We start from the raw sequence: 170,274 nt of genomic DNA on the forward strand, positions 1-170,274 counted from the left end.
TCCCCGCGCCCCTGAAAAAGCAGGGGCTGCGCCCCGTGCTTTTTCAACGGCCCGCAGGGGCCGTTGCCTTCAGGGGCGCGGGGAACTGCGCGACCAGCCCCCACGCACCCGCACCCGACCACGCACCCTCCCTCACATCAACAGGTCGTCCACCTGGGCCTCGCCCTCCCGGTAGCGGCGGGCGATCTCGGCGCTGCAGTCGTCGGCGGTGCGCTGGAGGCGCTGGCGGCGGCTGGAGATCTGTTGTTCGTGGTGGACGAGACGGGCGAGGCCCGCGGTGAGTTCGTCGTCGGTGCGGGCCTGGAGGTCGGACAGCTCCACCTCGTCGAGCATCTCGGCGGCGAGCAGACGGAACTCCTCCCCGTACGGCGTGCCCACGGTGACATGGCGGGCCGAGGACCGGTGCCGGGCCGGGGCGTCCGTCAGGATCGCCGAGAGCCGGTCGACGAGCGCCGAGGGCTCTCCCGGGGCCCCGGGGTCCGCCGCACCGCCCCGGCGGGCCAGTTCGGCGCGCAGGATGTCGATACGGCCCTGGAGCAGCCGCCGCAGATAGCTGAGGTCGGCCTCGTCCCGCTGGGCGTCCCGGCGCAGTGCGCGCAGTTCGGGCAGCCGCAGCCGGGACAGATCGTGCTCGGCCTGGTCCGGCGGCGGCAGTGGTCCGCTGTCCGTGCGCTGGACCGGTGGCCGGCGGACGCCGGGGCCGGGCCCCGGGGTGGTACGGGTAAACGTCGCAGTCCCCGGGGGCTGCCCGGTACTCGATGTGCTCATGCGCCTCAACCGTCCCCTCGACCGGTGTGTGTGAGCATGGTGCCACTCCCGGTAGCCACTATGTGACCGAGTCCCCGCGATCCACCCCAGATGGGCGGTAATGGATCAATGAGAAAGACCGGGCAAAGCGCTCTTCAAACCCCCGTGATCACAAACCCCCCGTAAGAGGGACCCCCTCACGTACGACTGATGGACGTCGACGGCATGATGGTCGGCATGCGTGCGGTGGTGCAGAGGGTCGACGGCGCGAGCGTCGTCGTGGACGGTGAGACGGTCGGGGCGATCGAGGGCGAGGGGCTGTGCGTCCTGGTGGGGGTGACCCACGACGACACCAAGGAGAAGGCGGCACAGCTGGCCCGCAAGCTGTGGTCCGTACGGATGCTGCACGACGAACGGTCGTGCAGCGACGTCGACGCGCCCTTGCTGGTGATCAGCCAGTTCACCCTGTACGGGGACGCCCGCAAGGGACGCCGCCCCACCTGGAACGCCGCCGCCCCGGGCGACATCGCCGAACCCCTCGTCGACGAGGTCGTCGCACAGCTCCGGGCCCTGGGCGCCACGGTGGCGACGGGCCGCTTCGGCGCGTCCATGCGAGTGTCCCTGACGAACGACGGCCCGTTCACGGTTCTGCTGGAGATGTAGGGAGGCGTAGGCCCGAAGGGCCACGCCTCCAGGGGCGCGGGGAACTGCGTGAGAAGCCCCACCGGACCCGCACGGACACACCCACCCAGAGGGTCGAAGAGGCGCAGCCCCTGAAGGACTACGGCTCGACCACAACCTCCTGCGCCGCCGCCGTCGTATCGGCCATGAGCTTCGCGTCCACAGCCACATTCCGCTTGATCAGTGCCAGAGCGACCGGCCCCAACTCATGGTGACGGGCCGACGTCGTGATGAACCCGAGCTTGCGCCCCTCGGGCCCGTCCTCCGCGAGCCGGATCTCCGCACCCCGCGGCGGAAGATGGACCTCACTGCCGTCGAGGTGAAGGAACACGAGCCGACGCGGCGGCTTACCGAGGTTCTGCACGCGGGCAACGGTCTCCTGCCCCCGGTAGCACCCCTTCTGCAGATGCACCGCCGAACCGATCCACCCCAGCTCGTGCGGAATGGTGCGGTGATCGGTCTCGAAACCGAGCCGGGGACGGTGGTGCTCGACACGCAGCGCCTCGTACGCGAGAAGACCGGCGGCGGGGCCCGCCTTCGCGGCGTACGCCTCCAGATCCGCACGCGGCAGGAACAGATCACGGCCGTACGGCGTCTCGCGGACGACGACACCCTCCGGGACCTCGGCGATCGAACCGGCGGGCAGATGCACGACCGCGAACTCGGCCGTCCGGTCGGCCGCTTCCACCCGGTAGAAGAACTTCATCGACTCCAGGTAGGCGAGCAGCGCCTCCTGGGTGTCGGGCTCGACATGGGCCCAGACGGTCGTGCCGTCGTCGACCAGGTACAGCGCGTGCTCGATGTGGCCGTTGGCCGAGAGGATCAGCGCCTCGGTGGCCTCGCCGGTGGGGAGTTCGCTGACGTGCTGGGTGAGCAGCAGGTGCAGCCAGCTGAGCCGGTCCTCGCCGGATACGGCGATGACGCCCCGGTGGGAGAGGTCGACGAATCCCGTGCCGTCGGCGAGGGCGCGCTGTTCTCGGAACAGGTCGCCGTAGTGGGCGGCGACACCTTCGTCCACACCCTCGGCGGGGACGGCGCCGGACAGGGACAGCAGAGGACTCTTCATACGTATAAGCCTACGACTCGGTAGTTGAACTCTTGGCAGTCGGACTCTCGGCAATCGAACCCTTGGTGGCCGGACTCTTCGCAGCCGCGCTCTTGGCCCTGGTGGCCTTGCGGGAGCAGTCCTCGCAGCGGCCGAAGATCGCGAAGTGCTTCATGTCGGTGTCGAAGCCGAACGTCTCGCGCAGCTTGGCCGTGAAGTCCGCCGCCACCGACACATCCGCCTCGATCACGTTCGTGCAGTCCCGGCAGACGAGGTGGATGTGGTGGTGCCGGTCGGCCAGGTGGTACGTCGGCGCCCCGTGCCCCAGATGGGCATGGCTGACCAGCCCGAGCTCCTCCAGGAGCTCCAGGGTCCGGTAGACCGTGGAAATGTTGACCCCCGACGCCGTCTTCCTCACTTCCACGAGGATGTCGTCGGGGGTCGCGTGTTCGAGAGTGTCCACGGCTTCGAGCACGAGTTGCCGCTGCGGCGTCAGCCGGTAGCCGCGCTGCCTGAGGTCACTCTTCCAGTCGGTGCTCACCACACCACGAGTCTAGAACTACTTGAAGAACGCGATGCCGTCGTCCGGCATGTCGTCCGGGAGGGCCTTCGCCCAGCGCTCGACGTCCTCGGGGGTGACGACCTTCTTGAGGTGTGCGGACATGTAGGGGCGCAGCTCGACATCCGGCGTCGATTTCTCGCCGACCCACATCAGGTCGCTGTGCACATAGCCGTACAGCCGCTTGCCACCGCTGTAAGGACCGGAGGCCGCCGTACGGGCGACCGCGTCCGTGACCAGGTCGATCTGCGGCTTCTGCTTGGCCAGCTCGCCGTACCAGACCTCGACGACGCCGTCGTCCCGGGTCATGACGATCTCGACCTTGCGGTCGGCGTCGATACGCCAGAACCCGGACTCGGTCTCCAGCGGGCGGACCTTGTTGCCGTCCTTGTCCAGCACCCAGGTGTGGGAGTGGTACTCCAGGAAGTCCCGGCCGTCGTGGGAGAAGGTGACCTCCTGGCCGAAGTTGCATTTCTCGGAGCCGGGGAAGTCATGGACGCCCGCGCCCGCCCAGTCGCCGAGCAGGAAGGCGAGGGGGACGAGGTCCTTGTGCAGGTCGGACGGGATCTCGATCATGAGTGGCGGTTCCTGGATGTCCTCGACGTGGGTCAGCGCTGGCCCTGGTACAGCTTCTTCACGGTCAGCCCGGCGAAGGCGAGAACGCCGACGGCGACCAGGACCAGCAGGGTCTCGAAGAAGATGATCACGGGATGCTCCTCGGATGAGCGGAGGGTCGGTACTGCACAGGGCCGGGCCCCAGCTTACGCGGCTGCCGCCGGGGCTTCGCCGTGAGGTGGGGCCCCGGCCCGCCCGACCGGCATCAGCCCAGCAGCTGGCTCTGCAGCACCACGGTCTGCTGGAAGGGGACCGCCGGCGTCCCTGCCCCGCGCGACTGCAGGATCACCGCGTACACGTCCCCCGCCGAGAGGTAGGCCTGACGGACCTGCTCGGCGCCGAACGGCTTCGCCTCGGCGTAGGCGGTACGGGAGATCCCCGAGACGGCGGCCGCCTCCGGGAAGTCCTCGTCGTGGACGACCTCGCCCGCACCGCGTACCCGGTAGGTCGGGCTGACATGAGCCAGGGCGTGGCTCGCCAGCTCGGTCTCCACGATGTTCGCCGTGTTGAACCGGAGCAGATAGACCCGCGTCCGGGTGCCGTCCGGGGTGGTCCAGCCACGGGCCGCGATGTGCCGCAGGCCGGTGTCGACGAGCTTCTGCCCGAGCTCCTCGCGGTCCTCCGGCTCGAACTCCGCCAGATACCTCTTCACCGGCAGCCACCCGTCCGAGCCGCGCAGCGCCGCGTTCTCCTTCGCCCCCTCGGGCGCGGGCAGGAGGAGCGCGCGCAGATCGGCGTGGTGTGCCCCGGCCGGGTTGTCCTCGGCGAAGGGTGCCGGGCTTCCGGACGGGAGCGGGGGCCTGACGAGCCGGGGGAAGACCCAGCGCCCGTCCGACTCCGTGGCCAGACCGGGTACGTCCGTGCGCTCCGCCCCGGCGATCCCGTACGCCGTCGCCGTCCCCACCGAGGCGAAGACGGCCACGGCGGCGGTCCAGCGCAGGACGGCACGCAGGGCTCGACGGTCGCGGCGGGGCGGGACCGACGCCGGTGCCGGGGCCGGAGTCGGTGCCGGGGGCTCCGCCCGGTCCGACGCCGGAGCCGGGGCCGGAGTCGGGGTCTCGTACGTCTCCGGCATGACTTCCTCCGTGGTGCGTGCCTGCCGCTCGCTCATACGGCCACCCCCTGCTCGGCGACACGGTCGAGCTGGGTGCGCAGAAGCCCGGCCGCCGCCTGCTTGTCGAGGGGCTTCGCCCCGCTCGCGGTGAGGGTGACCAGGACGTCCCCCGCGTACGCGGAGCAGTACATCCGGTCCAGGTCCTCGTCGCCGCCCTTCGGTGTCAGGAAGCACTTCGCGTTGTCGTGGCCCTTGATCTTCGGACCCTCGCGGAAGAAGTCCAGTGAGGCGAGGAACTCGTTCTGGTACGTCGAACCGTCGCGAACGGCGCTCCTGTTCTCCATCCGGGAGAGCGTGATGCTCACCGAGGAGATGCCCTCGTCCCTCAAGTAGGCGTACGACTGCGCGCTGAAGTAGCTGCGCATCGCCATGCCCTTGATGCGCTGCCGGTCGATCTGCCTCTCCAGCCGCTTGCGCTGGGCCCGGGGCAGACCGCTCAGGGACTCCTTGCGCAGGGCGGTGGCCTGGGCGCCGCTGAACTCCGCGTCATGGCCGAACTCCGCGAGATCCGGCCCCTGGGCCCAGGTGTCGGTGCCGTACGGCACCAGCAGTCCCGCGAGTCCCGGCCGCGTCGTCGTCTTCGCCTCGGCCCTGTCCTCGGGGAACTTCCAGGTCGGAGCGCCCGCGTCGCGGTCCGCGCCCTTCACTGTCACGGCCGTGAACCCCACGCCCGCGATCAGGGCTCCGGCGAGCAGCACGGACCCGGCGGCGGCCACGACACGCCGGCGCCGTGCGGGCCCCGGCGCGGCCGCCACGACGACCGTCCCCTCCGGCGTCGCCTCCGCCCTGTCCTCCGCCCTCTCCTCCGCCCTGTCCTCCGGCGTCTCCTGGGGGGTCGTCTCGTCCGCGCTCACAACCGCTCCATCTGCCGCTCGGCCAGATCCATGATCGTCTTCTTGGGGATCGGCCTGTCGCCGTAGACCCAGATCTCCATCGCGACGTCCCCGCGCCAGGCGTGCGCCTCGGCGCCGTACAGCGGCTGGTATCCGGGCTCGGTGTCCGGCCGGGTGTGGACGTACGCCCTGCCCTCCCCCGTGCCGGGGATGCCCCAGCTGTCGGTGCCCGGCTTCTCCTCCGCCCAGCTCTGGTGGTTGTTGCTGGTGTCGACGGCGGCCATGCTGTTGTGCTGCCGGAACTGCACCAGGCGGATCTCCACGCTGTACGAGCTGCCGACCTTCCAGCCGACGACGGCGGCCCGGCGGAACTCGTCGTTGACGAGGGAGCCGAACTTGTCGTTCGGATCGGTGTAGCTGTCGGCGTACGTGTCGATGCCCAGCCAGCCGTCGGCGCCCTCCAGCCATTCGGCCTTCTCGGCGCCCGCCGGCTTCTTCAGCAGGAGCCTGCGCAGATCGCCGTCCGTCCTCACCTTGCGGTCCCGGGCGGCGGACAGCGGCTCGGGACCCTCGCCCTCGGCCTGGTCCAGCACCGGCTGGGAGAGCGGGGGCAGTTCGGTGGGCTCCCGGTCTGCCTGGATCAGATATCCGGCGCACGTTCCGGCGATCACCCCCAGCACCGCCGCCGCAGCGAAGAACAGGGTCCCGCGCCCCCGACGCGGCACGCGGGCCACGGGCTCCGCAGGCTCCCCTTCGGGTCTTTCCGGCACTTCCAAGGCACTCCCCCACAGAACACGACCGCAGAACACGCGGCGCGGACTCCTATCCGCGCACAGGAGACCCATGGGCCGCTGACGGGGTTGCGCCGAGGATGATCACGATTCGGACTAGCATGCGGCCATGGCGAAGAAGCTCGTGATCAAGGTGACGGCGGGGGCCGATGCCCCCGAACGCTGCTCCCAGGCCTTCACGGTGGCCGCCGTGGCCGTGGCCAGTGGGGTGGAGGTGTCGCTGTGGCTGACGGGTGAGTCGGCGTGGTTCGCGCTGCCGGGCCGGGCCGCCGAGTTCGAGCTGCCGCACGCGGCCCCGCTCCCCGACCTGATCGACTCGGTCCTCGCGGGCGGCCGGCTCACCCTGTGCACCCAGTGCGCGGCCCGCCGGGACATCACGGAGAAGGACGTCATCGAGGGCGTACGGATCGCGGGCGCACAGGTGTTCGTGCAGGAGGCGCTGGCGGACGACGCCCAGGCGCTCGTCTACTGACGGACCGGCGGGGACGGCCGGCGGCCGGCGGCCGGCGAGCTACTGACGACGCTTCCTGCCGTCCAGTTCGTCCCACCACTCGTCGGACTTCGGATCGCCCGAGGGGTCGTCCCACCAGCGGTCGTCGGGGCCGCGCCGGTTGGCGACGACGGCGGCGAGCGGCGGGATGACCATGGCGACCACGCACATGCCGACCGCGACCGGGACCGACCAGAGGCGTACGACGCCCCAGGCCAGGACGAAGAGTGCGAGGCACGTGCCCATCATGGCGAAGTAGGCGTGGCGCCGGCGGGCGTACATGTCTCCAGCGTAGGTCCGCCAGGCCCGCCCGCCCACGGCTGAGGGCCGCACTCCGGGTGGGAGTGCGGCCCTCGATGTTCGACGAGGTCGCCTCAGACGGCGATCGCGACCTCCGCCAGGCCGCCCTGCTCGGCGACGACGGTACGGTCGGCGGTGCCGCCGGGGACGAGCGCGCGGACGGTCCAGGTGCCCTCGGCCGCGTAGAAGCGGAACTGGCCCGTCGCGGAGGTCGGGACCTCCGCCGTGAACTCGCCGGTCGAGTCCAGCAGACGGACGTAGCCCGTCACCGGCTCGCCGTCGCGGGTCACCTGACCCTGGATGGTGGTCTCACCGGGCTTGATCGTCGAGGCGTCCGGGCCGCCGGCCTTCGCTCCACACATGTCTTTCTCCAGATACAGATAGGCGTCTGACCGGAAGGAAGGCCGGTCGGGTGAACGGGGTGTGCTTACTTGTTGGCGCCGAGCTCGATCGGGACGCCGACGAGGCTGCCGTACTCGGTCCAGGAGCCGTCGTAGTTCTTGACGTTCTCCACACCGAGCAGCTCGTGCAGGACGAACCAGGTCAGCGCGGAGCGCTCACCGATACGGCAGTAGGCGATGGTGTCCTTCGCCAGGTCGACCTGCTCCTCGGCGTAGAGCTCCTTGAGCTCGTCGTCCGACTTGAAGGTGCCGTCGTCGTTGGCGTTCTTCGACCACGGGATGTTGCGGGCGGACGGGACGTGGCCCGGACGCTGCGACTGCTCCTGCGGCAGGTGCGCGGGGGCGAGCAGCTTGCCGGAGAACTCGTCGGGCGACCGGACGTCGACCAGGTTCTGCGAACCGATGGCCGCCACGACGTCGTCACGGAAGGCACGGATCGCGGTGTTCTGCGGCTTGGCCTTGTACTCGGTCGCGGGGCGCACCGGCACCTCGTCGACCAGCTCGCGGGCGTCCAGCTCCCACTTCTTGCGGCCGCCGTCGAGAAGCTTGACGTTCTCGTGGCCGTACAGCTTGAAGTACCAGTACGCGTAGGACGCGAACCAGTTGTTGTTGCCGCCGTAGAGGATCACGAGGGTGTCGTTGCCGATGCCCTTCTCCGACAGGAGCTTCTCGAAGCCCTCCTGGTCGACGAAGTCACGGCGTACCGGGTCCTGGAGGTCCTTCGTCCAGTCGATCCGGATCGCGTTCTTGATGTGGTTCTTCTCGTACGCCGTCGTGTCCTCGTCGACCTCGACGATGGCGATGTTCGAGTCGTCGAGGTTGGCCTCGACCCAGTCGGCGTCTACCAGGACGTCGCTGCGGCTCATGCTCTTTCTCCTCCGGGGCAGTTGCGGCGGGGCGTGCGAGGCGCCTTCGGCCGTCGGGCCGGGCGCGCACAGGTGTGTCCCCTGGCTGGGCAGGGAGACGGGAACGCGGCGGTCGGGGCCGCCACTCAGAAAGTGCGACAGAGCATGGCGGCGACGCGGCACAGGTCTACTGCCCGCCGCTTCGTGAGGTCCGCCTGTCGCTTCATGGTTGTCGATCGTAGGGACGGACAGGCGGGCGTGTCACCGGCATGTCGTATTCTGAGACGCGATCGTCCGGAATATGGGATGGCGAGGCTCTCGGGGCTGTGGTGACCGGGGTTCCGGGCCCACGTAGCCGTCGTCACATCTACGGTACGGACGGCGCCGTCTCGCCTTTCGGACGCCGGTGCCCTCGCCCGCGCCGAGCGGCAGGGGGCGCGGGGGGGGCACGCCGTCCGTCGTCCTACCCGGCCAGCTTGACGTTCGAACCCCGCACGGTGATCTCCACGCCGTCCGATGCCGCCTCGACCTTGTCGAGCTCGATGCCGCCGGGGAGCTCGTCGATCTTCTGCTCGAAGTCGGTGATCGACCGGACCTGCCCCTCGGCGGCCTCGACGACCAGGTTCGGCAGGTTGTCGGCGTGCACCTTCACGGTGTCGCCGTCGACGGTGACCGTGCTGAGCACCGGGTACGTCGTCGACTTCGACTGCCCCAGGGCCTCGACCGTGACCTTGATGTCGACCTTGACCTTGCCCTTGCCGCCGTCGGAGAGGCCGACGACCTGGGCGGTCACGCCGGGCAGGATTCCCGTGGGTTCCGACTTGGCGGCCTTGAGGAGTTCGTCGTACGCGATGGTCGCGGTGCCGGTGGCGCTGGCGGCCGTGGCGGAGCTGAAGTCGCTGGAGAAGGCGACGCCGCGCATGCTCGCCTTCAGGTCGGCGATACGGATGCTCTCGTCGGACTTTCCGGTGCTCGCCTCGTAGTCCTGGATGCCGACCTCGACGTCGTCCAGTTCACCGCTCGCGACCTGGGTGAGGAACGGGAAGCCCTTGATGGACACGTCGGGGGTGCTCGCGAGGCCCTCGCTGGTCTTCAGCTGCTCGGCCGCCTCGTCCTCTGCGAAGCCGACGGCCACGCGGTCCGCGATCACGAACAGGCCGCCCAGGATCACGGCGACGATGACAAGTATTCGCAGTGCGCGCATGTCTCGTTGTTCCCCACGTAGTCCACTCGGCGGCGATCGGTTTCACCCTCAACGACCTGAGTGGCCGTTCTACGCGAGAGTAATCGGGCGGGGTTGCGAGCGGGGCGGGTCGGCCCCCCTTGTTGATCACCTGTGACAGGGCGGCCGGTGGGTTGTTGGGGGGGCGGGGGGGTGCCTTGGGTGGATGGTCGGGTGCGGGTGCGTGGGGGCTGGTCGCGCAGTTCCCCGCGCCCCTGAAAGAGCAGGGGCTGCGCCCCGTGCTTTTTCAACGGCCCGCAGGGGCCGTTGCCTTTGGGGGCGCGGGGAACTGCGCGACCAGCCCCCACCGGAGGCGCGCCTTGGGGGTCGAAGGGGCGCAGCCCCTGGGGATGGGACGGGTAGGGGCGGCGGGGGCGAGAAAAGGCCCTACGCGGCCGAAGGCACAGGCACGGCAAGCTGCTCGGCGACATACGCCGCGTACAACCCCGCCACATCCACCCCATGCGCCGCGGACGACTTGGCGAACTCCGGATTGGCGTTCACCTCAAGAACCAGCAACTCCCCGGCAACCCGGTCCTCGACCAGATCCACCCCGTAGAACCCGGGCCCCAGCACATCCACCACCTGCTGACACAGCTTGTCGATCTCCGCGGTCACCTCGACCCGCTCGACCCGCGCCCCCAGATGCGTGTTAGTCCGCCAGTCCGACGACACCCGCTGAATCGCCACCACAGGCGTCCGCCCCACCACCACGACCCGCAGATCGTGCCCCGGCTTGTCGACATACGCCTGCACGACGACGGGAAACAGCTTCCCGCCCGCGTCCGCGGACTCCCGTCCGCCGGCCCACGCCTCGACACACTCCGCGTTGGCCATCTTGGTGACCCCCCGCCCCCACGACCCGCTCACGGGCTTGACGACGGCCGGCATCCCCAACTCGCCCACGGCGGCGCGCACCTGGTCGTAGCTGAAGGCGTGCCGGGTGACCGGATGCGGAATGCCGTGCCGGGCGAAGAGCAGCGACTGCAGCCCCTTGTCGTTGCAGGCCTCGATGACGGAGGACCGGTTGAGGGTGGTCACCCCGGCGTACTCCAGCCGCCGGGAGACGCTGATGGCGTCCCGGTGGGAGAGGTTGCGGATCACAGCGAGAGCGGGCGGGCCGCCGGTACGGCCCGCCACGACCTCCGCCAGATCCTCCATCAGCAACGGCCGGGCGGTGAGCCCCTCGGCCCGCAGCGCCCCGAGGAGCAGCTTCTCCTCGGGCCGCAGCATCGTCACCGAGAGCAGGACCTGATCGGCGGTCGTCACTCGCCCCAGTCCTCTTCCACCTCGGGGGCGAGATCGAGACGCGCCCCGGCGGCGGACTTCTCGACCACCTCGTGCTCCTGGCCGCAGGCCGCGCACTCGGTGATCTCCCCCTTTTCCCAGTCCTCCTGGACCTCGAATTCGGTGTCGCACACCAAGCACTTCGGTGCGGCAATGGCGGTGGTCATTTCCTCGGTCTCCCTCGTTCGTTCAATGTGAAACGGCCCTGCCGGAACCTGGAACCGGCAGGCGGAATTCACCGGACATCGAATGGACTTCGCATGGATTCGGCACGGTCATCGACCCGGCCGGACGGGTCTTTGTCAACCGCTTTCTTTGCGAACCCACACACTCGACAACGCGCTCTGACGACTCATCGGCCACAGCCGTACGGGCGGGCGGCGGTACGAGCACTGCGTGAGCGTTGCCTCAGCACTGCGTGAGCACCACACCGCTCTACGCGCGTTTTGCGTGGGCTTTACCAGCCGCCTCGGCCGCCGCTCCGGCTCACGGCCAGCCGGGGTCACCCGGGGCGTTGGACGCCTGGGCGTGGGCGACCGCGGTGCGGTCGCCCGTCTCGACGGCGACGGAAAGGGTCAGTGCCGTGGCGGCGACAAAAGCGAGTGCCCCGGCCAGTCTGCGCATGTACTTCATTTCCCGTATCCCCCCTGAAGAATTCTCGGACTCGCGGCGCTCCGCCGCTGCCCACAGGAAGAGCATGCCGGGGGCCGCCGGTTGCCGGAAGTGATTGAAGGGGTCATGATCGTGCACTGCAGGAATCTGAAGGGGGCGGGCATGTGCGGAGAGTCGGACATACGCGGGGGCACCGAGACCCGGGAGGAGGTGTGCGGTGAAGGCATCGAGTTCTATCGCACCGCCCTGCTGGCGGGAAGGGCCCCGCGCGCGGAAGCGCCCGCGTGTCTGAGCGCGTTCGGGCTCGTGGTGCCGGCGGTGGACGACCCGGAGGCGCTGGTGCCGATCCCGCCCTCGCTGGCGGCCGCGGCGCTGACGCACCCCCTGGAGCGGCTGATCCTGGACCGGCAGCAGGCCCTGACCGCCGTACGGGCGTCGATGGCGCAGGCGGAGAGCGTCTACCGCACCGCCCGCCGCCAGGAGAGCGAGTCCTCGCAGCGCCTCACGCCCGCGCCGGCGATCACCGCCGCGCTGGACGAGGCGATCCGGGGCACGAGGAACGAACTGCTGACCGCGCACCCCGGCGGCCGGCGTCCCGAGGAGGTCCTGGTCAAGGCGCTGCCGCGCACCCTGGAGGCGCACCGCAAGGGTGTCAAGCAGCGCACGCTCTACCAGCACACCGTCCGCGCCCACGGCCCGACCCTCGACTACATCAAGCAGGTCACCGAGCTGGGCGTCGAAGTGCGTACGGTCGACGAGGTGTTCGACCGGATGATCATCTGCGACCGTGCCGTGGCCTTCATCCCGGACATGGGCAAAGACCACGGCACCCACGCGCTCAAGGTCACCGACCCCGGTGTGGTGCACTTCCTGGTCTCCGCCTTCGAGTACGCGTGGGAGCGGGCGAAGCCGGTCGTCTACGAGCACGACCAGCAACGCCCTCCGCTCCTCACCGACGAGACCCGGCTGCATGTGCTGCGCCTGATGGTCGACGGCTATACCGACGCCGCCATCGCCGGCCGGCTGGGGATCAGCGCCCGTACCGTCGCCAGCCATCTCAAGAAGGTCGGTGATCTGCTCGGCAGCAACAGCCGCGCCCAGCTCGCCTATCTCACCGCCAAGAGCGGCCTGCTGGAGGACGGGGAGGCGGCCGACTGCGACTGCGAGCGCGGTGCCTGACGGCCCGTCCGCCCACCGGCGTACGGGCGGGTTCAGGCCACCCGGACCCGCAGCGAGTAGAACCGCGTCGTCTGGACGGCGTTCTGGTTGTCGTCGCTGACCAGCAGCACCTTCAGCCGGCCCCGTCCCAGGCCGACCGCGTCCGCCCCGGTGACGGCCATCCCCTCGATGTTGTCGAGCAGCGGGTTCGGCTGGGGCTGCTTGGCGGTGGCGCCCAGGGAGGGGCAGTCCACGAGGTCGGCGAGGAGGGTCTTGCGGACCAGCCGTACGCCGTCGCCGTCCTGGCCGGTGAGGACGTCGACGCCGCTGGTGTCGGTCGCGCGGCGCGGGTCGGCGGCGTAGAGACGGACCGTGTTGCCGACCCCGGCGGTGAAGCCGCGCTCCAGCACGAGCAGCCGTCCGCCCGGGAGGCCCGCCACCTCGACGACGCCGAGGCCGGTGTCGGCGCGGTAGCCGTACTGCGCGGAGAGCCCGAAGTCCCGTCCGCCGCCGTGCCGTTGCCAGGTCTGGAAGCGGACGATTCCGGCCGTGTCACCGGAGAGGGAGCCCTCCATCGAGGCGAGCAGGGTGCGCCCGCCGGGCAGGAGCGTGAGCCCCTCGAAGGTCTGGTTGCCGGTGGCCCGCCCGGCCGGGGCGACCTTCAGCGCGCCGGGCACGGGAAGGCTGCCCAGGATCCGCCCCCGCCGGTCGTAGCGCCGTACGGTCGGCTCGGTCTCGGAGGTGATGAGCCGGGTGCCGTCGCGGTCGACGACCAGCGCCTCGGAGTCGAGCGCGGCGCCGGTCTCCGTGGCCAGCGGGAGGACGCCCTTCGGCCGGAGCGTGCGGCGGTCGAGGGTGAAGAGGGAGGACCGGTCGGAGACGGCGAGGAGTGAGCCGTCGTGGTCGACGGCGAGACCGGAGAAGTTCCCGACGAACGTGTTCTCGTACGTCGTCTTGTCGAGCGCGTCGGAGTAGCCCGTGATCGACACGGACGACGAACAGGCATGCTCCCGAGGCGAGTCGGCATGCACCGGCCCGGCGGCGGCGAGGATGGTCGTGGCCGCCGCCAGGCCGGCGGTGAGGCTGGCGAGAAGGGTTCTCAGAGACATGCCGTCACGGTAGGACGACACCGGTGATCCGGAGATGGCCCCATCGTGAACGTCCGGATGTCATCCGCCCCGAGAAGAGCAAGGGGCGCAGCCCCTGCTCTTCAGGGGCGCGGGGAACTGCGCGAGAACCCCCACGCACCCGCACCCGCCAACGCACCCGAACCCCCGAGCTACTGGGCGCCCCCGGCCTCAGGCACCGGCACAGTCGCCTCCTGCGGCCGCTCCGTGGGCACATACCGCTCCACACTCACGGTCGCCCCCGACGCCGTCGTCTTCGCGGGCACCAGATCCTTGTGGATCGCCTTGGAGACGGCCTGGATCGTGTTCACCCCGTACTGCATGTCCGGGTTGCCATGGGTCAGGACGGTGATCGTGTAGTCCCGTCCGCCACCCACGAACGTGCCGACGCTGTGCACCCGCCAGCCGTGCGTGGCACGGGACAGCCACCCGTTCTTGACGTGCACCTTCACGGTGGAGGGCGCCCCGGCCGGGGTGCCCCAGCGCTGCGAGGCGACGACCTTGTTCATGAGCTTGAGGGTGTACGCCCGCGCGTTGTCGCTCAGCACGGTGTTCTTCGCGGTGAGCAGCGCGAGCAGTCGCTGCTCGTCCCGGACGGTGATCTGGGTGAGACCCCAGTAGTTGTTCGCCCCGGGCTTGGTCTGCGTCATCTTGGCGGCCGTGAGGAACGCCTGGATCTTCTTCACGCCGAGCTGCTTCCACAGGGTGCTGGTGGAGGCGTTGTCCGACTTGGTGATCATGGCGGTGGCGAGCTTGGTCTCACGGTCGGTGAGGAACCGGTTCGTCTTCTTCGCGTCGAACAGCAGCGCGGCGAGCACCGTCACCTTCACGACGCTGGCCGAGTCGAACGCGGTGTCGCCGCGCAGCGTGCAGGTGGTGTTGGTCGCGCGGTCGTACACGCCGACCGCCACCGTCCCCTTCCGCTTCGACAGCGCCGCCGTGATGTCCTTCTTCAGCTTGTCGGCCAGCCCCGCCTGCTTCGACGTACAGCTGACGGCGGGCGCGGCGGCCGCGGCCGGCGCGAACGCCACCGCCGCCGACGTCATGAGCATCCCCGCCCCGATCCCCGCGGCAAGCACACGTGTCCGTCTGGACGTCCGTGACACCCGGGATACCCCCGATATCCGGTGAGTCATAAAAACGCTTCCCATCCCGTTGAGTGACTGGAACCCACCGCTGGCGGGTTCACCACAGTTGACTCGCAAGGGTGAACGATAGTTGTACACGCGTTCGTGGAAGGCGGGGATTGATCGCGACATCCCCGGGGGCAGGAACGTAGCCTCGACCCCCATGACCACCACCCTGCAGACGATCCACGACGTGCCCGTCCTGATGTGCGCCCCCGAGGGCGAGACGATCGCCCGCGAGAGCGACGCCCTGGATCTGATCGGCGACGCCGGGTACCAGGGCGCCGCATGGGTCGTCGTCCCCGTCGAACGCCTCGACGAGGGCTTCTTCCGGCTGAGCACCCGTCTCGCCGGCGACATCATCCAGAAGTTCGTCCAGTACCGCGTCGGCCTCGCCGTCGTCGGCGACATCTCCCGTCACACGGCGGCCAGTTCGTCGCTGCGCGACTTCGTCCGCGAATGCAACCGCAACCGCCAGACGTGGTTCCTGACCGATGTGGACGAGCTGCGGGAGCGGCTCAAGGACTGAGGCCTCACCCCGACCCGTGCGGCGACGCCTCGTGCGACCTGTCGAGTCCGCGGCGCGCGTGGACATCCGTGAGGGCGCGCTCCGTGAGGTCCGGGAGCCGTCCCGCGCGGGCGGGCAGATCCATGTGCCACAGATGGTCGCCGTGCGCGCCGGAATCGGCGGAGTAGCACTCGGCGCGGGCGGCGACCAGCGCGATCGCCGCCTCCCGGTCCCCGAGCCGCTCCGCCGCCTCGGCCCGCTCCCACCACGGCTCGGTCACGCCCGCACTCCGCCGTCACACCAGTTCGGGTTGCCGTGCCGCGTGCTGTTCCGACCGCCGCTCCGGCGTGGTCCGCGGTGCCCAGCGTCTGTCGAGCCGGGCGTAGCCGTAGATCACCGAGGCCATCATCAGCAGGAGAAGGGGGCCGTACACCCATGGGTGCCGGGCCATTTCCACCGGCAGATAGCGGTACGCCAGCAGGAGTGCGACGAATACCGTCGCGCCGTGGGCTACCAGCCGGATTCCCGGCATCTCCCAGCCGCGGTCGTGCGCACGCAGAGCCGTCTCGATCGTGAGCGTGAAGACGACCCCGGCGATGAGATCCACGCCGTAGTGGTAACCGAATCCCAGCGTCGCGGTGAGCGTGGCGATCAGCCAGAACGTGCCCGCGTAGCGCAGCGCGCGCGGGCCGCGGCGGGAATGGATGAATATCGCGGTGGCCCACGCCGTGTGCAGACTGGGCATGCAGTTGCGTGGGGTGATCTCGTCGTACGGCATGGGGTGCGGGGTACCGATCGGCGGTGGCGTGCCGGGCCACAGGTTGGCCAGGGCCCAGGGCTCGCCGCCGGTGCCGAAGGCCCCCGTGCCGTAGGCGAAGACCGGTCCGACCACCGGGAAGATCATGTAGATGCCCGGCCCGAGGAGGCCGATCATCAGGAAGGTGCGCACCAGGTGGTGGCGCGGGAAGCGGCGCTCGATCCCCACATGGCGCAGCTGGTAGAGCGCGACGGCGACCGCGGCGACCGCGAGTTGGACGTAGACCCAGTCGAGGAGGGTCGTGCCGACCGGGCCGGTGGCCCTGAGCATCCGGCCCACCACCCACGACGGGTTGCCCAGCGCGTGGTCGGCGGTCGCCAGGTACGGGTCGAGCACCGTCGGGCGGGTCTTGGAGGTGATCAGCAGCCAGGCGTCGCCGGTCTTGCGGCCGGCCACCAGCAGCAGTCCGAGCCCGACTCCCTTGAGCAGCAGCACCCGTTCGCGGCCGGTGCGGCGGGTGACGGCGACGACCGCGCAGCCCAGGATCACCCACAGCGCGCCGTTGCCGAACATCATCTCGGCGTCGAACGCCCACCGCACCAGGAAGAAGACGACGTCGATGCCGATCGCGACGCCGGCCGCGATGAACCGTTGCCGCCAGGTGAGCACCACCATCGTCAGCGCCAGGCTGGCGTACAGCAACGGCCCCGATCTGGGGGCGAATATCACCTCGCGCGCCTGGTTGGTGATCGGCCCCGGCAGCCCGTATCCCCGTGAGGCGATCTCCAGCGCGAGAACGAATCCGATGGCCGCGACGCTCATCGCGGCCCACAGAATCACCCTCGGCCGACGCCAGGCCGTGGACGCGTACGCGTTTCTTATTCGCGGGAGGGCCCGCGACACTATGGCTATCAATTACTCGGCCGATGTCTTGGTCGGTCGGCCAGGTCTCTTCTTGGTGGGCAGCATGGCTTTCCGGTGAGTCGTGCGGGCGGGCGGCTTTCGGGCTGTCGTGGTCGGGCGGGCGATGGCGGGTGGGGCACGTGCGGACGTGTGGCGGGCGGATGACGGGCGGGTGGACCGGACCGCAACGGACGCGATCGCTCTATTGAAGACGGTCGACCCCCCGTCGAGGTTGCTCGGAACCGGACAAGTCTGCACGGCGCAACACAGGCCCAGCACGCCCGAATCCCCACGTCAATGGGGGTATCCCCTTGAGTCGAGGCACAGGGAGGGGAGTTGGGGCGCGGGGGTTGCGCCATTCTCCATAACGTCACCAAATCGCCTTCCCTTCGTAACACATGGGCTGACCCGTCCATGCCAATCTCTCGGTTACCCACACAGTCAACCCGCGTAGACCGAGGCTCCCCGAAACAACTCCTCGCGCTGCGCGGCCCTCTGGGAAGGGACACCCCTCATGCCCGCTGCGCGGATACGCAGTTGGAAGTCGGTCGCGCTCGCGACGTCGGCCGTGCTCGTCGGTCTCGTCCTCCCGGCGGCCACCGCCACCCCGGCCTCGGCGACGACGACCGCCTACGACAGCACGTACTACAAGAACGCGATCGGCAAGACCGGTACGAGCCTCAAGTCCTCCCTGCACACAATCATCAGCCCCCAGACGAAGCTGTCGTACTCGGCTGTCTGGGAGGCCCTGAAGGTCACCGACCAGGACCCGAACAACAGCAACAACGTCAAGTTGCTGTACAGCGGCATCTCGCGCAGCAAGACCCTCAACGGCGGCAACTCCGGCAACTGGAACCGCGAGCACGTGTGGGCCCAGTCGCACGGCGACTTCGGCACCTCCGCCGGCCCCGGCACCGACCTGCACCACCTCCGCCCGGAGGACGTGACGGTCAACGCCATCCGCGGCAACCTGGACTTCGACAACGGCGGCAGCAGCTTCACCAACAGCGGCGGCAGCCTCTACGACTCGAACTCCTTCGAGCCCCGCGACGCGGTCAAGGGCGATGTGGCCCGCATGATCCTGTACATGGCCGTCCGTTACGAGGGCGACGACGGCTGGCCCAACCTGGAGCCCAACGACTCCGTCAACAACGGCGGCACCAGCTACCACGGCCGCCTCTCCGTACTGAAGGCATGGAACGACGAGGACCCGCCGGACTCCTTCGAGGAGCGCCGCAACCAGGTCATCTACGACACCTACCAGAAGAACCGCAACCCGTTCATCGACCACCCGGAGTGGGTCGAGGCGATCTGGTAGACGCCGGATCACCGACGAACGCACACGGCGAACTCCCGGTCCGGCGGCCGGGAGTTCGCCGTTTTCACAGGCCCTCCCTTTACTTCCCCCGGTGTGTATTCACAGGCTGCTGCCAGGCATGCCACAGTGCACGCTCATTCCGTCGCCGCACGGTGCGGTGGTGACATCTGCCACCGACCCACGCCCCCACGCCCCCGACAGTGCCGAGCCGACCCCCACCTCGCCGGGACCGGCCGCCGAGTCCCCGCCGCCCGCCGCCCCCGTACGGCCCCCGGAGAACGCACCTCGCTGGTCGCTCCCGGCACTGATCGGGATCATGATCCTGGCGGGGGTGCTGTACTCCTGGAACCTGTCCTCCTCCGGCCTGAACAGCTTCTACAGCGCGGCCGTGCTGAGCGGCACGGAGAGCTGGAAGGCGTGGTTCTTCGGCTCGCTGGACGCGGGCAACTTCCTCACCGTCGACAAGCCGCCGTTCGTCCTCATGGTGATGGGCCTGTCGTGCAGGGTCTTCGGCTTCGGCACCTGGCAGATGATGGCCCCGCTGATCGCCTCCGCGCTCGGCACCGTCTGGATCCTGCACTCCTCGGTGAAGCGGGTGTGGGGGCATGGGGCGGCGGCCGTCGCCGCGCTCGTGCTCGCCCTCACCCCCATCACGGTCGCCATCAACCGCGACAACAACCCCGACACGCTCCTCGTCTTCCTGATGGTCGCGGGCGCGGCCCTCGCACTGCGCGCCGTGCACAACGGCAGGCTGCTCCCGCTGCTCGGCTCGGCCGCCTTCTTCGGTCTCGCCTTCAACACCAAGATGCTCCAGGGCTACATCGCCCTGCCCGCCGTCTTCGCCGTCTACCTCTACGCGGCGAACACGGGCCTGGTGAAGCGGATCGTCAACCTGGCGCTCGCGGGGGTGGCGCTCGCCGTCTCCAGCTTCTGGTGGGCGGCGGCCGTCTCCCTCGTCCCCGCCGACGAGCGGCCGTACATCGGCGGCTCCACCGACGGCACCGCCTGGAACCTGATCATGGGCTACAACGGCCTGGGCCGGATCCTCGGCGGCGAGGGCAACGGCGGAGGGGGTGGCGGCGGCGGAGGCGGCTTCTCCGGCACCGCAGGGCTCGGCCGGATGTTCAACGACATCCTCGGCGGCCAGATCTCCTGGCTGCTCCCCTTCTCGGCCATCGCCCTGATCGGCGGGCTGGTGCTGTGCGGACGCGCCCCGCGTACGGACCTCACGCGCGCGGCGCTGGTGCTGTGGGGCGGCTGGACCGCCCTGCACTACCTCACCTTCAGCCTCGCCGAGGGGACGATGCACCCGTACTACACGACCGCGCTCGCCCCCGGTATCGCGGCCCTCTGCGGAGGCGGCGGCCTGATGCTGCTACGCGCCTTCCGCACGGACAGGCGGTGGCTGTGGGTGCTGCCGGCCGCGTTCGCGGTCACGGGCGTGTGGGCGGTCGTGCTGCTGCGCCGGGCAACGGACTGGAACGCCTGGCTGTGGCCGGCGATCGCGGTGGTCATGGTGGCCGGGGTGGCGGGGCTGCTCGCCTTCCGCTCCGGCGGCTCCGGCAAGCGCGTACGGCTCCTCGCCGCGTCCCTCGCCGCTGCGGTCCTCGCCTCGGTCGCGGGACCGGCCGCGTACGCCGCCACCGAACTCTCCGCCACGGGCGGCGGCATGGGCGGCACCAACCCGACCGCCGGGCCCACTACGGGCAGCGGCATGGGCGGCTTCGGCGGTGGCGGCGGCAACCGCGCGGGCGGCGGCGGTCCCGGTGGCGGCGGCTTCCCGGGCGGCGGCCAGAACGGTCAGGCCAATGGCCAGGCGAATGGCCAGCAGCAGGGCGGCCCGCAAGGCGACGGGCAGCAGCAGGGCGGCGGTCAGATGGGGACGCCTCCGAGCGGCGCGCCCAGCGGCGGCCCCGGCGGTGGCGCCATGGGCGGCGGCGGCATGGGCGGCGGCGGCATGGGCGGCGGTGCCGGCAGCGAGCTGATCTCGTACCTGAAGAAGAACCAGGACGGCGCCAAGTGGCTGCTCGCGGTGTCGAGTTCGCAGAGCGCGGCGCAGCTCATCCTCAGCAGCGGCGAGCCCGTCATCTCGATGTGGGGCTGGTCCGGCAGCGACCAGGCCATGACCCTCGCCAGGCTCAAGGAACTGGTCAAGGCCGGCGAACTGCACTACGTCCAGCTCGGCGGCGGCATGGGCGGAGGCATGGGCGGCCCCGGCGGCAACTCCTCCCTCAGCTCCGAGGTGACCGCCTGGGTGCAGAAGAACGGCACGGCGGTGAAGGCGAGCGAGTACGGCGGGAGCGACACGTCGTCGTCGGACGCTGACACCGGCCAGTCGGCGAGCGTGTACCGCCTGGACGCGTCGGACGTGAAGTAGCCACGGCAGCACCCCTCCCCCGAGAGCCCCTGGACGCACCCGCGCCCAGGGGCTGTCGGGCTCTCGGGCTCTCGGGCTCTCGGGCTCTCGGGCTCTCGGCAGTTACTCACCCATGACATTCGGACGTACAACCGATGAACCCCCGGTCGAGTCGGACTACATGGACGCGGCGCTTCCGCCACGCCGGACCCCACCGACCCGAAAGGCACGTGCATGTCACGAGCAGGAGCACGAGTACGAGCAGGAGCCCGCCGCGGCACCCGTACGGCACGCGTGAGCGCGCCGCTGGCAGCGGTGGTGCTGCTGGCCGGCGGCCTGACCGCCCTGTCACTCGGCCCGGCCGCGGCGGCCCCCGCGAAGGTCGGCGTGGCGGACGACTTCAACGGCGACGGGTACGCCGACCTGGTCGTCGGCGCCCCGAACGGCACGGTGTCCGGGAAGGCCAAGGCGGGCTATGTGGCCGTCCTGTACGGCTCGAAGAGCGGTGTCTCCCCTTCGACGTCCTCGAAGAGAAAGCTGATCAGCCGCTCGACCAGCGGCGTCCCCGGCTCCGCCACCGCGAACCAGCGCTTCGGCTCGACGTTCACCAAAGGCGACCTGGACCGGGACGGTTACGGCGACCTGGTGATCGCGGGCGGTACGGCGGGCTCGGTCATCGTCTGGGGATCGGCGTCCGGCCTGACCGGCGGTACGAGCATCGCCAAGTACGGGGCGGCCCCGCAGGCGGGCGACTTCGACGGCGACGGCAAGACCGACCTCGCGCTCTTCTCCACGCAGGACATCAGCGGCGACGACCCCGAGGGCGCCCCGGCGGCCCTGTGGAAGGGCCCGGTCTCCCGCGCGGGCAAGCCCGCCGCCGTGCTCAACCTCCTCGACAAGTCCCTGTGGTGGGGCTGGAACGAGGACGACGCCTCCTGCGCGACCGGCGGCGGCTGCGAGAACGGCCCGTCCTCCATCACCGGCCCGGTCGTCTCCGGCCAGGTCGGCGACGTCAACGGCGACGGCCGGGACGACCTCGTCCAGTGGCACTACACGGGCGACGGCACCTGGGGCAACCGCCTGCTCCTGGGCGGCGCTTCGGGCTTCACCCGCGGCTTCGTGCCCGGCGACGACACGAGCCGCGACCCGGCCGGCACGGGCATCGGCGACGTGAACGGCGACGGCTACGACGACGTGGTCGTGGGCGCGGAGGGCTGGTCCGACCAGGTCCGCGTGGCCTATGGCTCGCCCACCGGCACGTCCGAGGCGAACGTCCAGACCTTCGACCAGAACCTGCCCGGCTTCCCCGGCGCCCAGGAGGACGGCGACCTGGTCGGCTCGGCGGTCTCGGTCGCCGACGTCAACGGTGACGGTTACGCCGACATCGCCCTCGGCATCGCGTACGAGGACGTCGACGGCATCGTGAACACCGGCTCGGTCGCCCTCGTCCCCGGCACCGCCTCCGGTGTCACGGGCGCCGGCACCAAGGTCTTCCACCAGAACACCGCCGGGGTCCCCGGAGTCGCCGAGACGGACGACAAGTTCGGCGCCACCACGGCCCTGCTGGACCTCAACGGCAACGGCCACCCCGACCTCGCCGTCGGCGCCCCCACCGAGAACAGCGACAACGGGGCCGTCTGGGTCCTCCCCGGCACCACCACCGGCCTGACCACCACGTCGGCGCTGGCCTTCGGCCCGGGTGACGTGGCGGGCCCGGCCACGGACGCGAGGTTCGGAGCGGCACTGCGCTGAGACCGGTCGCGGCGTGCGTTCCCGGCGGTGCCGGGTAGGCACGCCGCGTCACGTCGGCGTTCGGCCCCGTCAGGCCGTATGCCGCAGGATCTCCTCGGCCAGACGGGCGTCGAGGGCCGTGGGCAGGGTGTGCCCCAGCCCCTCGATCATGACGAGCCGGGCCCCGGGGATCGCGGCGGCGGTGGCTTCCCCGTGCGCGGGCGGGAACATCGGGTCCTCGGTGCCGTGCACCACCAGCGTCGGCGCGGTGACGGAGGCCAGCGCCGCCGTGTCGTCCCCGCCGGCCGCGCCGGCGAGGGTATGGTTGAACCCGGCGGCGAGGTCGCGCGCCCGCTCGTACACCCGCCGCTCCATGGCCCGGTACTCGTCCTCCTCGAACGGCAACACCGAGCCGTGCAGTACGCGCCACAGCGGCAGCCGTAGGGCGAGGTGGCCCTCCAGACCTGCCCCCGGGTCGGGGAGGGTGGTGGCGAGCGTGGCCAGCAACTCGGCACTGGGCGGCGGCAGTTCACCGGGCGCCGGGGACTCCCCCGCCATCACCCGGGTCACCGCGGCCGCCGTGTCCGTACCCAGCGGCTGGGACGACAGACTCGTCAGGGTCAGCACGCGCTCCGGATCGGTGACGGCGATCCGCTGCGCGATGATCCCGCCTAGCGAGGCCCCCACGAGATGCGCCTTCTCCACGCCGAACGCGTCCAGCACGGCGAGCGCGTCCGAGGCCATGTCCGCGACGGTGTACGGCCGGACGGCGAAGTCGACGACGGAGGACCGCCCGGTGTCCCGGTGGTCGTACCGGATCACCCGACGCCCCCCATCCACCAGCCGCCGAACGATCCCGTCGTTCCACTGCACCCCCTGCGCCTGCGCGCCCATCACCAGCAGCACGACCGGATGCTCCGACCCGCCGAACTCCTCGGCCCACAGCTCGACGCCGTCCACGGAGACGATCCGCTCAAGGCCGACCAGGACGTCGTTCATCTCGCTGCGCATCTCTCTGTTCAGCTCTCGGTTCAGCTCTCGGTTCAGCTCTCTATTTTCCTGCATGGTCGTTCAAGATAATGACCGGGCGCGGATCCCGCACGGGTTTTTCGAAGTGGACGCCCGACCACCGCGCCCGGCACCCTGATCACATGGCCGGAGTCAAGGGACAGGTGCAGAAGCGGGGCGTGGAACGCCGCCGCGCGATGGTGGACGCGGCGATCACGCTCTTCTCCCAGCAGGGCGTACGAGGCACCGGCGTCGCCGCGATCGCCGAAAAGGCCGGTGTCACCCCCTCCGCCCTGATCCACCACTTCGGCAGCAAGGACGGCCTGGTCCAAGCGGTCCTGGAGGAGGCCGACCGCCGCGCCCTGGCCCGCCTGTCGGCCACCCCGACCTCGGAACCCACCCTCACCGAGGCCTTCGACTGGTTCGTACGGGACGCCGAGCACACGGCAGCCGCCGAACGCGAACTGACCGCCCTGCACACCACGTTGACGGCCGAGAACCTGACCCCCGGCACGGCCATGCACACGTACTTCCGCGACCGGGGCCGCGCCCTGCGCGCCCACCTGACGACCCTGTTCACCCGAGCGGCGGCGGACGGCTCGGCCCGCCCGGACGTGAACCCGACGACACTGGCCACAGAGGTGGCAGCCTTCCTGGAAGGAGCCCACCTTCTCTGGCTCCTGGACCCCGACGAGGTCGACCTCGCCGCCGTCCACCGCGGCTACTTCGAGGGCCTGACCGCCCGCCTGCGCCATCACTGAGCCCCCACGACGGCACAGGAAGCCCGCGACGAAATGGACCTGATCCACCTGTCCGACGGCGGCAGCGGCGTCCGGCTCAGCCCGCACGGCGTGCGTCACATATGCGTCGGCGCGAACATCCGCAGCACCGCCGGCAGCACCACCACCGAAGGACCGGGCGCGGCGAGGGACTTGGTCAGGTCGTCGGCGAGGGTCTCGGGGGTGGTGCGGGTGCCCGGGACGCCGAAGGACTCCGCCAGGGCCACGTAGTCCGGCCGGGACAGCTCCGTGCCGGTCGTCTCGCCGAACGCGTCCGTCATGTACTCGCGCAGGATCCCGTACCCGCCGTCGTCGACGATCAGCCAGGTGACGTTGAGGTCGTACTGCCGGGCCGTGGCCAGTTCGGCGATGGAGTACAGCGCGCCCCCGTCGCCCGACACGGCCAGCACCGGCTGGGTCGGGTCGGCCGCCGCCGCGCCGAGGGCGGCCGGGAAGGCGTAGCCGAGGCCGCCGGAGCCCTGGGCGGAGTGCATCGTGTTGGGGCCCTTGGCGTCGAAGGCCGACCAGGCCCAGTACGCCAGGATGGTCATGTCCCAGAAGGAGGGCGCCCGGGGCGGCAGGGCCCGTCGAATGGACGCCAACAGGTCCTGTTCCAGGGTGAGTTCCTGGGAGTCGATCCGCTCGCGGACCCGGTCGAGCACCTCGCGGACGCGTCCCGGCGCCGACTCGTCCTCCCGTGTCTCCTCGATCGTCTCCAGCAGCGCCTGCAGGGCCGGGCGGGCGTCCGCGTGGATGCCGAGCGCCGGGTGGTTGGCCTCCAGCTTCCCGAGGTCCGCCTCGATCTGGATCACCCGGCCCCGGGGCTTGAACGTGTGGTAGTTCGAGGAGAGTTCGCCGAGGCCGGAGCCGACGACCAGCAATACGTCCGCGTCCTCCAGGAAGTCCGTCGTGTGCCGGTCCTCCAGCCAGGACTGGAGGGACAGCGGGTGCGTCCACGGGAACGCGCCCTTCCCCCCGAACGTCGTCACGACCGGCGCCGACAGCCGCTCCGCCAGCTGCCGCAGCTTGCCGGACGCGTCCGCCCGTACGACTCCCCCGCCCGCGATGATCGCCGGGCGTGCCGCACGCGAGAGCAAGTCCGCCGCCACCGCCGTCAGTTCGGGGCGCGGAGGCAGCTCCTCGGGAAACGCGTCACCGCCCGTCACCACCGGGATCGGCGTCTCGGCCAGCAGGACGTCCTGCGGGATCTCCACCCACACCGGGCCGTGCGGGGCGGAGAGGGCCGACTTCCAGGCCGCCTCGATCGCGGACGGGATCTGGGACTGGGTGCGCACCGTGTGGACCGACTTCACCACACCCCTGAACGAGGCCGACTGGTCCGGGAGTTCATGGAGGTAGCCGTGACGGCCGCCGCCCAGGCCGGCGGTGGGAACCTGGCTGCTGATCGCCAGCACCGGCGCCGAGGCCGCCGCCGCCTCCTGCAGCGCGGCCAGCGACGTCAGCGCGCCCGGCCCCGTCGACAGCAGCAGCGGCGCCGCCTCACCCGTGATCCGGCCGTACGCGTCCGCCGCGAACCCGGCGTTGTTCTCCACCCGCAGGCCGATGTACCGCAGGTCGGAGCGGCGCAGCGCGTCGAACATGCCCAGCGCGTGCTGGCCGGGGAGCCCGAAGACCGTCGTCGCGCCGAGCCCGGCCAGTGTCTCCACGACCAGGTCTCCGCCGTTGCGGCCGGGGGGAGGGTTCAGCGCGGCCTCCGTCTGGGCGGCCGTCGGGCGCAGTACCAGGTCGTGGTCGTGGGTCACTTGCCCTCGTTCTCCCTACGGGTCTCGGCGATCTGGCGGGACATGATCGTGGTGAGTTCGTACGCCGTGTGCGACGCGGCCACCGCGGTGATCTCGGCGTGATCGTACGCGGGCGCCACCTCGACGACATCGGCGGAGACCAGGTGGCAGGAGGCCAGGCCCCGCAGGATCTCCAGCAGTTCGCGGGAGGTCATACCGCCGGCCTCCGGCGTCCCCGTGCCCGGCGCGTGGGCCGGGTCGAGGCAGTCGATGTCGATGGAGATGTAGAGGGGGCGGTCGCCGATGCGCTGGCGCAGCTGGTCGGCGATCTCGTCGACACCGCGCCGCATCACGTCCGCCGACGTGACGATCCCGAAGCCCATCTTCTCGTCGTCGGTGAGGTCCTGCTTGCCGTACAGCGGGCCGCGTGTGCCCACGTGGGAGAGGGCGGAGGTGTCCAGGATGCCTTCCTCCACGGCCCGCCTGAAAGGCGTCCCGTGCGTGTACTCGGCGCCGAAGTACGTGTCCCAGGTGTCGAGGTGGGCGTCGAAGTGCAGCAGGGCCACCGGGCCGTGCTTCTTGGCGACCGACCGCAGCAGCGGGAGCGCGATGGTGTGGTCGCCGCCGAGGGTCATCAGGCGGGCCCCGGTCCCGAGCAGCTCGTCCGCCGCCGCCTCGACCGTCTCCACCGCCTCGTTGATGTTGAACGGGTTGGCGGCGATGTCACCGGCGTCCGCGACCTGGGCGAGGGCGAAGGGGGAGGCGTCCTGGGCCGGGTTGTAGGGGCGCAGCAGCCGGGACGCCTCGCGTATCGCGTTGCCGCCGAAGCGGGCGCCCGGCCGGTACGAGACACCCGAGTCGAACGGCACACCCACGACCGCGACATCCGCGCGGCCCACCTCGTCGAGGCGCGGCAGCCGGGCGTAGGTCGCCGGACCGGCGTACCGCGGGATGCGGGAGGAGTCGACCGGGCCTCGGGGCGCGTCGACGGGGCCGCGGGGCGTCTCGTTGCTGCTCATGGGGACTGCCTACTTCCTGCATACGCTTCATCGCACATGCATCGATATGCACTGATATGTACTGCCGTAGGTGACTCTACTGGTGAGCCGGCGCCGGTTCGGACACGGGTTCGGGTGCCCGCCCGGCCAGCCGCTCCCGCCAGGCGGCGAGGACGGCCGCGTCGGTGGCCGGGGTGGCGAGGGAGACGATCAGATACGCGGCCAGCGAGGACAGCAGCCCGTAGTAGACGGGCTCGTTGGCGAGGATCCCGTGGGTCGCCATCAGGACGATCACCGCGACACCGCCGACCACGACGGAGGCGAGCGCGCCCTGCGCCGTGCCCCGCCGCCACAGCAGTCCGCCGAGGATGGGGACGAGGAGGCCGCCGACGAGGAGGTTGTACGCGACGGTCAGCGCCTCGACGACGTTGTTCAGCGCGATCGCCGTACAGATCACCGCGATGCCCATGACCAGGATGAAGACCCGGTTGCCCCGGACCTCGTCGTGGTCGTCGTCACCCGAGGAGCCGCCCGCGCCGACCGCTCCCCGCACCCGCGACCAGATGTCGTTGTTGGCCACGGTCGCGCAGGCGATGAGCGCGCCGGAGGACGTCGACATCACGGCGGCCAGGGCGGCGGCGAGCACCAACCCCCGTACGCCGATGGGGAGTTCCTCCTTCACGATGGTCGCGAAGGCGTCGTCGGCGCTCGCGAGGTCCGGGAAGAGGACCTTGCCCGCCGTACCGATGACGGCGCCGGCGAGGGCGTACGCCAGGCAGTAGGTGCCCGCGACCGTGCCGCCCCACTTGGCCGTGCGGTCGCTGCGGGCGGTGAACACGCGCTGCCAGATGTCCTGCCCGATGAGCATGCCGAACGTGTAGATCAGGACATAGGTGAAGATCGTCTCGCCGCCGATGCCCAGCGGATCGAAGTACGAGGTGGGAAGGGCGTCCCGCATCTCGCCGAAGCCGCCCGCCTTGACGACGGCGATCGGCAGGAGCAGAAGCAGCACGCCGATGGTCTTCACCACGAACTGGACCATGTCCGTCAGCGTGATGGACCACATGCCGCCGAGCGTCGAGTACGCGACGACGATCGAGCCGCCGAGGACGATGGCGAGCGTGCGGTTCATGTCGAACAGGACGTCGAAGATCGTGGCGTACGCGATGGTCGAGGTGACCGCGAGCATCAGGGTGTACGCCCACATGACGACGCCGGAGATGACGCCCGCCCGGCCGCCGTAGCGCAGGTCGAGCATCTCGGAGACGGTGTAGACCTTCAGACGGGCGATACGGGCCGAGAAGAAGACGGAGAGGGCGAGCAGACCCAGGCCGATGGTGAACACCATCCACGCGCCGGACAGCCCGTACTGGTACCCCAGCCCGACCCCGCCGATGGTCGAGGCGCCGCCGAGGACGATGGCCGCCATGGTGCCGGAGTACATCGTCGGGCCGAGGCGCCGCCCGGCGACCAGGAACTCGCTCTTCGACCTGGCGCGGCGCATGCCCCACCAGCCCATGGCCAGCATTCCGGCCAGATAGACGACGATGACGGTGTAGTCGACGGCCATATCGGTGGCCTCCTTCGCGCACACTCGGTGGCGGGTGATGGGCACCGACATTAGGTGGCCGGAAAGCGACTGCGAAGTGTACGTTTCATCCATTCGAGCCGTGCCGGATGGAAGGAACGCACACCATGCCGGACCCGGCCGCACCACCCGCCCCGGCGGTCCCTCCGACCCCGCCCGTGCCGCTCTCCGCGCTGCTGGCCCGTGAGGATCTGGGCCTGCGGCAGATCGCCGGGCCACGGGACGCGGGGACCGCGATCCACTGGGCGCACACCTCGGAGATGTCGGACCCGTATCCGTATCTGCTCGGCGGCGAACTGCTGCTGACGGCCGGCGTCCACATCCAGGAGGCGGCGGGGTCGGGCACCTACTTCGACGACTACGTCTCCCGTATCGTCGCGGCGGGCGGCGCGGCCCTCGGCTTCGGCGTCGCCCCCGTCCACGACAGCGTCCCCAGGGCCCTGGTCGCGTCCTGCGACGCCTACGACCTGCCCCTGATCGAGGTCCCGCCCAGGACCACCTTCTCGGGCGTGGCCCGCGCGGTCTGGCAGCTCATGGCCCGGGCCAGACACGCCGAACTCCGCCGCGTGACCGAGGCCCAACAGGGCCTGGCCGCGGCCGCCTCCCGCCCCGACCCGGTCCACGCGGTCCTCCGACAGCTGGCCCAACGCGTCTCCGGCCGAGCGGTCCTGTACGGCCCGGACGGAACGGAGCTGGCATCAGCGGGCCGAGGCCCGACACCAACCGCCCTGACCACCCTGACGACGGTGGTACGACCGACCCCCGCGCCGACCACCGCACCGAGCACCACTTCGCCCCCCGGCCGCCCCAAAAGGGGCGCGGGGAACTGCGCGACCAGCCCCAACGAACCCGCACCCGCCGACGCACCCCAACCCCCCACCCCCTCCCCGCGCACCTCCACCCCCACCTCCGCCACGGACACAGCCGACGGCACCCACCTCGCCGCCTACGCCCTCACCTCCGGAGGCCACGGCTTCACCCTCGGCATCGCCACCCCCCACCGAGCCCCCGGCGACCACACGATCACCTCCGTCGCCGCCGTCCTCCTCTCCCTCCTCACCGGCGAACAGCAGAGCGGCACGGGCGCGACCCGCACCTCGGCACTGGTACGGCTCCTGCTCGGCGCCGGGCCGCAGGAGGTGGCCCCCCTCCTGGGCGAGGGCACCCACTGGCACGTCGTCCACGCCCGGCCCTCCGAGGGCGGCCCCCGGCCGGAGGCCCTGGCCGCCGCCGCGCTCGGCGCCGCCCTGGGCTCCACCCTGGTCGACGCCCACGGCCAGATCGTCCGCGTCCTCGTCCCCGCCGGCCGCGAGGTCACCGAGCAGCCCGGCTGGGTGTGCGGGGTGAGCGCCCCCGCCGAGCCGCACGCGTGGCCGGCCGCCGACGTCCAGGCCGCCCGCGCGCTGGCCCGGGCCGGGGCGACCCGGACGGCGCTGGTCCGGCACGGGTCCCGCACGGCCCTCGCCGACCTGGTGCCGGCGGAGGACGCGACCGCCCACGCCCACACCCTGCTGGCCCCGCTCGCCGCCTCCCCCGCCCTCACCGACACCCTGCGCACCTGGCTCTCCCTGCACGGCAGTTGGGACCGTACGGCCGTCGCGCTGGCCGTTCACCGCAACACGGTCCGCCAACGCGTCGGCCGGTGCGCGGCGTTGCTCGGCCTGGACCTCGACGACCCGGACGTACGCATGGAGTTGTGGTTCGCGCTGCGGCAGGAGTGAACCGACCACCCGGTCCGGGGCCGCCGCCGGAGAGTGACGCAGGTCGCAGCGGGCGGTACGCCCGCGACTCCCGCAGTCGTCTGCCTCACAATGGACGCATGCCGATACCCGGGACCCCCAGCCGCGCCGAGCTCGTCGAACACCTTGTGAAGACGCGTATCGCGGGCGATGTCGCCACCCCGCGCGAGAACAACCTCTCCCACTACCGCGAACTGGCCAACGGCAACCGCCACTACTGGCTCGGCCTGGAGCTCGGGGACCGCTGGACCGACGAGCAGGACGTGCTGGCCGTGATGGCGGAGCGCGTCGGTGTGAACGACGACCCGGGGTACCGCTACGGCCAGGACACCATCGACCCGGACCTGACGGTCGACGCGCTGGAGCGCATGGCGGCCCGGCTGCGCAAGGCGGCCGACGGCGGGCAGCGCGTGCTGTTCGCCACCGGCCATCCCGGCGGTCTGCTCCAGGTGCACAACGAGACGGCCCGGGCGCTGCGCGCGGCCGGCTGCGAGATCGTCGTCATCCCGGACGGCCTGCAGACGGAGGAGGGGTACGTGATGCAGTTCGCGGACGTGGCCGTCCTCGAACACGGCGCCACGCTCTGGCACACCCACTCCCCCGAGCCGATGCGCGCGATCCTCCGGGGCCTGGAGGGCGCCGGCCGCCCGCTGCCCGACCTGGTCGTCGCCGACCACGGCTGGGCGGGCTGCGCGGGGCAGCTCGGCGTCGACTCCGTCGGCTACGCGGACTCCAACGACCCCGCCCTCTTCCTCGGCGAGTCCGAGGGCACCCTCCAGGCCGTGGTCCCGCTCGACGACCACGTCGTCAGCCCGCGCTACTACGACCCGATGTCGGCCTACCTGCTGGAGCAGGCGGGGCTCAGCGAGGCGTAGCCCCCGGCTCCCCCGGCTGTTCCCTCGGCCGTTCCCTCGGCACGCGGACGACACCCTCCTGGATCACGGAGATCGCGTGCCGCCCGTCCTGGGTGTAGATCCGGCCCTGCCCGAGGCCGCGGCCGGCCGACGCGGACGGCGACTCCTGGTCGTACAGGAGCCACTCGTCGGCGCGGAACGGCCGGTGGAACCACATGGCGTGGTCCAGCGAGGCCCCGACGACGTCCCCGACGGCCCAGCCGCCGCGCCCGTGCGCGAGCAGGATGGAGTCGAGGAGCGTCATGTCGGAGACATAGGTGGCGAGGACGACGTGCAGCAGCGGATCGTCGTCGAGCTTGCCGTTGGCGCGGAACCAGACCTGGGAGTGCGGTTCGCGGGGCTCGCCGTAGCGGCCGTACGGCGGGTCGTCGACGTACCGCAGATCGACGGCGGCCCGCGCTTCGAGCATCTTCTCGACGACGGCCGGGTCGAGCCCGTACGCCGGGAGCCGCTGCTCGGCGGTGGGCAGGGACTCCGGGTCGGGTGCGGCCGGCATCGGGGCCTGGTGGTCGAGGCCCTCCTCGTACCGCTGGAAGGACGCGGAGAGGGCGAAGATCGGCTGGCCGTGCTGGACGGCGACGACGCGGCGCGCGGTGAAGGAGCGGCCGTCGTTCATCCGCTCCACGGTGTACACGATGGGCGCGCCGGCGTCGCCGATGCGCAGGAAGTACGCGTGGAGGGAGTGCGGCAGCCGGTCGGCGGGGACGGTCCGCCCGGCGGCGACGAGCGCCTGGGCCGCGACCTGCCCGCCGAAGACCCGGGGGACGATGGCGGGCCGGGACTGGCCGCGGAAGATGTTCTCCTCGATCTGCTCCAGGTCGAGCAGATCGAGGAGGGACTGCAGTGGTACCTGACTCATGAAGTCAGTTGTACTGGACAGTAATTTCCGAAACCTTACGGGCCCGTGTCACAGCCCCATGTCCTTGGCGATGATCGACTTCATGATCTCGCTGGTGCCGCCGTAGATACGGTTGACGCGGTTGTCCGCGTACAGGCGGGCGATCGGGTACTCGTTCATGAAGCCGTAGCCGCCGTGCAGCTGGAGGCAGCGGTCGATGACGCGGTGGGCGACCTCGGTGCAGAACAGCTTGGCGCTGGCGGCCTCGGCGGGCGTCAGCTCACCGGCGTCGAGGGCCTCGGTCGCGCGGTCGGCGACGGCCTCGGCCGCGTCCACCTCGGCCTGGCAGGCGGCCAGCTCGAACTTGGTGTTCTGGAAGTGCGCGACGGGCTTGCCGAAGACGACGCGGTCCTGCACGTACTGCTTGGCGAACCGGACGGCGGCCTTGGCCTGCGCGTAGGCGCCGTAGGCGATGCCCCAGCGCTCGGAGGCGAGGTTGTGGCCGAGGTAGTAGAAGCCCTTGTTCTCCTCGCCGAGCAGGTCCTCGACGGGCACCTTGACGTCGACGAACGCGAGCTCGGCGGTGTCGGAGGTCTTCAGGCCGAGCTTGTCCAGCTTACGGCCGACCGAGTAGCCCTCGGCCTTGGTGTCCACGACGAAGAGGGAGATGCCGTGGCGGCGGTCCTCGGCGCTGGGCGCGGCGGTACGGGCGCAGACGATCATGCGGTCGGCGTGGACGCCACCGGTGATGAAGGTCTTGGAGCCGTTGAGGACGTAGTGCGTGCCGTCCTCGCTGAGCTTGGCGGTGGTCTTCATGCCCGCGAGGTCGGAGCCGGTGCCCGGCTCGGTCATCGCGATCGCCCACATCTCCTCGCCGGAGACGAACTTCGGCAGGAAGCGCTTCTTCTGCTCGTCGGTGGCGAGCATCTTGATGTACGGCAGACCGAGCAGCACATGCACGCCGGAGCCGCCGAACTGCACACCCGCGCGGGCGGTCTCCTCGTACAGGACGGCCTCGAACTTGTACGAGTCGATGCCGGCGCCGCCGTACTCCTCGTCCACGCGGATGCCGAAGACACCCAGCTCGGCCAGCTTGTAGTAGAAGTCGCGCGGCGCCTGGCCGGCGGCGAACCACTCGTCGTACACGGGCACGACCTCGGCCTCGATGAAGGCACGCAGGGTCTCCCGGAACGCCTCGTGATCCTCGTTGAACACCGTACGACGCACCGCCGCCACCTCCACCTGAGTACTTTCGGATGTGCCCAAGCACCGCCCACCTCGGCTAAGCGCTTGCTCAGACCAAACCGTACCGGCGGGTAGCGACACCCGTCCAGATGCCCACCCCCGTAACGCTCGTCACGCTTTTGCCGCACACCGGTCGGCGGAACCGGCCGTCAGCCGGTGGCGGCCGCCTCGAACGCCCCCCGGGCCATCCGGTGCAGCAGCTCCGCCGTGGCCGCCCGCCCGGGCAGGGACCCCGGACGCCCCAGGTGCGGCGTCGAGTTCAGCAGGCCGAACACCGAGTGCACGGCGGAGCGGGCGGCGGGCTCGGCGAGCCCTGGGTGGGCCTCGCGGAGCACCGCCACCCACAGTTCGACGTACTGCCGCTGGAGCTGGCGCACCAGCTTGCGGTCGCTGTCGCGGAGGCGGTCCAGCTCGCGGTCGTGCAGGGTGATCAGGGGCCGGTCGTCGAGGGCGAAGTCGATGTGTCCCTCGATGAGCGAGTCGAGGATCGCCTCGGCATCGCGCCCGGCGGACGCACCACCCGGCCCACCAGCCCTGCCCGGCCCGCCTGCCCCGTCGGCCTCGGCGAGCCGCCGCTTCGCCCCCGTCAACAACTGTCCGCTGATCCCCACCAGCAGCTCCGCCAGCATCGCGTCCTTGCCCGCGAAGTGCCGGTACAGGCCCGGCCCGCTGATGCCGACCGCCGCCCCTATCTCGTCGACGCCCACACCGTGGAAGCCGCGCTCGGCGAAGAGGCGGGCGGCTTCCTTGAGGATCTGCTCGCGGCGGGTGGGCGCGTCGGTTCTCGTGGCCATGGAGCCAATTCTAGACAGGGAGGTTAGCGGTCGTTAACCTGATGGAAACGGGTTAACGCTCATTAACAGGTGACCGCACGTGACCACTGGGTGAGGGGACCGCACGATGGACCAGGCACCGGAGCTGACGACCGCGGCAGATCCCGCGGCGGAGGCGTATCGGGCCAACGAGGCCGCGCACCGCGCGCTGGGCGAGGAGCTGCGGGCCAAGCTGGCGGCGGCGCGGCTCGGCGGCGGCGAGAAGGCGCGCGCCCGGCACACCGCGCGCGGCAAGCTGCTGCCGCGCGACAGGGTGGACACCCTCCTCGACCCCGGCTCGCCCTTCCTGGAGCTGGCGCCGCTGGCGGCGGACGGGCTGTACGACGGACAGGCCCCGGCCGCCGGCGTCATCGCGGGGATCGGCCGGGTCAGCGGGCGCGAGTGCGTCGTCGTCGCCAACGACGCCACCGTCAAGGGCGGCACGTACTACCCGATGACGGTGAAGAAGCATCTGCGGGCCCAGGAAGTGGCCCTGGAGAACCGCCTCCCCTGTCTCTATCTCGTCGACTCCGGCGGCGCCTTCCTGCCCATGCAGGACGAGGTCTTCCCCGACCGCGAGCACTTCGGCCGGATCTTCTACAACCAGGCGCGGATGTCCGGGGCGGGCATTCCACAGATCGCCGCCGTCCTCGGGTCGTGCACGGCCGGTGGCGCGTACGTCCCCGCGATGAGCGACGAGGCCGTGATCGTCCGGGGGCAGGGGACCATCTTCCTGGGCGGCCCGCCGCTCGTGAAGGCCGCCACCGGCGAGGTCGTCACCGCCGAGGAGCTGGGCGGCGGCGAGGTCCACTCCCGGATCTCCGGCGTCACCGACCACCTCGCGGAGAGCGACGCGCACGCCCTGCGCATCGTGCGCACCATCGTCTCCACGCTCCCCTCCCGGGGCCCGCTCCCCTGGTCGGTCGAGCCGGCCGTCGAGCCCAAGGTCGACCCGTACACGCTGTACGGCGCCGTGCCGGTCGACTCCCGCACGCCGTACGACGTGCGCGAGGTCATCGCGCGTGTGGTCGACGGTTCGCGGTTCGCCGAGTTCAAGGCGGAGTTCGGGCAGACCCTGGTCACCGGCTTCGCCCGGATCCACGGCCACCCGGTGGGGATCGTCGCCAACAACGGCATCCTCTTCTCCGAGTCCGCCCAGAAGGGCGCCCACTTCATCGAGCTGTGCGACCAGCGCGGCATCCCGCTGGTCTTCCTGCAGAACATCTCCGGCTTCATGGTCGGCCGGGACTACGAGGCCGGTGGCATCGCCAAGCACGGCGCGAAGATGGTGACGGCCGTGGCCTGCACCCGCGTCCCCAAGCTGACGGTCGTGGTCGGCGGCTCGTACGGCGCGGGCAACTACTCGATGTGCGGCCGGGCCTATTCACCGCGCTTCCTGTGGATGTGGCCCAACGCCAAGATCTCGGTGATGGGCGGCGAGCAGGCCGCGTCCGTCCTGGCCACGGTCAAGCGGGACCAGCTGGAGGCGCGCGGCGAGGACTGGCCGGCGGCGGACGAGGAGGCCTTCAAGGACCCGATCCGCGCCCAGTACGAGCGCCAGGGCAGCGCCTACTACGCCACCGCCCGGCTCTGGGACGACGGGGTCATCGACCCCCTCGACACCCGCCAGGTCCTGGGCCTCGCCCTGACCGCTTGCGCCAACGCGCCCCTGGGTGACCCCCAGTTCGGCGTCTTCCGGATGTGAGGGGGCTTTGAAGGTGACCATGTTCGACACAGTGCTGGTGGCCAACCGGGGCGAGATCGCCGTCCGCGTCATCCGCACCCTCCGCGCCCTCGGCGTCCGCTCCGTCGCCGTCTTCTCCGACGCGGACGCCGACGCCCGGCACGTCCGGGAGGCCGACACGGCGGTACGGATCGGTCCGCCACCGGCGGCGGAGAGCTATCTGTCGGTGGAGCGGCTGCTGGAGGCCGCCGCCCGCACCGGCGCCCAGGCCGTCCACCCCGGTTACGGCTTCCTCGCGGAGAACGCCGCCTTCGCGCGGGCGTGCGCCGACGCGGGCCTGGTCTTCATCGGCCCGCCCGCCGACGCCATCTCCCTGATGGGCGACAAGATCCGCGCCAAGGAGACGGTACGGGCGGCCGGGGTACCGGTGGTGCCGGGTTCGAGCGGAAGCGGCCTCACGGACTCCCAACTCGCCGACTCCGCACGCGAGATCGGTATGCCGGTGCTGCTGAAGCCCAGCGCGGGCGGCGGCGGCAAGGGCATGCGGCTGGTCCGGGACGCGGGCCTGCTGGCCGACGAGATCGCCGCCGCCCGCCGCGAGGCCCGTGCCTCCTTCGGCGACGACACCCTCCTCGTCGAGCGCTGGATCGACCGCCCCCGGCACATCGAGATCCAGGTCCTGGCGGACGGCCACGGGAACGTGATCCACCTCGGCGAGCGCGAGTGCTCCCTCCAGCGCCGCCACCAGAAGATCATCGAGGAGGCGCCCAGCGTCCTGCTCGACGAGGCCACGCGTGCCGCGATGGGCGAGGCGGCCGTCCAGGCGGCCCGCTCCTGCGGCTACTCCGGCGCGGGCACGGTCGAGTTCATCGTCCCCGGCGGCGACCCCTCCTCGTACTACTTCATGGAGATGAACACCCGCCTCCAGGTCGAGCACCCGGTGACCGAGCTGGTCACGGGTGTCGACCTGGTGGAGTGGCAGCTCCGGGTCGCGGCGGGCGAGCGGCTGTCCTTCGGACAGGACGACGTGACGCTGACGGGGCACGCGGTGGAGGCCCGTATCTGCGCCGAGGACCCCTCCCGGGGCTTCCTCCCCTCCGGCGGCACGATCCTGCGCCTGCGCGAGCCGGCCGGCGACGGCGTCCGTACGGACTCCGGCCTCACCGAGGGCACGGAGGTCGGCTCGCTGTACGACCCGATGCTCTCCAAGGTCATCGCCCACGGCCCCGACCGGCCCACCGCCCTGCGGCGGCTCCGGGCTGCCCTCGCGGAGACGGTCACGCTGGGCGTGCAGACGAACGCCGGGTTCCTGCGCCGGCTGCTGGCCCATCCGGCGGTGGTGGCGGGCGAGTTGGACACGGGGCTGGTGGAGCGGGAGGTGGACGGGCTGGTCCCGGACGAGGTGCCGGTGGAGGTCCACGCGGCGGCGGCGTTGCTGCGCCAGGCCGCGCTCACCCCGGCCGCCGGTGACGGCACCGGTGACGGCTCCGGCTGGACCGATCCGTTCGACTCCGCGGTCGGCTGGCGGCTGGGCGGCGAACGGGCCTGGACGGCACACCACCTGCGGCTGCCGGGCCACGAGCCGGTGACCGTACGCGTGCGGCCCACACCGGACGGCGGGACCGAGGTGCTGCCGGACGGCGCCGAAACCCCCCTGCGGGGGTCCGGGGGCGTGCCCCCGCGTCCCGGGGCCGAGGGCCGGTTCACCTTCCACCTCGACGGCCTCACCCACACCTTCCACCACGCCCCCGACTGGCTGGGCCGGGACGGCGACGCCTGGCAGGTGCGCGACCACGACCCCGTCGCCGCCTCCCTCTCCGGCGCCGCCCGCGCGGGAGTGGACTCGCTGACGGCGCCGATGCCCGGGACGGTCACCGTGGTGAAGGTGGCCGTGGGTGACGAGGTGGCCGCCGGGCAGAGCCTGCTGGTGGTGGAGGCGATGAAGATGGAGCACGTCGTCTCCGCGCCGCACGCCGGGACGGTCACCGAGCTGGACGTCACGCCCGGGACGACCGTCGCCATGGACCAGGTGCTGGCGGTCGTCGCGCCGCACGAGCCGGAGGAGGCGGCCGTATGACCGTCCACCAGGATCAGGGTCTCCCCATGACCGTGCCGGCCGAAGGGCTGCCCGCCCGCGTCCGGATCCACGAGGTCGGCGCCCGGGACGGCCTGCAGAACGAGAAGGCGACCGTCCCGACGGAGGCGAAGGCGGAGTTCGTCCACCGGCTGGCCGACGCGGGCCTCACCACCATCGAGGCGACCAGCTTCGTCCACCCCAAGTGGGTGCCCCAACTGGCGGACGCGGAGGCCCTGTTCCCCCTCGTCGCCGACCTCCCGGTGGATCTCCCGGTCCTCGTCCCCAACGAACGCGGCCTCGACCGTGCCCTCGCCCTCGGCGCGCGCCGGGTCGCCGTCTTCGCCAGCGCCACGGAGTCCTTCGCCAAGGCCAACCTCAACCGCACGGTCGACGAGGCACTGGCGATGTTCGAACCGGTCGTCGGCCGCGCGAAGGCGGAGGGCGGGCACGTCCGGGGCTATCTCTCGATGTGCTTCGGCGACCCCTGGGAGGGCCCGGTCCCGGTCCCCCAGGTCGTCCGGGTCTGCCGCGCGCTCCTGGACCTGGGCTGCGACGAGTTGAGCCTCGGCGACACGATCGGCGTGGCGACCCCGGGCCATGTCCAGGCCCTGCTCACCGCCCTGAACGAGGCAGGCGTCCCCACCCCCTCCCTCGGCGTGCACTTCCACGACACCTACGGCCAGGCCCTCGCCAACACCCTCGAAGCGCTGCGCCACGGCGTCACCACGGTCGACGCCTCGGCCGGCGGCCTCGGCGGCTGCCCGTACGCGAAGTCCGCCACCGGAAACCTCGCCACCGAGGACCTCGTGTGGATGCTGCGGGGCCTCGGCATCGACACGGGCGTCGACCTCGGCCGCCTCGTCGCCACGAGCGCGTGGATGGCCGGACACCTGGGCCGGCCCAGCCCGTCCCGCACCGTACGAGCCCTGTCCCACAAGGACGACGAGGGCCCCGAGGACCACAAGGAGCACTGAGGTTCATGGACCACCGCCTCTCCCCCGAGCTGGAAGAACTCCGCCGCACGGTCGAGGAGTTCGCGCACGAGGTCGTCGCCCCCAAGATCGGCGACTTCTACGAGCGGCACGAGTTCCCGTACGAGATCGTGCGCGAGATGGGCCGTATGGGGCTGTTCGGGCTGCCGTTCCCGGAGGAGCACGGCGGCATGGGCGGCGACTATCTGGCGCTGGGCATCGCGTTGGAGGAGCTGGCCCGGGTGGACTCCTCCGTGGCGATCACCCTCGAAGCGGGTGTCTCCCTGGGCGCGATGCCGATCCATCTCTTCGGCACCCCCGCACAGAAGGAGGAGTGGCTGCCACGCCTGTGCTCGGGGGAGATCCTGGGCGCGTTCGGCCTCACCGAACCGGACGGCGGCTCGGACGCGGGCGCGACCCGTACGACGGCCCGCCTGGACGAGTCGACGAACGAATGGGTCATCAACGGCAGCAAGTGCTTCATCACCAACTCGGGCACGGACATCACGGCCCTGGTCACGGTCACGGCGGTCACCGGCCGCACCCCCGACGGCAAGCCCCTCATCTCCTCGATCATCGTCCCGTCCGGCACCCCGGGCTTCACTGTCGCCGCCCCGTACTCGAAGGTCGGCTGGAACGCCTCCGACACCCGTGAGCTGTCCTTCACCGACGTCCGGGTCCCGGCGGAGAACCTGCTCGGCGAACTCGGCCGTGGCTACGCCCAGTTCCTGCGCATCCTCGACGAGGGCCGTATCGCCATCTCGGCGCTCGCCACGGGCCTGGCCCAGGGGTGTGTGGACGAGTCGGTGAAGTACGCGAAGGAACGCCACGCCTTCGGCCGCCCGATCGGCGCCAACCAGGCCATCCAGTTCAAGCTCGCCGACATGGAGATGAAGGCCCACACCGCCCGCCTCGCCTGGCGCGACGCGGCCTCCCGCCTGGTCTCCGGCGAGCCCTTCAAGAAGGAGGCGGCCCTGGCGAAGCTCTACTCCTCCACCATCGCCGTCGACAACGCCCGCGACGCCACCCAGATCCACGGCGGCTACGGCTTCATGAACGAGTACCCGGTCGCCCGTATGTGGCGTGACTCCAAGATCCTGGAGATCGGCGAGGGGACGAGCGAGGTGCAACGGATGCTGATCGCCAGGGAGATGGGGCTCGTCGGCTGACCGACGGCACATGCTCGAATGATGGCCGGAATCCGCGATGACGGCACGGCTCCCACACGCTCTCACCCGGTTCGCCACAGGCGAGCCGGGTGCCTTTTTGCCCGCTTGACGGGCGCCACCTGGCCACTTCACGCGTCCTGCACATCAGCGACGCGAGCACAGGTTTACGCTTCAACCGATCCCCGCACACCCCACCAACCTTTGATTCACAGGTAATTCAAAGGTTAGGGCGGAGGTGGACCCGGGCAGTCCACTTCCTGGAACCACCCGCTGGACAAGTGGTGAGGTTAGGCTAACCTACCTTCGAACTCACCCTCGGGCGGTACTCCGCCCCGTTCGAAAGTAGCCATACACATGTCCAACGCCAGAGCCGCTCACCTCACCCGCCGTGGCATCCTCGCCGCCGGTGGCGCACTCGGTCTCGGTGCCGTGCTCGCTGCCTGTGGAGACGAGGACTCGACGAGCGGCGGCACTGGCTCCGACAAGGAGACGGCTGCCGCCAAGTCCGGCCCCTGGTCGTTCAAGGACGACCGGGGCGTGACCGCGAAGACCGACAAGGTCCCGGCGAACATCGTCGCCTTCGTGGGTGTCGCCGCCGCGCTGTACGACTACGGCATCGACGTCAAGGGCGTGTTCGGCCCGACCAGGACCACCGACGGCAAGGCCGATGTCCAGGCCGGTGACCTCGACATCAGCAAGGTCACCATCCTCGGCAACGTCTGGGACGAGTTCAGCGTCGAGAAGTACGCCGCCCTCGCCCCCGACGTCCTCATCACCACCCTGTTCGACGACGCCGGCACTCTCTGGTACGTGCCCGAGGCCTCCAAGGACAAGATCGCCAAGCTCGCCCCGAGCGTCGGCATCTCCGCGTACGACCGCCAGATGACCGAGCCGCTGCAGCGCATGCTGGAGCTGGCCAAGTCCCTCGGCGCGGACACCGGGTCGGAGAAGATCACCACGGCCAAGAAGCGGTTCGAGGACGCGGCCGCCCGGCTGCGCGCGGCCACCAAGGCAAAGCCCGACATCAAGGTGCTCGCCGGTTCCGCCAGCCAGGACATCTTCTATGTCTCCGGCTCGAACCTCTCCATCGACCTGGAGTACTACAAGGCCCTCGGCGTGAACTTCGTCGAGCCGAGCGCGGCGGCGCTGAAGGCCAGCGGGGGTTGGTTCGAGAATCTCAGCTGGGAGAACGTCGACAAGTACGGCGCGGACGTCATCATCATGGACAACCGCACGTCGGCGATCCAGCCGGACGCGATCGAAGAGGCGACGTGGAAGAAGCTGCCGGCGGTGAAGGCGGGGCAGGTCATCGGGCGTAACCCCGAGCCGATTCTCTCCTACGACAAGTGCGCGCCGCTGCTTGAGGAGTTGGCCGAGGCGATCGAGAAGGCGAAGAAGGTCAGTTAGGGCTTCGGCCGTAGGTCGACTGCGGGTCCGGTGGGGCTTCTCGCGCAGTTCCCCGCGCCCCTGAAAAAGCAGGGGCTGCGCCCCTTGCTTTTTCAGCGGCCCGCAGGGGCCGTTGCCTTGAGGGGCGCGGGGAACTGCGCGACCAGCCCCCACCGGACCCGCACCCGCCAACGCACCCCAGCCCCCGACCCATGAGGCACCCCATGACGACGGCCGTAGCCGCCCCTTTCCGTTTCTTCTCTCTTCAGGTCTCGCGAACGGAGCGGCTGGGCCCGTCTCTCGTGCGTGTCTCGTTCGCGGGGGACGACCTGCGGTACTTCCACTCCGACGGCCGGGACCAGTCACTGTCCCTCTTCCTGCCGCAGCCGGGACAGGACGCCCCGGCCGTCCCGTACGAACTGGGCGACGGCTGGTGGCAGGCCTGGCGGGAACTGCCGGACGACGTGCGGGCGGTGATGCGCTCGTACACCCTGCGGGGGCTCCGGTGCGCCCCGGGCGGCGACACCGCCGAGATCGACATCGACTTCGTGCTGCACGGGGTCGAGCCGGGGGCCGCCGTGCCCGCCGGGCCCGCGTCCCGGTGGGCGTCGGCGGCGCGGGCCGGGGACCGGGTCGTCCTGCTCGGGCCCGCGATCGCCGACAACCGCGCGATCCGTTTCCGTCCGCCGGCCGACACCGATCTGGTGCTGATCTGGGGTGACGAGACGGCGCTGCCCGCCGCCTCGGCGATCCTGGAGTCGCTGCCGGTCGGCACCCGGGCCCGGGTCTGGCTGGAGGTCCACCACGCGGGGGACATCCAGGACCTGGCCACGGACGCCGACGCCGAGATCACCTGGCTGGTGCGGACGGAGGGGGCGCCCACCGCCCTCGACACCGTCCGCGCCGCCCAACTGCCGCCCAGCGAACTGCCGTACGCCTGGATCGCCGGTGAGTCCGGCCGGGTGAAGGAGCTGCGCCGCCATCTCGTGCGGGAGCGCGGGATCGACAAGCGGCGGGTGACCTTCGTCGGGTACTGGCGTGAGGGTCTGACGGAGGAGCAGTTGCGGGAGCGCGGCGAGTAGGCCGAGTCACCAGCGACACAAGCGAGCCCAGAGACACCAGCGACCCAAGCGACACCGGACCGCCAGCGACAGCCAAGTGACCACAGTCACGGCTGAGTCCGGGCTCCACCCAAGTTAGTTAAGTTAGGCTTACCTAAGTTGGACGACGTGATGTCACCCCCCCCACTCACCTCTCCGTCCCACCCGGACCGCCCCGCTCGGAGGACCTCCCCATGCGCTCGCACCTGCTCAATGACACGACCGCGGAGCGGTACCGCCGCACCGTGACCGAAGGCGTGGAGCGGGTGGCGGCCAAACTCGCCACCACCGACCGACCGTTCACCGGTGTCACCGTCGACGCCCTCTCCCCCCACATCGAGAAGATCGACCTCGACAAGCCGCTGCACGACACGGCCGCCGTCCTCGACGAGCTGGAGGACGTCTATCTGCGCGACGCGGTCTACTTCCACCACCCGCGCTATCTCGCCCACCTCAACTGCCCGGTCGTCATCCCGGCCGTGCTCGGCGAGGCCGTCCTCTCCGCCGTCAACTCCTCCCTGGACACCTGGGACCAGTCGGCCGGCGGCACCCTGATCGAGCGCAAGCTCATCGACTGGACGAACGAGCGCATCGGCTTCGGACCGTCCGCCGACGGTGTGTTCACCTCCGGCGGCTCGCAGTCCAACCTTCAGGCACTGCTCCTCGCCCGCGAGGAGGCCAAGCCGGCGCCGGGCGGTTGGGAAGGCTCGGCCGACTCCGCCAAACTGCGGATCTTCGCCTCCGAGGTCAGCCACTTCAGTGTGAAGAAGTCGGCGAAACTACTGGGCCTCGGCCCGGACGCCGTCGTCTCCATTCCGGTGGACGCCGACAAGCGGATGCAGACGATGGCCCTCGCCCGTGAGCTGGAGCGCTGCAGGAACGACGGCCTCGTCCCCATGGCCGTCGTCGCCACCTCCGGCACCACCGACTTCGGCTCCATAGACCCGCTGCCCGAGATAGCCGAGCTGTGCGCCCAGTACGACACCTGGATGCACGTCGACGCCGCGTACGGCTGCGGCCTGCTCGTCTCCCGTACACGCCGCGACCTCCTGAACGGCATCGAGCGCGCCGACTCCGTCACCGTGGACTACCACAAGTCCTTCTTCCAGCCGGTGAGTTCGTCCGCCGTGCTCGTCCGGGACGCGTCCACGCTCCGCCACGCGACCTACCACGCGGAGTACCTCAACCCGCGCCGCATGGTCACCGAGCGCATCCCCAACCAGGTCGACAAGTCCCTGCAGACCACCCGCCGCTTCGACGCGCTCAAGCTGTGGATGACGCTGCGCACGATGGGCGCCGACGGCGTCGGCCAGCTCTTCGACGAGGTCTGCGACCTGGCGGAGGAGGGCTGGAAACTGCTCGCCGCCGACCCGCGCTACGACGTCGTCGTACGGCCCCAGCTGTCCACGCTGGTCTACCGCTACATCCCCGAGGCCGTCACCGACCCGGCCGAGATCGACCGCGCCAACCTGTACGCCCGCAAGGCCCTGTTCGCCTCCGGTGACGCCGTGGTCGCGGGCACCAAGGTCGGTGGTCGCCACTATCTGAAGTTCACCCTGCTCAACCCCGAGACCACGGCCGAGGACATCGCCGTCGTCCTCGATCTGATCGCCGGCCACGCCGAGCAGTACCTGGGAGAATCCCTTGACCGCGTCGCTTCCTGAGCCCGCCGAATCCGCGGAATCCGCCGTGAAAACCCACGACTTCATCGGCATCGGGCTGGGACCCTTCAACCTCGGCCTCGCCTGCCTAACCGAGCCCATCGCCGAACTCGACGGGATCTTCCTGGACTCGAAGCCGGCCTTCGAGTGGCACTCGGGCATGTTCCTCGACGGCGCCCACCTCCAGACCCCGTTCATGTCGGACCTGGTCACCCTCGCCGACCCGACCTCCCCGTATTCCTTCCTCAACTACCTGAAGGACTCGGGCCGTCTGTACTCGTTCTACATCCGCGAGAACTTCTACCCGCTGCGGGTCGAGTACGACGACTACTGCCGCTGGGCCGCCAACCGCCTGAGCAACGTCCGCTTCGGCACGACGGTGACGGAGGTGACGTACGAGGACGAGCTGTACGTCGTGAGGACGGCCGACGGTGATGTGTTCCGCGCCCGGCACCTCGTGCTCGGCACCGGCACGCCGCCGTACGTTCCGGAGGCGGTCGAGGGACTGGGCGGCGACTGGATCCACAACTCCCGCTACATGCGGCACAAGCAGGAGCTGCAGCGGAAGAAGTCGATCACCCTGGTCGGCTCCGGGCAGTCGGCCGCCGAGATCTACCTCGATCTGCTGAGCGAGATCGACGTCCACGGCTACCAGCTGAACTGGGTGACGCGCTCCCCGCGCTTCTTCCCGCTCGAATACACCAAGCTCACGCTGGAGATGACCTCCCCGGAGTACATCGACTACTTCCGCGAGCTGCCGGAGCCGACCCGCTACCGCCTGACCCAGGAGCAGAAGGGCCTGTTCAAGGGCATCGACGGAGACCTCATCAACGAGATCTTCGACCTGCTCTACCAGAAGAGCCTGGGCGGCCCGCTGCCCACCCGGCTGCTCACCAACTCCGCGCTGAACAGCGTGACTTACGAGAACGGCACGTACTCGCTCGGCCTGCGGCAGGAGGAGCAGGAGAAGGACTACACGATCGACTCGCAGGGCCTGATCCTCGCCACCGGCTACAAGTACGCCGAGCCGGAGTTCCTGAAGCCCGTCCGGGACCGCCTGGTCTACGACGCGCGGGGCAACTTCGACGTGGCCCGCAACTACGCCATCGACACCACCGGCCGGGGCGTCTTCCTGCAGAACGCGGGCGTCCACACCCACAGCATCACCTCGCCCGACCTGGGCATGGGCCCGTACCGGAACTCGTACATCATCCGCGAGCTGCTCGGCACGGAGTACTACCCGGTGGAGAAGACCATCGCGTTCCAGGAGTTCGCCGTATGAGCGGCGGGACCGGTGTGGGCGCCACGGACTTCACCTTCCGTCCCCTCGACCCGCTGAGCGACGCCGAGCTGCTGCACCGCTGGGTGACGCACCCCAAAGCGGCGTACTGGATGATGCAGGACGCCAGGCTGGAGGACGTCGAGCGGGCCTACATGGAGGTCGCGGCCGACCCGCACCAAGAGGCCCTGCTCGGCCTGCTGGACGGCGAGCCCGTCTTCCTGATGGAGCGGTACGACCCCGTCCACCGTGAACTCGTCGGCCTGTACGAGCCCGAGCCGGGTGACGTCGGCATGCACTTCCTGGTGCCGCCGACGGACACCCCGGTGCACGGCTTCACCCGGGCCGTGATCACCGCCGTGATGGCCCATCTCTTCGAGGACCCGGCCACCGTCCGGGTCGTCGTCGAGCCGGACGTGTCCAACAAGGCCGTCCACGCCCTCAACGAAGTCGTCGGTTTCGTCCCCCACGGCGAGATCGACAAGCCGGAGAAGCGCGCACTGCTGAGCTTCTGCACACGAGAGCAGTTCTTCGAGGCTGCCCGAGGAGTAGCCGTATGACCCTGTCCGATGCCGTGGCGCATCTGTCCCCCCACCGCTGGGCCCGGGCCAACCGCCTGCTCGTCCGCAAGGCCCTCGCCGAGTTCGCCCATGAACGGCTCATCACGCCGGAGGCCACGGCCGACGGCGGCTTCGAGGTCCGCAGCGACGACGGTCTGACCCGCTACGGGTTCACCGCCGTCCGGCGCGCCCTCGACCACTGGCAGGTCGACGCCGACTCGATCACCCGTCAGCGAGACGGCGTCGACCTCCCTCTGGCCGCCCTGGACTTCTTCATCGAGCTGAAGGGGTCCCTCGGCCTGAGCGACGAGATCCTCCCGGTCTACCTGGAGGAGATCTCCTCCACCCTCGCCGGCACCTGCTACAAGCTCACCAAGCCGCAGACCCCGGTCGCCGAACTCGTCGACGGCGGCTTCCAGGCCATCGAGACCGGGATGACCGAGGGCCACCCCTGCTTCGTCGCCAACAACGGCCGCCTCGGCTTCGGCGTCCACGAGTACCTGTCGTACGCCCCCGAGACGGCGAGCCCGGTCCGGCTGGTCTGGCTGGCCGCGCACCGTTCACGGGCGGCGTTCACGGCGGGTGTGGGCATCGAGTACGAGGCGTTCCTGCGGGACGAGTTGGGCACGGAGACGGTCGACCGCTTCCACTCCGTGCTCACCGACCTGGAGCTGGACCCCGCCGACTACCTCTTCATCCCGGTCCACCCCTGGCAGTGGTGGAACAAGCTCACCGTCACCTTCGCCGCCGAGATCGCCCGGCGGAACCTGGTGTGCCTCGGGGAGGGCGACGACGAGTACGTGGCCCAGCAGTCCATCCGGACCTTCTTCAACAGCTCGGCCCCCGAGAAGCACTACGTCAAAACGGCCCTCTCCGTCCTCAACATGGGCTTCATGCGCGGCCTCTCGGCGGCGTACATGGAGGCGACCCCGGCCATCAACGACTGGCTGGCCGGCCTCATCGACAGCGACCCGGTCCTGAAGTCCACCGGTCTGTCGATCATCCGCGAGCGCGCCGCCGTCGGCTACCGGCACCTGGAGTACGAGGCGGCCACCGACAAGTTCTCCGCGTACCGCAAGATGCTGGCCGCGCTGTGGCGCGAGAGCCCGGTGCCCTCGCTCCAGGAGGGCGAGTCGCTGGCGACGATGGCCTCCCTGGTCCACGTCGACCACGAGGGCAACGGCTTCGCGGCGGCGCTCATCGAACGCTCGGGCCTGCCCCCGAAGGAGTGGCTGCGCCGCTACCTGCGGGCGTACTTCACCCCCCTCCTCCACAGCTTCTACGCCTACGACCTGGTCTTCATGCCGCACGGCGAGAACGTCATCCTCGTCCTCAAGGACGGTGTCGTCGAGCGGGCGATCTACAAGGACATCGCCGAGGAGATCGCGGTCATGGACCCGCAGGCGGTCCTCCCGCCGACGGTCGAACGCCTCCGCGTGGACGTCCCCGAGGACAAGAAACTCCTCTCCCTCTTCACGGACGTCTTCGACTGCTTCTTCCGCTTCCTCGCCGCGAACCTCGCGGAGGAAGGGGTGCTGGACGAGAAGGAGTTCTGGCGCACGGTCGCCGAGACCGTCCGCGACTACCAGCACGGGATGCCCGAACTCGCCGACAAGTTCGCCCAGTACGACATGTTCGCCCCCGAGTTCGCCCTCTCCTGCCTCAACCGCCTCCAACTGCGCAACAACAAGCAGATGGTCGACCTCGCAGACCCCGCGGGTGCGCTCCAGCTCATCGGCACCCTGAAAAACCCCATCGCGGGCCTCTAGGCCCCCCGAACAGACGGGCACCTCGGAGTACGGTCCTCCGAGGTGCCCGTCTCTTTTCCGCCGATGGTCCAGCTGCGGCCCGGTGGGGCTTCTCGCGCAGTTCCCCGCGCCCCTAAGATTCAGGCCCCTGCGGGCCTGAAAAGCGACGGCCGGCGGGCCTGGAAGGCGACGGTTCGGCGGGCCGAAAAGCGCGGGGCGCAGCCCCGGCTTTTCAGGGGCGCGGGGAACTGCGCGACCAGCCCCCACGCACCCGCACCCGCCGACGCACCGAACCCCCCACCCCCTACCGCGCAGGCCACGGCACCTCAGCCGACCGGAAGTACCCGATCCCGAGCGCCTCCCACCGCGCCCCCTGCGCGGCAAGCCGCCCCCGATACCCGTCCCACCCATGCGTGGACGCCGGCGACCACCCCAACTCCGCAACCCCCGGCAACCGCGGAAACACCATGTACTCCACATCCGCCGACGAGGTGATCGTCTCCGTCCACAACGGCGCCTCGACCCCCCGCACAGCCGCCGCCGGCACCCCCGCCAGATACGCCCCCGGATCCCAGTCGTACGCCCGCCGCACCCCCACATACCCGGCCCAGTCGAGCCCCAGCGGCGTGTCCTTGTCGTACTTCATGTCGAGGTAGATCCGGTCGGCCGGAGACAGAATCACCCCGGTCCCGTTCCGCGCGGCGGCGGCGACCCGCTCCTTCTCCTCGGCGCCGGTACTGTCCAGCCCCCAGTACTGCGCGAGAGCGCCCCGCGCGGGCGTCGCCCCGGTCAGCTGGTGCCAGCCGATCACGGTCTTCCCGTATCGCTCGACGACCGGCTGCACTCGGTCCATGAACTTCACATAGTCCGCATGGCTGGTGGAGTGCGCCTCGTCGCCCCCGATGTGCAGATACCGCCCGGGCGTGAGCGCGGCCACCTCCCGTACGACGTCGTCCACGAAGTCGTACGTCACGTCCTTGTCGACGCAGAGGGAGCTGAAGCCCACCTCGGTGCCGGTGTAGAGCGGTGGCGCGACGCCGTCGCAGTTCAGCTCGGCGTAGGAGGCGAGCGCCGCGTTGGTGTGGCCGGGCATGTCGATCTCGGGGACGACCTCCAGGTGACGCGAGGAGGCGTACCGGACGATCTCCTTGTAGTCGGCCTTGGTGTAGAAGCCGCCGGGCCCGCCGCCGACCTGGGTGGAGCCGCCGTACGGGGCGAGGCGCGGCCAGGAGTCGATGGCGATGCGCCAGCCCTGGTCGTCGGAGAGGTGCAGGTGCAGCTTGTTGAACTTGTAGAGGGCGAGCTGGTCCACGTACCGCTTGACCTGGTCCACGGTGAAGAAGTGCCGGGACACGTCCAGCATCGCGCCGCGCCAGCCGTAGCGCGGGGTGTCCTTGATCGTGCCGCCCGCGACCAGCCAGGGGCCCGGCTGCACGGTGTCCTTCTCCACGGCGGCGGGCAGGAGTTGGCGCAGGGTCTGGACGGCGTGGAAGAGCCCGGCGGGCGCGCGTGCGGTCAGGGTGACGCCGGAGCGTCCGCTCTCCAGCCGGTAGCCCTCCTGGCCGAGACCCGTCTCCCCGGGGGCCAACCGCAGGCGGATTCCGGCCTCCTGGCGCTCGGTCACCGGCAGCCGGTACCCGGTCGAGGGCCGCAGGATCCCGGCGAGATACTCCCCCACCCGGCGTGCCTCGGGCCCGCCGGACACGACGATGCGGGTACCGCTCGTCAGCCGGTACGGCGATCCGTCGGCGCGGACCGAGGCGGGGGCCGGGATCACCCGCCCGAGCGGGATCACGGTGGCGTCGGCGTTCTCGGACTCGGGTGCGGACACGGGTGCGGCTCCCACGGCGAACATCCCGGCCACCACGAGCAGCAGTGAACCGAGCAGGCGGGTCGATCTGTGGGGCGGTCTCACGAGGTGCTCCCTTCCACCAACCGAACTGACGACACCACCATCCCCCCAAGAGGGCCGTCAGGTCTAGACCATCTCCCCTCCGGCCGGTGGAACAATCCTCTTCATGGCGGAAATCCTCCAGCGCGACGGCACGTGGACCTTCGACGGCGACACCCTGCGGCTGACCCCTGGCCGCGACAAGAACGTGAGCCTGCTCCGCAAGACCCTGGGCGAACTCTCCGTCCCGCTGGGCGCGTTGGCGGGCATCTCCTTCGAACAGGGCAAGAAGTCGGGACGGCTGCGGCTACGGCTGCGCGACGGCGCCGACCCGCTCCTCCAGGCGACCGGCGGCCGGCTCACCGACTCCCACGACCCGTACCAGCTGAGCGTCGACTCCGACCGGTACGGCGTCGCCGAGTACGTCGTGGACGAGATCCGCAACGCCCTGCTCCTGGACGAGGTGCCGGCCGACGCGGTGGACTCCTACCTCCTCGCCGGCCCCGCCGTCCCGCTCTCCGTCTCCGCCGGGGACGGCACCGCGAGCTTCGACGGCGACGTCGTACGCCTGGAGTGGAACTGGAAGACGGAGGACGCGAAGGCGGCGGCGGGCGCGCGGACGCTGGCGCTGGCGGACATAGCGGGCGTCGAGTGGCAGCCCTCGGTCGGCCTGGAGAACGGCCACCTCCGCTTCACCGTGCGGAACGCGCCGACGAAGGCTCCACCCAAGTACGACCCCAACTCCGTCGAGTTGTGGGGCTTCAAGAAGGACCCGCTGATGGCCCTGGTCGCGGCGGCCGTACAGGCGCGGCTCCCGCATCCGTCGGCCCCGGCCCCGGCGCCGAAGCAGCCGGCCCCGTCCCTGGCGGCTCCGGACGGGCCCGCCCCGGGGGAGGACCACGACGCCCTGCTGCGCCGTCTGCGCGAGCTGGGCGACCTCCACCGGTCCGGGGTGCTCACGGACGAGGAGTTCACGATGGCCAAGCAGGCGGTCCTCAAGCGTCTGTGACGGGTATGAGGACCGCCCGCGTTGACCCCCGACGGCCACCGACGGCCACCGACGGCTCCCCGACGGTTCAACGCCGGCCGGTGACGGTCACTTGGCCCGGCGCGCCACCGTGAAGTGGTCGACCCGCGCACCCGTCTCGGCGATGCCGCGCACGGTCAGCGTGGCGTAGTGCCCCTTCGGCGCGGGCTTCACGTCCACGCGCAGGAAGGAGTAGTCGAGGTATCGCACCCGCGACCAGGTGACGGTCTCGTTCTGCTTGCCGTCCTTGGTGTTGATGTAGGAGGAGACGGACTCGACGTCGTTCTCGTGGCCCTCGTACGACAGCGGGGCGGTGAAGGAGTACAGGCTGCGGCCGGCCGCGCCCGCCGTGACGTACACCACGCCCTCGGTCTCCGGGTACGCCGTGCCGCCGATCGGCAGCTTCTTCCTGACCGCGCCGCCCTTGATGACGTCGGTGCGCTCGTACTGGTGGTTGTGGCCGTTGATGACGAGGTCCACCGAGTACTTCTCGAACAGCGGGACCCACTCCTGTCGCACGCCGCCTTCCGAGGCGTGCGCGGTGGAGGTGCAGTACGCGCAGTGGTGGAAGAAGATCACGACGAAGTCGACGTCACGGGAGGCGCGGAACTTCTTGAGCTGCGCCTCCAGCCACTTGGTCTGGGTGCCGCCGGAGATGCCGAGGTTGGCCGGGATCTCGAAGGAGATGTCGTTGGCGTCGAGCGAGATGACGGCCGTGTTGCCGTAGACGAAGGAGTAGACGCCCGGCAGGTTCTTCCGGTCGGGGCCGTTGTCGGGGAGGTTCCAGCGGGCCTCCTCGCCGCCGTAGCCGTTGGGCGAGTACCAGGCCTCCATGTCGTGGTTGCCGTAGGCGGGCATCCACGGCACGGACTTGGCGACGGACTCGGTCTGGGCGAGGAACTGGTCCCACACCCGGGAGTCGAAGCCCGTGTCGGCGGTCTTGCCGGCGCCGGCCGGGTCGGCGTAGGCGATGTCACCGGCGTGCAGATGGAAGGCGGGGTTCTGGCCCAGCAGCAGGCTGTTGTTGGCGAGGCCGTGGTAGCCGACGCCCTCGTCGCCGAAGGCCGTGAAGGTGAAGGGCGCCTTGTGGGCGGGGGCGGTGGTGAAGGTGCCGAGGGTGCCCAGCAGATGCGGCTCGGCCGGGTCGAAGCCGGCGTGGCCGACGCCGTAGTAGTAGGTGCGGCCGGGCTTGAGGTGGGTCAGCTCGGCGTGGACGTAGTACTGCGTGTGGTCGCCGCTGGCACCGACGCCGGCCGGGGTGTAGAGGGTGCGGACCTCGGCGTCGATCCTGCGGGAGAGGTCCTGGGGGTGGGCGCCGATCCGGACGAAGGGCTTCTTGACGGCGACCGGGACCTGCCACGAGACGGTGATCTCGGTACGCGGGTCGTTGCCGAAGGCGAGGTGACGGCCGAAGGGGGCGACGAAGGAGCCGTCGACGCGCTCGGTGCCCGTACCGGCCTGCGTCGGAACGGAGGTGCGAAGGGCCGCCGGGGTGGCGGCCCGGGCCGCGGTGGCCGGGACGAACGCGCCACCCGTGACGGCGCCGAGCGTGACGGCGCCGCCTCTGATCATCGAGCGCCGGGAGAACTTGGAGCGCAGGTACTCGTGCTGCTCGGCCATGCTCATGCGCTCGGCCAGCCGCTCGGGTACGCCCATGCGAGGTATGTCCATAGCGTCCGAAAGTCGTCGCCTCAGGCGACGGGATACGGGCCTCCGCATGGACAGCTCACGAACAGCCCCTCATAACACATTCAACGTTCACCCAAGGGGCAGTAACAGCACCCTGCCCGATATCGGGCAGATTTCTTGCGAAACCCTCTCCCGTCCCCCAGGATCTACCGAGTGCACGACGAACTTGTTGATCATTTGACGCGATCCTCGCCCCTCAGCCGGGGCGAGGCGCTGCGTGTGATCCAGGACGTGCTCGCCTACTTCGACGAGACGACCGAGACGTACGTCCGTCGCCGCCACCGCGAACTCCAGGCCCAGGGCCTGGTGAACGCGGCGATCTTCGAACAGATCGAGGCGGACCTGAAATACCGCGCGGTCGCACCACCGGAGCTCACGCTCAGGCAGCTGCGCCGCATCGTCTACGGCTAGGGGATACGTATATATGTGCGGGATTGTCGGTTACATCGGCAAGCGCGATGTGGCGCCGCTGCTCCTGGAGGGTCTGCAGCGCCTGGAGTACCGGGGTTACGACTCCGCGGGCATAGTGGTCACCTCGCCCAAGACGGCCGGCCTGAAGATGGTGAAGGCCAAGGGCCGGGTGCGTGACCTGGAGGCCAAGGTCCCCGCGCGCTTCAAGGGCACCACCGGTATCGCCCACACCCGCTGGGCCACCCACGGCGCCCCGTCCGACGTGAACGCCCACCCGCACATGTCGGCCGACAACAAGGTCGCCGTCGTCCACAACGGCATCATCGACAACGCCTCCGAGCTGCGGAAGAAGCTCGAAGCGGACGGCGTCGAGTTCCTCTCCGAGACCGACACGGAGGTCCTCACCCACCTCATCGCCCGCTCCCAGGCGACCACCCTGGAGGAGAAGGTCCGCCAGGCGGTGCGGATCGTCGAGGGCACGTACGGCATCGCCGTCATGCACGCCGACTTCAACGACCGTATCGTCGTCGCCCGCAACGGCTCCCCCGTCGTCCTCGGCATCGGCGAGAAGGAGATGTTCGTCGCCTCGGACATAGCCGCTCTGGTCGCCCACACCCGCCAGATCGTCACCCTCGACGACGGCGAGATGGCCACCCTCAAGGCCGACGACTTCCGCACCTACACCACGGAGGGCACCCGCACCACGGCGGAGCCCACCACCGTGGAGTGGGAGGCGGCCTCGTACGACATGGGCGGCCACGACACGTACATGCACAAGGAGATCCACGAGCAGGCCGACGCCGTGGACCGTGTGCTGCGCGGCCGGATCGACGACCGCTTCTCCACCGTGCGCCTCGGCGGCCTCAACCTGGACGCCCGTGAGGCGCGCCAGATCCGCCGGGTGAAGATCCTCGGCTGCGGCACCTCGTACCACGCGGGCATGATCGGCGCCCAGATGATCGAGGAGCTGGCCCGTATCCCCGCGGACGCCGAGCCCGCCTCGGAGTTCCGCTACCGCAACGCGGTCGTCGACCCCGACACCCTCTACATCGCGGTCTCCCAGTCCGGCGAGACGTACGACGTACTGGCGGCCGTCCAGGAGCTGAAGCGCAAGGGCGCGCGGGTGCTGGGTGTCGTGAACGTCGTCGGCTCGGCGATCGCCCGTGAGGCGGACGGCGGCATCTACGTCCACGCGGGCCCCGAGGTCTGTGTCGTCTCCACGAAGTGCTTCACCAACACCACCGTGGCGTTCGCGCTGTTGGCGCTCCACCTGGGCCGCACCCGCGACCTCTCCGTCCGCGACGGCAAGCGGATCATCGAGGGCCTGCGCCGGCTCCCCGCCCAGATCTCCGAGATGCTGGAACAGGAGGAGGAGATCAAGAAGCTGGCCCAGGAGTACGCCGAGGCCCGCTCGATGCTCTTCATCGGCCGCGTCCGGGGCTACCCGGTGGCCCGTGAGGCATCCCTGAAGCTCAAGGAGGTCTCGTACATCCACGCCGAGGCCTACCCCGCCTCCGAGCTGAAGCACGGCCCCCTGGCCCTCATCGAGCCCGCCCTCCCGACGGTCGCCATCGTCCCCGACGACGACCTGCTGGAGAAGAACCGCGCCGCCCTGGAGGAGATCAAGGCCCGCAGCGGCAGGATCCTCGCCGTCGCCCACCGCGAGCAGGAAAAGGCCGACCAGACGATCGTCGTCCCCAAGAACGAGGACGAACTCGACCCGATCCTCATGGGCATCCCCCTCCAACTCCTCGCCTACCACACGGCATTGGCCCTGGGCCGCGACATCGACAAGCCGCGGAACCTGGCGAAGTCGGTGACGGTGGAGTAGGAGCGCCTTTCCGGGAAAGGGTGCGGACGGGCTTTTGCCTTTAAGGGGCGCGGGGAACTGCGCGAGCAACCCCCACGCACCCGCGGAGGCCACACAACGAAGACGGACCCCTTGGTGATGCCACCCATCACCAAGGGGTCCGTTCGACAACACCGGGTTCGCCCAACACCCGAGCGCCGCTGCCAACTACCGTGGCCGTCACACCACTCTGTCCGGCATCACGCGGGTTATGCCCTTCACAAGAGCACAAACACCCCTACGCGCCAGTAGACTTATACGTTTCCGGAAGTGACCCGGAACGTCACGGAATGACGATGACCGGCCGCTGCGCCCGCTTGGCGAGCCGCCCCGCGACCGACCCGAAGAGCCGCCCGACGAGCCCGTGCGTCGACCCGACGACGATCGCGTCCGCCTCGTACTCCCGCCCCACCTCTTCGAGTTCATGGCAGATGTCGCCACCACGCTCGACGAGGATCCAGGGCACTTCGGCGAGATAGTCGGCGCAGGCGAGCTCCAGCCCGAGGACCTCGGTGCGGTGATCGGGGACGTCGACGAAGACGGGTGGCTCGCAGCCGGCCCAGACGGTCGTGGGCAGCCGGTTGGCCACATGCACGATGATCAGGCCCGAACCGGAGCGGCGGGCCATGCCGATGGCGTACGCGAGGGCGCGCTCACTGGACGTCGAACCGTCGAAGCCGACGACGACGCCGTGCTTGAACGCGGGATCGCAGGAGGGGCGTGTCTCTTCCGCCGCAAGGGGCTCGGCCGCCGTGTGATCGGCGACGGGCCGCCGCTTGCGGTCCGCGGAGTCGAAGAATTCTTGACCGGCCATGGGTGTCTCGGCGTTTGGATCCTCGTGTGGGACGACGTGGATGGGACGTCAGTGTGCGGCGGAGCCGTGTCCGGGAATCATCTTCCCAACCCCATACCCCCAAGGGTACGACCGCACGCCTCCTCCGCCCAGATCCCGCACCGGCTGCGCGGGGTTCCAGGGAGCATGCACGAGCACCGCCCCGTAACGCAATGGTTGCTGCCACGTACAGCCGGTTTCCACGGGAGGACGGACCGGCGGAACCGAAAGGGCGCAGCCCTTCAGGGGCGCGCACGCATGGCCGTCGTAGCTGTGGGCAGCCGTGCCGCTGGGGACGATGGGGTGCCCGTCCCCACGGCAATCCGATCAAGCAGTAGCAGTACCAGTGACCGACAGGTCGAACACGCGTTGAACCCCGGTAAGCCGAACCCGAGGGAGCCAGGAGGGAGCCCGCAGTGTCCGCACACCGCAGCGCGCCCCGATCCGCCCCCGAAACCGACGAGATCCCCCCGGCCTCCCCCGGCACGCCCCAGCCACCCGCACCCACGGCCGCACCCACACCCCACCCCACCGACACCGCCACGGACGTGGTCCGCTGGGCGGCGTTCAGCTGCGTCCTCGTCCCGGTCGTCCTCGTCTGGTACGGCACCTCCCTCGCCGGCGCGACAGGCGCGGCCCTGGGCCTCGCCGCTGTCACCGGCGTCTGCCGCGTCCTCCTCCGCCAGTCCGAACGCGGAGCGGCCCGCGCGGCCCGTTCGATGGCCGAAGATCGCACCCCCCACCGCGGCCGACGCGGACGCCCCGCTTCCGGGGCGCACAGGGGCGGACGGAACTCCGGCCCGAGTACGCCGGTCGACTGACCGGTTTCCGCGCACACCCCCGTATCTTTTCAGCCAACTTCGGCCACCTGCACATCCCTTGGCCGAACACCCCTCCACCCCCCGTTCGACCTGCGCTGAAAGGGGTCCAGGGGCCGCGCGCACCCTACGTGGACCGGCCACTGGGACGAGGCGTACTTCCCTGCACGGCCCACGAGTGCAACGCTTCGTGATCGAATGCTTCACGCCAAGTTGCCATGTCGACAATGTGCCGGATGGCGAACTGGTCACGCCGGCACCACGGGACACAGTAGATTCGATCATGACTGTCTTACGGCGGGGGACTCGTGCAGGACCAAGGGGAAACGTGCAGGAGCGACACAACCGAGGAGCCGCGACCACCGAGGGGGGCTTAGCAGTATGAGCCACGACTCCACCGCCGCGCCGGAAGCCGCGGCCCGGAAGCTGTCCGGGCGACGCCGCAAGGAGATCGTCGCGGTGCTGCTGTTCAGCGGCGGCCCCATCTTCGAGAGTTCCATACCACTGTCGGTGTTCGGGATCGACCGCCAGGACGCCGGCGTACCGCGCTACCGCCTGCTGGTGTGCGCGGGCGAGGACGGCCCACTGCGGACCACAGGGGGCCTGGAACTCACCGCACCGAACGGCCTTGAGGCGATCTCGCGGGCGGGCACGGTGGTCGTGCCCGCATGGCGTTCGATCACCTCACCGCCGCCGGAGGAAGCGCTCGACGCACTGCGCCGAGCGCACGAAGAGGGGGCCCGCATCGTAGGGCTGTGCACCGGCGCCTTCGTGCTGGCCGCCGCCGGTCTGCTGGACGGCAGGCCCGCGACGACACACTGGATGTACGCGCCGACGCTGGCCAAACGCTATCCGTCCGTACACGTCGACCCACGAGAACTCTTCGTGGACGACGGCGACGTACTGACATCGGCCGGCACCGCGGCCGGAATCGATCTATGTCTGCACATCGTGCGGACCGACCACGGGAACGAGGCGGCAGGGGCCCTGGCCCGTCGACTCGTCGTCCCACCACGTCGATCGGGCGGCCAGGAGCGCTACCTCGATCGATCTTTACCAGAGGAGATCGGCGCCGACCCGCTCGCCGAGGTCGTCGCCTGGGCGCTGGAGCACCTCCACGAGCAGTTCGACGTGGAGACGCTCGCGGCACGGGCGTACATGAGCCGTCGTACGTTCGACCGCCGGTTCCGCTCGCTCACCGGGAGCGCTCCCCTGCAGTGGCTGATCACTCAGCGCGTGCTGCAGGCGCAGCGGCTCCTGGAGACGTCGGACTACTCGGTGGACGAGGTCGCGGGGCGCTGCGGCTTCCGTTCGCCGGTGGCGTTGCGCGGGCACTTCCGGCGGCAGCTGGGCTCGTCCCCGGCGGCGTACCGGGCGGCGTACCGGGCCCGGCGTCCGCAGGGCGAGAAGCACAGCGACCACCACGACGGCCCGCACGGCGTCCCGGGGCCGTCCCCGGTGTCGCCGGAGCACGCCCCGGTGCCGCTCCAGGCCCGGCGCACGGCCGCGGCGAGCGCCCTGGCGCCGTCGGCGTCCCTCTCCACGGAGGGCGCCAAGCCGGAGCTGTACGCGACGGGCCGGCTGCCGGGGCAGCGCAGCGCGCCGTAGCCCGCACGGCTGTGTGACGGCCCGGTCCCGCACCTGATCACCCTGTGATCACCCTGGTGCAGGACCGGGCCGTACGGCTGTCACGGGCCGTAAGGTGAGACACATGAACGATCGCATGGTGTGGATCGACTGCGAGATGACCGGCCTCTCGCTGTCAGACGACGCGCTCATCGAGGTGGCCGCCCTCGTCACCGACTCCGAGCTGAACGTGCTCGGCGAAGGTGTCGACATCGTCGTCCGCCCGCCGGACTCGGCACTGGAGACCATGCCGGAGGTGGTGCGCGCGATGCACACCGCGTCCGGCCTGCTCGACGCCCTGCCCGGCGGCACGACGCTGGCGGACGCGGAGGCGCAGGTCCTGGCGTACGTACGGGAACACGTGAAGGAACCGGGCAAGGCCCCCCTGTGCGGCAACTCGGTGGGCACGGACCGCGGCTTCCTGTCGCGTGACATGCCGGCCCTGGAGAACTACCTCCACTACCGCATCGTGGACGTCTCCTCGATCAAGGAACTGGCCCGCCGCTGGTACCCGAGGGCGTACTTCAACAGCCCCGAGAAGAACGGCAACCACCGGGCCCTCGCCGACATCCGCGAGTCCATCGCCGAGCTGCGCTACTACCGCGAGGCGATCTTCGTCCCGCACCCCGGCCCCGACTCGGACACGGCCCGCACGATCGCCGCGAAGCACGTCCTGCCCGCGGGGTGACCCCGCACCGGGGCCTCCCAGGGCCCCGGCCGGCCCCCCACCGAAACGCGTGCGCGGGCACCCCTGAAGACCCTGTACACTTTTTCTCGGCCGGTCGGTGAAACCTTCGGACGAACCGCCGGTCATGGTGGGTGTAGCTCAGCTGGTAGAGCACCTGGTTGTGGTCCAGGATGCCGCGGGTTCGAGTCCCGTCACTCACCCTGAGAGTCCGGCCCCGGTCCGCGAAAGCGGACCGGGGCCGGATTTGTTTCTTCACTTGATCCGCCACTTGTTCCGTCAAGTCTGCCGGCGGTGGCCTCGCCAGGCCGCGAACAGGCCTGTGCCGACAGACGTGACAGCGGCGAAGGCTTCGTGGCCGGCCAGCAGGAACACCGCCGTGACCACTGTGAGCAAGCCCACCAGGGCGATGAAATCGAGTGCGCGCTCCGCGAGCGCGGCACGAGCCGTCGCACGCGCTCCCTGCCCGGTCGAACGCTTCGTGGCATGTGATTTATCGGTCATGCCGCCAGTGAAGCCGGGCCGAGTGGGAATGCTCATGCCGTCGAACGGTCCCGCAGCGTCCCGGACATGACCGGACGTCCCCGAACGTCCTCGGACGGCCGGCGGCTCTCCTGCTCCGGCCACGGTGAACGCCGTGAGCGCGGCGGTCGCCGAGTGCCTGCGGCATCTGCCCCAGCGGGACCAGGACTGACGGCAGGCCCACCGGCCCACGCATCGCGGGATCAGGCAGCGGGCGCCACGCCCCGCCAGGCCTCCAGCGAGCGTCGGCCCTCGGTGGCGACCGCCGTCTTCACGAACCACCGCTCGTCGTGGTCCGGCAGCCGCACGCCGTAGGCCCTGCACCCCGAGTCCTGCTTCTCGTACACCCGGAACACATGACCGATCCGGGACAGATACGCCTCCGGCGGGCCCTCGATCAGATCCACGCCCACCAGCGGGTGGGCGCTCGCGCCGTCCTTGCCACGGAAGTTCTCCATGGTGGCCAGACTGCCCCCATGGCCGGCATCGGGGCTCTCGGATTCCTGTGCGGGCGACCACCACTCTCCCGGGTCACATAACCATCCGATCGCCCTCATCTGCCCCTGAAATCCACTAAGTTCACGCCTCACGCGCAAATCACCGCCAAGGGGGGCGTCATGAGTCATCAGTACCCACAACAGTCCGGACCGGGAGTGCCGCAGCATCCGGGCTGGGGAGGACCACAGCAGCAGCCGGGCTGGGGTGGGCCGCCTCCGCAGCCGCCGAAGAAGACGCCGGTCGGGATGATCGTCGGGCTCGGCTGTCTGGGCGTGGTCGTGCTCTTCGTGCTGATCGGCGTCTTCGGTGCCGTCGCCGGCGGAGGTTCCACCGCCGGGGACGACGGCAAGGGTGGCTCGGCCGGCAGTGACGGCGGCGTCAAGGGCGACCGGGCCGAGAAGGGCGACGTGGCGGCTCAGGAGGAGGAGCCGGCCGAGGAGGCGGCGCCCGAGTCACCCGTGAAGGTCTCTGCGGAGAAGGCGGCCTTCTCCGCGAGTGTCCTCGCCGACGGCAGCGACTACACCAGCGTCAAGGTGACGATCACCAACGACGGCGACGAGACGATCAGCGTCAACCCGCTCTACTTCACCATCACTGACACCGACGGCACGAAGCACGCGTCCGAGTTGGCCGTCGACCAGAACCAGATCGACACCGTGGACCTGGCCCCGGGCGAGAACGTCTCCGGCTCCATCACCGGCAAGGGCACCTTCACCCCGAAGTACGTGACCTACACCGACGGCCTCATCGGCGACCCACTCCGCGGCAACGTCTCCTGACCCGCCATGGCCGTCAGCAGGAGCCGTAGCGCCGGACGCGGGCCGCGTCCTCGGAGATGTCAGGCCGACAGCGCGGGCACCGATGCGTGAGGAGCATGGCAGCGGCGAGCCTCTCAGCCATGGCATGCGCCCGTTGAACTCCCGTACTTCCACGTAGCGTTGGGCGCCACAGGTCCGGTGTAGTGACGCCCATGGCCATGTGCACGCAACAACGAGGGAGGACGGGATGGAGCCGGTGGAACTCCGCCTCGCGGTCGAGGCAGGGCGGGCGACCGCTTCGGAGCTGGGCCTTCAGGTCGACGACGCGACCGTCATCCAGAACTCGGACCGCGTCGCGCTGCACCTGGCCCCTTGCGATGTTCTGGCTCGGGTCGCGCCTTCGGGGCATCTGGCTGATTCCGCGTTCGAGGTGGAGGTCGCTCGCCGTCTCGCCGACGTCGACGCTCCGGTGGCCGGGCTCGACCCTCGGGTCGAGGCCCGCGTCCATGTGCGTGACGCCTTCGCCGTCTCGCTCTGGACCTACTACGAACCGGTGCGATCAGAGATCTCACCGGCCGACTACGCGGACGTGCTCCTGCGCCACCATGCCGCCCTGCGTCGGATCGATCTGGACGCACCGCATTTCACCGAACGAGTCGCTGTGGCACTGAGACAGGTGAACGACCGGGAGCACTCCCCCGAACTGCCCGATTCCGACCGGGAACTGCTCGCCGAGACACTCCGCGGACTCAGCGCCGCGATCAGCGCCGACAGAACAGGCGACCAACTGCTGCACGGCGAGCCGCATCCGGGCAACCTCCTGAACACGAGGAGAGGGCCGCTCTTCGTAGACCTCGCCACGTGTTGCCGCGGGCCGATCGAGTTCGACCTCGGCCATGCACCCGAAGAAGTGGGACAGCACTATCCGGGGGCGGACCACGACCTGATTCACCAGTGCCGCGCTTTGAACTGGGCGATGTTCTCAGCCTGGCGCTGGCGCCGCGACGACAACATGCCCGCCCGGCGCCACTGGAGACTGGAGGGACTCAACCAGGTCCGTGCCGCACTCGATCACTGCGGACCCCATTCGTAGACCGTGGTACGCAGAGGTGCGCCTCATGGCCGCCGAACTGGACCCGGAAGCGGCCGACCCGCTGTACCTGCAGCTCGCGGCAGTCCTCATCTCCCGTATCGGCAACGGCACATACGCACTGGGCCGCGCCGTGCCGGGCGTCGACCGGCTGATGCAGGAGTTCGGAATCGCGCGGGGGACGGCCCGCAAGACGTTGGTGCTGCTGGCCGAGATGGGTTACGTACGGACAGTCGTCGGCAAGGGGTCCTTCGTGATCGAACGCGAAAACGACGAACCCACCGGCTGACGCTCCCCCACTCGCCCGATCGCACGCACCCCCAGGCAGTTCACGAGTCCATCGGTGATGGCGGCGCCCGGAGGCCGAGCCGCGGCTGTGGGCGGTGTACGCGGCGGGCGAAAGATCGCGCGGCTCGGCTGCCTTCGCCTCACTGTGGTGACCATGCCGAACCGCGTTGCCGTGCTGTCCGACATCCATGGAGTCCTGCCGGCCCTGGAGGCGGTGCTCGCCGAGCCGGACGTCGGTGCCGCCGATCGCATCGTCCTCACGAGTGGGCCGACTACTTCCTGCACGCTCGCGCGACCGACGCCGACGCCCTGGCGGCCTTCGCCCCACGGGACGGCCGCGACCACCGCCCGTGACGCCCGCCGCCGTACACGACCGTGGGCGGTCCGACATCAACCGCCCGATCATCCCTCAAGAAGAAGCCCGCGCCACCAGCTCCGTCGGCAGCACCACCTGCCGCCGCTCCAACCCCCGTGACACCGCCGGGCGGCGGTCCGCGATCTCGTCGAGGAGGAGGTCGATCATGGCTCGGCCCATTTCTTCGATGGGCTGGCGGACGCTGGTGAGCGGGGGGTCCATGTGGCGGGCGATGGCCGAGTCGTCGTAGCCGACCAACGCCACGTCGTCGGGTATGCGGCGGCCGGCCTCGCGGAGGACCTGGCGGGCACCGGCGGCCATGACGTCGGACTCGGCGAAGACCGCGTCGAGGTCCGGGCAGCGGGCCAGGAGTTCCTTCATCGCCCTGCGGCCGCCCTCCTCCGTGAAGTCACCGGGGACGATCAGGCGCTCGTCGACCTCGCGGCCGGCGTCCTCCAGGGCCTCCCGGTAGCCCTCGATGCGCCGCTGGGCACCGTAGACGTCCAGGCGGCCGGTGATGGTGGCTATCCGGGTGCGGCCCCGTTCCATCAGGTGCTCCACCGCCGAGCGGCCGCCGCCGTAGTTGTCGGAGTCGACGGAGGGGAGCGTCTCGTGCTCCGAGCGGGGGCCGCTGATGACCGCCGGGATTTCCAGTTGTGACAGCAAATCGGGGAGCGGGTCGTCCGCGTGGACCGAGACCAGGAGGACGCCGTCGACGCGGTGGGCCGCCAGGTACTGGGCCAGGCGGCGGCGCTCCCGGTCGCTGCCCGCGAAGATCAGCAGGAGCTGCATCTCCGTGTCGGACAGCTGGGCGCCCACGCCCTTGAGGATGTCGGAGAAGTACGGCTCCGCGAAGAAGCGGGTCTCCGGCTCGGGCACGACCATCGCGATCGCATCCGTGCGGTTCGCCGCGAGGGCGCGGGCCGCCGTGTTCGGGACGTAGCCCAGCTCCGCGACGGCCGCCTCGACCGCCGCGCGGGTCGCGTCGCTGACCCGGGGCGAACCGTTGATCACCCGGGACACCGTCCCCCGGCCCACCCCGGCCCGAGCGGCGACCTCTTCCAACGTCGGCCGCCCACCGCTCCGGCCCCGTGCTCCGTGGCCTGCCACCATGGTCGCCTCCCGTTCACACCGCGCTGGCGTGGAATCTAACAGTCCTGATCCTCGTACGACGTCCGGGAAGTGGTCATTCGGGTTTCGACGCCGCCGGGGGCCACCCACCCGTGACCGGTCGGTGGCCCGACCTCGGCCGGTCGGTGATCGGTCCGTCCAGCGTCGACCATCGCCGTCGACCACGCCTCCTCCGGGCCAACCGGTTACACGAGTCCAACAGTGCGCCACCCGAGCCCCGGCCCCGGACAGCACCCGAACCGAACCCGACGACCCCCGCCCCCACCCCTCACCCCACCCCCTGTTCCCGCCGACCTCTGAAGCCCCACCCTCACCCGGCCCACCCTCTTCCGGGCATGCCCGACCGTCGGTCCCCGGGTTAGTTAACAGCCCGATAACCGAAGACATCTCTCCGCGCCCGCTCCCTTGACACCCCCGCACGAACCGACGACTCTTCAACACATCACTCGTGGGAGCGCTCCCACAGTACCTGGCACTTACACATCCCGCACGTTCCCCGCCCGAGCCGCAGCATGAACCAAAGGGCCCAACAACGCAGTTGGCCGGGGGGTCGGCACGTCAGGGCATCAGGAGGACGCAATGCGAGCACGTACCCTCCCCCACTCCCGGCTCCGGTCGGGCGGGGGCACCCGTATCGCCCGCAGGACGCGCAGGACGGTGGCCATCGCGGCCGTCGCCGCGCTGGGCGCCGGGCTGCTGGCCGGCTGTGCTGACGACGGCAAGGACGAGGACGGTTCGTCGTCGGACGGCGGTGGCGGTGGCAAGACCAAGATCACCCTGGGGCTCTTCGGCAGCTTCGGCTTCGAGGAGGCCGGCCTCTACGCCGAGTACGAGAAGCTGAACCCGAAGATCGACATCGACCAGACCGTGATCGAGCGGAACGAGAACTACTACCCTCCGCTGGTCAACCACCTCACCACCAACAGTGGCCTGCAGGACATCCAGGGCATCGAGGTCGGCAACATCGCCGAGGTGGTGAACAACTACTCCGACAAGTTCGTCGACCTGTCGAAGTACGGCAAGGAGAGCGACTACCTGCCCTGGAAGTGGCAGCAGGGAACCGCGAAGAGCGGCTCGACGATCGGGCTCGGCACCGACGTCGGTCCGATGGCCATCTGCTACCGCAAGGACCTGTTCGAGGCGGCCGGCCTGCCCACCGACCGCGAAGAGGTCGGCAAGCTGTGGACCGGCGACTGGGCGAAGCTCGTCGAGACCGGCAAGGACTACAAGGCGAAGGCCCCCAAGGGCACCACCTTCATGGACTCGCCCGGCGGCCTGTTCAACGCCATCATCGGCAGTGAGAACGAGCGGTTCTACGACGCCTCCGGCAAGGTCATCTACAAGACGAACCCGGCCGTCAAGAAGGCGTTCGACCTGACGGCCGAGGCAGCCGAGGACGGTCTGGTCGGCAACCAGACGCAGTTCCAGCCGGCCTGGGAGACGACGATCTCCAACAGCAAGTTCGCCGCGATGGCCTGCCCGCCGTGGATGCTCGGCTACATCGAGAGCAAGTCGAAGCCGGAGAGCGCCGGCAAGTGGGACGTGGCCGTGCCCCCGAAGGCCGCCAACTGGGGCGGCTCCTTCCTCGCCGTGCCGAAGTCGGGCAAGAACGCCGAGGAGGCCGCGAAGCTGGCCGCCTGGCTGACGGCGCCCGAGCAGCAGGCGAAGCTCTTCGCCAAGCGCGGCAGCTTCCCGACCGCGCAGGCCGCGTACGATCTGCCGGAGGTGAAGGACGCGAAGAACAAGATGACCGGTGACGCCCCGATCGGCCAGATCTACGCGCCGCTGGCCGCGGAGCTCCCGGTGCAGGTGGTCGGCCCGAAGGACCAGATCATCCAGCAGGGCCTGACCGACAACGGCGTCATCCTCGTGACCCAGGGCAAGTCGCCCAAGGAGGCCTGGGAGAACGCGGTCAAGACCATCGACAACAACCTGGAGAAGTGACCGGTAATGGCCACCCGGCACGACACCGCCGCCGCGCCCCCCACCAAGGAGGGGGGCGCGGCCCCGGCCGGTCCGCCCGTCGAGTCCCCTGAGACGCGTCGGAAGCGGGCCCGGCTGTCCCGCCGCTGGCAGCGCGACGTGCGCTGGAGCCCGTACGCCTTCGTCTCACCGTTCTTCCTGCTCTTCCTCGCGTTCGGCATGTTCCCGCTGCTCTACACGGCATGGGCCTCGCTGCACACGGTGGAGCTGACCGCGCCCACCGACATGGAGTGGGCGGGGCTGCGCAACTACACCCGGATCTTCGACGACGAGTTCTACTGGAACGCGGCGAAGAACACCTTCACCATCGGGATCATCTCGACCGTCCCGCAGTTGATGATGGCGCTGGGCATCGCGCACATCCTCAACTACAAGCTGCGCGCCTCGACCTTCTACCGGGTCGTGATGCTCGCGCCGTACGCCACGTCGATCGTCGCGGCGTCCCTCGTCTTCGTGCTGCTCTTCGGCCGTGACTACGGCATGATCAACTGGTTCCTGGGTCTGTTCGGCGTCGACAACATCGACTGGCAGAACGACAAGTGGTACGCGCAGTTCGCCGTCTCGTCCATCGTCATCTGGCGCTGGACCGGCTACAACGCGCTGATCTACCTGGCCGCGATGCAGGCGATCCCGCAGGACCTGTACGAGTCGGCGGCCCTCGACGGCGCCAGCCGCTGGAAGCAGTTCCTGCACGTCACGCTGCCGTCGCTGCGTCCGACGATCCTGTTCACCATCGTCGTGTCGACGATCGGTGCCTCGCAGCTGTTCGCCGAGCCGCTGATGTTCGACGCCAACAAGGGTGCCTCCGGCGGCCCCCAGCACCAGTTCCAGACGCTCGGCCTGTACATGTACGAACAGGGCTGGGTGAACCAGCACCTGGGCCGTGCCTCCGCCATCGCCTGGACGATGTTCCTGATCCTCATCGTGGTCGGAATCATCAACTACGTCATCTCGCGCCGGCTGCGCGCCAGTAGTTAGGAGACCGGCCGTGACGACGACACTCACCAAACCCCCGGCCGACGCGGTCCCCGAGCCGCCGAAGAACGGCAAGCGCAGGCGCGGCCTGAAGGCGGCGCGCGCGGGCGGGCAGCACCACGCCGGGCCCGTCGCGTACGTCATCCTCGCCGTGTTCACCCTCGTCTCGCTGTTCCCGCTGTTCTGGACGGCGGTCGCGGCATCGCGTGACAACGCGCGGCTGGCGGAGACCCCGCCGCCGTTCTGGTTCGGCGCGAACCTCTTCGACAAGCTCGAAGTGGCCTGGAGCGACGCCAATCTGGGCGAGGCGTTCCTCAACACGACGATCGTGGCGGGCGTTTCCTCGCTGACCATCGTCTTCCTGTCCACGATCGCCGGCTTCGCCTTCGCCAAGCTGCGCTTCCGGGGCCGGGGCGCCCTGATGCTGATCGTGATCGGCACGATGATGGTGCCGCCGCAGCTCCAGGTGATCCCGCTGTACATGATGGTCGCCAAGCTCGACTGGACCGACCAGCTCCAGGCGGTGATCCTGCCCTCGCTGGTCAGCGCGTTCGGCGTGTTCTTCATGCGGCAGTACCTGATCCAGGCGCTGCCCGACGAGATCATCGAGGCGGCCCGCGTCGACGGCGCGAGCAGCTGGCGGGTGATCTGGCACGTGGTGTTCCCGACCGCGCGGCCCGCGATGGCCGTCCTGGGCATGCTGATGTTCGTACAGACCTGGAACGACTTCCTGTGGCCGTTCCTCGTCCTGACCCAACTGGGCAACCCGACCGTGCAGGTCGCGGTGGCCGGCCTGGGCCGCGGGTACACCCCCGACCAGGCCCTGATCATGGCGGGCGCGCTGCTGAGCACGCTTCCGCTGCTCCTGGTCTTCGCGATCTTCGGCAAGCAGATCGTGGGGGGCATCATGCAGGGCGCGGTGAAGGGCTGAGGCCCCGGTTCGCCCTCGTACGTCTTCTCCTCACCGGGGGTCGGGTCACCGCCGCCTCGACCCCCTTTCTCTCCTCCCCTCTCCTTTTCCGTGCCTGTTCCTCTTCCCCCCACCCACCTCCGTCGGTCTGAACGACCACCTATGGGAGCGCTTCCATGCCTGAGCCCACAACGCCGGTGACCTTTCCTCCCGCCTTCCTCTGGGGCGCGGCCACCTCCGCCTACCAGATCGAGGGAGCGGTACGGGAGGACGGCCGTACGCCCTCCATCTGGGACACCTTCAGCCACACCCCGGGCAAGACCGCCGGTGGTGAGACCGGTGACATCGCTGTCGACCACTACCACCGCTACCGCGACGACGTGGCGCTGATGGCGGACCTGGGCCTCAACTCGTACCGCTTCTCCATCTCCTGGTCGCGGGTGCAGCCGACGGGCCGGGGCCCGGCGATCCAGCGCGGTCTGGACTTCTACCGCCGGCTGGTCGACGAGCTGCTGGAGAAGGGCATCAAGCCGGCCGTCACCCTCTACCACTGGGATCTGCCACAGGAGCTGGAGGACGCGGGCGGCTGGCCCGAGCGGGACATCGTGCACCGTTTCGCCGAGTACGCGCGGATCGTGGGCGAGGCGCTGGGCGACCGGGTCGAGCAGTGGATCACGCTGAACGAGCCGTGGTGCACCGCGTTCCTCGGCTACGGCTCCGGGGTGCACGCGCCGGGCCGTACGGACCCGGTGGCGTCGCTGCGCGCGGCCCACCATCTGAACGTGGCGCACGGGCTGGGGGTCGCGGCGCTCCGGTCGGCGATGCCGGCGCGGAACTCGATCGCGGTGAGCCTGAACTCGTCGGTCGTACGGCCGATCTCGAACTCCCCCGAGGACCTGGCCGCGGCCCGGAAGATCGACGACCTCGCGAACGGTGTCTTCCACGGGCCGATGCTGCACGGGGCGTACCCGGAGAGCCTGTTCGCCGCCACCTCGTCGCTGACGGACTGGTCGTTCGTGCAGGACGGGGACGTGGCGACGGCCAACCAGCCGCTGGACGCGCTGGGCCTGAACTACTACACGCCGACGCTGGTGGGCGCGGCGGACGCGGACGCGAGCGGGCCGCGTGCGGACGGCCACGGGGCGAGCAGCCACTCGCCGTGGCCGGGCGCGGACGACGTCCTGTTCCACCAGACTCCGGGCGAGCGTACGGAGATGGGCTGGACCATCGACCCGACGGGCCTGCACGAGCTGATCATGCGGTACGCGCGCGAGGAGGCGCCGGGGCTGCCGCTGTACATCACCGAGAACGGGGCGGCGTACGACGACAAGATGGACGCGGACGGGCGGGTCCACGACCCCGAGCGCATCGCGTATCTGCACGGCCATCTGCGGGCGGTCCGGCGCGCGATCGCCGAGGGGGCGGATGTACGCGGGTACTACCTGTGGTCCCTGATGGACAACTTCGAGTGGGCGTACGGCTACGGGAAGCGGTTCGGGGCGGTGTACGTGGACTACGTGACGCTGGCCCGTACGCCCAAGTCGAGCGCGTACTGGTACGGGCAGGCGGCGAAGACGGGGGCGTTGCCGCCGCTGGTGACGACCTCGGCATAGGGGCCGTACGGCCGTAGGACCGGGGGTTGGGGAGCCCCTGGGGGACGGGGGAGCGGGGGCCCGGGGCGCGGCGCGGCTAGGGGAGCGCCGCGCCCCGGGTGTGGGTGTCAGAGCTGCCGGTAGTAGTACACCGTCGGGAACGGGGTGCAGCCGAGGCTCTCGTACAGGGCGCGGGCCGGGGTGTGGAAGGCGTCGCCGCCGGTGCCGATCTCGACAAGCTTCGCGCCGCGTTCGCGCAGGTCGGCGAAGGCGTGCTCGCACAGGGCGGTGCCCGTACGGTCGCCCCGGTGGTCCGCGTCCACGGCCAGCAGCGTGATCTCGCCGTGGTGCCGGTCGGGGTCGGCCCGCCAGGCGACATGGCCGGCGAGGACGCCGTCGGCGGTCTCGGCGACCGCGATGTACTTGTGCCGGGCCGGGTCGTGCAGCGTGGGGAGCTGCTCGCGGTAGTCGTCTCGCCAGTCGGGGTGCAGGGTGGCGAGGACGAGCCCGTCCAGCAGCCGGCCGACTGAGTCCTCGTAGAAGGGCCGGAACGTGTCGATGGTGAGTTCGGTGAGTCGTGCCAGATCGTCCTGGACGAACGCGCGGATGAGCATGGAGTGGACCTCTCGGTGACCTCGTCGACTGAGGGGAGCAGGGCACGACCGACCCACCGATCACGTGGGACGTGTCGGCGGGCCGACCCTCAGTGGCGCGTGCGCCAGGAAGCGAAGCACTCCATACACGGCATGCTAGCGGCCTACGAAAGGACAGGTCATATGACTTTGCTGGTCGCCGCCGTCATCGTCCACGACCGGGCCGCGGGCCGGGTCGTGCTGCTCCAGCGGGGCGAGAACGCCAGGTTCGCCCGGGGGAGGTGGCATCTGCCGATCGGGAAGAACGAACCCGGGGAGTCCGTCACGGGGACCGCGGTGCGCGAGCTGCACGAGGAGACCGGGCTGACCGTGAAGCCGGAGGCGCTGGAGGTCGTGCACCTCGTCCACGCGGCCCGGGGCGTCGAGGCACCGGACGGCTTCCTCACCGTCGTCTTCGCCACCCACGAGTGGACCGGCGAACTGGAGAACCGCGAACCGCACAAACACGCGCAGGCCCGCTGGGTCGACACCGCCTCCCTCCCCGAGGACTTCGTGGAGGGCGACGCCGGAGCACTCCACGGCTACCTCGCCGGGGGGCCGCGGCTGTCCCTGTACGACTGGGAGTAGCCGGTCGGGCTCAGTCGGCGGGTCCCAGGTTCCAGGCCGCCGGCAGGTCGCCGCCGCAGAAGACGCAGACGTAGTCGTCCTCGCGCACGATGTTGTGCTCCCGGCAGTCGGGACAGCGGCGGAAGATCACCTCGTGGACGAAGCCGTCGGGGTGCGGGAGGCCGGCGCCGTCCAGAGCACGGGCGACGGCCGGCCAGGACGTGACGTCCGGGCAGTAGCCCGTCGACTGGTTGCTGACGTAGTGCACCGCCCAGCGGTCCGCGTCGCGCTCGAAGCCGATCTCGCCCGCGCTCAGCACCTCTTCCCCACCGGCGCAGGCCACATGCTCGCTCCGGCGCGCGGCCAGACGCAGTAGGCCCTCGATGTCGACCACGAACGTGAACGGTTCGAGCAGTTCCGCCGCCGGTCGCCCCGCGAGCCACGCGTCGAGGTCGGCCGCCGAGGTGATCGGGCGGCCTTCACCGCCGGGTCGGACCACGGCCTTCAACTCGGCCGGTCCGACGTACCGGTGACTCCGTCCCCGCGCGCTCACCCGGGACACGGTAGCGGCAGGGCCGCGACTCCGAAGGAGTCACGGCCCTGTTCGCTCGCGGGCGTCGTCAGCGGGGCTCGCGTACGACCGCCACCTCGCCGGGGGTCACCAGCACGGTCGCCGAAGTGCCGTCCGTGGCGATCGCCTTGGCCGTGAGCAGTTCGACGGCGTCGGGTGCGACCTCGATCTCGGCGGGTGAGTCCCCGTGGTTGATCAGGAAGAGGTAGTCCGCGTCCGGGCCCCGGCGCAGGACCGCCTCCACGTCGTCGGGGGTGCTGCGGACCGGCTCGACACCCGCTTCGGCGCGGATGCGGTGCAGGAGGGACGCCAGGGTAGCCGGGTCGGGGCGGGTGGCCAGGTACCAGGCCGTGCCCGTGCCGTGTGCGTGGCGGGTGACCGCCGGGACACCGGTCAGGGGGCCGGAGGTGTACGACGTGACCGCCTCCGCGCCCGCCAGGGCGACCCGCTCGGACCACAGCTCGGCCGTACCGCCGTCGCTCAGGCCCACCGACTCGCCCGGCAGCAGCGGGAACAGCTCGTCCGTGCGGACGCCCAGCGCCTCGCGGAACGCGCCGGGGTAACCGCCCAGCCGGACATGGCAGTTCTCGTCCACCGCGCCGCTGTGGAAGCCGACGGCGAGGGTGCCTCCGGCCTCCGCGAAGCCCGTCAGGTTGGCCGCGCCCGCGTCGTCCACCAGGTACAGGCTCGGCGCCAGCACCAGCTTGTAGGCGGACAGGTCCGCGTCCGGGCGTACGAAGTCCACGGCCACGCCGGAGCGCCACAACGGCTCGTACCAGGCCCGCACCAGGTCCTGGAAGCGGAGCTTCTCGCTCGGCTGGGACGGGAGTTCCACCGCCCACCATGCGCTCCAGTCCCAGACGATCGCCACCTCGGCGACGCCCTCGCTGCCCCGCACCTCCGCCAACGACCGCAGATCGGCGCCCAGTCGGACCACGTCACGCCAGATCTGGCTGTCCGTGCCCGCGTGCGGGAGCATCGCCGAGTGCCACTGCTCGGCGCCCGCCTTGGCGGCCCGCCACTGGAAGTAGGCGATGCCGTCGGCGCCCCGGGCCACATGGGAGAGGGCGTTGCGGCGCATTTCGCCCACCGTCTTCGCGCGGTTGACCGGCTGCCAGTTCACCGCGCCCGTCGAGTGCTCCATCAGCAGCCACGGGCCGCCCGCCAGCGAGCGCACCAGGTCGCCGCTGAGCGCGATGTCGATCTCGGACTCGGGGTCCGTCGACTGGAGGTAGTGGTCGTTGGAGACGATGTCCAGCTCCGGCGCCCAGCGCCAGTAGTCCAGCTTGTCGAAGTTGTACATCACCATGAAGTTGGTGGTAGCGGGGGTCGACGGGGACGCTTCGAGCAGCACCTCCCGCTCCGCCTTGCACAGCGACAGCAGCGCGTCGCTGCAGAAGCGGCGCCAGTCGAGCTGGTGGGTCGGGTTGGGGACGGCGCCCGTGGGGCGGGGCGGGATGATCTCGTCCCAGTCGTAGTACCACTGGCTCCAGAACGTCGTGCCCCAGGCGTGGTTGAGCGCCGCCAGGTCGTCGTCGTACTTCTCGCGGAGCCAGACCCGGAACGCCGCCGCGCTGGTGTCGCAGTAGCACTCGCCGTTGTGGCAGCCGTACTCGTTGTGGATGTGCCACATGACGACGGCCGGGTGGTCGGCGTACCGCTCGCCCAGCACGCGGGCGATCCGCAGGGCCGCCTCGCGGTAGGCGGGGCTCGACGGGCAGAAGGTCTGCCGGCTGCCGTACGAGAGGGTGCGGCCGTCCTTGTCGACCGGCAGCGCCTCCGGATGCTTGACGAAGAACCAGGCCGGCGGGGCGGCCGTCGGGGTCGCCAGGTCGGCGGCGATGCCGTTCTCGTGGAGGAGGGCGAGGATCTTGTCGAGGCGGGAGAAGTCGTACTCGCCCTCGCGCGGCTCCAGGAGCGCCCACGCGAAGATGTTGACGCTGACCATGTTCACGCCCGCCTCGCGCATGAGGCGTACGTCCTCGGCCCAGACCTCCTCGGGCCACTGCTCGGGGTTGTAGTCACCGCCGTAGGCGATCCCGGGGACGTTCAGTTCGCGCTTGGCTTCGCGGTTCGCGTCGCGGTTCATTCGGGGGCCCCTTCGGCTTCCGTGTCCTTGGCCGTGCCCTTGCTCAGCAGTCGGCGAGTCGTGTCCACGCCCCAGGCGTCCAGCGACAGCAGGCGGTCGCTGGAGGCCATCAGGCCACCGGTGGCCTCGACGTGCGCCGCCCAGCGCTCGCGGGTCTCCACGGCGGGGCGGGCCATCAGACAGTCGGGGTCGTTCACCCAGAGGCGGCCGTGCTGCCACTGGCGGCCGACGCCCGTGAACTCGGCGGGGTCCTGGCCGGGCTGGCTGTAGTCGTCCGCCTCGGGGCGGCGGTGCGGGGCCGTGTCGGGGCTGACCCGCATCGCGTCGAAGAGGCCGATGGAGGGGAGGATCGGCGCGCCACAGCCCAGGAGGTAGGCGTCGGGGCCGATGGCGTCACGGATCAGCTCGATGCCCTGGCGGTACGCGGTCAGGGCGTCCACGGAGGCGTGGCGTACGCCGTCCAGGGCGCCCGCGTAGAGGAAGTCGACCTTGAAGTAGTCGTAGCCCTCGGCGCGCAGGGTGGTGAAGACCTCGGTGAGGTACGCCGCCGCCTCGGGGTGGGTGGTGTCCAGGACGTACAGGTCGTGGCCCCAGTTGCGGCCGCCGTGGGTGAGGCCGCCGTCCTCGTCGCGCACCAGCCACTCCGGGTGCTCGGCGGCCAGGGTGCTGGCGGGGTCGACCAGGAAGGGCGCCGTCCAGATGCCTGCGCGGCGGCCTCGCGCCCGGATCGCCTCCGCGATGCCCTCACGGGAGTGGAAGCGGCCGGAGAGGGTGAGCCAGTCGCCCAGGGCCTTCTGGTACCCGTCGTCGATCTGGACGACGTCGATGGGGAGGTCGAGGGTGTCCATCGCACGGAGGTTCTCGTGGATGTCGTCCTCGGTGACGGAGGTGAAGTACTCGTACCAGGAGCACCAGACGGTGGGGGCCGGGCGGGGGGCCGTGAGGCCGAGGCTGTCGGCCCAGTCGGCCAGGGCGCCCTGGATGCCTCCGGGACCCAGGTACGTCCAGTGGTCCACCTTCCCGTCGGCGCTGACCTCGGCTCTGCCGTCCCGCACGACGAGCCGGATCGACGGCACCTCGCCCGTCGGATCGGCGGCCACGAACAGCCAGATCGGGCCGTCCTCCCCCGTCGGGGCGAGCGCGAGCAGGCCCTCGCCCTGGAAGGTGCCGGCGGGCACGGTGTGGCCGGGGCGGTAGCAGACGGTCGCCCAGTTGGCGTTGGTCGGCCGGTATGGGGCGTCGCCGAGGGCGTAGGAGCCGCTGGGGCTCCAGGACTGCCAGCCCTCCTCGTGGACCCTGGCGGTGGCGAGGTCCACGGGCACGGAGGCGACCGGCGTGAAGGGGTGGGACACGGTGGTTCTCTCTCGGAAAGATGCGGAAACGGGTGGCGCCGGGCCCGCTCGGACCCGGCGCCGGACCTGTACGAGGCCTGGTGTCAGCCCTTGTTCGCGCCCAGCGTCAGACCGCCCACGAACTGCCGCTGGAGCAGGAAGTAGACGATCAGGGTCGGGATCGCGGTGAGCAGGGCCCCGGCGGCGACGAGGTTGTTGTCGGTGAAGAACTGGCCGGAGAGGTTGTTCAGCGCCGAGGTGATCGGCATGTTCTCGCCGGTGGAGATCAGGACGAGCGCCCAGAAGAAGTCGTTGTAGATCCAGATGGACAGCAACGTGGCGAGGGCGGCCATCGCGGGCTTGCACAGCGGCAGCACGATCTGCCAGTACATCCGCCACACCGAGGCACCGTCGACGAGCGCGGCCTCGGTCAGTTCGTGCGGCAGCGAGCGCATGTAGTTGCTGAGCACGAAGGCACAGAACCCGGACTGGAACGCGATGTGGATGAGGACCAGACCGAGCGCCGAGTCGTACAGCTTGCCGCTCATCGTGATGCCGGGCAGGTCGATGAGCAGGTACAGGCGGTACAGCGGGGTGATGATGACCTGCTGCGGGAGCAGGTTGCCGGCCGTGAAGACCAGCAGCAGTGCCAGGTTGAGGCGGAAGTCGAAGCGGCTGACGTAGAACGCGACCATCGACGACAGGAACAGCGTGAGCAGCACCGCCGGGACGGCGATGATCAGCGTGTTCACGAAGTAGTGCGTCATGTCGGACTGCGTGAACGCGTTCGTGAAGTTCTCGAAGGTCAGCTTGTCGGGCCAGGAGACATAGCCCTTCTCGCTGGTCTCCGAGTACGGCCGCAGTGCCGCGTAGATCGCCCAGAGCAGCGGGGCGAGCCAGGCCAGCGCGGTGCCGGCCAGGAACACGTGCAGCAGGATCCGGGCGGGGCGGACGGGTGTGCGCTTCTTCTGCGGGCCCGTCACGATGCCGTCGGCGACGGTGGGGGCGGTGGAGGCGCTCATGCGCGGCGCTCCTTCCGGAAGGTGCTGATCAGATACGGAATGATCACGACGAGGGAGATCAGCAGGAGGACGACCGCGATCGCCGACCCGTATCCGATCCGGCTGGACTCACCGATGATGTTGCTGGTCACGAGGATCGACAGCAGCTCGGTGCCCTGGGCTCCGCCGTTGAAGACGAAGACCAGGTCGAAGGCGCGCAGTGCCTCGATGATGGTGACGACCAGGACGACGGTGTTGGTGGGCCGCAGCGTCGGGAAGATGACGTTCTTGAAGGTCTGCCACTCGTTGGCGCCGTCGAGCGCGGAGGCCTCGCGCAGCGAGGGGTCGACGCCCTTCAGGCCGGCCAGGTAGAGGATCATCATGTAGCCGGTGTGGCGCCAGGACGCGGCGATGAGGATGGCCCAGAGGTTGAGGTCCGGGTCGCCGATCCAGTCGATGTACTTGCCCGGTTCGTTGGCGCCGATCAGGCTGTTGATCAGGCCGGTGTCGGGGTTGTACACGAGCTGCCACACGAAGCCGATGACGGCCATGGACAGCACGACGGGCAGGAAGAACGCCGTCTGGTAGACCCGGCTGAACCGGATCTTCTTGTCCAGCTGCACGGCCAGGAACAGGCCCATGGGCGTCGGGATCAGGATCAGGACGACGAACCAGACCACGTTGTGCTCGACGGCCGGCCAGAACTGCGGGTTGTTGGTGAAGAGTTCCTTGAAGTTCTCCAGGCCGACCCACTTGATGGAGTCGAAGCCGATGCCGTCCCAGGTGGTGAAGGCGAGGAGGATCGAGGCGAGGGCCGTCACCCACACCAGCAGCACGTGCAGGATCGTCGGCAGGCCCGCCATCACGCCGAGGACCAGCCGGTCGCGCCTGGTCAGCAGGCGCTTGTGGCCGGTCGCGGGCTTCTTGGCGGGGACATGGGCAGAGCCCGGAAGCGGCGCCTTGGCCGCTTCCGGGTCGCCCGACTTCTCGGGGGTGTCGGTCGTCGTCATGAGGAGGCGAAGATCGTCTTCTTCTGGCGCTCGATCGACGAGAGCAGGCTGTCGATGCCCTTGGGGTCACGGATGAACTTCTGCAGCGAGGGCTGCATCACCGTGGACGTGAAGTCCGGGCGGCTGTCGCGGTCCATGAACTGGGTGAGGCTCTTGGCGCCCGCGATCATGTCGTACGCCTTCTTCTGCAGCGGGGTGTACGACGAGGTGTCGGCGCCGGAGGCGGCGTGGACGACGCTCGGGTCGGCCTTGAGGTAGATGTCCTCGGCCTCCGTGGTGCCCAGGAACTCCAGGAGCTTGACGGCCTCGGCCTTGTTCTTGGGGCTCTTGCTCATCATGAAGCCGTCGGTGGGCGCCTCGACGGTGTCCTGGCCGTACGCCGGGTCGATCTCCGGGAAGGCGAAGAAGTCGAGGTCGTCGAGGTCGTCCTTGTTGGTGAACTGCTGCGCCACGAAGGTGCCCAGCAGGTACATGCCGGCCTTCTTCGACACCAGGGTCTGTGCCGCGTCCTGCCAGGTACGGCCGACGGCGCCCTCCTGGTGGTACGGAAGGAGCTCGGCCCACAGGTCGAAGGCGGACTTGACCTTGGCGTCGGTCCAGGACGCCTTGCCCGCCATCAGCTCGACGTGGAAGTCGTAGCCGTTCTTCCGGAAGTTGATCTGGTCGAAGGTGCCGAGCGCGGGCCAGGCGTCCTTGTCACCGAACGCGATCGGGGTGAGCCCGTCCTTCTTCATCTGCTTGCACAGGGCGATCAGCTGGTCCCACGTGGTGGGGACCTCGTAGCCCTTCTCCGCGAAGACGCTCTTGCGGTAGAAGAGCGCCCAGGGGTACGTGTACAGCGGCACGAAGTAGTACTTGCCGTCCTCGCCCTTGCTGAGCTTCTGCATCGCCTCGGGGAAGTTGCCCTGGATGGTCTTCCACACGTCGTCGATCGGCGAGGCCAGGCCCTTGGCCGCGAAGAACTGCATCCGGTAGCCGGCGAACCAGGTGAACACGTCGTCCGGCGTGCCCTGCAGGTAGGAGTTGATCTGCTCCTGGAAGGTGTTGGAGTCCTTGGTGTTCACGTCGACCGCGATGCCGGACTTCTTCTTGTACGCCGCGTAGATCTCGGCGAACGCCTTCTTCGGGACCGGGTCGGACGCCTTGGAGCCGAGGGTGACGGTCTTCGGGTCGGCGGCCGTGCCGCTGCCACCGCAGGCGCTCAGCAGGGGGATGCCTGCGCCGAGTGCGGCGGCGCCGCCTATGCCACGCAGCAGGGTACGGCGGCTCGGACCGGGCACGGCGAGACCAGAAGGTGTGAGATGCATGTACGGCTCCCTGGGGGACAGGTCGTTCGGTCTCAATGGCCCTCGCCGGTGACTGATCGAAAACAATCAGAAACCAACTCGACCGAACACGTTGGCCGCCATAACAGCTCTATGTCATGTCATACGTCAAGACTTCTTGTCCCCCTTTGTTGAAACGTAATCCCTGGTTGTCGAAACGTGACCGTCACACACGTGAGCCACATCACTCACGGACATGCACCCACATACGGGACACCGTGACCGCACAAGCCCGAACGTCCCCCTCCGCGTGATCATTCGTAGGCGGAGAGTGCCTTCGTGTGTTTGCGCCGGCGTATGGACGCGCCCCGGTGTCCCCGGCGCGCCGACGGCCCGCCGTCCCGGCCCGCGCCCCCGTTCAGCTGGATCCAGATCCGCACCTCGGTGCCGCCCAGCACCGACGACCCGAGGCGCACATCGCCGCCGGTCGACTCGGCGAGTCGGCGGACGATGTCGAGGCCCAGACCGGTGGAGCCGTCGCTGCCGGAGCCCCGGCCGCGCGCCATGGCGGCCTCGGGATCGGCGATGCCCGGCCCGGCGTCGGAGACCAGGACGATCACCGCGTCCTCGCCGTTGTGAACGTCCACCGCGAACGCCGTGCCCTCCGCCGTGTGACGGAAGACATTGCCGAGCAGAGCGTCCAGAGCGGCGGCCAGGTCGGCTCGGGCCACGGGTATGCGGACCGGGCGCTCGACCCCGGCCACCCGCCACTTGCGGCCCTCGTCCTCCGCGAGCGCCGACCAGAACGCCATCCGCTCCCGGACCACCTCGGCCGCGTCGCACCCCGCGCCGGGGCCCGCCACCGCCGTCTGCGGCTTGGCCTCCCGCGCCGTACGGATGATCGTGTCGACCTCCCGCTCCAACTGCTCCACCGCCGCCCGCGTCTGCTCGGCGGCCGGCCCGTCCCCGAGCGAGGCCGCGTTCAGCCGCAGCACGGTCAGCGGTGTCCGCAGCCGGTGCGACAGGTCCGCCGCCAGCTCCCGCTCGTTCGCCAGCAGCTGGACCACCTGGTCCGCCATCGCGTTGAACGCCACCGCCGCCAGCCGCAGCTCCTTCGGCCCCTTCTCCGGCACCCTCGCGCCCAGCTGCCCCTCCCCCAGTTCGTGCGCGCTCTCCACCAGCCGCCGCGCGGGCCGGACCATCCGCACCCCGAGCCTGTCGGCCACCGCCACCGAGCCCACGATCAGCGCGAGGCCCACCCCGGCGAGCACCGCCCACGCCGTCGCGACCCCGTTGCTCACCTCCGACTCGGGCACATACACCTCGACGACCGCTATCTCGCCGGAGCTGAGCGCGGTGGGCTGGAGCAGCGTGGACCCGCCCGGCACCTGAGTGGTGGAGGCCCGGCCCAGCTTCCGCACGGTCGCGATGTCCCGGTCGGACGCCCGCTGCCGGCCCAGATCGAGCGCGGCGGCCCCCGCGCCGTCCGCCGGTATGTGCACCGCCATCCCGTCGTCCGACCCCGCCGAGGCGACGACCCGCTCCAACTGCTCCCGGTCGGTGGTGATCGACAGCGCCGGGGCGATCGCGGCCGCCTCCCGCTCGGCGTTGGAGAAGGCCCGGTCCCGCGCCATCTCCTTGATGACCAGCCCGAGCGGCACCGCGAAGGCCACCACGACCATCGCCGTCACCGCCAGGCACACCTTGACCAGCGCCCACCTCATGGCCGCGCCCCCGCCCCCGGCGGCTCCAGCTTCACGCCGACCCCCCGCAGTGTGTGCAGATAGCGGGGCTTCGCCGCCGTCTCCCCCAGCTTCCGCCGCAGCCACGACAGATGAACGTCGATGGTCTGGTCGTCCCCGTACGACTGCTGCCACACCTCGGCCAGCAGCTCCTTGCGCGGGACGACGACGCCGGGCCGCCCGGCGAGAAACGCGAGGAGGTCGAACTCGCGCCGGGTGAGGTCGAGTCGTACGCCGTCCAGCTCGGCCTGGCGGCGCAGCGGGTCGATCGCGAGGCCGCCGACGCGGATCACCGTGGGCGGAGATGCCTCGCCGGCGGCGGCCCGGGAGCGGCGCAGTACGGCGGCCATCCGGGCGGACAGGTGCTCGACCGAGAACGGCTTGGTCAGGTAGTCGTCCGCGCCCGCGTTCAGCAGCCGGACGATCTCCGACTCGTCGTCCCGCGCGGTCGCGATGATCACCGGGACGTCGGTGATACCGCGCAGCATCTTCAGCGCCTCCGAGCCGTCGAGATCGGGCAGCCCGAGATCGAGGACGACCACGTCGAAGCGGACGTGCGCGACCTCGCGCAGCGCCTCCAGGGCCGTACCGACGCTGCGCACGGTGTGTGCGGCGTCCGTCAGATGCCTGATCAGCGCCGAGCGTACGAACTGGTCGTCCTCGACCACGAGCACACTTGCCATGCGCCGCACCGTACGCCAAACGGGACGGGCCGGTCGGGGCCTGTGGATAACTCACGCGGAGGCCCTGTCCAGGGGCCCGCGCCGAGGCCCCGCACGCGCCGCCCCACGACACCGCCGGGGCTCGTGGGGCAGTATGGCCGCGATGCGCAGAGGACTCCTACACGTACTGGCCTGGCTGCTCGCCACGGGCGCGGCGGTCACGTTGTCGTGGTGGGGCGTCCACACGGTGATGGCCGGCACGGCGTACGACCCGCCCCGCGCCCTGCCCATCACGGCTGCCGACGCCCGGGCCCAGGGAGCCCCCACGCCGATCACGGCGACGGCCCTCCCGGAGCCGTCGAAGAGCGCGGAGGATCCGGAGGAGCGGGAGCGGCAGGGGAAGGACGACGGCGGCGAGCCGTCCCCCACCCCCTCGGGCACCCCCGCGAAGCCGTCGAAGTCCGCGGAGCCCGGCCCGGGTTCGAACACCGGCGCCCCCGCCGCCTCGGGCGAGATCAAGGCGTACGACACCGAGGGCGGCCGGGTGGTCTTCTCGCTCGGCGAGGAGTACGCGACCCTCGTCTCGGCGACGCCCGGCTCGGGCTGGTCGATGCAGGTGTGGAAGACGGAGACCTGGATCCGGGTCGATTTCGCCGCCGGTTCGGACCGGGTGTCGGTGTTCTGCACCTGGCACGACAGCGCGCCCCGGGTGGACGTCCAGAACTTCTGAGCCTCCGGGTGCCGGTGGCCTCAGCGGAACACCGACGGCGGCGGCGCCGGTGAGGCGACCGCCCCCGCGTCCGTCACCGGCACCGCGCCGCCCGTGAAGTCGGTGAGCGCGCGGCCGTGTTCGACGCGGCCGGGGTGCGGGTCGGAGGCGGCGCGACGGGTCAGTTCGGCGACGGGGAGCGGCTGGTCGGAGGCGACGAGGACCGCGTTGCCGAATCGTCTGCCCCGCAGCACGGTGGGGTCGGCGACGAGCGCCAGCTCCGGGAAGAGGACGGCGGCGGTGGCGATCTGGCCGCGCAGATGGGTCAGCGGCGGGCCGTCGGCGAGGTTGGCGGCGTAGCAGCCGCCGGGCTTCACCACCCGCCGTACGTCCGTGAGGAACTCCGTCGAGGTCAGGTGCGCCGGGGTGCGCGCCCCGCTGAACACATCCGCGATCACCAGGTCCGCCCACCCGTCCGGCATCTTCGCGAGCCCTTCGCGCGCGTCCGTGGACCGCACCCGTATCCGCGCGTTCGGGTCCAACGGCAGCTCCCGCCGGACCAGTTGGACGAGGGCCGCGTCGCGCTCGACGATCTGCTGGGTGGAGCGGGGGCGGGTGGCGGCAACATACCGGGCGAGGGTGAAGGCGCCCCCGCCGAGGTGCACGGCGTGCACGGGCCGCCCGGCCGGGGCGACGAGATCGATCACATGCCCGAGCCGCCGCTGGTACTCGAACGACAGGTACGCCGGATCGTCCAGATCGACATGCGACTGCGGCGCCCCGTCGACCAGCAGCGTCCACGCCCGGCCCCGGTCCCGATCCGGAAGCAGCTCGGCGAGCCCCCCGTCGACCTCCTCGACCACGGCCCCGACATCCTGCCCACGCCGCGCGCGCCCCTGCTTCGACCTGCCCATTGCCCCATTATCGAACGCGGGGCACCAGGGCGCGCCCCTATAGGGGCGCGGGGAACCGCGCGATCAGCCACGACGGACCCGCAGCCGCCGACGAACAGAACCCCTACGTCGGCTGGGCGCACCTCACCGACAGTTGTCCGCCGCCTCGATCAACCGCGCCGCCTCGTCCAGCGCGGCCCGAAGCACCGTCGGATCCGTCGCCAGGTCCGCCTCCCCGGGCGGCAACAACCAGCCCGAACCCTCCGCAGGGGCCAGCACCGCCCCCCGCCCGTCGCTCTGCGTACACGTACTCCCCGGCACGTCCCACCCGTCAGCCGTACCGGGCGGCACCAGGAACCCAAGGGTGTCGCAGGTGTCGTCATGCAGCACGGGCCCGACCGTCATGACGGGCCCCACCGCGTCGAGCGCCCCCCGGCGGAGGATGTCGACCGCCTCCAGCCCCTGCCGCGCGGGCACGGTCACCAAATCGCACTCGGAACGGGGTTCGAGGTTCTTCATCCGGGCCTCCCACGCCTTCCAGCCCCCTGCCCAACGCGCCACTCCGTCAACGGCTACGGCGAAACTGCGCCGCAAAGGATGGCAGTTCATGGCAGATCCAGGATGAGATATCCGGTTTGTAGCCAAACCTCGCGTGGGGGCACCGACGGGGCGGGTACGTTCTTGCCCCGCCGGACACAGCGGAACCAACCGTGCAGCACGCACACAAGTCCTGGTGAATCCGGCATGGTTCGACGGCTTCGCGAGAGAGGGCCCGGCCATGACGTCGTCATCGGTGACCTCGTCCCAGTTCCCCCGTCCACAGCGGCCGAACCTCGCCTTCAGGCGGCTGCGCGGGCACCGTTCGCCGGGCGAGTTCGCCGCGGCGGTACGGCGGGCCGCGCGTGAGATCGGCGAGCGGGTGAGCTGTGACGCGCGGTACGTCGGACGGGTCGAGGCGGGCGAGATCCGCTGCCCCAACTACGCGTACGAACGGGTGTTCCTGCACATGTTCCCCGGCCGAACACTGACCGACCTGGGTTTCGCGCCCCGCGCGGAGGTACGCGGTAGGGGGGCGCGCCCCGCCGACGAGGCGCCCTCACCGCGCAACAAGAGCCGCACGCACTCCTCCCACGGAATGAGGGGTGAGACGGAGGAGGCGTACGAGCCGTATGACACGCAAGAGATGTACGACATGCAGGACCCGCGGGGCGACACGGGCTATGTGCGCGGCCGGCGGGGCACGCAGCACACGTACCAGAACCACGAGGAGAGCGACGTGCAACGTCGCGCGTTCATGACCGGAGGTACCGCCGCGGTGGCGGCCGCCTCGCTCGGCCCCTTCGCCCTGGGGGGCACGGCCTCGGCCGCCGGCCGTCCCGTCCACCGGGCGGGCACGGGGGAGGCGGGGGCCCTCGAAGCCGCCGTACGCAAGATCCGGCTGCTCGACGACCGGCACGGGGCGGACGGGCTGTACCGCAGGGCCTCGGCGCCGCTGCGGGCCGCGTACGCGCTGCTCGACGCGGGCACCACCCGGCAGGCCACCGCCGACCGGCTGTACGCGGGGGCGGGGGAACTGGCCATCTCCGTGGGCTGGCTGGCCCATGACTCGGGGCGGTTCGACGACGCCCGCTCGCACTACGCGGAGGCCCTCGCCACGGCCCGGATGTCGGGGGACCCGGGGCTGGAGGCGCACGCGTTCTGCAACACGGCGTTCCTCGCGCGGGACGCGGGCCGGCCGCGCGAGGCGGTACGGGCGGCGCAGGCCGCGCAGCGGGTGGCCCGGCCGCTGGGGTCGCCGCGGCTGATGTCGCTGCTGGCGCTGCGGGAGGCGGGCGGCTGGGCCGGGCTCGCCGACCGCACCGGGTGCGCGCAGGCGCTGGCCCGCGCGCACGCCCTGTTCGGGCGGGGGGCCGGCGAGGCAGACCCCGAGTGGATGAGCTTCTACGGGGAGGCCGAGCTGGAGGGCCTGGAGGCGCAGTGCTGGTCCACGCTGGGCGACTGGCCCCGGGCGGCCCGGCACGCGCGCCGGGCGGCCGGTCTGCAGAACCCGCACTTCACCCGCAACATCGCGCTCTACACCGCCGAGCTGGCCGACGACCTCGCGCGCGGGGGGCGTCCCGACGAGGCCGCTGCGGCCGGTATGCGCGTCCTCGACCTCCTCGACGAGGTCCAGTCCTCCCGCGTCCAGCAGATGCTGGCGGGCACGGCCCGCGTCCTGCTGCCGCACCGGCGGGCGGCGGGCGTGTCGGCGTTCCTGGAACGGCACGCGGGGGTCGCGCGGACGGCGTAGACAGCCGCCTGTCGTAGCTGCGGGCAGATCGTGACGGGCTGCCCGATGGTCAGCCCGCCAGGTGCCCCGTGTCGTTCCAGGACTCGATCGCCGGGTCGCCGTAGGCCCAGCCGAGGACCGACAGGGACGTCGGGTTGAGGCGGATGCGGGCCGCGAAGCCGAGGTCCAGGCCCAGCCAGCGCGCGGCTATGCACCGCAGGATGTGCCCGTGGGCGAAGACCAGCACATCGCGGTCCTCGCTCCGCGCCCACGCGACCACGTCGTCCGCGCGCGCGGAGAGCTGCTGAAGGGTCTCCCCCTCGGGGACGCCGTCGCGCCACATGAGCCAGCCGGGGCGGAAGGCCTGGATCTCCGCGGGGGTGAGTCCCTCGTACGCCCCGTAGTCCGCCTCCATGAGCGCGTCCCACTCGGTGGCCCGGTCGCCGAAGCCGGCCAGTTGGCACGTCTCACGCGCGCGGGAGAGGGGACTCGTCCGGACGTCGACACCGGGCAGCCCGTCCAGGGGTGCCCGGTGCAGGCGCTCCCCGAGGAGCTTGGCGCCGCGCCGGCCCTCTTCGAGGAGCGGGATGTCCGTCCTGCCGGTGTGCTTCCCGAGCAGGGACCATTCCGTCTGTCCGTGGCGGGCCAGCAGGATGCGCGGTGCCATGAGCGACCTTTCCAGGGGCCTTCAGGGAGAAGGGAGAAATCGGAGGCGGATGTTTCCATCATCGCTCACGCTGTCGTGGGGCAACCCGACAGACGATCCCAGCGTCTTGGACATCGTCTTGCTCAAGAGCCACAGCAGCACCACACACAGATGAACATCGACGCAGACACCTGCCGGACGACAGAGGGCAGATGACCGATGGGGGAGGACGTTCGGATGCCGCAGATCGAGGCGACCGAGGCACCGGTTACCAGAAGGACCGGCGCACCGGTTACCGAGGCGGCGCCGAGCGCGCGGCTGCGCTGGTGGACCGAGCTTCCGCTGATCCTGCTGGTGTACGGGGCGTACTCGATCGGCCGGCTCCTCGCCCGCGGCGACACCTCCCACGCCGTCGACCACGGCCTGTCGATCCTGCGGATCGAGAAGGCCCTGTGGCTCAACGCCGAGCATCCGCTGAACCGCCTGTTCACCCGTGAACCCTGGATAGGGATACCCGCCGACTTCTGGTACGCGTCGCTGCACTACCTGGTCACCCCCGCGCTCCTGATCTGGCTCTTCAGATCCCGTACGGTGCGCTATCGCGCGGCCCGCACCTGGCTGCTGACCTCCACCTTCATCGGCCTCATCGGCTTCACCCTGCTCCCCACCTGCCCGCCCCGGCTGCTCGCCCCGTCCCACGGCTTCGTCGACACCATGGCCCACTACAGCTCGTGGGGCTGGTGGGGCGGCGAGGCCAGCGCGCCCCGGGGCCTGGGCGGTATGACGAACCAGTACGCGGCGATGCCGAGCCTGCACGTCGGCTGGGCCCTGTGGTGCGGGGTGATCCTCTGGCGCTTCGGCGGCGGCTCGCGTCTCGTCCGGACCGCGGCCGTCGCTTATCCGCTGATCACCACGATCGTGGTGATGGGCACCGCGAACCACTACTTCCTCGACGCGGTGGCGGGCGCCGCCGTGATGGGGGTGGGCCTGCTGCTGACCCCGGTGGTACTGCGGATCGCGGACCAGTGGCGCGTCTCGCTCGGGCTGGCGACGGCGGCGGAGGGCCGGTTCGGCGGCGGCGAGCGTCGGCGCGTGGAGGAGGCCGTCGTTCCTGCCACGGGGGTCTCTCAGGGCTCGGTTTCCCCAATTGTCAGTGGTGAGTGCCAGACTTCCCCGGGTGAGCGATTCCCACGGCAGCGGATCACCGAACCCGAGCCGGGTGCCGCCCCCTCGGAAGCAGGGGACGGCGCTCCGGCAGCGGCTCGCTGAGCTGCGCGGACCCGAGGTCCCACCCAAGGCGCTGGACGCGCGCGCCCTCGCCGCGCTCGCGGCCAACCCGGGCTGCGAGCGCCGCGCGCTGCTGGACGGCGCGGGCGTGAACAAGGCGGTGCTGGCGGACGCGCTGGGCTCGCCCTCCGCCTTCGGCCAGTCCCAGTTCGCCTTCATGCGGGGCAACGCCTTCGAGGCCAAGGTCAAGGCGGACGGCGGCGCCGAGCTGCTGCGCCTGGTGCACGAGAGACTGGACCCCGGCGCCGAGCCGCCCACCTCGGCCAAGGTCCCCGACCTCACCGCCGTGGGCCCCGAGGGCCGCGCCGCCCGTACGGCCCTGGCGCTGCGCGACGCCACGGACTCCGGCGGCTGGGCGCTGCTCGACCACCCCATGCTGGCGCTCGACGTCGCGGGCACGCCCGCGTTCCTGGAGCCGGACGCGGTGGTGGTCCACCCCGACGGCAGCTGGTCGGTCGTCGAGATCAAGTCCTTCCCGATGCTGGACGGTTCGGCGGACGCCGCGAAGGTCGGCGCGGCCGCCCGCCAGTCGGCGGTGTACGTACTGGCGCTGGAGGAGGTCGCCGCCCGGCTCGGCGGCGAGACCCGCAAGGGCGCCCCCGCGCCCGAGGTCCGCCACCGGGTGCTGCTGGTCTGCCCCAAGGACTTCACCAACCTCCCGACGGCCGCCGCGGTGGACATCCGCAAGCAACGGGCGGTCACCCGCCGCCAGTTGACCCGGCTGACCCGGATCGAGGAGATCGCGGACACCCTCCCCGAGGGCACCTGCTTCGCCACGGACCTCCCCCAGGAGAAGCTGACGACGGCCGTCGAGGCACTGTCCGCCGCCTACGCCCCCGAGTGCCTCGCCGCCTGCGAGCTGGCCTTCCACTGCCGGGCCCGCTCCCGCACGGACGGCGCGGTGACCTCCCTGGGCCGTGCCACCCGCGCCGAGCTGGGCGGCCTCACCACGGTCGACGACGTCCTGGCGGCGGCCCACGGCCGGGCCGGCGACCCGGACGACCCAGCCGTGGCCGCGCTGCGCAGGGCGGCGGAACTGCGGGCGGAGGCGCTGGCCGTCGCGGGCGCGCCCCGGCAGACGGCGGCCGGGCGGCATGCGTCCCCGCAGACGGCCGCCGTTCCCGGTCCGGCCCCGGAGGGGGTTCCGTGTCGCTGATCGCCACGCTCGCCCGTCTCGAAGCCGTCAGCACGGGCCGCGCCCAGCCCGCCGCCACCGTCCTGCACCGGCATCTCTCGGACCGCCCGCTCGTCCTCGTGCCGCTCACCACCGCCGGTGAGGCCGGCGCCCCGCTCGGCGCGCTCGTCGGCACCGACCGTGACGCGCCCCGCCTGCTGGTCGTGCCCCAGCCCCGCGACCGCGACCTGCGTTTCGCGTTCCTCGCCGAACTGGCGGACATCGTCCTGCCGTACGTGGACTCGTACGCCGACGTGGTGGAGGCCGCCGAGCGCAACGAGACCGACCCGGAGACCGGCAAACGCGTCAAGGTCGAGGTCGAACTGTGCGCGGACGCCCCGCAGTTGATCCTGCCGAGCCGGACGGGCATCGACCTCGTACGGCTCCTCGGCCGCTCCACCCGGTTCCGGCGCACCGCCGAGCAGGACCCGGAGGCACCGCATCCGGCGCCCCCGCGCGTGCCGTTGCTCGGGCGCTGGCTCACGCACTTCGGGGAGCGGGCCCGGGTGCCGGGCTCCTCGCTGCTGCTCGCGCTGACCGATCTGCTGTCACGGCACTGGGCGACCGGGCAGTCCGGGGTGGAGGACCAGCATCTGGGGTCGCTGCTCGCCTGGATCGATCCTCCGGAGGGGGAAGCGGGCGAGGCGGCGGCGCGGCGGGCCGAGCTGGCGCGGGACGCCGAGGGCCAGTTGCTGTGCCCGCCCGCCGGGCCCGCGACCGACCCCGCGTTCGACAACAAGCTGCTGGCCCCGGCCATCGAGCGGTACGACCGGGCACGGCTCGCCCTGGCCGCCGCCGAGGACGGCCTGGAGGCCGACGACCGGCTGGGCGCGCTGACCGCCGCCGAGCGGGAGATCCGCGCCCTGGTCGAGAGCCGCACCCGGCCCACCTGGGACGCGGTCTGGCACGGCCTCGATCTGCTGCGCGCCCTGCCGGAGGGTGCCCACGCGGCCGACCGGTGGACCCGCGACCGCTGGTCCTTCACCGGCCACCGGGACCGGATCGTCGCCGGGGAACCCCCGCAGCCCCGTATCGACGACGCGGTCACGGCGGCGAACAAACTGGCCGCGCGCGAGCGGGAACAGGCCCGCCTCGACGCCCAGGAGGCCCTGGACGACCCGCTCGTGATGGCCGGGCGGCGGCTGGCCGGGGAAGCGTTCGCCGGTGAGGTCACCGAGGTCGTGATGGCGTACAGCGAGGGCAAGCGGCCCAGCCCGCGGCCGCTGGTCACCGTACGGACGCGGGACCGGCCGCATCTCGGGGAGCGCGCGAAGACGTACCGCTCGCTGGGCGGGAAGCCGCAGACGGCGGAGTTCGTGCGGTACGAGGGGGCCGAGGGGGACGACGGCGACGGCTGTGTGCTCCTCGTCCTGCGGATCATGGACAAGATGGGGCGCGGCAAGGAGCCGGAGGTGGGGTCCGTCCCCGAGAAGGGGGACCTGCTCTGCTTCACCCTCTTCGAGCACGACCAGCGGGGCGGGGCGAAGCTGCCGGACCCGGAGGAGACACCGTGGACGCACGGCGGGCCGCCGGGTGAGCCCGACGCCGTACCGCTGCCGGACCCGGTGACCGAGGAGGATGTCCTGTGACCGCCACCGAGACGGTGCTCGATCCCGGGGCGGCGGCCGGCCGTGCCACCGACGCGATCCTGCGCGACACGCTGCATGGCGACGCGCGCGGTGTCGTCGTCGACTCGCCGCCCGGCGCCGGGAAGTCGACGCTCGTGGTCCGCGCCGCGCTCGAACTGGCCTCCGCCGGGCGCCCGCTGATGGTCATCGCACAGACGAACGCACAGGTCGACGACCTGGTGATCCGCCTCGCGGAGAAGGAACCCGACCTCCCGGTCGGCCGGCTGCACAGCAGCGACAGCGATCCGTACGACAAGGCGCTGGACGAGCTGGCGAACGTACGGAAGTCGACGAAGGCCGCCGATCTGGCGGGGCTGGACGTCGTGATCTCCACGGCCGCGAAGTGGGCGCATGTCAAGGGGGTCGAGCCGTGGCGGCACGCGATCGTCGACGAGGCGTACCAGATGCGGTCGGACGCGCTGCTGGCCGTGGCGGGGCTGTTCGAGCGGGCGCTGTTCGTGGGTGACCCCGGGCAGCTGGACCCGTTCGCGATCGTGGGCAGCGAGCAGTGGGCGGGGCTGTCGTACGACCCGTCGGCCTCGGCGGTGACGACACTGCTGGCCCACAACCCCGAGCTGCCCCAGCACCGGCTGCCGGTGTCGTGGCGGCTGCCGGCGTCGGCGGCGCCGCTGGTCTCCGACGCGTTCTATCCCTTCACCCCGTTCCGCAGCGGCACGGACCACGGGGACCGGCGGCTCGGGTTCGCGGTGCCGTCGGACGGCTCCGGCCCCGACCGGGTCATCGACGAGGCCGCCGAGTCGGGGTGGGGGCTGCTGGAGCTGCCCGCCCGGCACACGCCCCGGACCGATCCCGAGGCGGTACGGGCCGTCGCCCAGGTCGTACGGCGGCTGCTCGACCGGGGTGGGGCGGCGACCTCGGAGCGGTCCGAGGAGCCCGTGCCGCTGACCGCCGACCGGATCGCCGTCGGCACGGCGCACCGGGACCAGGCGGCCGCGGTGCGCTCCGCGCTGGCCGAGCTGGGTGTCGCGGACGTGGTCGTGGACACGGCGAACCGGCTCCAGGGGCGGGAGTACGACGTCACGGTCGTCCTCCATCCGCTGTCCGGGCGGCCCGACGCGACGGCCTTCCACCTGGAGACCGGGCGGCTGTGCGTGCTCGCCTCCCGGCACCGGCACGCCTGCATCGTGGTGTGCCGGGCGGGGGTCACCGACCTCCTCGACGACCATCCGTCGACCGAGCCCGTGCAGCTGGGGGTGACCGTGAAGTTCCCGGACGGCTGGGAGGCGAACCACGCGGTGCTGGCGGAGCTGGGGGAGCATCGGGTGGCTTGGCGGCCCTAGTGGCGGGGGCGGGGTAGGGGGTCTGGCGGCGGGGTCCTGGCACGGGTGTCGGCCGGGGGTGTGGGGTCGCGGGTGTCCGGCGGGTTTGTGACCTCGGGTGTCCGGTGAGGTTCGGCCTCGGGTGTCCGGTGCGGGGTTGCGGCCGAGGGTGTGCGGCGGCGGCTCGTGCTCGGGGTGGCCGTCGGTGGGTGGGAGCGGGGCGGCGCCTTCGGGGGCGCGGGTGTGTGAGGGGCGGGGTGTGGGGCGCTGGGTGGGCTCGATGCCTACTTGCGCGGTCACGAGACAATGGACGGTGGCCCTCCTCCCGGGACGTCCCCGGGGACCGGCCCACTGAACCGTCGTACGAGGAGGAGAAGACATGGCGGAGCCCACGTCGCGTCGGAACGAACCGCGGCTACGCCCCGCGCCCCTGCTCTTCGAGCCGGCGGAGGCGGCCGGCGATCCCGAGCACTTCTTCGATCTGGAGTCGATCGACGATCCGCGGGCGTTGCTGTCGCGGGCGACGGAGTTGGCGCAGGCGTTTCGGGCGGCGGCGGACCGGGCCGTGGAGTTCCAGGCGATCGCGGCGGCGCAGCTCGCGGATCCTCGGCGGTTCGATCGGCTGACGCCGGCGGATATCGCGGAGCGGGCGGAGTGGACCGAGGACTACGCCAAGAAGATGGTCGAGTACGGGCGGGAGCTGGCTCGGGGGCGGGATGTCAGTGGGCCGGAGTCCATCTGAGCGGCGGTGTGCGGCCGGGGGTGCTGTGGTGATCCGGGGGCGGTAGGTGGCCCGGTGCTGGGGCTGGGCTCGGGCGGGGTTTCGCTCACCGGCGCTCGCGGGGTGCCGCCTGCGCCCACCCGTGCCGCCCCAGCGGCACGATTGCCCGCAGTTGGGTGAGGCGAGGGGGCTGAGTGGGCCGTCGGGCTCCGCCACAGCGGCGCGATTGGCCGCAGTTGGGTGAGGCGAGGGGGCTGGGCGGGCCGGCGGGCTTCGCCTCAGGGGCGCGGTGCTCGTGGGTGGGCGGGCGTGTGGACCGGCGTCGGGGCTGCGGTGTGGCCGCTCGTGGGCGGGCGGGGGACCGGGGCGGGGTGCCGGTCGAAATGGCGTTTGGCATATGCCGGGTGGGCAAGATACCCCACTTGCCTATCTCCCGTACCGGTTTCCGGTAACTGCTCGGGGTCGGGTGGGTACGGGCGGTAGATCTAGGTGTATGAGCGGTGGAGTGGGGACGGGCAGGTACCCGCAGGACGGGGTCGATGTCGCGGGGGTCACGGTGGAGGGGGTCGCTTGGCTGGCCTCGGCAGGAACGTATCCGCGGAGCGCGTTGGCGCTGTGGGAGGAGCGGCCGGCCGCGCCGGTGGTGCTGCCGTGCGGGACCGTCTTCGACGTCGTCAGCGTGCCGGCGATCTTCGGGCGGCGGATGCTCGACCGGCTGTGGGCCGAGGGCCCCGGCTCCGGCCCGGTCGCCGTCTACCGCGGACGCATGCTGCTGTTCGCCTCCCCCGGCACCGCCCACCGGCTGCCCACCCTCCTGGAGTGGGAGGAGTGGGGCTCGCCCGGCCGCACCGGCGCCGTGCCGCCCCTCCTCTGTCACGGCATCGGCGACGCGGTGACCGTCCCGGCCGTACTCCCCAATGGAGAGAGCCGAGGGGTTGATGACACCGGGGAGAAGGGCGCCGAAGAAGCCGGGCCGGGCGCGCTGGACTCGCCCGGAATCACCCGCCTCGGATCCCGCTGGCTCGTCGCTCCGGACACCCGCCGACCTTGGCTTCCGGGGCCCGACGTACTGCTCTGGGCAGCGGTCCGGGCGGCCCGGGCGAGCGCCTCCGAGACCGTGCGCGTATCGATTTTTCCTCCCGCCGATCAGGGTGCTAAGGTCTACGACGTCAGCAGGCGCCGCTAGCTCAGTTGGTTAGAGCAGCTGACTCTTAATCAGCGGGTCCGGGGTTCGAGTCCCTGGCGGCGCACGACACGAAGGAAGCCCCTCGCGGAAGCGGGGGGCTTCCTTCGTTCCACCACTCACGCCCCCCCACTCCCCCACGCCCCAGCTCCCCCGCTCACCCGCTCACCCGTTCCGCCGCTCACCGCCCCGTCGTGATCCGTACCGTCCACGCCCCGGTCGCCGTGCGCCCCTCCACCGCCACCCGCACGGACTCCCCCGGCACCGTGAAGCTCTCGCCCACACCCACCGGCGCGTCCGCGAGGGGCGGGTACACGGACTCCTCCCAGCAGGCCTCGGTGCGCGGATGGGCGTCGAGGACCTCGATGGGGCCGCCGCCGGACTCGGCGCCGCTGCGGATGCGGTAGACGAGGACGCCCTGCGTGCAGACGGCACTGTCGTTGCCGACCGCGCCCCGCGCCTCGATCGCGAGGGCACTGTCGGGCCCGGTACGGACGACCGCCAGCTTCGCGCCCCGCCCGGCCCCGAAGGCCCGAGGCCCGACACCGGCCGCCACACCTCCACCATTGCCGCTACCGCTGCCGTCAGCATCGGCACGCCCACCTTCACCACCCGCACGCCCGACGACCTCGCCACCCCCGACGTCGCCCGCCTCCCCCTCGTACGCCCCCCGCGGCCCCGCCCCCACCGCCTCCAGCGTCAACCGCGTGGTGCCCGCCCCCCGTACGCACGTCACCTGGCGCGGTTCCAGCCAGCCCAGCTTCCACTTGTGCCAGGCGAACAGGTCGGGGGCCAGGGCGAACTGGCTGCCCATGAGGTCCCAGTCGCCGACATGGGTGTCCCAGTCGCCCTTGCCGTCGACGGGGCGGTGGTAGAGGTCGGGGAGGTCGAAGACATGGCCGGTCTCATGGGCGAGGACGAGACGGTCCGGGGGGTGCCGCTCGAACACGGTGACGACCCGGTGCAGGCCCGTGCCGTCGACCTCCAGCGGGGATTCGAGGTTGACCACCTTCGTCGCGTCCGAGTCGACGCCGGGCGCGTGCGGGTCGGCGACGAAGTACACGATGTCGTAGCGGGAGAAGTCGACGTGCGGGTCGGCCGTGGCGAGCGCGTCCCTGAGGTAGGCGGCCCGGTGCGTCGCCTTCCAGTCACGTCGTATGGCGTACGCCGTCGACGGCTGGGGCATCTCCAGCCACTCCCGGCGCGGATGGGGGCGGAGCGCGAACTTGCCGTACGAGGCGCGTTCGAAGAACTCGCTGGTGGCCGGAAAGTGATCCGCGGTCAGCTCGGCCGGTGTGGTGAGAGGGGCCGCGTCCGGGAATGACAAGAATACGAGCACGGCGTCGAGGTCGCGGGTGGGCCGTGGATACGCGGAATTCCAGGTGTCGAGACCCTCCGAGTGATGGGCCTGGGTGCGCCGCAGTGTGCACGGCTCCGACAGCGGTACGGCGGAGGGGGCCGCGATCAGGGAGGTCGCGGCCAGTGCGGTGAGAGAGGTGAGCATGGCCGCTGTACTGCGCAGCGCGGGCGCCCGGTCGCCGAGGAGTTCCTTCCAGAGGAGCGGACGCTGCACGGAGACCTCCGGATGCGGATCTTGGGGACACCGCGTCCAGATTTTCCGAATTAGTAGTACTTTGCCCTGTTTGTCTGCACCAGAAGAGTGAGAGACGGGCTGACGACGGGCGAGAAGGAGTCGAATGGCCTCCGATGACCGACACCCCGGGCACTCACGGAACGTCACAAGTGGTCGACGGAGCGGGGAAGCCGTTCACTCCGGGGCAGAAACGATCTGTCAGATCAGGTCGTTGTTCAGGGAGACTGGAGAGTGGCTAGAAGGCCCTGGGGTCAGCCTCTATGATCGGCACACTTTCCTGCACGGACACGGCTTGAGCGCCCTTACGTACTTGGTTCGGCCGCTCCGACGAGACACATGAGATCCGTACGAAAACGAGTGCACTGCGGGAGCGAACGGTGAGCGGAACGTCCCAAGGGCCGGCGCCCGCGGCAGATCTCGTCCGGCCGGCGATTACAGAACGTAACGTCAATGCGTCAGTTCCGTCGTCGGCCTCGCCGTCGGTTCCGTCTTCGGTTCCGTCGTCGGTTCCGTCGTCAGGCCCCTCGCAGGTCCCGTCGTCGGGATCATCGTCGGGTCCGTCGTCTGGGGAGAGTCCCACGACGCCCGCCGCCTTCTCCGTCGCGCCGCTCGCCATGGCCGTCGTCGACCGGGACGGGCTGGTCGTCACCGCCAACGGGGCGATGGGGACGCTGCTCGGGACGGGCGCGGAGCCGCTGGCCGGGCGGGTCGCCGCCGATCTGGTGGACCTCGCCTCCGACACCCGTACCTGGCACGCGTACCGCGAGGTGCTGCGCGGCCGGCAGGCCCGGCTGCGCTGTACACGCCGGCTCAAACAGCCGGACGGGTCCTGGTTGTGGGTGCAGGTCTCGGTGGCGCCGCTGCCCGAGGAGGAGCGGGCGGTCCTGCTCTCGGTCGCCGACATCAGCGCCAACCGTCAGCTTCAGGCCAGGCTCCGTCACCTGCAGATGCACGACCCGGTGACCCGCCTCCCCAACCGCACCCTCTTCTTCGAACAGCTCTCCGCAGCCCTCGAACGGGAGGCGTACGACGAGGCCGGCACCGGCCGGATCGGTCTGGTCTATCTGGACCTGGACGGGTTCAAGGCGGTCAACGACACCCTCGGCCACCGGGTCGGCGACCGGCTCCTCACGGCCGTCGCCGAGCGGCTCACCCGGTGCGCCGACGAGGCCGCGCTGCTCCGCACGGCCGGTACGGCGGCCGGGGCACCGCTGGTGGCCAGACTGGGCGGTGACGAGTTCGCGCTGCTCGTGGAGGACTCCACCGGCACGGAACAGCTCGCCGATCTGGCCGACTCGGTCCTCAAGGCGTTGCAGGCGCCCTTCGACCTGGCCGGTCAGCGGCTGTCCGTCTCCGCCTCGATCGGGGTCGTCGAACGGCAGTCGGCGAGCACGACGGCGACGGGGCTGATGCAGGCCGCCGACACGACGCTGTACTGGGCGAAGGCCGACGGCAAGGCCCGCTGGACGCTGTTCGACCCGGAGCGCAACGCCCACCGGATGACCCGTCAGGCCCTGTCGTCCACGCTGCGGGCGGCTGTCGGGCGGGGCGAGTTCGTCCTTGAGTACCAGCCGCTGGTGGGCATGGCGGAGGGCGAGGTGCGCGGGGTCGAGGCGCTGGTGCGCTGGCATCACCCGCAGTTCGGCCTGTTGACGCCGAATCGGTTCATCTCACTGGCCGAGGAGGACGGCTCGATCGTCCAGCTCGGACGATGGATTCTGGCCACCGCCTGCCGGCAGGCCCGCCGCTGGCAGACCGATCACCCCGAGCGGGCGCCGATCTTCGTCAGCGTGAACGTGGCCGTCCGCCAGGTCTGGGACTCCGACCTGGTCGCCGATGTCGCCGAGATCCTCGCGGAGACCGGCCTCGCCCCGCATCTGCTGCAGCTGGAACTGACCGAGTCCGCGCTCATGGGCTCCGCCGGCCGCCCCCTCCAGGCGCTCAAGGCCCTCAGCGACATGGGCGTCCGTATCGCCATCGACGACTTCGGCACCGGGTACTCCAACCTCGCGTACCTCAGCCGGCTGCCGGTGTCGGTGCTGAAGCTGGACGGGGCGTTCGTACGGGGGTTCCAGTACGAGAGCGGGGAGGAGGGCGGGGGGCCCGGTGGGGCCGGAGCCCCCGCCGGGGCCGGTGACGTCGGGGACGTCGGGGACGCCGGGCAGCCCAACCCCGCCGACGAGATCATCGTCGAGGCTCTCGTCCAGCTCGCCCATCGGCTGGGGCTGTCCGTCACGGCGGAGGGCGTGGAGACCGACGCGCAGGCCTCCCGGCTGCGCCGGCTCGGCTGCGACACCGGGCAGGGGTGGCTGTACTCCCGCGCGGTGTCGCCGGAACGGATCGCCGAGCTGCTGGGGGCGGCGGCCTGTCCGCAGGCCTGAACAGGATCTGTCCGTCGTCCTGTCCGTCGTCGTGTACGTCGTCGTGTCTGTTGACCTGTCCGACGTCCTGTCCGACGTCCTGCTGTCGTCAGGGCTGATCAGGCCTGAGGATCGTTCCCGGTGCGTGGCAGGTCGTACGCGTCCGCGATCAGTTCGTACGAGCGCAGGCGCAGGTCCGGGTTGTGGGCGTGGGTGGTGAGCATCAGCTCGTCGGCACCGGTGCGCTTCTGGAGGTCGTCGAGGCGGGTGCGGACCTCGTCGGCGGTGCCGTGGATGTAGTCCGCCTGCCAGGAGTCGACGAAGTCCTGTTCGATCACGCTGAACTCGTACGCCTCCGCCTCCTCCGGCGTCGGGATGAGACCGGGGCGGCCGGTGCGCAGCCGGATCATGTTCAGCGCGGCGGCCCTGACCTGGCGGCGGGCCTCCTTCTCCTCGTCCACGGCGAGGGTGGCGACGCCGATCAGCGCGTACGGGGCGTCGAGGACCGGCGAGGGGCGGAACGACTCGCGGTACAGGTCGAGCGCCGGGACCGTGTTCCGGGAGGAGAAGTGGTGGGCGAAGGCGAAGGGGAGGCCGAGGGAGCCGGCCAGGCGGGCGCTGAAGCCGGAGGAGCCGAGCAGCCAGATCGGGGGGCGGTGCGGGGACTGCACGCCGCCGGGTGAGGTGCCCTGGATGGGGCCCGGGATCGCGTGGATACGGCGGTAGGGGTGGCCGTCGGGGAAGTCGTCGTCCAGGAAGCGGGTCAGCTCCGCTAGTTGCTCCGGGAAGTCGTCGGCGCCCTCGTGCAGGCTCGCCGAGCGGCGGAGGGCCGCGGCGGTGGCGCCGTCCGTGCCGGGGGCGCGGCCGAGGCCGAGGTCGACGCGGCCGGGGGCCATCGCTTCCAGCGTGCCGAACTGCTCCGCGATGACCAGGGGGGCGTGGTTGGGGAGCATCACGCCGCCTGAGCCGAGGCGGATGCGGGTGGTGTGGGCGGCGAGGTGGGCGAGGATCACGGCCGGGGAGGATGAGGCGACGCCGGGCATGGAGTGGTGTTCGGCGACCCAGTAGCGGTGGTAGCCGCGGGTTTCTGTCTGGCGGGCGAGGGTGACGCTGGTGCGGAGGGCGTCTGTGGCGGTTCGGCCCGCGCCTACGGTGACCAGGTCGAGGACGGAGAGGGGGACCGGGGCGGTGCCCTTGGTTTCGCCTCGTATCTCGGCTGTGGTCACGGTGGGGCCTCCTGGGGGGGTGGGTCGGTGCGGGGTGCGTACGGTTCCAGGTAACAGGAGGGTGGCTCCGGTTATTCCCGCCCCCGCCGCCCCTACCCGTCCCATCCCCAGGGGCTGCGCCCCTTCGACCCCCTGGGTGGGGGGGGAGGGGTGGGTGGGTCGGTGCGGGTTCGGTGGGGGTTCTCGCGCAGTTCCCCGCGCCCCTGAAAAGCAGGGCCTGCGGCCCTGAAAGACCGCGCGTGGCTTCCCGTGGCCCTTGAGGCGGTGCTCGGAGCCCCGCGTCCCCGCGACAACGGGGCGCGGGGCTCTGGTGGGCGTTAGACCTGGACGATTGGTTCCCTTGTGAACAGGGTGCCGAGTTGGGGGGCGTTCACCCTGCGGTCGGCCAGCCTCAGGGCTTCCCAGACGGTGACCTGGTTGGCGGTGAGGATGGGTTTGCCGAGTTCTTTTTCGAGGGTGGGGATGTGGGAGGCGGTATGGAGGGCCGTGTCCGGGAGGAGGAGGGCTTCGGCGTCGGGGTGGTCGGCCGCGCGGGCGAGGGTGAGGGTGTCGTCCAGGGTCCAGGTGCCCACCTCCGCCGCCGTGATGATGCCCGCGCCCCGCACCGAGAGGACCTCGATCCCGGCCGCCGCCAGGAAGTCGACGAACAGCCGGGCGACGTCGTCCGGGTAGGTCGCCGCCACGGCCACCCGGCGGGCGCCGACCTCCTGTGCCGCGTGGGCGAAGGCGAAGGACGTGGAGGAGGCGGGGAGACCCGCCGTACGGGCGAGGGTGCGGATCTGGTCGTGGGCGCCTTCGTAGCCGTAGACGAAACTGCCGCTGGTGCAGGCCCAGACGATGGCCTCCGCGCCGGAGAGGCGGAGGGCCTCGCAGCCGGCGGCGAGGCGTTCGGGGGCGCCCATCTCGCGCAGGGCGTCCACGCGGTGGGCGTCCTCGCCGATGTCGGTGTGCACCACGTCCACCCGGATGTCGCTGCCGAGCAGTTGCTCCATGCGCGGATAGTCGTCCTCGGCGGAGTGGCCCGGGTAGAGGAAACCGAGTGCGGTCATGCCCAACCTTCCTGTTCTTCCGGCAGTACGGGCGGCGGCGGTACAGGCCCTCGACCAAACGCCTGCTTGAACGTCTGTTTGGCCGACTCGTCGATCAGAGCCTGGTACGGACCCACCGCCCGAGTACCCAGATGACGCAGTGCCGCCCATATCGTCACCTGGTTGGCCGAGAGAACGGGCATGCGCAGTTCCGCTTCCAGCTGGGGGATGACGTCGTACGTGGGGAGGTTGGTGCAGGAGATGAAGAGGGCGTCCGGTGCCGGCGTACCGACCGCGCGGCGGGCCATGGCGACCACATCGTGGTACGGGACCTTCCAGATGTGCCGGACCAGGCCGAGCGAGGCGCGGCCGGTGACCAGGATGCCCGCCTCCGCGAGGTACTCCTCCAGGGACTGGGTGACCGAGACGGTGTACGGGGTGACCAGGGCGATACGGCGCGCGTTCACCTCGGCCAGGGCGGCGAGCAGCGCGCCGGAGGTGGTGACGGCGTGCGCGGCGCCCGCGCGGGTCATCGCCTCGCCCATCGCGCGCTCCCCCGCGACCCCGCCGACGAAGCTGCCGCTGGTACAGGCGTAGGCCACGACCTCGGGCGCGACCTCGTTCAGGGCCCGGACCGCCTCGTGGAGCGTCTCGTGCTCGGAGACCAGCCGGGCCAGGTCGAGGCTCACCTCGACGGGCACGTACGGGGTCCGGGTGAGGTGCAGGGAGACGTCGTCCGGGACCCAGCGCCACAGCTCGCGGTCGAGGGCGAAGTCGAAAGGGGCGATGACACCGACGCCGCGTTGCGGACGGGGTCCACCGAGGAAGGAGACGTTCATGACAGCCACCGGCCTCACGGAGAGAGATGTGCGGACGACAGACCGTGCGCAAGTCCGTGTTGACGAAGGTAGGTTCGGGTGCGAGCGTGGTCAATCAGTGCATGTCACACGCATCTCGTGAGGCGACAGGACTGCCGGGAGGACTGCTTCCGTTTGTGAGTACAACCGTTTTCGCCCGTGAGCACAGCCGCTTCCGTTTGTAAGCACAACCGCTTCCGTTCGTGAGCACAGCCGCTCCCGTTCGTGAGTACAGCCGCTTCCGTTCGTGATTGGTGTCGTACGCCCATGACTTCGACGCACCGTCCACATCCGCACCTCCTCGTCCTCGACGCCGAGCCGCGTCCCCGGCTCGGGCGGCTCACCGGGCGGGCCACGGTCGAGTACGCCGACGCCTCGACGCTGGCCGGGCGGCTGCCGTACGCCGATGTGCTGCTGGTGTGGGACTTCGCCTCGCACGCGGTGCGGAAGGCCTGGCCGGCTGGAGGCCCGCGTCCGCGCTGGGTGCACACGGCCAGCGCGGGTGTCGACCATCTGCTGGGCCCCGAACTCGCCGCCGACGAGGACACGGTGGTGACCAACGCGCGCGGCGTGTTCGAGGCGCCGATCGCCGAGTACGTCGCCGCGCTGGTGCTGAGCATGGCCAAGGATCTGCCGCGCAGCTGGGAGTTGCAGGGGCGGCGGGAGTGGCGGCACCGGGAGGCGCTGCGGGTGGCCGGGGGCCGGGCGTGCGTCGTCGGTTCCGGACCGATCGGGCGGGCGATCGCGCGCTACCTGAAATCCCTGGGCCTCCATACGGCCCTGGTCGGCCGGACCGCGCGGGCCGGTGTTCATGGTCCCGAGGAGTTGGACCGGCTGCTGGCCCGCGCCGACTGGGTGGTCGCCGCCGCGCCGCTGACGGAGGCGACGTACGGCATGTTCGACGCCCGGCGGTTCGGGGTGATGCAGCCGTCCGCGCGGTTCGTCAATGTGGGGCGTGGGCAGCTCGTGGTGGAGGACGCGCTCGTCGAGGCGCTGCGGAAGCGGTGGATCGCGGGGGCGGCGCTGGATGTGTTCGAGCGTGAGCCGCTGGGCCCTGACGACCCGTTGTGGGAGGTGCCCGGGCTGATCGTCTCGCCGCACATGAGCGGGGACACGGTGGGGTGGCGGGACGAACTCGGCGCCCAGTTCGTGGAGTTGTTCGAGCTGTGGGAGGCGGGCAAGCCGCTGCCCAACGTGGTCGACAAGCAGCGCGGGTACGTGCCCGGGCACTGAACTCCCTGGAGAGGCCGCCGTATGTCAGAACTGCGGGAAATGCGGGAACTGCCGGATCTGACCGCCGTACGCCTTGTGGAGGGTTACCGCAAAGGCGAGTTCAGTCCCGTGGAGGTGGCACGGGCGGCGTTGGAGCGGGCCGAGCGGGTGCAGCCGGACGTGAACGCGTTCGTGCGGATCGACGCCGAGTCGGCCCTCGCGCGGGCGCGGGAGTCGGAGGAGCGGTGGCGGCGCGGGGAGCCGGCCGGGGCGGTGGACGGGGTGCCGGTCACGGTGAAGGACATCCTGCTGATGCGGGGCGGGCCGACGCTGAAGGGCTCCAAAACCATCTCGGCTACGGGTGGTTGGGACGAGGACGCGCCCTCCGTGGCCAGGCTGCGCGAGCACGGTGCCGTCTTCCTGGGGAAGACCACGACACCCGAGTTCGGCTGGAAGGGCGTCACCGACTCGCCGCTCAGCGGGGTGACGCGGAATCCGTACGACCTCTCGCGTACGGCCGGGGGTTCCAGCGGGGGTGCGGCGGCGGCCGTCGCGCTCGGGGCGGGGCCGCTGGCGCTGGGCACGGACGGGGGTGGCAGTGTCCGTATCCCGGCGGCCTTCTGCGGGGTGTTCGGGCTGAAGCCGACGTACGGGCGGGTGCCGCTGTATCCCGCGAGCGCCTTCGGCACGCTGGCGCATGTGGGGCCGCTGACCCGGGACGCGGCGGACGCCGCGCTGATGCTGGACGTCGTCTCCGGGCCCGACGCGCGGGACTGGTCGGGGCTCGGGCCGCCGTCCGGGTCCTTCGTGGACGCGCTCGCGGGTGGGGTGCGGGGGTTGCGGATCGCGTACTCGGCTTCGCTGGGCGGGCAGGTCTCCGTCCAGCCGGGGGTCGCCCTGGCCGTGCGGCGGGCTGTGGAGGGGCTGGCCGGGCTGGGGGCGTACGTCACGGAGGCCGACCCCGACTTCTCCGATCCTGTCGAGGCGTTCCACGCGCTGTGGTTCAGCGGGGCGGCGCGGGTGACGCAGCGGTTGTCGGCGGGGCAGCTGGAGGTGCTGGACCCCGGGTTGCGGGAGATCCGGGAGCGGGGGGCGTCCTTGTCCGCGCTGGACTATCTGGCGGCGGTGGATGTGCGGATGGAGCTCGGGCGGCGGATGGGGGCGTTCCATGAGCGGTACGACGTTCTGGTCACGCCCGCGGTGCCGGTGACCGCGTTCGAGGCGGGGGTGGAGGTGCCTCGTGGCTCCGGGTGTCGGCGGTGGACGGGGTGGACGCCGTTCACGTATCCCTTCAATCTGACGCAGCAGCCTGCGGCGAGTGTGCCTGTGGGGGTGGACGGGGGTGGGTTGCCGGTGGGGCTTCAGGTGGTGGGGGCTCGGCATCGGGATGACTTGGTGTTGCGGGTGGGGCATGCGTTGTATGAGGCGGGGGTTGCGGGGGTGGCTCCGCCCCGCCTTTGATCGCCCCCGCCGCCCCTACCCGTCCCATCCACCAGGGGCGCTGCCCCTTCGACCCCGAGGGGGTGCGTTGTCGGGTGCGGGCCGGTGGGGCTTCTCGCGCAGTTCCCCGCGCCCCTGAAAAGCAGGGGCTGCGCCCCGTGCTTTTCAGGCCCGCAGCCCCGTGCTTTCAACCCGCAGCCCCGTCGCCTTTCAGGCACCGGGGCCGTGGTCTTTCAGGCCCGCAGGGGCCTGAATCCTTAGGGGCGCGGGGAACTGCGCGACCAGCCCCCACCGGGCCCGCGGCCGCCAACGCACCCGAACCCCCGAGCTGTCAGGCGCCCGACGCGGTCATGCCCGGCGGAAGCTCAAGGTCTCGCCCAGTGCCCCGGTCCGCCACAGGTCGTTGCAAGCCTGGGCCATCTCGTCCAGGCCCGAGACGACCTGGCCCCAGACGATGCCGGGTACCCAGCCCACGTCGCCGTTGAGCAGCAGGTTGTTGCGTTCGTAGAAGAGGGCCAGGTCGACGAGGGTCGTGTTCGGGCGGACCTGCTCGTCGTAGCCGTACGCGTTCGTGGCGAGTTCCGTGCCGGCGAAGGAGAAGTAGCAGAGGTCGCCAGGGATGGGGGTGACGGTGGGGTTTTCGAGGGGTGGCTCGTGGGGGGCGAAGGGTGGGAAGAGGGCGTAGATCTCGTTGCGGGCGTATTTGGCGTGGTAGACGTCGCCGGACAGGGGCAGGGCGTCCCAGACGGCGGCGCAGGTGAGCGGCGCGCGGTCGTCGAGGAGTTTCGCCCGGCACACGACCTGGCGCTTGAGCAGGGAGATCTCTATGTAGCGGTCGGTCATGTCTTCCATGGTGCGGCCGGGGTCAAGGGCGCCTCCGGGGCACGGCCGAGACCGGCCGGGTATGTGCGGGGGGCGTGAAGGCACCGGCGGTGGCGTGAATACATCGCATCGGGTCGGGTAGCCGCGCGGCCATGGCTCCAGCAACAGAGACCTCCGGGAGAACCGGGAAGACACGCGACCCCAGCCGCCGGGCACTGCTCGTCGGCGCCTCCGCGCTCGCCACGGCGGGCGCGCTGGGCGCCGCCGGGTGCAGCAGGGTGGCCACCGCCTCCGGCACGGAAGGGGGTGAGCTGCTGGACCGGCTGCGGGCGCAGGGCGTCGTACGGCTCGGTATCGCGGGAGAGATCCCGTTCGGCTACATCGACACGGATGGCCGGCTGACCGGCGAGGGGCCGGAAGTGGCCAGCGTTGTCTTCAAGCGGTTGGGGGTCGGGCGGGTTCAGCCCGTGCCGACCGAGTTCGGGTCGCTCATACCCGGGCTGAACTCGCAGCAGTTCGATGTCGTCTCCGCCGGGATGTACATCAACCCCGAACGCTGCGCGGAGGTCATCTTCTCCGAGCCCGACCACCAGATGCTGGACGCGTTCGTGGTGAAGAAGGGCAATCCGAAGGGCCTCCACGACTACGCGGACGTGATCCGGGCCAAGGCGAAGTTCGCCACCGGGTCGGGGTACGCGCAGATCGCGCACGCCGTCGAGGCGGGGTATTCGGAGAGCGACATCGTCATCGTGCCCGACCAGGTGGCCGGGATGAACGCCGTGGAGGCGGGGCGGGTCGACGTGTTCGCGGGGACGTCGCTGACCACTCGCGAGGTGGTCAAGAAGTCCCGTACGACGGAGGCGACCAAGGCGTTCGCCGCGCTCGTCGACGGCAAGCCCCGGGTGGACGGGGCGGGCTTCGCGTTCCGGCCGGCCGAGACCCGGCTGCGGGACGCCTTCAACGTGGAGCTGCGGAAGATGAAGGAGAGCGGCGAACTGCTGCGCGTCCTGCGGCCCTTCGGGTTCACCAAGGTCGAGATGACCGACCTGACCACGAAGGAGCTCTGTCGCGCATGACACCGGGACTCTGGGAACTCGTACTGCGCGGCGTCTGGGTCACCCTTCAGCTGCTGGTCTTCGGCGCGCTGCTGGCCACGGTCGTCTCCTTCGTGGTGGGGGTCGCGCGCACCCACCGGCGGTGGATCGTCCGCTTCGTCGCGGGCCTGTACACCGAGGTGTTCCGCGGCACCTCCGCACTGATCATGATCTTCTGGGTGTACTTCGTGCTGCCGCTGGCCTTCGGCTGGCAGCTGGTCCCGATGTGGGCGGGCGTCCTCGCCCTGGGGCTGACGTACGGGGCGTACGGCGCCGAGATCGTGCGCGGCGCCCTGACCGCCGTGGACCCGGCGCAGCGCGAGGGCGGTATCGCGCTGAGCTTCACGCCGTGGCAGCGGATGCGGCTGATCCTGCTGCCGCAGGCGGTCCCGGAGATGATCCCGCCCTTCGCCAACCTGGTCGTCGAACTGCTCAAGGGCACGGCGCTGGTGTCGGTCATGGGCATGGGTGACCTGGCGTTCAGCGGCAGCCTGGTGCGGCTGGCGCTGCAGGAGAGCGTGGAGATCTACGCGTACCTGCTGCTCATCTACTTCGTGATCGCCTTCCTGCTCACCCGGGCCATGCGGGTGCTGGAGCGGCGGCTGAAGACCGGGGTCGGCAAGGCCCCGGCGAAGAAGGCGGCCGTGCCGTCGGCACGTGTCCCCGAGGGCGCGAGCGCCGGAGGTGGTGCGTGATGAACTGGGACTGGAACGCGGTCACCGACTTCCTGCCGCACTTCTGGGACGGTCTGCTGGTCACCCTGCAGGCGCTGGCCCTGGGCTCGGTCGTCTCCTTCGTGCTCGGACTGGTGTGGGCGCTGCTGGTGCGGACGCCGACCCGCTGGGTGAGCTGGCCGGTGGGGGTCGTCACGGAGTTCATCCGGAACACTCCCCTGCTCGTCCAGCTGTTCTTCCTCTTCTATGTGCTGCCGGAGTGGGGTCTGACCTTCTCGGCGCTGACCACGGGCGTCTTCGCGATCGGCCTGCACTACTCGACGTACACGATGCAGGTGTACCGCGCCGGCATCGAGGCGGTGCCCACGGGCCAGTGGGAGGCGGCCACGGCGCTGAACCTGCCGGTGCGGCGCACCTGGACGGTGGTGATCCTGCCGCAGGCGGTCCGCCGGGTGGTGCCCGCGCTGGGCAACTACGTGATCTCGATGCTCAAGGACACACCGATCCTGATGGTGATCACGGTCCCGGAGATGCTGAGCGAGGCACGGCTCTACGCCCAGGAGACCTTCCGTTTCACCGAGCCCCTGACCGTCATCGGGGTGGCCTTCATCCTCATCTCCTATCTGGCCTCCCTCCTTCTGCGAAACCTGGAGCGTCGTCTTGTCCGCTGACACCCCGCTGATGAAGCAACCCGAGTCGCCTGACAAGCGGGTGGCCGACACCACCGAGCTGATCCGCTTCGAGAACGTGACCAAACGATTCGGCAGCAACACCGTCCTCGACCGGCTGGACTTCTCCGTCGACGCCGGCAAGCACGTGACGCTGATCGGCCCGTCCGGCTCCGGCAAGACGACGATCCTGCGGCTGCTGATGACCCTGACCAAGCCCGACGAGGGGAAGATCACCGTCGGCGGGCAGCAGCTGTTCCCGGCGAGCGACAAGCAGTGCCGTGAGGTCCGCAAGAACATCGGGATGGTGTTCCAGCAGTTCAACCTCTTCCCGAACATGAAGGTGCTGCGGAACATCACCGAGGCGCCCGTCAGCGTCCTCGGACTCTCCAAGGACGAGGCCGAGGCGCGCGCCCGCGAACTGCTCGACCTGGTGGGGCTCGCCGACAAGTGCGACTCCTACCCGAGTCAGCTCTCCGGCGGGCAGCAGCAGCGGGTGGCCATCGCCCGGGCGCTGGCGATGCGCCCGCAGGTACTGCTCCTCGACGAGGTGACGTCCGCGCTCGACCCCGAGCTGGTCGCGGGCGTCCTCGACCTGCTCAGGGACATCGCCCGCACCACCGACATAACGATGCTCTGTGTGACCCACGAGATGAACTTCGCCCGGGACATCTCGGACCAGGTTCTGATGTTCGATTCTGGCCAGGTGATCGAGTCGGGCAGCCCCGAGAAGATCTTCGGCGATCCGTCGCACGAACGCACGCGCGAATTCCTCGGCGCGGTCAACTGATTACGCCACGTGAACCGGTGAACACGCGGAAACGCGTGGGAACATCCGAGGTCCGCCCGCCGGGCCATGTCTCTGGCATATGCCAGAGTGCTGGTCCGGCAGTTGGGAGGCCCGGAGGTACGAGGATTTTCTCGCGAACAACCCCTCCACGTACGGCTCTTGGGCCGTATCGTGGGACACGGCAAGCTGTCCGAAAAACGGCCCGAGAAGCGCAGGGGGAATCCGTGGCGCTCAAGCACGAGCCGACCGCGCCGTACCACTCGGCCCAGGACGCCCTGCGCGTCCTGGAGACGGTGGCGCGGCACGCAGGTGGCGTCACCGACGCCGAGATCGCCCGTCGCACCGGCGTCGACAGTGAGCGGTTGACCGCGCTCCTGCGGATGCTGCGCCGCGAGGGATACGTGGAGCAGACCACCGACGGCGCCTATGTCACCGGCGCCGCCCTCACCCGGCTGGGCTCCGCCGAGGACCATGACCAGGCCCTGCGCGAGCAGCTCCAGCACACCCTGGACCGGCTGCGCGACTCGGTGGGCGCCGCCGTCTACGTCACCCGTTACCTGGACGGCGAGATCCAGGTCACCGGCTGGGCCGACAGCCCGGCCATGCCCGCGGTCCACGAGTGGGTCGACTTCCGCTCCTCCGCCCATGCCACCGCCTTCGGCAAGGGCATGCTGGGCCAGCTCGACCTCAACGGCCGGCGCGACCACCTCGCCCGCCACCGCCCGGCCCGGCTCACCGCCCGCACGATCACCAACGAGAAGGTGCTGCTGAGCAAGCTCGACGCCCAGACCCCCACGGTCCCGGTCCTCGACCTCCAGGAGTACGCGCCGGGCACGGTCTGCGCGGCCGTCCCCATCACCGCGGGCTCCGCCGTCGGCTGCCTCGCGCTGTCACTCCCACTGGAACACGCGCACCGGCTGCGCGCGGCGGCGAACACATTGAATCGAGGGGCGGCGCCCGTGCTGCTCTCCCTGGCGATCTAGACACCGAGGGTCCTACGGAGATCCAGCTCACGTTTAACTGGTCGAAGGCACCCCTCCGCACCAGGTAGTATTTTCTCTGTCGCCAGCCGCCGAAGGCGGGGGCGACAGAGTCTGCGCCGCTAGCTCAGTTGGTTAGAGCAGCTGACTCTTAATCAGCGGGTCCGGGGTTCGAGTCCCTGGCGGCGCACAGAGAGAAGGCCCCTCGCTCCGGCGAGGGGCCTTCTGCTTGCCCGCGAGTACATCAGCCGGTCACCCCCGCAGATACGCGAGCACCGCCAGCACCCGCCGATGCGTGTCCTCCGCCGGTGGCAGGTCCAGCTTTCCCAGGATGTTGCCGATGTGCTTGCCGACGGCCGCCTCGGTGACGACCAGGTCGCGGGCGATCGCCCCGTTCGACTTCCCCTCGGCGACCAGCCCGAGCACCTCCCGCTCACGTGGGGTGAGCGCCGCCAGCGGATCGCGCCGGCGCCGCAGCAGCTGCCGTACGACCTCGGGGTCGACGACCGTGCCGCCGGCCGCGACCCGCTCCACCGCCTCCGCGAACTGTTCGACCTGGCCGATGCGGTCCTTGAGGAGATAGCCGACGCCGGTGCCGTCGCCGGTGTCCAACAGCTCGGCGGCGTAGGCCCGTTGGACGTACTGGCTGAGGACGAGGACGGGCAGGGCCGGGTTCGCCGCGCGGAGTTCCAGGGCGGCGCGCAGGCCCTCGTCGGTGAGGCCGGGCGGCATGCGTACGTCGGTGACGACGAGGTCGGGGGCGTGCGACCGCACGGCCGCCGTCAGCGCCTCCGCGTCCCCGACCGCCGCGACGACCTCGTGGCCGAAGCGGGTCAGGACGCCGACGAGCCCCTCCCGCAGCAGCACACTGTCCTCGGCGAGCACGATCTTCAGCGCTGCGGGCAAGGGATCTCCAGGGACAGGACGGTCGGGCCGCCGGCCGGGCTGTGGACGGACAGTCTCCCATCGAGCACGGCGAGCCGGTCGGCGAGTCCGGTGAGACCCGTGCCCCGCGCGGGATCCGCGCCGCCCGCCCCGTCGTCCCGCACCTCCACCCGCAGCCGCCCGGCCGCGTACCGCCCGCTGATCCACGCCCGCCCCGCCCCGCTGTGCCTGCCGATGTTGGCGAGCGCCTCCCGGACCGCGAAGTACGCGGCGGACTCGACGGATTCGGCGAACCGAGGGAGGTCCACATCCAGCTCCACGGGTACGGCGGACCGGTCGGCCGCGTCGGCGAGGGCGTCCGGAAGGCCGTAGTCGGCGAGGACCTGGGGATGGATGCCGTGGATCAACTCCCGCAACTCGCCCAGGACTTGGTCGGCCTCCTGGTGGGCGGCGGCGAGCCGCTCGGACAGTTCGGGCGGGGCGTCGAGACGGGCCAGGCCGAGCGTCATGCTCAGGGACACCAGCCGCTGCTGGGCCCCGTCGTGCAGATCGCGTTCGATCCGGCGCCGCTCCGCCTCGAAGGCCGCCACCAGCCGGGCCCGCGACCGGGTCACCTCGTCCAGCCGCCGTTCCGCCTCCGCCTCGCTCGGCGCCAGCAGCAGCCGGGCGAGGGCGGCGCGGGCCCGCCCGTACCGGACGAGGGGCCACACCAGCGCGAGGAGGAGGATCGCGCCGAGGGCCGTGCACAGCAGGGCCTGGCCGTAGGAGTCGATCAGCCAGAGCTTGGCGATCCGCGCGTCGCCGCTGGCACTGCTCGTCATCGCCAGCTGCGCCGGCGCCCCGATCATCGCGCCGGGCACGACCAGCGCCCCGAACAGCACGACCACGTCCAGCGGCCACAGCACGAACCCGAGGAGCCCCGTGTACGCCAGCTCCCGCCAGGTCGCCCGCTCGGTCAGCCGCAGCCGGGCCCAGGCGGCGAGTCCGGGCTCGGCGGGGGTGGCGTGCGGGTCGGGCAACGGTGGGATGCGGATGAGGGCCAGCCGCCGCCGTTCGAGGGCGCCGACGGGGATGCCCGACAGGACGGCCACGGCGAGCAGGGGCAGGCCCACGAGGACCGGAGCCAGGGCGAGGCCGAGGGTGCCCAGGACCAGGAGCACCACGAGGAGGGGTACGCCGACGAGCACACCGCTCAGCAGGTATGCCACCGCGCGAGGCGTGTCCCGTATCGCGTCCCGTACGACCGTTCGGATCATGGGGTCACGGTAGGCGGGGGCGGCGGGAGGCGGCCATACGCGCAAGGGGTGTTCCGGAGGTGGGCCCAGCACTACCGCTACCTCGTCAGCAGCTCCTCCCGCCCCCGCGCCCGGTACTCGGCCACCAGCCGTGCCAGATCCACCGCCGAGAACTTCCGGTACGACCATTTCCCGGGCGGGCGCCACCAGACCGGGTCCGGGCAGCGGAAGCCCTCGCGGCGGAGGGTGGCGCGCTGGATCTTGTTGGTGGCGGTGACGGGCATCGACGGGACGACCCGTACGAAGCGGGGGGTCATCTTCGTACCCAAGTCGGGCTGGGAGACGAGGAATTCGGCGAAGCGGCAGGGGTCGAAGGTGCCGGCGACGGTCGCCATGACCTGGTCGCCCGCGACCGGGTCGGGGACCGCGTAGACGGCGACGGCCTCGGCGCCCTCGTAGCGGGCGAGGATGTTCTCGATGACGGCGGCGGCGAGGTTCTCGCTGTCGACGCGGAGGCGGTCGTCGGTGCGGCCGGCGAAGTAGAGGAAGCCGTCCGGATCGCGGTAGAAGAGGTCGCCGGTCCAGTACCAGCCGTCGCGGCGGCGGGCCGCGTCCGCCTCCGGGTTGCGCCAGTAGCCCTCGAAGGGGTTGGGGCCGCGGTTGACCAACTCCCCTATCGCCTCCGTGCCATTGAGGAGGCGGCCGTCCTCGCCGAAGACGGCGGGCGGGCACTCCTTCCGGGTCTCCGGGTCGACAACCGCGAGGTCGTCGCCGGGCGCCGCCCGTCCGATCGCGCCGGGCGGCGCCCCGGGCGTGCGCTGGATCGCCGCCCCGCCCTCGGACGACCCGTACCCCTCCACGAGCCGCACCCCGAACCGCTCCTCGAACGCCGCCGCGTCCACCGCCCCCGCCTCCGTGCCGAAGCCCATCCGCAGGGGGTTGTCGCGGTCGTCGGGGCGGGGCTCGGTGGCGAGGAGGTACTGCACGGCGCGTCCTACGTAGGTGAAGTACGTGGCCCGGTACGCCCGTACGTCGTCCAGGAACCCGGAGGCCGAGAACCGGCGGCGCAGCGCGATCCCGGCCCCGGCGACCAGGGCGGGGGCCCAGTCGGCGATGACCGCGTTGCCGTGGAACAGCGGCATGCAGACGTAGTGCACGTCGTCCCGCCGCACCCCGAAGCGGTCCACGAGCGCCCGCCCGGCCGCAGCGAGCCGCCCCTGGGAGCAGATCGCGGCCTTGGGGGCGCCGGTGGAGCCGGAGGTGAAGTAGAGGAGGTGGCGGTGGGCGGGGGTGGCCCGGGCGGGGTCGGGCTCGGCGTCGGCGTACGGGGCGAGGAGGTCGGTGTAGGCCTGAGTGTCGGTCACGAGCACGCGTACGCCCGGGAGTTCGAGGTCTTCGAGGAGCGGGAGGTGGGCCTGTTCGGTGATCAGGACGCCGCACTCGGTGTGCAGGATGTCACGGGCCAGTTCGGGGCCCCGGCGGGTGGGGTTGATCCCGGCGACGGCGGCGCCCGCGAGGGCGGCCGCGCTCAACCAGAGCGGGAATTCGGGGGTGTTGTCGAGGAGGACGCCGATGTGGGGTTCGGCGGCCGGTGGCAGGAGGTCGGTGAGCAGTGCCGCCCGGGCGGCGGCTCCGGCGGTGACCTCGTGGTGGGTCAGGACCTGTTCCTCGAACCACAGCCCGGGCCGGTGGTCGCCCCACCGGTCGGCGACGAGCTGTGCGACCGTGCGCCTCGTGGACTCCATGTCGGCGCACGGTAGTTGACGTAGCGTCAGTTGAGGAGGGTCACGGCGTCGGGAACGAGGGGTCCGTGGAGAGGCGGTGGTAGGTGACCATGAAGAAGACGCAGAACGAGAAGACCACCCCGAGGAAGACCAGCAGGCCGAGGCTGGCCGCCGCCTGCTTGACCTGGCCGGGCGCGTGGGCCGTGGCCACCACGTTCGGACCGTCGGTGTAGTGGACGGTGACGAAGTCGCCCTCGACCGTCGTCATCGGCCCGTCCTCCTCCTCGAAGCGGATCGCGCGGCCGTCGTGCGTCTTGAACTCGTACACGTGGTGGATCGTCGTGCGCACACGGCCGTGCTCGCCCATGCCCTCGCTGACCGTCGTGAACGTCTTCAGGCAGCGCCCCTCGGCCGTCAGCCCGCTGTTCCAGGCGCTTCTGATCCGCAGCCAGCGGATCAGCACCCGGTACGCCATGAAGCCGATGAAGGTCATCATGACCACGGGAACGAGGTAGAAGAAGACGTCCATGGCGGTCCCCCGAAGTTCGGTCGCCGCCCTGGTCGGCGGTGTGTGGGGAACGTACCCGCGTGGGGGCCCCGCGCAGCTCAAGGGATGCTCAGAACTGGCGGGACCCGGCGCACGACGCTCAGAACGTGACGTCCGAGCAGGCGTAGAACGCGTTGGTGGTGTCCGCGACCGTCCACACCGCGAGGATCACGTGGTGGCCGCTCAGCCCGGACGGCAGCCGGCCGGTGTGGGAGAGCGTGGACGGCGGGCGCTGGCCGTTGTAGGGGACGGTGAAGAACGGGGTCAGGTTGAGGTCGGAGCGGGCGAGGGCGTGGTTCTGGTTCCAGCCCGCCTTGGTGACGTAGTACTTGAAGTCGGTGGTGGCGTGCATGGCGGTGAACTGCCAGCGGAACGTGTAGTTCTGACCGCCCGTCACCCTGGTGGTGGGCCAGGCGCCGCCGCCCGGCCTGGTGGACGCGTTGAGCTGGTTGAACCTGCTGTTGCCACCGGAACAGAGCTGTCCGTCAGCCGGCCCTGAGCCCGGGAAGCCCTTCGGTCCCTCCACGCTCTGCGGCTCCCACTGGATCTCGCCGCAGTTGGTGACGGTGCCGTTCTGACAGAGCTTCTGCCGGCTGACGGGGAGGTCGGTGTAACCGTGGCCGGTGGCGCCACCACTGGAGAGCACGAGCGCTCCGGTGGTGGCCAGACCGACCGTGGCCGCGTACCACTTGGTCCTGTTGCGCGCGTGTTTGGGCATGCTGTCGCTCCCTGGAGTACGTGGGGGTGTTTCCAGGTCTAGACCAAGTCCCAGATTATGAGCGACCTCCGAACATGTCCATACCAATTTCAACGGTTCACGGAGACACTTCGCGCCGCCCCGTATAGAACGCCACCGTCAAGTCCTTCACCAGCGCCTTGCGTTCGTAGTCGTCCAGCTCGACCAGGCCGCGCAGGGTCAGCCGGGTCACCGTGTCCTCGACCGAGTCGACGACCGAGGTGAGGACGGTGTCCCGGTGCTGGGCGTCGAGCGCGGCGATCCGGCGGCGCTGCATCACGGCGGCCACCTCCGGCGCGTACTCGATCCGGATCGGCTGGACCGAGAACACCTCCATCCCGACCGGCGCCACATCGGCCACCACCAGCCGGGTCAGCGCCTCGCCCACCGCCTCCGTGTTCCGCAGCGTCGCGTCCCTGACCAGCGCGCCCGGCGCCACGTCGGCCGGCAGCTGCGACAGCACCCGGGAGACCGCCGCGTCCACGCACTCACGCAGATACCGCTCGTGGTCCTCGACCCCGAGCAACGCCCGCGCGGTGTCCCTGACCCGCCACGCCACGAGGACGACGACCCGCAGCGCGACCCCGTTCGCGTCGACGGCCGCCATCGGCTCGCTCCGCCAGTGCCGCAGCCGTACGTCGACCCGGCGGCGCAGCACCAGCGGGTTCACCCAGAGCAGTCCGGTACGGCGGACGGTTCCCCGGTACCGCCCGAACAGCCCGAGCACCCAGGCCCGCCCGGTCCGCCCCCGCGCAAGCCCGCCGAACCCGAACAGCGCCAGGGCGCCCGCCCCGGCGTACGCGGCCCACTGCGCCGGCCCGGGTCCGGCACCGGCGTACGCGGCCGGCAGCCCGAGCGCCCGCACCGCGAGCCCCGGCAACACCCCGGCCCACCACGAGGTGAGGACACATCCGGCCACTCCGCACGCGCCGCCCAGCACCCCCACCACCCCGGGCACCACCCGCGCCGGCCGTTCGACCAGCTCGGGGTCGACCTCGACGGTGGGGCGCGGCTTCGCGGACGCGGGCCCCAGCCGCACCCTCGGCTGCTCGCCGGTGCCGCGCCGACGGCCCACGACGGCGGGGGTGACCGGTACGGACACCGGGGCGGGGTCGTCCCGGAACAGCAGATGGACGGGGATCTCGGTGGTGGTCTCGTTCTGGATGAGCCGGGCGGGCCGCGCCGCCCCTTCGGGCTCCGGTGTGTGTGAGGTGGTCGTACTCATACGTGCCTCCATGCCTCCGCGCAGGAAGAACCGTGGTGAGAGTTACTGAGGAGGGGTGGTGGATCCGGGTTCCGGAGGGGCGGGTCCGGCCGTCAGGAGAAGAGCCGACGCCAGGTCTCCGGGCCCGGATAGCCGTCCGCCGCGCCGCCGCGCCACCCCTGGGCCCGCTGGAACGCCTCCACGTTCCGCCGGTCCGACTCGCCCCAGCGCGGCCCCGGCTCCGAGGTGTAGTACTTGCCGAACCCCTTCTCGACCAGCCGCTTCCCCAGCTGGGCGACGTACGCGTTGTCCGCGCCCGGCCGGAACATGCCGCGCCCGGGGTAGCCGAGGACGCCGTGCGAGGCGGGCGTCCCGGCCGGGGCGGGCCTGCCCGATGCGCCGGGCGAGACGGGCTTCCGCGCCGCTCCGGATGCGCCGGGTGCGCCGGGTGCGCCGGGTGCACCGGGTGCACCGGGTGCACCGGGTGCGCCGACGGTCGGCGTGCCGGATGTCCCGGGCGCTCCCGCCTTCCCCGGCGGCCGGTGCACGACAGGCGACTTGGGTGACTTGGGCGGCTTGGGCGCCGCCGGCTTCCCCCGCGGGCCGGGGTTCCCGGCCGCCGCCGGGATGTCCCTGCCCCGCCCGGTGACGAGATACGACCAGGTCAGCGGGCCCGGGATACCGTCCGCGAAGCGGCCCGACCAGCCCTGGGCCCGCTGGAACGCCTGGGTGGCCCTGCGGTCGGCGTCCGACCAGACCGGCCCCGGCCCGCCGGTGTAGAAGCGGGCCCCGCCGCGCCGCACCAGCATCTGCCCCAGCCGGGTGACGTACTTGTTGTGCGCCCCGGCCCCGAAGGCGCCCGGACCCGGGAAACGGTCACCGGCCGACGGTCCTGCGGCCCCCTTCGCGCCCGGCCTCTCCGGCGGGACAACAGGGGCGGCATCCTCCTCGGAGGCGTCCGTCTCCTCGTCCGGCCATCCCGCGTCCTCGCCGACCAGCCCCTTGTAGCGGTACGGCACATAGCGGGTGGCGTTGTCCCAGTAGCCGTACGGGGTGGCCTGTCTGCGGGCGTACGGGCGGGCCGACTCGTAGGCGATGTAGTGGGTCTCCGCGTAGTCCGTCCAGCCGCCGAAAATGACGACGTGCGAGCCCTTCTGCGGGTCCTTCGGATTATGGAAGAGCAGCATGTCGCCGGGTTCCAGCCGGTCTTTCGAAATGCGCTCCGCGAACTTGTCGAGGCTGCCCGTCCATTCGTTTCCGGGGAGGTTCCACGCCATCGAGACGAACCCCGAGCAGTCCTGCCGATAACCGTCGGACCAGTATTCGCGCATGCTGTACGGCACCTCGGCCGCGATCCAGGTCCTGGCCCGTTCGATGATCTCGGCGCGGGTGGTGGGCGGGATCCTCACCGTCTTCGACGGCTTTGCCCCGTCCGCCGGGCGACCGCCGGGGCCGTGCAGCGGAGCCTTCTTCCCCTGGGGGGTGTCAGGCACGTCACCTGCGGGAACGGCACCGGGGGCGGCCGGTCCGTGGGCCGCCGCGACCGCCGGCACGGCATGTCCGGCGCCGAGTGCGGCACCGGCGGCGGTGGCCACGACGAGGGCGTTCCTGGCGGTCCTGGCCGCCGGGTGACCCAGATGGGCGTACTGGGCCGAGTACGGCATGACCCGCCGCCAGTGGACACAACCGGGGCATTCGCAATCGCCCCCCGGATCGATCTCCTCGAATACCGGAGTCCCCATGCGATTCCCCTCGCGAACCGACCGAAGAATTCCACGCTTCTGCACGCCCGCCAGTTTCTCAACTGTCCTCCCATGTCGCATGCTGACGGTCCGAATGATGTACATGGCCGCACGATCGGGCAGTGCCGGTACGAGGGGGCGGCCGGGCGGGGTCGCTCCGTGGTCGGGAGCACCCCCGCCCCTCCGGTAAAGTTCTCTTCGCGCGCCGCTAGCTCAGTTGGTTAGAGCAGCTGACTCTTAATCAGCGGGTCCGGGGTTCGAGTCCCTGGCGGCGCACCACCGGAGAGGCCCCTCGCGGGAGTGAATCGCGAGGGGCCTCTCCGCATGTGCACATCACCCGGCGCACTCCCCCCTCACTCCCCTCCCGCTCCCCACAGTTCCTCCACCGATGCCCCAATAACCGCGTATGACCGGTAAACACCGCGTTTCGCATCTTGCGATCAAGCTTCACACCGTAGAACCCTGGGCCGTAAGAGACTGCGGATACATGACGGTTAGGGGGCCTTGGGCGTTTTGCGCCCAGGGATGGGGATCTTGGGCCCTCGCCGACGCTCGCTATGCACGCGCTCAGGCACAAAAGATGCCGAGGGGGCATCAATGCAACCGGATGGTCGTCGTCCCGTGTCTCCATGGTGTAGATCACATGGTGACGATGACCCACTGATGCGTCCGTAAGGGTCGAGGGGGACCCAATCGGACGGAATACCGACGAACACACACTCGATGTGTGTGCGGGGGGAATGACTCATGACGTCGACGCCGACGGGCGCACGGCATAACCACGACCCGTCCGATACGACACGGCTCAAGGTGCCGTCGCATCGGACCGGAGCCTTTCGCAGGCTCAAGAAGACGCTTCCCAGATACGACTACGAGCACTACAGCCGGCTCGCCGGTCCACTGACCCAGCCCGATCCGACCAAGCCCTACACGGTGCAGTACCGCTCGCTGATCTCCCAGGAACCGCACCGGCTGCGGGTCGCCCTGATGCTGGCGGCCGCACCCCTGCTCTCCCTGGTCCTGCTCGGCTGGCTGCTGCAGCAGGAGCACTGGACCAAGCGCGACTACGTCGAGTACGAGTTCCTGCCCGCCCTCGACATGGTCATGCTGGTCTCGATCGGCCTGATCGAGTTCTTCCGCTGTATGAACGTCCTGTCGAACGCGCACGCCACCCTGGTCGCCCGCGACCCGATCCCGGTGGTGCCCGAGACCGGCACCAGAGTCGCCTTCCTCACCTCCTTCGTGCCCGGCAAGGAGCCGCTGGAGATGGTGACGAAGACCCTGGAGGCCGCGGTCAAGCTCCGCCACCGCGGGCTTCTGCACGTCTGGCTCCTCGACGAGGGCGACGACGCGGATGTGAAGGCGGTCTGCGCGCGCCTGGGCGTGCACCACTTCTCCCGCAAGGGCATCGCGAAGTGGAACCAGCCGAAGGGCCCGCACCGCGCCAAGACCAAGCACGGCAACTACAACGCCTGGCTGGACGCGCACGGCGACGACTACGACTTCTTCGCCTCGGTCGACACCGACCACATCCCGCTGCCCAACTACCTGGAGCGGATGCTCGGTTTCTTCCGCGACCCGAACATCGGCTTCGTCATCGGCCCCCAGGTGTACGGCAATTACGACAACTTCGTCACCAAGGCGGCCGAGTCCCAGCAGTTCCTGTTCCACGCGCTGATCCAGCGCGCCGGCAACAAGTACGGCTCCCCCATGTTCGTCGGCACCTCCAACGCCGTACGGATCAGGGCGCTCAAGCAGATCGGCGGGCTGTACGACTCGATCACCGAGGACATGGCGACCGGCTTCGAGATCCACCGCCACAAGAACCCGGCGACGGGCAAGAAGTGGCGCTCGGTGTACACACCGGACGTGCTCGCGGTGGGTGAGGGGCCCAGCGCCTGGACGGACTTCTTCACCCAGCAGATGCGCTGGTCGCGCGGCACGTACGAGACGATCCTCAAGCAGTACTGGAAGGGCTGGTACTCACTGCCGCCGAGCAAGCTCTTCAACTACACCATGATGATCATCTTCTACCCGATGTCCGCCCTCAACTGGATCCTGGCGGCGCTGAGTTGCGCCCTGTTCCTGGGCCTGGGCGCCTCGGGTGTGAACATCGATCCGACCGTGTGGCTGATGCTCTACGGCAACGCCTCGGCGCTCCAGATAGGCCTGTACGTCTGGAACCGCCGGCACAACGTCTCCCCGCACGAGCCGGAGGGTTCCGGCGGAGTGGCCGGCATGGTGATGTCCGCGCTGTCCGCGCCGCTCTACGCGAAGGCACTGATCGACTCGGCGCTGCGCCGCAAGAGCAAGTTCGTGGTCACGCCCAAGGGCGACTCGGCGAGCCCCGACCGGTGGTTCGGCACCTTCCGCTACCACTGGTACTTCATCCTCATCTTCGGTGGCTCGATCGCCGCCGGTTTCGTCTTCGGCAACTCGCACCCCGCGATGATCATCTGGGCGATCTTCGCCATGGCGATCACCGCCCTTCCCATCGTCGCCTGGCGCTACATGCTGCGGCAGGACAGGAAGAAGGCCGCCGCCGCGGCCGAACTGCAGGGTTCCATGGTGGCGCCGCCCGAGGCGGCTCCGGCGCCCTTCGCGCCGCCCCACGCACCGCACGCCCCACACGCACCTCACGCTCCGCAGCACAAGCCGAGCTGGGCGGCGTCCGGGTCGGGCAGCGGGGGTAGCGACCAGACCATGCAGATCGCCCTGGGCGGACTTGGGGGACGTAAGGAATGAAGGACCGTGCAGGCCGCCGCCGCGCCCGTCGCCTCGCGATCGGCGCGGCGGTGGTCCTCGCGCTCGCCGGGATGAACGGGCCGTGGGTGTACCGCTTCAGCACCGAGAAGTACCACGCCTACAAGATCGACAGACCCGAGTACAAGGCCGACAACGGGCAGTGGAAGATCGTGGAGTTCCCGGAGGAGTACCGGCAGAACACGATCCACGCCGCGCTGCTGCACACCGGCAAGATCCTGTTGATCGCGGGCTCCGGCAACGACGCCGACAATTTCGACAAGAAGAAGTTCGACACCCGCGTCTGGGACCCGGTCAAGCAGACGATCAAGCGTGTGCCGACCCCGGCCGACCTGTTCTGCACGGGGCACACCCAGCTCTCCAACGGCAATCTGCTGATCGCCGGCGGCACCAAGCGCTACGAGAAGCTGAAGGGCGATGTCACCAAGGCCGGCGGCCTGATGATCATCCACAACGAGAACCCCGACAAGAAGATGAGGATCAAGGCGGGAACCAGGTTCGTCGGCAAGGCGAACGGCAAGACGTTCGTCCTCAAGGACACCGTCGAGCTCAAGAAGGCCGTCAAGACCTTCGATCCGGACACCGGCAAGTTCACCGGCAACAAGCCGGGCATCGCGCGCGCCTATGTCGAGGCCGAGCGGCGCGGCAAGAAGTACGAGACGGGGACGGAGGACAACTACAAGGTCGTCGGCCTCACGGGCGAGGACGCGCGGAACACGTACGGCATCGCGCAGAAGCTCGCCCTCGACAAGAAGGACTTCCAAGGGATCAAGGACGCCTACGAGTTCGACCCGGTCGCCGAGAAGTACATCAAGGTCGACCCGATGAACGAGGCGCGCTGGTACCCGACGCTGACCACTCTCACCGACGGTACGGTCCTGTCGCTGTCCGGGCTCGACGAGATCGGTCAGCTGGTCCCGGGCAAGAACGAGATCTACGACCCCGCGACGAAGAAGTGGACGTACACGAAGGACGAGCAGCAGTTCCCGACCTACCCGGCGATCTCCCTGATGCAGAACGGCAAGCTGTTCTACTCGGGCGCGAACGCGGGGTACGGGCCGGACGACATCGGGCGCGATCCTGGGATCTGGGACCTGAAGACCAACAAGTTCACCAAGGTCCCCGGCATGAGCGACAGCAAGCTGCTGGAGACCGCCGGGACCGTGCTGCTGCCTCCGGCGCAGGACGAGAAGTACATGGTCATCGGGGGCGGCGGGGTCGGTGAGTCGGAGCGGTCCAGCGAGAAGACCCGGCTGATCGATCTGCTGGCCGACAAGCCGAGGTTCGTGGACGGGCCGGAGATGGCGAAGGGCACGCGATATCCGCAGGCCTCGATCCTGCCCGACGACACCGTCCTCATCTCCGGCGGCTCGGAGGACTATCGCGGGCGCGGCGACTCCAACATCCTGGAGGCGCGGCTGTACGACGCGAAGACGGGTGAACTGCGGCGGGTGGCCGACCCGTTGGTGGGCCGGAACTACCACTCCGGGTCGATCCTGCTGCCGGACGGGCGGGTCGTCTTCTTCGGCTCGGACTCCCTGTACGCCGACAAGGCCAACACCAAGCCGGGGGAGTTCGAGCAGCGGATCGAGATCTATACGCCGCCGTATCTGTTCCAGGACGCCCGGCCGACGCTGACGGGTGGGCCGAAAACGGTGGCGCGCGGCGGGGAGGCGACCTTCGGGACGCGGCACGGTTCGTCGATCAAGGCGGCGCGGTTGATCCGGCCGAGTGCGTCGACGCATGTCACGGACGTGGACCAGAAGTCCATCGAGGTGGACTTCGAGGTGACGGGGGACCGGCTCACCGTGACCGTCCCGAAGAACCGGAATCTGGTGCAGTCGGGGTGGTACATGCTCTTCGTGACGGACGACGCGGGGACGCCGAGCGTCGCGCGGTGGGTGAAGGTGCCGTAGGGGCGGGGCCGGGGGGCGTTGTCGGGTGCGAGGGGGGGGTCGTTCTCGGGTGCGGGTGCGTGGGGGCTGGTCGCGCAGTTCCCCGCGCCCCTGAAAAGCAGGGGCTGCGCCCCGTGCTTTTCAACCCGCAGCCCCGTCGGCTTCAAGCACTCGGCGGCCGTGGTCTATCAGGCCCGCAGGGGCCTGATCTTTTAGGGGCGCGGGGAACTGCGCGACCAGCCCCCACCGGACCCGCAGCCGCCCAACTCCCCGCACCCTCACCCCATTAGGCGCCCCGGCCTCAGTCAGACGCCTCGGCCAAGTCCAGCGCGTACTCCGGCCACCACTCCCCCGCCTTGGGCCCCCCCTTGCACTCCCCGTCGGACTCTCCCGGCCGCTTCACCCACAGATACGCGTCCACCAGCTCATCCCCCGTCTTCGTCGTCGGAGTCTCCCCCAACGCCCGCCCCGGCGGATTGCACCAGCGCTCGCTCTCGTCCCCCTCGGTCCAGGGACCGTTGCCATTGCGGCTGGTGTCGATGACGAACGGCTTGTCGCCGATCTTCGCGGAGAGCTGTCTGCCGTACTCGATGGAGTCGTCGGTGGTGTAGAAGTTCGAGACGTTGACGGCGAACCCGTCGGCCTGTTCGACGCCGGCCCACTTGAGGGGGTCGTAGATCTCCTCGGGGTCCCCCCAGCCCGCGTTGCCCGCGTCCAGATACACCTTCGTGTTCTTCAGCGCGCCGAGCTTCTCGATCGCGCCCTTGAGCAGGTCGTACCGCTCCTCGTGGAACTCCTCCGGGGTGCAGCCGTCCACCACGTGGAGCACCGCGTCGGGCTCCAGGACGACCGTGGCCGCCCGGTCCCCGATGCCCCGGGCCACGCCGTCGATCCACGCCCGGTACGCGTCGCCGTCTGCCGCGCCGCCGCCGGAGTACTGGCCGCAGTCGCGGTGCGGGATGTTGTAGAGGACGAGGACGGCGTCCCGGTCGGCCTTCTCCGCGGCCTCGGTGAAGCCCTTGGCCTCCTGCTCCGGGTTCTCCGGGCCGATCCACTCGCCGGTCGGCTGCTCGGCGATCCTGCGGATCAGCTTGGCGTCCTTGTCCTTGCCGGCCTTCTCATAGGCGGCGACCTGCGCCGCCGCGTTCCCCTCCGGATTGACCCAGAACGGGTCGGTGCCGCTCGGCTGTTGGGTGATTCCGGAACCGGAGGCCCGGCCCTTCTCACCGTCACCGTCACCGCTGTCTCCCCCGGAACAGCCGGCGAGCAATAACGCCGCCCCCATCACCCCCACGGACGCCCGAACCCCGGCCCCCCTACTGCCGTACATCCAACTCCCCCTTGGGTGCACCGTGTCGTAAGCCCCAATCCTGACATAAGTCCCGCCTCACCCACGAGGTCGTCACGGCCTTGACCGAGAAGCGGCTGGCACTCGCCGCCCTCACCTGTGCTGATGACATAGAGCCACGGCTTGTCGACTTGGCGTCAAACAGCCTCTAGCCGGTGACGCCCGCACGCTCTAGAGTCGCAGTCGAACGCCCCCGGCTCCGGGCCCCCGGCGCCTGTCACGCCCTCCGGAAGCCCTGGGTGCCCCGAACGCCTCGAATGCGTCGAGCGCCTCCAAGTGCTTCCAAGTGCTCCCGCACGCTTCCGAGTTGCGCTCCGATTTCCAAGACCTCCCGTGTCACGCCGGGCTACTCCCGCAGCCCGAGCGCGCACGGTCGAGGACCAGCCCGGTCGGCGGCTCCGGGGGGAGCGAGTCGCCGACCGGGCCAGGTGGGATGGAGTGGAGTGGGGTGGGGTGGAGTGGAGTGCGTCAGGGGGCCGTTCCGCTCAGGTACGCGGAGACCACGACGTTCGCCGTGTAGCTGCGGCTCGCCTTGTCGAAGGTGCCGCCGCAGGTGACGAGTCGGAGTTCGGCGCGCCCCGACTGCCGTACGCCGTAGGCCTGTCGGGCGTCGAAGTCGTCGCGGCCGATGACCTGGACGTCGTCCACGGTGAACTCGGCGATCCGGCCGTCGCTGCGGGCGACCCGGATCTTCTCGCCGACGCGCAGCGCGCTCAGCTTGTAGAAGACGGCGGGCCGGGCCTCGGTGTCGACGTGCCCGACGAACAGCGCGGCGCCCGTCGCCCCCGGCCGCGCACCGCCCGCGTACCAGCCGACGACGCCCGGCTGACCGTGGGAGGGCGGTTCGATCGCCCCGTCCCGGTCGAGGCCACGCGCCACGACCGGCGCCTGCACGCCCATCGAGGGGATGTCCAGCCGCTGGGGCCGCGCACCTCTCAACGGCTCGGCGGCGGGCGGCAGTTCGGCCTCCGCGGGCCGCCCGACGGCCGCCACGTCACCGGTGGTCGGCGCGGACCCGCCGGGCCGTACGTCGGTGACCTCGCGGCCCCACAGCCACAGAGCGAGCAGCAGCGCGGCCCAGCCGACCCCGGTGACGATACGACCCGTTCCGCCGCCGGACCTGTTCCCGGCCACGCTCCCGATCACACTCCCGCTCCCGTTACCGCTGCCGCTGCCGTCGTCGGAGTAGTCCCGTCTGGACAAGGCGCCCCCTACTCCGTACCGCGGCCACGGCCACGGCGCGCGCTCCGCGCCACGACCGCCGCGGCCGCGACCCCGGCGAGGACCAGTCCGACCACCGCGTGGCGGGTGCCAGGGCCGGTGTGTCGGGCGTCGTCCATGGAGTTGGCCGGATCGGCCGAGCCCCGCGCATCCACCGGACCGGCCGCCACGAGCCGCTCCGCCGCTCCACCACCGCCCGCGCGCACGGGGGCGACCGGGGAGGCGGGGGACGAGGGGGACGGGGAGGCGGAGGGCGCCTTGGCGGCCGACGGTTCGGTGGCCGATGACTTCGCGGCCGAGGGCTTCGCGCCTGATGACTCGGGCGTCCCGTCGCCGACCTTGATCGTCCCCGTGACCTTGTCCTCCCTGCCGTCGCAGGTGATCCGCACGTCGTAGGCGCCGGGTGCGAGCGAGGACCGTACGCGGGTCTCCCCGGCGAGCGTGCCGAGGCTTCCGCCGCCGAGCGGGGTGAGCAGCGCGTCCGCGACGAAGGCCTTCGAGGCGGCCGTTCCGGAGTTCCCGCCGCAGCCCTCGGCCCGCACCTGGATGTCGCTGCCGGGCGCCGGCGAGACCGGCACCACCGAGACGCGTCCCGAGACGTTCCCCGACTCGGCCGCGTGGACCGAGGGCGCCGACACGGTCAACGCCGCCGCCACCGCCACCCCGGCACAGAGAGTGACTCGCAATGAGCCCATGGTGAACCTCCAGACACCTGAGACTCCCGCGCCGGAGGCCGGTGCGCATCCGGGGAGGGGCCGCGACTGCTCCGTACGGGTGTCCGACGGGTGTCCGGGGGTTTATCCGAGGTCCGAGGCGTCCCGGACCGGGCGCTTCAATGCGATCGGGCGGGTTCACATGTGGTCGGGCGGATGCAGATGTGGTCGAGCGGGTTCAGATGCGGTCGACGAGGTCCGCGATCGAGTTCACGACCTTCGACGGGCGGTAGGGGAACTTCTCGATCTGCGCGGGGGTCGTCAGACCGGTGAGGACGAGGAAGGTCTCCATCCCGGCCTCGATGCCCGCGAGGACGTCCGTGTCCATCCGGTCGCCGATCATCGCGCTGGTCTCGGAGTGCGCGCCGATCGCGTTCAGGCCGGTGCGCATCATCAGCGGGTTCGGCTTGCCGGCGAAGTACGGCTTCTGCCCGGTGGCCTTGGTGATCAGCGCGGCCACGGCCCCGGTCGCGGGCAGCGGGCCCTCGGTGGAGGGGCCGGTCTCGTCCGGGTTGGTGGCGATGAACCGGGCGCCGTCGTTGATCAGCCGTACCGCCTTCGTCATGGCCTCGAAGGAGTAGGTGCGGGTCTCGCCGAGGACGACGTAGTCGGGCTGGTGGTCGGTGAGGACGTACCCGATGTCGTGCAGCGCGGTCGTCAGCCCCGCCTCGCCGATGACGTACGCCGTGCCGCCGGGCCGCTGGTCGTCCAGGAACTGGGCGGTCGCCAGGGCGGAGGTCCAGATGTTCTCCACGGGCACGTCCAGGCCCATACGGGCGAGGCGGGCGTGCAGGTCACGTGCCGTGTAGATCGAGTTGTTGGTGAGCACCAGGAAGGGGCGCCCGGACTCGCGGAGCTTCTTTATGAAGGCCTCGGCGCCGGGGATCGGCACGCCCTCGTGGATGAGCACACCGTCCATGTCGGTGAGCCACGACTCGATGGGCTTGCGCTCTGCCATGTGCGATCTCCTACCGACCTCTGTCGATTCCTGCCGTACGTCCGTACATCCGTACGTCCGGGTTCGCCCCACCCTAGTGAGGCCTGGCCGAAAAGAGGAGGCCGATCTTGGCCGCTGAGACCGCCCTCATCAGGTCAGCGAGCACGTGAGGGGGCGGCTCCCGTCAGGTCACCCGGCAGCCCGTCTGCGGACCGCCGCCACCAGCAGCCCACCGGCGGACAGCAGCAGAAGCCCGGTCACATACGGCAGCGCCTCGCGCATCCCCGAAGCGGCCAGCTCCTGGGCGTACGGCCGCGACTCGTCCCGTGCGCCACCGCCGCCCTCTTTCGCCGCCCCACCGCCGTCCGGGCCACCCACTTCCCCTTCCTTCCCCTTCCCCTTCTCCTTCTCCTCTGGCGCGCCCCCCTCCTCCCTCTCCTCCCCGTCGGTGATCCGGAAGCGGTAGTCGTTCGACTCCCCCACCCACTCGCTGTCGTCGCCGCGCCGCTCGACGACGGCCGCGTTCGCCACGACGTCGTTCGGTACGGCCGCGTCGGAGGTGAGGGAGAGGCGGACCCTGACGGTGAGGGTGCGGCCGGGCGGCACGGTGAAGCCCGTACCGCCGCCGGCCCCGTCCCCGCCGAGGACACCGACCAGCTCGTCGGAGTCGGTGCGCTCGAAGGTCACCGGCCTGGAGGTGGTGCTGTCGGCGTCCTCGTAGAACTCCAGCTGCGGCTGCGTCCGCTTCAACGCACGCGCACCGTCGGCCAGTACGACCACCGGGTGGATGTTCCCGCAGGTCCGGGAGGTGGTGTTGGTCAGCTCCAACGCCCAGGTGTGGAAGCCGCCACCGGCGACATAGGTGGCGGGCCCGCCGCGGATACGGGTCCGGATGGGGAAGTCGCCACGATCGGCACCGACACAGGTGGGCCGACGGCCGTCCACGACCGCGAGAGGGGCCACGGGGGCGGGGCCCCTACCGAGCGCCGCCGCGGGACCACTGACAAGAGCGGCTGCGGTGGCGAGGGCAAGGGTCAGACACGTACACAGTCGCATGAACACATGACCATGCCATCTGCCTACGACAGACAGCCGCGCCACGCCTTGGGCTCACGGGATAGGGCCCGGATCCCGCCCGATCAGCGGAGCGGAGGCTGTCCACGGGGGCTACTTCTTAGACACCGAGCAGGAGCACGCCGGTCCATTCAGGGGCGCGGGGAACTGCGCGACAAGCCACAACGAACCCGCACCCGCCAACGCACCCCACCCCCACGGCGCCCCAGCGCACCGCACCGCACCGCACCTCGCCGCACCACACCCCGCCGCACCCCACCTCACCGCACCCCCCGTCACCCATCCTCACGCCCGAACAACGGCGCCAACAACAACTGCGCCGCCCCCTCCGCAACCCCGGACGCCCCACCCCCGGCCACCCGCACCGGCACGGCCGGATCCTCCCCCTGCCGCCGAGCCCACTCGTCCAACACGAACCCCACCCCCCGCACAAACGCGTCGGGCCGCTCCTCAACCGTGCGCCCACCGAGCAACACCAGCTCGATATCCAGCAGCCCCACCAGATTCGCGGCCCCCGTCCCCAACACCCGCGCCGCCTCGTCCACATCCCCCCGGGCCACCGCCGCGAGACACAGCGCCTCCACACACCCCCGGTTCCCGCACTCGCACATCGGCCCGTCCAGCTGCACCACCTGATGCCCGAACTCACCGGCCCGGGTCCGCGCCCCCCGGTGCACCGCCCCGTCGATCACGAGCCCCGCCCCCAGCCCCGTACCGAGGTGCAGATAGGCGAAGGACCCGTGCGCCCCCGCCACCGCCGCGAGCCCGAGCGCCGCCGCGTTGGTGTCCTTGTCCACCACCACCGGCATCCCCAGCCGCCGCGCCAGCGCCGCCCGCAGCGGAAACCCGTCCCACTCCGGAAACCCGGTGACCCGGTGCAGCACGCCATGCAGATGATCGAGCGGACCGGGCAGAGCGACCCCGACACCGAGCACAGGAAGGAGAGGGGAGCCGTACTCATCGGTCCCCCGGCCCCCCGCCGCCGCGACCCGCCCCTCCCGCACCTCGGCCAGCAGCGCCTCGACCTCCCGCGCCGCACCCTCGATCACGGCGTCCGCCCCGGCCCCCAGATACAGCGGCACCCGCCGCTCCGCGACCACCGTGCCGGTCAGATCGCAGAGCACGGCCGTCAGCTCGTCTCGGTCGAGGTGGAGGCCGACCGCGTGCCCGGCGTCGGGCACGAGCCGCAGGACGGTGCGCGGCTTGCCTCCGGTGGACGCCCGGTACCCCGCCTCGGTCACGAGCCCGTCCGCCCGCAGCCGGGCGGTGATCTTGCTGACCGCCTGCGGGGTGAGCCCCGTACGGTCGGCCAGCTCCAGCCGGCTTATCCCGGCCACCCCGGCGATCCGCAGCAGATCCAGCACCAGCGCCCCGTTGTGGCTGCGCAGGGCGAGCAGATTCACGCCGGTCACTCCGGCGATACGCCCGCTGCCGCCGCTCCCATTGCCGCCGCCGTTGCCGCCGCCGTTGCCGCTGCCGTTCCGGTTGCCGTTCACACCCCCATTGTCCCTCGCGCTTGCACTTTGGCAACAGCGTTGCTTAAGTGGACGACATGACAGGCACCAGCACAGGTACCACCACGGGTAGGACCCTTCGCGTCGCCCTCGTCGGCTACGGCCTCGCCGGCTCCGTCTTCCACGCCCCGCTGATCGCCGCGACCGAGGGCCTGACCCTCGACACGGTCGTCACCTCGAACCCCGAGCGGCGGGCGCAGGCCCGCGCCGAGTTCCCGGAGGTGCGGTTCGCGGCCACGCCCGACGAGCTGTGGGCCCGGGCGGACGAACTGGACCTGGTCGTCATCGCCTCCCCGAACAAGACGCACGTCCCCGTGGCCACCGCCGCCCTGGAGGCGGGCCTCGCGGTCGTCGTCGACAAGCCCGTCGCCGGTACGGCGGCCGAGGCGCGCGAGCTGGCCGCCCTCGCGGACTCCCGCGGCCTGTTCCTCTCCGTCTTCCAGAACCGCCGCTGGGACAACGACTTCCTGACCCTCCGCAAGCTCCTCGCCGACGGCGAGCTGGGCGAGATCCGCCGCTTCGAGTCCCGCTTCGAACGCTGGCGCCCCCAACTCAAGGGCGGCTGGCGCGAGTCCGGCGACCCGGCAGAGATCGGAGGTCTCCTCTACGACCTGGGCAGCCACGTCGTCGACCAGGCCCTCACCCTCTTCGGCCCCGCCACCCTCGTGTACGCCGAGTCCGACCTGCGCCGCCCCGGCGCCGAGACGGACGACGACACCTTCATCGCCGTGACGCACGCGAACGGCGTCCGCTCCCACTTCTACGCCTCCGCCGTCACCCCCCAACTCGGCCCCCGCTTCCGGGTGCTGGGCTCCGAGGCGGGCTACGTCAAGTACGGCCTCGACCCCCAGGAGGCGGCCCTCCGCGACGGCGAGCGCCCGACCCCCGGCACCGCCTGGGGCCAGGAGCCCGAGGACCTCTGGGGCCGCGTGGGCGCCGGCGACTCCCCCCTGACCGACGGCGGCACCCCCGTCCCGACCCTCCCCGGCGACTACCCCGCGTACTACACGGCCGTGGCCGCCGCCCTGCACGGCACCGGCGACAACCCGGTCACCGCGTACGAGGCCGCCGCCGCGCTGGACGTACTGGAAGCCGCGCGGAAGTCGGCGCGCGAGGGCGTGGCGGTGAAGCTGTCATGACCGGGACCCCGACCATCGAGGAACTGGAGGCCCAGGAACTCCGCCTGGTCTTCGACCAGTTCACCCACGACGACGCCTGGGCGCTCGGCTCGCTCCTGGTGGAGCTGGCCCGCGAACGCCATGCCCCCGTCGCCATCGACATCCGCCGCGGCAGCCAACAGCTCTTCCACGCCGCCCTCCCCGGCTCGACCCCGGACAACGACGCCTGGATCGACCGCAAACGCCGGGTCGTGGAACGCTACGGCGCCTCCTCCTACCTGGTCGGCGCCCGCTTCCGAGCCAAGGGCACGACCTTCGAGGACTCCTCCCGCCTGGACCCGGATACCTTCGCGGCCCACGGCGGCTCGTTCCCGGTGACAGTCATGGGCGCCGGAATCATCGGCACGGTAACGGTCTCGGGCCTGCCCCAACTGGAGGACCACGCCTTGGTGGTGGAGGCCCTGGAGCGCTTCCAGGGCGCCCAGTAACCACCGGCCACCTGAGGGGCGCGGGGAACCGCGCTTCTTTAGGGGCGCGGGGAACTGCGCTTCTCTCAGAGGCTCGGGGAACCGCGCTTCTTTCAGAGGCGCGGGGAACCGCGCTTCCTTTAGGGGCGCGGGGAACTGCGCTTCTTTCAGGGGCGCGGGGAACTGCGCGACAAGCCACAACGAACCCGCACCCGCCAACCAACCGCAGCCCCCCGCCCCTTACGCGCTCGCAAACTCCTGCCGCTGCCGCCCCAGCCCCTCAATCTCCAGCTCCACAACATCCCCGGCCCGAAGGAACGGCTTAGGCTCAGGCTCCCCCAACGCCACCCCCGCCGGCGTCCCCGTATTGATGACATCCCCGGGGTACAGCGTCATGAACTGACTGACATACCGCACGACTTCACTCACCGCGAAGATCTGCTCCCCGGTCGTCCCGTCCTGCTTCAACGCCCCGTTGACCCACAACCGAAGCCCCAGCTTCTGCGGATCGGGAACCTCGTCCGCGGTCACCAGCCACGGCCCCAAGGGATTGAACGTCTCGCAGTTCTTCCCCTTGTCCCACGTCCCCCCGCGCTCCAACTGGAACTCCCGCTCGGACACGTCGTGCGACACGGCATACCCGGCGACATGCTCCAGCGCAGCCTCGCGCGACTCGACGTACCGGGCCGTACGCCCGATGACGACCGCGAGCTCGACCTCCCAGTCGGTCTTCGTCGACCCGCGCGGCACCAGCACCGTGTCGTGGGGCCCGACCACCGTGTCCGCCGCCTTGAAGAAGATCACCGGCTCGGCGGGCGGCTCGGCCCCGGTCTCGCGGGCGTGGTCGTGGTAGTTGAGCCCGATGCAGACGATCTTGCCGATCCGGGCGAGCGGCGGCCCGATCCGCAGTCCGGTCGCGTCCAGGACGGGCAGCGAACCGCCCTCGGCCGCCTCCCGCACCCGCCCGAGCGCCGCCTCGTCCGAGAGCAGCGCGCCGTCGATGTCCGGCACGATCCCCGACAGGTCCCGCAGGACCCCCTCGGCGTCGAGCAGCGCGGGCCGCTCCGCACCCGCCGTACCGACTCGCAGCAGCTTCATGTGGCCATCTCCCTCGATCGTCCGCCGCCCGACCGATGGGTGCAGCCATCGGAGGACTGGTCGATCGTCCAAGGTCACGGTCCACTCCGCAAGACCCGGTTCACGGACTGGACCGCACCCGCCGCGGCCCCGGCACCCGGCCCCTACTGGGTGGTGGCGGGCGCCGCCGACGCGCCCGGGGCACCCCCGGCCGACGGCAGGGGATACAGCGCCGCCCGCTCCACCGCACTCCACGTCGTACTGGTCACCACGTACAGCGCGGCGGCCAGCGGCACCACCGCCACGCTGACCAGCGTGAAGAAGGACATGAACGGCATGAACTTGCTGACGGCCCCCATGCTCGCGGCCATGCCGGGCAGCTGCTCGTCCGACGCGGCCGGCAGCCCGGCCGTACCCGCCGCCATCATCAGCTTCGTACGCCGGAAGTTGAAGGCCGCGACCGCCGCGACGATCACGAACAACCCCACGTAGACGATCCCCTGCGGCCCGAACATCCCGCCCTCGGCCAGCGCGTCGTGCCAGCGGTCGCCGAGCGGGGCCGCGAAGAGCTTGTGGGTGAGGAGGGCGTTGGACTCGCCGCCGATCGTGGTGTTGGAGAACAGGTGGTAGAGGAGGAAGAAGGCGGGCAGCTGGCAGAGGCTGGGCAGGCAGCCGGACAGCGGCGACACCTTCTCCTTGGTGTGCAGCTCCAGCATGGCCTTCTGCAGCTTCTCCGGGTTCTTCGCGTGCTTCTTCCGCAGCTCCGCGATCTGCGGCTGCAGCGCGATCCGCGCCCGCTGCCCCCGCGCCGCCGCCCGGGACAGGGGGTGCACGAGCAGTCGTACGAGCGCCGTGAACAGGACGATCGCGACGGCCGTCGCCGAGGCGTGGAACAGCGGCTGGAGCAGATCGGCGAGGTGCGCGACAAGGTCGGCGAAAACGGACATGAGTGTGAGCCCTCCAGGGGTCTCGTCGTGCCAGGGAAGGGTCCGGAGCAGTCAGAAGGACCGGGAGTCCGAAGGACCGGGGGACCAGGGCATGGCGCGACGGCCCGCGGAAAGGGCACGCGTGTGCAGTCAGGTGAGTGGCTGGGGTGGAGCGTGCCCTACGCGGTGGCCGTCAGGAGGGCACGTCCGGGCGCCCGGGGCCGCGTACGGCCGCGTGCGTCGGGATCACGTTGGGGCAGGAACGCCGTACGGCGCTCACGGTCCCGTATGGCCGTCCGTACGCGCGTCCGGGGTACGACGGGCGCGCAGCGCGAGGCGATCAGCGCACAGGCGGCGAACGCGGAGCCGGCCGCGGCGGTCGCGGCGAAGGCGACGGCGGCGGAGAGCGTGCCGGCGTCGAGGACGGCGACCTCGAAGAAGAGCAGCAACAGCATCGCGGCGGGACGCGGACCGACCCAACTGCGGATCACGGCGCTCCCCCTCCCACTGCTCACGGCGTCTCTGCCTTGTCAGGCGTACTTCTCAGGCATACATCACTGGCGCGCTTCTCTGACGTGCTTCTCTGACGTGCTTCTCTGACGTGCTCGCACACATGCTCTCATCCGAGCGGCGCCGAGCACAGCCTCCCCCAGTCCCTGGGCACTGGACGACTTTCCTCTCCCCTTCTCACAACCCTTGAAAGAAATAGCAGAAAGCGCTGTCACACCTCTCGACAACCTCACCACTCACCCCTGACTCTTCCGATGTCCCCACTGAGCAGTTGCCCGTACTCAGCAGTTGTCCGTAGTGAGCCGTTGTCCGTAGTGAGCCGTTCGGAAGGTGGCCGGGCCCCCAACCCCCACCTCCTCCCCCATCTCCCCCTCCCCTCGGCACCCGCACCCCCGGAGCTGACATGTCTGCATCCCTCAACCCCAAGGACGACCAGGCGAGACCAACCGCGGAGACCGCGGAGACCGCGACGCCCGAAGGCCCCCCGAAGGCCTTCGGCCGCAGAGCTCTCCTGGCCGCGGCCGGCGGCGCCGTCGTGGGCACCGCCCTCGGCACGGGCACCGCCCACGCGGACGCGACCATCGCCGTCAACCCGGCCACCAAGTACGGCACCTGGGAGGGCTGGGGCACCTCCCTCGCCTGGTGGGCCAACGTCTTCGGCGCCCGGGACGACTTCGCCGACCTGTGGTTCACCACGAAGACGACGACGTACAACGGCACGGCCCTCCCCGGCCTGGGCATGAACATCGCCCGCTACAACCTCGGCGCGTGCAGCTGGAACACGGTGGAGGGCTCGACCATGGTCGAGTCGGCCAACATCCCGGCGTTCAAGCAGATCGAGGGCTTCTGGCAGGACTGGAACAACGAGGACCCGCACTCCTCCGCCTGGGACTGGACGGCGGACACGAACCAGCGCGCGGCCCTGACGAAGGCCGTGGCCCGGGGCGCGACCACCGAGCTCTTCGCCAACTCCCCGATGTGGTGGATGTGTTCGAACCACAACCCCTCGGGCGCGGCCGGCGGCGGCAACAACCTCCAGACCTGGAACTACCGCCAGCACGCCTCCCACCTGGCGGCGGTGGCCCTCCGCGCCAAGAACAACTGGGGCGTGAACTTCGCGACGGTCGACCCCTTCAACGAGCCGGCGGCATCGTGGTGGACGGCGACCGGCACACAGGAGGGCTGCCACATGGACCCGGCGGTCCAGGCGGCCGTACTCCCGTACATGCGCAGCGAGTTGGACAAGCGCGGTCTGAACTCCATCCGTATCGCCGCCTCCGACGAGACGAACTACGACACGGCCCGCTCGACCTGGAGCGCCTTCGGATCGTCGACGAAATCCCTGGTCAGCCAGGTGAACGTACACGGCTACCAGGGCGCGGGCGGCCGTCGCGACCTCCTCTACACGGACGTGGTGACCACCTCCGGCAAGAAACTCTGGAACTCGGAGACGGGCGACAGCGACGGCACGGGCTGGACCCTCGCCCGAAACCTCTGCTACGACTTCCGCTGGCTGCACCCCACGGCCTGGGTCTACTGGCAGGTGATGGACCCGACGGCGGGCTGGGCGATGATCGCGTACGACGCGAACACCCTCCAACCGACAACAATCCAGACCAAGTACTACGTAATGGCACAGTTCAGCCGTCACATCCGCCCGGGAATGACGATCCTGGACGCGGGCTCCAGCTACACGGCGGCGGCGTACGACGCGACGGCGAAGCGCCTGGTGATCGTGGCGATCAACACCGCGACCTCGGCCCAGACCTTCACCTTCAACCTCTCGAACTTCACGACGGTCACCGGCGGCACGAACGGCCTGGTCCCCCGCTGGAACACCCACACCTCAGGCGGCAGCGACCGCTACCGCGCGTACTCGGACACCTTCCTGAGCGGCAAGTCGGTGGCGGTGCCGTTCGCGGCGGGGGCGGTGCAGACGCTGCAGATCGACGGGGTGACGATCTAGGGAACGGGCGCGCGGGCCGAGCGGACCGAAAGCCCCCGCCGGCCGGAAAGGGCCCCTCGACCTGAAAGGGCACCCGGGCCCTGCGATAGCCCCCTCGGCCCGCGCGCCCCTGGCCTGCTCCCCTCCCACCTCTCCCACCTCCGCCCGCACCCCACCTCCATCCCCCTTCCTCCCCCATCGGCAGTACGGTGTCGTCCATGCGCCCCGACACGCCTGCCGAGAACGTCGACCACAACGCCGAAGCGGCACGCCTGGAGCGGACCGCCGACCTCTACCCGGAGGACGCCGAGCACCTGCTCCTGCAGGCCGCGGCCCACCGGGAACTGGCCGGCGACCGCCCCACCGCGACAGCCCTCTACGACCGTCTGCTGTCGTCGTCCACCCCTCTCGACAACCCCCATCTCGTACGAGCGCTGAAAGCCTCGAACCTCTGGGAGTACGGCCACGAGGCGGAGGCCCGAGCGATCATCGAGGGAGTCCGCGCATCCGCCCCCCGGGACCCGGCGCCCTGGGTGATCGTCGCCGAGGCCCTGGAATCCCACGACGAACTCGAAGCGGCCCAGGACACCTTCACGGCAGCCGTGACCTTGCTGTTGACGGATGTGGCGGAGCCCCCGTACTCCACCCGCCCCCTCCTCTTCGGCCGCCACCGCGTCCGCCGCATGCTGGGCGCGACCCACGACAACTGGGACGCCGTGGCGGACACCCTCCACTCGTCCTCGATCTCCCTGGACGAACTCCACGACCCCAAGCGCGTCTGGTCCCTGGGCTCGGACAACCCAGCAGAACTCCAGGCCGAGATCTCCCGCCTCCGGGCGGAGTTGGGCGCCTACCGCGAAGCGCTCTCCCGTCCCTTCCCGGTAGCGGTCCTCCACTGGCCGGCGGACGAACTGAGCGAACTGGTCACGGCGTACCCGGGCTTGACGGCCGAATACCCGTCCCACGAGGAACACCTCGCGACCATAGAGGCCTCGCTGAGGGAGCTGGCGTCCTCGGGCACGCCGAACCTTGGCATCGTGACGGGGACGGTTCCGTCGTACGAGGCCTTCGCAGCCTCGGAGGGCGCCTCCCCGGACGACGCGACACTCCTGCCCCAGTACGCGACGACGCTGGCGGCGCGGGGGTTGGCTGTGGCTTGGCCGCCGCAGAGGGGGAGCGCTTGTTGGTGTGGGTCCGGGAGCTCATACGGCGAGTGTCACGGGACCAACCGGGGCAAGGACGGCTAGAGGGCCGGCGTATTTCTGCGCGCCTCTGGAAATCACCCTCGATCCGGTGCGCTGCGCCAAACTGAGGGCTAGTCTCGCCAGCCTTCTGCCGACTGGTCGCCTACTGATGCGTACAGACAGTCCGGCAGGTGCGAGACTCTTGGTTCGGAGTGACCGACTACGACGCGGCCCCTCCTCAGCACGATGGCTAGACCCTAGAAGGAGCGGCATGCCTGCCAGCGGCCAGAAGCGACCGCAGTTCACCCCGCCACTGACCTCGATCGAGATCTGTGCGGGGGCCGGTGGGCAAGCCGTGGGGCTGCATAATGCCGGGTTTGACCACTTGGCGCTTGTCGAGTGGGACCAACACGCGGTCAGTACCCTGCGGGCCAACGTCGGGCGCTGGCCCGGCTGGACGCCTCAGAAGGCCAAGGCCCTCAGCCCGATGGACGTCAACGACTTTCTCACCTCAGACGCATACAAGGCCCTTGATCTCAAAGGAAAGACCCTCGACCTCTTTGCAGGCGGTGTCCCTTGTCCTCCCTTTTCTTTGGCCGGAAAAAGACTGGGAGCAGACGATGAGCGCGACCTGTTCCCAGCAGCATTGAGCATCATTGAAGAACTCACCCCCAAAGCAATCATGATTGAAAATGTCCGGGGCATCCTTGAGCCGCCGGAGGTTTTCATTGAATATCGAGCCAACATCCTCGATCGATTGCGCCGCGCCGGCTACACAATCCCCGATATTGACACGTCGCTTTCTCCAGCAGCTCAGGACCTTGAGATGCGAAAGGTGTGGCGCCGACTCGACGCGAAAGATTTCGGCGTCCCTCAGTTGCGCCCCAGGGCCATCCTGGTTGCGATCCGCGAAGATGTCACAAAGCCCGGCATCAACGAATTCAGCTGGCCGCTGGGAATCAGGGGAGACGAAGCCACTGTCGCTGAGACTCTCCGAAGGAGCATGCGCGAACGGTGCCGCCAGTACTGGGACAAGAACAAGTGGGGTGAGCTGGCCAAGCCAGGCGAGCGGACCGGGGAGGATGTCTACAACGACTGGCTTGACGCCGCCCAGAAGTCCGCAGCCGCCGACCGCGGTGTAGCCCCCACCTTGGTGGGGGGGTCCAGGAAACATGGCGGCGCAGACCTTGGACCCACGCGAGCGAAGAGGGCCTGGGAGGCCATGGGGGTTGACGCCATGGGGGTGGCCAACGACCCGGACACATGCGACCCAGAGCGGGACTTGTTCAGGGAGAACGGCCCCATGCTCACCGTCGAACAAGCTGCCATGATCCAGGGTTTTCCACGGGACTGGCGATTCCAGGGGAAAAAGACAGCAAAATACCGGCAGGTGGGCAATGCCTTTCCGCCGCCGGTCGCTGAAGCTGTCGGCCGCGCGATCGCTGCAGTTCTGCGACCAGAGCACCGGGACGAACTTCTCAGCGAGTATGACGTCGACTCCTCAGGTGCAGCCACGCTTGATGACGTGCCACACCAATTGGAATTCTCGGTTTCAGCGGGGTCCGCTCACACCCCGACGCGCGAGGACCGTCTCGGTAATCTTGTCGGCACAAGCCACTGACGACTCGTGCTCCCAGAAGCGGAGCACGAGCCAGCCCGCATCGTTGAGCCTTTGATCCGTGTCCCGGTCCCGCTTCACATTACGTACCACCTTCTCCGACCAATATCCGGAGTTCGTTCTCGGCGGCACATAGTGTTCAGGGCATCCGTGCCAGTAGCAACCGTCAATGAAGACCGCTACCTTCGCCGGACGGAACACCAAGTCGGCCGTCCGGCGAAGATCCGGCAGGGGGCGTGCTGATACCCGGTAGCGGAGCCCTTGGGCGTGCACCAGACGCCGGATCAGCCATTCCGGTTTTGTATCGCGGCTGCGGATCGCCTGCATGTTGCGACGGCGTGCGGCGGACGAAGCCCAGGAACCTTCCGGGGCTGCCCATTCGGCTTCGGAGGACACAAGACGAGCGTAGTGTGCTGCGTCCGCCGCACGCAGCCCCTATCGGTTGCCTCCCAGGTGGCTCAGCAGCGCTTCGATGTCGCTCGGCGCCAGGCCGGCCGCCACTGACGGCTCCTCCTCCAAGTCTGCGAGCTGCTGGACTGTGGGGTCATCCAGGATCTGCCCCATGAACGCAAGCTTCTGTTCCAGCCGCGCGGCCACGACCTCGTCGATGGAGTTGCGTACGGCGAGAACCGTCACCCGCGTCTCGGTGTCGGGTGCAAGCCCAAGGCGATGGATACGGTCCAGGCTCTGCAGAAACCGGCCAGCCATGAAGTCACGGTCCACGTAGACAGCGTCATGGCAGTGGTGGTGCAGGCTGATGCCCTCGCCAAGGGTCGCCGGGTTGGAGATGAGCACCATACAGGCTGGATCGTCACGGAAGCGCCGGATCTGTTCCTCCCGGTCGGGGGTCCCTCCGTAAACCGCGGCCGGACTGAACTTCTCGAGCATCCGCTCCAGCGTCGTAAGGCTCCGGACGAACGTCGTCCAGACCAGCGTCTTACGTCCGGCCGCCGCATTCTCGGCGATGATCGCCACGGCTTCCTTGTACTTCGGTGACAGCTCGTGGTCGGGGAGGTTCTGCAGCTTCGAGTACAGGGAGCCGCCTGGAGGGATCTCCAGTGGAGGCAACTGGTAAGCCAGCGGCTCGTACTTGGTGGCTCCTTCCAGGAGCAGAGCCGGGCTCGTCGCGGCCATCAGAAGCCGCAGAGCCGTCTTGCCAAGCGCGCTGAGATCCTCCCTAGCCACCCCGCTGCTCATCCCGCCGACCAGGGAGGTGTAGATCTCATCATGCAGGGGCGGCATGTCGACGTAACGGATGCCCAGATCAACAGGAGGCAGGCCGAGTTCCTGCTTGGTCGTCCGCGTGAACAACGGCCGCAGCACCGTACTCGCGTGCCGAAGGTCTCCCCCAGCCACGGCGCGCACGACGGTCTGCTGTCCGTGCCCCGGCCACACGAAGCCCAAGAGGTTCTCCAGGTCCTTGGAACCGTTCGGAGCCGGCGTACCCGTGAGGATCAGGCGCCGGTCCGCGTGTGGTCCGAGGGCCATGCACGCGGCACCGTAGGTGCCCCGGGATCCAAGCTTCATCCGGTGCGCCTCATCAAGGATGATCATGGAGGGCTGGGCTGCCAGCCAGGCGGTCAGCATTGACAGCGAGCGGTCCAGCCGTTCGTAGTTGACGACGAGCACCTCCGCCCATTGGTCCAGCGACCCGTCCAGGACGTTGACGCGCAGCGCGTGCGTCAGACACTCCGACGTCTCGAAACGCCACGAGTCGTAGGCCGACTTCGGGCAGACGACCAGGAGCCGCTGCACGTGGCCGGCGGCCTTCTGAGCCGCGTACACGGCGAGCGCGACGCGCGTCTTGCCGGCCCCGGGCACGCTGAAGTTGGCTCCGTGCTGGAGGGACAGCAGCTTCGCGATGTCCCTGCGCTGGAAGGCGCTCAGCTCACCTTTCCAGTTGTCGCCGAGCAGACTCGGGACATCGTCCGCGTCGACTTCACCGGCGGACCCCGTACCCGCCAGCCTGGTTTCCACGGTCCGCGCGTCCTGGAGAACGCCGGTCGCCAGCTTCCTCAGGGCGGAGGACCAATCCACACCGCTGGAGTCGGGCCAGTCGCCAAGGACTTGCAGGTTGGCCAGGAAGTCATCAAGGGCGACAGAGGCGCTGAGCAGGCCGAGCTGGCCGCCCGTCCGGAAACGGGCGGCCAGCTGGACCAGGTCCGGCTGATGGTGCTCAGTGGTCCGGAGCACGACGCGCGTGTGTGTCTCGTCAAACCCCAGATGCAGAGACGTTTCACTCCGTTCGTTCATCACTGCCGACCTTCCGTGGTGACGGCGTCCATCAGCCAGGCCACGCCGTCACCCGGATCGTGGAGACCACGGCCGGCCTGCTTGGCAAGCTTCAGCAGGCTGCCACGGAGCTTGATCACTGCGTCATCGAAAGCCTCTTCGTCGAGGCTGCGAGAGGTACGTGCCTGCACCAGGTCGCTCACGCACTGGTCGATGCTGGCGCACGCCTCCGCGAGCCGGGCCGGCGCGAGCTGCTTGCGCTTGCGCAGCCGGGCACTGCGGCCAGCGGCCTCAATGGCATCGTCGAAGGTCTTCTTCGCATCGTCCAGAACGCCCTGGGCCTGCTCCTTCGCCTCGTTGCCGAGGTCGGGGCCCTCGCTCCTACTGCGTACGACAGCAGCGGCACGCAGCAGACGGTCGTTGAGTGCCTTCATGTCAGCCACCGCGGAGGAGGCGGCTGGGACCTCTACCCCGAGCCCCGGGATCATGACACCCGTCGGCTTGGCCTCAGACCGGTCCTCAAGCGCCGGACCAGCGGAAAGCAGCTTCTGCTCCAGCCCCTCCTTGAGGAAGTCCTCATTGATGTGCCGCACGTCGGTCTTGGAGAAGTTGAGCAGGATGGCGGCCAGACGCAGTTCCTTGAGAATGTCCGCCTGGTCACGGTCAAGGGTCTCCAACTTCACATACAAGCGCTGGAGTTCCTTGAGGCGCTCCTGAGCGCCTTCCCAGTCGACCAGCCGGAGTCCGCCGCCGCCGGCGTCCTGGCTGCGCTTGATCAGCTCGCGGATCGTGGCGAGGATCCAGCGTTCCTGGTGGTACGTCCGGACCTGGATCCGGAACTCCTTGGCGATCTGCTCGGGCGTGCGCCCCAGGGCCGCCTGTTCCTCCATGGCGATGATGCGGTTGATATAGGAGTAGTCACGCCGGTGATCCCGGCGGAGCTGCAAAGACAGCTCCACGGCGTTGATGTCCGCCCAGGTGAACGACTCGGGCAGCACGCCCACGCGCATCGACTGCACGCCAAGCAGTTGCAGGGCGGCTGCCCGGGTGTTGCCGTTGACCACGATGCCCTGATGGGTGACCAGCCCGGGGTCGTTCTGGCCGAACTCTTCGAGGCTGTCCTTGAGGGCGTCGAACTCGACGTCGCGCAGATTGGTATCGGTCGGCGAGGCCTGGAGCAGGAAGCGAAGGTAGTCCTGGCTCTCCGCGCTCCACGGGTTCTGGTCCAGCTCCGCGTCCTTTGCGGCGTCGTGGCTCCGCTGGGCCCGGATACGGTGCGTACTGGGGTTGAAGTAGAGCTTGCTGAGGGGCAGGTCGATCACGTCGACGTGCGCCTTCTGCTCGTTCCAGTCAACGGTCACCGTCTCGCGGGTACCGCCTGCCGTCTGCGCCTCCGCGACCTTCTTCTTGATCAGTTCGCTCAGTTCGTCCGCTCGCGGCGGAGCCGGAAGTTCTCGCATCATGTCCGTTCCGTCCTGTCTAGTCGTTCGCGCCGTCGAGCACGTCAGCCACGGCCTTGCGGGAGGCCTCCGGAAGAGTCCGGTACTGCCCCCAGAGCCTGTCCAGCGGACTCAGGGAACGCCGGTCCGCGCCGATCCAGGCGCCGAGCACCCGCTGCTCCATGGGCGACAGGGCAGCTGCCTGCTCCAAGACCCGCCCGAGGTCGGCCTGCCGGCCCGAGCTGCCCACACCGCACCGCTTGCACTCGGTGACCAGCTGGTAGGCGATGTCTCCGTCAGGCTGGATCACCTGGCGGCGGGCCACGTTGAGCACCGCCTGCTCGATTCCCTCCTCGTAGGTCTCACCGGCTGCGATGCCACACGTACGGCAGAGGTAACCGTCCTCGTCCATCACCTTGGCGCGCTGAGCGGCCGTAAGGCTCGCCTTGTGCTTCGGCGCCTTCGACTTTCCAGGGATCCACACCTCCGCCCCCTGGGCCACGAACCGCTGCTCCTGCTGGCGGAGCGTGGGGTCTTCACGGCTCGTCGAGATCTTCCAGTCATGATCACGCAAGTCACGCATGCGCCGGTCAATCTGGGAGACGTCCGGGAACGCCTCGCGCAGATCGGTCTTCGTGAAGATCTTGCCTTCCCCCACTTCCTGCACCAGCCACAGCGCAGCCCGAGCCATGCTTCCCATATTCGCGTCCCGCCAGGACGGCAGCGCCATTTGTCACTCCTGATGTCGAATCGCACGCATCTCGGCAAAGGCGCAGTATGTGCGCATGCGTAACTCACGCAGCGACACAAGCGTCTTGGCCACCCCCCGCTCCACGAGCGGCTAACCACAGTGTCCCACCGAGAACCGAAAGCCAGTCCCCATTGGAACACTTGCGCAACAGGTAGCAAGAACACAACTCGTCCTCCGTCGTGCACAATTGACCCATCCTGCGCCCGACATGGCCACGATGTCGACAAAGCCCGTCAATAGCAGGCCGATTTGAGCTAATTCGCTACACATGACCCGGAAAGCGAAGTGAATGATATGCCACGAGCAAAAGGAAGCCACGCTCCTTACTGCTGGACGGTGAAGGAGTTCGGCAGTGACGTTCCACCAGGGAAACGCGCGCTTGCTGCCGAACTGCAGAAGCTCTGCCGCCTCCTGGCCTTGGAACCCAACGGCAGCGCCCCCACGCAGAAGCAGGCAGCCGACCGGCTGCACACCAGTGATACGTCACTGTCCAGATTCCTCAGCGCCGAGTACCTGCCGAACATAACGATCGTCAGGGTTCTTCACGCTGCCGCGAGCGATGACGCGGGTGGCGTGGAAAAGGCAGGCATCACGCTCGCCGATCTAGAAGAGCTGCACTCCGCAGCCACCGCCGAGCAGCAATGCGGCGACTGCGCGAGGTTGCGCGGTGAGGCGGCGGCGTTGCGGCAGCAGGCCAGCGAAAGCTCCGATGAACTCAACAACATCCAGGCCGAACTCGGCACCATGAAGGAGGAGGCCGCAGCCCTACGGGAGGAGGCTGCGGCCTTGAAGCGCGAGGTGCAGACGCTGAAGGCACGAGAGGGGCGCGCACTCAAGACCACCGCGTGGCGTGCCATTCGGGCCGGCCAGCGATCGCGTCTGACTGCGCGACGTGACGCGGCTCTGCTGCCGGTCCCCCCTCCGAGGGGGGACCGGCAGCAGAGCAATCCCGAGAAGAGGGCCGCACTGAGTGTCGCCCGCCAGGCCGAAGCCCTCCAGAACGGCGGCCGGCAAGACGGGGCCCTGGCCCTGCTGCGCCACTCCGCAGAAGTGCTCAGCCCGGCAGAGGCGGCGACCCTCGTGTACGTCTTGCGGGAAAGCCAACTCGACGAACTGGCAGGCACATTGATCCACATCTACGGACGAGACAATCCCGACCCCGACGTGATGCGGGCAGCGACCCAGCTCCACCAGCACGGAGCACCTGACGATGCCGCCGCACTCCTGCAAGCGGCCCTGTCGACTCGGGCAGGGGCACCGTGAGGCCAGGGGCAAGCGAGCAGACGGTCAGCCAGCGGTACAGCAGCAAGCTCGACATCGCCCGGCCGATCGGCAATGCCGTACCCGTCGGGCCTGTCCGTGCGCTTGCCGGGGCGATTTGCGAGCATCTCGCATCGGTATGCCCAAGCTGTGCCCTTTCGCAATGGTGAGTGAACTGAGGCCCGGGCTTCCAGGCTTCGACCTACTGATCAGCAACGAGATCGCACATATGGGGAGCGATGCCTGTCGCCCTTGCCGACGGGCATCGCCTCAGCAGGTCAGCCCCGTGCCGGCTAAGCCGCATCCGCTTCGGCCTCATAGTGCATCTGCGCACGATCGAGAATGTCGTCCGGATCATGGCCGCGAGCCGTAGTCCAGTGCAGCAGGTCGGCGATCAACTCAACCGCCGATTCCTCCAGGCCCGCATCCTTCTTCGCACCCCGCAGGACAGCTCCACCGCTGACGCCTTGATAGCTCTCCAGCACCTCAACGGCCCTCTCGATTCGCTGGCACGCGCCACTCCGGTCAAGCAGGATCTCGCACCAGACGGCCTTGCCTGCCGCCATCAGCACCGTCCCCCAGTCCACCGCCAAGCCCCCGAGCAGGTGAAGACCGCGACCGCACTCCTCGTGGCAGCCCTCAGCGCTGAGCGACGGAACAGCTCGGCTCTTGTCGTGGACTTCCACGCGCAGCCGTTCGCTCCGCCACTCAAGGATCAACGTCGCCGCCGCACCTTCGCCGACATGTTTGATGACGTTGGTAGCCAACTCCGTGACCAGCAGTGCCACTTCGTCGGCTGCGATGGGCATCCCCCACTGGGTGAGCTGTGCGACGGCAGCTCGCCGCAACAGGCGGACTTCCGTCGGCACCGCCTCGAAAGGCAGGACGAAGCGGGGTCGGGGTTCGGTGACTTCACAGCCGAGCATGGTGATTCCTCCCTACCAAGCCACGCACTTTCTGCACCCTCCGTGTCCGTACGGATGCATTACGTAGCGGCCTGAGGGGCGAGCATGGCACAGAGAACTCTCACTATGTAACTTCTCACGAGAACCCATCGAGTGAATCTGATGGTGAATGGGCTTTCACGCTGCCTAGCCTGAGCAGGTCTCCGGGCCGGCGCCCGGGCCAGCCTGAAGGAGCCGCATGTCCGTACGCACCACGACACGACGCCGCCAACTGGGCGCGATGATGCGCAAGTTGCGCGCCCGGAAGGGATTGACCCTTGAGGATGCAGGGCGACTGGTGGGTGTATCCAAGGCAACGGTCAGCCGGTATGAGACTCAAGCCGGGCCAGTCCGGTGGATCGTGGTCGAGGCGTTGTGCCGCGAGTACGGGGCAACAGATGCAGAGCGAAGGGCCGTCGTTGATCTCGCCAAGGACGCCAAGCAGCAGGGCTGGTGGAGCTCTTTCGCCGACTCCATCCCGGAGAGCATGAACCTCCTCCTCACCCTTGAGGACGAGGCAGTTCACGAAGATCACTTCTCCTGCGTTTACGTCCCCGGGCTCCTGCAAACGCGGGCCTACAACACGGCGCTTCAGAAGGCCAACGAGGTGCCCCTGGAGCCTGAGGAGATCGAGCGGCTCGTGAACATTCGCATGAAGCGGCAGGAGATCCTCAGGCGCCCGAAGCCTCCTCGCCTGTGGGCAATCCTCGACGAGTCGGTGATCCGGCGGGTCGTCGGCTCACCAGCGACGATGAATGAGCAGCTCGGTCGGCTACTCGAAGCAAACGAGTCTCCTCACATCACGCTTCAAGTGCTGCCGTTTGCCAAGGGAGCACATGCCGCTGCCCTTGGAAGCTTCGTGACCTTCGGAGGCAAAGAACCCGCCCTCGACGTCGTGTACGTGGACTTCCACACCGGTTCCCTCTTCCTGGAGAAGGAGGAAGAACTAGAGCGCTACCGACTTGCGTTCGAGTACCTGCGCGCACAAGCGTTGGACATGGAGGCTTCCTCTTCCATGATCCATCGAATCCGCCAGGAGCTTTGAATGCCGGTCCCCCAACTCACCCCCGAGCGTCCATGGTTCAAGTCGTCCTACAGCGGCGGAAATACGACGGAGTGCCTAGAAGCCGCCGTCGTACCAGCTGGTCTACTGATACGGGATTCCAAGCGGCCTGAAGGGCCTCATGTCGCCGTGGCAGCTGAGGCATGGGGCAGGTTCGTGGCTGCTTCTGTGAAGTCGGCGGGTTGACGCGTAACACGAGGGCGGCGGGCAAGTCAGTCAGCGAGACCCCTCAAGGGATGACGGAGTAGGCGCAGCCGTTCCAACAGGGCCCGGTGTCTGGTTTCTCAAGGCCTTGTTGAGATCGTCCCCCACACCACAGATGATGTTCACGTGCGTCGGTGACCCGATGCCTGGTGATCGGTAGCGGCAGAGCGGGGGCGTGGAGTGCTGCGGCAGTGCATGGGTGGCGTACAGACGGCTGACGTGTCATGAGGAGCCGCTTACAGCTGTTACTCCAGGCCATGCTGGTGCTCATCGCGAGCTTGCTGGGGATCGTCACCAACTACGCCACCAGCGAGAACGATGCGCCGTGGCTTCTGCATCTGCTTCAGCAGGTGGCGATCCCGGCCATCGGCCTGCTGGTCGTCACGATGGTGGTGATGCAGATCGTCGTCCACCGGCTGGAGAATCCGTCGCCTCCACCTACGGAGTGGCCCCGCGACCGGGTCCCGTACCCGGGGCTGGATGCCTTCGTGGAGGACGAGGCCGCGGTCTTCTTCGGCAGGGAGGCGCAGAGCGAAGATCTGACGCACCGGCTGCATGTCCCGCAGGACCGGCCGGCCGACAGGTTCCTCGTTCTCGTCGGGGCTTCGGGGAGCGGTAAGTCGTCGCTGGTCCGAGCAGGGGTGATCCCGCGGCTGCGCAGTCGGCGATGGTTGGTCATCCCCGCCTTCTCACCGGGCCCCAACCCCCTCGCGGCCTTGGCCTCCGTTATCTCCACTGCTGGCGAGGAACAAGAAACAACCAGCGCCGTGTTGCGACGGCTTCGGCAGGAGCCTGCCTCGCTGCTCTCGGAGTTGTCACGGCTGAGGGGAAGCAGGTTCCGACACACGCTCATCATGGTCGACCAATTCGAAGAAGCCCTGACCCTCGCCGGTGAGCGGGAACGGGCCCAGTTCCTTGATGCCCTGCATGCCTGTGTGACGCAGGACGCGAGGATCCGGGTGCTCGCCACGTTGCGTGTGGAATTCCTGGGTCAGTTCCTCGGAACGAGGCACGCCGAGCTTTTTCAGCATCCAGTCGCAATCGGTGCGCTGGGCAGGAACCGACTCGCTCAGGTTGTGGAGCGGCCGGGCGGGCTCGTCGATCTGACCTTCGCTCCCGGTGTCGTCGAGGCCATCGTCAACGACGTGGGCACGGACGACGCGCTGCCGTTGCTCGCTTATCTCCTACAGGAGCTGTACTTCGCCTCGGGCCCCGGTGAAACAGTGTCGGAGGAGCTCTACCGCAGTCTCGGCGGAGTCGCAGGAGCCCTCGCACGACAGGCCGACCACACCGTGGCAGCGCTTGGCGGCGGAGACGTCGGCATCAACTCCGTTTTGAAGGTGCTGCTCAGGTTCGTCACTGTCCAGGGACAGGAAGTGGCCCGGCGACGTGTACCGCTCGCCGAGCTGACCACGCAGGAACGACGTGTTGTGGACGCCTTCATCGACGCTCGCCTGTTGATGTCCGGCGTGGGCGCGGGGCAGGAACCGTATGCCCAGGTGACACACGAGGCTCTGTTCCGCCAGTGGGCTCCCTTGCGACAAGAGGTCGAGGCCCGCACCGAGCAGCTTCGTCAACGCGCGGAGCTCGAACGATGGGCCGACGACTGGGATCGCTCCGGACGCAGCCCCGACTATCTACTCACCGGCGAGCGGCTCACCCTGGCACGACGATGGCTGCACGCGCTGCAGGAGACCGGTCAGGCATCGCAGGCCGCTCAATCGCTTGTCGAGTCCTCACAGCGGCGGGATCTCGCCTTCCTGCGCCAGGTCTCCGACAGCATCGGCCAGTACGCGCTGGGCGCTGCGGAACAGCAACCGGAGCACTGCCTTCTGCTGGCGCTGGCCGCACTGGGCGAATGCACCCTGACCCCGGCCGCTCAACGCGGCCTGATGACGGCACTGACATCCAGTCACCTGCGCAACCAACTCGAAGGACACACCGACACCGTCCGACACATTGCCTGGTCGCCGGACGGTCTCCTCCTGGCCACCGCGTCGAGAGACGGCACAGCTCGTGTCTTCGACGCACGGTCGGGTCGCCCGCTGTGCGTCCTCCCGTCCGGCGGCGCGATGGTCGAGGGTGTGGCCTGGTCGCCGGACTCGACCCGGGTCGCCACCGTAGGGCGCGATCGTGTCGTACGGATCTGGGATGCCGCGTCCGGAGAGCCGTTGCGGTTGCTTACCGGCGCGACCGATGTCGGGCGGCAGACCGCCTGGTCCCCCGACGGACACTGGGTCGCAGCCACGTCGCGGGACCGGACGGTGCGCGTGTGGGACGCCGAGACCGGGGACCTTGCCCATGAACTGCGCGGACACCACGACGATGTGTGGGGCGTGGCCTGGGCCCCGGACAGTGCTCGCCTGGTTTCCGCCTCGCACGACCAAACCGCCCTCGTCTGGAATCTGGCTACCGGCACATCGGTGGCAACACTGAGCGGCCACGCCGACTTCGTGGAGGGCATCAGCTGGTCGCCGGACGGACGTCTCATCGCCACCGGATCCGGTGACCACACGGTGCGGATCTCCGACGCCGAGAGTGGCGAACTGCGGCTTCTGGTACGAGGCCACGCCGACTACGTCTGGAACGTCGCCTGGTCGCCCGACGGGCGGCTGCTCGCCTCGGCCTCCTCCGACCGGACCGTAAGGATCGTCGACGCATACGACGCCAAAGTGGTCGCTGTCCTGCGAGGACACACCGACACGGTCTGGGGCGTGACGTGGTCCCCGTCGGGTGATCAAATCGCGACCAGCTCCACCGACGGCACCGGACGCGTATGGGACCTGCGGCCGCGCGGTGCCGAGAGCCTGCTACTCGACGGACACCGCAAACCCGTGAACCAGGCAGCGTGGTCGCACGACGACACCCGCATCGCCACCGCGTCGGACGATGGAACGGTTCGGGTATGGGACGCCGCCACCGGTGCCGCCGCTGGCAACGTGATCGAGCAGACTGCCCGGGTATGGAGCACCGCGTGGTCACCGCTGGACGACCGCCTGGCCATCAGCACCAACGACGGTCTCTTCCGCATTCTCCGCCCGGGCCAGGACAGTGCGTCCGACCATCGGGGCGCTGTGGCCGAGTGCGTCGCCTGGTGCCCCGACGGCAGCCGCATCGCGACCGGGGACCACGACGGCACAGTAAGGGTGTGGTCGGCCCATGAACACGTGGAGCTGAGCTCCCTGATCGGCCATCAGGACTGGATCAGCCGTATCACCTGGTCCTCCAGCGGCCGTTTCCTGGCCAGCGCCTCGGACGACCGTACGTGCCGACTCTGGGACGTCGCCGAATGCCGACAGCTCACTGTGCTGCGCGGCCACGACAACTACGTCGACGATGTCGCCTGGTCCCCGGACGAAGAGCGCGTCGCCACCGCCTCCGGCGACTGGACCGTGGCCGTCTGGGACACCGCGACTGGCCGCCGCATCGAGGTACTCAACGGCCACGAGGGCCGGGTTCGCGCCGTCGCATGGTCACCGGACGGCCGGCTCATCGCCACCGGGTCCGACGACCGGACCGTACGCACCTGGGCGTCCGACACCCTTGAAGAGATCGCCGTCATCGGGGTGCACCAGGACAAGGTGACGTCCGTTGTCTGGTCCGGGGACGGGACACGCCTGCTGACCGCGTCCTCGGACGGCACCGCTCGCGTATGGTCGGCCGAACCCGATTTCGTCCGCCTGGAAGCGGAAGCCCGTAGCCGGGTATTCCGCGTCCTCAGCGACGACGAACGGCGCCACCACATGTTGCAGCCGGACGCCTGATCACAGCTGCGGCTCCACCGTCCTGTCGTCGGTATGCAGCAAGTAGTCGTCCGGCTCCAGGTTCATCGCCTTCCGTTCCGGCGAAGCCCAGTACAAAGCGTTGCGTTCGGCGAACGTCTCCGGACCGTCGTAAGAGATGAGCCACACGAACTGGTTGCGCTCGCGATCGACCCATGCGCCGTCAACAGTGAAGCCCAACTTCAGTCGCAGCGGCACGATTTCCTCACGCCAGCGCTCCACCCACTCATCGACCATGCCCTCCCGAACGGTGTAGGTGCGCAGCTGAGTGGTCTTTGGCATGCGGGGCCTCCTGTGGCGTAGCTCCAGCACTGCAGAATATGCGTCGGTAGCCATGGAGGGAGCCCAGGTCTCGAAAGAGCCGGGCCCTGCCATGTTGCATGGCCTGGGGCGGAACGCGGCCGTCGATCCCTGCCGTACGGTGCCGCATCTCGTCCGCTGTGCGGGATCAGATCTTGTCCGTGGCTCTCGGATGCCCCGTGCCGGCGAAGGTGATCCAACAAGTGTCGCGGACGGTGTCCAGGAGGTACCAGACGCGGCCGCCGCCGGTGACCTCGATCTGCCACTGCTCGCAGGTCCGGCCTCGGTGGGTGCCGTGGGCCAGGCCGCCCTTGAGCCGATGGTGTCGGGGTGTCTCGATGGTTGGCTTGGGGTCGGTGCGCATGGTGACCCAGGCTCGGTAGGTGTTCTCTCGGGCCTGTTGGGCGAGGTTCTCCCAGCCCTTGGCCGAGGCGGCGTCCGCGAAGCGGACTTCCCAGTGGCCTTCCGGTGCCGGTGGTGCGGCTCGGTCCCCGCGGCCCGCGCTCATGCGATGTCCCGGGGGTCGGCTACCGGACCGTAGTCCTCGGAGTGGTCTCGGGTCAGCGCGGCCAGCAGTTCGGGGTCGGAGTAGACCTCGGCGGTGTGCTGCCAGGCGATAAGCAGTTGGGCGACGGACGCGCTGTTGCCGACGGAGTCGGCGGCCCGCATGGTGTCGACCAGTTCGACGGCGAAGGCGTGGACGTCGGGCTCGGGGAGGAAGCGCACCCAAGGGAAAGCGTCCGGCAGTATGTCGAGGAGCAGTTCCATGCTGCCTGGCTCCCGGCGAGCCATCGCGACCAGCATCCGGGTGGCCGCCGACACCACGGTCTGGTCCTGCTCTGCCCGCGCCGCAGTGGTGAGCACCAGATCCTCGCCGTCCCGGCGGTGCAGGAGCAGTCTCGGCGATTCCTGGAGCCGGGCCAGCGTCTGCTTGTTCTTGTTCACCAGCTCGGAGAAGTTCACGGCCGCACTCTCGGTACCCATGACTTTGAAAGTACTTCGAAACTTGCGGCGACGCCATCACTCACGGCCGCCCTCACTCGAAAGAGAGCAGACGGGTCTCCGCGGTGTCCGGAAAGGGCTTGGCCCACCAGTGGTCGTAGCGGCGGTAGGGAGTGGGGTCGCCGCGGTCGGTGAGGAACGTGTGCAGGGTGGCGGCCTCCGTGGTCAGGCCTTCCCACGTGGGAGCGGGGAGCGGGTGGAAGGCCGTGGCCTCGATCCCTGGGCCGAGGGGGCGCCACACCCCCGCCACATACCCGTCCACCAGCAGCGTCGGCAGTACGTCCCCGTTCACCCGAGTCACGTACTTGCGGTACTCGGCGGGAAGCACGCGCCCCCGGTCCGCGTACGCGAGGAGGGTGCTGTCCCACATGGCCATGAGGCGGGGTGGGGCGGGGGTGTTGGCGGGAGGGCGGGGGGCGTTGGGGAGGTCGTAGAGGATCTCCTTGGTGTCCGTCGGCTGGAGGAGTTCCAGTTCGCCCTCGTCGATGAGGGACTGCAGTGCCGTCCTGACCCGTGGGCGGTGGGCCAGGGTGAACTGGGCCGTGTCCGCGGCCGAGGCCGGGCCGAAGCCGGAGAGGTAGCGGCGGATCAGGGTTTTGAGGCCCTCGGCGGCGGCTTCCGGGTCGGTGAGGGACGGGGGTGGGGTGGCGGTGACGTAGGACTGGCGGGTGGTGAAGGACCAGGGGGTTCCGGTCGGCTGGTGCCAGAGGGGGGCGTACTGGCGGAGGAGGCGGTGGGCGCTCGTGTCCAGGGGGCTGCCCACCTGGTCCTCCAGCCAGGTCTTCAGTTCGGCGGCCGTGCGGGGGTGGTCCTCGGCGTACTTCAGGAGGGGTGGGAGGACGGCGTCCGCGTCGGCGGCGGTCAGGCCGGAGGCCTTGAAGCGGGGGTCGCCCAGGCGGGAGCCGCGGAGGGTGGGTTCCATGGCTTCGCGGAAGGGGGCGTAGTCGTCGGCGTGGACCGTGTGGAGGGTGATCCGCATCAGGGTCGATCGGACGAGGTGGTGGTCGGTGAGCGCCTTGTCCAGGGCCGCCGGGTCGAAGGGGGACAGGCGGTTCCACAGGGCGAGGTACGGGGAGGCCGGTTGCTGGGCCTGGAGGGCGACGATCCGACGTACCGCCTCGGCCACGTCCAACGGCTCGCGCGCGAGGAGGAGTTGGCGGGCGAGCGTGGCGCGGTTGAGGGCGCGGGCGGTGAGTTCTTCGGTCCCCATGGGGCGATTCTGTCGCTTCGGCGGGGTGTCCGTTCACCCCTTGCCTCACACTCGCCGAACCGCCCGCAGGCCCCGCCCCACTCTGAGGTGGGGCGGGGCCTGCGGTCCAACAGGGCTCGGTGTACTACGTCCCAACAGGGCGCGATGTGCTACGTCCCAACAGGGCTCGGTGTACTACGTCCCAACGGAGCGCGGTCTACCGCCTGGGCGGTACTACGTCCTCGCCTCGCCCTTCGTCAGCAGCCACTCCTCGTGCAGCGCGCCGAGCGGGATCTTCTTCTGGAAGATCGGGGTGCCGAAGATGGAGAGTTGGAGGTTCAGGGTTCCGGTGAGGTCGATGCCGCCGTACAACGCCCAGGAACCGGAGGCCGAGCCCGTGCCGTCCGCCGAGCCCTCGGCGGTCGCGTCGGCCTCGGCGCGGAGGTACGGGGCGACGTCGGCGGTGACGCCGACCGTGCCGTAGAGGCCGACCGTCGCCTCGGCACCCATCGCGGCCTTGACGTCGCCGACGGCGGTGACCGTCGTCTTCAGGGGCTCACCGGTCATGTTGGACTCGCTGACGCCGGTCCAGCCCTTGGACCAGGTGAAGTTGCCACCGACCTTGAAGTCGCCCTTGAGGTCCTGCTCGACGTCGACCGTGACGCGGCCGTCGGCCTCCACCTGGAAGTAGCAGACGAGGTCCAGGTTGACGACGATCGGGACCGGGCCGACCTGGATCACGGGGTCGGCGTGCAGTTCGGCGAAGGGGATACGGATCGGGTTGCCGTCGGTCGAGCCGGCCGCGCGGCCCTTCAGCGACCACTGGGAGGCCCAGTCGCCGGTCAGCCCCAGGAAGGCGCCGCCGGGCGAGGAGCCCGTACCGGACCCGGAACCGTCGTACGAGAAGGCGACCTCGGGGGCGAGCTGGACGAAGCCCTCGACGGACGCGGCGGCCGAGGCGGGGGCGCCCGGCGCGGTCTCCACGGCGGCGCCCACGTCGATGCGCAGGCTGCCCAGCGGGAGCTTCGCGCCCTCGGGGCCGAAGGTGAGGTCGCCGGTCTTCGCCCAGGAGACCTTCACGCCCTGGACGAGCGGGTCGACCTCCATGGTGGACGGGTCGACGGGGACCGCGCCCTCCGCCTCGCCCTCGCCCAGGACCGAGCTGAGCTCGGCCGGTTCCGTCTCGACCGTCGTACCGCCGTCGGCCGCGGTGTCGACGACCTCCGTCACCTTGGCGAGTACGCCGTCGGGGGCACCGGGGGCGGGGGCGCTGGCTATGACGTCGCCGACGGCCACGGCGGCCTTCGGCTTCGCGTCGGCGTCCTGCGAGGTGCCGGAGTCCTGCGAGGTGCCCGTGTCGCGCGAGGCGTCGGAGTTCGAGTTCGCGTCCGGGGTCGCGTCGGACTCCGTATCCGGGTCCGGGGCCTCGGAGGCCGTCTCCGAGGGGGTCGCCGACGGCTTGGCATCCGAACCGGACGACGACGGTGCCGAGATGACGGCCCGGCCGCTCTTCCGGTCGTACGAAGCGACCTTGAGCGCGGACTTCTTGGCCTTGCCCTGGTCGACCGCGTTGGCGTCGGCCACGGCGGTGGGGGTGGCGTCGCCGGTCGGGGCGGAGACGACGGCGAGTTGTTCCTCGACGGCCCCGGGCTCGGGGGTCTCGGCCGTCGTGGCCGCGGCCTTGTCGACGGTGGAGGGGGAGCTGGTGGAGGAGCAGCCGGTGGTCAGCAGGGTCGCGACGGTGATCGCCGACAGTGCCGACAGCAGGGCATGTCTTCTGAGCTTGTGCACGCGTGAGTCCTCGGGAGCGGTGAAAGGGGGGTGCGCTTCAGGAGGCAGGAGATCCGGCGTCCAGGGGGCGTGCCACGACGACACAGCTGTCCTCTGTGCTCATGACAGTGGCAGCGCGACGCGGCGGTTACCCCCCAGTAGCCACGCATGAGCATGCCAGGCTTACGGGGCGCCGTGGACCACTTCCCCCGGGTCACGCGGGTGACGTGGGCCACATCGCTGTACGGCTCAACTATCGGCCTGAATAAGGGAGTTGAGGAATCCGGCCATCGCCGCGTACAGACGGCGGGGCTGATCCAGGTGTACGTCGTGACCCGCGTCCTCGATGACGGCGAGGTCGGTCCTGGTGCCCGGGGCCCGGTCGGTCGGCATCCTCACGGCGTCGGCCGCGGCCATGGTGCCCCGCGCTCCGCGTACGACCAGCGTGGGGCAAGTGGTGGCGGCCCATTGGGGGGTGTACGAGGTTTCGGCCAACTCCTCGATCGCGGCGAGCATCGTGGCGCGGTCGGCCCGGGGGTGCCAGCCGTCGGGGCGGTGTTCGAGGTTGCGGGACCAGCTGGCGTGACCGAAGAAGTCGGCTGCCCGGGAAGGGGAGTCGAAGGGGGTGGGCCAGCTGTCCATCCAGGTGGCGATGTGGGCGGGGAGGGCGGGGTCGGGGTCGCCCGGGCCCGCCTCGATCAGGATCAGGGAGTGGAACAGGTCCGGGTGAGCGGCCGCGGCGAGAAAGGCCGTGTGACCGCCGAGGGACTGACCCACGAGGGTCGGAGGGGCCTGTCCGGGGAGAGCCAGACCCAGACTCCGGACCACCGTCAGCACGTCCCGTACGCAGGCCGCCCGACTCATGTCCGCCGGGCGCCGCGTGCTCGCGCCGTGGCCCCGGCCGTCGTACGTCACCACGCGGTGGCCGTCCGCCAGGAGCAGCGGCAGCAGGTCGTCCCACTCCCCCAGGTGACCGGCGAGGCCGTGCAGGAGGAGGAGGCTGCGGGCGGCGGGCTTCCGCCCGGGGGCGTGGTCGCGGTAGGCGAGGCGGATTCCGTCCGGGGTGGTGAGGGAGCCGGTGGGGAGGGGGCCTGTGGGGGTGGGCATCGATCGATGGTTTCCGTGTGGCGGGGCAGGAGCAACCGGGTTTCCGCTGCCGCCGGTCACGCGTCTCACGAACGCACGCCCCTCGGCACAGCGCCTCCCCCTACGGCCACATGGCCCCACGCCCCACAGGCCCCACCCCTCACGCACCGCGGAACGTCGTGCGGTACGCGCTCGGCGACGTCCCCAGCGCCTCCTGGAAGTGCCGGCGCAGATTGGCCGCCGTGCCGAGGCCCGTGCGCGCGGCGATCTGGTCGACCGGCAGGTCCGACTCCTCCAGCAACTCCCGTGCCCGCTCGACGCGTTGCTGGGCGAGCCAGTTCATCGGGGTCGTCCCGACCTCGTCGCGGAACCGCCGGTTGAAGTTGCGCACGCTCATCGCCTCCCGGGCGGCCAACTGCCCCAGGGTGACGGGCTCGTGGAGGTGCCGCAGCGCCCAGTCGCGGGCGGCGGAGGTGGCGGGCGCCGCGAGGTCCGGCACGGGGCGCCGTACGTACTGGATCTGGCCTCCCTCGCGGTGCGGGGGCACGACCGTGCGGCGGGCCACGTCGCCCGCGACGGCCGTACCGTGGTCGCGGCGGATCATGTGCAGGCACAGGTCGATGCCGGAGGCGCAGCCGGCCGAGGTCAGGACGTCTCCGCCGTCGGTGTAGAGCACCTCGGGGTCCAGCTCGACGCGTGGGAACAGCCGGGCGAACAGGTCCGTGTACCGCCAGTGGGTGGTGGCGGTGTGCCCGTCGAGCAGCCCGGCGGAGGCGAGGACGAAGGCGCCGGTGCAGATGGACGCCATCCGGGTGCCGGGGCGGATCCGGGCGAGGGCGTCCGCGAGCGGGGCGGTGAGGGCGGGGGTGTCCTGGACGTAGTCCTCGTGGGACGACAGGACGATGACGGTGTCCGCCTCGGCCAGGGCCTCGGGGCCGTACGGGACGTTGACCGTGAAGTCGCCGTCCGTGCGCGTGACCCCGGCCCGCAGCCCACACGTCACGACCTCGTACAGCGGCTCCCCGTCCGCCGTCGCCCCCTCTCTGGCCTGCCCGAACAACTGGTGCGCGATTCCCAGCTCGATGGGCAGGAGCATCTGGCGGGCGAGTACGGCGACCCGGTGGCGTCCGGGGTGGGCGAAGACAGGCATGGCCACATTCTTGCGCACATGGTCCATCTGGCCACTCGTGAGGACGGGACCCGGTCACCAGGCTGAAGACATGGCTGAGTTGACGACCCGGACGCCCCGTACACCCCGTACGCCCCGGACGCCCCGGACGACGCCCACCGAGCACGGGGACCACTCGGACGCTCCCGGCCCCCTCCCTGATCCCTCCGGCCCCCGCTCCGATCCTCCCGGCCACCGTTTCCACCGCGCCTGGGCGGTGGCCGTCGCCGCCGGCGCGGCCATCGTCACCGCCGGGGCGTTCACCACCGTCCCCGGCCTGCTGATAACCCCGCTGCACGAGAGCTACGCCTGGGACCGGGGCCAGATCGCCCTCGCCGCCTCGGTCAACATGGTGCTGTTCGGTCTCACGGCCCCCTTCGCCGCCGCGCTGATGGACCGCGTAGGCATCCGGCGCGTGGTGGTGGGCGCCCTGCTGCTCGTCACCGCGGGAGCGCTGCTCACCAGCGTGATGGCCCGGCCCTGGCAACTGACCGCGTACTGGGGCGTGTTGATCGGACTCGGCAGCGGCTGTCTCACCATGACGTTCGCGGCGAGCATCACCGGCAACTGGTTCGAGCGACGGCGCGGTCTGGTCACCGGTGTGCTCAGCTCCTCCAGCCATCTGGGCCAGTTGCTCTTCCTGCCGCTGCTCGCCTGGGGCGTCGACCGGCACGGCTGGCGCCCGCCGGTGGTGACGCTGGCGTTCGTGGCCCTCGCGGTGGCCGCCCTCGTCCTCCTGCTGCTGCGCGACCACCCGGCGGACGTGGGCGCGAAGCCGTACGGGGCGACGGAGTCCGTGCCGAAGCCGCCGCCGGCGTCCGGGGCGGCACGGCGCGCCCTGAAGGTGCTGTTCGACGCCGCGCGCACCGGGCCGTTCTGGGTCCTGGCCGGGATGTTCGTCATCTGCGGGGCCTCCACCAACGGGATCATGTGGAGCAACTGGGCGCCGGCCGCCCACGACCACGGCATGCGCGCCACCGCCGCCGCGTCGCTGCTCTCGCTGATCGGCGTGTTCTCCGCGCTGGGCGCGGTCCTCTCCGGCTGGCTCACCGACCGCTTCGACCCGAGCCGTCTGCTGTCCGCGTACTTCGCGGTCCGCGCGCTCACCCTGCTGGCGCTGCCGGTGGTGTTCTCGTCCTCGGTCACGCCCGCGATGGTCATCTTCGTCGTGGTCTACGGCCTCGTCGACGTCGCCACCGTCCCGCCCGTCATCGCCCTCAGCGACCGCGTCTACGGCGAGGACGGTCCCATCGGGTTCGGCTGGATCAACTCCGCGCACCAACTCGGCGCGGGCGCCTCCGCGTTCCTCGGCGCCACGGCCCGGGACCTCTTCGGCGCGTACGACGTCGTATGGACCACCCTCAGCGCGGTCTGCGTGGTGGCGTCCCTGCTGGCCGTGGCCGTACGGGGGCCTCGGAACGTCCGGCGGGTGACCGCGCAGTAGCCTCGGGGCCGACGGACTTCGGCGCGGCAGGCTGGGAGGCAGGGATGGCGAAGGTTCCGACGGCGGCGGTGGCCGCGAGCGGGCTGATCGGTGGGTACGGGGTGGCTCGCTGGACGAAGAAGCGGCCACTGGGCGGGGCGGTGCTGGCGGTGGCGGGCGCCGCGGCGGCCCGGCAGTGGCAGCAGGCCGCCGGGGGCAAGGCCGCGGGGGCGTTGACCGCGGGGTATGTGGCCGCGTTCGCCGGGTCGCACCCGTTGGCGAAGAAGGTGGGGGCCTGGCCGGCGGTGTTCGGGGTGGCCGGGGTGGTGGCGGCGGCCTCTTGGGTGGTGGCTGACCGGAAGGGGTAGGGGGTTCGGGGCGGTCGGGGGGTGCGGGTCGGTCGGAGGGTTCGGGCCGGTTGTGGGGTGCGGGTTGTGTGGGGTTGCTCGCGCAGTTCCCCGCGCCCCTGAAGGGAGGCGAGCCCTGCCGGGAACGCGGCCCTGTCGAGACCGTGGCCTTGATCCAGCGCGCTTCCTAGAGCACACTCGCCTCCCCCCGAAAAGCCCGCCGGTACGCGTACGGGCTCGTCCCCACCACCCGCTTGAAGCGGTCCCGGAACGCAGTCGGCGAGCCGAAACCCGCCTGGGTCGCGATGCGTTCGACCGTGTGGTCGGTGGACTCCAGGAGGTACTGGGCTCGGCGGACCCTCGCCCGCTGCAGCCACTGCAACGGCGTCGTGCCGGTCTGTTCGCGGAAGCGGCGGTTCAGGGTGCGGGCGCTGGTGCCGGCGTGGAGGGCGATGTCGTCCAGGGTCAGCTCCCGCTCCACGTTCTCCTCCAGCCAGCGCAGGAGGGGTTCCATCGTGGCGCCGGCGGGGGCCGGTGGCTGGTCCTGGACGATGAACTGGGCCTGACCGCCCTCCCGTTCGAGGGGCATGACACACATCCGAGCGGTGAACGCGGCGACCGCCGAGCCATGGTCCTTGCGGATCATGTGCAGACACATGTCCATGGCCGCGGCGGCGCCCGCCGAGGTCAGGAACTGGCCGTTGTCGACGTAGAGGACGTTCGGGTCGACGGTGACCTCGGGGTGGCGGGCCGCCAGATCGGGGGCCGCGATCCAGTGGGTCGTGGCGCGCAGCCCGTCCAGCAGGCCCGTCGCCGCGAAGATGAAGGCGCCGACGCAGATCGAGGCGATCCGCGTCCCGTTCGCCGCCGCCGCGTGCAGCGCCTCCGTCACGCCGGGCGGCAACGGCAGGGTCGGGTCGGCCGTCCCCGGCAGGATGATCGTGTCGGCCTCGGCCAACGCCTCCAACCCGTACGGCGCCCGCACGCTGAACGGTCCCGCCTTCACCTCCCCGCCCCCTTCGCCCCCTTCCACCGAGCAGACCCGCACCCGGTACGCCTCCCGCCCGTCCGGCAGGCGGGCCCAGCCGAAGGTGTCGACGGGGGCCGACATGTCGAAGGGGATCACGTCGTCCAGCGCCAGTACGGCCACGGTGTGCATGGCGGGAGCGTAGGCGAGCACCGGGTTTCCGCCAAGCGCCGGTACGCCCGTGCCACCACGGGTCCGGCCTCGGGTCCCAACCCCACCGCACCCCACCGCCCCCGTCACCGCGCTGGCGAGATTCCGTTGCCCTCTGGCAATCCCGCCACTACTCCACACCGATGCCCACCCCCTACCGTCCCCCCGTGACCAAGTTCCTGCTCTCCCTCCACGTCCTCGCCGCGATCATCGCCGTCGGGCCCATCACCGTCGCGGCCAGCATGTTCCCGCCGAGCGCGCGCAAGGCACTGGCCGATCCCGGGAGCGAGCGGGCGGTGTCGGCCGTACGGCTGCTGCACCGGATCTGCCGGGTGTACGGCGGTGTGGGCATCGCCGTACCCGTGCTCGGGTTCGCCACGGCGATGAGCATGGGGGTGCTGAAGGACGCCTGGCTGATCGTGTCGATGTTGCTGACCGCCCTCGCGGCCATGGTCCTGCTGGCGCTGGTGCTGCCCCGGCAGGAGGAGATCCTTGAGGGGATCGGCGCACACGACGAGGGGAGCGCCGACTGGACCACGACGACGGCCGTCGGCGCGAAGAGCACCGCCCAACTCGCCATGTTCACCGGCGTGTTCAACCTCCTGTGGGCGACCGTCACGATCCTGATGATCGTCCGGCCCGGTTCGACCACGGGAGCCTGACTTCCCAGCGACGCTCACCCGGGTGCATGATCCGGCCATGTACCCACAACAGTCGCCCTCTCAGGCCTACCTCGCCTCCGTGGCCGCCCGTCTCGCCGCCGACGAATGCCGTACCTGGTGGGAGGAGTGGGCCGGGGTGCCCGTACTCATCGGGCGCCGGGCCGACTTCAAGTGGAGCTGGATGGGGACGAAGCTGCACCTGTTCACGGTGGCGGCGGCGGTCCAGGAGATAACCATCCCCACCATCGAGACCTTCACCGACCAGGTGATCACGTACGCGAAGAAGACGAAGGGCGGTCTGCCCGTCGGACTCCAGAACGGCATCGGCGCGTTCCCGGTGCTGGCCAGCGACCGCGTGGACCCGGCGGCCGTACGGTGGGCGGAGGCCCAGCAGCGCAACAAGTGGGCCTGCATGGCCCGCCCCGTCGTGGTCGACACTACCCAGCAGTACGTCGGCTCGTACCGCGGCACCCCGGCCATCGGCCTCGCCTACTCCTCGTACTTCGAGACCAAGGCCCGACGGTACTTCTACGGCTGAGCCGATCAGCCACTCCTCGTCATCAGCCACTCCTCGTCCCCCGTCTCCGCCCTGAACCCCCGTGCCACCGACGCCGCCACCAGCACCCACGCGCCGAGCACCAGGGTGAAGAAGGCCCAGGACAGGGGCCAGACGGAGGCGTCCAGGGGCTCGGGGTGGGTGTGGAAGGAGAGGTACATCAGGGTGGAGGGCGGGACGGCGACCAGGAGCAGGGGCCAGGCGAGGGCGTCCCGGTGGCCGAAGTAGGCGGCGAGGAGGAGCAGGACGAGGGCGAGGGCGACGACCCCCGTGACGGTCACGGGGGTCGTCTCCGTGAGGGAGCCCTCCAGTTCGGGCCGGTCGCGCAGATCCCAGGGAAGGCAGAGGCGGTACCCGGCCGAGGCGAGGGCGGCGCCGAGCAGGCGGGTCAGCCAGCGTTCCGGCCAGGGGCGCGTGCGCAGGGGGCGGAGCAGCTTCTCGGTCATGCGTACGAGGCTTCCTGGGCAACCGCCGCCCCGACAGAGTACGGATACTCAGTCCGGCCTACTCACCCGTACCCAGAACGCAGAACGCACCCAGGGGCAGCGCCCCCGAAGGGGCGCGGGGAACTGCGCGACCAGCCACGAAGCCGCCGCGGACGACCGACAACCCACCACCACCCCACCCCCTCCCTCGCACTTCGGCCCCCCAGCGGAGCGTCACGGCTTAGCCGACAGCGGCTCGGCGATGTCCTCCAGCGACCGCCCCTCCGCCCGCACCGCGAGAAACGCCGCCACCAGCCCCGCCGCACACATCAACCCGGCACCGATCCGGAAGGCGAGCACCGTGTCGGCGACGACGCCCGACTCCGTCAGCTCCGCGAAGATCAGCGGGCCGCTGATCCCGCCGGCCGCCGTACCGATGGCGTAGAAGAAGGCGATGGCCATCGCGCGGGTCTCCATGGGGAAGACCTCGGACACCGTCAGATAGGCACTGCTCGCCCCGGCCGAGGCGAAGAACAGAACCACGCACCAGCAGGCCGTCAGGGTCACGTCGTCGAGCGAACCCCGGCCGAACAGCCAGGCCGTGACGAAGAGCAGGACGCCGGACAGCAGATACGTCGACGAGATCATGATCTTGCGGCCGACCGTGTCGAACAGCTTGCCGAGCAGCAGCGGGCCGAGCAGGTTGCCGGCGGCGATGACGGCGAAGTAGTAGCCGGTGGAGGAGGTCGGGACGTCGTAGAACGTGGTGAGGATCGCGCCGAAGCCGAAGGTGATCGCGTTGTAGAGGAACGCCTGCCCGATGAAGAGGGAGAAGCCGAGGACGGCGCGGCGGCGGTACTGCGAGAAGACCGTACGGGCGATCGTGCCGAAGCCGATGCTCTCACGCTGATGGACGGTCATCTCCTGCTCGGCGGGCGGCAGCGGGCGGCCCTTCTCGGCCTCGACCCGCTCCTCCGCCTCCCCCACGAGTTGTTCGGCCTCCGCCTCCCTGCCGTGGATCAGCAGCCAGCGGGGGCTCTCGGGGACGTTCCGGCGGACCAGCAGGATCACCAGGCCGAGCACCACACCGAGGGCGAAGGTCAGCCGCCAGCCGACGTTCGCCGGGAAGAGGTCGGTGTTCAGGGCGACGATCGACAGCAGCGAGCCGCCGATCGCGCCGAGCCAGAAGCTGCCGTTGATGACGATGTCGACGCGGCCCCGGTACTTGGACGGGATCAGCTCGTCGATCGCGGAGTTGATGGCCGCGTACTCACCGCCGATGCCGAAGCCGGTGAGGAAGCGGAAGAGGAAGAACCACCAGGTGGAGAAGGAGACGGCCGTCAGCGCGGTCGCCGCCAGATAGACCACCAGCGTCACCATGAACAGCTTCTTGCGGCCGAACCGGTCGGTCATCCGGCCGAAGAAGAGGGCACCCGCACAGGCGCCCGCCACGTACAGCGCCGCCGCCATTCCCGTGACCTGCGCGGATGTGATCGGCAGTCCGCTGCCCTCCTCGGAGAGCCGGCCCGCGATGTTGCCGACGACGGTCACTTCCAGACCGTCGAGGATCCATACGGTGCCGAGGCCGATCACGATCGTCCAGTGCCAGCGCGACCAGGGCAGACGGTCCAGACGCGCCGGCACGGCGGTGGTGATCACACCCGCCGAGCCCGACGGACTCCGCGAGCCCGACGGACTCCGCGAGCCCGGCGAACCTGACGGACCCTCTGGACCCGACAAACTCGCCGAACCTGACGAACCCGCTGAATCCGATGAACCCGGTGAATCTGATGAACCCGGTGACTTCGGGTCGGTGACGGACATGCGCTGGGGCTCCCTCCGCGTCGAGCGAACCCGCTCCGAGTGCCCCGCCGAGCAGGGCCTACGCCCCCAGCGCCCGCGACACCGTGTAGATCAGCAGACCCGCCAGGGAGCCCACCACCGTGCCGTTGATCCGGATGAACTGCAGGTCGCGGCCGATGTTGGCCTCGATCTTCTTCGTGGTGTGCTCGGCGTCCCAGCTCGCGACGGTCTCGGTGATGAGGGAGGTGATCTCGGCGCGGTAGGTGGTCACGACGTGCACGGCCGCGCCCTCCAGCCACTTGTCGACCTTGGCCTGCGCACTCGGCTCGGTCGCCAGCCGCGTGCCCAGCGACAGCAGGGACGCCCGTACTCGCAGCCGCAGTTCGCTGCGCTCGTCCTCGGCGGCGGACACGATCATCGACCGTACGGCCGTCCAGGCGGAGGCGATCAGGTCCTGGACCTCGCCCCGGCCGAGCACCTCGCCCTTCAGCCGCTCCACCCGCGCACGCGTGTCCGTGTCGGACTGGAGGTCGGTGGCGAAGTCGGTGAGGAAACGGTCGAGGGCGCCGCGCGCCGGATGGGTGGGCGAGTCGCGCATCTCGGTGACGAAGCGGAGCAGTTCCTTGTAGACCCGCTCGCCGATCCGCCGGTCGACGAACCGGGGGGTCCAGCCGGGGGCGCCGCCCTCGACCGCGTCCATGACCTGCTCGTCGTGGAGGATCAGCCAGTTCTGGGCGCGGGCGCACACCAGATCGACGGCCCGCCGGTGGCCGCCGTCGGTGACGATCTTCTCCAGCATCTTCCCTATGCCGGGCGCGACCTCCTGGGCACCCGCCCGCCGGGTGATCGCCTCCCCGACGACGGCCTGGACGTCCGAGTCGCGCAGCACGGTCAGCGCGCCCCGCAGCGCGGTCGCCAGCTCGGCCGTCACCCGGTCGGCGTTCTGCGGCTCGGCGAGCCACACGCCGAGCCGGCTGCCGATGCCGACGGCCCGCAGCCGCTGCCGTACGACGTCCTGGGAGAGGAAGTTCTCGCCGACGAACTCACCGAGCGAGACGCCCAGTTGGTCCTTCTTGGTGGGGATGATCGCGGTGTGCGGGATGGGCAGCCCGAGCGGATGCCGGAACAGCGCGGTCACGGCGAACCAGTCCGCCAGCGCACCCACCATGCCCGCCTCGGCCGCCGCCGCGACATAGCCGGCCCAGGCGCCCGCGCCCTCGTGCGAGGCCCACTTGGCGAGCACGTACACCACGGCCACGAACAGCAGCAGTCCGGCCGCGATGAGCTTCATCTGCCGGACGCCGCGCTGCTTCTCCTCGTCGGCGGCGCTGAAGGCGGTCATGGTGCGGTGCGACACGCGCGGCCCGGCGCTCGCCGCCACGTCCGCCGCGCCAGCCGCGCCAGCCGCGTCCGGCGTCTCCACCGCCTCCGCCGCCTTCGCCATCCGTTCCGGATTCGTACGGTCGTCCATCACTCCACCCGTTCCTGTCCCCCGTACACACATTGTCCGTTCTTCGACGCTTCAACTCTTGGTGACGCACTCCATAGACCCACTCAGACCTACTCCTGGAACGGAACAGGAGTTCCCCGCGTCTGTCCGGGCGGGGGAACCGATGGGGGTTCTCGCAAGCAACCCCCATCCCATGACGCATCATGGGGTGATCACATCGGAGCCTCGGGCTCCACAGCCCGAGGAGTAGCACAGCGCATGACCAGGCATCACGGTTATGCACTTCTGGCGGCCATGGCCGCCCTGGTCGTGGCGATCTCGGCCGCGATATACGTCGGCGTCGGCATCGACGACGGCACCCACCGCCAGGAGACCTTCACCCGCGCGCCCCGCAACAGCGCCGCCCCCGCCTCCACCGGCGTCTGGGTCGGCGCTTGGGCCGCGTCGCCGAGCGGTTCGGAGCCGGGCACCGAGCAGGACGGCCTCGCCGGCCGCTCGGTGCGCAACGTGGTGCACACGACCGCCGCCGGTACGAGTGCCCGCGTCACCCTGTCCAATCTCTACGGCCAGCAGCCGCTGACCATCACTCACGCCTCGCTCGCCGTGGCCGCGTCGGCGGACACCCCGGCCGCGGCGGCCGACACCATGCGCCGCCTCACCTTCGCCGGGAACCCGACGGTCGTCATCGCGGCCGGTCAGCAGGTGGTGAGCGACGCCGTACGGGTGGCGATCCCGCACGACAGCGACGTACTGATCACCACCTACTCCCCCACCCCCTCCGGCCCCGCGACCTACCACGCGCACGCCCGGCAGATCTCGTACACCGCCGAGGGCGACCGGGTCGCGGACGCCACCGGGGAGCCGTACACCACGCAGACACTGCACTGGCGGTACGTCACCGCCCTGGACGTGCTGAGCAACGAGTCCGACGGCACGGTCGTGGTCCTCGGCGACTCGCTCACCGACGGCATCACCTCCACGGTCGGCGAGAACCGGCGCTGGACGGACGTCCTCTCCGGCCGCATCCGCGCCGCCGCCGGCTCCTCCGACTCGCCCCGCTACAGCGTCGTCAACGAGGGCATCAGCGGCAACCGCGTCCTCACCGACGGCAACGGCCGCCCCGCCGAGAACCCCAGCGGCCTCTCCCGCTTCCAGCGCGACGTCCTCGGCCGTACGGGTGTCAAGGCCGTCGTCATCGACCTCGGCGTCAACGACATCCTCAGGAACCCCGGGCAGGCCGACCCCGAAGCCATCACCACGGGCCTGCGCCGGCTCGTCGACCGGGCCCACGCCCGCGGCCTCCGCGTCGTCGGCACCACCCTCATGCCCTTCCACGGCCACCGCGGCTACTCCGACCAGCGCGAATCCGTCCGCCAGGCCATCAACGCCAAGATCCGCTCCGGCAACGTCTTCGACACCTACGTCGACTTCGACAAGGCCCTACGCGACCCCTACGACCCCCGCAGCCTCCGCTCCGACTACGACTCGGGCGACCACCTCCACCCCAGCGACAAGGGCTACGCACGCATGGCACAGATCTTCGACCTGGAAAAACTAAAGGGCTCGGCACCGGCGGAGCTGTAGTTCTCACGGGGCGCGGGGAACGGCGCATCTTTCGGGGGCACGGGAAACGGCGCGACGTTTGAGGGGCGCGGGGAACTCCGCATCTTTCAGGGGCGCGGGGAACTGCGCGAGCAACCCCCACCCACCCGCACCCGGCCCACGACCTACCGCTCCCCACCCCGCCCCCGACGCCGCTCCCTCTCCCGCTCCCGCTCCCGCCGCATCCCATGCACCTGATCACGATGGGAGGCATGCAACTCGCGCCGCGCTTCCCGCCGCTCAAGCCGCTCCTGCCGCCGCTCCTCCTTCAACCGCTGCCGCTCCGCCTTCGGCACCTTCCGCTCGACCCCGACCCCACCCCAGAACGCGAACCCGGTGATGATCACGCGAGGCGCCCCGGGATCCCCCGGCACCCCCTCCTCGCTGTGGTCGAACCCACCCATGACCCCGATGCCCCGGACCACGACCTCGACCCCGGGCGGCACGACCACATTGATCCCGCCCATGATCGCCACGCAGTTGATCGTGACCTCGCGCTCCGCGAAGTACGCGTCGCGCAGATCCAGTTCCCCGCCGCCCCAGAACGCGAAGCAGTCGAACCGCTTGGGCACGGTCCAGTGCCCCTTGCGCTCGAACCCGGACATGACGGCGACACCCCACGTGGACGTACCCTCGCCACCGACGATCCGCTCCGGCCAACTCGCGTCCACGGCGGGCCTCTTGACCAGCGAGACGGACGGCGGCGGCACGACCTCCGGCGGTGCCACGGCCCCCGCGCCGGGCAGATCGCGGGTGATCGGCGCCAGCTCGCCGTACGTTCGCGCCTTGTACGTCGCGTCCAGCCGCTCCTCGAACTCCTCCATGTCGAGCCGCCCCTCCGCGAGGGCGTCCCGCAGTTGCTCGGAGACTCGTTCACGATCGGCGTCGGAGGCACGAAGGTCCGCGGCGGCCGGAAGATCCGGCAGGTCGTCCGTCATGAGAATCACCCTACGAGGAACCCCCCGCACCGGGCTACGAGACGGCCTGCCCCGTCTCCCCCGCCCGCTCCGCCACTCGCTCCGCCTGCTGCGCGTACATCTGGGCGATGACGGCCTCGATGTCCGGCTCCCGCACCGACAGGTCCAGCAGCGGATACTCCGAGGCGATCCGCGCCACCAGCGGCGCCGCCGACTCCGACGCCGGGAACGCGAGCCACTGCCGGGGCCCCTCCACCCGTACGACCCGGGCGGGCGCGGCCTCGATCGGCGGCAGCTCGCGCTCCAGGTCCACGACGAGCGTCCGCTCGCTCTCGCCCACCTCGTGCAGCCCGGTCAGCGGCCCGTCGTACATCAGACGCCCGTGGTCGATGACCATCACCCGGCGGCACAGCTGTTCGATGTCCTGGAGGTCGTGGGTGGTGAGCAGCACGGTCGTGCCCCGCTCGGTGTTGAGCTCCTTGAGGAACTCCCGGACCTTGGCCTTGCTGATGACGTCGAGCCCGATCGTCGGCTCGTCCAGATACAGCACCTCGGGGTCGTGCAGCAGGGCCGCCGCGATGTCGCCGCGCATGCGCTGGCCGAGCGAGAGCTGCCGTACGGGGACGTCCAACAGGTCGCCCAGTTCGAGGAGTTCGACGCAGCGGTCGAGGTTCTCGCGGTAACGGGCGTCGGGGATGCGGTACATACGGTGCATCAGCCGGTAGGAGTCGATGAGCGGGAGGTCCCACCAGAGGGTCGTACGCTGCCCGAACACGACGCCGATACGCCGGGCCAGCCGCGTCCGCTCCCGGGACGGGTCGATGCCCGCGACCCGCAACCGGCCCCCGCTCGGCGTCAGGATGCCGGTCAGCATCTTGATCGTGGTCGACTTCCCGGCGCCGTTCGGCCCGATGTAGCCGACCATCTCCCCTTTCGCCACGGTGAAGGAGATCGAGTCGACCGCCCGCACCTCACGCCGCTCCCGCCGCAGGAACCCGGTCTTCTTACGGACGTCGAAGACCTTCTCGACACGGTCGAGTTCGATGAACGCACTGTCCGTGAACGCACTGCCTGTGAACGCGCTGTCTGCCACGCCTGACTCCACTCTCCTGGCTCCCTTAGCTCCCTGTGCTCCGGTACGAACGCAGCCCCGCCCGCCACGCCACCCCCGCCAGCGCGCAGCAGGCCACGCCGACCAGTGGGGGCGCGAAGGCCAGCCAGGTCGGGAGGTCGAGGGGGTAGGGGCGGCCCAGGACGTACAGCCCGGGCACCCAGTTGACGAAGGCGAGCGGCAGGACGAAGGTCACACCGCGCAGCAGGTCCTTGGCGAAGAGGGCCGGCGGGTACTGGAGCAGGGTCGCGCCGCCGTAGGTGAAGGCGTTCTGCACCTCGGAGGCGTCCTGCGCGACGAACTGGAAGGCCGCGCCGCCGACGAACACCGCCGCGAAGATCAGCCCGCCGCTGCCCACCATCAGCGGGATCATCAGCACCTTGGCCGGTGTCCACGCGATGTCGAGCGTGGCCAGGGCGTATCCGAGGACGAACAGGCCCTGGGTGACCCGGCCGAGGCGGCGCAGCGCGAACTTGTCGGCGGCGACCTGGGCGAGCACGGGCACGGGCCGTACGAGGAGGGTGTCGAGCGTGCCGTCGCGCACCCGCCGTCCCAGCCGGTCCATGGAGCCGATCATCAGGTCCGCGAGGCCGAAGGCGACGGCGGAGGTGCCGTACAGCAGGGCGATCTCGGGCAGCGAGAAGCCGCCCAACTCGTCGACCTGGGAGAACATCAGCAGGATCGCCACGAAATCAAAAGAAGTCGCCGCGAAGTTCCCGAAGGTCGTCATGGCGAAGGAGGCGCGGTAGGCCATCGTGGAGCGGATCCACATGGCGGCGATCATGCGGTAGGCGCGCAGCCCGTCCCGTACGCGGTCGCTCACGCCGTACGCGTCGAACGGGTTCTCGTGCCCAGCCGTTGTCGCGGGCCGTTCGTCGAGGTCAGCCACCCTGGACCACCACCTTCCGGGTCGCCGCCGACTGGATCAGCCGCCCGACCGCGAGCAGCACCGCCGCCCAGGCGAGCTGGAAGGCGTACGTCCCCCAGGGGTCGGCCTCGCCCAGCAGGACGTCCGCCGGGGCCTGGAGCAGCGCGGACCAGGGCAGGAGGCGGGCGAGGTCGCCGAGGGCGCCCGGGAAGACGTTGAGCGGCAGGAGCATCCCGGAGAAGAAGACTCCGGTGAGCCAGGTGATCTGCATCGCTCCGGCGCCGTCGAGGAGCCAGAACGCCCACAGGGCGACGATGTACCGGATCGCGAAGCTGACGAGCGCGCCGAGGACGACCGCCACGAGACAGGCGAGCCAGGGCAGCGGGCCGTCGGGCAGGGCGAGGTCGAAGAAGAGGGCGCCGCACACCATGGGGACGACACCGCGTCCGAGCAGTTGGAACAGGGCGCGGCCCATGTCCGCGGCGAGCCACCACAGCTGGAGGTCGACCGGCCGGTAGAGGTCGACCGCGATGTCCCCGGTCCGGATCCGCTCGATCAACTCCTCCTCGAACCCGACGCTCCCCAGCACCATCACCGCGAACATCGCCTGGCCGACCCATACATAGGTGAGGGCCTGCGCCTGGTCGTAGCCGCCGAGGCCGGGCTTCTCGTGCCAGAGGGCCAGGTAGGTGTATGCGAGGATGAAGCCGAAGACGGTGTTGGTGAACACCCCCGCGGCGGTGGCCACCCGATATGTCGCGTACCGCCTGAAACCACCGGCGGCGACGGCGGCGTACAACCGCCCTGTGCCCACGAGGAAACCCCCATCCGCTGCGAAGAGTTAGGCGAAAGGCCGAGGCCTGGACCGATTCGGGCCGAAGCGAAGAAGCCTAGTCCGCGGCCGGAGGGGCCTGCCACGCGTTTTCGGGGGCGGACGGTGGTGCTCAAGGGGTGTGCGGGGCACGTGCCGGGATCCGGGAACGGATCGAACGGTACGAGAGTCTTTACTCAGGGGCACAGAACCGGCCCGGAGCGGGCGCAAAGCGTACGAGTCCGTACGGAAATGAACGTACGACGCGAAAACAGGAGCACGGCAGCACGATGAGCGACGAGCCGCAGCCGAAGCGGAACGGCCCGGGCTGGGCACCGAGAGACCCGGAGCGACGCACTCCGGGCACGCCTCCGGGGCCCGGCGACAACGCCGCCAAGGGAAACACCGCCGACACACCCGGCACGACACCGGCCGGCCCGGCCGGTGGGCCGGGGACGGCACCCGCCGGGGGGTCCGGCGCGGCCGCCGGCGGGTCCGGCGCGGCTGCCGGGAGGCCTGGCGCGTCCGCCGGGGAATCCGGCACGGCCGCCGGGGGGTCCGGCGCACGTGGCGGGCGGCCTGACGGGGCGTCCACCCGGAGGCCTGACGGGGCGTCGGCGGGGGAGCCCGGCGCGACGTCCGGCGCGGCACCCGGCGGAAGGCCGGACACCAAGCCCGGCGCAGCGTCCGGCAGGCAGTCCGGCGGGCAGACCGGTTCGATGCCCGGCGGTAAGCCCGGTGGGCCGTCCGGCGCCGCGCCCGGCAGACCGTCTGGTGAGCAGACCGGCGCCGTGTCCGGCGGGCAGCCTGGCAGGCAGAGCGGTTCGCGGACCGATGGGCAGACCGGCGGGCAGAGCAACCCGGTGCCCGGCACGCAGACCGGCTCGACTCCCCCCGGCTCGGCGCCCGGCGGAAACCCCGGAGGGGGATCCCCCCGGACGCCGGAAGCCAATCGGACGCCGGCCTCTGACAACAAGCCCGCCGGGCCCCGTGACACCAAGCCCGCCGGCACCCGCGACGGCGCCCCCGCCGGAAACCCCGACGCCAAGCCCAACGGAGCCACCGGGGCCCTCGGAGCCACCGGAGCCACCGGAGCCCCCGGAGCCCCCGACGCCAGGGCCGCCCGAGCTGCCCGTGCCGCAAGGGCCGCCAGCGCTCGCGGCGGCAACCCCGCAGGACCGGGCAACCCCTCCGGCCCCGGCGGCACCGCAGGACCCGGCAACCCCGCGGGACCCGGTACCCCCACCACCAGGCCCTCCGGGGCCCACGGCGGCAAGGCCCCCCAGGCACCCGGCTCGACACCCGGCGCGGCAGCAGGCTCGGCAGCCGGCGTTGCCGGTGGCGCGGCAGCAGGTGCCGCCGCCGGTGGTGACACGCCCACCACCACGCTGGGCGTCATCCCCTCCGGAAAGGCCCCCGCCGCCGCCCGCCCCGCCGGGACGGCCCCCGTGGCGCAGGACACGCCCACCCAGGCGCTCGGCGTCATCCCCTCCGAGAAGGCCGCGGCCCCTGCCGTCGTGCCCGACATCACGCCCGCCCCGGGCGACGGGGGCGGCAAGGGGAAGAAGCCCAAGCGGCGCAAGCGGACCGGCTGGAAGCGGCTGATCCCCACCTGGCGCATGGTGCTCAGCGCCATCGTGGTCGGACTCATGCTGATCGTCGGCGCCTTCGTGCTGGGCTACAACATGGTCCACATCCCCAAGCCGCAGGACGCCGCGACCAAGCAGTCCAACGTCTACCTGTACGCGGACGGCTCCCAGATCGCCCGCGACGGCGAGGTCAACCGCGAGAACGTCCCGCTGTCGAAGGTCTCCAAGGCCGCCCAGCAGGCCGTACTGGCCGCCGAGGACCGCGACTTCTACTCCGAGCCGGCCATCGACCTCAAGGCGATGGCCCGTGCCGCCTGGAACACCGCGACCGGCAAGGGCAAGCAGTCCGGCTCGACGATCACCCAGCAGTACGTGAAGAACTACTACCTGGCCCAGGACCAGACCGTCACCCGCAAGGTGAAGGAGTTCTTCATCGCGATCAAGCTGGACCGCGAGGTCACCAAGGACGAGATCCTGGAGGGCTACCTCAACACCAGCTTCTTCGGCCGCAACGCCTACGGCATCCAGGCCGCCGCCCAGGCCTACTACGGCGTGGACGCCGACGAACTCACCGCCGAGCAGGGCGCCTACCTCGCCGCCCTGGTCAACGCGCCGAGCATGTACGACGTCGTCGCCCACCCCGAGAACAAGGGCGCGGCCGTGGCCCGCTGGAACTACGTCCTCGACGGCATGGTCAAGGAGGGCTGGCTCAAGCAGTCCGAGCGGACCGGCGCGAAGTTCCCGATGCCGAAGCAGGCCACCACGTCCAGCGCCTTCTCCGGCCAGCGCGGCTACCTCGTCGAGGCCATCAAGTCGTACCTCTACGACCACAAGATCATCGACGAGGAGGCGCTGGAGAACGGCGGTGGCTACCGCATCACCACCACCATCCAGCCCAAGATGCAGAACGCCTTCATCAAGGCCGTCGACGACCAACTGATGGACAAGCTCGACAAGAAGAACCGCAAGGTCGACAACTACGTCCGCGCCGGCGGTGTCTCCATCGACCCGAAGACCGGCAAGGTCATCGCGATGTACGGCGGCATCGACTACACCAAGCAGTACGTGAACAACGCGACCCGCCGCGACTTCCAGAACGGCTCGATCTTCAAGCCGTTCGTGTTCACCTCCGCCGTGGAGAACGCCTCCAACAACCAGAGCGGCCAGGCGATCACGCCGAACACCGTCTACGACGGCACCAACAAGCGCCCCGTGGTGGGCTGGCCCGGCGAGACGTACGCCCCCGAGAACGAGGACTACGTCAACTACGGCAACATCACCGTCCGCAAGGCCACCCAGAGCTCCGTGAACTCGGTGTACGCGCAGATGGCCGTGGACGTCGGCCCCGAGAAGGTCGAGAAGACCGCGATCGACCTCGGCGTCCCCAAGAACACCCCGGACATGAACCCGTACCCGTCCATCGCCCTGGGCACCGCCACCGCGAGCGTCCTCGACATGACGGAGGCGTACGCCACGCTCGCCAACCACGGCAAGCACGGCACGTACACCATGATCGAGAAGATCAGCAAGGACGGCGAGTCGATCAAGCTCCCCACCACGGAGTCCACGCAGGCCGTCAGCCGCAAGGCCGCCGACACCACCACGGCCGTCCTGCAGAGCGTCGTCGAGGCCGGTACCGCCACCGCCGCCCAGGCCTCCGGCCACCCGGTCGCCGGCAAGACCGGCACCGCCGAGGAGGACAAGGCGGCCTGGTTCGCCGGCTACACCCCCGACCTCGCCACCGTCGTCTCCGTCATGGGCCAGGACCCCAAGACGGGCGCCCACAAGCCGCTGTACGGCGCCATGGGCCTGCCGCGCATCAACGGCGGCGGGGCGCCCACGGAGATCTGGGCGCAGTTCACCAAGGACGCCCTGAAGGGCAAGAAGGTCAAGGAGTTCGACCTCGACCTCCAGGTCGGCGCGGACGTCGTCTACACCCCGCCCAGCACCCCCGCCGACGAGCCGGGTGCCACCGGCGACGAGGAGACCGGCGGTGCCACCGGCGACGAGGAGACCGGCGGCCCGACGGACGGCGGCACCGACGACAGCACCAGCACCGGCGGCACGCCCACGACGGACGGCGGCACGGATTCCACGGGCGGTACGGCGACGGACGGCGGAGCGGCATCGACCGGCGGCACGGCGACCGACGGAGGCGCCACGGACGGCGGAGCGACAGCCGACGGCGGCGCGACGGACGGCGGAGCGACAGCCGACGGCGGCGCGACGGACGGCGGTGCGACGACAGAGGGCGAGACGTCGTTGGGCCCGTTCGGGTGACTCCGGCTGCTCAGTGGCCGGAGGTGGCCTTCAGCCCCACCACGGCCACGAGCAGCAGACACACGAAGAAGATCCGGGCGGCGGTGGCCGGCTCCCCCAGCCACACCATGCCGAACACCGCCGCCCCGGCCGCCCCGATCCCCACCCACACGCCGTACGCGGTACCGATGGGCAGGGTGCGGGCGGCGTAGGACAGCAGAAGCATGCTGGCGACGATGCCGGCGCCGGTGAGCACGCTGGGCAGCGGCCGGGTGAATCCGTCGGTGTACTTCATCCCGATCGACCAGCCGACCTCTAGCAGTCCGGCGACGACGAGCAGAACCCAGGCCATGACAAGCACCTCCGTGCGGGAATCGACAGGTGGTGCGTCGTCTTTTCCTGGCCCGGTACGGCGCGTCTCGTCGGGTTCCTCCAAAGTAGCAAGCGTAAGGCGGTGGGGGGGGGGGGGGGCGGGGGCCAAGCCCCCCCGCCCATAGCCGCCAGCCGATTAGTGTTTGAGGGCCCGGGGGTGGAGCGACGC

General features: G+C 70.3%; 152 protein-coding genes, 4 tRNA genes, 1 pseudogene and 1 riboswitch. Of the genes and pseudogenes, 72 read left to right on the plus strand and 85 right to left on the minus strand.

Annotated elements, in window-relative coordinates; all coding sequences use genetic code 11:
* Positions 1-132: 132 nt before the first annotated feature.
* Positions 133-768, minus strand: a complete 636-nt coding sequence (locus ABT147_RS22500) for an RsiG family protein (protein ID WP_351408855.1) — start codon at positions 766-768, stop codon at positions 133-135.
* 216 nt (positions 769-984) lie between these two features.
* On the opposite strand from ABT147_RS22500, the gene dtd reads away from it, so the two are divergent.
* A complete protein-coding gene (gene dtd, locus ABT147_RS22505; protein ID WP_351409133.1) occupies positions 985-1,410 on the plus strand; it encodes a D-aminoacyl-tRNA deacylase in 426 nt (141 codons plus the stop codon).
* A 118-nt stretch (positions 1,411-1,528) separates the two neighbouring features.
* Here the strand turns inward: dtd and ygfZ are convergent, their stop codons facing one another.
* The 6 genes from ygfZ to ABT147_RS22535 all read right to left on the minus strand — a co-directional run bounded on the left by ygfZ (position 1,529) and on the right by ABT147_RS22535 (position 6,328).
* Positions 1,529-2,494, minus strand: a complete 966-nt coding sequence (gene ygfZ, locus ABT147_RS22510; protein ID WP_351408858.1) for a CAF17-like 4Fe-4S cluster assembly/insertion protein YgfZ — start codon at positions 2,492-2,494, stop codon at positions 1,529-1,531.
* 10 nt (positions 2,495-2,504) lie between these two features.
* On the minus strand, positions 2,505-3,017 hold the full coding sequence (locus tag ABT147_RS22515; protein ID WP_351408860.1) for a Fur family transcriptional regulator: 513 nt from the start codon (positions 3,015-3,017) through the stop codon (positions 2,505-2,507).
* A gap of 15 nt (positions 3,018-3,032) precedes the next feature.
* Entirely contained in the window at positions 3,033-3,608 is a 576-nt protein-coding gene (locus tag ABT147_RS22520; RefSeq protein ID WP_351408862.1) for a heme-binding beta-barrel domain-containing protein, read from the minus strand.
* A 244-nt stretch (positions 3,609-3,852) separates the two neighbouring features.
* Entirely contained in the window at positions 3,853-4,722 is an 870-nt protein-coding gene (locus tag ABT147_RS22525; RefSeq protein ID WP_502983136.1) for a hypothetical protein, read from the minus strand.
* A gap of 32 nt (positions 4,723-4,754) precedes the next feature.
* Positions 4,755-5,615, minus strand: a complete 861-nt coding sequence (locus ABT147_RS22530) for a hypothetical protein (RefSeq protein WP_351408867.1) — start codon at positions 5,613-5,615, stop codon at positions 4,755-4,757.
* Positions 5,612-6,328, minus strand: coding sequence for a hypothetical protein (locus tag ABT147_RS22535; protein WP_351408869.1), 717 nt, complete (start codon positions 6,326-6,328; stop codon positions 5,612-5,614). The genes ABT147_RS22530 and ABT147_RS22535 overlap by 4 nt, the downstream gene beginning before the upstream one ends.
* 166 nt (positions 6,329-6,494) lie before the next feature.
* On the opposite strand from ABT147_RS22535, the gene ABT147_RS22540 reads away from it, so the two are divergent.
* Entirely contained in the window at positions 6,495-6,857 is a 363-nt protein-coding gene (locus ABT147_RS22540; RefSeq protein ID WP_351408870.1) for a DsrE family protein, read from the plus strand.
* Positions 6,858-6,896: 39 nt separating this feature from the next.
* On the opposite strand, the gene ABT147_RS22545 is transcribed toward ABT147_RS22540, so the two are convergent.
* The 7 genes from ABT147_RS22545 to ABT147_RS22575 all read right to left on the minus strand — a co-directional run bounded on the left by ABT147_RS22545 (position 6,897) and on the right by ABT147_RS22575 (position 11,563).
* Positions 6,897-7,157 carry a DUF3099 domain-containing protein gene (locus ABT147_RS22545; RefSeq protein WP_351408872.1) on the minus strand — a complete coding sequence of 87 codons (261 nt, stop codon included), beginning with the start codon at positions 7,155-7,157 and terminating at the stop codon, positions 6,897-6,899.
* A 92-nt stretch (positions 7,158-7,249) separates the two neighbouring features.
* Positions 7,250-7,537, minus strand: coding sequence for a DUF1416 domain-containing protein (locus ABT147_RS22550; protein WP_037688344.1), 288 nt, complete (start codon positions 7,535-7,537; stop codon positions 7,250-7,252).
* A 65-nt stretch (positions 7,538-7,602) separates the two neighbouring features.
* Positions 7,603-8,442, minus strand: a complete 840-nt coding sequence (locus tag ABT147_RS22555) for a sulfurtransferase (RefSeq protein WP_351408875.1) — start codon at positions 8,440-8,442, stop codon at positions 7,603-7,605.
* A gap of 442 nt (positions 8,443-8,884) precedes the next feature.
* Positions 8,885-9,625 (minus strand): LmeA family phospholipid-binding protein, encoded by a 741-nt coding sequence (locus ABT147_RS22560; protein WP_351408877.1) that lies wholly within the window; start codon positions 9,623-9,625, stop codon positions 8,885-8,887.
* 405 nt (positions 9,626-10,030) lie between these two features.
* A complete protein-coding gene (locus ABT147_RS22565) occupies positions 10,031-10,912 on the minus strand; it encodes a RimK family alpha-L-glutamate ligase (protein ID WP_351408879.1) in 882 nt (293 codons plus the stop codon).
* Positions 10,909-11,097: a lysine biosynthesis protein LysW gene (locus tag ABT147_RS22570; RefSeq protein WP_086757724.1), complete on the minus strand. Its 189-nt coding sequence runs from the start codon at positions 11,095-11,097 to the stop codon at positions 10,909-10,911. Before ABT147_RS22570 ends, ABT147_RS22565 begins: the two co-directional genes overlap by 4 nt.
* Before the next feature lie 319 nt (positions 11,098-11,416).
* Positions 11,417-11,563 (minus strand): hypothetical protein, encoded by a 147-nt coding sequence (locus ABT147_RS22575; protein WP_351408881.1) that lies wholly within the window; start codon positions 11,561-11,563, stop codon positions 11,417-11,419.
* 141 nt (positions 11,564-11,704) lie between these two features.
* On the opposite strand from ABT147_RS22575, the gene ABT147_RS22580 reads away from it, so the two are divergent.
* Complete coding sequence (locus tag ABT147_RS22580) at positions 11,705-12,721, plus strand: LuxR C-terminal-related transcriptional regulator (RefSeq protein WP_351408883.1); 1,017 nt, start codon at positions 11,705-11,707, stop codon at positions 12,719-12,721.
* A gap of 32 nt (positions 12,722-12,753) precedes the next feature.
* Here the strand turns inward: ABT147_RS22580 and ABT147_RS22585 are convergent, their stop codons facing one another.
* On the minus strand, positions 12,754-13,809 hold the full coding sequence (locus ABT147_RS22585; RefSeq protein WP_351408886.1) for an esterase-like activity of phytase family protein: 1,056 nt from the start codon (positions 13,807-13,809) through the stop codon (positions 12,754-12,756).
* Positions 13,810-13,979: 170 nt separating this feature from the next.
* A complete protein-coding gene (locus ABT147_RS22590; protein WP_351409136.1) occupies positions 13,980-14,873 on the minus strand; it encodes a serine hydrolase in 894 nt (297 codons plus the stop codon).
* Positions 14,874-15,117: 244 nt separating this feature from the next.
* Between ABT147_RS22590 and ABT147_RS22595 the strand changes: the two genes are divergently transcribed.
* Positions 15,118-15,483, plus strand: coding sequence for a DUF4180 domain-containing protein (locus tag ABT147_RS22595; RefSeq protein ID WP_351408888.1), 366 nt, complete (start codon positions 15,118-15,120; stop codon positions 15,481-15,483).
* 4 nt (positions 15,484-15,487) lie between these two features.
* Here the strand turns inward: ABT147_RS22595 and ABT147_RS22600 are convergent, their stop codons facing one another.
* Together ABT147_RS22600 and ABT147_RS22605 are read right to left on the minus strand one after the other, a co-directional pair.
* Entirely contained in the window at positions 15,488-15,742 is a 255-nt protein-coding gene (locus ABT147_RS22600) for a hypothetical protein (protein ID WP_351408890.1), read from the minus strand.
* A 15-nt stretch (positions 15,743-15,757) separates the two neighbouring features.
* Positions 15,758-17,041, minus strand: a complete 1,284-nt coding sequence (locus ABT147_RS22605) for a phosphatase PAP2 family protein (RefSeq protein ID WP_502983132.1) — start codon at positions 17,039-17,041, stop codon at positions 15,758-15,760.
* A gap of 595 nt (positions 17,042-17,636) precedes the next feature.
* Here ABT147_RS22605 and ABT147_RS22610 point away from each other — a divergent pair.
* From ABT147_RS22610 to ABT147_RS22620, 3 genes are all read left to right on the plus strand, one after another.
* The gene (locus ABT147_RS22610) at positions 17,637-18,440 is read left to right on the plus strand and encodes an endonuclease I family protein (protein WP_351408892.1); all 804 of its coding nucleotides are present in this window, start codon (positions 17,637-17,639) and stop codon (positions 18,438-18,440) included.
* Positions 18,441-18,600: 160 nt separating this feature from the next.
* Positions 18,601-20,817, plus strand: coding sequence for an ArnT family glycosyltransferase (locus ABT147_RS22615; RefSeq protein WP_351408894.1), 2,217 nt, complete (start codon positions 18,601-18,603; stop codon positions 20,815-20,817).
* A gap of 213 nt (positions 20,818-21,030) precedes the next feature.
* Positions 21,031-22,548: an FG-GAP-like repeat-containing protein gene (locus ABT147_RS22620; RefSeq protein ID WP_351408897.1), complete on the plus strand. Its 1,518-nt coding sequence runs from the start codon at positions 21,031-21,033 to the stop codon at positions 22,546-22,548.
* A 69-nt stretch (positions 22,549-22,617) separates the two neighbouring features.
* Here ABT147_RS22620 and ABT147_RS22625 read toward each other — a convergent pair whose 3' ends face one another.
* On the minus strand, positions 22,618-23,592 hold the full coding sequence (locus tag ABT147_RS22625; protein ID WP_351408899.1) for an alpha/beta fold hydrolase: 975 nt from the start codon (positions 23,590-23,592) through the stop codon (positions 22,618-22,620).
* 86 nt (positions 23,593-23,678) lie between these two features.
* On the opposite strand from ABT147_RS22625, the gene ABT147_RS22630 reads away from it, so the two are divergent.
* A complete protein-coding gene (locus ABT147_RS22630) occupies positions 23,679-24,296 on the plus strand; it encodes a TetR/AcrR family transcriptional regulator (RefSeq protein ID WP_351408901.1) in 618 nt (205 codons plus the stop codon).
* 95 nt (positions 24,297-24,391) lie between these two features.
* Here the strand turns inward: ABT147_RS22630 and ABT147_RS22635 are convergent, their stop codons facing one another.
* From ABT147_RS22635 to ABT147_RS22645, 3 genes are all read right to left on the minus strand, one after another.
* A complete protein-coding gene (locus ABT147_RS22635; RefSeq protein ID WP_351408903.1) occupies positions 24,392-26,077 on the minus strand; it encodes a thiamine pyrophosphate-binding protein in 1,686 nt (561 codons plus the stop codon).
* Positions 26,074-27,075 (minus strand): agmatinase, encoded by a 1,002-nt coding sequence (speB, locus tag ABT147_RS22640; RefSeq protein WP_351408905.1) that lies wholly within the window; start codon positions 27,073-27,075, stop codon positions 26,074-26,076. The genes ABT147_RS22635 and speB overlap by 4 nt, the downstream gene beginning before the upstream one ends.
* Positions 27,076-27,151: 76 nt before the next feature.
* Positions 27,152-28,624, minus strand: coding sequence for a sodium:solute symporter family protein (locus tag ABT147_RS22645; RefSeq protein ID WP_351408907.1), 1,473 nt, complete (start codon positions 28,622-28,624; stop codon positions 27,152-27,154).
* A gap of 107 nt (positions 28,625-28,731) precedes the next feature.
* Here ABT147_RS22645 and ABT147_RS22650 point away from each other — a divergent pair, with 107 nt between their 5' ends.
* Together ABT147_RS22650 and ABT147_RS22655 are read left to right on the plus strand one after the other, a co-directional pair.
* On the plus strand, positions 28,732-30,363 hold the full coding sequence (locus tag ABT147_RS22650; RefSeq protein ID WP_502983133.1) for a PucR family transcriptional regulator ligand-binding domain-containing protein: 1,632 nt from the start codon (positions 28,732-28,734) through the stop codon (positions 30,361-30,363).
* Positions 30,364-30,461: 98 nt separating this feature from the next.
* On the plus strand, positions 30,462-31,256 hold the full coding sequence (locus ABT147_RS22655; protein WP_351408912.1) for a phosphatase: 795 nt from the start codon (positions 30,462-30,464) through the stop codon (positions 31,254-31,256).
* Here ABT147_RS22655 and ABT147_RS22660 read toward each other — a convergent pair.
* The 3 genes from ABT147_RS22660 to ABT147_RS22670 form a co-directional block, all read right to left on the minus strand.
* Positions 31,243-32,154 carry an acyl-CoA thioesterase gene (locus ABT147_RS22660; protein ID WP_351408915.1) on the minus strand — a complete coding sequence of 304 codons (912 nt, stop codon included), beginning with the start codon at positions 32,152-32,154 and terminating at the stop codon, positions 31,243-31,245. The two genes, ABT147_RS22655 and ABT147_RS22660, sit on opposite strands and share 14 nt — an antisense overlap.
* A 48-nt stretch (positions 32,155-32,202) precedes the next feature.
* Entirely contained in the window at positions 32,203-33,360 is a 1,158-nt protein-coding gene (locus ABT147_RS22665) for an acyl-CoA dehydrogenase family protein (protein WP_351409140.1), read from the minus strand.
* A gap of 167 nt (positions 33,361-33,527) precedes the next feature.
* Complete coding sequence (locus ABT147_RS22670; protein WP_351408916.1) at positions 33,528-34,172, minus strand: TetR/AcrR family transcriptional regulator; 645 nt, start codon at positions 34,170-34,172, stop codon at positions 33,528-33,530.
* A gap of 106 nt (positions 34,173-34,278) precedes the next feature.
* On the opposite strand from ABT147_RS22670, the gene ABT147_RS22675 reads away from it, so the two are divergent.
* The 10 genes from ABT147_RS22675 to ABT147_RS22720 all read left to right on the plus strand — a co-directional run bounded on the left by ABT147_RS22675 (position 34,279) and on the right by ABT147_RS22720 (position 47,846).
* Entirely contained in the window at positions 34,279-35,895 is a 1,617-nt protein-coding gene (locus ABT147_RS22675) for a carboxyl transferase domain-containing protein (RefSeq protein WP_351408918.1), read from the plus strand.
* A gap of 19 nt (positions 35,896-35,914) precedes the next feature.
* The gene (locus tag ABT147_RS22680) at positions 35,915-37,951 is read left to right on the plus strand and encodes an acetyl/propionyl/methylcrotonyl-CoA carboxylase subunit alpha (RefSeq protein WP_351408920.1); all 2,037 of its coding nucleotides are present in this window, start codon (positions 35,915-35,917) and stop codon (positions 37,949-37,951) included.
* Positions 37,948-38,925: a hydroxymethylglutaryl-CoA lyase gene (locus ABT147_RS22685; protein WP_351408923.1), complete on the plus strand. Its 978-nt coding sequence runs from the start codon at positions 37,948-37,950 to the stop codon at positions 38,923-38,925. Before ABT147_RS22680 ends, ABT147_RS22685 begins: the two co-directional genes overlap by 4 nt.
* Positions 38,926-38,930: 5 nt before the next feature.
* Entirely contained in the window at positions 38,931-40,091 is a 1,161-nt protein-coding gene (locus tag ABT147_RS22690; protein WP_351408925.1) for an acyl-CoA dehydrogenase family protein, read from the plus strand.
* 354 nt (positions 40,092-40,445) lie between these two features.
* Complete coding sequence (locus tag ABT147_RS22695) at positions 40,446-41,498, plus strand: ABC transporter substrate-binding protein (RefSeq protein ID WP_351408927.1); 1,053 nt, start codon at positions 40,446-40,448, stop codon at positions 41,496-41,498.
* 203 nt (positions 41,499-41,701) lie between these two features.
* Complete coding sequence (locus ABT147_RS22700; protein WP_351408930.1) at positions 41,702-42,559, plus strand: siderophore-interacting protein; 858 nt, start codon at positions 41,702-41,704, stop codon at positions 42,557-42,559.
* Between the two features lie 212 nt (positions 42,560-42,771).
* Positions 42,772-44,241, plus strand: coding sequence for a lysine decarboxylase DesA (desA, locus tag ABT147_RS22705; protein WP_351408932.1), 1,470 nt, complete (start codon positions 42,772-42,774; stop codon positions 44,239-44,241).
* A complete protein-coding gene (locus ABT147_RS22710) occupies positions 44,222-45,520 on the plus strand; it encodes a lysine N(6)-hydroxylase/L-ornithine N(5)-oxygenase family protein (protein ID WP_502983134.1) in 1,299 nt (432 codons plus the stop codon). Before desA ends, ABT147_RS22710 begins: the two co-directional genes overlap by 20 nt.
* Positions 45,517-46,077 carry a GNAT family N-acetyltransferase gene (locus ABT147_RS22715; protein WP_351408936.1) on the plus strand — a complete coding sequence of 187 codons (561 nt, stop codon included), beginning with the start codon at positions 45,517-45,519 and terminating at the stop codon, positions 46,075-46,077. The genes ABT147_RS22710 and ABT147_RS22715 overlap by 4 nt, the downstream gene beginning before the upstream one ends.
* The gene (locus tag ABT147_RS22720) at positions 46,074-47,846 is read left to right on the plus strand and encodes an IucA/IucC family protein (protein WP_351408938.1); all 1,773 of its coding nucleotides are present in this window, start codon (positions 46,074-46,076) and stop codon (positions 47,844-47,846) included. The genes ABT147_RS22715 and ABT147_RS22720 overlap by 4 nt, the downstream gene beginning before the upstream one ends.
* Positions 47,847-48,129: 283 nt before the next feature.
* On the opposite strand, the gene ABT147_RS22725 is transcribed toward ABT147_RS22720, so the two are convergent.
* On the minus strand, positions 48,130-49,740 hold the full coding sequence (locus ABT147_RS22725) for a beta-N-acetylhexosaminidase (RefSeq protein ID WP_351408940.1): 1,611 nt from the start codon (positions 49,738-49,740) through the stop codon (positions 48,130-48,132).
* 103 nt (positions 49,741-49,843) lie between these two features.
* On the opposite strand from ABT147_RS22725, the gene ABT147_RS22730 reads away from it, so the two are divergent.
* Positions 49,844-50,725, plus strand: coding sequence for a DUF4429 domain-containing protein (locus tag ABT147_RS22730; protein ID WP_351408942.1), 882 nt, complete (start codon positions 49,844-49,846; stop codon positions 50,723-50,725).
* 87 nt (positions 50,726-50,812) lie between these two features.
* Here the strand turns inward: ABT147_RS22730 and ABT147_RS22735 are convergent, their stop codons facing one another.
* Positions 50,813-52,399, minus strand: coding sequence for a purple acid phosphatase family protein (locus ABT147_RS22735; protein ID WP_351409143.1), 1,587 nt, complete (start codon positions 52,397-52,399; stop codon positions 50,813-50,815).
* 186 nt (positions 52,400-52,585) lie between these two features.
* Between ABT147_RS22735 and ABT147_RS22740 the strand changes: the two genes are divergently transcribed.
* Positions 52,586-52,843, plus strand: a complete 258-nt coding sequence (locus tag ABT147_RS22740) for a hypothetical protein (protein ID WP_152169078.1) — start codon at positions 52,586-52,588, stop codon at positions 52,841-52,843.
* A gap of 13 nt (positions 52,844-52,856) precedes the next feature.
* Entirely contained in the window at positions 52,857-54,674 is a 1,818-nt protein-coding gene (gene glmS, locus ABT147_RS22745) for a glutamine--fructose-6-phosphate transaminase (isomerizing) (RefSeq protein ID WP_351408945.1), read from the plus strand.
* A gap of 301 nt (positions 54,675-54,975) precedes the next feature.
* Here glmS and ABT147_RS22750 read toward each other — a convergent pair whose 3' ends face one another.
* Positions 54,976-55,506: a universal stress protein gene (locus tag ABT147_RS22750; protein WP_037703396.1), complete on the minus strand. Its 531-nt coding sequence runs from the start codon at positions 55,504-55,506 to the stop codon at positions 54,976-54,978.
* A 434-nt stretch (positions 55,507-55,940) separates the two neighbouring features.
* On the opposite strand from ABT147_RS22750, the gene ABT147_RS22755 reads away from it, so the two are divergent.
* The 4 genes from ABT147_RS22755 (at position 55,941) to ABT147_RS22770 (ending at position 58,856) form a co-directional block, all read left to right on the plus strand.
* Positions 55,941-56,345 (plus strand): hypothetical protein, encoded by a 405-nt coding sequence (locus tag ABT147_RS22755; RefSeq protein WP_351408947.1) that lies wholly within the window; start codon positions 55,941-55,943, stop codon positions 56,343-56,345.
* 378 nt (positions 56,346-56,723) lie between these two features.
* Complete coding sequence (locus tag ABT147_RS22760) at positions 56,724-57,950, plus strand: helix-turn-helix domain-containing protein (RefSeq protein WP_351408949.1); 1,227 nt, start codon at positions 56,724-56,726, stop codon at positions 57,948-57,950.
* Between the two features lie 103 nt (positions 57,951-58,053).
* Entirely contained in the window at positions 58,054-58,656 is a 603-nt protein-coding gene (gene orn / locus ABT147_RS22765) for an oligoribonuclease (RefSeq protein ID WP_351408951.1), read from the plus strand.
* Between the two features lie 127 nt (positions 58,657-58,783).
* A tRNA-His gene (locus ABT147_RS22770) sits at positions 58,784-58,856 on the plus strand.
* Positions 58,857-58,932: 76 nt separating this feature from the next.
* Here ABT147_RS22770 and ABT147_RS22775 read toward each other — a convergent pair.
* Positions 58,933-59,193 carry a hypothetical protein gene (locus ABT147_RS22775; protein WP_351408953.1) on the minus strand — a complete coding sequence of 87 codons (261 nt, stop codon included), beginning with the start codon at positions 59,191-59,193 and terminating at the stop codon, positions 58,933-58,935.
* Between the two features lie 185 nt (positions 59,194-59,378).
* Positions 59,379-59,633, minus strand: coding sequence for a hypothetical protein (locus ABT147_RS22780; RefSeq protein WP_351408955.1), 255 nt, complete (start codon positions 59,631-59,633; stop codon positions 59,379-59,381).
* Between the two features lie 159 nt (positions 59,634-59,792).
* Between ABT147_RS22780 and ABT147_RS22785 the strand changes: the two genes are divergently transcribed.
* From ABT147_RS22785 to ABT147_RS22800, 4 genes and pseudogenes are all read left to right on the plus strand, one after another.
* Positions 59,793-60,452, plus strand: a complete 660-nt coding sequence (locus tag ABT147_RS22785) for a DUF4352 domain-containing protein (protein ID WP_351408957.1) — start codon at positions 59,793-59,795, stop codon at positions 60,450-60,452.
* A gap of 226 nt (positions 60,453-60,678) precedes the next feature.
* On the plus strand, positions 60,679-61,524 hold the full coding sequence (locus tag ABT147_RS22790; protein WP_351408959.1) for an aminoglycoside phosphotransferase/kinase family protein: 846 nt from the start codon (positions 60,679-60,681) through the stop codon (positions 61,522-61,524).
* 25 nt (positions 61,525-61,549) lie between these two features.
* Complete coding sequence (locus ABT147_RS22795) at positions 61,550-61,810, plus strand: GntR family transcriptional regulator (RefSeq protein WP_351408961.1); 261 nt, start codon at positions 61,550-61,552, stop codon at positions 61,808-61,810.
* 153 nt (positions 61,811-61,963) lie between these two features.
* A pseudogene (locus ABT147_RS22800) lies at positions 61,964-62,083 on the plus strand (metallophosphoesterase family protein); the annotation flags it as partial.
* A 135-nt stretch (positions 62,084-62,218) separates the two neighbouring features.
* On the opposite strand, the gene ABT147_RS22805 reads toward ABT147_RS22800, so the two are convergent.
* Positions 62,219-63,274: a LacI family DNA-binding transcriptional regulator gene (locus tag ABT147_RS22805; protein ID WP_351409145.1), complete on the minus strand. Its 1,056-nt coding sequence runs from the start codon at positions 63,272-63,274 to the stop codon at positions 62,219-62,221.
* Positions 63,275-63,874: 600 nt separating this feature from the next.
* On the opposite strand from ABT147_RS22805, the gene ABT147_RS22810 reads away from it, so the two are divergent.
* The 4 genes from ABT147_RS22810 (at position 63,875) to ABT147_RS22825 (ending at position 68,776) form a co-directional block, all read left to right on the plus strand.
* On the plus strand, positions 63,875-65,239 hold the full coding sequence (locus ABT147_RS22810) for an extracellular solute-binding protein (RefSeq protein ID WP_351408963.1): 1,365 nt from the start codon (positions 63,875-63,877) through the stop codon (positions 65,237-65,239).
* A gap of 6 nt (positions 65,240-65,245) precedes the next feature.
* Positions 65,246-66,256 (plus strand): carbohydrate ABC transporter permease, encoded by a 1,011-nt coding sequence (locus ABT147_RS22815; protein ID WP_351408965.1) that lies wholly within the window; start codon positions 65,246-65,248, stop codon positions 66,254-66,256.
* A gap of 10 nt (positions 66,257-66,266) precedes the next feature.
* Positions 66,267-67,184, plus strand: a complete 918-nt coding sequence (locus tag ABT147_RS22820) for a carbohydrate ABC transporter permease (RefSeq protein ID WP_351408967.1) — start codon at positions 66,267-66,269, stop codon at positions 67,182-67,184.
* A 155-nt stretch (positions 67,185-67,339) separates the two neighbouring features.
* Positions 67,340-68,776: a GH1 family beta-glucosidase gene (locus ABT147_RS22825; RefSeq protein WP_351408969.1), complete on the plus strand. Its 1,437-nt coding sequence runs from the start codon at positions 67,340-67,342 to the stop codon at positions 68,774-68,776.
* A 107-nt stretch (positions 68,777-68,883) separates the two neighbouring features.
* On the opposite strand, the gene ABT147_RS22830 is transcribed toward ABT147_RS22825, so the two are convergent.
* Complete coding sequence (locus tag ABT147_RS22830; protein ID WP_351408971.1) at positions 68,884-69,369, minus strand: GNAT family N-acetyltransferase; 486 nt, start codon at positions 69,367-69,369, stop codon at positions 68,884-68,886.
* Between the two features lie 162 nt (positions 69,370-69,531).
* Between ABT147_RS22830 and ABT147_RS22835 the strand changes: the two genes are divergently transcribed.
* Entirely contained in the window at positions 69,532-69,975 is a 444-nt protein-coding gene (locus ABT147_RS22835; protein ID WP_351408973.1) for an NUDIX domain-containing protein, read from the plus strand.
* 10 nt (positions 69,976-69,985) lie between these two features.
* On the opposite strand, the gene ABT147_RS22840 is transcribed toward ABT147_RS22835, so the two are convergent.
* The 8 genes from ABT147_RS22840 to ABT147_RS22875 form a co-directional block, all read right to left on the minus strand.
* Positions 69,986-70,507, minus strand: coding sequence for a hypothetical protein (locus ABT147_RS22840; RefSeq protein WP_351408975.1), 522 nt, complete (start codon positions 70,505-70,507; stop codon positions 69,986-69,988).
* Between the two features lie 67 nt (positions 70,508-70,574).
* Complete coding sequence (locus tag ABT147_RS22845) at positions 70,575-72,614, minus strand: beta-galactosidase (protein ID WP_351408976.1); 2,040 nt, start codon at positions 72,612-72,614, stop codon at positions 70,575-70,577.
* Positions 72,611-73,966: a glycoside hydrolase family 36 protein gene (locus ABT147_RS22850; RefSeq protein ID WP_351408978.1), complete on the minus strand. Its 1,356-nt coding sequence runs from the start codon at positions 73,964-73,966 to the stop codon at positions 72,611-72,613. Before ABT147_RS22850 ends, ABT147_RS22845 begins: the two co-directional genes overlap by 4 nt.
* 83 nt (positions 73,967-74,049) lie before the next feature.
* Entirely contained in the window at positions 74,050-74,967 is a 918-nt protein-coding gene (locus tag ABT147_RS22855; protein WP_351408980.1) for a carbohydrate ABC transporter permease, read from the minus strand.
* Positions 74,964-75,956, minus strand: coding sequence for a carbohydrate ABC transporter permease (locus ABT147_RS22860; RefSeq protein WP_351408982.1), 993 nt, complete (start codon positions 75,954-75,956; stop codon positions 74,964-74,966). The genes ABT147_RS22855 and ABT147_RS22860 overlap by 4 nt, the downstream gene beginning before the upstream one ends.
* Positions 75,953-77,263: an ABC transporter substrate-binding protein gene (locus tag ABT147_RS22865; protein WP_351408984.1), complete on the minus strand. Its 1,311-nt coding sequence runs from the start codon at positions 77,261-77,263 to the stop codon at positions 75,953-75,955. Before ABT147_RS22865 ends, ABT147_RS22860 begins: the two co-directional genes overlap by 4 nt.
* Before the next feature lie 272 nt (positions 77,264-77,535).
* Positions 77,536-78,945: a sensor histidine kinase gene (locus ABT147_RS22870; RefSeq protein WP_351408986.1), complete on the minus strand. Its 1,410-nt coding sequence runs from the start codon at positions 78,943-78,945 to the stop codon at positions 77,536-77,538.
* Entirely contained in the window at positions 78,942-79,646 is a 705-nt protein-coding gene (locus ABT147_RS22875; RefSeq protein WP_351408988.1) for a response regulator transcription factor, read from the minus strand. Before ABT147_RS22875 ends, ABT147_RS22870 begins: the two co-directional genes overlap by 4 nt.
* A 142-nt stretch (positions 79,647-79,788) precedes the next feature.
* Here ABT147_RS22875 and ABT147_RS22880 point away from each other — a divergent pair, with 142 nt between their 5' ends.
* The gene (locus ABT147_RS22880; RefSeq protein WP_351408990.1) at positions 79,789-80,355 is read left to right on the plus strand and encodes a hypothetical protein; all 567 of its coding nucleotides are present in this window, start codon (positions 79,789-79,791) and stop codon (positions 80,353-80,355) included.
* A 20-nt stretch (positions 80,356-80,375) separates the two neighbouring features.
* Here the strand turns inward: ABT147_RS22880 and ABT147_RS22885 are convergent, their stop codons facing one another.
* Positions 80,376-81,248, minus strand: a complete 873-nt coding sequence (locus ABT147_RS22885; protein ID WP_351408992.1) for a spermidine synthase — start codon at positions 81,246-81,248, stop codon at positions 80,376-80,378.
* 123 nt (positions 81,249-81,371) lie between these two features.
* Entirely contained in the window at positions 81,372-81,746 is a 375-nt protein-coding gene (locus ABT147_RS22890) for a hypothetical protein (protein WP_351408994.1), read from the minus strand.
* 259 nt (positions 81,747-82,005) lie between these two features.
* Between ABT147_RS22890 and ABT147_RS22895 the strand changes: the two genes are divergently transcribed.
* Positions 82,006-83,517 (plus strand): NsdA family TPR-like regulatory protein, encoded by a 1,512-nt coding sequence (locus tag ABT147_RS22895; RefSeq protein WP_351408995.1) that lies wholly within the window; start codon positions 82,006-82,008, stop codon positions 83,515-83,517.
* Between the two features lie 49 nt (positions 83,518-83,566).
* On the opposite strand, the gene ABT147_RS22900 is transcribed toward ABT147_RS22895, so the two are convergent.
* Positions 83,567-84,163 (minus strand): histidine phosphatase family protein, encoded by a 597-nt coding sequence (locus tag ABT147_RS22900; protein ID WP_351408997.1) that lies wholly within the window; start codon positions 84,161-84,163, stop codon positions 83,567-83,569.
* Positions 84,164-84,379: 216 nt separating this feature from the next.
* On the opposite strand from ABT147_RS22900, the gene ABT147_RS22905 reads away from it, so the two are divergent.
* The 7 genes from ABT147_RS22905 to ABT147_RS22935 all read left to right on the plus strand — a co-directional run bounded on the left by ABT147_RS22905 (position 84,380) and on the right by ABT147_RS22935 (position 91,482).
* Entirely contained in the window at positions 84,380-85,411 is a 1,032-nt protein-coding gene (locus ABT147_RS22905; RefSeq protein ID WP_351408999.1) for a phosphatase PAP2 family protein, read from the plus strand.
* Positions 85,362-86,585: a hypothetical protein gene (locus tag ABT147_RS22910; RefSeq protein ID WP_351409147.1), complete on the plus strand. Its 1,224-nt coding sequence runs from the start codon at positions 85,362-85,364 to the stop codon at positions 86,583-86,585. The genes ABT147_RS22905 and ABT147_RS22910 overlap by 50 nt, the downstream gene beginning before the upstream one ends.
* Positions 86,576-88,192 (plus strand): hypothetical protein, encoded by a 1,617-nt coding sequence (locus tag ABT147_RS22915; RefSeq protein WP_351409001.1) that lies wholly within the window; start codon positions 86,576-86,578, stop codon positions 88,190-88,192. The genes ABT147_RS22910 and ABT147_RS22915 overlap by 10 nt, the downstream gene beginning before the upstream one ends.
* Positions 88,189-89,532, plus strand: a complete 1,344-nt coding sequence (locus ABT147_RS22920) for an AAA domain-containing protein (RefSeq protein ID WP_351409003.1) — start codon at positions 88,189-88,191, stop codon at positions 89,530-89,532. Before ABT147_RS22915 ends, ABT147_RS22920 begins: the two co-directional genes overlap by 4 nt.
* A 358-nt stretch (positions 89,533-89,890) precedes the next feature.
* A complete protein-coding gene (locus ABT147_RS22925) occupies positions 89,891-90,253 on the plus strand; it encodes a DUF8844 domain-containing protein (protein ID WP_351409005.1) in 363 nt (120 codons plus the stop codon).
* A 472-nt stretch (positions 90,254-90,725) separates the two neighbouring features.
* Positions 90,726-91,418, plus strand: a complete 693-nt coding sequence (locus ABT147_RS22930) for a bifunctional DNA primase/polymerase (protein WP_351409007.1) — start codon at positions 90,726-90,728, stop codon at positions 91,416-91,418.
* Positions 91,409-91,482 (plus strand) — tRNA-Lys (locus ABT147_RS22935). Before ABT147_RS22930 ends, ABT147_RS22935 begins: the two co-directional genes overlap by 10 nt.
* Positions 91,483-91,596: 114 nt before the next feature.
* Here ABT147_RS22935 and ABT147_RS22940 read toward each other — a convergent pair.
* Positions 91,597-92,988, minus strand: a complete 1,392-nt coding sequence (locus tag ABT147_RS22940; protein WP_351409009.1) for a M6 family metalloprotease domain-containing protein — start codon at positions 92,986-92,988, stop codon at positions 91,597-91,599.
* Positions 92,989-93,386: 398 nt separating this feature from the next.
* On the opposite strand from ABT147_RS22940, the gene ABT147_RS22945 reads away from it, so the two are divergent.
* A complete protein-coding gene (locus ABT147_RS22945; RefSeq protein ID WP_351409011.1) occupies positions 93,387-95,390 on the plus strand; it encodes a putative bifunctional diguanylate cyclase/phosphodiesterase in 2,004 nt (667 codons plus the stop codon).
* Between the two features lie 98 nt (positions 95,391-95,488).
* On the opposite strand, the gene ABT147_RS22950 is transcribed toward ABT147_RS22945, so the two are convergent.
* The 3 genes from ABT147_RS22950 to ABT147_RS22960 form a co-directional block, all read right to left on the minus strand.
* On the minus strand, positions 95,489-96,595 hold the full coding sequence (locus ABT147_RS22950) for an LLM class flavin-dependent oxidoreductase (RefSeq protein ID WP_351409013.1): 1,107 nt from the start codon (positions 96,593-96,595) through the stop codon (positions 95,489-95,491).
* A gap of 317 nt (positions 96,596-96,912) precedes the next feature.
* Positions 96,913-97,644, minus strand: coding sequence for a maleate cis-trans isomerase family protein (locus ABT147_RS22955; RefSeq protein ID WP_351409015.1), 732 nt, complete (start codon positions 97,642-97,644; stop codon positions 96,913-96,915).
* On the minus strand, positions 97,641-98,462 hold the full coding sequence (locus ABT147_RS22960; protein WP_351409017.1) for a maleate cis-trans isomerase family protein: 822 nt from the start codon (positions 98,460-98,462) through the stop codon (positions 97,641-97,643). Before ABT147_RS22960 ends, ABT147_RS22955 begins: the two co-directional genes overlap by 4 nt.
* A gap of 285 nt (positions 98,463-98,747) precedes the next feature.
* Here ABT147_RS22960 and ABT147_RS22965 point away from each other — a divergent pair, with 285 nt between their 5' ends.
* Both ABT147_RS22965 and ABT147_RS22970 read left to right on the plus strand, forming a co-directional pair.
* Positions 98,748-99,713: a D-2-hydroxyacid dehydrogenase gene (locus tag ABT147_RS22965; protein ID WP_351409019.1), complete on the plus strand. Its 966-nt coding sequence runs from the start codon at positions 98,748-98,750 to the stop codon at positions 99,711-99,713.
* 39 nt (positions 99,714-99,752) lie between these two features.
* The gene (locus ABT147_RS22970) at positions 99,753-101,153 is read left to right on the plus strand and encodes an amidase (RefSeq protein WP_351409149.1); all 1,401 of its coding nucleotides are present in this window, start codon (positions 99,753-99,755) and stop codon (positions 101,151-101,153) included.
* Between the two features lie 327 nt (positions 101,154-101,480).
* Here ABT147_RS22970 and ABT147_RS22975 read toward each other — a convergent pair whose 3' ends face one another.
* Positions 101,481-101,975, minus strand: a complete 495-nt coding sequence (locus ABT147_RS22975; protein WP_351409020.1) for a DUF3830 family protein — start codon at positions 101,973-101,975, stop codon at positions 101,481-101,483.
* Between the two features lie 131 nt (positions 101,976-102,106).
* On the opposite strand from ABT147_RS22975, the gene ehuB reads away from it, so the two are divergent.
* From ehuB to ABT147_RS23005, 6 genes are all read left to right on the plus strand, one after another.
* On the plus strand, positions 102,107-103,030 hold the full coding sequence (gene ehuB, locus ABT147_RS22980) for an ectoine/hydroxyectoine ABC transporter substrate-binding protein EhuB (RefSeq protein WP_351409022.1): 924 nt from the start codon (positions 102,107-102,109) through the stop codon (positions 103,028-103,030).
* Positions 103,027-103,743: an ectoine/hydroxyectoine ABC transporter permease subunit EhuC gene (gene ehuC / locus ABT147_RS22985; RefSeq protein ID WP_351409023.1), complete on the plus strand. Its 717-nt coding sequence runs from the start codon at positions 103,027-103,029 to the stop codon at positions 103,741-103,743. Before ehuB ends, ehuC begins: the two co-directional genes overlap by 4 nt.
* A complete protein-coding gene (gene ehuD, locus ABT147_RS22990; protein WP_351409025.1) occupies positions 103,743-104,393 on the plus strand; it encodes an ectoine/hydroxyectoine ABC transporter permease subunit EhuD in 651 nt (216 codons plus the stop codon). Before ehuC ends, ehuD begins: the two co-directional genes overlap by 1 nt.
* A gap of 10 nt (positions 104,394-104,403) precedes the next feature.
* Positions 104,404-105,180 carry an ectoine/hydroxyectoine ABC transporter ATP-binding protein EhuA gene (gene ehuA / locus ABT147_RS22995; RefSeq protein ID WP_351409151.1) on the plus strand — a complete coding sequence of 259 codons (777 nt, stop codon included), beginning with the start codon at positions 104,404-104,406 and terminating at the stop codon, positions 105,178-105,180.
* A gap of 224 nt (positions 105,181-105,404) precedes the next feature.
* Complete coding sequence (locus ABT147_RS23000; protein ID WP_351409026.1) at positions 105,405-106,163, plus strand: IclR family transcriptional regulator; 759 nt, start codon at positions 105,405-105,407, stop codon at positions 106,161-106,163.
* A gap of 113 nt (positions 106,164-106,276) precedes the next feature.
* Positions 106,277-106,350: transfer RNA gene (locus ABT147_RS23005), tRNA-Lys, on the plus strand.
* A 62-nt stretch (positions 106,351-106,412) separates the two neighbouring features.
* On the opposite strand, the gene ABT147_RS23010 is transcribed toward ABT147_RS23005, so the two are convergent.
* From ABT147_RS23010 to ABT147_RS23040, 7 genes are all read right to left on the minus strand, one after another.
* Positions 106,413-107,066, minus strand: a complete 654-nt coding sequence (locus tag ABT147_RS23010) for a response regulator (RefSeq protein ID WP_351409027.1) — start codon at positions 107,064-107,066, stop codon at positions 106,413-106,415.
* Complete coding sequence (locus tag ABT147_RS23015; protein ID WP_351409029.1) at positions 107,051-108,301, minus strand: sensor histidine kinase; 1,251 nt, start codon at positions 108,299-108,301, stop codon at positions 107,051-107,053. The genes ABT147_RS23010 and ABT147_RS23015 overlap by 16 nt, the downstream gene beginning before the upstream one ends.
* A gap of 77 nt (positions 108,302-108,378) precedes the next feature.
* Positions 108,379-110,025, minus strand: a complete 1,647-nt coding sequence (locus ABT147_RS23020) for a long-chain-fatty-acid--CoA ligase (protein ID WP_351409031.1) — start codon at positions 110,023-110,025, stop codon at positions 108,379-108,381.
* Positions 110,026-110,065: 40 nt separating this feature from the next.
* Positions 110,066-110,533 (minus strand): hypothetical protein, encoded by a 468-nt coding sequence (locus tag ABT147_RS23025; RefSeq protein WP_351409033.1) that lies wholly within the window; start codon positions 110,531-110,533, stop codon positions 110,066-110,068.
* A gap of 118 nt (positions 110,534-110,651) precedes the next feature.
* Complete coding sequence (locus ABT147_RS23030; protein ID WP_351409035.1) at positions 110,652-111,269, minus strand: lytic polysaccharide monooxygenase auxiliary activity family 9 protein; 618 nt, start codon at positions 111,267-111,269, stop codon at positions 110,652-110,654.
* 97 nt (positions 111,270-111,366) lie between these two features.
* Positions 111,367-112,512, minus strand: coding sequence for an SPFH domain-containing protein (locus ABT147_RS23035; RefSeq protein ID WP_351409038.1), 1,146 nt, complete (start codon positions 112,510-112,512; stop codon positions 111,367-111,369).
* A gap of 92 nt (positions 112,513-112,604) precedes the next feature.
* The gene (locus ABT147_RS23040; protein WP_351409040.1) at positions 112,605-114,233 is read right to left on the minus strand and encodes a peptidoglycan-binding protein; all 1,629 of its coding nucleotides are present in this window, start codon (positions 114,231-114,233) and stop codon (positions 112,605-112,607) included.
* Between the two features lie 202 nt (positions 114,234-114,435).
* Between ABT147_RS23040 and ABT147_RS23045 the strand changes: the two genes are divergently transcribed.
* From ABT147_RS23045 to glxA, 3 genes are all read left to right on the plus strand, one after another.
* A tRNA-Lys gene (locus ABT147_RS23045) sits at positions 114,436-114,512 on the plus strand.
* A 468-nt stretch (positions 114,513-114,980) separates the two neighbouring features.
* Positions 114,981-116,978, plus strand: coding sequence for a glycosyltransferase family 2 protein (locus tag ABT147_RS23050; RefSeq protein WP_351409042.1), 1,998 nt, complete (start codon positions 114,981-114,983; stop codon positions 116,976-116,978).
* Positions 116,975-118,912 (plus strand): radical copper oxidase GlxA, encoded by a 1,938-nt coding sequence (glxA, locus tag ABT147_RS23055; RefSeq protein WP_351409044.1) that lies wholly within the window; start codon positions 116,975-116,977, stop codon positions 118,910-118,912. Before ABT147_RS23050 ends, glxA begins: the two co-directional genes overlap by 4 nt.
* A 280-nt stretch (positions 118,913-119,192) precedes the next feature.
* Here glxA and ABT147_RS23060 read toward each other — a convergent pair whose 3' ends face one another.
* The 6 genes from ABT147_RS23060 to ABT147_RS23085 all read right to left on the minus strand — a co-directional run bounded on the left by ABT147_RS23060 (position 119,193) and on the right by ABT147_RS23085 (position 125,680).
* Positions 119,193-120,221: a glycoside hydrolase family 6 protein gene (locus ABT147_RS23060; RefSeq protein ID WP_351409045.1), complete on the minus strand. Its 1,029-nt coding sequence runs from the start codon at positions 120,219-120,221 to the stop codon at positions 119,193-119,195.
* A gap of 486 nt (positions 120,222-120,707) precedes the next feature.
* Positions 120,708-121,385, minus strand: a complete 678-nt coding sequence (locus ABT147_RS23065; RefSeq protein WP_502983137.1) for a class F sortase — start codon at positions 121,383-121,385, stop codon at positions 120,708-120,710.
* Between the two features lie 65 nt (positions 121,386-121,450).
* Entirely contained in the window at positions 121,451-122,155 is a 705-nt protein-coding gene (locus tag ABT147_RS23070) for a hypothetical protein (protein WP_351409050.1), read from the minus strand.
* Between the two features lie 196 nt (positions 122,156-122,351).
* Positions 122,352-123,131 carry an HAD-IIA family hydrolase gene (locus ABT147_RS23075; protein ID WP_351409052.1) on the minus strand — a complete coding sequence of 260 codons (780 nt, stop codon included), beginning with the start codon at positions 123,129-123,131 and terminating at the stop codon, positions 122,352-122,354.
* Between the two features lie 168 nt (positions 123,132-123,299).
* Positions 123,300-124,166, minus strand: a complete 867-nt coding sequence (locus ABT147_RS23080) for a cell wall protein (RefSeq protein ID WP_351409054.1) — start codon at positions 124,164-124,166, stop codon at positions 123,300-123,302.
* 293 nt (positions 124,167-124,459) lie between these two features.
* Positions 124,460-125,680 carry an ROK family transcriptional regulator gene (locus ABT147_RS23085; RefSeq protein WP_351409056.1) on the minus strand — a complete coding sequence of 407 codons (1,221 nt, stop codon included), beginning with the start codon at positions 125,678-125,680 and terminating at the stop codon, positions 124,460-124,462.
* A 56-nt stretch (positions 125,681-125,736) separates the two neighbouring features.
* Between ABT147_RS23085 and ABT147_RS23090 the strand changes: the two genes are divergently transcribed.
* Entirely contained in the window at positions 125,737-126,837 is a 1,101-nt protein-coding gene (locus tag ABT147_RS23090; protein ID WP_351409153.1) for a Gfo/Idh/MocA family protein, read from the plus strand.
* On the plus strand, positions 126,834-127,304 hold the full coding sequence (locus ABT147_RS23095; RefSeq protein WP_351409058.1) for a heme-degrading domain-containing protein: 471 nt from the start codon (positions 126,834-126,836) through the stop codon (positions 127,302-127,304). The genes ABT147_RS23090 and ABT147_RS23095 overlap by 4 nt, the downstream gene beginning before the upstream one ends.
* Positions 127,305-127,523: 219 nt before the next feature.
* Here the strand turns inward: ABT147_RS23095 and ABT147_RS23100 are convergent, their stop codons facing one another.
* From ABT147_RS23100 to ABT147_RS23110, 3 genes are all read right to left on the minus strand, one after another.
* Entirely contained in the window at positions 127,524-128,381 is an 858-nt protein-coding gene (locus tag ABT147_RS23100) for a fumarylacetoacetate hydrolase family protein (protein WP_351409060.1), read from the minus strand.
* 143 nt (positions 128,382-128,524) lie between these two features.
* Complete coding sequence (locus ABT147_RS23105; RefSeq protein WP_351409062.1) at positions 128,525-129,307, minus strand: YidC/Oxa1 family membrane protein insertase; 783 nt, start codon at positions 129,305-129,307, stop codon at positions 128,525-128,527.
* Positions 129,308-129,465: 158 nt separating this feature from the next.
* Positions 129,466-129,777: a DUF6412 domain-containing protein gene (locus ABT147_RS23110; protein WP_351409064.1), complete on the minus strand. Its 312-nt coding sequence runs from the start codon at positions 129,775-129,777 to the stop codon at positions 129,466-129,468.
* A 422-nt stretch (positions 129,778-130,199) separates the two neighbouring features.
* Between ABT147_RS23110 and ABT147_RS23115 the strand changes: the two genes are divergently transcribed.
* The 3 genes from ABT147_RS23115 (at position 130,200) to ABT147_RS23125 (ending at position 134,546) form a co-directional block, all read left to right on the plus strand.
* Positions 130,200-131,762, plus strand: coding sequence for a glycoside hydrolase (locus tag ABT147_RS23115; RefSeq protein WP_351409067.1), 1,563 nt, complete (start codon positions 130,200-130,202; stop codon positions 131,760-131,762).
* A 197-nt stretch (positions 131,763-131,959) separates the two neighbouring features.
* Complete coding sequence (locus tag ABT147_RS23120; protein WP_351409069.1) at positions 131,960-132,988, plus strand: SEC-C domain-containing protein; 1,029 nt, start codon at positions 131,960-131,962, stop codon at positions 132,986-132,988.
* Positions 132,989-133,196: 208 nt separating this feature from the next.
* Entirely contained in the window at positions 133,197-134,546 is a 1,350-nt protein-coding gene (locus tag ABT147_RS23125; RefSeq protein WP_351409071.1) for a DNA cytosine methyltransferase, read from the plus strand.
* On the opposite strand, the gene ABT147_RS23130 is transcribed toward ABT147_RS23125, so the two are convergent.
* From ABT147_RS23130 to ABT147_RS23145, 4 genes are read right to left on the minus strand one after another with little or no spacing between them, the layout of a single operon-like run.
* A complete protein-coding gene (locus tag ABT147_RS23130; RefSeq protein ID WP_351409073.1) occupies positions 134,478-134,939 on the minus strand; it encodes a very short patch repair endonuclease in 462 nt (153 codons plus the stop codon). The genes ABT147_RS23125 and ABT147_RS23130 overlap by 69 nt on opposite strands.
* 39 nt (positions 134,940-134,978) lie before the next feature.
* Positions 134,979-136,796: a DEAD/DEAH box helicase gene (locus ABT147_RS23135; RefSeq protein ID WP_351409075.1), complete on the minus strand. Its 1,818-nt coding sequence runs from the start codon at positions 136,794-136,796 to the stop codon at positions 134,979-134,981.
* A complete protein-coding gene (locus ABT147_RS23140; protein ID WP_351409077.1) occupies positions 136,796-138,238 on the minus strand; it encodes a ParB N-terminal domain-containing protein in 1,443 nt (480 codons plus the stop codon). The genes ABT147_RS23135 and ABT147_RS23140 overlap by 1 nt, the downstream gene beginning before the upstream one ends.
* A 16-nt stretch (positions 138,239-138,254) precedes the next feature.
* Positions 138,255-138,944 (minus strand): KpnI family restriction enzyme N-terminal domain-containing protein, encoded by a 690-nt coding sequence (locus ABT147_RS23145; protein WP_351409079.1) that lies wholly within the window; start codon positions 138,942-138,944, stop codon positions 138,255-138,257.
* Between the two features lie 357 nt (positions 138,945-139,301).
* Here ABT147_RS23145 and ABT147_RS23150 point away from each other — a divergent pair, with 357 nt between their 5' ends.
* Positions 139,302-140,228 (plus strand): hypothetical protein, encoded by a 927-nt coding sequence (locus ABT147_RS23150; protein ID WP_351409081.1) that lies wholly within the window; start codon positions 139,302-139,304, stop codon positions 140,226-140,228.
* Between the two features lie 290 nt (positions 140,229-140,518).
* On the opposite strand, the gene ABT147_RS23155 is transcribed toward ABT147_RS23150, so the two are convergent.
* Positions 140,519-141,151: an ATP-binding protein gene (locus ABT147_RS23155; RefSeq protein ID WP_351409083.1), complete on the minus strand. Its 633-nt coding sequence runs from the start codon at positions 141,149-141,151 to the stop codon at positions 140,519-140,521.
* 217 nt (positions 141,152-141,368) lie between these two features.
* On the opposite strand from ABT147_RS23155, the gene ABT147_RS23160 reads away from it, so the two are divergent.
* The 3 genes from ABT147_RS23160 (at position 141,369) to ABT147_RS23170 (ending at position 146,200) form a co-directional block, all read left to right on the plus strand.
* Positions 141,369-142,214 carry a helix-turn-helix domain-containing protein gene (locus tag ABT147_RS23160; RefSeq protein ID WP_351409085.1) on the plus strand — a complete coding sequence of 282 codons (846 nt, stop codon included), beginning with the start codon at positions 141,369-141,371 and terminating at the stop codon, positions 142,212-142,214.
* Positions 142,215-142,418: a DUF397 domain-containing protein gene (locus ABT147_RS23165; RefSeq protein WP_351409088.1), complete on the plus strand. Its 204-nt coding sequence runs from the start codon at positions 142,215-142,217 to the stop codon at positions 142,416-142,418.
* Positions 142,419-142,693: 275 nt separating this feature from the next.
* Complete coding sequence (locus ABT147_RS23170) at positions 142,694-146,200, plus strand: nSTAND1 domain-containing NTPase (protein ID WP_351409090.1); 3,507 nt, start codon at positions 142,694-142,696, stop codon at positions 146,198-146,200.
* Here ABT147_RS23170 and ABT147_RS23175 read toward each other — a convergent pair whose 3' ends face one another.
* The 7 genes from ABT147_RS23175 to ABT147_RS23205 form a co-directional block, all read right to left on the minus strand.
* Positions 146,201-146,500: an NIPSNAP family protein gene (locus ABT147_RS23175; RefSeq protein ID WP_351409092.1), complete on the minus strand. Its 300-nt coding sequence runs from the start codon at positions 146,498-146,500 to the stop codon at positions 146,201-146,203.
* A 166-nt stretch (positions 146,501-146,666) separates the two neighbouring features.
* Positions 146,667-147,026 (minus strand): hypothetical protein, encoded by a 360-nt coding sequence (locus ABT147_RS23180; protein ID WP_351409094.1) that lies wholly within the window; start codon positions 147,024-147,026, stop codon positions 146,667-146,669.
* Positions 147,023-147,502 carry a hypothetical protein gene (locus ABT147_RS23185; protein ID WP_351409096.1) on the minus strand — a complete coding sequence of 160 codons (480 nt, stop codon included), beginning with the start codon at positions 147,500-147,502 and terminating at the stop codon, positions 147,023-147,025. Before ABT147_RS23185 ends, ABT147_RS23180 begins: the two co-directional genes overlap by 4 nt.
* A gap of 52 nt (positions 147,503-147,554) precedes the next feature.
* Entirely contained in the window at positions 147,555-148,730 is a 1,176-nt protein-coding gene (locus ABT147_RS23190) for a winged helix DNA-binding domain-containing protein (RefSeq protein WP_351409099.1), read from the minus strand.
* A 213-nt stretch (positions 148,731-148,943) separates the two neighbouring features.
* Positions 148,944-150,500 carry a hypothetical protein gene (locus tag ABT147_RS23195; RefSeq protein WP_351409101.1) on the minus strand — a complete coding sequence of 519 codons (1,557 nt, stop codon included), beginning with the start codon at positions 150,498-150,500 and terminating at the stop codon, positions 148,944-148,946.
* 228 nt (positions 150,501-150,728) lie between these two features.
* A complete protein-coding gene (locus ABT147_RS23200) occupies positions 150,729-151,586 on the minus strand; it encodes an alpha/beta fold hydrolase (protein ID WP_351409103.1) in 858 nt (285 codons plus the stop codon).
* Between the two features lie 139 nt (positions 151,587-151,725).
* Entirely contained in the window at positions 151,726-152,715 is a 990-nt protein-coding gene (locus ABT147_RS23205; RefSeq protein WP_351409105.1) for a GlxA family transcriptional regulator, read from the minus strand.
* 70 nt (positions 152,716-152,785) lie between these two features.
* Here ABT147_RS23205 and ABT147_RS23210 point away from each other — a divergent pair, with 70 nt between their 5' ends.
* Together ABT147_RS23210 and ABT147_RS23215 are read left to right on the plus strand one after the other, a co-directional pair.
* Entirely contained in the window at positions 152,786-154,177 is a 1,392-nt protein-coding gene (locus ABT147_RS23210) for an MFS transporter (RefSeq protein ID WP_351409107.1), read from the plus strand.
* 44 nt (positions 154,178-154,221) lie between these two features.
* Positions 154,222-154,524 carry a hypothetical protein gene (locus ABT147_RS23215; RefSeq protein WP_351409109.1) on the plus strand — a complete coding sequence of 101 codons (303 nt, stop codon included), beginning with the start codon at positions 154,222-154,224 and terminating at the stop codon, positions 154,522-154,524.
* Positions 154,525-154,690: 166 nt separating this feature from the next.
* On the opposite strand, the gene ABT147_RS23220 is transcribed toward ABT147_RS23215, so the two are convergent.
* Complete coding sequence (locus ABT147_RS23220; protein ID WP_351409112.1) at positions 154,691-155,662, minus strand: GlxA family transcriptional regulator; 972 nt, start codon at positions 155,660-155,662, stop codon at positions 154,691-154,693.
* Between the two features lie 185 nt (positions 155,663-155,847).
* On the opposite strand from ABT147_RS23220, the gene ABT147_RS23225 reads away from it, so the two are divergent.
* Both ABT147_RS23225 and ABT147_RS23230 read left to right on the plus strand, forming a co-directional pair.
* Positions 155,848-156,342, plus strand: a complete 495-nt coding sequence (locus tag ABT147_RS23225) for a DUF2269 family protein (protein WP_351409114.1) — start codon at positions 155,848-155,850, stop codon at positions 156,340-156,342.
* A gap of 37 nt (positions 156,343-156,379) precedes the next feature.
* A complete protein-coding gene (locus ABT147_RS23230) occupies positions 156,380-156,880 on the plus strand; it encodes a levansucrase (protein WP_351409116.1) in 501 nt (166 codons plus the stop codon).
* 5 nt (positions 156,881-156,885) lie between these two features.
* Here the strand turns inward: ABT147_RS23230 and ABT147_RS23235 are convergent, their stop codons facing one another.
* From ABT147_RS23235 to ABT147_RS23245, 3 genes are all read right to left on the minus strand, one after another.
* Positions 156,886-157,344, minus strand: coding sequence for a hypothetical protein (locus tag ABT147_RS23235; RefSeq protein WP_351409118.1), 459 nt, complete (start codon positions 157,342-157,344; stop codon positions 156,886-156,888).
* 213 nt (positions 157,345-157,557) lie between these two features.
* Positions 157,558-159,147: an MFS transporter gene (locus ABT147_RS23240; RefSeq protein WP_502983135.1), complete on the minus strand. Its 1,590-nt coding sequence runs from the start codon at positions 159,145-159,147 to the stop codon at positions 157,558-157,560.
* A 58-nt stretch (positions 159,148-159,205) separates the two neighbouring features.
* Positions 159,206-160,468: a DUF445 domain-containing protein gene (locus ABT147_RS23245; RefSeq protein ID WP_351409155.1), complete on the minus strand. Its 1,263-nt coding sequence runs from the start codon at positions 160,466-160,468 to the stop codon at positions 159,206-159,208.
* A gap of 366 nt (positions 160,469-160,834) precedes the next feature.
* On the opposite strand from ABT147_RS23245, the gene ABT147_RS23250 reads away from it, so the two are divergent.
* Positions 160,835-162,160 carry an SGNH/GDSL hydrolase family protein gene (locus ABT147_RS23250; protein ID WP_351409123.1) on the plus strand — a complete coding sequence of 442 codons (1,326 nt, stop codon included), beginning with the start codon at positions 160,835-160,837 and terminating at the stop codon, positions 162,158-162,160.
* Positions 162,161-162,303: 143 nt separating this feature from the next.
* Here ABT147_RS23250 and ABT147_RS23255 read toward each other — a convergent pair whose 3' ends face one another.
* From ABT147_RS23255 to ABT147_RS23270, 4 genes are read right to left on the minus strand one after another with little or no spacing between them, the layout of a single operon-like run.
* Positions 162,304-163,116, minus strand: a complete 813-nt coding sequence (locus tag ABT147_RS23255; RefSeq protein WP_351409125.1) for a DUF1707 SHOCT-like domain-containing protein — start codon at positions 163,114-163,116, stop codon at positions 162,304-162,306.
* Between the two features lie 34 nt (positions 163,117-163,150).
* The gene (locus ABT147_RS23260; protein WP_351409128.1) at positions 163,151-164,188 is read right to left on the minus strand and encodes an ABC transporter ATP-binding protein; all 1,038 of its coding nucleotides are present in this window, start codon (positions 164,186-164,188) and stop codon (positions 163,151-163,153) included.
* Positions 164,189-164,213: 25 nt separating this feature from the next.
* The gene (locus ABT147_RS23265; RefSeq protein ID WP_351409129.1) at positions 164,214-165,095 is read right to left on the minus strand and encodes an ABC transporter permease; all 882 of its coding nucleotides are present in this window, start codon (positions 165,093-165,095) and stop codon (positions 164,214-164,216) included.
* Entirely contained in the window at positions 165,088-165,888 is an 801-nt protein-coding gene (locus ABT147_RS23270) for an ABC transporter permease (protein ID WP_351409131.1), read from the minus strand. Before ABT147_RS23270 ends, ABT147_RS23265 begins: the two co-directional genes overlap by 8 nt.
* A 1,514-nt stretch (positions 165,889-167,402) precedes the next feature.
* On the opposite strand from ABT147_RS23270, the gene ABT147_RS23275 reads away from it, so the two are divergent.
* Complete coding sequence (locus ABT147_RS23275) at positions 167,403-169,754, plus strand: transglycosylase domain-containing protein (protein ID WP_502983138.1); 2,352 nt, start codon at positions 167,403-167,405, stop codon at positions 169,752-169,754.
* 10 nt (positions 169,755-169,764) lie between these two features.
* Here the strand turns inward: ABT147_RS23275 and ABT147_RS23280 are convergent, their stop codons facing one another.
* Entirely contained in the window at positions 169,765-170,085 is a 321-nt protein-coding gene (locus ABT147_RS23280; protein WP_045560647.1) for a DMT family transporter, read from the minus strand.
* A gap of 31 nt (positions 170,086-170,116) precedes the next feature.
* Positions 170,117-170,183, minus strand: a riboswitch (guanidine-III (ykkC-III) riboswitch).
* Positions 170,184-170,274 lie beyond the last annotated feature (91 nt).

Origin of the sequence: Streptomyces sp. NPDC001868 (assembly GCF_040297125.1) — a bacterium.
Classification (GTDB): Bacteria; Actinomycetota; Actinomycetes; order Streptomycetales; family Streptomycetaceae; genus Streptomyces.

Excerpts from the sequence above, each read along its gene's own strand:
- glmS (WP_351408945.1), top strand. The coding sequence starts at position 52,857 with ATGTGCGGGATTGTCGGTTACATCGGCAAGCGCGATGTGGCGCCGCTG.
- ABT147_RS23155 (WP_351409083.1), bottom strand. The coding sequence starts at position 141,151 with ATGCTCGGCTGTGAAGTCACCGAACCCCGACCCCGCTTCGTCCTGCCT.
- ABT147_RS22525 (WP_502983136.1), bottom strand. The coding sequence starts at position 4,722 with ATGCCGGAGACGTACGAGACCCCGACTCCGGCCCCGGCTCCGGCGTCG.
- ABT147_RS22580 (WP_351408883.1), top strand. The coding sequence starts at position 11,705 with ATGTGCGGAGAGTCGGACATACGCGGGGGCACCGAGACCCGGGAGGAG.
- ehuD (WP_351409025.1), top strand. The coding sequence starts at position 103,743 with ATGAACTGGGACTGGAACGCGGTCACCGACTTCCTGCCGCACTTCTGG.
- ABT147_RS22585 (WP_351408886.1), bottom strand. The coding sequence starts at position 13,809 with ATGTCTCTGAGAACCCTTCTCGCCAGCCTCACCGCCGGCCTGGCGGCG.
- ABT147_RS23120 (WP_351409069.1), top strand. The coding sequence starts at position 131,960 with ATGCGCCCCGACACGCCTGCCGAGAACGTCGACCACAACGCCGAAGCG.
- ABT147_RS22925 (WP_351409005.1), top strand. The coding sequence starts at position 89,891 with ATGGCGGAGCCCACGTCGCGTCGGAACGAACCGCGGCTACGCCCCGCG.
- ABT147_RS22965 (WP_351409019.1), top strand. The coding sequence starts at position 98,748 with ATGACTTCGACGCACCGTCCACATCCGCACCTCCTCGTCCTCGACGCC.
- ABT147_RS23105 (WP_351409062.1), bottom strand. The coding sequence starts at position 129,307 with ATGTCCGTTTTCGCCGACCTTGTCGCGCACCTCGCCGATCTGCTCCAG.
- ehuA (WP_351409151.1), top strand. The coding sequence starts at position 104,404 with ATGAAGCAACCCGAGTCGCCTGACAAGCGGGTGGCCGACACCACCGAG.
- ABT147_RS22675 (WP_351408918.1), top strand. The coding sequence starts at position 34,279 with ATGGACCAGGCACCGGAGCTGACGACCGCGGCAGATCCCGCGGCGGAG.
- ABT147_RS22870 (WP_351408986.1), bottom strand. The coding sequence starts at position 78,945 with ATGAGGTGGGCGCTGGTCAAGGTGTGCCTGGCGGTGACGGCGATGGTC.
- ABT147_RS23145 (WP_351409079.1), bottom strand. The coding sequence starts at position 138,944 with ATGGCGCTGCCGTCCTGGCGGGACGCGAATATGGGAAGCATGGCTCGG.
- ABT147_RS23020 (WP_351409031.1), bottom strand. The coding sequence starts at position 110,025 with ATGGAGTCCACGAGGCGCACGGTCGCACAGCTCGTCGCCGACCGGTGG.
- ABT147_RS23165 (WP_351409088.1), top strand. The coding sequence starts at position 142,215 with ATGCCGGTCCCCCAACTCACCCCCGAGCGTCCATGGTTCAAGTCGTCC.
- ABT147_RS22610 (WP_351408892.1), top strand. The coding sequence starts at position 17,637 with ATGCCCGCTGCGCGGATACGCAGTTGGAAGTCGGTCGCGCTCGCGACG.
- ABT147_RS23050 (WP_351409042.1), top strand. The coding sequence starts at position 114,981 with ATGACGTCGACGCCGACGGGCGCACGGCATAACCACGACCCGTCCGAT.
- ABT147_RS23160 (WP_351409085.1), top strand. The coding sequence starts at position 141,369 with ATGTCCGTACGCACCACGACACGACGCCGCCAACTGGGCGCGATGATG.
- ABT147_RS23250 (WP_351409123.1), top strand. The coding sequence starts at position 160,835 with ATGACCAGGCATCACGGTTATGCACTTCTGGCGGCCATGGCCGCCCTG.
- ABT147_RS22645 (WP_351408907.1), bottom strand. The coding sequence starts at position 28,624 with ATGGCCGTCGACTACACCGTCATCGTCGTCTATCTGGCCGGAATGCTG.
- ABT147_RS23175 (WP_351409092.1), bottom strand. The coding sequence starts at position 146,500 with ATGCCAAAGACCACTCAGCTGCGCACCTACACCGTTCGGGAGGGCATG.
- ABT147_RS22790 (WP_351408959.1), top strand. The coding sequence starts at position 60,679 with ATGGAGCCGGTGGAACTCCGCCTCGCGGTCGAGGCAGGGCGGGCGACC.
- ygfZ (WP_351408858.1), bottom strand. The coding sequence starts at position 2,494 with ATGAAGAGTCCTCTGCTGTCCCTGTCCGGCGCCGTCCCCGCCGAGGGT.
- ABT147_RS23210 (WP_351409107.1), top strand. The coding sequence starts at position 152,786 with ATGGCTGAGTTGACGACCCGGACGCCCCGTACACCCCGTACGCCCCGG.
- ABT147_RS22560 (WP_351408877.1), bottom strand. The coding sequence starts at position 9,625 with ATGCGCGCACTGCGAATACTTGTCATCGTCGCCGTGATCCTGGGCGGC.
- ABT147_RS22750 (WP_037703396.1), bottom strand. The coding sequence starts at position 55,506 with ATGGCCGGTCAAGAATTCTTCGACTCCGCGGACCGCAAGCGGCGGCCC.
- ABT147_RS22955 (WP_351409015.1), bottom strand. The coding sequence starts at position 97,644 with ATGACCGCACTCGGTTTCCTCTACCCGGGCCACTCCGCCGAGGACGAC.
- ABT147_RS22865 (WP_351408984.1), bottom strand. The coding sequence starts at position 77,263 with ATGCATCTCACACCTTCTGGTCTCGCCGTGCCCGGTCCGAGCCGCCGT.
- ABT147_RS23080 (WP_351409054.1), bottom strand. The coding sequence starts at position 124,166 with ATGCGACTGTGTACGTGTCTGACCCTTGCCCTCGCCACCGCAGCCGCT.
- ABT147_RS22930 (WP_351409007.1), top strand. The coding sequence starts at position 90,726 with ATGAGCGGTGGAGTGGGGACGGGCAGGTACCCGCAGGACGGGGTCGAT.
- ABT147_RS22810 (WP_351408963.1), top strand. The coding sequence starts at position 63,875 with ATGCGAGCACGTACCCTCCCCCACTCCCGGCTCCGGTCGGGCGGGGGC.
- ABT147_RS22735 (WP_351409143.1), bottom strand. The coding sequence starts at position 52,399 with ATGGGCGTACCCGAGCGGCTGGCCGAGCGCATGAGCATGGCCGAGCAG.
- ABT147_RS22685 (WP_351408923.1), top strand. The coding sequence starts at position 37,948 with ATGACCGTCCACCAGGATCAGGGTCTCCCCATGACCGTGCCGGCCGAA.
- glxA (WP_351409044.1), top strand. The coding sequence starts at position 116,975 with ATGAAGGACCGTGCAGGCCGCCGCCGCGCCCGTCGCCTCGCGATCGGC.
- ABT147_RS23240 (WP_502983135.1), bottom strand. The coding sequence starts at position 159,147 with ATGTCCGTCACCGACCCGAAGTCACCGGGTTCATCAGATTCACCGGGT.
- ehuC (WP_351409023.1), top strand. The coding sequence starts at position 103,027 with ATGACACCGGGACTCTGGGAACTCGTACTGCGCGGCGTCTGGGTCACC.
- ABT147_RS23040 (WP_351409040.1), bottom strand. The coding sequence starts at position 114,233 with ATGGGGACTCCGGTATTCGAGGAGATCGATCCGGGGGGCGATTGCGAA.
- ABT147_RS22775 (WP_351408953.1), bottom strand. The coding sequence starts at position 59,193 with ATGAGCATTCCCACTCGGCCCGGCTTCACTGGCGGCATGACCGATAAA.
- ABT147_RS22680 (WP_351408920.1), top strand. The coding sequence starts at position 35,915 with ATGTTCGACACAGTGCTGGTGGCCAACCGGGGCGAGATCGCCGTCCGC.
- ABT147_RS22570 (WP_086757724.1), bottom strand. The coding sequence starts at position 11,097 with ATGACCACCGCCATTGCCGCACCGAAGTGCTTGGTGTGCGACACCGAA.
- ABT147_RS23185 (WP_351409096.1), bottom strand. The coding sequence starts at position 147,502 with ATGGGTACCGAGAGTGCGGCCGTGAACTTCTCCGAGCTGGTGAACAAG.
- ABT147_RS22720 (WP_351408938.1), top strand. The coding sequence starts at position 46,074 with ATGACCCTGTCCGATGCCGTGGCGCATCTGTCCCCCCACCGCTGGGCC.
- ABT147_RS23030 (WP_351409035.1), bottom strand. The coding sequence starts at position 111,269 with ATGCCCAAACACGCGCGCAACAGGACCAAGTGGTACGCGGCCACGGTC.
- ABT147_RS22500 (WP_351408855.1), bottom strand. The coding sequence starts at position 768 with ATGAGCACATCGAGTACCGGGCAGCCCCCGGGGACTGCGACGTTTACC.
- ABT147_RS22885 (WP_351408992.1), bottom strand. The coding sequence starts at position 81,248 with ATGGGCAGGTCGAAGCAGGGGCGCGCGCGGCGTGGGCAGGATGTCGGG.
- ABT147_RS22880 (WP_351408990.1), top strand. The coding sequence starts at position 79,789 with ATGCGCAGAGGACTCCTACACGTACTGGCCTGGCTGCTCGCCACGGGC.
- ABT147_RS23280 (WP_045560647.1), bottom strand. The coding sequence starts at position 170,085 with ATGGCCTGGGTTCTGCTCGTCGTCGCCGGACTGCTAGAGGTCGGCTGG.
- ABT147_RS22785 (WP_351408957.1), top strand. The coding sequence starts at position 59,793 with ATGAGTCATCAGTACCCACAACAGTCCGGACCGGGAGTGCCGCAGCAT.
- ABT147_RS23025 (WP_351409033.1), bottom strand. The coding sequence starts at position 110,533 with ATGGACGTCTTCTTCTACCTCGTTCCCGTGGTCATGATGACCTTCATC.
- ABT147_RS22630 (WP_351408901.1), top strand. The coding sequence starts at position 23,679 with ATGGCCGGAGTCAAGGGACAGGTGCAGAAGCGGGGCGTGGAACGCCGC.
- speB (WP_351408905.1), bottom strand. The coding sequence starts at position 27,075 with ATGAGCAGCAACGAGACGCCCCGCGGCCCCGTCGACGCGCCCCGAGGC.
- ABT147_RS22655 (WP_351408912.1), top strand. The coding sequence starts at position 30,462 with ATGCCGATACCCGGGACCCCCAGCCGCGCCGAGCTCGTCGAACACCTT.
- ABT147_RS22905 (WP_351408999.1), top strand. The coding sequence starts at position 84,380 with ATGCCGCAGATCGAGGCGACCGAGGCACCGGTTACCAGAAGGACCGGC.
- ABT147_RS22835 (WP_351408973.1), top strand. The coding sequence starts at position 69,532 with ATGACTTTGCTGGTCGCCGCCGTCATCGTCCACGACCGGGCCGCGGGC.
- dtd (WP_351409133.1), top strand. The coding sequence starts at position 985 with ATGCGTGCGGTGGTGCAGAGGGTCGACGGCGCGAGCGTCGTCGTGGAC.
- ABT147_RS22545 (WP_351408872.1), bottom strand. The coding sequence starts at position 7,157 with ATGTACGCCCGCCGGCGCCACGCCTACTTCGCCATGATGGGCACGTGC.
- ABT147_RS22975 (WP_351409020.1), bottom strand. The coding sequence starts at position 101,975 with ATGACCGACCGCTACATAGAGATCTCCCTGCTCAAGCGCCAGGTCGTG.
- ABT147_RS22690 (WP_351408925.1), top strand. The coding sequence starts at position 38,931 with ATGGACCACCGCCTCTCCCCCGAGCTGGAAGAACTCCGCCGCACGGTC.
- ABT147_RS22700 (WP_351408930.1), top strand. The coding sequence starts at position 41,702 with ATGACGACGGCCGTAGCCGCCCCTTTCCGTTTCTTCTCTCTTCAGGTC.
- ABT147_RS22860 (WP_351408982.1), bottom strand. The coding sequence starts at position 75,956 with ATGACGACGACCGACACCCCCGAGAAGTCGGGCGACCCGGAAGCGGCC.
- ABT147_RS22660 (WP_351408915.1), bottom strand. The coding sequence starts at position 32,154 with ATGAGTCAGGTACCACTGCAGTCCCTCCTCGATCTGCTCGACCTGGAG.
- ABT147_RS22620 (WP_351408897.1), top strand. The coding sequence starts at position 21,031 with ATGTCACGAGCAGGAGCACGAGTACGAGCAGGAGCCCGCCGCGGCACC.
- ABT147_RS23070 (WP_351409050.1), bottom strand. The coding sequence starts at position 122,155 with ATGGGCTCATTGCGAGTCACTCTCTGTGCCGGGGTGGCGGTGGCGGCG.
- ABT147_RS23205 (WP_351409105.1), bottom strand. The coding sequence starts at position 152,715 with ATGCCTGTCTTCGCCCACCCCGGACGCCACCGGGTCGCCGTACTCGCC.
- desA (WP_351408932.1), top strand. The coding sequence starts at position 42,772 with ATGCGCTCGCACCTGCTCAATGACACGACCGCGGAGCGGTACCGCCGC.
- ABT147_RS22625 (WP_351408899.1), bottom strand. The coding sequence starts at position 23,592 with ATGCAGGAAAATAGAGAGCTGAACCGAGAGCTGAACCGAGAGCTGAAC.
- ABT147_RS22595 (WP_351408888.1), top strand. The coding sequence starts at position 15,118 with ATGACCACCACCCTGCAGACGATCCACGACGTGCCCGTCCTGATGTGC.
- ABT147_RS22845 (WP_351408976.1), bottom strand. The coding sequence starts at position 72,614 with ATGAACCGCGACGCGAACCGCGAAGCCAAGCGCGAACTGAACGTCCCC.
- ABT147_RS22760 (WP_351408949.1), top strand. The coding sequence starts at position 56,724 with ATGAGCCACGACTCCACCGCCGCGCCGGAAGCCGCGGCCCGGAAGCTG.
- ABT147_RS23035 (WP_351409038.1), bottom strand. The coding sequence starts at position 112,512 with ATGAGTACGACCACCTCACACACACCGGAGCCCGAAGGGGCGGCGCGG.
- ehuB (WP_351409022.1), top strand. The coding sequence starts at position 102,107 with ATGGCTCCAGCAACAGAGACCTCCGGGAGAACCGGGAAGACACGCGAC.
- ABT147_RS23255 (WP_351409125.1), bottom strand. The coding sequence starts at position 163,116 with ATGACGGACGACCTGCCGGATCTTCCGGCCGCCGCGGACCTTCGTGCC.
- ABT147_RS23235 (WP_351409118.1), bottom strand. The coding sequence starts at position 157,344 with ATGACCGAGAAGCTGCTCCGCCCCCTGCGCACGCGCCCCTGGCCGGAA.
- orn (WP_351408951.1), top strand. The coding sequence starts at position 58,054 with ATGAACGATCGCATGGTGTGGATCGACTGCGAGATGACCGGCCTCTCG.
- ABT147_RS23115 (WP_351409067.1), top strand. The coding sequence starts at position 130,200 with ATGTCTGCATCCCTCAACCCCAAGGACGACCAGGCGAGACCAACCGCG.
- ABT147_RS22900 (WP_351408997.1), bottom strand. The coding sequence starts at position 84,163 with ATGGCACCGCGCATCCTGCTGGCCCGCCACGGACAGACGGAATGGTCC.
- ABT147_RS22730 (WP_351408942.1), top strand. The coding sequence starts at position 49,844 with ATGGCGGAAATCCTCCAGCGCGACGGCACGTGGACCTTCGACGGCGAC.
- ABT147_RS22670 (WP_351408916.1), bottom strand. The coding sequence starts at position 34,172 with ATGGCCACGAGAACCGACGCGCCCACCCGCCGCGAGCAGATCCTCAAG.
- ABT147_RS22605 (WP_502983132.1), bottom strand. The coding sequence starts at position 17,041 with ATGAGCGTCGCGGCCATCGGATTCGTTCTCGCGCTGGAGATCGCCTCA.
- ABT147_RS23215 (WP_351409109.1), top strand. The coding sequence starts at position 154,222 with ATGGCGAAGGTTCCGACGGCGGCGGTGGCCGCGAGCGGGCTGATCGGT.
- ABT147_RS23220 (WP_351409112.1), bottom strand. The coding sequence starts at position 155,662 with ATGCACACCGTGGCCGTACTGGCGCTGGACGACGTGATCCCCTTCGAC.
- ABT147_RS22825 (WP_351408969.1), top strand. The coding sequence starts at position 67,340 with ATGCCTGAGCCCACAACGCCGGTGACCTTTCCTCCCGCCTTCCTCTGG.
- ABT147_RS23135 (WP_351409075.1), bottom strand. The coding sequence starts at position 136,796 with ATGAACGAACGGAGTGAAACGTCTCTGCATCTGGGGTTTGACGAGACA.
- ABT147_RS23200 (WP_351409103.1), bottom strand. The coding sequence starts at position 151,586 with ATGCCCACCCCCACAGGCCCCCTCCCCACCGGCTCCCTCACCACCCCG.
- ABT147_RS22815 (WP_351408965.1), top strand. The coding sequence starts at position 65,246 with ATGGCCACCCGGCACGACACCGCCGCCGCGCCCCCCACCAAGGAGGGG.
- ABT147_RS23170 (WP_351409090.1), top strand. The coding sequence starts at position 142,694 with ATGCTGGTGCTCATCGCGAGCTTGCTGGGGATCGTCACCAACTACGCC.
- ABT147_RS22520 (WP_351408862.1), bottom strand. The coding sequence starts at position 3,608 with ATGATCGAGATCCCGTCCGACCTGCACAAGGACCTCGTCCCCCTCGCC.
- ABT147_RS23140 (WP_351409077.1), bottom strand. The coding sequence starts at position 138,238 with ATGATGCGAGAACTTCCGGCTCCGCCGCGAGCGGACGAACTGAGCGAA.
- ABT147_RS23100 (WP_351409060.1), bottom strand. The coding sequence starts at position 128,381 with ATGAAGCTGCTGCGAGTCGGTACGGCGGGTGCGGAGCGGCCCGCGCTG.
- ABT147_RS22890 (WP_351408994.1), bottom strand. The coding sequence starts at position 81,746 with ATGAAGAACCTCGAACCCCGTTCCGAGTGCGATTTGGTGACCGTGCCC.
- ABT147_RS22780 (WP_351408955.1), bottom strand. The coding sequence starts at position 59,633 with ATGGAGAACTTCCGTGGCAAGGACGGCGCGAGCGCCCACCCGCTGGTG.
- ABT147_RS22555 (WP_351408875.1), bottom strand. The coding sequence starts at position 8,442 with ATGAGCCGCAGCGACGTCCTGGTAGACGCCGACTGGGTCGAGGCCAAC.
- ABT147_RS23060 (WP_351409045.1), bottom strand. The coding sequence starts at position 120,221 with ATGTACGGCAGTAGGGGGGCCGGGGTTCGGGCGTCCGTGGGGGTGATG.
- ABT147_RS22830 (WP_351408971.1), bottom strand. The coding sequence starts at position 69,369 with ATGCTCATCCGCGCGTTCGTCCAGGACGATCTGGCACGACTCACCGAA.
- ABT147_RS22795 (WP_351408961.1), top strand. The coding sequence starts at position 61,550 with ATGGCCGCCGAACTGGACCCGGAAGCGGCCGACCCGCTGTACCTGCAG.
- ABT147_RS23180 (WP_351409094.1), bottom strand. The coding sequence starts at position 147,026 with ATGAGCGCGGGCCGCGGGGACCGAGCCGCACCACCGGCACCGGAAGGC.
- ABT147_RS22875 (WP_351408988.1), bottom strand. The coding sequence starts at position 79,646 with ATGGCAAGTGTGCTCGTGGTCGAGGACGACCAGTTCGTACGCTCGGCG.
- ABT147_RS23015 (WP_351409029.1), bottom strand. The coding sequence starts at position 108,301 with ATGATCCGAACGGTCGTACGGGACGCGATACGGGACACGCCTCGCGCG.
- ABT147_RS23090 (WP_351409153.1), top strand. The coding sequence starts at position 125,737 with ATGACAGGCACCAGCACAGGTACCACCACGGGTAGGACCCTTCGCGTC.
- ABT147_RS23190 (WP_351409099.1), bottom strand. The coding sequence starts at position 148,730 with ATGGGGACCGAAGAACTCACCGCCCGCGCCCTCAACCGCGCCACGCTC.
- ABT147_RS22715 (WP_351408936.1), top strand. The coding sequence starts at position 45,517 with ATGAGCGGCGGGACCGGTGTGGGCGCCACGGACTTCACCTTCCGTCCC.
- ABT147_RS22970 (WP_351409149.1), top strand. The coding sequence starts at position 99,753 with ATGCGGGAACTGCCGGATCTGACCGCCGTACGCCTTGTGGAGGGTTAC.
- ABT147_RS22695 (WP_351408927.1), top strand. The coding sequence starts at position 40,446 with ATGTCCAACGCCAGAGCCGCTCACCTCACCCGCCGTGGCATCCTCGCC.
- ABT147_RS22960 (WP_351409017.1), bottom strand. The coding sequence starts at position 98,462 with ATGAACGTCTCCTTCCTCGGTGGACCCCGTCCGCAACGCGGCGTCGGT.
- ABT147_RS22575 (WP_351408881.1), bottom strand. The coding sequence starts at position 11,563 with ATGAAGTACATGCGCAGACTGGCCGGGGCACTCGCTTTTGTCGCCGCC.
- ABT147_RS23095 (WP_351409058.1), top strand. The coding sequence starts at position 126,834 with ATGACCGGGACCCCGACCATCGAGGAACTGGAGGCCCAGGAACTCCGC.
- ABT147_RS23230 (WP_351409116.1), top strand. The coding sequence starts at position 156,380 with ATGTACCCACAACAGTCGCCCTCTCAGGCCTACCTCGCCTCCGTGGCC.
- ABT147_RS22855 (WP_351408980.1), bottom strand. The coding sequence starts at position 74,967 with ATGAGCGCCTCCACCGCCCCCACCGTCGCCGACGGCATCGTGACGGGC.
- ABT147_RS22895 (WP_351408995.1), top strand. The coding sequence starts at position 82,006 with ATGACGTCGTCATCGGTGACCTCGTCCCAGTTCCCCCGTCCACAGCGG.
- ABT147_RS22540 (WP_351408870.1), top strand. The coding sequence starts at position 6,495 with ATGGCGAAGAAGCTCGTGATCAAGGTGACGGCGGGGGCCGATGCCCCC.
- ABT147_RS23075 (WP_351409052.1), bottom strand. The coding sequence starts at position 123,131 with ATGGCAGAGCGCAAGCCCATCGAGTCGTGGCTCACCGACATGGACGGT.
- ABT147_RS23245 (WP_351409155.1), bottom strand. The coding sequence starts at position 160,468 with ATGACCGCCTTCAGCGCCGCCGACGAGGAGAAGCAGCGCGGCGTCCGG.
- ABT147_RS22550 (WP_037688344.1), bottom strand. The coding sequence starts at position 7,537 with ATGTGTGGAGCGAAGGCCGGCGGCCCGGACGCCTCGACGATCAAGCCC.
- ABT147_RS23125 (WP_351409071.1), top strand. The coding sequence starts at position 133,197 with ATGCCTGCCAGCGGCCAGAAGCGACCGCAGTTCACCCCGCCACTGACC.
- ABT147_RS22590 (WP_351409136.1), bottom strand. The coding sequence starts at position 14,873 with ATGACGTCGGCGGCGGTGGCGTTCGCGCCGGCCGCGGCCGCCGCGCCC.
- ABT147_RS22650 (WP_502983133.1), top strand. The coding sequence starts at position 28,732 with ATGGAAGGAACGCACACCATGCCGGACCCGGCCGCACCACCCGCCCCG.